This window comes from Shewanella sp. WE21 (assembly GCF_002966515.1).
Classification (GTDB): Bacteria; Pseudomonadota; Gammaproteobacteria; order Enterobacterales; family Shewanellaceae; genus Shewanella; species Shewanella oncorhynchi.
The window spans coordinates 1384114-1614799 of the sequence record NZ_CP023019.1 but is presented as its reverse complement, the minus strand read 5'-3'; the positions used below and the strand labels follow the sequence as shown (position 1 = coordinate 1614799).

The 230686-nt window shown below is 44.7% G+C and carries 200 protein-coding genes, 3 rRNA genes, 1 other RNA gene and 1 pseudogene (1 of these 205 cut by a window edge); 121 read left to right on the top strand and 84 right to left on the bottom strand.

Annotated features, from left to right (window positions below):
• Positions 1-1361, top strand: partial view of an LTA synthase family protein gene (locus CKQ84_RS06915; RefSeq protein WP_105250660.1) — the 3' portion only. Its footprint begins 604 nt before the window's first position; 1361 of the gene's 1965 nt are visible here — the last part of the coding sequence; its start codon lies off the left edge, out of view; it ends in the stop codon at positions 1359-1361.
• A 99-nt stretch (positions 1362-1460) separates the two neighbouring features.
• On the opposite strand, the gene CKQ84_RS06910 is transcribed toward CKQ84_RS06915, so the two are convergent.
• Both CKQ84_RS06910 and bioH read right to left on the bottom strand, forming a co-directional pair.
• Positions 1461-2006 carry a hypothetical protein gene (locus tag CKQ84_RS06910; protein WP_105250659.1) on the bottom strand — a complete coding sequence of 182 codons (546 nt, stop codon included), beginning with the start codon at positions 2004-2006 and terminating at the stop codon, positions 1461-1463.
• A gap of 61 nt (positions 2007-2067) precedes the next feature.
• Complete coding sequence (gene bioH, locus CKQ84_RS06905) at positions 2068-2862, bottom strand: pimeloyl-ACP methyl ester esterase BioH (protein WP_105250658.1); 795 nt, start codon at positions 2860-2862, stop codon at positions 2068-2070.
• Between the two features lie 32 nt (positions 2863-2894).
• On the opposite strand from bioH, the gene CKQ84_RS06900 reads away from it, so the two are divergent.
• From CKQ84_RS06900 to nfuA, 7 genes are all read left to right on the top strand, one after another.
• On the top strand, positions 2895-3677 hold the full coding sequence (locus tag CKQ84_RS06900) for a ComF family protein (protein WP_173913164.1): 783 nt from the start codon (positions 2895-2897) through the stop codon (positions 3675-3677).
• Positions 3678-3855: 178 nt separating this feature from the next.
• Entirely contained in the window at positions 3856-4602 is a 747-nt protein-coding gene (locus CKQ84_RS06895; protein ID WP_105250657.1) for a helix-turn-helix transcriptional regulator, read from the top strand.
• Between the two features lie 2 nt (positions 4603-4604).
• Positions 4605-5282: a response regulator transcription factor gene (locus CKQ84_RS06890; RefSeq protein ID WP_105250656.1), complete on the top strand. Its 678-nt coding sequence runs from the start codon at positions 4605-4607 to the stop codon at positions 5280-5282.
• The gene (locus tag CKQ84_RS06885; protein ID WP_105250655.1) at positions 5269-6513 is read left to right on the top strand and encodes a HAMP domain-containing sensor histidine kinase; all 1245 of its coding nucleotides are present in this window, start codon (positions 5269-5271) and stop codon (positions 6511-6513) included. The genes CKQ84_RS06890 and CKQ84_RS06885 overlap by 14 nt, the downstream gene beginning before the upstream one ends.
• Before the next feature lie 173 nt (positions 6514-6686).
• A complete protein-coding gene (locus tag CKQ84_RS06880) occupies positions 6687-7451 on the top strand; it encodes an outer membrane protein OmpK (protein WP_105250654.1) in 765 nt (254 codons plus the stop codon).
• Between the two features lie 92 nt (positions 7452-7543).
• Complete coding sequence (gene urdA, locus CKQ84_RS06875; RefSeq protein ID WP_105250653.1) at positions 7544-9292, top strand: urocanate reductase; 1749 nt, start codon at positions 7544-7546, stop codon at positions 9290-9292.
• Between the two features lie 239 nt (positions 9293-9531).
• Positions 9532-10110 carry a Fe-S biogenesis protein NfuA gene (gene nfuA / locus CKQ84_RS06870; RefSeq protein ID WP_006079591.1) on the top strand — a complete coding sequence of 193 codons (579 nt, stop codon included), beginning with the start codon at positions 9532-9534 and terminating at the stop codon, positions 10108-10110.
• An 84-nt stretch (positions 10111-10194) separates the two neighbouring features.
• On the opposite strand, the gene CKQ84_RS06865 is transcribed toward nfuA, so the two are convergent.
• Both CKQ84_RS06865 and CKQ84_RS06860 read right to left on the bottom strand, forming a co-directional pair.
• Complete coding sequence (locus tag CKQ84_RS06865; RefSeq protein WP_105250652.1) at positions 10195-12132, bottom strand: S9 family peptidase; 1938 nt, start codon at positions 12130-12132, stop codon at positions 10195-10197.
• A gap of 80 nt (positions 12133-12212) precedes the next feature.
• Positions 12213-13580, bottom strand: coding sequence for an MATE family efflux transporter (locus CKQ84_RS06860; protein WP_105250651.1), 1368 nt, complete (start codon positions 13578-13580; stop codon positions 12213-12215).
• Positions 13581-13602: 22 nt separating this feature from the next.
• Here CKQ84_RS06860 and CKQ84_RS06855 point away from each other — a divergent pair, with 22 nt between their 5' ends.
• Positions 13603-14649, top strand: coding sequence for a polysaccharide deacetylase family protein (locus tag CKQ84_RS06855; RefSeq protein ID WP_105250650.1), 1047 nt, complete (start codon positions 13603-13605; stop codon positions 14647-14649).
• Here CKQ84_RS06855 and CKQ84_RS06850 read toward each other — a convergent pair whose 3' ends face one another.
• The 5 genes from CKQ84_RS06850 to CKQ84_RS06830 form a co-directional block, all read right to left on the bottom strand.
• Positions 14650-15282 carry an SCO family protein gene (locus CKQ84_RS06850; RefSeq protein ID WP_173913163.1) on the bottom strand — a complete coding sequence of 211 codons (633 nt, stop codon included), beginning with the start codon at positions 15280-15282 and terminating at the stop codon, positions 14650-14652.
• Between the two features lie 47 nt (positions 15283-15329).
• Positions 15330-16235 (bottom strand): heme o synthase, encoded by a 906-nt coding sequence (cyoE, locus tag CKQ84_RS06845; RefSeq protein WP_105250648.1) that lies wholly within the window; start codon positions 16233-16235, stop codon positions 15330-15332.
• A 14-nt stretch (positions 16236-16249) separates the two neighbouring features.
• Positions 16250-17227 carry a heme A synthase gene (locus CKQ84_RS06840; RefSeq protein WP_105250647.1) on the bottom strand — a complete coding sequence of 326 codons (978 nt, stop codon included), beginning with the start codon at positions 17225-17227 and terminating at the stop codon, positions 16250-16252.
• On the bottom strand, positions 17227-17772 hold the full coding sequence (locus CKQ84_RS06835; protein WP_105250646.1) for a hypothetical protein: 546 nt from the start codon (positions 17770-17772) through the stop codon (positions 17227-17229). The genes CKQ84_RS06840 and CKQ84_RS06835 overlap by 1 nt, the downstream gene beginning before the upstream one ends.
• Positions 17773-17862: 90 nt before the next feature.
• On the bottom strand, positions 17863-18627 hold the full coding sequence (locus tag CKQ84_RS06830; protein ID WP_105253019.1) for an SURF1 family protein: 765 nt from the start codon (positions 18625-18627) through the stop codon (positions 17863-17865).
• On the opposite strand from CKQ84_RS06830, the gene CKQ84_RS06825 reads away from it, so the two are divergent.
• The gene (locus CKQ84_RS06825; RefSeq protein ID WP_105250645.1) at positions 18626-18844 is read left to right on the top strand and encodes a DUF2909 family protein; all 219 of its coding nucleotides are present in this window, start codon (positions 18626-18628) and stop codon (positions 18842-18844) included. The genes CKQ84_RS06830 and CKQ84_RS06825 overlap by 2 nt on opposite strands.
• 4 nt (positions 18845-18848) lie before the next feature.
• On the opposite strand, the gene CKQ84_RS06820 is transcribed toward CKQ84_RS06825, so the two are convergent.
• From CKQ84_RS06820 to lexA, 6 genes are all read right to left on the bottom strand, one after another.
• Positions 18849-19724 (bottom strand): cytochrome c oxidase subunit 3, encoded by an 876-nt coding sequence (locus CKQ84_RS06820; RefSeq protein ID WP_105250644.1) that lies wholly within the window; start codon positions 19722-19724, stop codon positions 18849-18851.
• Positions 19721-20302 (bottom strand): cytochrome c oxidase assembly protein, encoded by a 582-nt coding sequence (locus tag CKQ84_RS06815; protein WP_105250643.1) that lies wholly within the window; start codon positions 20300-20302, stop codon positions 19721-19723. The genes CKQ84_RS06820 and CKQ84_RS06815 overlap by 4 nt, the downstream gene beginning before the upstream one ends.
• A gap of 1 nt (position 20303) precedes the next feature.
• Positions 20304-21896 carry a cytochrome c oxidase subunit I gene (gene ctaD / locus CKQ84_RS06810; protein WP_105250642.1) on the bottom strand — a complete coding sequence of 531 codons (1593 nt, stop codon included), beginning with the start codon at positions 21894-21896 and terminating at the stop codon, positions 20304-20306.
• 9 nt (positions 21897-21905) lie between these two features.
• Positions 21906-23441, bottom strand: coding sequence for a cytochrome c oxidase subunit II (gene coxB / locus CKQ84_RS06805; protein WP_105250641.1), 1536 nt, complete (start codon positions 23439-23441; stop codon positions 21906-21908).
• A gap of 403 nt (positions 23442-23844) precedes the next feature.
• A complete protein-coding gene (locus CKQ84_RS06800; RefSeq protein WP_105250640.1) occupies positions 23845-24357 on the bottom strand; it encodes a cell division inhibitor SulA in 513 nt (170 codons plus the stop codon).
• Positions 24354-24974, bottom strand: coding sequence for a transcriptional repressor LexA (gene lexA / locus CKQ84_RS06795; protein WP_105250639.1), 621 nt, complete (start codon positions 24972-24974; stop codon positions 24354-24356). The genes CKQ84_RS06800 and lexA overlap by 4 nt, the downstream gene beginning before the upstream one ends.
• 160 nt (positions 24975-25134) lie before the next feature.
• On the opposite strand from lexA, the gene plsB reads away from it, so the two are divergent.
• From plsB to CKQ84_RS06780, 3 genes are all read left to right on the top strand, one after another.
• The gene (gene plsB / locus CKQ84_RS06790) at positions 25135-27558 is read left to right on the top strand and encodes a glycerol-3-phosphate 1-O-acyltransferase PlsB (protein WP_105250638.1); all 2424 of its coding nucleotides are present in this window, start codon (positions 25135-25137) and stop codon (positions 27556-27558) included.
• Positions 27558-28814 carry a tryptophan permease gene (mtr, locus tag CKQ84_RS06785; protein ID WP_105250637.1) on the top strand — a complete coding sequence of 419 codons (1257 nt, stop codon included), beginning with the start codon at positions 27558-27560 and terminating at the stop codon, positions 28812-28814. The genes plsB and mtr overlap by 1 nt, the downstream gene beginning before the upstream one ends.
• 148 nt (positions 28815-28962) lie before the next feature.
• Complete coding sequence (locus tag CKQ84_RS06780) at positions 28963-29736, top strand: VOC family protein (protein WP_105250636.1); 774 nt, start codon at positions 28963-28965, stop codon at positions 29734-29736.
• A 76-nt stretch (positions 29737-29812) separates the two neighbouring features.
• On the opposite strand, the gene CKQ84_RS06775 is transcribed toward CKQ84_RS06780, so the two are convergent.
• From CKQ84_RS06775 to CKQ84_RS06755, 5 genes are all read right to left on the bottom strand, one after another.
• Complete coding sequence (locus CKQ84_RS06775) at positions 29813-30979, bottom strand: ribonuclease T2 (protein WP_105250635.1); 1167 nt, start codon at positions 30977-30979, stop codon at positions 29813-29815.
• Between the two features lie 218 nt (positions 30980-31197).
• Positions 31198-34338, bottom strand: coding sequence for an efflux RND transporter permease subunit (locus CKQ84_RS06770; protein WP_105250634.1), 3141 nt, complete (start codon positions 34336-34338; stop codon positions 31198-31200).
• Between the two features lie 9 nt (positions 34339-34347).
• Positions 34348-35892 carry an efflux RND transporter periplasmic adaptor subunit gene (locus CKQ84_RS06765; RefSeq protein ID WP_105250633.1) on the bottom strand — a complete coding sequence of 515 codons (1545 nt, stop codon included), beginning with the start codon at positions 35890-35892 and terminating at the stop codon, positions 34348-34350.
• 21 nt (positions 35893-35913) lie between these two features.
• Positions 35914-36174 (bottom strand): heavy metal-binding domain-containing protein, encoded by a 261-nt coding sequence (locus CKQ84_RS06760; protein WP_105250632.1) that lies wholly within the window; start codon positions 36172-36174, stop codon positions 35914-35916.
• A gap of 277 nt (positions 36175-36451) precedes the next feature.
• Positions 36452-36889: a hypothetical protein gene (locus CKQ84_RS06755; protein ID WP_168827238.1), complete on the bottom strand. Its 438-nt coding sequence runs from the start codon at positions 36887-36889 to the stop codon at positions 36452-36454.
• A gap of 592 nt (positions 36890-37481) precedes the next feature.
• On the opposite strand from CKQ84_RS06755, the gene CKQ84_RS06750 reads away from it, so the two are divergent.
• Positions 37482-38045, top strand: a complete 564-nt coding sequence (locus CKQ84_RS06750; RefSeq protein ID WP_105250630.1) for a NapC/NirT family cytochrome c — start codon at positions 37482-37484, stop codon at positions 38043-38045.
• Positions 38046-38123: 78 nt separating this feature from the next.
• Here the strand turns inward: CKQ84_RS06750 and CKQ84_RS06745 are convergent, their stop codons facing one another.
• Positions 38124-38408, bottom strand: a complete 285-nt coding sequence (locus tag CKQ84_RS06745; RefSeq protein ID WP_105250629.1) for a DUF1145 domain-containing protein — start codon at positions 38406-38408, stop codon at positions 38124-38126.
• On the bottom strand, positions 38383-39051 hold the full coding sequence (gene rsmD, locus CKQ84_RS06740) for a 16S rRNA (guanine(966)-N(2))-methyltransferase RsmD (protein WP_105250628.1): 669 nt from the start codon (positions 39049-39051) through the stop codon (positions 38383-38385). Before rsmD ends, CKQ84_RS06745 begins: the two co-directional genes overlap by 26 nt.
• 213 nt (positions 39052-39264) lie before the next feature.
• Here rsmD and ftsY point away from each other — a divergent pair, with 213 nt between their 5' ends.
• The 11 genes from ftsY (at position 39265) to CKQ84_RS06685 (ending at position 51232) form a co-directional block, all read left to right on the top strand.
• Positions 39265-40875: a signal recognition particle-docking protein FtsY gene (gene ftsY / locus CKQ84_RS06735; protein ID WP_105250627.1), complete on the top strand. Its 1611-nt coding sequence runs from the start codon at positions 39265-39267 to the stop codon at positions 40873-40875.
• Between the two features lie 3 nt (positions 40876-40878).
• A complete protein-coding gene (ftsE, locus tag CKQ84_RS06730; RefSeq protein WP_105250626.1) occupies positions 40879-41595 on the top strand; it encodes a cell division ATP-binding protein FtsE in 717 nt (238 codons plus the stop codon).
• Positions 41592-42557 carry a permease-like cell division protein FtsX gene (gene ftsX / locus CKQ84_RS06725; protein ID WP_105250625.1) on the top strand — a complete coding sequence of 322 codons (966 nt, stop codon included), beginning with the start codon at positions 41592-41594 and terminating at the stop codon, positions 42555-42557. Before ftsE ends, ftsX begins: the two co-directional genes overlap by 4 nt.
• Positions 42558-42782: 225 nt before the next feature.
• On the top strand, positions 42783-43640 hold the full coding sequence (gene rpoH / locus CKQ84_RS06720) for an RNA polymerase sigma factor RpoH (protein WP_006079635.1): 858 nt from the start codon (positions 42783-42785) through the stop codon (positions 43638-43640).
• A 459-nt stretch (positions 43641-44099) separates the two neighbouring features.
• Positions 44100-44459: a hypothetical protein gene (locus CKQ84_RS06715; protein WP_105250624.1), complete on the top strand. Its 360-nt coding sequence runs from the start codon at positions 44100-44102 to the stop codon at positions 44457-44459.
• Between the two features lie 183 nt (positions 44460-44642).
• Entirely contained in the window at positions 44643-44972 is a 330-nt protein-coding gene (locus tag CKQ84_RS06710) for a hypothetical protein (RefSeq protein WP_158683010.1), read from the top strand.
• 204 nt (positions 44973-45176) lie between these two features.
• Entirely contained in the window at positions 45177-45704 is a 528-nt protein-coding gene (locus CKQ84_RS06705) for a fimbrial protein (RefSeq protein ID WP_105250622.1), read from the top strand.
• Positions 45705-45770: 66 nt separating this feature from the next.
• Complete coding sequence (locus CKQ84_RS06700; RefSeq protein WP_105250621.1) at positions 45771-46511, top strand: molecular chaperone; 741 nt, start codon at positions 45771-45773, stop codon at positions 46509-46511.
• Positions 46512-46529: 18 nt separating this feature from the next.
• The gene (locus CKQ84_RS06695) at positions 46530-49121 is read left to right on the top strand and encodes a fimbria/pilus outer membrane usher protein (RefSeq protein ID WP_254053165.1); all 2592 of its coding nucleotides are present in this window, start codon (positions 46530-46532) and stop codon (positions 49119-49121) included.
• A 10-nt stretch (positions 49122-49131) separates the two neighbouring features.
• Entirely contained in the window at positions 49132-50511 is a 1380-nt protein-coding gene (locus CKQ84_RS06690; RefSeq protein WP_105250620.1) for a fimbrial protein, read from the top strand.
• On the top strand, positions 50501-51232 hold the full coding sequence (locus CKQ84_RS06685; RefSeq protein WP_158683008.1) for a molecular chaperone: 732 nt from the start codon (positions 50501-50503) through the stop codon (positions 51230-51232). Before CKQ84_RS06690 ends, CKQ84_RS06685 begins: the two co-directional genes overlap by 11 nt.
• A 52-nt stretch (positions 51233-51284) precedes the next feature.
• On the opposite strand, the gene CKQ84_RS06680 is transcribed toward CKQ84_RS06685, so the two are convergent.
• A complete protein-coding gene (locus CKQ84_RS06680) occupies positions 51285-51815 on the bottom strand; it encodes a DUF1566 domain-containing protein (RefSeq protein WP_158683006.1) in 531 nt (176 codons plus the stop codon).
• A gap of 323 nt (positions 51816-52138) precedes the next feature.
• Between CKQ84_RS06680 and CKQ84_RS06675 the strand changes: the two genes are divergently transcribed.
• The 11 genes from CKQ84_RS06675 to CKQ84_RS06625 all read left to right on the top strand — a co-directional run bounded on the left by CKQ84_RS06675 (position 52139) and on the right by CKQ84_RS06625 (position 65518).
• Positions 52139-52651, top strand: a complete 513-nt coding sequence (locus CKQ84_RS06675; protein ID WP_105250617.1) for a hypothetical protein — start codon at positions 52139-52141, stop codon at positions 52649-52651.
• A gap of 125 nt (positions 52652-52776) precedes the next feature.
• The gene (locus tag CKQ84_RS06670) at positions 52777-53289 is read left to right on the top strand and encodes a hypothetical protein (RefSeq protein ID WP_105250616.1); all 513 of its coding nucleotides are present in this window, start codon (positions 52777-52779) and stop codon (positions 53287-53289) included.
• Positions 53286-56072, top strand: a complete 2787-nt coding sequence (locus tag CKQ84_RS06665; protein WP_105250615.1) for a TcfC E-set like domain-containing protein — start codon at positions 53286-53288, stop codon at positions 56070-56072. The genes CKQ84_RS06670 and CKQ84_RS06665 overlap by 4 nt, the downstream gene beginning before the upstream one ends.
• A gap of 3 nt (positions 56073-56075) precedes the next feature.
• A complete protein-coding gene (locus CKQ84_RS06660) occupies positions 56076-56783 on the top strand; it encodes a hypothetical protein (protein WP_105250614.1) in 708 nt (235 codons plus the stop codon).
• A gap of 5 nt (positions 56784-56788) precedes the next feature.
• On the top strand, positions 56789-57820 hold the full coding sequence (locus CKQ84_RS06655) for a hypothetical protein (RefSeq protein WP_158683004.1): 1032 nt from the start codon (positions 56789-56791) through the stop codon (positions 57818-57820).
• 41 nt (positions 57821-57861) lie between these two features.
• Complete coding sequence (locus CKQ84_RS06650) at positions 57862-58731, top strand: outer membrane beta-barrel protein (protein WP_254053184.1); 870 nt, start codon at positions 57862-57864, stop codon at positions 58729-58731.
• Positions 58732-58742: 11 nt separating this feature from the next.
• Positions 58743-60920, top strand: coding sequence for a DUF1566 domain-containing protein (locus CKQ84_RS06645; RefSeq protein WP_158683000.1), 2178 nt, complete (start codon positions 58743-58745; stop codon positions 60918-60920).
• A gap of 33 nt (positions 60921-60953) precedes the next feature.
• The gene (locus tag CKQ84_RS06640; protein WP_105250610.1) at positions 60954-61457 is read left to right on the top strand and encodes a DUF1566 domain-containing protein; all 504 of its coding nucleotides are present in this window, start codon (positions 60954-60956) and stop codon (positions 61455-61457) included.
• 178 nt (positions 61458-61635) lie between these two features.
• On the top strand, positions 61636-62364 hold the full coding sequence (locus CKQ84_RS06635) for a hypothetical protein (protein WP_105250609.1): 729 nt from the start codon (positions 61636-61638) through the stop codon (positions 62362-62364).
• A 167-nt stretch (positions 62365-62531) separates the two neighbouring features.
• Positions 62532-64892 (top strand): DUF1566 domain-containing protein, encoded by a 2361-nt coding sequence (locus tag CKQ84_RS06630; protein WP_105250608.1) that lies wholly within the window; start codon positions 62532-62534, stop codon positions 64890-64892.
• A 59-nt stretch (positions 64893-64951) separates the two neighbouring features.
• Positions 64952-65518: a DUF1566 domain-containing protein gene (locus CKQ84_RS06625; RefSeq protein ID WP_105250607.1), complete on the top strand. Its 567-nt coding sequence runs from the start codon at positions 64952-64954 to the stop codon at positions 65516-65518.
• 23 nt (positions 65519-65541) lie between these two features.
• Here CKQ84_RS06625 and CKQ84_RS06620 read toward each other — a convergent pair whose 3' ends face one another.
• The 4 genes from CKQ84_RS06620 to CKQ84_RS06605 all read right to left on the bottom strand — a co-directional run bounded on the left by CKQ84_RS06620 (position 65542) and on the right by CKQ84_RS06605 (position 71267).
• Complete coding sequence (locus CKQ84_RS06620; protein WP_105250606.1) at positions 65542-66219, bottom strand: molecular chaperone; 678 nt, start codon at positions 66217-66219, stop codon at positions 65542-65544.
• A gap of 45 nt (positions 66220-66264) precedes the next feature.
• The gene (locus CKQ84_RS06615; RefSeq protein ID WP_105250605.1) at positions 66265-66540 is read right to left on the bottom strand and encodes a hypothetical protein; all 276 of its coding nucleotides are present in this window, start codon (positions 66538-66540) and stop codon (positions 66265-66267) included.
• A 504-nt stretch (positions 66541-67044) separates the two neighbouring features.
• On the bottom strand, positions 67045-70644 hold the full coding sequence (locus CKQ84_RS06610; protein WP_105250604.1) for a transporter substrate-binding domain-containing protein: 3600 nt from the start codon (positions 70642-70644) through the stop codon (positions 67045-67047).
• Positions 70641-71267 carry a response regulator transcription factor gene (locus CKQ84_RS06605; protein ID WP_105250603.1) on the bottom strand — a complete coding sequence of 209 codons (627 nt, stop codon included), beginning with the start codon at positions 71265-71267 and terminating at the stop codon, positions 70641-70643. The genes CKQ84_RS06610 and CKQ84_RS06605 overlap by 4 nt, the downstream gene beginning before the upstream one ends.
• A 326-nt stretch (positions 71268-71593) precedes the next feature.
• On the opposite strand from CKQ84_RS06605, the gene CKQ84_RS06600 reads away from it, so the two are divergent.
• A complete protein-coding gene (locus CKQ84_RS06600) occupies positions 71594-72823 on the top strand; it encodes an EAL domain-containing protein (RefSeq protein ID WP_105250602.1) in 1230 nt (409 codons plus the stop codon).
• Between the two features lie 4 nt (positions 72824-72827).
• On the opposite strand, the gene menE is transcribed toward CKQ84_RS06600, so the two are convergent.
• The 5 genes from menE to CKQ84_RS06575 all read right to left on the bottom strand — a co-directional run bounded on the left by menE (position 72828) and on the right by CKQ84_RS06575 (position 79044).
• A complete protein-coding gene (menE, locus tag CKQ84_RS06595; protein WP_105250601.1) occupies positions 72828-74243 on the bottom strand; it encodes an o-succinylbenzoate--CoA ligase in 1416 nt (471 codons plus the stop codon).
• A complete protein-coding gene (gene menC, locus CKQ84_RS06590) occupies positions 74236-75348 on the bottom strand; it encodes an o-succinylbenzoate synthase (protein WP_105250600.1) in 1113 nt (370 codons plus the stop codon). Before menC ends, menE begins: the two co-directional genes overlap by 8 nt.
• 26 nt (positions 75349-75374) lie before the next feature.
• Positions 75375-76169 (bottom strand): 2-succinyl-6-hydroxy-2,4-cyclohexadiene-1-carboxylate synthase, encoded by a 795-nt coding sequence (menH, locus tag CKQ84_RS06585; protein WP_105250599.1) that lies wholly within the window; start codon positions 76167-76169, stop codon positions 75375-75377.
• Entirely contained in the window at positions 76169-77890 is a 1722-nt protein-coding gene (gene menD / locus CKQ84_RS06580; protein ID WP_105250598.1) for a 2-succinyl-5-enolpyruvyl-6-hydroxy-3-cyclohexene-1-carboxylic-acid synthase, read from the bottom strand. The genes menH and menD overlap by 1 nt, the downstream gene beginning before the upstream one ends.
• Positions 77891-78075: 185 nt before the next feature.
• Positions 78076-79044, bottom strand: a complete 969-nt coding sequence (locus tag CKQ84_RS06575; RefSeq protein ID WP_105250597.1) for a LysR family transcriptional regulator — start codon at positions 79042-79044, stop codon at positions 78076-78078.
• A gap of 410 nt (positions 79045-79454) precedes the next feature.
• On the opposite strand from CKQ84_RS06575, the gene CKQ84_RS06570 reads away from it, so the two are divergent.
• The 4 genes from CKQ84_RS06570 to nrfD all read left to right on the top strand — a co-directional run bounded on the left by CKQ84_RS06570 (position 79455) and on the right by nrfD (position 82101).
• Positions 79455-79931 carry a DUF2726 domain-containing protein gene (locus CKQ84_RS06570; protein ID WP_105250596.1) on the top strand — a complete coding sequence of 159 codons (477 nt, stop codon included), beginning with the start codon at positions 79455-79457 and terminating at the stop codon, positions 79929-79931.
• Positions 79932-80007: 76 nt separating this feature from the next.
• Entirely contained in the window at positions 80008-80472 is a 465-nt protein-coding gene (locus CKQ84_RS06565; protein WP_105250595.1) for a cytochrome c3 family protein, read from the top strand.
• Positions 80473-80476: 4 nt separating this feature from the next.
• Complete coding sequence (locus CKQ84_RS06560; protein ID WP_105250594.1) at positions 80477-81163, top strand: 4Fe-4S dicluster domain-containing protein; 687 nt, start codon at positions 80477-80479, stop codon at positions 81161-81163.
• A complete protein-coding gene (nrfD, locus tag CKQ84_RS06555) occupies positions 81160-82101 on the top strand; it encodes a cytochrome c nitrite reductase subunit NrfD (protein ID WP_105250593.1) in 942 nt (313 codons plus the stop codon). Before CKQ84_RS06560 ends, nrfD begins: the two co-directional genes overlap by 4 nt.
• A gap of 269 nt (positions 82102-82370) precedes the next feature.
• Here nrfD and CKQ84_RS06550 read toward each other — a convergent pair whose 3' ends face one another.
• A complete protein-coding gene (locus CKQ84_RS06550; RefSeq protein WP_006079646.1) occupies positions 82371-82802 on the bottom strand; it encodes an Lrp/AsnC family transcriptional regulator in 432 nt (143 codons plus the stop codon).
• A 251-nt stretch (positions 82803-83053) separates the two neighbouring features.
• On the opposite strand from CKQ84_RS06550, the gene yjeH reads away from it, so the two are divergent.
• Together yjeH and CKQ84_RS06540 are read left to right on the top strand one after the other, a co-directional pair.
• On the top strand, positions 83054-84316 hold the full coding sequence (yjeH, locus tag CKQ84_RS06545; protein WP_105250592.1) for an L-methionine/branched-chain amino acid transporter: 1263 nt from the start codon (positions 83054-83056) through the stop codon (positions 84314-84316).
• Between the two features lie 288 nt (positions 84317-84604).
• A complete protein-coding gene (locus tag CKQ84_RS06540) occupies positions 84605-85429 on the top strand; it encodes an HDOD domain-containing protein (protein WP_105250591.1) in 825 nt (274 codons plus the stop codon).
• 177 nt (positions 85430-85606) lie between these two features.
• Here the strand turns inward: CKQ84_RS06540 and CKQ84_RS06535 are convergent, their stop codons facing one another.
• Both CKQ84_RS06535 and CKQ84_RS06530 read right to left on the bottom strand, forming a co-directional pair.
• The gene (locus tag CKQ84_RS06535) at positions 85607-86068 is read right to left on the bottom strand and encodes a TerB family tellurite resistance protein (RefSeq protein ID WP_105250590.1); all 462 of its coding nucleotides are present in this window, start codon (positions 86066-86068) and stop codon (positions 85607-85609) included.
• 100 nt (positions 86069-86168) lie between these two features.
• Positions 86169-86699 (bottom strand): DUF2780 domain-containing protein, encoded by a 531-nt coding sequence (locus CKQ84_RS06530; RefSeq protein ID WP_105250589.1) that lies wholly within the window; start codon positions 86697-86699, stop codon positions 86169-86171.
• A gap of 190 nt (positions 86700-86889) precedes the next feature.
• Between CKQ84_RS06530 and CKQ84_RS06525 the strand changes: the two genes are divergently transcribed.
• Positions 86890-87597, top strand: a complete 708-nt coding sequence (locus tag CKQ84_RS06525) for a hypothetical protein (RefSeq protein ID WP_105250588.1) — start codon at positions 86890-86892, stop codon at positions 87595-87597.
• Positions 87598-87630: 33 nt separating this feature from the next.
• Entirely contained in the window at positions 87631-89109 is a 1479-nt protein-coding gene (locus CKQ84_RS06520; RefSeq protein WP_105250587.1) for a DUF4145 domain-containing protein, read from the top strand.
• Positions 89110-89131: 22 nt separating this feature from the next.
• Here CKQ84_RS06520 and CKQ84_RS06515 read toward each other — a convergent pair whose 3' ends face one another.
• A complete protein-coding gene (locus CKQ84_RS06515) occupies positions 89132-89479 on the bottom strand; it encodes a hypothetical protein (protein ID WP_105250586.1) in 348 nt (115 codons plus the stop codon).
• Between the two features lie 376 nt (positions 89480-89855).
• Here CKQ84_RS06515 and CKQ84_RS06510 point away from each other — a divergent pair, with 376 nt between their 5' ends.
• A complete protein-coding gene (locus CKQ84_RS06510) occupies positions 89856-91727 on the top strand; it encodes a methyl-accepting chemotaxis protein (RefSeq protein ID WP_105250585.1) in 1872 nt (623 codons plus the stop codon).
• Positions 91728-91810: 83 nt separating this feature from the next.
• Here the strand turns inward: CKQ84_RS06510 and CKQ84_RS06505 are convergent, their stop codons facing one another.
• The gene (locus tag CKQ84_RS06505; RefSeq protein ID WP_105250584.1) at positions 91811-92782 is read right to left on the bottom strand and encodes a LysR family transcriptional regulator; all 972 of its coding nucleotides are present in this window, start codon (positions 92780-92782) and stop codon (positions 91811-91813) included.
• Between the two features lie 113 nt (positions 92783-92895).
• Here CKQ84_RS06505 and CKQ84_RS06500 point away from each other — a divergent pair, with 113 nt between their 5' ends.
• The 3 genes from CKQ84_RS06500 to CKQ84_RS23735 all read left to right on the top strand — a co-directional run bounded on the left by CKQ84_RS06500 (position 92896) and on the right by CKQ84_RS23735 (position 95373).
• On the top strand, positions 92896-94104 hold the full coding sequence (locus CKQ84_RS06500; RefSeq protein ID WP_105250583.1) for a multidrug effflux MFS transporter: 1209 nt from the start codon (positions 92896-92898) through the stop codon (positions 94102-94104).
• A 141-nt stretch (positions 94105-94245) separates the two neighbouring features.
• On the top strand, positions 94246-94866 hold the full coding sequence (locus tag CKQ84_RS06495) for a tRNA-uridine aminocarboxypropyltransferase (protein ID WP_105250582.1): 621 nt from the start codon (positions 94246-94248) through the stop codon (positions 94864-94866).
• A 240-nt stretch (positions 94867-95106) separates the two neighbouring features.
• Complete coding sequence (locus tag CKQ84_RS23735; RefSeq protein WP_158682998.1) at positions 95107-95373, top strand: hypothetical protein; 267 nt, start codon at positions 95107-95109, stop codon at positions 95371-95373.
• A gap of 414 nt (positions 95374-95787) precedes the next feature.
• Here CKQ84_RS23735 and CKQ84_RS06480 read toward each other — a convergent pair whose 3' ends face one another.
• Entirely contained in the window at positions 95788-97908 is a 2121-nt protein-coding gene (locus tag CKQ84_RS06480; protein ID WP_105250579.1) for a bifunctional diguanylate cyclase/phosphodiesterase, read from the bottom strand.
• A gap of 292 nt (positions 97909-98200) precedes the next feature.
• On the opposite strand from CKQ84_RS06480, the gene CKQ84_RS06475 reads away from it, so the two are divergent.
• Together CKQ84_RS06475 and CKQ84_RS06470 are read left to right on the top strand one after the other, a co-directional pair.
• Entirely contained in the window at positions 98201-98572 is a 372-nt protein-coding gene (locus CKQ84_RS06475) for a hypothetical protein (protein ID WP_173248155.1), read from the top strand.
• A 105-nt stretch (positions 98573-98677) separates the two neighbouring features.
• Positions 98678-99340: a class I SAM-dependent methyltransferase gene (locus CKQ84_RS06470; RefSeq protein ID WP_105250578.1), complete on the top strand. Its 663-nt coding sequence runs from the start codon at positions 98678-98680 to the stop codon at positions 99338-99340.
• Between the two features lie 197 nt (positions 99341-99537).
• Here the strand turns inward: CKQ84_RS06470 and CKQ84_RS23985 are convergent, their stop codons facing one another.
• Positions 99538-99681: a hypothetical protein gene (locus tag CKQ84_RS23985; RefSeq protein WP_254053164.1), complete on the bottom strand. Its 144-nt coding sequence runs from the start codon at positions 99679-99681 to the stop codon at positions 99538-99540.
• 163 nt (positions 99682-99844) lie between these two features.
• Here CKQ84_RS23985 and CKQ84_RS06460 point away from each other — a divergent pair, with 163 nt between their 5' ends.
• The 7 genes from CKQ84_RS06460 (at position 99845) to CKQ84_RS06430 (ending at position 107165) form a co-directional block, all read left to right on the top strand.
• Positions 99845-100603: an IS5-like element ISSod6 family transposase gene (locus CKQ84_RS06460; protein WP_011071076.1), complete on the top strand. Its 759-nt coding sequence runs from the start codon at positions 99845-99847 to the stop codon at positions 100601-100603.
• A gap of 224 nt (positions 100604-100827) precedes the next feature.
• Complete coding sequence (locus tag CKQ84_RS06455; protein ID WP_105250577.1) at positions 100828-101379, top strand: SMI1/KNR4 family protein; 552 nt, start codon at positions 100828-100830, stop codon at positions 101377-101379.
• An 11-nt stretch (positions 101380-101390) separates the two neighbouring features.
• Positions 101391-101837 (top strand): hypothetical protein, encoded by a 447-nt coding sequence (locus CKQ84_RS06450; RefSeq protein ID WP_105250576.1) that lies wholly within the window; start codon positions 101391-101393, stop codon positions 101835-101837.
• A 311-nt stretch (positions 101838-102148) separates the two neighbouring features.
• The gene (locus tag CKQ84_RS06445; RefSeq protein ID WP_105250575.1) at positions 102149-102565 is read left to right on the top strand and encodes a hypothetical protein; all 417 of its coding nucleotides are present in this window, start codon (positions 102149-102151) and stop codon (positions 102563-102565) included.
• A 258-nt stretch (positions 102566-102823) separates the two neighbouring features.
• The gene (locus CKQ84_RS06440; protein WP_105250574.1) at positions 102824-104221 is read left to right on the top strand and encodes an amidohydrolase; all 1398 of its coding nucleotides are present in this window, start codon (positions 102824-102826) and stop codon (positions 104219-104221) included.
• A 137-nt stretch (positions 104222-104358) separates the two neighbouring features.
• Entirely contained in the window at positions 104359-105690 is a 1332-nt protein-coding gene (locus CKQ84_RS06435) for a pitrilysin family protein (protein ID WP_105250573.1), read from the top strand.
• Positions 105687-107165, top strand: coding sequence for a pitrilysin family protein (locus tag CKQ84_RS06430; protein ID WP_105250572.1), 1479 nt, complete (start codon positions 105687-105689; stop codon positions 107163-107165). Before CKQ84_RS06435 ends, CKQ84_RS06430 begins: the two co-directional genes overlap by 4 nt.
• An 81-nt stretch (positions 107166-107246) precedes the next feature.
• Here the strand turns inward: CKQ84_RS06430 and CKQ84_RS06425 are convergent, their stop codons facing one another.
• Positions 107247-109274 (bottom strand): S9 family peptidase, encoded by a 2028-nt coding sequence (locus CKQ84_RS06425; protein WP_105250571.1) that lies wholly within the window; start codon positions 109272-109274, stop codon positions 107247-107249.
• Positions 109275-109486: 212 nt separating this feature from the next.
• Here CKQ84_RS06425 and CKQ84_RS06420 point away from each other — a divergent pair, with 212 nt between their 5' ends.
• Positions 109487-110038, top strand: a complete 552-nt coding sequence (locus CKQ84_RS06420; RefSeq protein ID WP_105250570.1) for a hypothetical protein — start codon at positions 109487-109489, stop codon at positions 110036-110038.
• Positions 110039-110069: 31 nt separating this feature from the next.
• Here the strand turns inward: CKQ84_RS06420 and trmL are convergent, their stop codons facing one another.
• Positions 110070-110534: a tRNA (uridine(34)/cytosine(34)/5-carboxymethylaminomethyluridine(34)-2'-O)-methyltransferase TrmL gene (gene trmL / locus CKQ84_RS06415; RefSeq protein WP_105250569.1), complete on the bottom strand. Its 465-nt coding sequence runs from the start codon at positions 110532-110534 to the stop codon at positions 110070-110072.
• 193 nt (positions 110535-110727) lie between these two features.
• Here trmL and CKQ84_RS06410 point away from each other — a divergent pair, with 193 nt between their 5' ends.
• From CKQ84_RS06410 to CKQ84_RS06400, 3 genes are all read left to right on the top strand, one after another.
• Complete coding sequence (locus CKQ84_RS06410; RefSeq protein WP_105250568.1) at positions 110728-111585, top strand: DMT family transporter; 858 nt, start codon at positions 110728-110730, stop codon at positions 111583-111585.
• Positions 111586-111613: 28 nt separating this feature from the next.
• Positions 111614-112552: a LysR family transcriptional regulator gene (locus CKQ84_RS06405; protein WP_105250567.1), complete on the top strand. Its 939-nt coding sequence runs from the start codon at positions 111614-111616 to the stop codon at positions 112550-112552.
• Positions 112553-112851: 299 nt separating this feature from the next.
• The gene (locus tag CKQ84_RS06400) at positions 112852-113631 is read left to right on the top strand and encodes a hypothetical protein (protein WP_105250566.1); all 780 of its coding nucleotides are present in this window, start codon (positions 112852-112854) and stop codon (positions 113629-113631) included.
• A gap of 17 nt (positions 113632-113648) precedes the next feature.
• Here the strand turns inward: CKQ84_RS06400 and CKQ84_RS06395 are convergent, their stop codons facing one another.
• Positions 113649-114605 carry a LysR family transcriptional regulator gene (locus tag CKQ84_RS06395; protein ID WP_254053163.1) on the bottom strand — a complete coding sequence of 319 codons (957 nt, stop codon included), beginning with the start codon at positions 114603-114605 and terminating at the stop codon, positions 113649-113651.
• A gap of 125 nt (positions 114606-114730) precedes the next feature.
• On the opposite strand from CKQ84_RS06395, the gene CKQ84_RS06390 reads away from it, so the two are divergent.
• Entirely contained in the window at positions 114731-116731 is a 2001-nt protein-coding gene (locus tag CKQ84_RS06390; RefSeq protein WP_105250565.1) for a ligand-gated channel protein, read from the top strand.
• A 53-nt stretch (positions 116732-116784) separates the two neighbouring features.
• On the opposite strand, the gene CKQ84_RS06385 is transcribed toward CKQ84_RS06390, so the two are convergent.
• The 3 genes from CKQ84_RS06385 to CKQ84_RS06375 all read right to left on the bottom strand — a co-directional run bounded on the left by CKQ84_RS06385 (position 116785) and on the right by CKQ84_RS06375 (position 119476).
• Positions 116785-117726 carry a DUF4424 domain-containing protein gene (locus CKQ84_RS06385; RefSeq protein WP_105250564.1) on the bottom strand — a complete coding sequence of 314 codons (942 nt, stop codon included), beginning with the start codon at positions 117724-117726 and terminating at the stop codon, positions 116785-116787.
• Between the two features lie 46 nt (positions 117727-117772).
• Complete coding sequence (locus tag CKQ84_RS06380; protein ID WP_011787794.1) at positions 117773-118006, bottom strand: hypothetical protein; 234 nt, start codon at positions 118004-118006, stop codon at positions 117773-117775.
• A gap of 132 nt (positions 118007-118138) precedes the next feature.
• Positions 118139-119476, bottom strand: coding sequence for a coproporphyrinogen III oxidase family protein (locus tag CKQ84_RS06375; RefSeq protein WP_105250563.1), 1338 nt, complete (start codon positions 119474-119476; stop codon positions 118139-118141).
• A gap of 380 nt (positions 119477-119856) precedes the next feature.
• On the opposite strand from CKQ84_RS06375, the gene CKQ84_RS06370 reads away from it, so the two are divergent.
• Positions 119857-120768, top strand: a complete 912-nt coding sequence (locus tag CKQ84_RS06370) for a bile acid:sodium symporter family protein (RefSeq protein WP_173913162.1) — start codon at positions 119857-119859, stop codon at positions 120766-120768.
• A 72-nt stretch (positions 120769-120840) separates the two neighbouring features.
• Here the strand turns inward: CKQ84_RS06370 and CKQ84_RS06365 are convergent, their stop codons facing one another.
• Complete coding sequence (locus tag CKQ84_RS06365) at positions 120841-122232, bottom strand: tetratricopeptide repeat protein (protein ID WP_105250562.1); 1392 nt, start codon at positions 122230-122232, stop codon at positions 120841-120843.
• Between the two features lie 283 nt (positions 122233-122515).
• Between CKQ84_RS06365 and CKQ84_RS06360 the strand changes: the two genes are divergently transcribed.
• The gene (locus CKQ84_RS06360; protein ID WP_158682994.1) at positions 122516-123637 is read left to right on the top strand and encodes a hypothetical protein; all 1122 of its coding nucleotides are present in this window, start codon (positions 122516-122518) and stop codon (positions 123635-123637) included.
• A 117-nt stretch (positions 123638-123754) separates the two neighbouring features.
• On the opposite strand, the gene CKQ84_RS06355 is transcribed toward CKQ84_RS06360, so the two are convergent.
• The 13 genes from CKQ84_RS06355 to CKQ84_RS06295 form a co-directional block, all read right to left on the bottom strand.
• Positions 123755-125338 carry a methyl-accepting chemotaxis protein gene (locus CKQ84_RS06355; RefSeq protein WP_105250560.1) on the bottom strand — a complete coding sequence of 528 codons (1584 nt, stop codon included), beginning with the start codon at positions 125336-125338 and terminating at the stop codon, positions 123755-123757.
• Between the two features lie 458 nt (positions 125339-125796).
• Positions 125797-126780, bottom strand: coding sequence for a formate dehydrogenase subunit gamma (locus CKQ84_RS06350; RefSeq protein ID WP_105250559.1), 984 nt, complete (start codon positions 126778-126780; stop codon positions 125797-125799).
• A gap of 79 nt (positions 126781-126859) precedes the next feature.
• The gene (gene fdh3B, locus CKQ84_RS06345; RefSeq protein ID WP_105250558.1) at positions 126860-127429 is read right to left on the bottom strand and encodes a formate dehydrogenase FDH3 subunit beta; all 570 of its coding nucleotides are present in this window, start codon (positions 127427-127429) and stop codon (positions 126860-126862) included.
• Positions 127430-127458: 29 nt separating this feature from the next.
• Positions 127459-130311: a molybdopterin-dependent oxidoreductase gene (locus CKQ84_RS06340; protein ID WP_105250557.1), complete on the bottom strand. Its 2853-nt coding sequence runs from the start codon at positions 130309-130311 to the stop codon at positions 127459-127461.
• 17 nt (positions 130312-130328) lie between these two features.
• On the bottom strand, positions 130329-130529 hold the full coding sequence (locus CKQ84_RS06335) for a twin-arginine translocation signal domain-containing protein (RefSeq protein WP_105250556.1): 201 nt from the start codon (positions 130527-130529) through the stop codon (positions 130329-130331).
• Between the two features lie 395 nt (positions 130530-130924).
• Positions 130925-131953 carry a formate dehydrogenase subunit gamma gene (locus CKQ84_RS06330; protein ID WP_105250555.1) on the bottom strand — a complete coding sequence of 343 codons (1029 nt, stop codon included), beginning with the start codon at positions 131951-131953 and terminating at the stop codon, positions 130925-130927.
• A gap of 49 nt (positions 131954-132002) precedes the next feature.
• Positions 132003-132599 (bottom strand): formate dehydrogenase FDH3 subunit beta, encoded by a 597-nt coding sequence (gene fdh3B, locus CKQ84_RS06325; protein ID WP_006083566.1) that lies wholly within the window; start codon positions 132597-132599, stop codon positions 132003-132005.
• A 26-nt stretch (positions 132600-132625) separates the two neighbouring features.
• Positions 132626-135478 carry a formate dehydrogenase subunit alpha gene (locus tag CKQ84_RS06320; protein ID WP_105250554.1) on the bottom strand — a complete coding sequence of 951 codons (2853 nt, stop codon included), beginning with the start codon at positions 135476-135478 and terminating at the stop codon, positions 132626-132628.
• Between the two features lie 24 nt (positions 135479-135502).
• On the bottom strand, positions 135503-135694 hold the full coding sequence (locus CKQ84_RS06315; RefSeq protein WP_105250553.1) for a twin-arginine translocation signal domain-containing protein: 192 nt from the start codon (positions 135692-135694) through the stop codon (positions 135503-135505).
• A 177-nt stretch (positions 135695-135871) separates the two neighbouring features.
• Positions 135872-136549 carry a molecular chaperone gene (locus CKQ84_RS06310; RefSeq protein ID WP_105250552.1) on the bottom strand — a complete coding sequence of 226 codons (678 nt, stop codon included), beginning with the start codon at positions 136547-136549 and terminating at the stop codon, positions 135872-135874.
• A 10-nt stretch (positions 136550-136559) separates the two neighbouring features.
• Entirely contained in the window at positions 136560-138221 is a 1662-nt protein-coding gene (locus CKQ84_RS06305) for a 4Fe-4S binding protein (protein WP_173913218.1), read from the bottom strand.
• Between the two features lie 189 nt (positions 138222-138410).
• Positions 138411-139091: a DUF3306 domain-containing protein gene (locus CKQ84_RS06300; protein WP_105250550.1), complete on the bottom strand. Its 681-nt coding sequence runs from the start codon at positions 139089-139091 to the stop codon at positions 138411-138413.
• A complete protein-coding gene (locus CKQ84_RS06295; protein WP_105250549.1) occupies positions 139091-139555 on the bottom strand; it encodes a DUF3305 domain-containing protein in 465 nt (154 codons plus the stop codon). The genes CKQ84_RS06300 and CKQ84_RS06295 overlap by 1 nt, the downstream gene beginning before the upstream one ends.
• Before the next feature lie 337 nt (positions 139556-139892).
• Here CKQ84_RS06295 and CKQ84_RS06290 point away from each other — a divergent pair, with 337 nt between their 5' ends.
• From CKQ84_RS06290 to CKQ84_RS06265, 6 genes are all read left to right on the top strand, one after another.
• On the top strand, positions 139893-140765 hold the full coding sequence (locus tag CKQ84_RS06290) for a formate dehydrogenase accessory sulfurtransferase FdhD (protein ID WP_105253015.1): 873 nt from the start codon (positions 139893-139895) through the stop codon (positions 140763-140765).
• A gap of 55 nt (positions 140766-140820) precedes the next feature.
• Positions 140821-141726: a helix-turn-helix transcriptional regulator gene (locus CKQ84_RS06285; RefSeq protein WP_006083558.1), complete on the top strand. Its 906-nt coding sequence runs from the start codon at positions 140821-140823 to the stop codon at positions 141724-141726.
• 937 nt (positions 141727-142663) lie between these two features.
• A 16S ribosomal RNA gene (locus CKQ84_RS06280) occupies positions 142664-144206 on the top strand.
• 362 nt (positions 144207-144568) lie between these two features.
• Positions 144569-147471 (top strand): 23S ribosomal RNA (locus CKQ84_RS06275).
• A gap of 139 nt (positions 147472-147610) precedes the next feature.
• A 5S ribosomal RNA gene (gene rrf, locus CKQ84_RS06270) occupies positions 147611-147726 on the top strand.
• Together the 16S, 23S and 5S rRNA genes form the textbook arrangement of a ribosomal RNA operon.
• A gap of 301 nt (positions 147727-148027) precedes the next feature.
• Positions 148028-149302 (top strand): CinA family nicotinamide mononucleotide deamidase-related protein, encoded by a 1275-nt coding sequence (locus tag CKQ84_RS06265; protein ID WP_105250548.1) that lies wholly within the window; start codon positions 148028-148030, stop codon positions 149300-149302.
• 91 nt (positions 149303-149393) lie between these two features.
• On the opposite strand, the gene CKQ84_RS06260 is transcribed toward CKQ84_RS06265, so the two are convergent.
• Positions 149394-149939: a DUF1439 domain-containing protein gene (locus CKQ84_RS06260; RefSeq protein WP_105250547.1), complete on the bottom strand. Its 546-nt coding sequence runs from the start codon at positions 149937-149939 to the stop codon at positions 149394-149396.
• A complete protein-coding gene (gene ppc, locus CKQ84_RS06255; protein ID WP_105250546.1) occupies positions 149939-152608 on the bottom strand; it encodes a phosphoenolpyruvate carboxylase in 2670 nt (889 codons plus the stop codon). The genes CKQ84_RS06260 and ppc overlap by 1 nt, the downstream gene beginning before the upstream one ends.
• 623 nt (positions 152609-153231) lie before the next feature.
• Here ppc and argC point away from each other — a divergent pair.
• The 5 genes from argC (at position 153232) to argH (ending at position 158718) form a co-directional block, all read left to right on the top strand.
• Positions 153232-154212 carry an N-acetyl-gamma-glutamyl-phosphate reductase gene (gene argC, locus CKQ84_RS06250; RefSeq protein WP_105250545.1) on the top strand — a complete coding sequence of 327 codons (981 nt, stop codon included), beginning with the start codon at positions 153232-153234 and terminating at the stop codon, positions 154210-154212.
• A 31-nt stretch (positions 154213-154243) separates the two neighbouring features.
• Positions 154244-155026: an acetylglutamate kinase gene (argB, locus tag CKQ84_RS06245; RefSeq protein ID WP_105250544.1), complete on the top strand. Its 783-nt coding sequence runs from the start codon at positions 154244-154246 to the stop codon at positions 155024-155026.
• Between the two features lie 12 nt (positions 155027-155038).
• Positions 155039-155944 (top strand): ornithine carbamoyltransferase, encoded by a 906-nt coding sequence (locus CKQ84_RS06240; protein WP_105250543.1) that lies wholly within the window; start codon positions 155039-155041, stop codon positions 155942-155944.
• Between the two features lie 59 nt (positions 155945-156003).
• On the top strand, positions 156004-157242 hold the full coding sequence (locus CKQ84_RS06235; protein ID WP_105250542.1) for an argininosuccinate synthase: 1239 nt from the start codon (positions 156004-156006) through the stop codon (positions 157240-157242).
• Between the two features lie 108 nt (positions 157243-157350).
• Entirely contained in the window at positions 157351-158718 is a 1368-nt protein-coding gene (gene argH, locus CKQ84_RS06230; protein WP_105250541.1) for an argininosuccinate lyase, read from the top strand.
• A gap of 101 nt (positions 158719-158819) precedes the next feature.
• Here the strand turns inward: argH and CKQ84_RS06225 are convergent, their stop codons facing one another.
• Positions 158820-161354, bottom strand: a complete 2535-nt coding sequence (locus tag CKQ84_RS06225) for a penicillin-binding protein 1A (protein ID WP_105250540.1) — start codon at positions 161352-161354, stop codon at positions 158820-158822.
• A gap of 188 nt (positions 161355-161542) precedes the next feature.
• On the opposite strand from CKQ84_RS06225, the gene CKQ84_RS06220 reads away from it, so the two are divergent.
• The 9 genes from CKQ84_RS06220 to CKQ84_RS06180 all read left to right on the top strand — a co-directional run bounded on the left by CKQ84_RS06220 (position 161543) and on the right by CKQ84_RS06180 (position 170563).
• Complete coding sequence (locus CKQ84_RS06220; protein ID WP_105253014.1) at positions 161543-162622, top strand: pilus assembly protein PilM; 1080 nt, start codon at positions 161543-161545, stop codon at positions 162620-162622.
• Complete coding sequence (locus CKQ84_RS06215) at positions 162610-163194, top strand: PilN domain-containing protein (protein ID WP_105250539.1); 585 nt, start codon at positions 162610-162612, stop codon at positions 163192-163194. Before CKQ84_RS06220 ends, CKQ84_RS06215 begins: the two co-directional genes overlap by 13 nt.
• A complete protein-coding gene (locus CKQ84_RS06210) occupies positions 163191-163814 on the top strand; it encodes a type 4a pilus biogenesis protein PilO (protein ID WP_105250538.1) in 624 nt (207 codons plus the stop codon). The genes CKQ84_RS06215 and CKQ84_RS06210 overlap by 4 nt, the downstream gene beginning before the upstream one ends.
• Entirely contained in the window at positions 163814-164329 is a 516-nt protein-coding gene (locus CKQ84_RS06205; protein WP_105250537.1) for a pilus assembly protein PilP, read from the top strand. Before CKQ84_RS06210 ends, CKQ84_RS06205 begins: the two co-directional genes overlap by 1 nt.
• Before the next feature lie 21 nt (positions 164330-164350).
• Complete coding sequence (locus CKQ84_RS06200; protein ID WP_105250536.1) at positions 164351-166402, top strand: type IV pilus secretin PilQ; 2052 nt, start codon at positions 164351-164353, stop codon at positions 166400-166402.
• A 216-nt stretch (positions 166403-166618) separates the two neighbouring features.
• Positions 166619-167134 carry a shikimate kinase AroK gene (gene aroK / locus CKQ84_RS06195; protein ID WP_006083542.1) on the top strand — a complete coding sequence of 172 codons (516 nt, stop codon included), beginning with the start codon at positions 166619-166621 and terminating at the stop codon, positions 167132-167134.
• 9 nt (positions 167135-167143) lie between these two features.
• The gene (aroB, locus tag CKQ84_RS06190) at positions 167144-168220 is read left to right on the top strand and encodes a 3-dehydroquinate synthase (protein ID WP_105250535.1); all 1077 of its coding nucleotides are present in this window, start codon (positions 167144-167146) and stop codon (positions 168218-168220) included.
• 18 nt (positions 168221-168238) lie between these two features.
• The gene (locus CKQ84_RS06185; protein ID WP_105250534.1) at positions 168239-169675 is read left to right on the top strand and encodes an AAA family ATPase; all 1437 of its coding nucleotides are present in this window, start codon (positions 168239-168241) and stop codon (positions 169673-169675) included.
• A 48-nt stretch (positions 169676-169723) separates the two neighbouring features.
• Positions 169724-170563, top strand: a complete 840-nt coding sequence (locus CKQ84_RS06180; protein ID WP_105250533.1) for a Dam family site-specific DNA-(adenine-N6)-methyltransferase — start codon at positions 169724-169726, stop codon at positions 170561-170563.
• A gap of 18 nt (positions 170564-170581) precedes the next feature.
• Here CKQ84_RS06180 and CKQ84_RS06175 read toward each other — a convergent pair whose 3' ends face one another.
• Both CKQ84_RS06175 and CKQ84_RS06170 read right to left on the bottom strand, forming a co-directional pair.
• Positions 170582-170767 (bottom strand): DUF2970 domain-containing protein, encoded by a 186-nt coding sequence (locus CKQ84_RS06175; protein WP_105250532.1) that lies wholly within the window; start codon positions 170765-170767, stop codon positions 170582-170584.
• Complete coding sequence (locus tag CKQ84_RS06170) at positions 170767-171132, bottom strand: hypothetical protein (protein ID WP_105250531.1); 366 nt, start codon at positions 171130-171132, stop codon at positions 170767-170769. Before CKQ84_RS06170 ends, CKQ84_RS06175 begins: the two co-directional genes overlap by 1 nt.
• A 276-nt stretch (positions 171133-171408) precedes the next feature.
• On the opposite strand from CKQ84_RS06170, the gene rpe reads away from it, so the two are divergent.
• The 3 genes from rpe to trpS all read left to right on the top strand — a co-directional run bounded on the left by rpe (position 171409) and on the right by trpS (position 173830).
• Positions 171409-172083 (top strand): ribulose-phosphate 3-epimerase, encoded by a 675-nt coding sequence (gene rpe, locus CKQ84_RS06165; RefSeq protein ID WP_012090481.1) that lies wholly within the window; start codon positions 171409-171411, stop codon positions 172081-172083.
• A gap of 2 nt (positions 172084-172085) precedes the next feature.
• Positions 172086-172763 (top strand): phosphoglycolate phosphatase, encoded by a 678-nt coding sequence (locus tag CKQ84_RS06160; RefSeq protein ID WP_105250530.1) that lies wholly within the window; start codon positions 172086-172088, stop codon positions 172761-172763.
• Positions 172764-172831: 68 nt separating this feature from the next.
• Positions 172832-173830: a tryptophan--tRNA ligase gene (trpS, locus tag CKQ84_RS06155; RefSeq protein ID WP_105250529.1), complete on the top strand. Its 999-nt coding sequence runs from the start codon at positions 172832-172834 to the stop codon at positions 173828-173830.
• A 61-nt stretch (positions 173831-173891) separates the two neighbouring features.
• Here the strand turns inward: trpS and CKQ84_RS06150 are convergent, their stop codons facing one another.
• Positions 173892-174764, bottom strand: a complete 873-nt coding sequence (locus CKQ84_RS06150) for a LysR substrate-binding domain-containing protein (RefSeq protein ID WP_173913161.1) — start codon at positions 174762-174764, stop codon at positions 173892-173894.
• Between the two features lie 120 nt (positions 174765-174884).
• Here CKQ84_RS06150 and CKQ84_RS06145 point away from each other — a divergent pair, with 120 nt between their 5' ends.
• On the top strand, positions 174885-175769 hold the full coding sequence (locus tag CKQ84_RS06145) for a DMT family transporter (RefSeq protein WP_105250527.1): 885 nt from the start codon (positions 174885-174887) through the stop codon (positions 175767-175769).
• 75 nt (positions 175770-175844) lie between these two features.
• Here CKQ84_RS06145 and dolP read toward each other — a convergent pair whose 3' ends face one another.
• The 4 genes from dolP to CKQ84_RS06125 all read right to left on the bottom strand — a co-directional run bounded on the left by dolP (position 175845) and on the right by CKQ84_RS06125 (position 179334).
• Positions 175845-176411: a division/outer membrane stress-associated lipid-binding lipoprotein gene (dolP, locus tag CKQ84_RS06140; RefSeq protein WP_105250526.1), complete on the bottom strand. Its 567-nt coding sequence runs from the start codon at positions 176409-176411 to the stop codon at positions 175845-175847.
• Positions 176408-177001: a phosphoheptose isomerase gene (locus CKQ84_RS06135; protein ID WP_105250525.1), complete on the bottom strand. Its 594-nt coding sequence runs from the start codon at positions 176999-177001 to the stop codon at positions 176408-176410. Before CKQ84_RS06135 ends, dolP begins: the two co-directional genes overlap by 4 nt.
• A 108-nt stretch (positions 177002-177109) precedes the next feature.
• Positions 177110-177436 (bottom strand): YraN family protein, encoded by a 327-nt coding sequence (locus tag CKQ84_RS06130; RefSeq protein WP_105250524.1) that lies wholly within the window; start codon positions 177434-177436, stop codon positions 177110-177112.
• Positions 177433-179334: a penicillin-binding protein activator gene (locus tag CKQ84_RS06125; RefSeq protein ID WP_105250523.1), complete on the bottom strand. Its 1902-nt coding sequence runs from the start codon at positions 179332-179334 to the stop codon at positions 177433-177435. The genes CKQ84_RS06130 and CKQ84_RS06125 overlap by 4 nt, the downstream gene beginning before the upstream one ends.
• Positions 179335-179422: 88 nt before the next feature.
• Here CKQ84_RS06125 and rsmI point away from each other — a divergent pair, with 88 nt between their 5' ends.
• The 5 genes from rsmI to CKQ84_RS06100 all read left to right on the top strand — a co-directional run bounded on the left by rsmI (position 179423) and on the right by CKQ84_RS06100 (position 182157).
• On the top strand, positions 179423-180265 hold the full coding sequence (rsmI, locus tag CKQ84_RS06120; RefSeq protein ID WP_105250522.1) for a 16S rRNA (cytidine(1402)-2'-O)-methyltransferase: 843 nt from the start codon (positions 179423-179425) through the stop codon (positions 180263-180265).
• A 65-nt stretch (positions 180266-180330) separates the two neighbouring features.
• Positions 180331-180682, top strand: an RNA gene (gene rnpB / locus CKQ84_RS06115) — RNase P RNA component class A.
• Between the two features lie 372 nt (positions 180683-181054).
• Positions 181055-181378 (top strand): DUF883 C-terminal domain-containing protein, encoded by a 324-nt coding sequence (locus CKQ84_RS06110; RefSeq protein WP_105250521.1) that lies wholly within the window; start codon positions 181055-181057, stop codon positions 181376-181378.
• A gap of 9 nt (positions 181379-181387) precedes the next feature.
• Positions 181388-181891, top strand: a complete 504-nt coding sequence (locus tag CKQ84_RS06105) for a hypothetical protein (RefSeq protein ID WP_105250520.1) — start codon at positions 181388-181390, stop codon at positions 181889-181891.
• Between the two features lie 11 nt (positions 181892-181902).
• The gene (locus CKQ84_RS06100; RefSeq protein WP_105250519.1) at positions 181903-182157 is read left to right on the top strand and encodes a hypothetical protein; all 255 of its coding nucleotides are present in this window, start codon (positions 181903-181905) and stop codon (positions 182155-182157) included.
• Between the two features lie 28 nt (positions 182158-182185).
• On the opposite strand, the gene CKQ84_RS06095 is transcribed toward CKQ84_RS06100, so the two are convergent.
• Positions 182186-182812 carry a TetR/AcrR family transcriptional regulator gene (locus tag CKQ84_RS06095; protein WP_105250518.1) on the bottom strand — a complete coding sequence of 209 codons (627 nt, stop codon included), beginning with the start codon at positions 182810-182812 and terminating at the stop codon, positions 182186-182188.
• Between the two features lie 238 nt (positions 182813-183050).
• Here CKQ84_RS06095 and CKQ84_RS06090 point away from each other — a divergent pair, with 238 nt between their 5' ends.
• Positions 183051-183755 (top strand): DJ-1/PfpI family protein, encoded by a 705-nt coding sequence (locus CKQ84_RS06090; protein ID WP_105250517.1) that lies wholly within the window; start codon positions 183051-183053, stop codon positions 183753-183755.
• Between the two features lie 65 nt (positions 183756-183820).
• Here the strand turns inward: CKQ84_RS06090 and CKQ84_RS06085 are convergent, their stop codons facing one another.
• Both CKQ84_RS06085 and CKQ84_RS06080 read right to left on the bottom strand, forming a co-directional pair.
• Positions 183821-185467, bottom strand: coding sequence for a hypothetical protein (locus CKQ84_RS06085; RefSeq protein ID WP_105250516.1), 1647 nt, complete (start codon positions 185465-185467; stop codon positions 183821-183823).
• 191 nt (positions 185468-185658) lie between these two features.
• Complete coding sequence (locus tag CKQ84_RS06080) at positions 185659-186879, bottom strand: threonine/serine exporter ThrE family protein (protein ID WP_105250515.1); 1221 nt, start codon at positions 186877-186879, stop codon at positions 185659-185661.
• A gap of 157 nt (positions 186880-187036) precedes the next feature.
• Here CKQ84_RS06080 and CKQ84_RS06075 point away from each other — a divergent pair, with 157 nt between their 5' ends.
• From CKQ84_RS06075 to gntR, 3 genes are all read left to right on the top strand, one after another.
• On the top strand, positions 187037-187447 hold the full coding sequence (locus CKQ84_RS06075; RefSeq protein WP_105250514.1) for an MAPEG family protein: 411 nt from the start codon (positions 187037-187039) through the stop codon (positions 187445-187447).
• A gap of 215 nt (positions 187448-187662) precedes the next feature.
• Complete coding sequence (locus tag CKQ84_RS06070; RefSeq protein ID WP_105250513.1) at positions 187663-190062, top strand: YgiQ family radical SAM protein; 2400 nt, start codon at positions 187663-187665, stop codon at positions 190060-190062.
• A 222-nt stretch (positions 190063-190284) separates the two neighbouring features.
• Complete coding sequence (gene gntR / locus CKQ84_RS06065) at positions 190285-191283, top strand: gluconate operon transcriptional repressor GntR (protein ID WP_105250512.1); 999 nt, start codon at positions 190285-190287, stop codon at positions 191281-191283.
• 53 nt (positions 191284-191336) lie between these two features.
• Here gntR and gntU read toward each other — a convergent pair whose 3' ends face one another.
• Positions 191337-192680: a gluconate transporter gene (gntU, locus tag CKQ84_RS06060; protein ID WP_105250511.1), complete on the bottom strand. Its 1344-nt coding sequence runs from the start codon at positions 192678-192680 to the stop codon at positions 191337-191339.
• Positions 192681-192765: 85 nt separating this feature from the next.
• Between gntU and CKQ84_RS06055 the strand changes: the two genes are divergently transcribed.
• A complete protein-coding gene (locus CKQ84_RS06055) occupies positions 192766-193365 on the top strand; it encodes a gluconokinase (RefSeq protein ID WP_105253013.1) in 600 nt (199 codons plus the stop codon).
• A gap of 335 nt (positions 193366-193700) precedes the next feature.
• Here CKQ84_RS06055 and CKQ84_RS06050 read toward each other — a convergent pair whose 3' ends face one another.
• From CKQ84_RS06050 to CKQ84_RS24180, 4 genes are all read right to left on the bottom strand, one after another.
• A complete protein-coding gene (locus CKQ84_RS06050) occupies positions 193701-194855 on the bottom strand; it encodes a porin (RefSeq protein WP_105250510.1) in 1155 nt (384 codons plus the stop codon).
• Positions 194856-194979: 124 nt separating this feature from the next.
• A complete protein-coding gene (potE, locus tag CKQ84_RS06045; RefSeq protein WP_105250509.1) occupies positions 194980-196299 on the bottom strand; it encodes a putrescine-ornithine antiporter in 1320 nt (439 codons plus the stop codon).
• Positions 196300-196385: 86 nt separating this feature from the next.
• Complete coding sequence (speF, locus tag CKQ84_RS06040; protein WP_105250508.1) at positions 196386-198548, bottom strand: ornithine decarboxylase SpeF; 2163 nt, start codon at positions 198546-198548, stop codon at positions 196386-196388.
• A gap of 320 nt (positions 198549-198868) precedes the next feature.
• Positions 198869-198922, bottom strand: a complete 54-nt coding sequence (locus CKQ84_RS24180) for a hypothetical protein (RefSeq protein WP_367870068.1) — start codon at positions 198920-198922, stop codon at positions 198869-198871.
• A 533-nt stretch (positions 198923-199455) separates the two neighbouring features.
• On the opposite strand from CKQ84_RS24180, the gene CKQ84_RS06030 reads away from it, so the two are divergent.
• The 10 genes from CKQ84_RS06030 to CKQ84_RS05985 all read left to right on the top strand — a co-directional run bounded on the left by CKQ84_RS06030 (position 199456) and on the right by CKQ84_RS05985 (position 213659).
• Positions 199456-199998: a YbhB/YbcL family Raf kinase inhibitor-like protein gene (locus tag CKQ84_RS06030; protein WP_105250507.1), complete on the top strand. Its 543-nt coding sequence runs from the start codon at positions 199456-199458 to the stop codon at positions 199996-199998.
• A gap of 24 nt (positions 199999-200022) precedes the next feature.
• Positions 200023-200781, top strand: coding sequence for a helix-turn-helix transcriptional regulator (locus CKQ84_RS06025; protein ID WP_105250506.1), 759 nt, complete (start codon positions 200023-200025; stop codon positions 200779-200781).
• A gap of 49 nt (positions 200782-200830) precedes the next feature.
• The gene (locus tag CKQ84_RS06020) at positions 200831-201181 is read left to right on the top strand and encodes a YkvA family protein (RefSeq protein WP_105250505.1); all 351 of its coding nucleotides are present in this window, start codon (positions 200831-200833) and stop codon (positions 201179-201181) included.
• Positions 201182-201374: 193 nt separating this feature from the next.
• A complete protein-coding gene (locus CKQ84_RS06015; protein ID WP_105250504.1) occupies positions 201375-202772 on the top strand; it encodes a hypothetical protein in 1398 nt (465 codons plus the stop codon).
• A gap of 2 nt (positions 202773-202774) precedes the next feature.
• On the top strand, positions 202775-203812 hold the full coding sequence (locus CKQ84_RS06010) for an acyltransferase (protein ID WP_105250503.1): 1038 nt from the start codon (positions 202775-202777) through the stop codon (positions 203810-203812).
• Between the two features lie 95 nt (positions 203813-203907).
• Complete coding sequence (locus CKQ84_RS06005) at positions 203908-204513, top strand: hypothetical protein (protein WP_105250502.1); 606 nt, start codon at positions 203908-203910, stop codon at positions 204511-204513.
• Between the two features lie 584 nt (positions 204514-205097).
• On the top strand, positions 205098-206318 hold the full coding sequence (locus CKQ84_RS06000; RefSeq protein ID WP_105250501.1) for an EAL and HDOD domain-containing protein: 1221 nt from the start codon (positions 205098-205100) through the stop codon (positions 206316-206318).
• A gap of 32 nt (positions 206319-206350) precedes the next feature.
• On the top strand, positions 206351-209020 hold the full coding sequence (locus CKQ84_RS05995; protein WP_105250500.1) for a hybrid sensor histidine kinase/response regulator: 2670 nt from the start codon (positions 206351-206353) through the stop codon (positions 209018-209020).
• A complete protein-coding gene (locus CKQ84_RS05990) occupies positions 209013-210263 on the top strand; it encodes a response regulator (protein WP_158682992.1) in 1251 nt (416 codons plus the stop codon). The genes CKQ84_RS05995 and CKQ84_RS05990 overlap by 8 nt, the downstream gene beginning before the upstream one ends.
• Before the next feature lie 288 nt (positions 210264-210551).
• Positions 210552-213659 (top strand): EAL domain-containing protein, encoded by a 3108-nt coding sequence (locus CKQ84_RS05985; protein WP_105250498.1) that lies wholly within the window; start codon positions 210552-210554, stop codon positions 213657-213659.
• A gap of 158 nt (positions 213660-213817) precedes the next feature.
• On the opposite strand, the gene arsH is transcribed toward CKQ84_RS05985, so the two are convergent.
• The 3 genes from arsH to CKQ84_RS05970 all read right to left on the bottom strand — a co-directional run bounded on the left by arsH (position 213818) and on the right by CKQ84_RS05970 (position 216342).
• On the bottom strand, positions 213818-214495 hold the full coding sequence (gene arsH, locus CKQ84_RS05980) for an arsenical resistance protein ArsH (protein ID WP_249195728.1): 678 nt from the start codon (positions 214493-214495) through the stop codon (positions 213818-213820).
• A gap of 41 nt (positions 214496-214536) precedes the next feature.
• Entirely contained in the window at positions 214537-214971 is a 435-nt protein-coding gene (gene arsC, locus CKQ84_RS05975; protein WP_212600655.1) for a glutaredoxin-dependent arsenate reductase, read from the bottom strand.
• Positions 214972-215058: 87 nt separating this feature from the next.
• Positions 215059-216342, bottom strand: a complete 1284-nt coding sequence (locus CKQ84_RS05970; protein WP_105250496.1) for an arsenic transporter — start codon at positions 216340-216342, stop codon at positions 215059-215061.
• Between the two features lie 357 nt (positions 216343-216699).
• Here CKQ84_RS05970 and CKQ84_RS05965 point away from each other — a divergent pair, with 357 nt between their 5' ends.
• The 7 genes and pseudogenes from CKQ84_RS05965 (at position 216700) to CKQ84_RS05935 (ending at position 223425) form a co-directional block, all read left to right on the top strand.
• On the top strand, positions 216700-217047 hold the full coding sequence (locus CKQ84_RS05965; RefSeq protein WP_105250495.1) for a metalloregulator ArsR/SmtB family transcription factor: 348 nt from the start codon (positions 216700-216702) through the stop codon (positions 217045-217047).
• 90 nt (positions 217048-217137) lie between these two features.
• The gene (locus CKQ84_RS05960) at positions 217138-218136 is read left to right on the top strand and encodes a permease (protein ID WP_105250494.1); all 999 of its coding nucleotides are present in this window, start codon (positions 217138-217140) and stop codon (positions 218134-218136) included.
• 11 nt (positions 218137-218147) lie between these two features.
• Positions 218148-218240 (top strand): annotated as a pseudogene (locus CKQ84_RS05955) (thioredoxin family protein); the annotation flags it as partial.
• Between the two features lie 85 nt (positions 218241-218325).
• On the top strand, positions 218326-219336 hold the full coding sequence (locus tag CKQ84_RS05950; RefSeq protein WP_105250493.1) for an ArsJ-associated glyceraldehyde-3-phosphate dehydrogenase: 1011 nt from the start codon (positions 218326-218328) through the stop codon (positions 219334-219336).
• Positions 219337-219341: 5 nt separating this feature from the next.
• On the top strand, positions 219342-220592 hold the full coding sequence (arsJ, locus tag CKQ84_RS05945) for an organoarsenical effux MFS transporter ArsJ (RefSeq protein WP_105250492.1): 1251 nt from the start codon (positions 219342-219344) through the stop codon (positions 220590-220592).
• A gap of 456 nt (positions 220593-221048) precedes the next feature.
• Positions 221049-222539 carry a SulP family inorganic anion transporter gene (locus tag CKQ84_RS05940; protein WP_105250491.1) on the top strand — a complete coding sequence of 497 codons (1491 nt, stop codon included), beginning with the start codon at positions 221049-221051 and terminating at the stop codon, positions 222537-222539.
• Between the two features lie 31 nt (positions 222540-222570).
• Positions 222571-223425 (top strand): universal stress protein, encoded by an 855-nt coding sequence (locus tag CKQ84_RS05935; protein WP_105250490.1) that lies wholly within the window; start codon positions 222571-222573, stop codon positions 223423-223425.
• 147 nt (positions 223426-223572) lie between these two features.
• On the opposite strand, the gene CKQ84_RS05930 is transcribed toward CKQ84_RS05935, so the two are convergent.
• The 4 genes from CKQ84_RS05930 to CKQ84_RS05915 form a co-directional block, all read right to left on the bottom strand.
• The gene (locus CKQ84_RS05930; RefSeq protein ID WP_105250489.1) at positions 223573-224157 is read right to left on the bottom strand and encodes a YSC84-related protein; all 585 of its coding nucleotides are present in this window, start codon (positions 224155-224157) and stop codon (positions 223573-223575) included.
• Positions 224158-224309: 152 nt separating this feature from the next.
• On the bottom strand, positions 224310-225224 hold the full coding sequence (locus tag CKQ84_RS05925; RefSeq protein ID WP_105250488.1) for a hypothetical protein: 915 nt from the start codon (positions 225222-225224) through the stop codon (positions 224310-224312).
• Between the two features lie 57 nt (positions 225225-225281).
• Positions 225282-225680: a nitrous oxide-stimulated promoter family protein gene (locus tag CKQ84_RS05920; RefSeq protein ID WP_071940633.1), complete on the bottom strand. Its 399-nt coding sequence runs from the start codon at positions 225678-225680 to the stop codon at positions 225282-225284.
• 147 nt (positions 225681-225827) lie between these two features.
• A complete protein-coding gene (locus tag CKQ84_RS05915; RefSeq protein WP_006083495.1) occupies positions 225828-226187 on the bottom strand; it encodes a DsrE/DsrF/TusD sulfur relay family protein in 360 nt (119 codons plus the stop codon).
• 273 nt (positions 226188-226460) lie between these two features.
• Between CKQ84_RS05915 and CKQ84_RS05910 the strand changes: the two genes are divergently transcribed.
• The 5 genes from CKQ84_RS05910 to CKQ84_RS05890 all read left to right on the top strand — a co-directional run bounded on the left by CKQ84_RS05910 (position 226461) and on the right by CKQ84_RS05890 (position 230587).
• Positions 226461-227297, top strand: a complete 837-nt coding sequence (locus CKQ84_RS05910) for a hypothetical protein (RefSeq protein ID WP_105250487.1) — start codon at positions 226461-226463, stop codon at positions 227295-227297.
• Between the two features lie 143 nt (positions 227298-227440).
• The gene (locus tag CKQ84_RS05905) at positions 227441-227752 is read left to right on the top strand and encodes a hypothetical protein (protein ID WP_105250486.1); all 312 of its coding nucleotides are present in this window, start codon (positions 227441-227443) and stop codon (positions 227750-227752) included.
• A 9-nt stretch (positions 227753-227761) separates the two neighbouring features.
• Complete coding sequence (locus CKQ84_RS05900) at positions 227762-229216, top strand: YdiU family protein (protein WP_105250485.1); 1455 nt, start codon at positions 227762-227764, stop codon at positions 229214-229216.
• Between the two features lie 13 nt (positions 229217-229229).
• On the top strand, positions 229230-229562 hold the full coding sequence (locus tag CKQ84_RS05895; RefSeq protein WP_173913160.1) for a DUF3630 family protein: 333 nt from the start codon (positions 229230-229232) through the stop codon (positions 229560-229562).
• 2 nt (positions 229563-229564) lie between these two features.
• Positions 229565-230587: a serine/threonine protein kinase gene (locus CKQ84_RS05890; RefSeq protein WP_105250484.1), complete on the top strand. Its 1023-nt coding sequence runs from the start codon at positions 229565-229567 to the stop codon at positions 230585-230587.
• Positions 230588-230686: the final 99 nt, after the last annotated feature.

Genomic DNA, 230686 nt, shown 5'->3' with positions numbered 1-230686 from the left:
TGGGTCATCGTCCGCTTAACCCCGCTCTGGTGGCCTTTGCTGACGATCCATTAGTGAACTCTTTAGTGATTAACTCTGCTTATTCCTTGGTGTTTGCCATCAAGCAGATGGATAGTGAAGAAGATGCTTCTAAAGTGTATGGCAAGCTAGATAACGCGGAGGTTATTGCAACGATTAGGCAGGAAAGTGGTCGCCCTGAAAGTGCCTTTACTTCAACGGATATCCCATCACTGAGCTTTAACCAAGCCAGTTATACTGGTAAGCCAAAGAACTTAGTGATCCTACTGCAAGAGAGCTTAGGCGCACGTTTTGTCGGTAGTTTAGGTGGGTTACCCCTGACACCGAATATCGATGCCTTGTCTAAAGAAGGTTGGTATTTCGATAACTTGTACGCTACTGGTACACGATCTGTACGCGGAATCGAAGCCGTGACAACAGGTTTTACGCCAACGCCAGCTCGCGCTGTGGTGAAGCTAGGTAAGAGCCAAGTTGGCTTTTTCAGTATTGCTGAATTACTTAAAAATCATGGTTATACAACGCAGTTTATTTATGGTGGTGAGAGCCATTTCGACAATATGCGTAGCTTCTTCTTGGGCAACGGCTTTAGTGACATCATAGATCAGAAAGATTACAAATCTCCGGCCTTCGTGGGCTCGTGGGGCGCGTCAGACGAAGATTTAATGCGCAAGGCGAACAGTGAGTTTGAGCGTCTGCATAGCGAAGGTAAGCCTTTCTTTAGTTTAGTGTTTAGTTCGAGCAACCATGATCCATTTGAATTCCCAGATGATCGTATCGAACTTTATGAACAACCTAAGCAAACTCGCAACAATGCGGCGAAATATGCTGATTATGCGGTTGGTGAGTTTTTCAAATTGGCGAAAAACGCGGACTATTGGAAAGATACGATTTTTATCGTGGTTGCCGACCATGACAGTCGAGTGGGTGGTGCGGATCTGGTGCCAGTATCGCGTTTCCGTATTCCGGGATTAATTCTTGGGGATAATGTTGCGCCAAAACGCGATCATCGTATCGTGAGTCAAATTGACTTGCCGCCGACTTTGTTATCCTTGATTGGAATATCTGACTCTTACCCTATGCTGGGCCGTGACTTAACTCAGGTCAGCGATGATTGGCCAGGGCGTGCTCTGATGCAATATGATAAAAACTTTGCGCTGATGGAAGGTAAAGATGTGGTCATTCTGCAACCAGAGAAAGAGGCACAGGGTTTCGAATATAATGAAAAAAACGAGCAGTTAACGCCTCATCCCCCCGCTGCTGCCGCGCTAGAGAAGAAAGCCTTAAGTTGGGCATTGTGGGGCAGTTTAGCCTACCAGCAAGAGCTGTATCGTTTGCCTAAATAAGCGTTAAACAGCATAAAAAATGCCGCTATTTTTAGCGGCATTTTTGTTTATCATTCAGGTTAATTTTGTGCGCAAACGGATTCATACGATTGGAATAGGTTAAATCCACGTCGACATAATAGATTCTTGTTCTGGTTGAGTCTGTTGCTGATAAAACTGACCAATACGCTGCCCAAGTTGTTGATAAAATTGACTCGATTCGCCTTGAAGCGATTGTCTAACATTCGCTTTAGCGCTACTACTGGCATAACTTGTCGCACCTTGACTGACCTTTAAGCGTATATCCTTACGTTGCAGTGCCGCTTGGCCTCTTGCTGCAATTTTTAGCGTTTTAGGTAAAACACGCTCGGCCACGACAAGGGGCGCTTTTTTCTCTTGCTGTTGTTGGTTCTGTTGCTGTGAGGATTGCTGTTGCTGCTGTTTTTCTTGAACTTGCTGCTGATTATGCTCGAGCGTTTTTGCCTGTTGTTGAGCTTGATCCGTAGTGCGTTCATTCTGTGGATTAAAGGCGCGTTCTTCGTGACCTTTAGTTGCCGCTTGTGGTGGGATGACCACAGGTTTCAGTTGGTTGTCGACCCGAGCCGAGTCCGTCGCGACATTACTGGTCGCTAGCGGGACTTGGGGGTAGTTACTGACAACTAACATGGAAAATTCCTTGGCACATTAATGGTTAAATACTAGTCATTAATCGCTCAAAGATAAAGCGTTAACGTGTCTGTAACGTTAACCAAGGCATAAATACCTGCAAAAACTCCTGCTGATGGGAAATAAAGGGCGCGTGAGAGGCTTTAGCGAGCATCACATCCTCACTTTGAGCTGTGATGGGCATTTTAGGTGGTACGCGTTTGGGCACTAGCCCGTCGAGTCGGCCCCAGATCCTTAGCCAAGGTTGTTGCAACTCTATCAGTTGCTGCCTTAAGTCGACGTCGGTCAGCATATTTAGGCCTTGAGTTAAGGCTCTGGTATTGGGTAAAGGACGTGCGAGGACAAGATCGCGCAGTTGTTTGATATCTTCTTTGGCGGTTTCGCTACCCATGGCTTGAATCGCCAGAAATCTCTCTATAGTTTTAGGTAAATTTTGGCCGAGTTGTTCTCTAAATTGATTGAGGACTTGTGGCGGAATGCCCGGCCATGCTTCGTCCTCCCTTGCCATAAAGCAAGGGGATGAGGCAATAGTAATCAAGCCTTTGATTTTTTGTGGATAACTTAACGCTGCCTGAGTCGCAACGAGCCCACCGAGTGACCAGCCGGCCCAAATAGCGTGTTCAGGCAATGCAGCGACCAAGGTATCTACCCAGGTTGATAGGCCACCTTCAACCATTTGGCTATGGCCAAAGCCCGGCAAGTCTACATAGTGCACCCTATACTGAGACAGTGACTCATGTAATGGCGTAAACACAGCGCTATTCACTCCCCAACCGTGAAGCATCACCAGATCTGGCCCTTGGCCGCTGATTTCAATATGCAAATTTGCTTGGTTTGTGGATGTCACTTGGCTCACTTGAGTGCCTCAAAAATGGATTAGGTGAATGTATGCCGTACTTTGTCAAAAGGATTTGGTCGCAATCTGCTTTGCGGGTAATGCGTTTAGGCTATCAACTCGGTACAAGGTGGTTGGCGGGCAGTTTACCTAACCGTTGCCTGCTGTGCCACCAATCCATATCACTTCCCGAGACTGGCATTTGCGCCGTTTGTCTTCAATCTGGCTTATATCATGGGCCTATTTGCTTAGGTTGCGGTAAGTCGATGCAAATAGAAGTCGATTATTGCGGTGAATGCCAAAAGCGTCAGCCACGTAAAGTCATTGCGCCTTGTAGTTATCATCAAGGTTTGGGTGCTTGGGTTGGTGCGATTAAATATCAAGGTCAACTTGCCGCTTTGCCCGTTCTGTGTCGCGCCTTAGTGGCACGACTTAAGGTATTAGAACAGCAAGGATTAATCTCGCTGCCTCAAGCGATAGTGCCAGTTCCATTGCATCCAAAACGTTTGCAACAACGGGGATTTAATCAGGCTTGGTTAATTGCCCATGAGTTATCACAGCTCTTGCAACTGCCGTTAGTGAGCGAAGGGTTAATACGCCAACAAGACACTCGACCGCAGGCGGGGCTTTCGGGGGCACAGCGACGACGCAACTTACATGATGCCTTTATGTTAGCGGATGATTTTGCGTTCCAGCGTGTTGCATTGGTGGATGATGTGGTTACCACTGGCACTACAGTCTCTGAAATTGCTCGCTTATTCGAAGCGCGTTATGTGCATGTTCAAGTCTGGTGTTTGGCAAGGGCAGAGGCGCCAGGCTTGTTGGATGACATTTAAAAACGGTTAAAAGCATTGCTCCATTATATCTTTGTGTATGTCAAAATTATGTCAAAAATACTGAGTAAAAATGAATAAGTTTTAATTTTGCGACAAGATGTAAGTATCTGTATCAATGGGTTTTGTTTATTTTTTGTATTGAGATACCTTCCTATGTTATTTCGTTTGGAGGGTATTTATGGACGCTAAACTGGCGCGATCAAATGCAGATACGGCATCAACGCTGAAGGACGTTATTCAGGCGATAAACTACTCTTTGAAGCTACATGGTTTTTGTGGTTTCTGGTTTCAAGGAGTTCCACATTGTGCGTATGAAAATTATCACTTTCCAAAAGATACCAATCTGTTCTCTCCTACGGCACTAAGAAAACCTATCGCCAGCATAGCTTCTTCCCCTGTTATGGCTGAATTACAGCGTTATTATTTAAATCAGATAGCCTCCCATGATTTCAATTTTGGTTTTTCATTGGATACTTCAAAATCTTATATGTATAGATTCACGAGTGAAAAAAATGATAAGACCAGCCTACTGTTTAGTAAGCATAATATTCAAAGTGTTTTGAGCTGGCCCATCTCATTCCACTCTAATCGTCATTGGGCAGGCCGGTTTATACTACTTAGCCATCTTAGTGCTTCGGAGGTGGTGTTAGAGGGATTGGCAGACACTTTAAAAGAAGCTCAAAACAAGCTTTTTGAATGTAATAAACAATTGTTCAATCCATTTCTACAAAGCTCTCTGCTTAAAGATAATGCGAGAGATATCCTACTTATGGTCGCAAACGGTCTTCAAAACGACGAAATTTCAACTCAGCTCCCGATAAGTGTCAGAGGAGTTGAATATCATATGGAATCCATGCGTAAGAAATTTGGGGCTACAAATAGAGCAAATTTAATCCATTTAGCCCATCAATATGAGTTGATCTAAATATGTTGATATTACTGGTTGAAGATAATCGACTTCTTTCTAACAACATCATTCAATATCTTGAATTGAGTGGTATAGAGTGTGATTACGCTTTCAACCTGGCACAAGCGGATATGCTCATTAGTCAGCAGCAGTTCGACGCTATTATTCTCGATCTAAATTTGCCGGATGGTGATGGGATTGAAGCGTGTGAACGCTGGAAAGCACAGTGCATTACCTCACCAGTAATCATGTTAACTGCACGTAGTAGTCTGAATGATCGCTTGAGTGGGTTTGCTGTGGGCGCGGACGATTATTTAGTAAAACCATTTGCAATGGAGGAACTGGTCGCGCGATTGAAGGTGGTTGCTCAGCGTCGTCCCGCGCCCCAAAGGTTGACTATTGGCGACCTAGAAATCGATTTTGCAAACCACATAGTGTATCGGCAAGGGCAACAGCTGGCTTTGTCTAAAACCGGATGGCAGATCCTGGCTTTATTAGCTAGGCGTAGTCCAGAAACGGTGAGTAGAGAAGAGATTGAGCGAATGCTTTGGCCCGACAGTACACCTGATAGTGATAGCTTGCGCAGCCATATTCATCTTTTGCGCCGAGTGATCGATCGCCCCTTTGAACGGCAAATATTACATACGATTCGTGGCGTCGGTTTAAGCCTTAGAGATGATATCAATGCAAGCGCCTAAACTTAGCCTCAAGCGTAGTTATCAAGTGTGGGGAGTTATTTTTCTATTAATAACCTTAGGTGTAAATAGTTTTATCCCGCTTTGCATGATGTGTGCAGGTATGATTTCTATGCATGAAGTCACAATGCACAATGCAGGGCAAGCGGCCGAAGCATTACTGAAGCTGGCGGAGCCAACTCAGCAATCATTACTTCATCAACCACTTCTAAAAACCGATAACTTAACAGTCTATCCTCATTGGCGAGATATTCCGCTGCAAATTCGTGAGTTAAGTAACAATGAAGTCTTAACTGATGCGAGCACAATTCACTATGAGCATGCAGAAGGTCCCATTGTTAACGCGTTAAGTGTGTACTACACCCAAACTGGCCAGCCGCTATACGTTTGGCTGCAGTTTAGTGTTACCCATGATTTGCAATTTGCCCCTAAAAATATGACGGCGATCTTGCTGCTTGTCTTGATAACCTTTTGTGCCAGTGCAAGTTTAGCGTTTTATATGCAAAGTAAAGTGATTACGCCTGTTCATCAAATTAGTCATGCGATTAAACAACATGATTGGGAAGGAGGAGGAAAACTGAGTTTACCAGAACAAGAATATGCTGAATTAAAGGCAATTGTTGATGCTTTAGATAACTCGATTTTACAACTTCAGGAGGCTCAGCAGCGAGAACTCAATTTTTTACGTTTTGCTAGTCATGAGTTACGTACACCAGTTGCCGTATGCCAATCTTCATTTGAAATCCTCGCATTACAACAAGGTGAGCTTAAGGGGGCAACCCTGTATGCTTCCCAAGCGACCAATCAAATGAAGTCACTCATTGAAACCCTACTATGGTTAACTAATAAAGAGTGTTCAAACCTAGAAAAGGAAAACGTAGCATTATCGCCTTTACTTGCCAGTATTATCGAGGAGCAGCAACGGGTACATGGTTATGAGCAAAAAATTCAATTATTGTGTGACGATACTTGCTTGCCAGTTCAGCTTCATCCGCTAAAAATAATATTAAGCAATTTATTAAGGAATAGTATTGAGCATGGTGGGATGGATATTAGCATTACTCAAGATGCTTGTTGTATAGCAATAACCAATTCCTACAATAGTAAGGGCCGCCATGGATTTGGTTTAGGGCTTTTATTGGTGAAACGTCTCGCGAATCAACTGGGTTGGATTTTTACTAGCTCATCTGCAAATAATTTATTTACAGCTAGGCTGGTAATATCTAATAAATAAAGAATGGGAACTATAGATTTACTGCATTAAACCACACACTTTTAAAATGCAAAAGCGCCGTTGGGCTTAGATCACATAGTCATCATGCTATTCGTAGTAACTTTATTATATAAAATTTACTGGTCGATGGGTATTTTAAAATACTACCTAGAATACATGGTTGAGAGGGCTCTATGTGTAAAAAAAGTGTGGTATCTATTTTAGTTAGTGCAATTGTTTTTAGTGGTTCAGTATATGCTGATGTGAATAAAACGAGCGTGGATTTAGGTTATAAGTTTTATACCAGTGACGCAAAAAATGATAACCCAGGTGTTTTTAATCAACCTTTTGTAAAGTTGAATCATTTAGGAATTGCTGATTGGGGTACTTACTTTGCTAATCTTAAGCTCGAAAACCCTGCTGAAATCGCGGAAAATCAGAAGAACCTTGATGGTAAAACTACCATTAAGTCATTATTGATACTTGAAAATAAGCTGGGAGAATCGCAGTTCAACTTCTGGACTCAGAACTTTATCTCTGCGAGTGAAACGCTAGTTGAAGATAATCTTTACTTAGGTATTACCCATAATGCAAAAATTCAAAATTTATCACTAAACTATGGTGTCGGTTTAAATTATACCATTGGTAGCTTTTCCCCCACATCAGAGAAGTTTAATGATCTGTCAGGTTATGCCGTGGTTTTAAATGCAAAGTGCCCATTTGAATTGCTAGGGTTAAAACATAGTTTAAGTTTGAATTATGAAGCACAAATTGATAGGGATGAAGCGCATCAAGCATTATTTTCATATGACAGCTATGGCCATCAGGTAATTACAACATTACAAACAAGTCTCACAGATTCAATATTTTCAAAGTTATATATCACCCATTATGATAGCTGGGGTTCGCAATATAATGATGGGATTGAATACGGTATATCTGTTGGTTATCAGTTTTAACGGTTTATCAAATAGGTTGAAATTTTAATAGGTAGAATCTCATTTAATTTGGTGCTGTTCTAGTTTTCATTAAAAATAATAAGGGAATTGTAATGCATTATAAAAAATCCATTATTGGTATTGCTGCCACGGCAACAGCAATTATTGTCGGCTGTCAAGTTACCCATCAAATAGTAAAAAGCCAAGGAACCGCTCAAGGCAAGCATGGCGAAGTGCAGGTCGAAACCACATTCAAAGACGGACACATTGTGGCGATTGATGTACTCAAGCAAAAGGAAAATAAGGTCCTTGCTGGTGCCGTATTTAAAGATGTTAAACAGGCGATTATTGATAATAACTCTATCGAGGTTGACGGTATTGCAGGCGCAACCGTAACGTCTAAAGCGCTTAAAGAAGCCGTGGGTAAAAGTATTGAAGCCGCAGGTGTTACGTTAGTTGCTGTCGCTTCAGCTAAAAAAAATGAAGCATTAACACCAGCAGAATATACCTATGATGTGGTGATTATTGGCTCGGGTGGTGCAGGTTTCAGTGCTGGTTTAGAGGCTATGACTGCGGGACGAAGTGCAGTGATTATTGAAAAGATGCCTATTATCGGCGGTAATTCTTTGATTTCTGGCGCTGAGATGAATGTGGCCGGTAGTTGGGTGCAAAAAAATATGGGGGTGACCGATAGCAAAGAGCTGTTTATTAGCGACACGCTAAAAGGCGGCGATTTCAAAGGTGACCCTGAAATGGTTAAGACCATGGTCGATAATGCGGTTGATGCTGCTGAGTGGTTAAGGGATTACGTCAAAGTAGAATTTTACCCAGATCAATTATTTCAGTTTGGTGGACACAGCGTTAAACGTGCGCTAATCCCTAAAGGTCATACCGGAGCAGAGGTGATCAGCAAGTTTTCTATTAAAGCTGGAGAAGTTGGCTTACCAATTCATACCAATACTAAGGCTGAAAAGTTAATTCAAGATCAAACGGGCCGAATTGTGGGTGTAGAAGCGACTCATAATGGCAAAACGGTAACCTACTATGCAAAACGCGGTGTTGTGATTGCCACGGGTGGCTTCTCGTCTAACATGGAAATGCGTAAAAAATATAACCCAGAGTTAGATGAACGATATGGCAGCACTGGTCATTCAGGTGGTACTGGTGACGGTATTGTGATGGCAGAAAAAATACATGCAGCAGCTAAAAATATGGGATATATCCAGTCATATCCTATTTGTAGCCCAACCTCGGGTGCTATTGCCTTGATTGCAGACTCTCGCTTCTTTGGTGCGGTGTTAATCAACCAGAAGGGTGAGCGCTTTGTTGAAGAATTGGAACGCCGAGATGTGATTTCACAGGCCATTCTAGCCCAACCAGGCCGTTATACTTATGTGCTCTGGAACCAAGCTATTGAAGACGTTGCCCATACTGTTGAAATGCATCACGGTGAACTGAAGGAATTCACAAAAGACGGGCTAATGTATAAGGTCGACACCCTAGAAGAAGCCGCTAAAGTCTTTAATATTCCTGAAGATAAGCTGTTATCAACGATTAAAGACGTTAATCGTTATGCCGCAACAGGAAAGGATGAAGCCTTTAATCATCGCTCAGGATTAGTCGATTTAAGTAAAGGACCTTATTGGATTTTAAAAGCGACACCTTCTGTGCACCATACTATGGGTGGACTAGCGGTTGATACACGTACTCGTGTACTTGATGAACAAGGAAAGGTGATTCCGGGATTGTTTGCTGCGGGTGAAGTGACTGGTTTAACCCATGGAACCAATCGACTCGGTGGAAATGCTTACACTGATATCATTGTCTTTGGTCGTATCGCGGGACAAGAAGCGGCTAAATAGTTTGTATTTTATGTCTGGCTTAAAGCGACCCAATTGGGTCGCTTTTGTTTGTAAATGATGCAGTTCACTCGCGTACAACACATTCGTTTAAAGCTTGTTTATGATGAATAAATCGTGATCGCTATGGCAAAAATCCATAAACTTGCTATCCAAAGGACTACAAAGCGAAGGTGAGTCGGAGTATCATACGGCTAATTCTTACTAAAACACTCAGGTATCCCCTGACGGAGCAGGTTTTCATGATTACCATTTCCGATGCGGCTCAAGCCCATTTTGTTAAGTTGTTAGCAGATCAACCTGAAGGCACTCATATTCGCGTATTTGTGATCAGTCCTGGTACCTCGCAAGCCGAGTGTGGTGTGTCTTATTGTCCACCGGATGCAGTGGAAAGTGATGATATTGAAATCGAGTTCACTGGCTTCAATGCTATGGTCGATGAGAAGAGTGCACCTTTCCTTGAAGATGCCACTATCGATTTTGTGACTGACCAATTAGGTTCACAACTCACGCTCAAAGCACCTAACGCAAAAATGCGTAAAGTGTCAGGTGATGCACCTTTAGTCGAGCGTATCGAATACGTGATCCAATCAGAAATCAACCCTCAGTTAGCCGGCCATGGTGGTAATATCATGCTGGTTGAAATTACCAAAGAAGGCGTGGCTGTACTGCAGTTCGGCGGTGGTTGTAACGGTTGTTCTCAAGTTGATATCACCCTAAAGGATGGTATCGAAAAACAATTGTTAGACATGTTCCCAGGTGAGTTGACTGGCGTACGTGACGTGACAGATCACCAACATGGTGAACATTCTTACGCTTAATCTTGTTTGTTAAGCGGAATGAAAAACGCGACCTTAGAGTCGCGTTTTTTATATTTGGCTTCCGCTTTAAGTGCTGTTGTTAAGTTATAACTTAGGGTTAAGATTGTCAGCTAAGAACTTATCTAAGGCTTTAAACGTCGCGAGTCTGTTGTCGTTATTGCTCAGGTAATGATCACCATTTTCCAACTCAATATACTCCACTGGTTTATTCAGTGATTTGAGCTCGTCATACATTTCTCGGCTATGTTGAACCTTAACGACTCTGTCCTTATCGCCATGTAGCAGTAATACTGGGATGTTAATTTTATCTGCTTTACTGATAGGTGAGCGCTCATAGAGGGCATCGAGATCATCTCCTATTTGCTCTTTAACCACTTCATAGTTGGTATGTCTGCGGCTTGATTTTACTAGGTAGGCCACATCGGTCACACCAGCCACACTGATGGCGCAACGGTAAAGATCGGGAGTCATAGCTGCCCCCATTAAGGCCGCGTAACCACCATAACTCGCACCGGCAATACAAATGCGTTTGGGATCGCTAATCCCTTGCGCTATTAGGTAACGAGTCCCGTCTTCAACATCGTTTTGCATTTCGAGCCCCCAGCTTTTTAGGCCTGCCTTCATAAACTCATAGCCGTAACCTGCCGACCCCCTGAAATTCATTCGAAATACTGCATAACCCCGATTAGCGAAAAACTGTGCCCAATAGTCAAAGTCGTTACTGTCGTAACTGATCGGGCCGCCATGGGGGAAAATAATCGTCGGTAGCTGTTTAGCTTCGAGTCCCTTTGGCACTGTTAGGTAAGCATCGATTTTGAGCTTATCCCTTGCTTCGTAAGTTAGATGTTGGGTGTTGGCGAGTAGCTCACTATTGAGCTTGCCGTATCTGTTCGCGATGGGATATAACGTTTTTTCGTCCCTATCGCCGAAATAATAAGTGCCAGGCTCGGTCGAGCTGGTGGAATACACTATGTAGCGGCGTTCATTTGCACTGAATTGAGTAATATAGTTGTGAGCATCGGGTAATACAGCCTTAAGACCATTTTGTAGTCCGACATATTCTGTTTCCCAGAAGGTGTATTCCTCGCCGTCGCCTTCACTGATACCAATGACTTTTTTCTTTAATTGCGAGTAGAGTAAATCCCCTTCGACGTCAGTTGCTTCATTGGCGTAAACCAACTCTTTTGTAAGATTAGGGTCGGTCAGGTTCACTTTAAAAATGGCTTCGAAACCTTGGTGATAGGCGCGAACGTAGAGGATATTAGGGTCTGCATCAAAACCTAATGGCCAAACAGTGTCCTCAGAAAAAGCTTTAAAGGTCCAAAGCAAGCGTGAATCACTCTTTTGCTCGGCCTGTTCATAAATGCGGTACTCAGTATCATCGTTGTAGATAGAAATTCGGACTTTGTGCTGCCTGTCGGTAATCCAACTGATGATCTTCTTTTTAGCATTTTGGGTATAACTGGATTTCCCCTGCGCTAAATTGACTTTCAGAACGCTGTCTTCGCCTACGTTTTCTCCCATTCCGTCTAATGACAGTAAAATATTATCGGGATCATCTGGCATAAGATCGATAATTTGCCCCTGATGTTGCGGGATCCAATTAAGACGGTCTAAGACGCTGCGCGGAAGGACACTCGAGGTCTTTTTCGTGGTCAAATCATACTTAACAAGGCGGGTTTCGGTTGTAGGTGTACCGTAACGGTTAGCCGGAAACTTAGCACTGATCAGTAAGATATTATCGTTTGCCCACTGCAGAGACAGGATGACAAATTTTTGGTTATCCGTGTGCAGCGGAATGCTTTTTTCGCCTGTTTCTATATCTTGGATACTAACGACAGTACCTTTGAGTTTGGCTTGATCGACCCGTACAACAGAAGCAATTTTTTTGCCATTAGGCGAGAGCTGCACAGAGCTAACATCTGGGATGCTTGCAAAGGCTTCAACGGGTAATTGTGGCGCAGTGTTGGCAACCGTATAGTTACATAGCCACAGCAATAGCAGCGGTAAAATCCTTTTCATTATCGATTCACATCTTTGTTACAATTGTAAAATCAACATAATAATGATTTTGAGATTAGTAAACTACTGTCTTTACAGATTTATTTATGTAAAAAGGCCTGACTGAAATAATAATGCCCTGCGAGCGTTAGGCTTCTGACGATCATAAAGACACTCATCGCGGCCCAGAGGGCATGGTTGCTTTGCTCTGGTAGTAATAGCTGTTGCAGTAAATACCATGTTGGGAAAAACGCGCCAAAGGTGGCGAGTATCATGCTATTGCGCATCACTTTTCCTTTAGCGGCACCTATGTAAACACCATCGAATAAATACGAGCTAAAGGACCATAAAGGCAAGAATATTAGCCAGATAAGATAGGTTTGCGCAGTGGCTCTGACCTCATTAATGCTGGTCAATAACGCGATAATATTACTGCCAAAAAGACTAAATACAGCGCAGAATCCTAGTGCCGTTATGGCCGACCAGCACCAAGCTAAGATCACAGCTTCCCTTAATTGTTTTGCCTGTTTTTGCCCATAAGCTCGACCGACTTCTGCCTCGGCATAATAGGCAATGCCATCGAGTGCATAGGAGATTAACAGCAGTAAATTCAATAACACGGCATTGGCCGCAACGGTATTATCACCTAGACCTGCACCATGGAATGTCATAAAGGCAAAAGCTGCCTGCAAGCAGAGGCTACGGACAAAAATATCTGTGTTGAGCCTCAGTAATTTGCCATAACCCGTTAAGGTGACATGGGGGAATAGCTGAGATAAGTGAAACTCGGGTGCGCGCTTGAGTTGTTGTAACACCATAGTGAGTGCGACTGAGAAAGCGGTGATATCGGCAAATACTGAGGCGAGGGCAGCGCCTTTAACTCCCCAGCCCAAGCCGAGGACAAACACCACATCGAGAATAATATTGGCAAGGTTGGCTAAAATCAGCTGCCACATGGCGGCTTTAGGTTGTTGTCGCCCTAAGAGCCAGCCTAACATCACTAAATTGAGCAGGGCGAAGGGCGTTGACCAAATCCGTACCTGAAAATATTCGTGGCAATAACGTTCGACCTCGCTACTCGCTTCGGATAATCCCAACGCTAAATTCAATATCGGGACTTGCAGTGCGATAACGCCTACGCCCAATAACATCGCTAGCATAGCGCCTTGGACTAAGAGTTTGTGCTGGGCGTGAAGATCGTCAGCACCAAAGGCTTGCGCGACTAAACCTGTCGTCGCCATACGCAAAAATCCCAATAACCAAATGATTAATGTGATAATCGTTGACCCGACAGCGACTCCCCCTAAATAATAGGCCTCACTCAGATGACCTATAACAGCCGTATCGACTAAGCCCAACAGCGGGATAGTGATATTGGAGAGTATCATCGGCAGGGCGAGCGCTAGTAACTGGCGATTTTTCGCGCCGTTGAGCATGAGGTCGAGCCAAGTTGATTTAGCAGTATTCATTAATTTCAGAGGTGTTCACATTATGGTTAAACGTGTGCTGTTGGCACTCATAGGGCTAATGACGTTTTCTGCCCATGCCGTGGTCATTCTGCAATATCACCATGTGTCAGAAACCACTCCGGCGGCAACCAGCGTTACGCCCGCGCAATTTCGTGAGCAAATGCAGTTTCTCGTCGATGACGGCTTTAAGGTGATCCCGCTTTCTAAAGTGGTTGAAGCGATCAAGCAAAAACAAGATTTACCCGCTAAAACAATCGCAATTACCTTCGATGATGGTTATCGCAGTATAGCGACTACGGCGCATCCTATCCTAAAGGAATTTGGATTCCCCTACACCTTGTTTGTGGCAATTGAGCCGATTAAACAAAAGTTTACCGAGATGATGACTTGGGATGAACTCATCACACTATCCAAGGAAGGCGCCGATATTGCTAATCACAGTTGGGCGCACGAACATTTGATCCGCTCCTTAGAAAATGAATCACAGGCGCAGTGGTTAGCGCGGATAAAAGCCAATATCTTAGATACAGAAAAAGCGATTGCAGATGCCACAGGGCACAATTTTAAAATGTTGGCGTATCCCTACGGTGAGTACAATCAAGCGTTGCAGGATATGTTAACTGAGAACGGCTTTGTCGCTTTTGGGCAACAGTCCGGTGCCGCGGGGCCCTATTCGCCATTAACGGCACTGCCGCGTTTCCCCGTTGCTGGACAATATGCTGACCTAAAAAGCCTTAAGGCAAAGTTATACAGCTTAAATATGCCTGTGATTGCACAAACCCCAAGTGATCCTGAGTTAAAGGGCGGTCATTGGCGTCCAGAGCTTAAAGTGACCCTCGATATGAGTGATATCTCTGCTAAGCAGGTGATGTGTTACATCCAAGGTCAAGGCTCAAAACAGCCGACTTGGCTCAATGAAAACGAGTTTAGTGTTCAAGCGGATTTAGCCTTGCCCGCGGGGCGCTCGCGTTATAACTGCACAGCGCCGAGTAAGGCGCGTAATGGCTACTATTGGTTTTCTCAGCCTTGGGTAAGGCCAAAGGACGATGGCTCTTGGGTCAAAGAGTGATCAACGGCTAGGTTTGTATTGCGCCACTATTTTTTCAAAATCGCTAATTAATTTAGCATTTAATACCTGCGGCGGTTTGCCTAACGCTGCCGTAGGTTTAAATACCGCAACTCGTGTTCCCTGCGGCGACACCAACACATAACCCGCACTATGGTCGACTTGGTAATTTTCTCCTTCACCCACCATGGCATAAGTGAGTCCTAAGCTGCGGGTGAGGGGAAATATCTGCGTTTGTTCACCCGTTACCGCTTTAAACTCTGGATTGAAAAAATTCACATAAGTCAGGAGTTTATCTTGTGTGTCCCGTTTGGGATCGACGGATAAAAACACTACCTGCAATGGCGCTATTTTGTTTAGATCAGGATAAGCCGCCGCAAGTTTATTTAAGGTCGTAGGGCAAATGTCGGGACAAAAGGTAAAACCGATAAAAAATAAGCTCCATTTTCCCTGCAAACTGGCATTGGTAAAAGCTTGCTTGTGTTGATCAACCAATTCAAAGGGCGCTAATTCATAGGCCTGTGGAAACAGAAAACCGCTCTCTAATTCGATAGGTTTTGGTGGATTAAATTTCACCGCAAATAGGCCGCCAAGGCCGAACAACAAAATGGCGATGACTAAAATTATTTTCTGCATTATTCGCTCCATAAATACAGGTTAGCGCGACAAACTCGTTCCATACACTAGTTCCACAAATAGTGGTCTAGCAGTAATGCCATAAATAACAACATTAAATGGTAGATAGAGAAGCGGAACACTTGCATCGCTAAGCCATCATGATCCCGATATTTAAGTTGCCATGCTTTATAGATAAATCCCGTACTGAGTAAACTCGAGCTGACGAAATACACTGGCCCACACATACCAACCAGCACAGGTAACAGGCAAGCAATCGCCAGCAATACTGTGTAGAGCAAGATGCAGGTTTTAGTAAATTCGACACCGTGGGTGACTGGCAGCATGGGAATATCTACTTTGGCATATTCGGCGCGTCTGTGAATGGCCAGTGCCCAAAAATGTGGCGGCGTCCACGTAAAAATGATGATCACTAGCAATAACGCATGGCCGTGAAATTCGTTCGTCACTGCCGTCCATCCCAGCAGGGGTGGCATGGCTCCCGCAAGGCCGCCGATCACAATATTTTGTGATGTTGCGCGTTTCAAATAGGCCGTATAAACCAAGGCATAGCCAATCAGGCTGGCAAAGGTCAACCAAGCTGTGAGTGGATTGACTAAGGAATATAAGACGATAAAGCCAAAACTACCTAAGCTAGCGGCGAAAATTAACGCGCGCGTGGCCGAAATGCGTCCCTTAGGCAATGGGCGATTGTAGGTGCGCGCCATTAAACCATCAATACGGCGATCGATCAGATGATTGAGCGCCGCCGCCGAACCCGCCATCATGGCAATTCCAAGCATACCCGCGAGCAAAGGCTGAACGGGCACCGCATGGGGCACAGCAAGACACATGCCTACTAAGACAGTGAGCAGCATCAGTGCAACCACTTTAGGTTTGGTCATTTCAAAATAGGCGCGCCATGTTACGCTGAAAGTGGGCAGGCTACTGGTGATTGAGAGTGGTTTTGCCATCTTGGATCCCTCGCTTATGCTTTGCGCCATAAAAAATAGTTGATTGTGACTAAGGTCAGTAGCAGTAGTGCCGCACCACCGTTGTGAGACACGGCAATACCGAGTGGTAAATGCATCACTACGTTAGAAATACCTAAGCTCACTTGAAGTATGACTAGCCCCACTAATAAAAGGCTTAAAGCCTTAAGTCCCGTAGCGCCAACAAATAATCGGTAGGCGAGCACGAGTAACAAGCTGGCAGTGACGATAGCGCCAATTCTGTGGGCTACGTGGATAGTCATTCGTGCAGGGTAATCGAGCACCCCAAATTCGAAGCTAGGGTGTTGGCCTTGGAACGGTGAAAATGCCTCGGCTATTGCTAAGTTATCTACCCAATTTCCCTCACAGATGGGTAAAGAGGTGCAGGCGAGCGCCGCATAATTCGATGATGTCCAAGCCCCCAGCATAATCTGACCCACAAGGACGAACAGGCTGACCAATGCTAACGGCGCGAGATGTCGAGCATGGGTTTCGCTATTAAATATACGCCGAGGTCGGGTTCGCAGGTAAAGGAGTAACAGCAGTGAGATTAGGCTAAAGCCACCAATAAGATGCGACATCACAATTATTGGCATAAGTTTCATGGTCACTGTCCACATGCCTAGCGCTCCTTGAAAAAGGATCAGCAGCACTATGATGATCGGCAACTTTTTGGGTGCTTCCGGTGTTTTTAAGCACAAAATTAAGATGAATAACACCAGTAAGCCAAGTCCGCCTGCGATATATCTGTGGATCATTTCCAGCCAAGCTTTCTCTGGATTGATATCGTGATCTGGGAATATAGTTTGCGCATGGGCGATTTCATGGTCTTGGGTGGGCACTTTAATATGGCCGTAGCAGCCTGGCCAATCGGGGCAGCCGAGTCCTGCATCCGATAGGCGGGTGTAAGCGCCCATTAAAATCACCAATAGGGTAAAGACTAAGGTTAAGCGTAGGATCCAAGTTAGTTGCATCAATCTACCCTCGACAGTTTTAACAACTTACGCAGATCCGCAATCAGCGCCTTGCCTTGAGCTAAATGTGCTTCTTTGCCCTGCACTTGAGGATAGCGCAGTACTAAGCTGCCTAAGGGATCGACTATGATTAGCTGCTGTTCATCTAACCATTTGCTTAAGCCTGCATTGGCGGGACGAGTATTGAAGTTAAAGGTGCTTAAGGCGTTAAGATCGCTGTCGGGATGAGTGAGTATCAGCGGTTCGACTCGCGCCTGATCTGGCCCTAGCGCTGTGTGGCTTTGGCGCAAAATATACAGGCGTTCGCGGCAAGCATCGTTGCATTTGGCGGGCAATAAATACAGTAGTTGCCATTCTTTGGGATTAGAATTTTCAACCCCAAGGCTGGCATAACTGGTTTCGGGACTGATCAGCTCGCCATGATTGGTGGCACCGCCATGGTATAAATTCAGGCTCAGCACTAGCTTAGCAATCACTACGGGGGCAATAAACGCCAGCAGTAATAGCCCTAATGCTTTGTGTTTAGATTTGTTCTGGGAGTTCATGCTTGCTCCTCTCATTCAAATTATCCCTAATTTATTGTTTTATATTTATTTAGTTTTATTAGTGTCTTGCTAAGTATGGTACGAATTTCCCTATTTGCTCCTTGAGTTTGCGACTGTTTGGGCGCTATGGCGTTTTACATATTTAATCCCTTGCCACAGTATTAGCCCTGCAAATACGGCTGCCATCGAAAACCACTGCAACGCATAGCCCCAATGTTTTTGTGCCGACAGTGGGAAAGGTTGCCAAGGATGGGGCAATGTGAGGGAAGGTAATTGCTCTGGTTGCAACACGACAGGTAACACTGGGTGCCCTAATACCTTAGCCATTTCGGGCATATTTAAATTTTGAAAGCGAATACTTGTCCCTGTTTCTGCCATTAAAGCTTGGCTCAAGGGATTGATTTGCTTTTGATAAAGCCTGCCTTCGATATTTAATGCCCCGCTTAGGGGAGTGATGTGAGGCAACTCATCCCGATGGGAGCCTGCGGCAACAAAGCCTAACTCGACCAGCAACCAAGGTTTTTCAACTTCTACTTGCAATGGTTGGAAGGCTAAATAGCCCACTTGACCTTGATAGATTTGATTATCCAGCAGCCAGATTTGTGAGTTTGCGGGAGTGGCGCGTACTTGCAGTCGATAACCCGTTACGCCTTCTTTGCCGACCTTGAGTTGGAGCTGCTCAAAACTTAATGGCAGCAAAGCTTGCCTTGCTTCCATTTTGGCTGAAAGCGTCGTTTTATCTTCACCACGGGCTAACTGCCATAAACCCAACTTGACCAATATAGTTAATACAGCCACAGTCAATATCAGTAGAAAAACCGTTAATTTATTCAGCAGAACGTGAGGATATTGTATGAATAGCCTGTTCATTTTTAAGTTGGTCTTAGTTCTGCTGTTGCTATTCATCATTTTTAATCTAGGTCGCGCCTTGTTTATTATGGTGAAAGGTGATGAAAAAGTGCCTATGAGCCGTTATCTTGGTCGGCGAGTGATTTTCTCCGTGCTCGTTATCTTGTTATTGCTGGTGGCCTTAGGGACTGGGTTAATTAGCCCCAATCCCACGCCTTACTAAAGCACTAGAGAACGTAAACGAAAATAAACAAACACAGCCAGACCACATCCACAAAGTGCCAATACCAACTCCCCGCTTGGAACGCAAAATGTTTATCTGCGCTAAAGTGCCCCTTCAACACTCTGAAAAACAACACGAATAAAAAGAGCGTCCCCAGTGTGACATGCATGCCGTGAAAGCCAGTTAACAGGAAGAAGGTGTTGCCATAAATCCCAGAGGTCAGGGTGAGTCCCATTTCCCGGTAGGCATGCATATATTCTTCTGCCTGTAAGGCAAGGAAACCCATACCCAAGAGTATGGTGATACCAAGCCAGAGAGTAATGGCAGAACGTTTACCTTTTTCTAGGCTGACATGGGCGAAATGTAAGGTAACTGAGGAGGTTAGCAGTACGATAGTGTTGATTAATGGCAGTCCAGTCCATGGCATAGCTTGGGTTTTAGTGCCATCTGGCGTAGTAATGAGCGGCCAAATAGCTTCAAACTGAGGCCAGAGTACTTCGTGGGTCATGGCATTATTCGATGCGCCACCGAGCCAAGGCACTGCGAACATGCGGGCATAAAATAGTGCCCCGAAAAAAGCGCCGAAAAACATGACTTCCGAAAAAATAAACCAGCTCATACCTTGGCGAAACGATCGATCCATTTGGCTAGAATAGAGCCCTGCCATCGACTCTTGGATCACGGTTCTAAACCAACCTACCAGCATGAATAGGATCACAGCTATTCCAACCAGCAGCACATAACCGCCACCGGATGCACCTGATTTCAACTGTTGCACGAAAAGGCCTGCACCAGAGGCGATTAAGAACAAGCCAATGGCACCTACAATAGGCCAGACACTTTGGGATGGAACGTAGTAAGACTGATGTTTCGTTGTCATTTTGCAGCTCCTTGCTCTATGGCAGACGCTAACTGCTTGTCGGTAATGTCGTAGAGAGTGTAAGAGAGGGTCAGAGTGTGGATAGACTCAGGTAACTGAGGATCCACATAGAAAATGAGCGGCAGCTCAGCGCTAGTGTCCGCCGCTAAGGGTTGTTGATTAAAGCAAAAGCATTCTGTTTTATTAAAATAAGCGGCACCTTGGCCGGGCGAAACTGAAGGTATCGCTTGGCCAATCGTTGCTTTAGCGGACATATTGCGCGCCAAAAATGCCGTATGGATTAGCTCGCCAGGGTGAACTTCGAGCCGTTTGGTTTGTGGCGCAAATGTCCATGGCATGCCTGTTTGTACCTGAGAAATAAATTCCACAGTCACTATTCGGCTTGTATCTACTGTGATTGCTTGATAACTACTCGCGGTATTGGAGGGTTTTCCATTGATACCGAGTTGCTCGCACAACACATCGTAGAGCGGCACCAGCGCGAATCCAAAGCCAAACATTCCAATACAGCCGATAACTAACATGCTGATAAGTTTACGATTTGACTTAGGTTTATCTTGCTGGTGTTGGGTTGCCATTTCATTTCACCTCAGGTGGTGTCGTGAAGGAGTGGTAAGGTGCAGGGCTTGGCAATGTCCACTCTAAACCCTCGGAACCTTCCCAAGGTTTAGCGGGGGCTTTTTCGCCGCCACGGATGCACTTAATTACTAATACTAAGAAAATCAATTGCGATAAGCCGAAGGCGAACCCACCAATCGAGACGATTTGATTAACATCGGCAAATTGAATCGAGTAGTCAGGGATACGCCTTGGCATTCCTGCCAGCCCAAGGAAATGCATCGGGAAAAATAGCACATTGACTGAAATCACCGAGCACCAGAAATGCCATTGTCCCAGTCGTTCGTTGTACATGTGTCCCGTCCACTTAGGTAGCCAGTAATAGGCCGCTGCCATGATGGAGAAAATCGCACCAGTTACGAGTACATAATGGAAATGTGCCACAACAAAATAAGTATCGTGGTACTGGAAGTCGGCGGGTGTAATGGCGAGCATTAATCCCGAAAAACCGCCAATAGTGAAGAGTATGATAAAGGCTACAGCAAACAGCATGGGCGTTTCGAAACTGAGTGAGCCGCGCCACATAGTGGCAACCCAGTTAAACACTTTCACCCCAGTTGGCACTGCAATCAACATAGTGCAATACATGAAGAACAGCTCGGCAAACACTGGCATACCTGTGGTGAACATATGGTGCGCCCATACGAGGAACGACAGAATTGCAATACTAGCCGTAGCATAAACCATGGATGCATAGCCAAATAAGGGTTTACGACTGAAGGCGGGGACTATGGCAGAGATGATGCCAAAGGACGGCAAGATCATGATGTAGACTTCAGGGTGGCCGAAGAACCAGAAAATATGCTGGAACATCACAGGATCGCCGCCGCCAGCCGCATCGAAGAAACTCGTGCCGAAAAACTTATCTGTCAGCACCATAGTCACTGCGCCCGCGAGTACGGGCATAACCGCGATCAGTAGGAATGCCGTGATAAGCCAAGTCCAGACAAACAATGGTAACTTCATCCATGTCATGCCTGGCGCGCGTAAATTCACTATGGTCACAATCACGTTGATCGCGCCCATGATCGAACTTATCCCCATGATATGAATAGAAAATACAAAGAGCGCCGTGCTATCTGGGCTATAAGTTGTTGATAGTGGTGCGTAGAAGGTCCAACCAAAGTTAGGTCCGCCACCTTCCATAAATAGCGAACTGAGAAGAATAGTAAAGGCGAAGGGGAGTATCCAAAAACTCCAGTTATTCATCCGTGGCAGCGCCATATCGGGCGCCCCTATCATCATAGGGATCAGCCAGTTAGCGAGCCCTGTAAAGGCTGGCATTACCGCACCGAATACCATGATCAGCCCATGAACAGTTGTCATTTGGTTGAAAAAGTTGGGCTCGACCAATTGTAATCCAGGTTGAAAGAGTTCAGCGCGGATCACCATGGCCATAGCGCCACCGGTTAAGAACATAATGAAGCTGAACCATAAATACAAAGTACCTATATCTTTATGGTTGGTGGTTAGCAGCCAGCGCATGATGCCCTTTGGCGCACCATGATGATGGTCATCATGGGCTGCGGTTTGATCTTGAGTCGTTGTGCTCATCATTATCCCCTACTGTCCATGACTTGCGATATCAGCAGGTTGCACTGTATCGCCGGTATTGTTGCCCCAAGCATTGCGTTCATAGGTAATGACTGCTGCAAGTTGTTGTGGGCTAAGCTGTTTGCCAAATGCCTGCATAGCCGTGCCTGTTTTACCGTGCATCACAATATCGATGTGATTGGCGACTGGTCCAATGGCGATAGCGCTACCCACTAGCGCGGGGAAGGCGGGTGGTATTCCTGCACCTGTCACTTGATGGCAGGCAGCACAGAAGGTCGCGTAGACAGTTTCACCTTCGGCCATGAGGGCGTCATGGCTGAGTGTGGAGAGGCTTGCGGGATCTACTGCAGCTGAGACGTCTTTTGCAGGCGCGGGTGTCGGGGTTGTACCGCTTGGTACCGCGGCGGATGTTTGTGCAGAATTGCCGTTCATGTACTCGTTGACGTCTTTGGCTTGCACTGCATCGCCAGTATTATTGCCCCAAGCATTACGCTCGTAGGTAGTCACTGCCGCGATTTCTTGTGCGGTCAATTGCTTACTAAACGCTTGCATGGCTGTACCCGTTTTACCGTTGAGCACAATTTCAAGGTGACCGCTGAGTGGTCCCGTTGCAATCGGGCTACCTTTAAGGTGCGGAAATACGCCTTGCAACCCTTCGCCATTGGGCTGGTGGCAGGCTGCGCAGTGCCCGAGGTAAACTTGTTCACCTTGAGTCATCAACTCTTCTTTACTTAGGGTTTGTGATAAAGCGGCTTGAGCGGCTTCAGCCGCAGCACCTGCAGCTTGTTTCTGCTCTGTGACCCAAGCCTCAAACTCGGCTTCGGGTAACGCTTGTACTACGATAGGCATAAAACCATGGTCTTTACCGCAGAGCTCGGCGCATTGACCACGGTAAATGCCGGGTTTGTCGATGCGAGTCCAAGCTTCATTGATAAATCCAGGGTTGGCATCTTTCTTAATTGCAAAGGCGGGTACCCACCAAGAATGGATGACATCCTCTGAAGTCATCAGAAAGCGGATTTTGCGGTTTATCGGTAGAACGAGCGGTTTATCGACTTCCAATAGATAGTTTTCACCCTTGGTTTCGGTGCCTTCGATTTGTGCTCTGGGTGTTGTCAGTATGCTATAAAAATCAATATCTTGATCGAAATAGCTGTAATGCCATTTCCATTGTGAACCCGTGACTTTTACGGTGAGATCGGCGTTGCTGGGATCTTCCATTGCGATTAAAGTTTTTGTCGCTGGAATCGCCATTAAGATCAAAATGATAAATGGCAGAATCGTCCAAGCGATTTCAACTTTAGTGCTTTCGTGAAAGTGGGACGCGACAGCGCCTTTGGATTTTCTGTGGTTGATCATGGCGTAAATCATGACGCCAAAGACCACTAGGCCTATTGCGCAGCAGATATACAAGATGGTCATGTGCAAGTGATAAACCTTGCCACTGATCTCGGTCACGCCAGGGGTCATGTTGAACCGCATGTCCGCGGCGGTCAACGGTGGTGCGAAAAGCACCACGAGTAAACAATACAACAATTGCTTCACAAGACTTCTCCTCTGCCAATTGCGAATAGCAACTACAAAGAAGAGCAACACAGTAAGTCTCAACTCTATGCAAACTCTTCAGTTCCCAAAAAAGCTTTTTTGACTTCAACGTGCGTTGGCGGCTGTTACTTTTAATCAAGTATTGTTACTGCTGGTAATTAGCCACGCTGGCACATACTGCTGAAATAAATCTGTTCTCTATTTTTAGTGGCGCTTCGAGTTCGATAAATACTCGATTCATTGACCACGGAAGGTGATATATCATCACCGACTTAACCAACCATACTTGCTGTTTAAATATTGATCAAGATCACTTATTTATCTAATTATCTGAAAAATTGCCAAAAAAAAGCCTCACATTCATAGGTGAGGCGGCTTTCAAGGTAAAAAATTAAATGAATATTTAGTGTACAGAGCTAAAAAAAGATTGCTGACCGAAGAGATTGCCTTGCTCAATGCGTACGTCGGCATGTAAGTGACTGTTTACGTCTTCAAGCACTATGCCCATAGCTCGGGCACTTTTAGCCACGATTTGTAGGCGTCGATTATCCCGCGCATCCAATGATTGAGTCCAAGTAATGACTGCACTGGACGTACCACTTGTCAGGGCTTTCTCCATCGCCCACAGGGTTTCGACTTCATCTTTAGCATGTACCAGCAAAACTCTATCCATACGCACACCTGCGCTGGCGAGCATTTGCTTGTAGCCAATACTTGGAGGGTTGATGAGCACTAACCAACGGCCCTGTTGGCTTAACTGAGCGAGTTGTGCACTCAGATGAATTAATTCTTGGCGACCTTGAGTCTTAGTTGGCATGCAGGCGATGGGCGCATGGTGCCAGTCATAGTCGGCATCACGGACTTCATCGAGCCACAAGCCCGGATGGCGGGGGGCATTGCCAAGTAGTTTATTCATAGCCAATCTCCATTACGGATCACACCGACGGCGAGTCCTTCAATTGTTAAACTTTGGAAGCCTAAATCCACTTTAATCGGGGAGTAATCTTCATTTTCGGCATGTAGATAGACTACATTACCTTTTTTTTCGAAACGTTTAACAGTGACATCGTCATCGACTCTAGCGACAACCACTTGACCATTTCTAGCTTGTTCTACTTTATGAACTGCCAGCAAATCACCTTCGAGAATGCCGATATTTTTCATGCTGTCGCCTTTTACTCGCAGTAAAAAATCGGCGGCGGGATGAAACATGCTTGGGTCGACTTGGTAGTACTGTTCAACATGTTCTTGGGCGAGGATAGGTTCACCCGCGGCCACTTGGCCGATGAGCGGTAAACCTGTTTCAGTCAAATCTTCGATTTCCGCAGGCAGACGAATGCCTCGAGATGTGCCTGGCATGATCTCAATGCAGCCCTTTTTTGCCAACGCTTTAAGATGTTCTTCAGCCGCATTGGCGCTCTTAAAACCTAAACGGGTTGCGATTTCTGCCCGAGTGGGTGGCATGCCAGTATCGGCAATATTTCGTTTAATTAGCTCTAAAATTTCAGCTTGGCGTGGCGTCAAAGGTCTCATGGTGTTTCCTGTTTTTCTATACAGTTACTGTTAGTATATACAGTATTGTTTGCAGCGCAAGTATTAACCACTTTTTAGCTATGTTGGAGAGAATTAGCGAATATTGCCCATAGTCTGGTATTCTATCGGGCTAGTAAACGCACTTAATTGCATAAGAATAATGCCTAAACACGACTCTCTTTGGTTGAAATCATTACGTTGGATCCAAAAACACTTAGTGCACACTATTGTGGTGCCTCAGGATCCCTTTGCCGATCTGAATCTGGATGCTTCCAGACCCCTTGTTTATGTGATGAAAACAGAATCCCTTAGTGACATAGCTGCTTTGAGCGAAATAACGGCTAAGTTAGGTTTACCAAGCCCTTATGAGCCTCTAGTGGCTAATGGTGTGACTGCGCCTCGGGTTGTCTGTCTTCAAGGGCGTAAGCCACTGTTTGGCGAACGTGCTGGTAATGAGCCTTTCCTCGAATGCTTTATGCGTTTGTTAGCCGTGCATAAGGAACGTCCTGAATTGGATATTCAACTGGTGCCCGTGAGTTTGTATTGGGGTCGCACGCCAGGGAAAGAAGACGACACTATGAAGGCGGCCGTATTTGAGCGGGAAAACCCGACTTGGCTACGCAAGTGCTTGATGATTCTGTTCTTAGGTCGACATAACTTCGTGCAGTTTTCGAATGCCGTATCCCTGCGTTACATGGCTGACGAACATGGCACCGACATGGGGATTGCCCATAAGTTAGCGCGGGTTGCGCGCGTGCATTTCCGTCGTCAACGTAAGGTAATGACAGGGCCTGTGCTGCCAAACCGCCAAGCACTGTTTCATTCGTTGCTCAAATCTGAGTCGCTGCGCAAAGCGATTCAAGAAGAAGCCGCCAGTAAAAAGATTTCTGAGACCCAAGCGCGCGAGACGGCTATTGAGTATCTCGATGAAATCGCTGCCGATTACTCAGATAGTTTAGTGCGTATTGCCGAGCGTTTCTTAACTTGGCTGTGGAACAAGCTTTACAGCGGGATTAACATTAAAGGCGCCGAGCAAGTTCGCCAGCTGCACCACGATGGCCACGAAATTGTTTATGTGCCTTGCCATCGCAGCCACATGGATTACCTGCTGTTATCGTATATTTTGTATTATCAAGGCATGGTTCCGCCGCACATTGCTGCCGGCATTAACCTCAATTTCTGGCCCGCGGGACCTATGTTCCGTCGCGGTGGTGCCTTCTTTATCCGCCGTAGTTTTAATGGCAATAAGCTGTACACCGCAGTATTTCGTGAGTATTTAGACCAGCTGTTTGCTAAAGGTTATTCGGTGGAATACTTCTCCGAAGGTGGCCGTTCACGTACTGGCCGTCTGTTGGCGCCGAAAACTGGCATGATCGCCATGACGATGAACAGCGTACTGCGCGGTATTGAACGTCCTGTCACACTTGTGCCTGTGTATTTAGGCTATGACCATGTGATGGAAGTGGCGACTTACCATAAAGAGTTAAGCGGTAAGAAAAAGAAAAAAGAATCTGTGTGGCAGGTGTTCGGTGCCATTCGCAAATTAGGTAATTTTGGCCAAGGTTATGTGAATTTTGGCGAGCCTATTACCCTGCAAAATTTCTTAAATGAGCGTGCGCCAAACTGGCGTGCTGAGTTGGCCGATGATCCCGAGCAGAAACCAAGTTGGTTAACGCCAGCGGTAAACGTGCTGGCTAATCGGGTGATGACGCGTATCAATGATGCCGCAGCCGCGAGTTCGGTGACTTTGACTAGCTTAGTTTTACTGGCGACAGATCAAAACGCCTTAGAACGTAGTCTGCTGGAGCGTCAGCTTGATTTGTATCTGACCCTACTCAAAAAAGTGCCTTACACTTCTTATACATCTGTTGCCGAAGGTGATGGTAAGCATTTAGTGCAGCAAGGTTTAGAGCTGAACAAGTTTGTTGTTAGTGCCGATCCTTTAGGGGAAATAGTGTCTATCGAAGCGAGTCAGGCTGTGTCTATGACTTACTATCGTAACAATATCATTCACTTATTTATTGTTCCTTCATTAATTGCGAGTTGTTTAACCCACAATGAACAGATCCTGCGCCAGCAAGTGGTTTCAATCGTTGCCGATTTTTATCCACTGCTGAAAGCCGAACTCTTCATGGGAATTAAAGACTTACCAGCCTATGTTGAGCAAGTACTGGATTTCCTGATTGGGCAAGGTTTAGTAGTTGAGACAGATACTTTAGCTGTCGTGCCTGAGCACTCAAGCCAATTATTGTTGTTAGCCAGTTCAGTGAGTGAAACTTTGCAACGCTACGCTATTATTTTCAATCTGTTAGCGAACAGACCTAAGATGGAGCGCTCAGAACTTGAGTCTGAGAGCCATTTACTCGCCCAGCGTTTAGGGGCTTTACATGGTATTACCGCGCCTGAATTCTACGATAAAAAACTCTACGGTACTTTGAGCGTGAAGCTCAAAGAATTGGGATATCTGGCGGATAGTGAAGATAAGTCCAATATCAATCGCATACGAGATCAGGCCAATAGCTTATTACGTCCGTCAGTGAGACAAACGATAGTGGCGAGTGTCACCGCGGAGCACACAGTTTAATGGCAAATCATATGAATGCGGCTAAGCATAAGCCCGCAGGTAAGTCCTTGCTTGGTGGTGCCATGATTATTGCTGGCACGACCGTAGGTGCTGGGATGTTTTCTCTGCCCGTGGTCGGTGCAGGTATGTGGTTTGGCTATTCGATTTTAATGTTATTGGGTATTTGGTTTTGCATGTTGATGTCGGGCTTATTGTTGCTCGAAACCAATTTACATTTCGAACCCGGTGCTAGCTTCGATACCTTAAGCAAGCAAACTCTTGGGCAGTTTTGGCGGATAGTGAACGGCGTTTCTATCGCTTTCGTGTTGTATATTTTGACCTATGCCTATATCAGCGGCGGTGGTTCGATTGTGAATCACAGCTTGCAGGGCATGGGAATTGAGTTACCGCAAAGCGTGGCAGGGCTGGTGTTTGCCATAGTATTGGCGAGTATAGTATTGATCAGTACTAAAGCCGTGGATCGGATTACCACGATTATGCTCGGCGGTATGATCATTACCTTCTTCCTCGCTATCGGCAATTTATTGATCGAAATTGATGTGACTAAGTTGCTCGAACCCGATGGTAATAACAGCTTTTCACCTTATCTGTGGGCGGCGCTGCCCTTTGGTCTCGCTAGCTTTGGTTACCATGGTAACGTCCCCAGCTTAGTGAAGTATTACGGCAAAGATTCCTCCACCATTATCAAGGCGATTTTCGTCGGCACCTTTATCGCGCTGGTGATTTATGTCTGTTGGTTAGTGGCGACTATGGGCAATATTCCCCGCAGCCAGTTTATCGACATTATTGCCCAAGGCGGCAATATGGGTGTGTTGGTGGGCGCTTTGTCTGAGGTGATGGCGAGTAGCTGGTTAAACAGTATGTTGACCCTGTTTGCTAACTTAGCCGTGGCTTCATCTTTCTTAGGGGTGACCTTAGGTCTGTTCGATTATCTTGCTGATTTGTTTGGTTTTGATGATTCACGCTCTGGCCGAATGAAAACCGCGTTAGTGACCTTTGTGCCGCCAACGATTTTAGGATTACTGTTTCCCGATGGCTTCTTAGTAGCGATTGGCTTTGCGGCATTAGCGGCGACAGTGTGGGCGGTAATCGTCCCGGCGCTGATGGCCTATAAATCGCGGCAGTTGTTCCCCGATAGCACAGGTTTTAGAGTGATAGGCGGTACACCGCTGATTATTCTTGTGGTGTTATTTGGCATAGTCACGGGTGCATGTCATCTGCTCGCGATGGCAAATTTACTGCCGCAATATTCCTAATTTGTTGTGATGATTTAAGCCCTCCATGTGAGGGCTTTTTTGTCTTTAGCGGTTGAGTTTTGTCTTACAGATCTTTTTAACCTGAATACTGGACAGAAATACAAACTCAGGCTTAACTCGAATGATTGTTAAAACAAAGGAGCTGATAATGAAAATGACTCAGTACGCACAAGGACATGCATGTTGGGTTGAACTTGCAAGCCATGATTGGCAGGGAGCTACAGCATTTTACCAAGCGTTATTTGGTTGGAACTCGGTCGAAATGCCGATCCCTGAAGGTCACTTTTCGCTATTTAATTTAGCGGGAGATGACTTAGGCGCCATGTATCAAATCCCTGAGTCAGAAGCACATATCCCCAGCCACTGGCGTATCTACTTTGCCGTCGATGATATGGATGCCAGCATTGCAGCGATTCAAGCGGCGGGCGGCCAAGTGCACATGGGGCCGCATATTGTGGGTGATGCGGGCGTGATGACGCAGGTCAGTGATCCTGAAGGCGCACGCTTTGCTTTATGGCAAGCGAAGAACCACATAGGTGCTCGCCGTCAGGGTGAACTCAATACCCTTTGCTGGGTTGAGCTGGCTTGCAAAGAGCCGCGCACTGAAGAAGCCTTTTACTGCAAAATCTTCCCTTGGACCAACATGCCAAGTGACATGCCAGACATTGAATACTCAGAATGGCAGCTTGATGGTCAATCCATCGGCGGTATGATGACGATAATGCCTGAGTGGGGCGATATTTCTCCCCACTGGTTGCTCTATTTTGTGGTGGCTGATTGCGATGCGTTTGCTGAGAAAGCCCAAATCTTAGGTGCGCAAGTGTGCATTCCGCCTAGTGATATCCCTGATGTAGGACGATTTTCTGTCATTGCTGACGCCCAAGGCGCTACCTTTGCGGTGATCAAGCTTAATCAGATGTGATTGCCATATTAAGTGCTGTCATTAAGGTTAAAAACGGCGACGCTAAATCGCCGTTTTTATTTGTCTAACTATTTGTTTAATTAGCGTTATCAATCATGATTGTTTCAGGGCAAGAGCCTTTTGAGGCCTTATTGGCTTTGGCGAGTAGGCTAGGTAAGGAGTCAGAAGTTTTAATGACTTCGGGCAAGTTAATGCGGATTTCACTCAGTAATCCCTTGCCACATTCTAGACTCATTTTAGTGTGAGCGCCTTGACCGAAGCTGCTATCAAAACTTTGGTTTAACTCACTTTTACTGACACTCTTACCTATGTTGTCATGAATAAATTTTTGTACCCATGCCGAGGCATTGACCGCTTGGGTCAGCTGGGTTGCCAATAAAAAGTACTCGTTAGGGTCTTGGCTACGGCAAGTGCCGTGTTTCCACCATTCGTGGCGTTCTAAACAGGTGCCATATTGGGCGCTTGGCATGACTTCTTCTAAATTTTTGCGCACCGATGGATTCAGTTCAAACTCCGGATAAGTACAGAAATCATTCGGTTGCAGTTTGACTGTGCTGCAATAGCCATATCGCGTGCCGCATTGTTGTTTATTCGGCCACAGTCCGTGCAGGCTGAAGTGTTGCCATTGGCTCGATTCTGGCGTTTGGCTGAGGGCGCGGCATTCGGCTTTACGGCGGCCATAGAGTTCACAAAAGGTGCTTTGCCAGCTTAATGCGAGCACGTTAGCATCGAATTCTCCACCGATTTGACATTGATTCCCTTGGCGTTTCTCTGGGGTACCATGCTCTTTAAGGCTATCTCGGCTTTTTGCTTTGATGTCCGATGCCGTGGTTGTTTGCGCCGGTTCCGCCGCCGTTGCAGGTGTTGATAAATTACTGCCAGCAACATTAGATAGATATTGACCACAATCGCCGCTGATCCAACGCATGGGAGACTTCACCGCATTGGTGCGCACTCTTAGCCAATCAGGTTTAGCGCTATTGCCGAGGATTTCAAGTACAGGGTAGCGCTCACCAATATTGCTCTGCCATTGATCTGGATTCGTCTGCTTATTTTTCGATTGAAATAGCTCACAGCGTTTGTCGGCAACGAATTCACCGGTTGCGGGTGCGGCAAAGGTGGGTGCTGTAATGATGAGCGCAGAGCATAAACCGAATGCGGCAAGTAACGCACGTGATGGGGTTTTAAGGGAAAGTGCTTGCGGCCATATCCGGCTGATGGTTAAACAAAATGACTTGGTCATGTGATGGGATCCTTCCTGCGGCAGTGAATTGAGTCAATTCTGTGTGGCACTGAGTCAATGGTACACATAAGCGCTATAAACTTAGAGGCTTATTTTACTCAGAGTTGTGTATGGCAGTGTTGCAAAATTAGATTTTTAATCTGATTGAATGAAAAAATCCCCTCAAACTTTAATGGTTTGAGGGGATTTTTATCGGTGTTCTAGCGCCGTACACTCAATTACGCCGCGTCTTTCTTTAATTTACGCGAATAAATCAGTAGATAAAGCGCGGGTAGTACAAACAGTGACAGTAATGGGGCCGTAACCATGCCGCCGACCATAGGTGCGGCAATTTTCTGCATCACATCGTTACCCGATCCTGCACCCCACATAATGGGGAGTAGGCCGAAGAAGATGGTCGCTACTGTCATGGCTTTGGGGCGGATCCGCATAACGGCACCTTCCATTAACGCTTCTTTGAGATCGGTTACTGTATGATAGTTATTCTTTTCTTGCCTGTGCTTAATGGCATTATTGAGGTAAATCAGCATGATTACCCCAAATTCCGCGGCAACGCCCGCCAAAGCAATCATACCGACTGCGACTGCGACTGAGATGTTGTAATCCAGTAGATACAATAGCCAAGTGCTGCCGACCAGCGCGAAGGGGAGGCTAAGCATGATAATACTCGCCTGCAAAGTAGAGCCAAATGTCATCATCAACAGGATGAATATCACACCTAAGGCCATAGGGATCACTTGCTTCAGTTTTGCATCGACTCGCTGCATATACTCGTACTGTCCTGCGAAGGTATAGCTGTAGCGCGGGGGCACTTTAAGTTCGGCAGTTAATGCTTGCTTGGCGGTAGTAATGTATTCGCCGATAGACGTGCCTTCAATATCGATAAACACCCAAGAGATTAAGCGACCGTTTTCACTGGTGAGCATAGGTGCGCCATCGGTGATTTCTATATCCGCTAAATTTCGCAGTGGTAGATAATTTCCCGATTTAGTGATCACAGGGAGCTCGCGCAGCTTTTCGATATTATCGCGAAGCTCACGGGGATAACGTAGGTTGATGGGATAGCGCTCAGCCCCTTGTACCGACTCGCCAATATCCATACCGCCAATGGCGTAACGCACCACGTCTTGAATATCTTGCAGTGACATACCGTAACGTGCGGCGACATCCAGTTTGGGAGTGATATCGATATAACGCCCGCCGCCACTGCGTTCAGCATAGGCTGACTTTGTGTGTGGTACTTTGCTTAAGATAGCTTCTATCTTAGCTCCTATGCTTTGCAGTTCGTTCACATCGGCGCCGGTGATCTTAATGCCAACGGGGGTTTTTATCCCAGTAGAGAGCATATCGATACGGGTTTTGATGGGTTGCACCCAAGCATTGGTGATACCCGGCACTTTCACCGTTTGTTGCAGTTGAGCGATGATGCCATCTAAGGTCATACCCTCGCGCCATTCCTCATGAGATTTAAGCATGATGGTGGTTTCGAGCATAGTTAACGGTGCGGGATCGGTCGCAGTCTCGGCGCGGCCCACTTTGCCAAATACGCGGGCGACTTCGGGGACGGTTTTGATCAAACGATCCGTTTGCTGTAACACTTCGGCGGCTTTGCCCGCACTGAGTCCCGGTAACGCAGTTGGCATATAGAGTAAATCGCCTTCTTCTAACTCGGGCATAAACTCACTGCCCATGCGCGTCATCGGATACCAAGCACTGACTAAGGCAATCAATGCTAATGCTAGGGTGATTTTAGGAAACCTAAGTACCAGATTAAGCGAGGGCTTATATAAAGCGATCAGTACGCGACTGATGGGATTTTTATGCTCACTCGGAATTTTCCCCCGAATAAAATAGCCCATTAAGACTGGCACTAATGTGATTGCTAATAATGCGGAAGCGGCCATAGCAAAGGATTTGGTATAGGCCAGCGGTGCAAATAAACGGCCTTCCTGCGCTTCGAGTGCGAACACAGGCACAAAGCTTAAGGTGATAATAATCAATGAGAAAAATAACGCAGGGCCGACTTCAATCGACGCTTCGGTGACGATCCGCCAGTGTTCTTTGGTATCGGGTTCTCGGTTGTTTTCTGTGTGAAACTGCTCCAAATGTTTGTGCAGGTTTTCAATCATCACAATTGCGCCGTCTACCACTGCGCCTATGGCAATTGCGATACCCCCAAGACTCATAATGTTGGCGTTAACCCCCATCTTATTCATTACGATAAAGGCAATCAGGATTGAAAGCGGCAGGGTAATGATGGCGACTAAGGTTGAGCGTGCGTGCAGTAAAAACAGCAGGCAGACCAACCCTACCACTAGCATTTCTTCGACGACCTTGCTGAATAAATTATCAACGGAATTAAGGATTAATTGGGATCTGTCGTAGGTGGGGATGATTTCAACCCCATCGGGTAAACCAGCTTTCAGTTCTTCAAGCTTAGCTTTTACGGCATCAATCGTGGATAAAGCATTTTCGCCGTAACGCATCACAATAATGCCGCCTACGACTTCACCTTCACCGTCAAGTTCGGCTATACCGCGGCGTGAGGCCGGGCCTTTGCGCACGGTAGCAACATCTTTTAGTAATAGACCTGTGCCTGAAGGGCTGGTAATACCCAGTGGAATTTCGCGGAAATCCTCAAGGGTTTGACGATAGCCTTTGGCGCGCACCATATACTCGGCTTCAGCCATTTCGATGACCGAGCCGCCAGCTTCGCTATTAGATTTTTCTATCGCATCTTTAATGCTGGCTATATCCAGTTTATAGATCGCCATTTTGTCGGGTTCGAGTACGATCTGGTAGGTCTGCTCCATACCACCGACGGTGGCGACTTCAGACACGCCAGCCACGCTTTGTAGCTCTAATTTAAGATACCAGTCCTGCAGGCTTTTGAGTTGTGATAAATCTAAACTGCCGGAGCGATCGACCAGCGCATATTCATATACCCAACCCACACCTGAGGCATCGGGGCCAAGGGACGGTTGTACGCCCTGTGGCAATCGGCTACTGATCTGACTTAAGTATTCTAATACCCGTGAGCGCGCCCAGTAGATATCTGTGCCATCTTCAAAAATCACATAGACATAAGAATCGCCGAACATGGAATAGCCGCGTACCGTTTTGGCGCCGGGTACAGCTAACATGGCGGTAGATAAAGGGTAAGTGACTTGTTCTTCTACCAATTTAGGCGCTTGCCCTGGGTAGGAAGTTTTAATAATCACTTGCACATCCGACAGATCGGGCAGTGCATCAAGCGGCGTTTTGCGCAGCTCCTGTACGCCCCAGACAGTGATCATGATGGCAATGATCAACACCATCAATCGCTGCCTGATGGACGCCTCAATAATATATTTCAACATAACGCGCTCCTAGTGCTGATGACCGCTGCTTAAACGCATTAAGCTGCCCTTGAGACTGGCTTCAGAGTCGAGTAAAAATTGCCCTGAGATCACCACGCGCTCGCCTTCGGTTAAGCCCGAGACAATTTCTGCCTTACCTTGACTCATCATGCCGACGGTCACGACTTTAGCGGCAAAACTATTGTCGTCTTGTTTGACTATCACGCGATTCTCTTTACCCGTTTGGATTAAGGCTTCCTGTGGGATTACTAGCGTGTCTTTATTGGGGCCGCCAAAAAGCGAGACCTTGGCGAGGGTTTTAGGTCTAAGGGAAACATGGGTGTTATTGAGCACAACACGCACTCGCAAGCTACGCGTGACAGGATCAAGTTCCGGATAGATATAATCTATAGTGCCTTTTATCCCGCTTAAGTTCATGGCGGGCACAGCCACTTCAGCCTGTTGGCCTTTGACTATCCAGCTTTGTTCATTTTCAAACACATCGGCTATGACCCATACCTTAGAGAGATCGACTAACGACATCACTTCGGTGGATGGCTCAATATACATACCATCGCGGATAGACAGTGTTTCGACTACACCATCCTGTTGTGCATAAAAGGGTACCCGATATTGGGTTTGGCGCGAGTCGGCTAATTGCTTGATTTGTTGCTCGGTAAATCCTAAAAATGACAGTCTTAAGCCTGCTCTACGAACAAGATCCTGATATCTCTGATTGCCTGCTGTTTTGGCGGTATCTAAGGCGAGTAAATAATCATCCTGAGCATTGACTAAATCGGGTGAATAGATTTCATAGAGTAGCTGCCCTTTTTTGACTGTGTCTCCCATGGACTTAACCATCAGTTTTTCAACCCAACCCGTTACTCGAGCATGGATATGCGTTATTTGGCTTTCATCGTAATCCACTTGTCCAACGGTCTCGACAAATTTCCATAGCGTATCGCGCTCAACTTTAGCGACTTTTATGGCTAGCGCTTGCTGCATGCTGCCGGAAACATTGATATTGATTTCGTGAGTGTTACCACCCGTTTCGACTTTTTCTAAATTCATACCACAGATAGGGCATGTACCGGGTACATCGCTGATGATGTGGGCATGCATAGGGCAAATGTATTTAGTTGTTGTTTCTTCGCTGGTTTTTTTAACAAGATTGTTAGCCTTAGGGGTTGGTGTGTCGAACACTTGGCTTGCCGCTTTCGTGGTCGAGGTGTGCGCATGTTCTGTCGCTAAGTGATCTGTATGTTGATGTTCAGCATGTGGATCTGCTGAATTGGTATCGGTACCTTCCTTTTCAACTAAAAACATATTGCACTTAGGGCAGCGACCAGGCTCATGGCTGAGCACTTCGGGATGCATAGGGCAAGTGTAGGTTTTTACTTGATTTAACGAATTATTTTTAGGCGCTGTTGCAGAATTTACTGCAGCTTCGGTTGCCACAGGCTGTTGTGTGCTCGCCAGTTGGGCATGGCTCAACCAAGGCGTACCTAAGAGTAAGCTACTCAAGATCAGTACGGCTTTAGGGGTCTGCTTTTTTACGGTTTTAAATGAATTCATATGCCTCATCTCCAGCCTCGCTTAGTGGTGTTTGTGGGCGTTTTTTGCCGCACCTTCAGCTGGTTTTGCTTCTACTGCCTTTGGCTCTAAGTTCATACCACATTGAGGGCAAGTATCTTCTTTGCTGCCAGTCACTTCAGGGTGCATAGGGCAAACATGGGTATGGGCTTGTTCCTGCGGATTGGCATTGTCGTGTAGATGTGCGTGCGGCGCTGCCGTCGCAAACACGCTTGTGCTGGTCAGCAAGAATGCGATTAAGGCGAGATTAGTTAGTGTTTTCATATTATTCACTCCATCGGATTAACGGCCGAATACGAGCGCATAAACGTCAGTGAGCACAGTGGATCAAAGCGGTTCGCTTCGATAGACGTATTGATGCCACAATTTGGCATTCGGCTCAGTAATCAACGTTTTGCTAGACTCGGGTGCACGATTTAATGATAAGGCACCACAATAAACGGCTAAATAGGGCGTTAGCTTAGGGCTAACAGCATTGTCGTTTTAGCTTGGTCGTTTGGCTTTTTTAAGGGCAGATTTGCCCAATAAGCACAAAGTAGGGCTAGGCTATCGGTGGTTTAAAGGCCGAAGACAAAGAGATAGAGTGGAAATGAGGCATAGGAGTGGCCATTGCAGTATCGCTCATGCTCACACTTGGCCAGAGGTGTGGGCTGAATAGAGTGCCAGCGACTGAAATCGTCAAACAATGACCACAATCATTTGAACATGATGTGGTGCCATCACAGCAATGCTGTTTCGCGCCGGGAAGCATTTTATCGTTGCAGCAATCCGCGTTGGCCATTGAATGTGAGTCAGAACTGTTCTCTGTGTCCATCTGCATCATTGTAGCGTGGTGCATTTGGGAGGAAACCTCATGATTCATCGCACTCATATCCATAGTGTGTGGCACCATGGCGTGACCATTAGACACGACACTTTGCCCGACGAGTGCGAGTAGAGTGAATATGACTAAAAAATAACGACCGAGTGTGTGATGCATAAGTCTTCCAAATGATGAACGGCTCGATTCTAGCATAGCGATGTTTAGCTGTAATGATTTAACTCACACTTCAGTTAACGCCTCAATTCAAATATCTAATTAATCTAAATTAGCAAATATAATTTCTGACTCGCAGTTTTGTCTTCAACGGGCTTATCATGAATATGACTGCGTATTCTAAGAGACTCAAATTGATCGTAGAAAGTTTCATTTCGAACAGTATTATTCGGCTTACCTGCGTTTTACCATTTATTTCTGCTTCACTCTCAAGGTGCAACAAACATTGGCGCGATCACATTTCTGTTTTCTGGAAAATAAATTTCTAGTTCTAGATTATCAAGGGGGGAACCTAACTATAAAAAATCGGTAACTTGCGATTATCGGGTGATTGCATTAGCTTTAGTTAAAGTGCATCACAGTTCAGCTAGCGGTTTTTACCAAATGACGTCCAAATAGTTAGAGCTAAGTCTCATTTTGCGCTTTTAAGGTTAATTTAATCAGCAAATTTCGGCTTAAAATCAAATTTCTAATAAATGAAAGAGCATAAACTAGTCTTATAAAAACTAATTTTGACAATTTTGGAGATAGAGTGATGAACTGGCGTGCACTATTTAAACCTAGCGCGAAATATTCAATCCTGGCGCTACTGGTCGTCGGTATTGTAGTGGGTGTTGTGGGATACTTTACCACTCAACAAACATTACACGCGACCAGTACAGATGAGTTCTGTATGTCTTGCCATAGCAATCATTCGCTGAAGGATGAAGTGTTGGCTTCTGCCCATGGCGGCGGCAAAGCGGGGATTACAGTTCAGTGTCAAGACTGTCACTTACCCCATGGTCCGGTCGATTATTTGATCAAAAAAATCATCGTATCTAAAGATTTATATGGTTTCATGACAATCGATGGCTTTAACACTCAAGCTTGGTTAGATGAAAATCGTAAAGAACAAGCGGATAAAGCGCTGAATTATTTCCGTGCTAACGATTCTGCTAACTGTCAGCATTGCCACACTCGTATTTACGAGAATCAGCCAGAAACTATGAGTAAAATGGCTGTAAGAATGCACTCAAATAACTTCAAGAAAGAACCTGACGCGAGAAAGACCTGTGTTGACTGCCATAAAGGCGTAGCACACCCATATCCAAAAGGATAAGGTTTAGCGATTAAGTTTCTTTATAGTTGACCATTAAAAAGCCCTCTATTGAGGGCTTTTTGCTGTCTGTGTGCTCGATTAATTCGCTTGAGTCATCACCCGTTGCCGATAAGCTAACAGGCTGAAAATTCCGAAGATAAACACTTGTAGATAATCTTGTTGCGTTAATGACAGTAAGTTCTTAAATAGCATATGGAAGATGGCCACTTGAAAGCAGTGCATCATGCAGGTAATGCCAAAAATAATATTTAAAACAATGGCGACATCACCGTCAAATGGCATGATGAGGTTATAGAGCATCATCAGCCAAGCCACTAATGTAATCGTTTTTCCTAAGTTAATCAGCAAGGGCATGGTTTTCATCTTCGATGGGCTCAACAGTGGTTTCTGAGTGATATTGATATAAACGGTAGCTCACTTGCCCTGCATTCTTTTCTTTTAAGGCGTGCCAGCGAGAAGGGATAGCAAGTTGCGGCAATTCAGACTCGATTTCGACATAAATCAGCGCACCATCATTAAGCCAGCCTTGAGTATCTAGCAGTTGAATTGTCTTTTCTGCCAATCCCTTACGAAAGGGTGGATCGATAAACACCACATCGAAACCTTGCTCGCAGCCCCTTTGCAGTACCACTAACGTATCAGCATTGAGCACTTCGGCCTTATCGCATTTAAGGGTTTGCAGATTTTCTTTTAATTGCAGGGCTGCGCCGCGTTGCAACTCGATAATTTTGGCGAAACTGGCATAGCGGGACAAGGCTTCGAGAGCTAAAGCGCCACTACCGCCAAAACAGTCGAGTACACGTGCATTGACTAAATCATTAGCCAGCCAGTTAAAGAGTGTTTCGCGAACCCTGTCTGTCGTTGGGCGTAAACCTTCGAGATCTTGGATAGGTAGACGACGCGAGCGCCATTGGCCTGCGATGATCCGCACTTGTCCACTGCCGGGTTTATTTTTGGCTGTTTGACCCTTGGTCACATTATTTTTGACCGTTCGATGATTAACCAAAGTGCCCCCGTGATTTTGCCTGAAGAAAGAAAGTGGTAGACTGTGCCACCTTAATAAAGGCCGCTATTTTATATCAAAGTCTCACTAAAAGGTGAGAAGGCTAACTGAGCTTAGCTAATTGCCGACTTTTTGGGCGTAATTGCCGAGGCAATCTGGTATAACATCAGGGTCTTATTCAAAATTCAATACTGAAGTAGAGCGCTGGAATCACACATGGCAAAGAAAGGTTTTTTCTCTTGGTTTCGTAAAGATAAGTCACAAGATGAGGTCGTCGCTGAAACGCCAGTTGTTACTCCAACACAAGATACTGATGCAGCACAGCGTGTCGCACAGGAACAAGTAGAGACACAAGGGGTCATCGAGGCCGAAGCTCATGTTGAAAAACAGGCAGCAGAACAGTTAGCGGCCGAACAAACACAGGCAAAAGCCGAAGCCGAGCAATTCGCCCTTGAGCATGCCCGAATTGAATCGTTGCATTTTGCTAATCAGCAAGCTGAAGCGACACGTTTGGCTGCTGAACAACTTAGTGCACAAAAGCATGCTGCAGAGAAGTTAGCCGAAGCACAGTTAGAAGCAGAGCAACGCATTGCAGAACAATTGGCAGAACAGCAGTTAGCGGTTGAGCAAGCCGCCGCAGAGCAATTAGCTCAAGCAGAGGCGGCGCGTGTAGTTGCCGCTCAGCTAGAAGCAGAATTACGCGCAGCGGAACAAGCTGAACTTGCCCGTTTGGCCGACGAACAGCATGCTGCTGAAGCCTTAGCGGCAGAACAACTCGCTGGCGAAGCACTAGCACGTGAGCAAGCAGAGGCTTTAGTTCAGCAACAAGCTGAAATTGAGCAAGCTGTTATAGCCGTTGCTGAATTACAACCTGAGCCGCAGGCTAGACCCGTTAAGGAAGGGCTCTTTGCTCGCCTGAAACGTGGCTTAATGCGTACCAGCGAGAATATTGGCAGTGGTTTTATCGGCCTATTTCGCGGCAAGAAAATCGATGACGATCTGTTTGAAGAACTCGAAGAGCAATTATTAATCGCTGACGTTGGTGTCGAAACCACTACGCGATTAATCAAGAATTTGACAGAGCATGCCTCACGTAAGCAGCTTAAAGATGCCGAAGCTTTATATGAATTGCTGCGGGATGAGCTGCAAAAAACACTGGATCCAGTCGCTATCCCGTTAGTACCAGACAATGCTAATGGCCCATTTGTTATCTTAATGGTTGGCGTTAATGGCGTGGGTAAAACTACCACTATTGGTAAATTGGCCAAACAATATCAGAGCCAAGGTAAGTCAGTGATGTTAGCCGCGGGTGATACCTTCCGCGCTGCAGCGGTTGAGCAGCTACAGGTTTGGGGTCAACGTAATGATATTACCGTGATTGCCCAGCATACAGGTGCTGATAGTGCCTCTGTGTTGTTCGATGCTTTACAAGCGGCCAAGGCGCGTAAAGTGGATGTATTGATTGCCGACACGGCTGGTCGTTTACAGAATAAAGCGCACTTGATGGAAGAATTGAAGAAAGTCGTGCGAGTGATGAAGAAACTCGACCCGGATACGCCACATGAGGTCATGCTGACATTAGATGCGAGCACGGGACAAAACGCGATTAGCCAAGCACAATTATTCCAGGAAGCCGTAGGTGTAACGGGTATTACCATCAGTAAGTTAGATGGAACGGCTAAGGGCGGCGTGGTCTTTGCGATTGCTGATAAGTTTAATATTCCGATCCGTTACATAGGTGTGGGTGAGCAAATTGACGATTTGCGTACCTTCAATTCGAAAGAATTTATCGATGCCTTGTTCACTCAAGAAAAAGCGGATAGCTAATTTATGATTGATTTTCAGCAGGTCAGTAAGATTTATCCTGGCGGCCAAATGGCGCTGGAGGATGTGAATTTTCATCTACAGCAAGGTGAAATGGCATTTTTAACCGGCCACTCGGGGGCGGGTAAAAGTACGCTGTTGAAATTAATCACGGTAATCGAGCGGGCAACAACGGGGCGCGTCGCGATTAACGGTCACGATATCGCTAAAGTCAGCCCTAAACATGTGCCTTATTTGCGCCGCAATATCGGGATGATTTTCCAGAACCATCACCTATTGATGGACCGAAGTGTGTTCGACAATGTGGCTTTACCACTGGTGATTGAGGGATTCTCCCATGGCGAAATCCGTAAGCGTGTTGCGGGTGCCCTCGACATGGTGGGTTTATATGGCAAGGAGCGGCATAACCCAATTATGTTGTCCGGCGGTGAGCAGCAACGTGTTGGCATTGCCCGTGCGATTGTGAATAAACCACCTTTACTGCTCGCCGATGAGCCTACGGGTAACTTAGATCCTAAATTATCTATGGATATTTTGCGTCTGTTTGAAACCTTTAATGATGCGGGAACCAGCGTATTAATCGCCACCCATGATTTAGGTCTTATTGCACGAATGAAATATCGCACATTTACCCTCAAACAGGGCCGTATGTTAGGTGCACAAGAGTTGCATCCTAATGTGCACACTCGCAGTGCACCGACGAATAGAGGTGAAGGACAATGAGCGATAGCGCAAAATTAACTCGCAGCAAGCTGCCTCTGTCTGGTCGGATTGTGATGTTTTTTATTCGCCATGCGCAGCAAGCAATGGCGAGCATGGGAGAGCTCTGGCGCAACCCAATATCCTCTGTGATGACCATGGCAGTCTTAGGTGTGAGCCTAAGTTTGCCTGCAGCATTGCAAGTGCTAGTTAAAAATGCCGAGACCATTACCAGTTCCTGGAACAGCGCGGCAGAGATCTCCTTGTTTATCGACGATAATCGTAGTGAACAAACGATTCAGAGCCTGCTGACTCGCATTCGGACATATCCCGAAGTGGATAAAGTGCAATATATTGATAAAAATCAAGCGCTAGAAGAATTCCAACGCTTATCTGGGTTTGGTGAGGCCTTGGCCTATTTAGATAAAAATCCTTTGCCCGCGGTCATTACCGTTACGCCTACGCCGCGTTACTCAACGCCAGTGGGCGCCCGTGAACTCTTAACTAAACTAGAGCGCGAGCCTGAGATTAGCTTTGGCCGCTTAGATATTGAATGGTTAGAACGGTTACAGGCGGTAGTGCGTCTACTCGAACGCACTGTGATGGCGATTGCCGCGTTACTCGTGCTGGCCGTGGTCTTAGTGATAGGTAATACGATTCGCTTAGCGATTATGAATCGGCGCAGCGAAATTGAAGTGATGAAGCTAGTCGGAGCAACTGAAGCCTTTATTCAGCGTCCATTCCTCTACACTGGGATTTGGTATGGTGTCATTGGTGGCATATTGGCTTGGCTTATCATTAACTTATTAGTGTGGTATCTCGATTCGGCTCTTGCCGAGCTGTTGGGCTTGTATGGCAGTCAGCTCGAGATGAAATCGCTCACTTTTACTGAACTGCTGCAATTGGTTGGACTGGCGTCATTTTTAGGTTGGTTAGGTTCGTATTTGTCTGTACGCCAGCATTTACGGTCGATTGAACCTTCATAATAATCAGTCCATTAAACTAAAAAAAGTGATGAAAAATATGCTGAGGAATGAACTTTTGTTCACTTGCAATGTCTACTTCAGCGAGGTAAAAAGGGTATCCGCAAACGAGCTGAGGTTGACATACTCTGTCAATTAGCCGATAGTTCGTGAGCTTATTCTTAGGGTATTTTGTTGTTGAACCTAAGAATGCACTCGTTAAGTAGTCTGATAAATGTAGGAGAGCGAATGACCTTTCAAACGCAATCAATGGCACTGACAGTCCCACAGGGCGCCAGTAGTCTAGAAGCTTATATCCATTCAGTGACTAGCATCAGCATGCTGGACGCTGAGGCTGAGTATGAGTTGGCCAAGCGTTTACAGGAAACTGGTGATCTACAAGCTGCGAAGCAACTGATTATGTCGCACTTACGTTTTGTAGTGCACGTTGCAAAGGGCTATTCAGGCTATGGTTTGCCACAGGCAGATCTTATCCAAGAAGGCAACATAGGCTTGATGAAAGCGGTTAAACGCTTCGATCCCGATGTTGGCGTGCGTCTAGTGTCTTTTGCTGTGCACTGGATCAAAGCTGAAATTCATGAATATGTGCTGAAAAACTGGCGCATTGTTAAAGTCGCGACCACTAAAGCACAACGTAAGTTGTTCTTTAATATCCGTAAAGCGAAAAAACGCTTAGGTTGGTTCAGCGATGCAGAAGTCACTATGGTGGCTGAAAATTTAGGTGTGTCTAAGGCCGATGTGACCGAAATGGAATCACGTATGGCAGCGCAAGATCCGGCATTTGATTTAACCAATGATCAAGACGAGGAGCATGATTTTGCCCCCGTCCATTATTTGGAAGATCATTCATCGGATTTAGCGGAAAATATTGAAAACGACAACTGGGAATCCAATGCTCAAGGTCGTTTATTATCGGCCATCAAAACCTTAGATGAACGTAGCCAGCATATTCTGCGCGCCCGTTGGTTAGATGACGATAAAACCACACTGCAAGAACTTGCAGAGACTTATCAAGTGTCGGCCGAACGTATTCGCCAACTTGAGAAAAATGCCATGAACAAGCTAAAAGCTTGTATGGAAGCCTAAGTCACATCACGTGTAAAATGATTGTAACTTAACCATAAAAAAACCTGCTGCGGCAGGTTTTTTTATGGGAGAAAGAATAGATTTAATCGCGACACTTAAAGTGAATTTCGCTATAGCTATAAAGCTCAATCGTATTGAAACGTACGCGACTATGGCTGATTTCACCACGAGACATCAGATTTATCCTACATTTAGATCCGTTATAAATAGTTAATATATCTGTAACTTTTGAGCCTCAATTCAAAAGTTGTTTTCGATGCTTATTACAGAACGTTCTTGTTCCTCCGCATTTTGAGTATCGCCTTAAGCAAAGTTGATATGGATATTGAGCACGGAAGATTTGGTCGGGTAGCGATGGATTATGTACCAAGGAAAGCTTTTAAGTTAGAAGGGATGCCCGCCAATTTACGATAGATACTCATTATGCGGTTTTTTTAATGCTTACAAAGGTGGGAAGTTATGTTCTCAATGATCACTAAGTTAGCCCTATCATCAGAATCTGGTTGGGGTACTGCATTTCGTGTCAATGGGGGCGTCGAAGTATGTCAGCAGAGCTTGTTTTGGTTAGTTTGCAAGGGTATCGCTTTTGAACGCGAGGACTTAAAGCTTAGTTATGTATTGGGATCTGAAGTCATTTTATGCCAATTTGAGACGAGAGTTTTAATTGAGCTGCTTAAAAAAAACAATATTCATTATTTTCAAGATGATAGCCAAGTGCGATGGTTGCTGCCCCGCAATGTGTCTACAATTTTTTATGCGCAGTGGAAAAATCGAATAGTTACTGAACTTAATAATAACTGTGAGGATTACTGTTTTTAGTGATAGCTATTGAAGGAGTACTTTAATGTCCAATTTTTGTAGAACTTAAAACTAAGCTATCTCTAGTTTGTAGTCAAATTAGTCTTATTTTTAAATAAGTAGATTTTTTGTTAAATTAAGGCTTTAGAACATCCATTTCATGTCGATAATTAGGTAGTCCTACTAATCGAAATGGGTGATGATATGCGAAAGATACCGTTATTTTTAGGTATTGTAGTAATGCTGAACACTATTGTAAGTACAAGCTTTAACGCGGTAGCGGAAAAATTCAACACTCTTTATTTCCAAGGAGAGGTTGCTGAACCAAGTTGTTACTTTAACCTATCTGCCGTTTCTTGCTATGACCCACTAACTCGTCAGTTTTCCACTCAAGATATCCAAACCAAAATACTAACAAAATCTATGCTGAGTGGTGACATTCTTACAGTTCCAACAAAATTTAAGCAAATAAACGTTCTATTAGTTAAGCAGTTAGAAGGCAACGAGCTCCTAGTCTCTCTTAATTATAATTAATGTTCATCCATATCGTTCTTAAAGCCATTTCAGTTCTTGAGATGGTTTTTTTTAATAAAAAATCATGGGAAATTTCCTACAATACGCAGGGCGGCGTCTTGCATAGAGTGGATAGCAAAGCTGATAAATTATGTGTGGTTAGATTAAGCATGTAATTAATTAGTAAAAAATTATGGCGTCCATAAGCACTCAGTAGGGTATCAAATGAAAAAGTTAACATTATCTGTTTTAGTTTTAAGCGGTTTATTTGTAGCAAATGCTCAAGCAAATAATACTATTACTTTCCAAGGTGAAGTATCAGACGAAACCTGTGAAGTTGCTATCAATGGTAATACTGGTAATCAAACAGTATTGCTTCCAACTATTCCTGCTACGGCTCTTGCTGCTGTAGGTGCTACTGCTGGTGAAACATCTTTTACCATTTCTGTATCTGGCTGTAGTGCGGCTGCGAGCGCATTACCAATTGATACAGTCTTTGTTGGCAGTAGTGTCACTTCAAGTGGTAATTTAGGAAACACTGGCTCAGCACAAGGCGTTTCAATACAGCTTCTTGATGCCGTTGCTGGCTCGCCAGTAGACCTAACCAATGGTGCCTCTGTTACAGGTCTGAATGTTGCAATTGGCGAAACTTCGGCTTCACATGATTTTGCTGTGCAGTACTATGCTGAAGACGCGACTGTTATTGCTGGTTCTGTAATTAGCTCTGTTCAATATGCAATTTCTTACCAATAAGCTATATTTAACTCTATTTGGCTCACTCATATTTTAGAGTGAGCCTTTCTGTTTTATGGGGTTTATATGTATATTTTCACTCTATTTATCCGTTATTTAGTTTTTTTATTAATAACATGCTCTATCACTGCTAATGCCAGTGTTGTTATGACAAATACCCGTGTTATTTACCCAAGTGATGCTCAAGAGCGAACTATACAATTAACAAATAATGATGCTTTTCCAAATGTTGTTCAGGTTTGGACTGATATCAATAACCCCGAATCGACTCCAGAGAGCGCCGATGGACCTTTCCTTGCGTTACCCTCAATTTTTAGAATCGAGCCTAAAAGAGGACAAATGGTCCGCTTAGTTTATACCGGCACTGAGTTACCAAAAGATAGAGAGAGTGTGTTTTATCTCAACTTTTTACAGATCCCACCCTTATCTAAGAGTAATGCTGGTCAAAACCAGATGCTAGTAATGTTAAAAAATAGGGTAAAGATTTTTTACAGGCCAATTGAAATTGAGTCAAATTCAATTGATGTAAGTAAAAAAATTAATTTCGACATTGAGTATGATGAGATTGGTATTAATCTTGTCATTGAAAATAATTCTGCCTTTTTTGCCTCTTTTGTAAATGCAAAAATAATTTCAGGCAAGCAAGAATTATTGGCGAAAATTGACATGGTTGAACCAAAGTCAAAAAAAGTTATTAATATAAAAAATCAGCAATTTGTAATCTCATCACCGATAAAAATTGAGTATACACTTGTAGATGATTATGGTGGATTTGTAAGTAGTGAGTTCATTTTTGGCATGAAATAAATTAATTGAAGAGTTGAGATGATGAATTATTACACAAGAATCACATTTTTTATATTTACGATAATGTGTAGTGTCTCATTATGTCTAAATGCTGATGAGCTAGAAGAAAATGAAGTTGAAGAATATACTTTCGATAACTCCCTGCTTTTTGGCAGTGGTTATGGGAATGGCTATATCGACCGTTTTAATAGTATTACAAACATAACTCCTGGTCAGTATCAGGTAGATATTTATGTCAATGGGACTTATCTTGATAGAAGAGTCATTGATTTTGTTAATTTAAATGAAAAAAATGTCATTCCTTGTCTAGATCAATCTTTTTGGGTTGCAGCTAATGTGAAATCCATTAATATTAAAAAAGATTCATTAAATGAGATTGAGTGCGTCGCACCTGAGAATATTGTTTATGGTGTTTCCACAAAGTTTGATGTCGAGAAACTGAAACTGGATGTCGCTATTCCGCAGGCATTTTTGATGCAAACTCCCCGCGGTTATGTTAATCCTGCATTTTGGGATGGTGGTGAGGCTGCTGGTTTCTTAAGCTACAATACTAACTATTATCAGACTCATGGAAGCACAAGTAATAATATGCGTGCGCTTTATGCTGGTTTTAATTCCGGAGTAAACATTGGTTTATGGCGATTACGGAATCAATCAAGCTATCAATATAGTGATGTAGGTCAGAATACCCATGAAAGATTTAAGTCAATAAATACTCATGTAGCAAGAGCAATCCCTAGCTTGCAAAGTGAGATTTTGTTGGGTGAAACTTATACGCGCGGTAATATTTTGGGTAGTTTAGGCTTCACTGGTTTACAGTTGCACACCGATACGCGCATGTTGCCAGATTCTCAGCGTGGTTACGCCCCTGTAATTCGAGGACTTGCAAACTCAACTGCCAATGTTGTCATAAAGCAAAAGGGAGTCAGTATTTATCAAACGACCGTCGCACCAGGTCCGTTTGTCATAACGGATTTATATCCTACAAATTACCAAGGTGACCTGCTCGTTGAAATAACAGAAATCGATGGTAAAACGTCAACTTTTACGGTTCCTTTTAGTGCTGTACCAGGTTCATTGCGTGAAGATAAGTCCATTTTTGCTTTCTCAATTGGTGAAGTTCAGCAATTCGACTCTGGAAATTATTTTGCTGATCTTACCTACGAGTACGGCATAAATAATATGCTGACTCTTAATGGCGGTGGACGAGTCGGTGATGATTACTATGCTATGAGTCTGGGTGCTGTTTTGGGGACCCAATGGGGAGCTTTTGGTTTAACTACGGTTCATTCATCATCTCGACTTTATGCTAATGAAGATAGTGATAGTTGGGAAAATGGTTGGCGAGTTGGCATAAATTATAGTCACTCCTTTGATTATGGGACTTCGGTATCCCTTGCTGGCTATCATTATTCAACTGAATCATTTCGAGAGTTGAATGATGTATTAGGGCTTAGAAAAGCATTTGAAGAAAATAATTATTATGGTTCAGATACATTGCATCAACGTGCAGAGATGAGTTTTAGCGTCAATCAAAGCTTGCATGATTATGGATTAATGTATTTAAGCGCTTCAAAGCGACAGTATCGTGATGGAAGAAGTGATGATGACCAGTTGCAAGTTGGATATTCAGTTAATTTTGGCAGTGTTAGCCTTGGTTTAACTTTCTCTCGTCAGTACATGTCACAAGCAAAATTATTTGATAACTTTTTAGATAACGATTTATTTGATAGCTCAAATGAATTGAATTCAAATAGGATAAAAGAGGATTTGGTTAATCTCTCTATTTCTATTCCTTTTGGTGGTAGTCAATCTCATATGTTGAATACAGGTTATAGTCGTTCATCACAGGGAAATGAAAACTATAACCTAGGGTTATCGGGTACTGTAGACGAAGATAAAAGTTGGACCTATGGGCTCAATGCATCTTTACAACAGAATCAAGGATCAACTGAAAGCATGAGCATTAATACTCAAAAGCGATTTAGTCAATCCACTGTTTCTGGTTCTTACGCTATTTCCGATAATAATCAACAACTTAGCGCAGGGTTGAGTGGTTCGGCGGTTATGCATTCTGGCGGTATTACTCTAAGTCAAAATTTAAGTGACACCTTTGCCATTGTTGAAGCAAAAGGAGCAGCGGGTGCTACTGTTTCAAATAACTGGGGCATTGAAGTTGATCAGCAAGGATTTGCTATTATTCCATCCTTAACCCCATACAAGGTTAATAGAGTGACACTGGGTAGTGGCTCAATGAGCGGAAGCGCGGAGCTAATGGATACGCAGCAGCAAGTAACTCCATATGCAGGTGCTATTGTTAAAATGAAATTTGACACAAGGCAGGGAGTTGCTGCGCTGTTCTTAACGAAGCATGAAAATGGAGACGTTATACCAATAGGTGCTGAAGTTATAGATTCTGATGGACATGTATTAGGTATGGTGGGTCAAGCGGGTATGGCATATGTTAGGACGTCTGCGGACTCTGGTGAGCTCAAGATCGTTTGGGGAGACACTGTTAATCAGCAGTGTACTTTTACATATATATTGTCCCATACGTCATCATCTGAATTACAACGTTTACCAGTAAGCTGCCAATCAGCTATTCAATAAGGGTAGAGTAATGCTTAAAGCGATAAACGGAGCCGTTTCTGTGCGTAGTGTTTTTATAAAAGCTGTATTTTTTTATAGCTTATTACTAGGTGCTGAAGCTCAGGCAACCTGCCAGCGGATTTCAACTACCACTACGGTTATCACTGATCCCTATTATGTCGATCCTGCATATGGTAAAACGGGCCTTTGGTACGGTGCAGAAATGTCTAATCGGGGTTTATTAAATCTCCCAATCATCAACGTATCTGATACCCTTTATCAGCCAAACGGAACCTTGTTAGGGTCTAGTGTGGTGCCCTTTATTTCTTACGGTAAAACGGGGGGGTATGACCCAGAGCAAGTCCTTTATCGCTGTGCACCAGAAGACCAAAATTTGCTCTATGAGATTTACTCTGTTAATGCGGATGATGCTTACAGTGGAATGAATGAAGATGGATTGGCAGATGGTATCGACAAAGGCTATGCAACCGCAGTCCAAAATGTCGTTTTAAGGATAAAGAATAATTTAACTGGGAGGTATTTTTCTCGACTATGGCAATACCGCGCATTAACCAATTTGGACCGTGATGGCCAAGGACGCATACTCGTAAAAGCAAAAAACTTCACGGATATCACATTGGAATTATTCCAAATTAGAACTGTTCGGGGGTGGGATGGAACGAGTGCCCAAGCCAACCCTTATGTGAGTGCTTATAGTTGGAACCAGCCAGCAGCCTATATAGCATTTGGTGGACCGGGGATATCCCATCCAACCGAGGGCGTTGACCATATTTCCCATTTCCCAGGCTATTATTCACAATGGCCTGGGAACATTAGTCTATACCAGCAACTGATAGTACGACGCACCCCAGGCCGATGTTATATTACAAGTGTGACGCCCTATGTGTTATTTCCAACTATGTCAGTGATGGCGTTAGAGCAAGGGAAAACAAGCGCAGCTAATATTCAATTACAATATCGTTGTCAAGGTGATATAACGTCAGGCACTAAGCTAGGTAATTTTGCCGTAGGTTTTAAAATTGCAGCGACTAATTTTACTAAGGCCAAAAGCTTAGGGCTGACTAATATCGCTGCCGTAAGTCATTTGCTTAGCAATAACTATGGTTCCGCAGGTTTTGCTAAGGGGGTCGGAGTTAAACTCGAAAGAACGGATGGTTTAACTCAACCTTTTGTGCTTAAGGATTATCCAACTATTGGAACAGGGCTGTCGTATGACCCTGCGCAAGATGGTTGGCGCAAATTTATAGGCAATGCCATTGATTATGACCCGCTAGAACAGACCACTATTTTCCATGATAACTATCAGGCCATTTTTACAAAACTGCCGGGTCAAGCCGTTACTGCTGGGAGATATTATGCGCAAACACAGGTGCTTATACGTGTTCAATAAAGCAGCTTTATTTTTCATATGTTTATGTAGTAGTTTTGCTTGCTGGAGTGGTGTTGTAACAGATAAAAGCCGTGTTGTTATGCTTAACGATGACCCCGCGCAAAATTTGTTGCTAGCTAATCTCAACGACTATCCGGTTGTGGTTCAATTATGGATAGATGATGGTAAAGTTGACTCCACGCCCGAAACAGCCAAAGCGCCCATCATTGCTACCCCGGCGATGTTTAAAATGGCGGCGGGCGAGCAAAAAAATATCCGCTTAATCAATATTCTTGAGAATATGCCGTTATCAGTCGAGCAAATGTACTGGTTGAATATTTATGAGGTACCGCCTAAACCTTCTGAAGTTCAGATGGAACAAAATGGGCAGTTATTAATGTTGACAATAAGAACTCAGCTGAAGGTTTTTTTTCGCCCCAAATCACTCATGGCTGCTGTCGATAAACGGCCTGAAATGCAGAGTTTTACGCTAACAGACAAAGGATTGAATATCAAAAATGACTCGCCGTTATTCATGGTTTACAACCAATTATCCGTCTTAGCGGGTGAACACAAGATTTCTCTTGAACCAGATTTTCTGCCGCCATTTTCTGAAAAGTTACTAACTTTTCCTCAACTTCAACAAATACGACGTGAGAGCGAGATCAGTATTAGTTTCGATTTTATCGAAGATAATGGGGCAATTACTCATAAAGTGGCCAATGCTATTAAAATTAAGTAAGAAAAGTTAGAGCTTGAAATGGCATTGATTTATTTTACTGATAAAAATAATTTCATATAGTGCTAGCGACGAGTAAAACATTGAATTTACATTTTGACTGTTCACACAACCCTAAGTATCCATTGGTGAAGTTTAGATAGTAAGGTGTTAAACCCGAAGACTTAGATGAAGTCCAAAGATATTTCGCTGAGAAATTAGGGAGTAGTATGTTTTCAAGACTGTGACTTGAGCAGATTGAATAGTATAAGTTTTCCAATTCAAATGAAGTAGGTAGCCGCCACTTTAATTCCGCTTGTTGTTCGTATCTAACCAAATGACGATTAATATCATCAAGATTTAGCTTTAAAGCCCTGCCTAAGCATTGTTTGCCATCCCAGCTTTGCCCAAGAACACATCTTGACCAGACTAAGTTAGCCGATTCTTGCTTGAAAGTTCCTTCTGATTGTATTTTAAATTGTGGCGTTACAGTTTTTTCTAATATATCGCCATAGTCACATTTATTAAATGCATTCACAGGAATAGACAAATTTAAACTCAGGCTTATGAGTGCTATGTAGGTAGTTCTTATTTTCATTTGATTCATATCTAAGTACATACATAAAGATATTTTATATTGAGCGATTTAAATATAAGCGTCTGTAGTCTTTTTCTTTTCATTGAGTAAATCGAAATGAAGGTTATTGGAATAAATTAACTGTGATCTCTATCATCTTTTATCAGTTTTTCTCTGTGAATTTAAGCCATAGTTTCTCAAATAGAAATGTCCTACAGGCATTGTGGAGTTATCTTGCGTCGCATTAGATTTAAAAATGTAAAAATATACCTACATTCAAATTGCTTATTTTACAAGAGACAATTTTATAAAATAAGCCGAATGTCTTAACCTTAAATATGGAGATGGATAAAATGTTTACAATGAAAAAATTAGCCGGTGTGATTGCCGCTGTTGCAATTTCTAGTTCTGCTTATGCTGTAGATCCTACTGCATCTGTTGTATGGAATGGTATGGTTCCAGGCTCAACTAGTGGTGATGCTATCATGATCACCGGCCTCGCTGGCGGCGCAATTGGTGGCGGTACTTTGCTTGTTGCTAGCGATGGTACATTTACGTCAAGCACTATTATTCTTGAAGCGCATGAAACCGCTGATAACGGTGTAACTCCTGGTGATATCACTGTCGCAAACTGGACTCTGTCTAGTGCTTTACTGAACTATACAACCACAGCTGCGACTGGCACTAACTTAGAAGTTCAAAATGATGGAACTCCATGGAACGTCGGAGAAGTGTTAGGTGAGGGAGCTGTTGATACAGGCATTGACACTCTGCGTTTAACAGTATCGCAAGACGCAGATGCGGGTACAACATCTGGTGAGTTAGTGCAGGTACAAGTTACTGTTGTTGCAGCACAAAACGTTTAAGTAAATAAAGTGGCATCCGACATTTTTAACCCTGCCAATGTCGGATGCCCTACAAGAAAGTGAGTCGCATGCCTAGGTTGACACTAATTAAACCGTGCTTTTTAATTGTTATGCTATGCCTTCCTATGGTCAAGCTTTTTGCTGCGCCAATAGCAAAGAGTTTCCCTCTGTCCACTGAGATAGATAAAAGCGAATTTTTTGGTAATACATTTACGCTGATAAAGTTTCAACCTGAAAGTTTAACCGTTGTATTTGATCGAAATGCCGGAAGTTTTGCTTCTGGATTAACTGAGTTACAAATAAATACCGATATCCCAACGTCTGCAGTGTTAAATAATTATAATATTTTTTTAACTAAAAATGATTCAGCCTGTGTGACGGCGGATATGAGTATTCTTCCTATTGTCGAGTCGATAACGTTATTAGGTTCTTCACTGGTTGTAGTGGTCATCGATGGTGCAAGTATTGCACTAAATAATTTTTTACCTATTGCTGGATTTAACGGTAATGAGCAAGGGTTCAAAAGTGCAACTCATCAATTTAGGCTTGACTTTAATCCATTGCCCGCAGTGCCATCAGGTCATGCAATTTCTCGGTGTTATGGTCAGATATCCGTCGCGTTGGAATTCTCATTGTGAAAAAAATTCATTTAGTGCTAGTGCTGCTAATATTTTTTAGTGCTCATGAAATTACTTTTGCACGTCATATTCCATCAGGCTTTGAGGACTTATACCAATTCTCTGAGCGACAAGTGCTGCTTAAAAACTTAGATGGCAGTAAATCTTACACTGTTGAGTTTGCCGTTAACTATGATACGGTAAAATTTACCGTAAATAAGTTACAGACACAAAAAACACTAATTCAATATTTAGAATTTAATCAAATTAATGCTGAATTGAGCAATACAATACTGCAAGCATTAGCTGTAGGCGTCAGTAATGATATGCAATGTCGTGGGCGTATGGATGAGTGTGTTATCTTACCTGAAACTTTTGCAACGCTATATGATTATGATAATAACCAGTTAAGTCTGTTTATAAATCCTAAATACTTATTAACAGCTCCGGCTGAGCTAGTCTATGCCGATTCAAAAAACGAACATTCGGCACTGATTAACCATACTGCAGTTTATGCGAGTAGCTACGCGGGTCAAACCAGTAGCTATTCGCTGAGCGATCAAACTCTGCTGGGTTTACCGTATGGCAATTTACGTTCTGATTTTAACTATTTATCCCGTAACGACGAAAATCAGTTTGATTTATATCAACTATCATACGATGTTGAATCTGATGGTTTACGCCTATATGCCGGAAAATTTAGAAATGGCGTGAGTTTCAACGCGACTGATTTTTTGACAACAAATGCGCAGTTTGAACAAACATCCATGACCATAGGTTCATCCTCTAACCTGCTGACTGGAGAAATGTCTGGCTATGAAAAACTGTATTTTTTTGCTCCAGGTCCAGCAGAGCTGATTATTTATCGTGATGAAAGAATTATTAAACAAATAACGGTATCAGAGGGGCAAGGGTTTATCACGTATGAAGATTTGCCAACGGGTCGCTATGAAATCAGAATTGACATTGTTGTTGCGGGTAATGTGGTATCTTCAGAGGTCAAGCAAATATACAACTCAGCAAATGAACGTCTACGTTTAGGTGATATTGATTATGCATTAGCAGTTGGACGTTTAGATGATTCTAGAGCTTTCTATACCTCTGCTGATAAACCGCATGCACAATCTGAGTTAGATGGTGCTGTGCTTTATAAAGGTTTACTCGCGTATCGCCCGTTATCATCATTGGTTGTGGGTTCAGGGGTCATTGGTGCCGCTGACTCTTATGCGGGACAGCTTGGTGCGCAAGTGTATTTTCCATTGAATATGAGAAGTAATCTAGTTACTACTTATTTTGACTCAGGTTCAAACCATCTGGACTTACTCTTTAGTACAGATTATTTTGCAATCCAGTATGAAAATTTTACTAATAATGATGTCGATGTAAATAAGTCACTAGCAAGCTATATGTATGGTGACCGTGATTACAATCGCTTTAGCTTTAGTACTAGTTATCGATTTAATAGTATAAACAGTTATTTTATTTATAGCCAAGGTAAACGCAGCGATCTAGACCGCTATAATATAGAAGATATTTTAGGTGTCAGTGTTGGTTATCAATATCGCAGTATTACTGCAGGCTTTAATATGCCGTGGATTGCTAATTCAATGCTTGATTTTTCAATCGACTATCAAGACACAAATGATAATTTAAGTGCAACTATCAACTGGAGTGTACCTTTATCAACAACTATGAGTGCTCACTCAACACTTTACGCTAATAAGGATGCGTTACAACAAGCTAAAGTTGCGGTCAAAGCCGATAATGTGCTTCCATTTTCGAATGTTAATAGCAGCGTACAGTTAGGCCAATCTTATTTTAACAGAGATGAAAGTAGCAATGTGTCAGAGGCAATGCTGACCGCTAGTACTCGGCAGGCACAATGGCAAGCAAGTGGCTATAGTTATGCTGATACAAATAATGAACTGGGTTTTTCTGGTAATGTGTCGAGCACTCAGGTTATTACTGGTAATAGTGTTAATTTTACCAGTGAAAAAGCGGATGCCTATGTTTCTGTTGATATTGATGCGCAAGAATCTGATGATAGTTATGGTTTTATGACACTTCGTCGCAATGGTAAGCTACAGAATAAATCATTTATATATGATAAAAAAAGCCTAATAGGACTCAACAGTTATGATAGCTATGATGTCAACCTTGATACTGAAAGTGTTGCTTTACATAACAGTGGTGACAGCAGTTTTACAGGCTTCTCATTACCCGGAACAGTGGCAAAGGTTAAACCGCATTTAAGACCTATTGTCTCATTTATTTCATCTTTTTCGGATGTTTTTGACCAAACCGTTACTCATATAAAATGTAACGGTGTTGGTTGTGTTGATGTGCAAAAGCTCATGGATGGCGTATTCAAGATTTCGTTAATGGAAGGGCTGCCATTTGAATTAGTTTCTGAAAATAATAAATGTATTGTGCCTAAGCGATATGAACGTGCAGACACACTCAATTTTGGCAGTAATTTTTGTTTACCAGATATTGCACCGCTGACTAAGGTTTCACTATTAAATGAAGGTGAACTCACGCAGCTTTATTACTTAGGAATTTTTGAACGTAATAAAGTGATGTCATCTCATATTACGAATTTGGCTTCACATGGAGATAAGTTGATTAGAAAGTCAATTGGGGATGATGAGGCGATATTTTTACAAACACCCAATGCGCAGGCTGATATATCAGCCGAGATGAAGCAGGCGATCGGGATACTGTTACTTCTCGCTAAAAATGATGTTGAAAGCCGCATTATTTATCAACCTATTGCAAAATACACACCTGTTAAAGGGGATTAATCCATGTTCAAGTCAACACTTATTTTATTTACTTTTATTATTGTTTCGAAGGCTAATGCACTAGTGATAGACACTATGTTTTTAATTTCTGACCAAAAAGGGAATGGGGTAATATCATTAACAAATGACTTCGAACAGGCCAGTTATATCACAACTAAAATTGAAGAAATTAATGTTGATCAAAATCAAAGCATAGTAAGAACGCCATATAATAAAGAGAATATTGATACTTGGAAGATAATGACGACTCACCCAAAACTAATACTTGAAGGGAAAATCACTAAGGATATAGGTATTCGTGCTTTGTGTGGTGAAAAGTGTGCAATTGAGAGCGACATGGTTTTTTCAGTCGCCTTTGAACCTGCACCTTATTTTGCCGAAGGCGAAACGCCAAATAATACTGTGAATATTAATTATGGTTATGCTGCCATTTATGTGATTCCCACTGCCAATGGTCGTATTGACTATGATATTAAAAATAGGGGTGAGTCACTTGAAGTATTCAACAAAGGTAATACTTTAGTGAGTTTTGTGATTGATTATTGTAGCCCAAGTATAAAGGAAAATTGTCGACTCACAGAACGCGTTATTGCTGGTCGTAAACGAATGATTTCATTACCTGAAAATTTACGTAAGGATGCATTAGTCGTTAAAGCGTATAACCATGACGAAACCTATAAGCAACAGCATACAGTGGCATTAACTCGATGAGTAACATGAAATTACGCATTTTTTTATGGATAACTTTCATTCCTTTATTTGCATCTATGCAGGTAAACGCCTTTACTCTTAATGGCAAAGTTGTCGGACAAAATGTGCTATGGGATAATGCCACTGAGTCACCAATAGGGACTGATAAAGTATTAACCTCTTGGGAACCCATCTTTGGTTTGCAGCCAACATTGAGCTGGCGTCCAGGTACATTTGTGACCACTCCAGCGACTCAAGTTACACTAAATGGTCCAGCAGGGGTAGTTAACATGCCGCTTGCTGTTAGAGGGCTAGAATATAATACAGGTAGTTCGGCACCTACTGTAGTAATGGGTCCTGGAACGGGTACTGTGTGTGCTAATGCTCAAACATCATCTAATAGTTTTTATATTATAGGCATTACAAATTGCACTGCTGGTTTTTCACTTTCCATGCCAAATGCTGTGCAGCCTTTCTATTTCTTAAGGCCAATTTTTAGAGTTGACGAATCGTTAATTGCAGCATCCTTTACTGGAAAGGAGGAAGGCTTGTATATAGGGTCAATTCCTCTGTTGGTTCGCTATGAATATCATTCTGTTACAGGAACGACAACTTACAGAACTTTGCCTCAGTCAATGGCTGTTCAAATTCTTTATAAACCCAGTTTTTTAACTTCGGTTGAGGTAATTGGTAATGGCATTATGCCGCCAATATATGATCAAATAAACCAAAAAGTTTCAGCAACAACCACTTTTTCGATACAAGCAAATGGCTATTTCTCTAATGGGTTGATGATGAGATTTAGTGCTCGTAGTTATGAACTCACAGGCCCGACAAATATACCTTACTCAATTGTCTGCGATGGTGCATGTTCACAGACGAATATTGTTACTGCTGGAGTGTTAAATCACAATTCCGTTGTGGTTGCAGTTAGTGGGAGCAATAAAACAACCATTAATTTTAACCTTGATGTGAGTTACGACAATATTGATATCACTGAGGTTGAAACGGGCACTTATAGCGATAACTTTATTGTCATGTTTGAGGTTAATTTGTAATGATGACGATAAATAGATTTTCTACATTATGCGCTTTATTGATGATTCTTTTAGCGGCTCAATCATTCGCTCAATCTATTTATATAGGTGCTGCAGGTAACGTGAGTGCTAATAACCAAGACGATAATTCCGACACTGATTTTGGTGCTGAACTGTGGAGTGGATTTCATTTTAATCCATATATGAGCGCTGAGTTAGGTTACGGGTTACTAGGTAAAGATGCCCAGCAGCAAACGTTGCACGGCAGTACGTTGCAACTTATAGGTCGTTATCCCGTGAGTGATTACGCGAATTTACACCTTGGCGCTGGTGCGTTTTATCAAGGCAATGATGTTATTCCTGCTGTGAGTTTTGGCTTGCAATATAAATTGAGCCCAGCATGGTCTTTAGATATTGGCTATAAGTGGCTTGTTAATGGCTATGGCAGCAGTATTAATAATGCGTCAGCGAGCGATCTTTATAGCCTGCGCATTGGTGTTGAATACCGTTTTGGCTCTCAGGCAATAGCAACTGAGTCTAAAAAAAGCAATCAATCTAGTCAGGTCGCTGAGGCAAAAGTAGAAACTCATTCCGCGACATCACCCAGCCAAGTATTATCCGCTGTTGAGTTGAATCATCAACAGTCCGTTAGCGGTATCGATGATATTAATATTCTTGATATTAAGCCCTGCCCAAAGGCGTTGCATATTGTCGAATACACCATTAAAGAGGGTGATCATTTGATGCAAATAGCGCGTTCTTTTAACATCAGTTATCAAGCCTTAATGCAAGCGAATCAGCAATATACTTGCTGCGGTCGTCATCCAAATGTCGTGCATTCTGGTGATCGCTTACGTATCCCGCAGTTGATAGATGATTGTAAAACTTTGCAACGACAGCCGAAAAACCAAGCTCGTACTGGTCAAAAATAATGGTGCCCATGATGAACAAGTTAAAACCTCTATTAGCCTTGCCACTTTTAATGGCTGTTTTGTGCTTAACCGCCTGTGGCGGTGGTGAGGGCGATACTGAATCTGTGCCCCCCGTGGTTGAACCGCCCATTGTTATTGAACCGCCCATTATTGAGCCGCCAGTGATGCCAGTGAAGTCAGTTGTGTTTGCTGTTGACACCCAGCAACAGGTAAAACCGGAATACAGCAGCTACTTTGTTGACCTAAGGGAATATATTGGCAGTGTGGACGATGAGCCTGTACGTATAGCTGCCGTCGAATCATTATCAAATGCGCCTGAATGTCACTTGCTTAATATTAACGATCACGGCTTTAATATCGTGGCTCAAAAAGAAGCCATTTGCGATTATCGTTACCGGGTTGAGTTAGTTGAAAACCAACAGCGTAGTCGAATTGCGGAGGATACTGAGTCCGCTACGGCAACCAGTCGTGTAGTTATTAGCTCAAGGTTAGTGGATTTTAGCTTAGCCCCCATAAGCGAAGTGGTAGCGGATAATGCGACTGTGACCATTAATTTTAATGAGGTTCACGGTGATGCGGCCCACGGCGTGAGCAACTTTACATTTATTTTACTTGGTGAAGGTCTCGTGACGGAAAGCCAAGATGCTGGTACAGGTGCTTATGCCATAAAATACACTCCTAAATTAAAGGCGTACGGTGTTCATCGAATACTCTATAGCTGGGAGAAAGATACTCAGCTTGTTGTTGGTTATATTGATATTGCGGTTGGCCTTTCGGAGCAGATTGTGCCTGTCATTGAACCATTGACAGTATCCTATGTGCATAATAATGGATTTATCTATTCCTCAAATAAGTATCAGTTGCCAACACAAGCTAATTTCAGTTTATACAGCGTTAGCAGTATGGGCTTAGTTGCCAATGTTCATTCCCATCCGGATTATCCAAATACGATTGTGATAACAACACCAAAAATCCCAGGTAGCTATTATATTAGCTATGTGATGAAGAATGAGTTTGGGACCCAAGTGGTGGGATTACTAAAAATTAATTATGTACCCTTTTTTATGCCTCCTGATTTAACTAATGATAGAGTGTTACATTTAGCGCCTTTTAATAAAAATCAAGCCGATGAGGCTAAGCACGTTTATAGCGACGTGTATGAACACGCGGATGTGGTGGAGCGCTGGGAGTCTCCACTTTATACTTGGGAGCAAGCCAACAATGTATGCCTAAGTCGCGGTGAGCGTTTACCGACAGTAAGTGAGCTAGCTAAGCTCAAACTTAAGACTTCCGTAGGTTTTCTATGGCCTGTATCTGGCTTATATTATTGGGCATCTGACAGTCATTCACTGCAAACTCGGCAAGCAGTGCACATGCCTGAGGGGGTCAGACCTCAGGCGGTGGAAGAAAAATCCTTCGATGTTTCAGCCCCTAATGCCTTGTCTTGCGCCTATGATATTGAGCCATTAAATGATTCAGGTTTGACCTGGTGTCGTGATCGTTCTGGCCCTGCAGATTGTGCTCTTGTTGCCGATGAGTTACCTCAAGATGCAACCCAAGGTCGTGATGCGCAAGCACTTGCTGGTACGCTAGTAAAAAAAGGCGGCGGGTCAGCCGGGTTTGATTTCACGAAAATTGATTCAAATGGTGTACCTTTAGCGGATCAAAACAAACCATGGGTTGACAGTGGTAAAGAGTCTGATGGTTATCGATGGAGTTGCGTGCAGGATAATGTCACAGGTCTGATGTGGGAAGTTAAAAATAATGAGAGTTCAAGTCCTAACAAGTTTAACGGCTCATATACTTGGTATAACCCTGACCCATTAACAAATGGTGGGGATGCAGGAGCTCAATCGGGTGGGGTTTGTAATGGGCTTGGGGCTAACTGTAATACTTATGCCTATGTGTTGTTACAGAATGAATTGGCACTTTGTGGGGCTAGTGATTGGCGTTTACCTACCATGGTGGAGTTAATAAGCTTATATAATTTTAACTTTGATAAAGCGTATTCAACATTTATTGATGCTGAGTATTTTAGATATACCAATAGGGGGGCGACCTATTGGTCATCTGTTCCCATTGCCGATACAGCAAGTCTAGCGAATGGAATTAAGTTTGATGGTAGCGGTACTTACGGATTAGGTAAGTCATTTACTGGTGCAATACGTTTGGTGCGGACGATTAAATAAATTTGTAAAATTAAATTCTTTGTAGGAAGTATTATGAAACTAATCATACGGATTTTACTATTGGTATTGTTTAATAATGTGCCTTTGGCAGTGGCGCAAACTTGCAATAACGCGATTGAGCCAACAACACCTGTTAATCGTTTTAAAATACACGGTGATGGAACAGTTACAGATAAAAAAACAGGTTTAATGTGGCAAATCTGTCTAATTGGCATGGTTTGGGATGAGTATGAATTAACGTGTAAAGGTTCTCCAACTTATGTTGAGTGGCATAACGGTTTGGTTGCAGCAAAGGCAAACAATTTTGCTGGTTATTCAGATTGGCGTTTACCTACAGCAAAAGATGTTAGCTCTATTGTTGAGTATCAATGTTATAATCCAAGTATTAATTTAGCCGTTTTTCGTGGATTTCCTGTTGCATCAATATCTACGTCAACTCCATCCATGACTACTGATATGTATATGTTTAATTTTTACCGCGCTCAATTTAGTATTATACCTATCACATTTTTGAGAACTTTGTTGCTAGTACGTTAGTTTGTGCGTGTTAAAAAATTAACTAGGATGCTGGTTTTACTTAGTTATTTTGCTTTATGCGTTTTCATTTGGTGCTAAGGTACTTAGGTGCGGAATTATTTATTAGGTTATTAGGTTATTAGGTTAATAGGTTAATAGGTTAATAGGTTAATAGGTTAATAGGTTATTAGGTGTTTTATTGATTATTTTTAATTTTATCACACTAAAGCGAATTTCACCTTTTTTCTTAGTGTGTTTTTTGAATGTGGCATGTTTATTCTTCATTCCCTATGTAAATGCTCAAGTTGAGCATATTAGTTTACATAAACGCCTATTTGAATTAGGTAAGCTGCCAATGTTAAAGCTAAATATCGTTGTATCCAGCGACGAATTGGTAAACTTAGAGTTTGTATTAGCACAGCATGATGATGAAGAAGTTTTATTGGTGCAGCAACTTAATCCATTTATGCTGCTTTTACTGGGAGTGGTGCCAGTTACTGATATAAATGCGAAAATTATCGTGCGACATTCTACTCAAGCTCAGTGGCATGAGTTGATGACAGTAGGGCTTTTTTCTGAAAATGAGTTAGAGAGACAAGTAGGCAATGATCAAGCGTTATTAACCCAGAAACCCTCTCAGCAACAAGCTATCACACTTAATGCTAAGGCCGACACCTGCCTATTGAATTACACTGGAAATGAAACGCTATGGCGACTAGGAATACAGTATGCGGAGGTATGGCATGTTAATACGTATGCAGCCATGCTAGCTATTTACTATACAAATATACATGCATTTAATCAGCAGAAAATTAACGGACTTAGGAGAGATGCCAAGCTGTATTGCCCCCCAGCGTCATTGCTGCTTAAATGGGATAATAATGAGAGTGCAAAGGCAGAATTTAGAGTCATGCTATCAATAAAATAATTTTTATGAAATTGAACTGTGTTTTAGTTTCTAAAAAATATCTTCGATTTTTTGTTTTTTGGGATTAGTCCTACAAGGTTATGAACGCTGGAGTAGTTATAATTGAAAGATGTTATTACTCCTATATAACGGGTAATAAATTAATATGTTATTAAGATGGGGTGTACATGCGTGCTTTTGAGATTAAAAAGATAGTTAATTACTTTGGCGTGATTACACTTTTGCTTGGTTTGGTTTTAGTGGGATGCGGTGGTGGTAGTGATGATAACAGTTCAAATAATGTGAATGTCATACCGACTGTATTTGCTCCCGATGTATTCGAGCTGTCACCAATAACTGAACAGTTTTTTGTGGATCTTACTCGTCAAGCCAGAGTGTCAGACGGTTCGGCGGTAAAATTCACTAACCTCATCTCATTAACACCAGATACCGCTTGTTTGCCTGCTTCTCAGACAGAAAAGGGATTTTTTATTTCTGCTGACTTTGCCAAAGTCTGTGACTTTCGCTATACAATCGTTTCTAAATCAGACAGTTCAGCAAGTGCCAGCGGTATCAGCCGCGTCGCGATAACTGATGCAAGATTACCTAGTGAAAATTTTCCTTCTCTATCCGTTTTTACCACCACAGATGTGCCATTAACTTTAGATATTAATTCCTTATTATTGAATATCAATGGCAGTATCCCATTAAGTGCCAATAGCGGTATCCCAAGCGATTATTTGCTTGATGAATATATTATGGTATTGGGTTCAGGTACAGCTGTAAAAGGTGAATTACCAAATACAATCGTGTATACGCCTACACCTGGCTGGCATGGTGTTGCTCGTTTACTGTACAGCTATACTAATAGCCTTGATAACAATCAGATAAAATTGGGCAGTATTGCTGTTGCAGTTTCTGTTGAAAACAACAGCGCCCCCGTCGCTAATAACTTTAAATATCCTGAACCTATAGCTTTAGGCGTGATGGCGACTATCGATGTCGCCCCATATATATTTGATACTGATAATGATGAGTTGCAGCTCATTGATGTATATAGTTGGAACGGTGAATTAGCCATTCAGCAAGTTGCAGGAAATTTTAATGGAACTAAATTTACCTTTAAACCAACAAATAATGATATCCACTATATTACTTATGTGGTGAGTGATCATAGGGGAGGATATGGTATTGGCATGATTAGTGTTGCCGTAGGAGGACCATATTCGGATATTGCAGTGGGTGATGATTTAGTTTTTAGTGGACCGTTAACATTTGCACAAGCTAAATTTGCAGAAATAAGTTTTGCGACGATTGACATCGGAAATGGCACTACCGCATTAACCGGCGCCCAGACACCTGTCTATACCTATACCATGGCAGAAGCCTACTGCGAAATGATCGGTGCGCGCTTGCCAACGCTATTCGAAATGACTCTTTTATACCAGCAAGAAGGCAGTGTTTTTAGTGGTGTCAATAAACAACGCTGGCCCGCTGGAATTGTTTATTGGACACAGACCTCAAACAGTTATGGTAAAGAGACGTTTAACTTGCACACAGGTATACAAGCCGCGAATTTTTCACCCCTAAATGCACATCACTTTGTGACTTGTGTCGATGTTGTTCCTATTGCATTAGAGATAGTAGGGCCAAACCGAATTGCAAAAGGCAGTAAAAAAACCTTAGCGGTAAATGGTGTCACTGCAGGTGGTGTTCGTTATCCTTATAATAAAAGAGTTTACTGGGATACTTCAGAAATTAATCAGCTAACGGTTACAGAAGCGGGCACTGTGACTGGGATTGCTGTCAGTGCGCCCTCGACAGTCGCGATTACAGTTGAGTCTGAGAATGGATTAACGGCAAGTCATCACATTTGGGTTGTGAATGAAGTGTTGACGCTGAACGACACTGGTATTACTACCTGCGCATCGGATATCTCTAATGGGTTAAATTGTACTGACAGTCGGGTAGGCTTAAGACAAGATGCTCACTTTGGAAGAGATGCCCAGTTCAGAGATGGAAATCTTATTAAGGTTGGGGCTGGATTAGCCGGTTTTGACTTTACCAAAATAGGTGTTGATGGGGTGCCATTGTCAATACAGACAAACCAATGGATAGCAGGTGATAATGGCAGTGAAACCGAAGGAACTATTTGGAGTTGCTTACGAGATAATCACACTGGGTTAACTTGGTCACTGTGGAAGTCAAATTCAACTAGTGGTGATCATTATGCTGGCTTAGTGTTTTATCGCGCTATTGATATTGAAGCTTGGTTAGCTCGAGTTAATAGTGCCCAACATTGTGGAGCCAAAAATTGGCGTTTAGCAACGACGAATGAAATTTTTAACATAGTGAACAATAGTCTAGTGCAATCAGGGAAAGTTTTTGAACCAAGCTATTTTGGGCCTAATTTTACGAGAAGTTTTTATACTAGTGGCACTATACAAGACGTAAATGTTAGCTCAACTGCAATCATCATGATAGATGCAAGCATTTTATATTCTAAACATGGTGTAATAAACCCTGTTTTAATTCATGACCCATTCTAGTTAGCAGATGCATTGCTACGGGTTATATATTTATATTTAAATTTTAGGGTGTTATATTGATGTCTATACTTTCGAATAAAGATTGTTTTTATATTAGACGTTGTTTTGCTTCTGACAGAATATTATTACTAGTGATATGTGTAATGGTGATGATTTTTCAGACAGCAAGCGGCCAAGAAACCAGTGAGCGTTATCTCATTCATAACGACGGTACAGCGACTGATTTATTAACTGGTTTGCAGTGGAGTCGCTGCCCCTATGGCTCACTTTATCTTGCCGATACTAATTCTTGCGATCCAAATTATCCTAAGTTTACTTGGAGTAATTTATTAAATAAAGTGGCTATCGATACTACCGCAGGCTATAGTGACTGGCGTGTACCAAATAAAAATGAGTTTTTATCAATTGTGGATATGATGAATCCAACTTCGCCAATATCTAATTTTTCAGCTGGAATAGATAATAATGTGTTTCCGCTTGGAAATATTCATGCAGAGTTTTGGACTTCAACTCCAAAATATGGGGTTCCAAATGTTGCTTATGCAATTACTCCTGGTATATATATTAGATATATTCCCATGGGACGAGCGTGTGGTACTTTTATGGTTCGAGGCGGAGTGGAATAGCTAAAATATAAATGGAGGTTGTTTTAGTGCTTATTTGTATACAAACTATGGTCTTGGTATAGGTGTTTTTTTATATTTAACGTTATCCCAGAATCTTGAATAATATTCATTGACAAAATATTTTGTGTGGATGAGTTTTCTAGTATTATGCTTGAAAATGGTGCTATGTAGTCTTCTGCTAGTATTCTTTCCTGCTGATTTAATGTTAGGTTTATGATTGTAATATAATGGGCTGAGTCATTTTTAATCATTATTTTTTTGTCGTCTTCTGAAAAAATAAGATCTTTGTTAAGGTCAATGAATGCTAAACCTTGTGGTCGAATTAGTAGCTTCATCCTGGTTATTTTATTTATATGATTATTTTTATCTTCTGCTATATTTAACCAATATAAGCTTTCTTGTTTTTTTGAAATCAAATTTTTATTTCTTATTTTAATCGTAATCGTGGATTTCATTTTAGATTGAAGGAGTGGGTTTGAGACATTTATGGTAAAGTTTTCAACGGCTTTATTGTCTATATCAGTGACCCATGCATTAATTTTGCTTTCAATTTCTGAATTGTTTTCGAAAACTGCCGATGCGTTTTCTGCCGATAAATTAAATATTATTCTTGTTCCAGTGAGTGGTGTAATCGAAAATGCGTTAACTGTAATAAGGCCAGTTATAAGTAAACCTTTTAAAATAATAAAAAATAGGCGCATCTTATAACCTTAAACACATTTAAGTGTTGTTGTAATTACGTAATTTTAATGATATTGAACAATAATGATAGGATTATTATCATTTTCTTTTATTGCTATATGACTAGATAGTGATTGAGCTAGTTGTGTTGTATTGTCAAAAATTTCGATTTGCATTTTGCATTCTTCACTGATCGCTTTATTTATCTCTTCACTCGTTAAATATTTGTCTACACTGCATGCTTTAACTGGCACTACGCCATAAAAAGCGATACTAGCTGTGGCTGCGTAGCTTGGTCCGCAAAAAATCAGAATAAATATTGAAAGAAGTGTGTATCTCATAGTTGTTCCTTTAGAGGTGCGATGGCGTTTTTGTACATGAGTGAATTATTGATGATATATTTTTGTTGTCAAGTTGTTATTTTTATTGATCGTTCGTTGAGTCGGCACAATTTTAAATTATGCGATGTGTTTTTAGATGAAGTGATTGAAGGAGGCGCAAAGGAGAGGACTAACAATTAGGCTAGAGAATACATAAATGGCAGCTGGAAGTTAGAGTCAAGCAGCAGTAAAATTGTCTATCTAAAATAGATTTGGCAACATAAGCTTTTGATTATATTGATTTTTATACTTTAGCTTGAATCTAGTAAAGGCTCTATAGCTTTGAGTGACTGACGTTGTACGCTAAAAATTACAATAGTAAAATACAAACTCATTTTTCCAGCGTACATACGCTAGAGCGCTATGCGGATAGTCTCACATAGCGCTCCTTAAAATAAAAAACCACAGATAAGAGCTGATACTTAATTAAGTTTTGCTAAATTAATAAATTATATTGGACAAGGTTCAACTTTCGAAATACGGTAAGAAAATTTTAATTTCATGCTCGAGTGATAGAATGCAATGTTCGAGTTGAGTCGATAGCTGTGTCATTGCTTCTGAACTACTGGATACCTCTATCTGTTCACAGACAGAGATTAAGGTGTTCGCGTCAATAATTTTTGCTGCCCCTTTTATTTTATGGGCAAGATTTTTAGTTAGACTAAAATCCTCACTTTTAATTGAATTTAAAATACTCTGTAAGTCATTTGTATTGCATGATATTAGTTCTCGCAGAAGCTTAGCAGCTAGTTCTTTATTGTTACTGGTGAGTTTAAGGATAGCATTAGCATCAAAGTCACAATATTTTTTACTGCTTTCTTTTTGTACTCGCTCTGCAAACTTATTGAGTGCTTGATCTAGTTCTGTAAGGCCTATCGGCTTAAATAGGCACTCATCCATTCCTACATCTAGACAGGCTTGTTTTACTTCTATCTGTGCATTAGCAGTATACCCAATAATAATACAAGTATTGAATCTGAATGTTTCTTCTAGCTGGCGGATTCTTTTACTAAGCTCGTACCCGTCCATTTCAGGCATATTACAGTCTGTTACTATGAACTGGTATTCATGTTCTCTAAACATTTTTAGTGCCAGCTCACCATTATCAGCCTCATCTACTGAGTGTCCTAGATAGCGGAGTTGTTGGGCAAGTAGTAAGCGATTTGCTGGGTGATCGTCGACAATAAGGATTTGAAATGAACTTTTAGATTGAGAAACTCTTACTGCAGGAGATTCTATAATGTCATCTAAATTATCCAATTGTTTTAGATTAAGTTCCATTTTGACTTCGGTACCTGAGTTTTCCTCACTCTGTAAATGTAAAGAGCCACCCATCATCTCACAAAGGGATTTCGATATCATTAGTCCAAGTCCAGTTCCACCATAATTGTTGTGGGAACCATGCCCTTGTGAAAATGGTTTAAACAGGTTTTTTTGGTCTTCAACAGATATTCCTATACCAGTATCTTTGACTGTGAAGATATATAAAGCTTGTTCGTTAACAGAATCACCAACATATACCTTTATTGACACTGAACCTTTGTTGGTAAATTTAATGGCATTGCCGATCAAATTTGAAAGAATTTGTTTAATTCTCATAGGATCGACCAATACATCTTGCTTAATCTTATTATCGAAATCTAATTCTAGTTTTATTCCCTTTTGATGGGCTAGACCATTGAAGACTCTAACTACGGACGCCACAATTGAATTTAGATCCGTTCTAACAGGTGATAACGTTAGTTGACCCGCTTCAATGCGAGCGATATCTAAAATATCGCCAATAAGTTCAAGCAACCCGTTGGCTGAGTCGTAAGCAACTTTTATTGAATTTAAGTCAACCTGTCTAGAATTAGCACTTTTTAAGGCTAACTCAAGCATTCCTATGATGGCATTCATAGGTGTACGAATTTCATGACTCATAGTTGCTAAGAATGTACTTTTGGCTTCATTTGCACTTTCTGCTAAATTTTTTGCCAGCTGGAGATCGTCTAAAAGTTTTATTCTGTCACTAATATCAATCCAGCCTCCAACAATACCTTCGATCTCCCCTGTAGCATCTCTATAGGGTTTGAACCAATGGTAAGCATTAAGCTTTACGCCATTTATATGCATTTCTCTATCTTTGAAATTGGCTATGCCAGTTTTTAGTACGTTGGCATATTCTTGTTCTATTTCAATAGCTTCATTCAGTTTTAGTGCCTCTTTTGTATTGTTCGTTTTCAGTAGTTCAGTTCGAGGTATATTAAAAGTAGCAATATAGCTTTCATTACATAATATAAGTTCCATCTCCTTATTACGTGCATATATAGGATGAGGAATACCATCTACAATTTCTTGCATAAATAATAATTGAGAATCAAGAGCCCGATTCGCTTCAAGACGTTGTTTGTAATGACGACGAGTATAAAATGCCCAGCCAATTGAGGCTAAAATGAGTATGGTTGCAGCAATAAGAATCGTATATATAGTATAACGGTAGTCTTTCCATGTTTGGTTTGCGGGTAATGTATTTAACCTCCAGCGATTTTCAAGTACTTGTAGCTCATTGGGGGGAATGGTTAATAAGGTTTTATTGAGGATCTCTTGGAGTATATGTTCGGATTTTTTAAGTGCAAATGCCGCTGTAACATCCGGTATTTCATTCACCACATGACTAACTTCAAGTTGGTCATTGAAATAGCTGTTTGTGTAATAGTCCGCAACATTTAAAGGGATAATTGTGCTGTCAGCTGAGCCGTTTTTAACTTTATCTAAAGCTTCAATATAATTACTTGTAAACAGTAATCCTCTAAATTTTAGATGTTGGCGTACTTCTGTTTCAACTGCATGACCTTTAGGTACCGCTATAATTGGGAGTATTGAGTCTTCAGTATTTTTCTGTTGCACATAAACATACGGAGATGTGGAGAATTCTTTAGAAAATATAAAATGCTCAGACCTTTTTGTGTTTGGGGTGAGTATTGTTAGGTAAACATCTTGATTATCAGTCAATAGTTCTTGTTGTTCTGAAAAGTGTTTGGTGACGACATATTCGAAATCGATGCCAGAATATAAGCTAATCAGCTCCGCAGTTTCTATGGCATATCCAGCCGGCTTACCTAGATTATCAATATATGTTAATGGGGCCATGTATTCATTAACAACCATTTTTATTTTTGGATGTGTTTTTATCCACTGATTTTCAATGTCATTAAATTTAGGTAATTCATTTAGCTCTGGTATAATAAATCCACCACCACTCCACCGCTTTCTGATGAGTCTATTCTCATCTACCGATATTGAACTGACTGCTTTGTTTAAAACTGTCAATAAAATAGTGTTGCTTGGTGCAATCGCAAACGCGGTTCCTTTCGAATTAATCTGAAGTGAGGTTTCGAATGTGAGTTTTCCAGAATAAACATTATTTATTAGATAATTAGCCGATGCAAGATCAATGAGAACTGCATCTGTTTGTCCAAATGCCGCAGCAGCAACCGCGGCTTGCCTCGATGGATAGGTCACGATTGTTGTTGCAGGTAATTTTTGCTTCACTAAATCATCTGGCAGGTATTCATAGGCCACTGAAATTGATTTGATCGGCCCTTTTAATGATATGTTTCTGAAAACTGTAGGCCTATCTGTAATATACGGAGTAGAAAGAATCAGGCCGCTATTTTCTTCGTAGTTATTTGCTGTAGTTAATAAATCGATTTCACCAGTTTTTACGGCACTAATGACCTCTTCTCTAGTGGGATACCGAATAATATCGATATTGATGTTAAGTATTTTACTGATCAGTTGTAGGTTGTCTGCACTTATCCCTTCATAATATTGACTTTCTCCATTCATAGTCATGTCAAATGGATGATAATCAGGTGCAGAGATCCCTACTTTAAGTGTTGCCTTATTATTAAGGTAATCACGTTCTTCTTTACTAAGTGTTATCTGTTCTGGATGTAGATTAGGGTGCCCACTTAATTTATAGTATGGTGCATTTACAGCATGTGCTGATAATAAAAAAGGTAAGAGTAGTGGCAGTAACAAAAAGATAATATAAAAAAATACGTGATTAGTTTTATTCATATTAATTGGTGTCTTTTAGCTATGTCAATTATATCTACTAAGGTTTTTGCGTTTAACTTTTCAAGTAATCGTGTTTTATATGTACTTATAGTCTTATTACTGAGCAGCATACGTTCGGCTATTTCTTTATTCGATAAACCTACCGCTAATTGTTGAAGAACTGCCATTTCGCGAGTTGAGAGTTTTTTTATAAGTTCAACTTCATCTTGACTGGATTTAGATATTATGTTGCTATTGTTAACAATAGGGAAATAGGAATGACCACTGAGAATTGCTCTAAGCGCGCCAGTGACTTCATTCATATCCTTTTGTTTAGAGACAAAACCTGAAGCGCCGGCTTGAATACAGCGGGAGACAAAGTGATCTGATGGTTGTGCAGTTAATACTAATATTAGAGGGCTCTTAACTAGATTTCTTGATCTTTCTATCACTTCTAATCCATCTAACTGGGGGATACCAATATCGAGAATGACTGCATCTGGTGAGAGTTCTTTAATGAGTTTTAACGCATCAACACCATTGTTGGTTTCTGCTATCACTTCAAAGCCACTTTGTTCCAAAATGATTTTCAGTGCTAAAACAACAACTGGATGATCATCTACTATTAATATTTTTCTCTTCATTTATAACTCCGCGACGATTTGAGTTTGATTCTATCCTTGTAAGTCACTTGTGTGAAATAAATTCAAGTGATTAGGATTTTTCCTACATTTTGTTCGGTGATGCCTAATGAATAATAGTCGTAGAATAGGTGAAGAGAGTGGACTTAATCATCAAAAAAATCTCATTCTGCTAGAGTATCAACTTTTATGTATGGTTGTTTCGCGTAATCAGATTTCAATTGTTTGAAATGCCACACTAATCATACTAGCTTAAAGTTGCTACATTTTATGTGCCAGCGATCAAAAATGTTGTTTGCTGTAAATTATTTTAATTTTGAGGATATTCAATGGATAAGGTAAGAGTGATTGTGTTAGAAGATCACCCCTTTCAGCGGGCAGTACTTGAGCATAATCTTGCGTCTCTTGCCAATGTTGAAGTCTTTGCTTTTGGCGCAGCTCAAGATGCGCTTGCTTGGCTTGATGAGCATCATAATGCTGATATTGTGATTTGCGATCTTATGATGGCCGGTATTGATGGGCTATCTTTTTTGCGTAAAGCTAAAGCGAAGTACGGTATAGCTTCAGTTGCATTATTTAGTAGTATTGATAAAGAGCTCAGGCGCGCTGTATCACAGATGATTAAAATGCTTAATTTTGAATATCTTGGAGATTTAAAAAAGTGCCCCTCAGTGGAGAATCTACAGCGAATGCTTGATAGATTTACTAATAGTCGCACTGAAAAGCGTCAGACAGCTTCCCGTCCGATTGTTTGTACTCGCTTCGCATTTGAAGATTTCGAACAAGCATTAAAGCTGGGTCAGTTCGTCGGTTTTTATCAACCTAAGTTTGATGTCGCCGGTTTTAGCTTGAAAGGTGCTGAAATGCTTGCGCGCTGGAATCACCCAGATTTTGGGATTGTAGGTCCAGGTGTATTTATTGAGCCGCTCATTTCATACGGCTTACTCGATGAACTTTTCTTGCAGCTGTTTAAGCAAGGTTGTGTTCTGCAACAGCAACTACAACAGCAAGGAAATCAGATTTCTCTCGCCTATAATCTCGATATCTCTCAACTTAATTCGACTAAATTAGTGTATCAGATTGTCGATATGGTAAAGAAATTTAACATTCATCCTCAAAGTATTACCCTCGAAATTACTGAGACTGGCCTGTTGGCTGCGCCAGCAGTGAATATGGAGAATTTAATCCGCTTGCGAATGCTAGGATTTGAATTGGCGATTGATGATTTTGGTGCTGCACATTCTTCATTGGCACGTTTATGCGAATTGCCTTTCTCACAAATTAAATTAGATGGTTGTTTTGTGCGTGAACTTAGTGTTGAACCTAGGTGCCAAGCCGCAATTTCCAGTGTGATAGCGTTATCACAAGCACTTAATATGGAGTTAGTGATAGAAGGTATTGAAACAAATTCCCAATTAGTATTGTTGCAACAGCTTGGCTGTACGATTGGACAGGGCTTTTGTTTTTCTCGTCCTATTGATGAGCAAACATTTATCCAACGTTTTTTCCCTGCGAGTTTACAGCTTAAAGAATTACAGGAGCTTAGCCTTGAGTTTTAGTGGATTAACTTGTTTTTGTTAGCTCACTGATCAAGGATTTTCGGTTCACTTTCAGTCCTATTTGTTCATTATTTTCTGGCCATGAATAATATTGTCTTGGACGTTTGAAGCGGGCGATTTTGTTGGCAAGGAATAGTTCGAGCGTATTTGCAATCGACTCTGGGTGGTGGGTTAAACTGCCGCGAATGATGGCGGCAGGGAGATTGCCAAATTGTACATCTGGTATGGCGAAAACGATTGCATCGTCTATTTGTGGATGTTGTTTAAGCGCGGCTTCGATTTCTTCTGGCTGGATGTTTTCGCCGCCGCAGATAAACATATTATCGACGCGGCCAAGAATGCGCAGATTACCATTTTCGTCCCATTCGCCCTTGTCTTTGGTGTAAAACCAGTCGTCTTGTTCAACGCACTTTTGTATTCCATCCGCGGTGAGATAGCCCATAAACAGGCATTCGCCTCGCACCAAAATCACACCGTTTTCGATTTTAAGCTCACGCTTGGGGAGTAATTTGCCACTGCTGCCGTCGCTTAATGCGGGACCTGTGGTGATCTGCGAGCCCATTTCTGTCATGCCGTAACTCGTATAGCTGGCGATATTGCGTTGCTTAAGCTCGGCGAGTAAGTCTAGCGAGACTGCGCCGCCGCCCAGCAATAGGGCTTTGATACTTTTAAGTTTACTACTTGTATCGGCTAATAACTTACTCAGTTGTGCAGGCACCAAAGAGAGGTGGGTCAGCTTATCTTGGTCAATTTGCTGACTAAGACTTAGCGCTTGATCTGGTATGACAATACTGGCACCGACTAAGGCACAGCGGTTTAATATCGCAAGACCGCCAATATGGAATAAGGGCAAGGAGAGTAGCCAAGCATCACCTTGTTGGAGTGGGATTAAGCTGCGGGCACCTTCGGCATTGGCAATATGATTCGCTAAGCAATGCACCGCCGCTTTGGGAAAGCCACTAGAGCCTGAAGTTAAAATCACATTAGCTGGACGAGTAAAGTCGACAGGCAGAGCTAAGTCACTGCTAACGCGATTGAAATTTAAGCGCAAGTGATGACAATTCTGTAGTTCACAAACCTCAGCACTCCAAACATAGCGGATCTGATGTTGATCAATTAAGTCTTGGATCTGCGCGAGGGGAAAACGTGGCGAGATAGGAAAAAAGATTACTCCTATATCGATGCAGGCCCAATAGAGACAAATGATCTCGAGATTATTGCTAGCAATACAGGCGAGCGGCTCACCGTTTGAGATCCCCGCAGCGCTTAGCTGCTGAGCCAGTGCGATAACGCGCTGGCTAAGCTCTGAGTAACTAATGTCTTCCCCCGCCAACTTGATGGCTGTCTGCTGTGGAAACGCAAGCGCAGCTTGGTGCACGGGTGACAGCGCAAGCGGTTTTGATAGGCTGGCATTAGACAAACTCGTTTCCCTCACTTGTAGCTGTATCATCATTTTGTTGCATTGAATCAATGGCATGCAGTGCAATTGGCTCAAGTTGCGCGAGTGTGAGGCAGTATTTTTTACCCGATGACACGACTAAATCTTGGCTAAAGGCGCTGAGGGTATCGAGCCCAGGGATTTCATCCGGAGTGAGAATCGCGGCTAAATGGGCCAGATCATTAATGCCTAAACTGCTCTCTAGACTCGAACTGATAATGCAACGTACGCCATAGCTTTGCGCCGTATCGATTAAATTAGCTAGCTTTTCGATACTGCCGAGCAGCATAGGTTTGATGACAAGCGCAGTCAGGCCATTTTGCATTACAAACTGGTATTCTGGATCCTTGAGCGATTCATCGAGGGCGTAGGGTATACCAATTGCTTGATAAAATTCATGATTATCATGATGATTCAGGCAAGGTTCTTCAATGTACTCTATGGTCTCTAGGGGCAAGCAAGCGGCAAATTCGATTGCTTGCTCAAGTGTAAACCCTCGGTTCGCGTCCAAACGCAATTTGAGATCGGGGCGGGTACGTAAAATGCCATAAATCAGGCTTAGTTCATCTTCGATTGAAGTTTGCGCGACTTTGACTTTCACCGAACGAACATTCCTGCTAAGGGCGGCAATTTTGCTATCGAGCAAGTCTTTGCTGGCATCCGTTGGATGATAAATCAAAGGGACTGTGGCCGTTTGTGGACGGATGGCATCGAGTTTGCCCATTAACTTGGCATGTAACAGACTTAAACCAAAGGCCAAAGAAGGGTAAGGACTTTGCTCGGCGCATTCCAGCAATGTATCAATATGCTGACCGCAGAGTTGGGGTAATAATCCAGTCAAAGCCGTTTGCACTTGAGTGAGTGTTTCACGGCTGAACCCCATCAAGGCTTGTTCATCGACATCTATGCCAGAGAGTGGGGCAATTTCAACTTCGACTTGTCTATGCTCGCCACCAACATTAGCGCTGGCACTGACACTGGCTTGTAGTACTAATCCCGCTCTGTGATCGATACGTTGCTTACCGACGGGCAATAATACGTCGAGCGGTAGTCGATATTGATACAGGTTAAGCGAAGTTAATATCATATATTTCCTACATTTTAATTCTGTCATTACCCTAGCAACTTCACTATTTTTGAGGTTAATGCCTCGGGAGCGGCTTGGTGTATGTTGTGGCCGGCGCCGTGAATACTATGGACGAGGATAGGCGCGTGTAATTGCCACTCTTGGGCGAGGGCGTGGAACTTAGCATCTTGGTTGCCAGCAAAGAAATGGCACTCACAGGTAAGCTGCAAAGGTACATCCCACATCGATGCTTGGTGTGCGAGTGAGGTGGCAATGAATACCTCTTTAAGCCGCTGTTTAGGATGCAGATCTAATGCTGCAGAACGATGCTCGATTAAGGTTTTTCGTTTGGCCGCAGTCATGTCGGCAAACACGGGCTGCTGATACCACAAGTTTAAAAAATCTTTGCTAGCCAGATGCAATAAACGCTCGGCCCATTGAGCATCATTCTTGGTTCTGGCCGTTTTTTCTTTCGGGTCTACCTGCCCTGGGTGGCAGGATTCGAGGTTCAGACTTAACAAGCGCTGCGGATAAGCTTTTGCAAGGTGCAAGGCGATACGCCCACCTAAGGAATAACCGTAGAGATGAAATTGGTCGGGACTTGGATTAAGGCTATCGAGCCGCGCCATTATGTTTTCGACGCAAAAGTCGAAATCGAGCTTAGCCTCAGTCGACCCTTCAGCTTGATTATCACCATGGCCCGGCAGATCCAAACAAATACAATAAAAGTGCTGGCTTAGCGCAGGCATTAACGGCAACCAGTCGGTCTTAGTGCCTAAAAAGCCATGCAGTAACACTAAGGTCGGTAGTGAAGGATCGCCGTAACGGGCCATGGTTGGCATTAGCTTTGTTTCACCCACAAGTTGAGCTCGGCGATTTGGTCGCTGGCTTGTGTTTGACTTACATTGACTTCAATGATCGAAGCCCCCTGAAAATCCAGCGCTTCATTATAGCTATCTTGAAAATCGGCTAAATTATCCACTTGATTATAGGGTAAATTAAACATAGCTGCGGCGTAGCCAAATTCTAAACCGTGGCTAAGTCGATAATAATCGCTACGGACTTGTTCATTGGGAACAGGCAATAAGTTGAAGATATTACCGCCATCATTATTGAGGATCACGATCACCAGCGGGCTGGTTAAGCCTTTAGCGATGGCCAGCGAGTTAAGATCGTGCAGTTGTGATAAATCACCGATGATTAAACTCGTGGGTTTGCCTTCATGGGCCGCAATACCGCAGGCGGTGGCGAGTAATCCGTCAATACCCGATGCGCCACGATTAGTATAAGTGGTTGCCGTACAACAACTGACAGGGGCATACATGTCGTACAAGCGTACAGGCAGGCTATTGCCGATAAAAAGCTGCTGTTCTAGCGGACGAGTATTGGCGATGGCCCGCACAACTTGTGCTTCACCAAATTCCCCTTGGTCGATATTGCGCACAAATAAGTTATGCAATTCATCATTATAGGTGATTAGGGTATTCGCCCAGTTTGCCGAGGATGAGCGATACCAATTTAAGGCCGCAAACTGCTGTGCATTCGCGTGCCAAATGTGTTTAGCATTGTGGCTAGGGTCAAGCCTGTCTTGTTCTGGTAAAACCTGCCAATAGCTGTGCCAATTTTGCTCGGCGAGATAGCCTATCAAGCGTTTTGATAATAAACGGCCGCCGAATACGAGTACACGATCCGCTTCCTGCAATAGATTGCGTGCCCTTGGATGTTGCAGCAGTTGATCAATATTACCTATTGCCGCGGGATGCTGACGCAGTTGCGACTGGGCATCGGTAAGTAATGGCCAGCCGATTTTTTGCGATAGGGCAATTAGTTGCTGTGGATCTTGTTCAGGCGTGAGAGTGCCGACAACGATCACCCCTTTACCGTGGACGAACCGCATAATGGCATCATCACTTGGGCTGCTCACCTGTTTGCTCTTACCGTATTGGGTATACGGGCGTGCGAGCTGCAGCCAAGTTTGCAATGGTTTGAGGTAGGGTGATTCGGCATCGAGAATCGCGCCACCGAGTTCACTCGGATACAAGGGCTCACGGTACATGCAGTTGATGTGCACTGGACGAGTTTGATTCGCCACCGCTTCATCCACTGTGGTAAGCAACGCCTGCGGTGCGATATGTGTATCCGGTGTTGGCAAATTCACTTGAGTGGCGTAATTCGCAAAAATTCCCGGTTGGACTATGGCTTGATTAGCACCGCAGCCGAGTAATTCTGGCGGACGATCGCCACTTAAGACGATTAAAGGTACATGGGTCAGCCATGCCTCCACAATGGCAGGGTACAAGTTGGCGACTGCTGTGCCTGAGGTCGTAATGATGGCGACCGGTGCGCGGCTAGCTTTTGCTAGACCTAAGGCCATAAAGCCAAGCCCACGCTCGTCGAAATGTAAGTGACGCTGGAGTTTAGTTTGCTGGGCGGCGGCGAGGGTTAACGGTGTTGAGCGCGAGCCCGGCGCCATACACACATGTTGCACGCCAAGACGTGCTAACTCCTCAAGAATAAGGGCGCCCCAAATAAGATTAAGAGTGGCTGTATTTTCGGTCCGCATAGCTGAATCTATTAGGATAAAGATGGGCTTAGTGTAACGTGTTTATGCTCCAAGATGTATGCTTGGTTTAACAATTCTCGAGTGGATCGCATGGGGGCTGAGGTGGAGCCTAAGCTAAGGCAGAGGATGCCTATCACCTCGTGTATCGGTGGTTTGTTGTTTGGATATGTTGAGCTATTGCTTGGCTAGATAATACGATCGACGATTTTTTTAATCTCTCCGCTTAACCATTTCAAGTCCTCATTGATTGCATTAGGCTGATTTTTTTGCACTAAGAAAATCGTTGGGGTTTCTGTATCTGCATATAAACGTTCTGCTTCATACTGCGATAGTTGACACGTATGCAGTTCAGGAATATCACTCACCATTTCGTAAACTATCCGATAAGGCAATAGGGAGACTGCATTACTTTCGCCTAGATATTCAAACAAACTTGAAATACTGGTAATGGTAATTTCAGTATTGAGCTTAATGCCATTTGTTATGCAAAACTCTTGGTATGGACTCAATTTGGTGCTGGGATTACCAAGATCCGTATTGACATAGGGGTATTCCGCAATCGTTTCTAGGGTGATTTCCCGTTTAAAAATAGGATGATGCCTGCTAGCAATCAGGTAGAGTTTGTCCATACGTTGCAATTCAGTTGTTAGCAGTTTATCGCCGAAGGCGGCAACATCGGCAGCACTTTTATTGCAACAAATACCTAGGGTTGTATCACCATTAATAATGTCTTGAGTCGTATGCATAGACCAAGGGTTTATATTAATGTGCATGGGTTTTTGCTCTTCTTTAATAGCCTGCATCAAGGCCTTAGGGAATGTGTAGGCAATTAATCCTGGCGCTGCTATTTCGACATGTGTCTTAACTTGGCGAGTGTTTGCTATTCTGGCTTTTTGAAACTTATCAGTACACTCAATTGCTTCTTTTGCAATTGGATATAAATGAGTAGCAAACTCATTTGGGAATAAGCCATATTTACGACGAATAAATAACTCATCACCAAAAATTTCCCGTAGATTTTTAAGGCTACGGCTGATTTTAGGAGCTGGGATGTCTAGCGCTTTCGATACATAGGTTGCTGACTTGTTCTCATATAATGAAACAAGTATTTTTAAACTCAGAATATCGAGGCCATCCATGTTACTAATGTGCATTTTTTATATTCCTTAATATTGAGCAAATACTTAAATCAATGCCTAATTATGGTGCTAATTAATAATTTTAATGTGAAACTAATCCCAAGTTTTGGATCTAGGTTTTATCTATGTGTATCAAAGGTTTTTTTGTTTTATTTTTAATGTTTAAAATGGTTTTTTCATAAAATTTAAAATTTCAAAAACTGATATTTACATATTTAAAATGCAAATACTGAATTATCAAGTATCAATATTTGTATTTAAGATTTACATAATTTTGCAATGTGACGAGCTATTTAAATCATTGTTTATATTTAAGTTGTTATTTGTAAGTGTGACATGTGTCAAGAAAAGATAAGTGTTTTCAAATAATACTAAAGTTGCTTTAAAGGAGATAACAAAAAATAAATTAGTTTTTGGAGGCGTGTATGAATACTTCAGTCATTCTCAGCTATGCGTTTATGTACTTCGTACTATTCGTAGCAGTACCATTCGTGTTTGTGATGTTTGTCATGACTTGCATTAAGTTTTTTAAAGCAGGTCCTGATGAAGCCGCACATCATGAGATGAAACTTAAACCAGTATTGTTTGATAAACAAAGCTTCAATTTTTTTAAATCATTAAAAACAGTTGTTGAAGGTAAATACGATGTTTGTTGTAACGTACCATTAGACACTGTATTTGAGATGGACAAACATGATACGGAATTAAATCATGAATGCCGACTCGATTATGTATTGATCGACCATGATTCATCTGAAGTGAAAATGGTTATCAGTGACTTTGGCAAAGAAACTAATTCACCACTGAAAAAACTGTTTAGCAAATTCAATATCAGTTTCATTGAAATGAACCAGCATAAGCAGTGGGATACTCAGAGTCTTAAGCAAGCCTTGGCTGTGTGATCTTGACCGTCGGGTTCGGAATTATCCGAACTCGACCCCTTCTTTACCTTCCTACGGATAAATGTGAGGACTTCCTATGTCCAAAAGACAATGGCTGTGGTCGTTACGCTTAGGTGCTGCTGCGTTGCTTTTAAGCTTTTCTGCAATGAGTGCTGAGCCAGCCAATCAAATTAACAGTGATGCTTGTATGAAGTGTCACAAGCGTAATGGTCAAATGTTAGGGCATCATGGTCAAGATGCGATGAAAATGAGCTGTTCTTCCTGTCATGGAGAAAAGGGCGATCACCCTAAGAAACCGAATGATATGGTGGTCTTTGGTATGGAAGAATCGTCGGATCTGACGGTTCAGCTGAGAGTGTGTCAGAAGTGTCATACCAAGAAAAAACTCAGTGGTGCAGATTGGACGCATAACGTACATGCTCAAAAAGTGCCTTGTGCCGCCTGCCATAAATTACATAGCCCAACGGATCCAATGGCGGATATGACGCCGAAGGTTCGCAGTGAGCTATGTAGCAGTTGCCACACTGGCAAGCAGGAGTAAGGTTATGGAAAATTCAAAAAGAAGATTTCTAAAAGGCACCTGTGCCTTATTTGCCGGCGCTACAGGTGCATCATTACTCGCCACAGTGAATGCATCGGATAGCGTTAAAGCAGAACCTGATGTCAAATATGCACTTATTCATGATGAAACTAAGTGTATAGGTTGCCAAGCGTGTGAGGTGGCTTGTCGTGAAGTGAATAATGTACCCGAAGGTGTGTCTAGGCTTCAAATTAAGCAAGCGGGTCCCTTTGGCGAATACCCTAATCAGTTTTATCACTTTAGTCGCAAGTCCTGTCAGCATTGTGAAGACGCGCCCTGTGTAAATGTATGCCCAACGGGAGCTGCATTTATTGATAAAGAAACGGGTATCGTTTCTGTCGATGCATGGAAATGCGTAGGTTGCCAATACTGTATTGCAGCTTGTCCTTATCAAGTCCGTTTTATTAATCCTGTCACCCATGCGGCGGATAAGTGTGATTTCTGCCGAGAAACTAACCTAGCTCAAGGTAAACAACCTGCCTGTGTTGCTGCTTGCCCAACAAAGGCACTCGTGTTCGGTAATTTAAAAGATCCGACTTCTGAGGTTGTTCAAGTTCTGCGGTCTAATCCAACCCAGCGCACTAAGGTTGATCTTGGAACGAGACCTAAATTGTTCCGTATCGTTGCAAAATCAGGGGAGGTGATACTATGAGTGCCCTACATTTTGATACCTTAGTGTGGCATTGGCCGATTGCAATTTACCTGTTTTTAGCGGGTGTATCTGCGGGAGCCATGTTCTTCGCCGTACTGTTGAAACATTTTGTTTTGAAGCAAAACGCCTATCAGTCTGGTTTTGTGCGAGCCGCTTGTATTGTCGCGCCTGTAGCTGTGATGGCCGGGTTAGGGATATTGGTCGCAGACTTAACTAAACCTCTCGATTTTTGGAAGATTTTGGTGTTCTACAACCCTAAATCTGTCATGTCGATGGGCGTGCTTATTCTGCTGATTTACCAAGTATTTATGTTTATGTGGATTGGTTTGACCTTCCGTAAACCTGTTGATGCTTGGTGTGAAACACGCTTTCCTATTGTGCTTAAGTTGACCGCATTATTGGCTCGATTTGAAGCGACAATTACAGGATTGCTCGTGATTCTATCCTTGGCATTGGGCGCGTACACAGGCTTCCTGCTCTCGGCCTTGCCAGGCTATCCCATGCTTAAAAACCCTGTGTTACCTCTGCTGTTTTTGGCATCTGGTTTGTCTTCCGGTGCGGCATCATCTTTACTCGGTGGCGTGTTGATGAATGGCAAACCTAATGACAAAGAGGTGCACTTTATCCACAAGGTTGAAATCCCACTGATTTTAGTCGAAATCGTGCTGATTTTTACCTTCTTTATGGGCTTAGTGCTAACAGGTGGACAGAGTAAAATTGCCGCCTTTAATGCCTTAGGGTATGGCTTCTGGGGATGGATTTTCTGGCTTGGTATTATTGGACTCGGTTTGTCGGGACCATTGGCGATGAATCTGTTTATGACGGCGACATCTAAACGGAAATGGGCCTACGTGGCGGGGACGGCTTGCTTGAGCTTGATAGGGGTATTACTGCTACGTAACTTCATACTCTATACAGGACAAATGACGATCGCTTAAGGCGTATCGTTAATTAATGACGAAAAAATCATAATAATCAATGGAATCGACGGATCGCGGAAACAATGTCAAAGGAAAACATTGTAGATGAGGCCCTTGCGGCGCTGGCTGAGCTCTCAAGGGTTAAGTCTAGCCGCGGTTGGTTGTGTAACAGGGAGGTCGCTGGGCAAGGATGCCATATTTTACACTTCAATATTTTGCCCTGCCTCCAAACGGGCCTCGCCACCTTATTCCTAAGGGTGGCGTTTCTTGTTTTAGGGAGGCACGATTTACTCGCCGAGGTTATTAATCCATTCACTCATTACCACATGGGTTTTGATCTTGATGATGTCAGTGTGAGTGTCGATATACTCACGGATCTCATGCAGGCGGCGCATCGAGGGCGCATGCACGTACACGAGTAAATCCATATCACCAGAAATACCACGGCAGGTAATCACTTCGGGGATTGCTTGGAATACGTGTACCACGTCGGCGCAACGTGGACATTGATGCTGGATTTCGAAATAAGCCGATACTCCTTCTTTTTGCGACTCACTCAAGAGCACTTGATAGCCACGGATCACTCCAGTTTGTTCGAGCTTTTTTATGCGCTCGGCAACTGCACTACGGGATAGATTGACCTGTTCGGCGATATTCGACACGCTCTGGCGCGCATCCTGACGCAAACTATGAATGATGGCCGTATCGAATTTATCCAAGGGTGACTCCAGTGAAAATGGCTATATTGAATCTGTGTGTTATTTTGCCATTGGTTTGAATAACCACAGAATTTTCTGAGTATTTTTGCTTAAAATTTTACCAAAATTTAAGCTGGCTGTCATTTTGATGGAAATAACGTTATTTGCCGCGATTTTGCCGGTATTGGATGTGGAGAACACTGAAATTAACGGCAGATTGTAGGGCGAAATCTCATTATACTGACAGCTCAAAAACCACAGAATATTAACAGATGAATTCAAATAGCGGAACTATAGGTCGTTGGCAAGGTGCGGGTTTAATGGCGACTACTTTGCTCGGTACAGGGGTATTTATTTTGCCTCAGATGACTATTGAAAAAGCGCATTCTGGCGCCTTAGTCGCATGGATCTTGTTGACCTTGGCCATTATTCCTGTGGCACTGGTCTTTGGTCGTTTAGCGAGTGTATTTCCCCATGCCGCAGGCCCCGCTTACTTTGTCGAAAAAGCCTTTGGTCGCACTGCTGGTCGAACAATTGGACTGATCTTTTTACTGGTTGTGCCCATGGGGGCTCCGGCCGCGATTTTGATGACCTTTCAGTTTGTGAATGCCTTAATCCCGATATCGGGTTGGTCCAAGGTTGGTGTTGAAATACTCGTGATTTTTGGCTTGTTTCTGATTAATTTAAGGGGCATTCAAGTGTCGGCTAAGCTGCAATTTGGCCTGACACTTTGCATAGTCGCCGTTGTTGTGGTCTTGTTTGGTGCGAGTAGTTTTCAGCAAGGTCATCTTACGACACTTGCTAGCCATGGTATGCCTGAAATGCCGACCGTGATGATTGCCGCTGGCATCGCTTTTTGGAGTTTCTTGGGTATAGAAGCTATGACCCATCTTGCCGATGATTTTCGTCGTCCGCAGCAGGATATGATCCCCGCTATGATGATGGGCACAGTGCTGGTGGGCGTGATTTATGTGGCTTGTACACTTTTACTGCTATTAGTGCCGACAGATAAAAGTGTCGCCATGATCGGCGTGTTTGACCAACTGCTCGGTGGTTACGGCGCACAAGTGATTGGTGTGTTAGGTATCGCAAGTGGATTGGCAACCGTTAACGTGTATGCGGCCAGTGCGGCACGTCTGGTCTGGAGTTTTAGTTGTGAAGGCATTTTACCGCGCTTCTTTGCCGTTAAGAATGCCCACGGTGTGCCCATTCGAGCACTTGCTGCGCTGTTATCTGTGATGGCAAGCGTGATTGTACTGACTTACCTTACCGGGCAAGAGTTAGAGCACCTTATTGCATGGAGCAACGGCGTATTTGTGGTGATCTATTTGATGGCTATGCTCGCTGCCGCTAAGTTATTACCACGGCACAATTGGCCGCTGGTGGCGCTGGGTTGTGCGTTTTGCTTAGTATTAGGTTTTGCCCTAGGTGTAAGTATGTCCTATGTGCTTGTGTTGATCTTAGTTGTCGCACCATTTTTGTGGTGGCAAAAGACCCATATTAGTCGCAAACAAAGTTTGGCGTTACCTGAGTAATATTCGCACCCTCTGGGGCTAAATCAACATGATGGGTTAATTAAAAAAGCCCCGAACTTTTTATTGTCATAAGAGTTTGGGGCTTTTTTGTGTGGCTTAGTGGATTTCGAAACTGGATATGATTGAGTGCGATTAAATCGAATGAAATAAAGAGGTAAACCTTAAGTCTGATGGCCGCCAAGCTTTGTTGCCGAAGGACTGCACATTACTGATATTTAATGTATCTCGGTGAGCGAGGCGATAACTTGTGTTCTATATTTTGATCATTCATACGGAAGGAGAATAAATATGGATTCAGCTGCGTTGCTCAATCGTGTCGATGAGTTACCTAGGTTACCTAAGGCGATCAGTGAATTGTTAGATGCGGTCAATGATGACAATGCGACAGTAAAAAGCATTGCCACTAAAGTTTCACACGATCCCTTAATCAGTGCTAGGGTGTTACGCCTTGCTAATTGTGCCCACTATGGACGTAGTCGAGAGGTTGGCACTATCGATGAAGCTGTTGTGCGTCTTGGGATGCAAACTTTACGAACCTTAGTGCTCGCATCGGCGGTGATTGGTGCAGTCCCTAAGTGTGAAGGAATAGATTTAGCCCAGTTTTGGGGGCAAACCTTTGAGATTGCGCTTTATAGTCAAGAAATGGCAAAGCGTTGTGGTGCTGTCCCAGAAGAAGCTTTTACTTGCGGTATCTTACATCGTATTGGCGATTTATTGATTGCGGCAGTATCGCCTGAAGATGCGGCGAAAATTGCCGAAGCTGTGGTGCAGGGTAAAGATAAGCATCAGTTTGAGCGCGAGTTACTCGGATATGATTCCCCGGATATTGGCGCATTACTAGCGAAGAATTGGAAGTTTACACCAGCGTTAGTGCAAGGCATTTTGTATCAAGACCACCCTAAGGATTCAAACCCATTTTCAAAACTTGCTGCGTTATTATGCTTATCTTACAAAGTTCTAGATGAGTGGGATACGATTGAGGATGATGAAAAAACCAGTTGGTTATCTCAATTAGCGACTAAGAAAGGATTGAAGATGGAGATGGGCGGGCTAAGGACTAAGTTGACTGAATTACACGGTTCGGGATATGAAATCGGTAAAGCGTTAGCTTAGAATTTTGTTTCGCTTAGTGTTTTAGTGAGTAGGACGGCAGTAAAAATATTTTTAGCCAAAGAGCTATATCAATTTAGTCTGAAGAAGACCATCGCGTGAATGGGGAACGGGTGTTTCGCATTCACGCTTTTTTATGGGCTTTTGTTGATTTGCACTTTGACTGAATAGTGTATGTGGTTAGCCAGTTTGTTGGGTTGCAGCTATGGCAAGATTACGCATTTGGATCAACTCGCTGTGTTTGAGGTGCAACAAATCGGCGGTGCGTCGAATGATCTGGTCTTCATATTGGGATAGCTGGCCATCGGCGTAGGCCAGTTGCCACATTGCGAGCAACAATTGCTGCTTTTGCGCTAGGCTAAATTCAGCGTTAATGGCTGAGGTGAATTCAAAGAGTGAGGTCGCGCTGCCTTGTACGCTTTTAGCCTCATCAATCAGTATCTTAGCGTCTACTTCTGACATTGATAAGGTATCGGTTAGCAGCTTAGGTAATAATGCTTCTTCCTCTGCCGTTAAGGTCTCATCGGCAAATACGACTTCAAGTAACATACTCGCTGCGGCCAGTTTAAGTTGATGTGCTTTGTCTTCAGGGGAGACTGCTTGAGTATGAGCTTCAAAAAATCGTCTTAATTTCGCAATCATATTTGGCGGTTCTCATGCTGGAGGGAATATAAAGTAGAGTCGATTGGGAAGTGAAAGTTCACCCTAAACCTTGTATTGCTTAGGGTGAGGTAAGACTGAATTACAGTAGCGAGTTCAGACCTTTCATCAGTAAGTCTGAGGTGCCTTCAGTGCCATTGGTATCTAAGTAAGACTTAGCTATGTTGATCATTGGCATTGCTAGATCTTTAGAAATGCCCAATTTTTCAAAGGCGTCTAATACCATAGCACTGCCTTGCAGTGATGAACCTAAATCACCCGCTTTGGATAATAAGCCAGAAACACCTGATTTTGAGTCCAATTTAGGCGCAGCGGCTAGCAAACTATCGGCATTAGGAATGCTGGCAGCCAGTTTTGAGTAGTCGGTTGTTCCTAAGCTTGATTGCGCTAAGCCTAATAAACTGCCTAAGCCACCTTCGGCTTGAGTTTGGTTTAAACCCAATTGTGACATGACGCTGCCAACTAAATCATTCGACTGAGTTGCCGCTGCTGTAGTGGTCGCTTTTTCAGTTTTGGCTTGAGTTCCTGCCAAGTTATCTAACCAGCCTGCACTGGCGGGCGCCGCTAAAATACAAGTGCTGAGGAGGATAGAGAAGGTCAGAGTGTGTTTCATATGGAAGCGTCCTTTGAGGGTTTGCGCACGAGTTCGCTGGACAGTTTAGCGGGTTTGTCACTTTTGTTGCAGTAGTTTTCTGTGATTTACGGTTCACACTGGTGATTTCTACTGTGCATTGCCAAGGGATTTTCGGTATCCTTAGCGGCAATTCTAAGTGTTAATTCATTTCAATTATTTGGAAAGTCGCATGTCACTATCCGCAATTTTGTCAGAAGCCTATAACTTCTTCCGTAATCATCTGGCGCAACTCGCTATGCTGACGATCCCATTACTCTTGATCCAAGTGGGGATCCAGTTATGGCTTGGTATAGAGATGAGTAAAGTTGATCTAGAAAACCCACAGTTTGGCGCGCCGCATATGATCGCCATGATGCTGTTACTACTTACTTTTTCGGTATTAATTGCCGCTTTGACTCTGTTTTTAGAACTGCGCTCACAAGGGCATAGTCCTTCAGCGGGAGTGGTGTTGAAGGCGAGTTTACCTTTTGTTCCACCATTATTATTGGCTGGGGTGTTTTCTGGTCTAGCGATTTTAGCACCAGTGATGCTGTTTGCCGCCTTCGGTCCTGTGTGGCTGGTAGGATTGGTAATTAGCTTCTATCTCTTTGCACGTTTAGCCTATGTGAACTTTATGGTTGTGGTTGAGCGCTTAACACCGCTAGAAGCGATTAAGGGTAGTTTTAGTTTTAGTGGCCCTATCGTACTGAAAACCATTGCATTATTGATGTTATATTTACCACTCTCCGTCATAGGTAGCCAGCTTTCTGGGTTAGCATCCATGGGCGGATTACCTGTGCAAATGTTAGCGGATACTTTTATGTCTTTTATTGGATTATTCGTTAACGTCGCTTTGTTCCGCTTATATATGGTGTCGAAAAAACCAAGCGTCGAATAGTGCAACATCAATTCAGCCTGTAGGGAATCACTCATGGGGACGAAAATAGTCATTAAGGATAGTGAGTTTATCCACGATTTTTCGGTCTCCTTGAGTGATGATTACCTCAAGGCGAAAAGCTATGTGCAGGATGTACCGACACAGTCGCTACTGCACATTCGCAGTTTTACCCATAAACTTACAGAGTTACTGGGGCAAGATAAGCAAATCGCGTTTTCGAGTCCGAATTTATACGATAGGATCGAACAGCTAAATCAGCGGCGCGTGATTGATGTGAAGACCACTCGTGCCCTGCATCGATTGCGTGCCGACGGTAACCGCGGTGCTCATCCTGAGAAATACCATCTCACCCAAGAACAATTACTCGCGCTAGCGCAAAAATCCATTAAAGATGTCCTGACTTTAGTCGAGCACTTGTATCCTAAGGTTAAAGGTCGAGTTGCCCCTGACTACTGTTATGAAGCGACTGACGCTATGACGGTGAGGGACTTGTGCTACCGCGCTGTGATGGAAGATGACCCGCAAGCGCAGTATTTGGTTGGGATATCGTTTAAGACCAAGGCTTTGATACTGAAAGAACAAGAACTGCTCAAAGAGCAAGAACTTGCGGCAGAAGCCGAAGCTATATCAAGCCAAGATTTATCCACAGTTTCACCTCTAAATACCATTTCTCACATTAGCGCAGCTGACAGTTTTGCCCGAGCGGCCTATTGGTTTTCCCTTGCGGCACCTAAGCACATGGAAGCCTTACATGAGCATGGCGTAGCACTGATCCACGGTTATCAAGGCGCGCCAGAAGTGGCTAAAGGTGAACAGATCATTGCCACTGCAGCAGCAGCAGGTGTGGTCAATGCGATGGCGTTATTGGGATATTTTTATCTTGTAGGCAGTGAGTCGTTTCAACCCGACAGCAAGTTAGCACAGCAATATTTACAAGGTGCGGCAGATGGCGAGCAAACTGAAGCGATGGCGAATCTAGGTGTGTTGCATTACCAGCAAAAGAACTTAACTCAAGCCTATCATTTTATAAGCAAAGCCGCGCAAGCAGGTTATCCCCATGCCCAGTATCATTTAGCATTAATGCTTGCCAATGGAGATGGCTGTACTCGAGATATGATTGCCAGTGAGCATTGGATGGCCGAAGCTGCCGAGCAAGGACAACTCGATGCTATGCTCACGCGGGCGCAGCATATGCTCAATGATGACAATGCCTTTGGCAGTGATTTGACTCAAGCTGAGGATTATTTGCGCCAAGTGATCAAATATAGCCACAGTGTGCCTGCGATGATTGAGCTGAGTATGGCACTGGCCGACGGTATCTTAGGGCGAATTGATGTCGTTGGATCTGCTGCTTTGCTTAAGCTGGCACGGCAAAATGCCAATAAAAAAGAGGCGGATATTATCGAGCCTCTGTGGCGTTCACTGGTATTACAGATTGAAAATGTGCTTGAGGTAACCCAAGATCCCGCCGAAATTCATAGCCTTAAACGCGCGCAGACCTTACTCGCTTGAGCGCAGTTTTGCTTCGATTGAACTAGTGTTCATCCTCTTTATGCTCAAAAGTGCGCCCTTGATGGCGTGCCGCATTAGATTCCCTAACAATAGTGTCAGATCCATAAACCTGACTTAGCGGCTCCTCTGTCGCGTGGGCATGCTGCGTTGCGTTTGCCTGAGCCTGATTAAACTTAGCCAACTGACGTGCCATATAAAAGCGGCTAAATAGGACTAAACAACCGAGCGCCATTGCGCCAAATAAGAGCACGAAGGGCAATAAAAATAGTGATAAACAAATTAGGCTAATGCTAATTGCCATCGCTAACCAAGCCCGTGGGCCAGAAATTCGGGTCTGCAGTGGGCTCTGTTGGAACTGTTGAAAAATCATAAGAACTCCTCGATAGGCAGTGGACATTTAGTGTGCAATAGCGAGTGCGTCTAGGTCACGTTAATCTTGATTAATTTACTTTATTTTACTCCATAGACCATTTTGGTGTTGCGCATTACTTTGATATGTAATCGCATGCCTATCTATATGTTGTTGCTCGAATAACGGTTGGTTAATTATATGTGTTTGCTAAAATCTTTTTGATGTAAATCTGAGCAATTTCTTTGCTAACTGTACATAATATGAGAAAATTCAGCTCAAATTTAACTGCAGTTTTAACTCAGTTAGCCGCCTTATTATATTGGTTGTAAATGTTCGTTCGACCCGCTCAAACACCCTCTTGTTTCACTGCTTTGTTAATTAATTAGACGCCAACATGAACTCATATTCGCTCAAGCAAAAAATTCTGTTCTCTGTCGTGGCAGCCCTTTCACTCGTGATTGGTTTGTTGTCATGGCAAAGTTATTCCAGCCAAAAATCCCAGCTGTTACAAAACAGCCTAGAACAAGTGCAGCGCTTAGGTGAACAGCAGGCTGAGCGGATCCAAGAATGGTTGGCTGGCCGCCAAGATATTATGGGAGCCCTGGCGAACAAAGTTGAAGGTGACAGCCTCAATACACTTCAACAAGCACAGGCATCGGGCCGTTTCCAGCTGACCTATTTTGGCTCTCAAGCAGGGCAAATGTTGGATTCTGATCCGAGTATTGATCGTACGGGCTATGATCCTCGCAGCCGCCCTTGGTATCAACAAGCCATCAGTGAGCGCGGTCTTATTTTGACAAAACCTTACGTGGATGTTGCCTATAACATTCTGGTTGTGACTATGGCGCAGCCTACCGCACAAGGTGTTGTGGGTGGTGACTTATCTATCGCAAGCCTAGTTGACGGTGTTAATCGGATGAAGTTACCGGCAAACGGTTATGCCATCATGATGCACAAAGATGGCACAGTGATCGCTTATAAAGATCAAGCTAAGACGATGAAACCTATAGGTGAAATCGACAACGAGCTTAATCGCAACTTACCAGAACAGAGCCGTGCAGCGGGTACTCTGTTACCTATGTATTTTGAAAATGAAGGACGCGACAAGTTAGTTTGGAGCGTTGATATTCCTAATACAGATTGGGAATTAGTGTTAGTGCTTGATAAGGAAACGCTAGAAGCGCCACTCTCGAGCCTGTTACTCACCCAACTGGGGCTATCGGCACTTGTATTGCTCTTGAGTGTGTTAGCTATTTCTTGGTTAGTTGGCATGTTACTGGGCCCATTGAGCCGAGTATCGCAGGCACTGGCGCGTATCGCCGATGGTAACGGTGATTTAACTCAGCGTATTTCTGTCGACACTCAAGATGAAGTGGGCGTGCTTGCCGACAGCTTTAACCGCTTTGTGGGCAGTCAACATCAGCTGATCAGCCATATTCGCCAATTAGCGAATGAGTTAGATGCCGATGCTGAACGTAGTCTTGCCACCACGCAAACTTCAGTTGCGGAGTTACAACGTCAGCAGCAAGAAGTCGCTATGGTCGCGACTGCGGTAACTGAAATGGCGAGTGCGACTAATGAGATCGCAGCCAATGCTGAGAACACGGCAACGGCAGCTCAACAGTCTGCAGCGAGCAGTTTACAGGGCAAAGAGTTAGTGAATAAAACTCGTAACTCGATTAATTCACTTGCCGATGAAGTGACTCAAGCAACGGATGTCATTGGCGATTTAAGTCGTCACGCTAAGTCTATCTCGAGTATTCTGGCGACAATTCAAGGGATTGCCGAGCAAACTAACCTGTTGGCGCTTAACGCAGCCATTGAAGCGGCTCGTGCTGGCGAGCAAGGCCGTGGTTTTGCGGTCGTTGCCGATGAAGTTCGAGTACTGTCACGTCGTACACAGGATTCGACTCAGGAAGTACATACCACGATTGAAACGCTACAACGCACTACCGCCAGAGCAGTCAGCTTGATGGAAAGCAGCCAAGCATTAGCGGGTCATAGCGTAGAAGATGCTAATGCGGCGGCGAAAGCCCTTGAAGAGATTACGCAAGCGGTCAACGTGATTTCAGATATGGCAGGCCAAATTGCTACCGCAGCGGAAGAACAGACTCAAGTGACGGGTGAAATAACCCAGAATACGGTTGCGATTAAAGATGTGACTGATGAGATTACCGCATCGGCCATGGCAGATTTGGCACAGGCGAGGGGCTTAAAAGCCCGTGCTAATGACCTGAATGCGCAAGTCGCGACATTTATTCTGTAATCGCTATTCTTAATTGTTTGTCTCGATATTAGCCCGATAAAGCCTTTACTTTGTCGGGCTTTTTACTGGCCGTTTTTGTCGTGTTAAAGCATTTCTGTGGGATTGAATAACTTAGCCACACTTTGACAAATGGTTTCTCTAATCCATTTATGCCCTTGATCTTCATCATTTCTTTGATGCCATAACAGCACATAGGCCATTGGCATAAATTCGAAAGGCAGTGGCAGTTGTTTGAGCGGATAAAGTTGGCAGGCGTGACGGGCAAAGCTCGACGGCAGAGTGAAGATTAAATTGCTGTGGGCGCAAACGCTGGCGGCACCATAAAAGTCGGGTACAGTCGTGCTGATCCGGCGTCTATGCCCAAGATCGGCAAGAAAGTAATCCAGTGCCCACCAATCACTACCTTCACAACGAACCTGCACATGGGCCATATCGAGGTAAAGGGGTAAATTCCATTGTTCTGAGGTGAGCGCCGCCATCAGCGGGTGATCCTCTCGCACTAAGCAGATTTGTTGATCGGTAAATAATGTTTGATAGGCAATCCCTTCGGGCAGGCGATCCACTTGAAAATCCGACAGTGGATGCAAATCCCGCCCTGAAATGCCAAAGTCGATTTGCCCTTGCTGCAAATCCTGCATCGATTTTTCGGTCCAGACATAGGAGTCGAGTTTGACGTTGGGTGCAGTGGTCAGCATAGGGCCGATAAAATATGGGATTAAGGTTTCATAGGCGCTTTCCACCATGGCAAAAGAAAATTGTCGATTGCTACTGGCAGGATTAAAGGTCGGAGGCTGAGTGAGTTGATACAAGTCTTGCAATATATTCGGCAGTTTTTGCCCAAGAATGAGGGCGTGCGCGGTGGGTTTTAAGCCATGCGCCGTGCGCTGAAATAGGGGATCATCTAAGGTTTCTCTGAGTCGATTTAAGCTCTTACTGAGGGCTGACTGGCTTATATGTAATCGGCTGGCGGCGCGAGTGACACTCTGCTCCTCTAGCAGTACTTTGAGTATGACCAGCAAGTTCAAATCGATTCTGGCTAAGTTGTCGATATTCACAGATATTCCTCAGAGGAAATTTACTTTGGAAATTATACCATTTCTGTTCATACCTTGAGTTAATTAAAATAGCGCCCACTGAAATACCTTTCCCTGATCAACTGAGATTATTTATGCGGCGCAATCTGTTACCTATCCTGATGTCTATGGTGCTGCTCAGCCCATTAGCCATCGATATTTATTTACCTTCAATGCCAACTATGGCGACAGAATTCGCCGTATCTGCCAGTGATGTGCAATCCACACTCGTATTGTTTTTATTCGCCATGGGCTTAGGCCAAGTGCTGATTGGGCCATTAGCCGACCGTTATGGCCGCCGTCCTGTGGCCATTTTCGGGGTCTTACTCTACGGCGCAAGTAGTCTTCTCGCTGCCGCGGCCATCGAGTTTCATTGGTTACAGATTGCTCGTGTGCTGCAAGGTTTAGCCGCCTGTTCAACTTCTATCGTGGTGTTTAGTGCGGTGCGCGACTGCTACTCACAAAAAGAAGGCGCTAAAATTTACAGTTACTTAAATGGCGCGATTTGCGTGATCCCAGCTTTAGCACCAACCTTAGGTGGCTTGCTAGCGATGCAATTCGGCTGGCGTTCAACCTTCGTTTTCATGACGTTATATGCCATGTTGATGATGCTCGTTGTCGGTTATCGCTTACCTGAGACTCGTCCAGCCAACACTGTTACTACTGGTCCACTTTACCGTTGGGGTAGATTCAAACCTGTGCTCGGTAACACCCACTTTTTGTTTTATGCCTTTGCTTGTATGTCTGCTATGGCGGCTATTTTGAGTTATGTGTCTTATGCGCCTGTGTGGTTGATTGGGCATTTAGGGGTTTCTGAGCTGGCGTTTAGTGGTTTATTCGGTCTCAATGCTGTGTTTAATATCGTGGCCTGTTTTGCGGCACCGATCATTATTCGCAAACTGGGTAATCGTCCAACGGTTATTTTGGCTCTGTCTTTACTCGTTTTGTCTTCAGTGGCGACAGTGGCGGGCCAACAGTTTGGCCCAAATACAGGGATGGCAGCAGCTTTTAACTTCATGTTACCTATGATGTTGTTATGTGTGGGATTTGCCTTCTTACTCGGCCCCGCGACGAGTATGGCGCTGTCAGCTTTCGGTGAGCGAGCGGGGACTGCCGCGGCTATGCTAGGTTTTATTCAGATGAGTGGTGCATCCGTTTTAGCTGGACTTATACAGCAAACGAATTTAACTGCACCTTACGCAGTGGCACTCGTCATGGGCGTGTTTTCTATCGGTTTATTGTTGATGATGGCGCTGAGTCGATTCGACCACTGGCACCAAGAGCAGTTAGTTGGCGAGCATTAGTTCGCGGCACTGATTAATTACAGAGTACACCCTTTACCCACAGTTTGTTTGACCGCGAACTGTGGGTATTTTTTATTGTGTCTAATACCCTTTTATCCTTTGGTATACTCGTAAAATAACTCACTAAACCGAGGGTAAAGCTTGTCCCGTCACTATTGTGTTATCTGTCGTTATCCGCAGAATGCTTGCTTATGTGCGAGTGTTAAGCCTATTTCTCCAATGACTCAGTTGGTGGTTTTACAGCACCCGAGTGAAGTCGAACATAAGAAGAATAGTGTGCGGGTATTGAGTCTTGCTGTACCTAAAACGCAAGTTTATGTGGGTGAAAGCGAGTCTGATTTCAACGGTTTACGGGAATATTTAGCGGCGTGTAATAAGCCTATTTATCTCGTCTATCCCTCTGCGTTAAGTGTAAGTGTTGAACAGCAAAGTATTAATCCTGATTGTATATTGCTGTTGCTCGATGGCACTTGGCGTAAGGCATTCAAAATGCAGCAGCTGAATCCTTGGTTAGCCCAGTATCCTGCGGTGCATTTGGCTGAAGGTTATGAATCGCGCTATCGGATCCGTAAATCGAGTCGTAGCGATAGTTTATCGACCTTAGAAGCTTGCGCTTATATGTTAAGCGCCCTTGATCCTACCCTTGATGTTCAGCCGTTAATGATGGCATTTGATGCTATGGTGGAACTGCGGATTAAGGCGATGCCGAGTACAGTGCAGGCCCGTTATCAGAACTCAAATGAATCCAGTGGTAAGGTATAGTTGATGGAGTTAAGGCTATTGAGTCTTAGATGTTTTAGGTATGAATTAGTGCTTTTAAGTTATTGAGTTTTTGAGACTCCGTACGAATTAAAATAGTCAAAATCTTATTCAGATCACGCTAACTTAATGTGAAATACGGTTTAATAACTAGGATTCATTTGCGCAGCAAATGATGAGATAGCTTTGCCAGCCAATTGCTTTGCAGGGGAGTGATTCCATTCATTACTATTAGTAAATGGCGTGCTGGCAGGGCTATCGAGCTTTAAATATGGTTTTTTTATTGATAATGATGAGAGCGCTTTGCCAGGCCATCACTGGCTTTGCAGGGGAGTGATTCCATTCATTACTATTAGTAAATGGCGTGCTGGCAGGGCTATCGAGCTTAAATATAGTGTTTTTATTGATAATGATGAGAGCGCTTTGCCAGGCCATCACTGGCTTTGCAGGGGAGTGATTCCATTCATTACTATTAGTAAATGGCGTGCTGGCAGGGCTATCGAGCTTTAAATATGGTTTTTTTATTGATAATGATGAGAGCGCTTTGCCAGGCCATCATTGGCTTTGCAGGGGAGTAGATTCCATTCATTACTATTAGTAAATGGCGTGCTGGCAGGGCTATCGAGCTTAAAATATGGTTTTTTTTATTGATAATGATGAGAGCGCTTTGCCAGGCCATCACTGGCTTTGCAGGGGAGTGATTCCATTCATTACTATTAGTAAATGGCGTGCTGGCAGGGCTATCGAGCTTAAATCATATGTTTTCTGCAAGAAAATCTTTCCCCTTCGTTCGCGACCCATCAGAATATTTCGATAAAACCTTAGCGGAATCTTTCGTTTTCCGTTGTAAACGTTGAGAGCGTTAATTCGGTACGCAAGTCGGATTATCGAGCCGATGCGAACATCGGCAGTCCTAAATCTGTTCTAGGCTAAGCGTTTTTCAGCAAGAAAGGCTTGGGTGAAGTTTTCGACTGAACTCGGGTAGCCAAATAGAAATCCTTGGGCGAAACCTTGGCCCATGTCAGTCATTATGTCTTTTTGTTGTTGAGTTTCAATACCTTCTGCGACGAAGTGAATGTCGAGTGCTTGTGCGAGTTGCACTATAGCATTGCAGAGCTTTTGTCCTGAGACTTCGTTTAAGCGCAAGGCAAACTCGGCATCAATTTTGACGCTGTCTATTGGCAAAGTCCCTAAGCGACTGAGTGACGATAACCCAGTTCCAAAATCATCGATGGCAATGCTGACACCTAACGCTTTGATACGATTGAGTGTGAGTCGTGCTTGCTCCGGTTGTCGTAACAATGCCGATTCGGTAATTTCTAAAATCAGTGCTTCAGCGGGTAACTTCGCCATTTCTAAGGTATTTATCACTTGGTCGATAAAATCTAAGTGTTCCAATTGCAGTGGTGACACATTGACTGAAATTCTAAAGTCGGGTTGATAATGTGCTCGCCAGAGGGCCGCTTGTACACAGGCCTGTTCTAATACCCATTGGCCAATGCTGACAATTAATCCTGTTTCCTCAAGTAATGGCACAAAGTCGGCAGCTTCATAATATTCTGTCGGTGACTTCTGCCAGCGGAGCAGGGCTTCGGCAGCAATAGTTTGATTTGTGTGTAAATCGACTATGGCTTGATAAGCGAGAGTGAATTGTTTTAGGCTATGCGCATGCCTTAGGTTATTGATTAACTGTAATTTTAACTCGGCTGCTAGGCTCATTTCCTTATCGTAAAACACGAGATGCGGTAAGCTCTTTTTAGCGCAATACATGGCAGTATCGGCAAGACTAATCAGCTGTCCCGCTTGGTTACTGTGGGTAGGAAATAGCGCAATGCCTATGCTAGTGCCGAGGAAGAACTTTTGGCCTTCAATTTCAAAGGGGCTCTCAAATAAGCTGAGAATCTGCTCTGCAAACAGCTGAATTTCATCTTTACAGCTACAGTCTTGCAGCACTAAGGTAAATTCATCTCCTCCCATACGGGCTATATCGGCCTTTTCGATACAACCTGCTTCGAGTCTGGCTGCGACGAGTTGTAATACTCTATCGCCCATGGAGTGACCGAAGCTGTCATTGATATTCTTGAAACCATTGAGATCTAAAAACATCAACGCGCCCAGTGCGAGGGGATCAGTTTTAAGTTTTTCGAGGGCACTATTGAGGATCTGTTTAAGATGGAACCGGTTAGGTAATCCAGTCAAGGTATCGTACATAGCCCGAGTTGTTAGCTGGGTTTCTAATAGTTTCTTCGTACTAATATCACTGAAAATATTCACATTATAATGAGCATCATCTTCAGTGACGATTTTACGACTGCTCTGCCAAGCAGGGAAGTTACTGCCATCTGAACGTCTTTTCCACGTTTCGCCCTGCCAAAATCCCCTTTGTTTCAAGGCGATTTGGCATTCGGTTTCTTCCCCCATATTATGGGTTCTTACCTCTAAAAATTCAGGGGTTTTACTGATGAGCTGCTCAGCGCTATAGCCGCAAATACGGCACATGGCTTTATTGACAGCCAAAATTTGATTATCAGTGTCAGTGATATACACAGCTTCGGCACTTTCTTCGAGCGTGGTCGACAAAATTTCTTTGGGAATATGAGCAAAACCATCAGAAATCGTTTCGCGCATTTGATTGCGGCGATTAAGAGCTTGTAATTCAACGAGTACTACGGGCTGTTGTTGCAGATAACAGCGATAGAGATTAATTCGAGTCGGCAGTTCATTGCCTTGTTGGCTCATGTGCAGCCAGTTGAATTCAACATTATTGCCTGCAATGGCTTCGAGGATCATTTCCCGCGCAAATTCAACACTATTGCGGCCTGAAGATTGGATCCTCGGAGAAAAATCATAGGGAGTCGCATTCACAAAAGCATCGTATTCAGTCTCAAAATAACTGAGGGTGGCTTGGTTGGCACTAATAAAGCTAAAGCCTTGAATTAAGGCTAAGGGGGTTTTATGGGGATGTGCTTGCCAGAGAGACAGCTTTTCTTGCAGTACAGGATCATCTGTACTGAGTTTCTTAAGTAAGTGTTGCCATCTGATCATTCAGGATACTCCCTTGTGACGCAAAATAGTCACATCCCATTTTTAGGTCTTCGTTGAACACGAAGTTGCCCAATAGTACATCATTCCAATGGGGTTAAAAATAAACCTAATTGTTGTTTCACTCAAATAGAAACTTAAAAAGTGTAGTTTAAGACTTGTATTCAAGCATATTTTTTAAGAACACCTGCTGCATATTTCAAGCTTAGGCAGATTTTATGCTATGTTTTGCACATCTTGCGTGAATTGGCTTTTATCATTGATTCATTCAATTATCGAATAAAGGAGATAGGAAATGGCGTATTTATTTAAAGTGTTAATCTCTAAAATATTAATATCGCTAGCCCTCATCTTTAATTTTCATCTCGCGTTAGCGCATGCCGCCGAGGCGCCAAAGCCTAGATTGACCCTAGAGCAAAAAGCCGATAAGGCACGCATCGACTCACAGCGATTAGAACAGGCTCAATTAGAAAAGGCCCGTCAAGCCACTAAAGAGACGACAGAGCGGGAAGATAAAATTAAGCAACAATCCCAAACCAACGATTGGGAAGCACAGCAAAAACTTAAGGCACAAAAACAGTTCGACGAAAGAGAAAGTCGCGAGCAAAAATATTTACGGGAAGCAAAAGATGCCGCCGCAAAAGAGCGTAAAATCCCTAAACCTTAATCAGGCCATCGACATAGTCGATTTCAGCTGGTCAGTGCTAGCATTATTTGTGGGCATTATGACTATTCTCATTACTATGCACCTTACTATCACTAGGAATTGTTGTTGAATATCTGCCCCTTATGTCATGGCGTTGAATTACTCACTTATCATCAAGATAGGAAGCGCAGTTACCAGCAATGCCAAACCTGCCAACTGGTGAGCGTGCCTTCTGAGTTTTATCTTTCGGCCGAGGCAGAAAAAGCCGAGTACGATAAGCACGAGAATCATGCCAATGATCTTGGCTATCAAACCTTTTTAAATCGCACACTTGAGCCACTACTTAGCCGTGTTAGCACTTCGGCCCAAGGGCTCGATTTTGGCTGCGGCGAAGGCAAAGCCTTGAGCTTGATGGCAAAGGCGCGGGGTTATCAGATAGATAATTACGACCTTTATTACGCTAATAACCCAGAAACCTTAGTCCGCCAATACGACTTTATTACCTTAACCGAAGTCATAGAGCATGTGAGTGATGCTAACGCTCTGCTTGAGCAGCTAAATAAGCTATTAAAACCTAAAGGCATTTTGGCTGTGATGACCAAGCGGGTACAAAATCAAACCGCATTTGCCCGTTGGCACTATAAAAATGACCCTACCCACATCAATTTTTACGCCGAAGCGACCTTTGAGTGGTTCGCGCATCACTATGGCTGGCGACTCGAAATTATCGATAAAGACGTAGTCTTCTTGCATAAAGATATGCATAAAGGAATTTATCAGTCGAGTTAATGCTGTTGTCGCTTAAATGTACTTATCATCAATTTGTGACGCTACAGATGCTTGATTTTCTATGGGTTTTGTTGCAATGCCAGTGGCTATTACTAATACCTCAAGCTCAGACTTAAGATTAGGGTTAACTGTTAGCCCGATAATCACTAGGGCATCATAGGGGAGTTTTTTGTTTACTGCACGCCTATCTGATTGTATTAACTGAGTTCTATGGTGTTCCTCGCGACGACACTCACAATTGCCGCCAGTGCTTGGTCTATATCATCGAGTAGTGGATGTTGCACCGAACGTTTACTCGTATTCTGCGTGTGGTTTGCAAGACGCTCGACTAATTCATTCACCGATATTTTGCGGGGCGAGCGAGGGGTCAAACTGAGTAAGGGTCACTTGACGCTGAAAATTAGGCTGTATATCTAGGGTCTGTTGATCTTTCGAGAGTGATTTTTAGACAGCATGGCAAGACGTTATAATTTGCTTCGCCAAAAGTAACCATAACCTCAAGCCATGCCAAGACTTATGCTAACCGATGCACGCTGGGAAAAGCTATTTCATTTAATGAAAAGCACAGGCCGTGTTTATGACAAACCTGAACATAGACAAACATTCGAAGGTATTCTTTACCGCCTTAGAACAGGTATCCCTTGGCGAGATTTACCTAAAGAGTTCGGTCATTGGAGCACGGTCTTTAGACGGTTTCATTTATGGTCTAAGAAAGGCGTTCTAGCACATTTATTCAAGGCCTTAGCCAACCTTGCTGATATAGAATGGGTCTTTATTGATGGCTCGATAGTGCGGGCTCACCAGCACAGTGCAGGTGCAGCGACGCTAAGTAATGAGAGTATTGGTAAAAGTCGAGGCGGTAATTCAACCAAAATTCACTTAGCCGTCGACAGCGGAGGATTACCGATTTATTTCGAATTATCAGAAGGCCAAAAACACGATATTACACACGCCCCCAGCTTAATTGAGCACCTGAAGCAGGTTGATACCGTCATTGCAGATAAAGGTTATGACAGCGATGCTTTTCGTGAACTTATCGCAAATAAAGGCGGGAAATCTGTTATTCCAAGGCGCCGCTATAAGAATACACCTCAAGAAAGAGTCGATTGGTGCTTATATCGGTATCGACATTTAGTGGAGAATGCTTTTGGAAGAATTAAGCACTATCGAGCAATATCAACAAGATATGACAAGCTAGCAAGAAATTACGCCAGTATGGTGTCACTGGCGTTTATGTTAATGTGGCTGCCGATGTATTGCTGAACAACATTTGTACAGCAAAGATCAACAGACCCTAGTTAATAAGGTATGACTGGAATAGCGGCTTTGTAAGTAATAGAAGGCTGCGACAGAATCTGTCGTAGCAATATGAAAATAGAATTTATGTGGTTAATTCGATTAACTAAGTTCGCCAAGTGTATATGTTCGCGGTATAAAGCAAATGGATTAATACTGCGGCCAAGTGTCAAGATGAAGGAATAAATACAATGGATGTTAAGACGTATCTACAAGCATTGAGTGCTATTTACGCCAACATGAATCAAACATTAGAACTGGATCGTGGCTTATCAAACTCAGTTTTAGATGAAGCCGAAAAACAATTAGGTTTTACATTTGTTTCTCCGTTAAGGGAGCTTTGGGGATATGCCAATGGCGGCAATGAGTGGAGCACAGTCTTTGCCCGGAAAGATTACTTTTGCCGGTATGATTTTTTGTCTTTAGCCTCATCTCTTACATATCGTGACCGAATGAAAAAACGGGCCCAGCACTACGCTAATTACCAAGAACCAGAAGTGCGGGATCCCAAAATTCAATCGGGGTGGTATCAAGAAGGTTGGCTGCCCTTTGCCCAATTTGGGGGTGGCACATTACTCTTGATTGCAGATCATTCGCCCTCGGCATTAGGTAAAATGGGACAAGTGATCGCATACACCCATGACCCCGATATGATGGACTTTATCAGCCCAAACCTAAGCCAATTTTTTGCACAATCCTTGACGCAAATCGCGCTATATCCAGATGAATTAATTGAGGATTAAGGATAACAAAAATGTACGCCCCCTTATTCAACAAACCGAGTGAACTGATTATTGAAGGTGAGCTTCAGGGCAACGATAAGTTACGCATAAAAATGCTCGAAGACGTTTCTCTGATGACACCAGAAACGAAGTATCAAATTCTAAATGCTATGCTCAAAATGCATAAGTACTTTGAAGATTATTGCGGTGATTTGGAGGTTTCTTTAAATACCATCAATGAAATAGCCGCAAATACCCAGCCGTTGTACATTATATTGGATGACACCAGCACAATGGAGACTCGGGCAATTCGTTATCATTACTCCTGCAACTGGGAAACCGATCATGGGGTAGAGGTGATGGTACTCAATGGTAATCAAGTGATTTTTGTGGGCAACTGCGGTTACACCTATGGTGTGTTATTAGCCTCCATTGATAGTACTTTATCCCTTCAAGATGAAGAGCTTAATTTTCTGTGAGTTGCTGACTAAATTTCATTACCGTTATTCCCGCGCAATACTGTGTTCCTCAGAAAGGCAATTTTAGCTAGGCATTTTAGCCAGACATCCATATATGATGGCTCTGGTTCAAGTAATTTTAGCCAGTACAGGTGGTAGAGAAACCGAAAGTGCATTATGTTGTTGATTTAGAATGGGTGGCTAGACTTTGGCTGGTAAACTAAGCTAAGGAGCCAAAACGTAACAAAGCGTTTAAAATCCTTCGCTTTACTCACTGGAAGTTCAAACTGCTGCTTCAGTTTGAAACTCCTTTAACACGGCGTTAACCTCCTATGACACCTGAATATCTAGCCAAACAAGTTGAATTTATTGACTGGCTCTCGGCTGCAAGTCCCATTGAAGGCGTATTGGGTTCTACATATGGATGGGAATGGCTGCCTACAAGCAGAGATCAAGAGGATCCTTTGAATGGTCCGAAAAAATTGGAAGAAACAAAAGACGCGGAGATGCTTGTGTATAAATCGGCGCTCAGATCTCTGAGAAAAATTGGCCGGTCACATCCTTTGCTTGTGTATGGTCCTCATGATTTTACTGAGAGCTTTAGAGGCGGCGCACTCTTTGCCTTCAAAATGGAAGCGAGAGAGGCCGCTCTCAGACAAAAGGGCGTATGGAGTGAGGTGGCTGAGTTGTATAGCCAAGGCCGATGGCCATGTGGTTTTAAAGAAAATCGTGAATTTGTTGTTTTGTGACTAAAGCTAACTATGCCAAGCATTGGGACAGCTTTTCCGTTGCCTTGAGTTTCTTTAACTGAGATCCGCCATCCCTATCTTTTTTCAGGTTGATTTATCTAAAAGCTGGATTCCCGCCCACAAGCATTGCGGGAATGACGGTTAAAGACAGCCTCTAATGAAGCACAGTCTCTTTTACCTTTATCATTAAATCTATTAACAATTCTTCCTTGTCCGTGTAGTTTAGGTAGCTTATAAAAACAACAATAGGCTATCGCTATGACTTTACCCTCTGTATCACTTGCTGCATCAACATCATTTGAATTTAAGCCTCTAGTAAATAAATCCTGTTTTTCCAATACCTTACTCGCTTCAGCCTTAGCCTTGAGCTTTATGGGCGCGGGTTTGAGTTCGGCGCAAGCGGCGGCCAGTGCTATGCCTGATGCGGCTAAGTTGGCGGCGGGTGTGGAGCAAAAGGTGATCGACTGGCGCCGTGATTTGCATCAACACCCTGAGTTGTCTAACCGTGAGTTTCGTACCAGCAAGATTATTGAAAAACATCTGAAATCCTTAGGGTTAGAGGTACAAACGGGTGTGGCGCATACAGGCGTGGTGGCCATTTTGAAAGGCGGAAAGCTGAAAGGTGGCAAGCCTGGTCCGCTGATTGCGATTCGAGCAGATATGGATGCACTGCCTGTGACTGAAGTGGTCGATGTGCCTTTTGCCTCTAAGGTGACTGACACTTATCGCGATCAAAAGGTGGGGGTGATGCATGCCTGTGGGCACGATACCCATGTGGCCATGTTGATGGGCGTGGCCGAAAACTTGGTTAAAGTGAAAGACAGCCTAGCGGGGGATGTGATGTTTATCTTCCAACCCGCTGAAGAAGGTGCGCCAGAGGGTGAAGAGGGCGGTGCGGAATTGATGCTCAAAGAAGGGCTGTTTGCTCAGCGCAAACCCGAGCAAGTATTTGGTATGCATGTCACCTCGAGTATGCCGAGTGGCATGATTGGCCTGCGCAGTGGTCCAGCAATGGCGAGTGAAGACTCTTTTACTATCAAAGTGAAAGGCAGCCAAACCCATGGTTCGCGTCCTTGGAATGGGGTCGATCCTATTGTCGCTGCGGCACAAATTATCACTAACGTGCAAACGATCGTCAGCCGTCAGGTGGATATCACTAAAGCGCCGGCAGTGGTGAGTTTTGGCGCGGTCAATGGCGGTATTCGCTCTAATATTATTCCCGATGAAGTCGAGCTGATTGGTACAATTCGTACCTTCGACCAACCTATGCGCGCAGATATTAAACTGCGTTTAGCGCAAATGGCCGAGTTATCGGCAAAAACGCTTGGTGCGACTGCGACGACTGAGATCCATCAAGGTTATCCTGTGGTGGTCAATAATCCTGAATTAGTCGCCAGCATGCGGCCTGTGCTTGCGAGCGTGGTGGGCGATAAGATGCTGATTGAACCCGGGTTAATCACAGGTGCCGAAGACTTTGCTTACTATGCCTTAGAAACGCCGGGGATGTTTTTCTTCCTCGGGGTGACGCCAAAGGGAACGGACCCTGAAACGGCGGCCAGCAATCATTCGCCGGCATTTTATGTGGATGAAAGCGCGCTAAAAGTGGGCGTTGAGGCCATGACCAAAGTGGCGTTAACGGCGCTCAAAGCCCAATAAGTGGCTAATGCATTATTCCGTAAGCGCTGCGGTATAACTTGAGCTTACAAAAAATCGGCGCGGGATACGCTTCCTGCGCTTGATTTGTTAAACAATTTACCTCTATATGTGGATATTTACAGCAAGGAGCGAACAAGATGAAGCGCACGCTATCGGCTCTGGTTTTGGCCATGGGACTTTTGAACCCCCTAAGCCAAGCACAGGCCACCACGGCAGAAGACATTAAGAGTTTCACGCTAGATAACGGCATGAAAATCATGGTGCTAGAAGATGCCTCTATTCCCAATGCCAACATGTATTTATTTTGGAAGGTCGGTTCACGTAACGAAGTGCCCGGCATTACTGGTATTTCGCACTTTTTCGAACACATGATGTTCAACGGTTCGAAAAAGTACGGCCCGAAAATGTTCGACCGCACTATGGAAGCCGCCGGTGGCGCGAACAATGCGTATACCACTGAAGACATGACGGTTTATACCGATTGGTTCCCCGCCAATGCGCTCGAAACTATGTTCGATCTCGAGGCTGACCGCATCGCTAACTTAGATATCAACCAAGCCATGGTCGATAGCGAACGTGGCGTAGTGCAGTCGGAGCGTTCCACTGGCTTAGAAAACTCTAACTGGAATGCCCTCGAAGGCGAAATCAAAGGCGTGGCGTTTTTAGCCCACCCTTATTCTTGGTCGGTGATCGGTCACGAGTCGGATATCGCCGCTTGGTCGCTGGAAGATTTAGTCCAGTACCATAAAACCTATTACGCGCCGAACAATGCCGTGGTCGTGATTGCCGGCGATGTAAAGCTTGCCCAAGTAAAAGCCTTGGCAGACAAGTACTTTGCGCCTATTCCGGCACAGACTCCGTCTAAAGCGATTCGCACTGTCGAACCTGAGCAAAAGGGTGAGCGTCGCACCTTTGTGCAGAAGGCATCGGTCAGCACACCTAACGTAATGTTGGCGTACCATATTCCGGCGGCAACCCATGCGGATTTTTATGCGCTGGACTTATTAAGCTCGATTCTAAGTCAAGGTAATAGCTCGCGTTTATATCAATCATTGGTTGATAAACAAGTGGCCTTAGAAGCGCAAACCTACATGCCGATGTCGGTCGATCCTAACCTCTTCTATGTGATGGGCGTTGCTACACCTGAGGTGAAAGCCTCGACGCTGGAGCATGCGTTGATTGAACAAATCGATGCGATTGCGACAACGGGTGTTACCCAGCAAGAACTGGATAAAGTTAAAAATATTAAGTTGATGGATTTTTATCGTTCGATGGAAACCATTAATGGTAAGGCTAATACCATAGGCACCTATGAGATGTATTTTGGCAGTTACGACAAGTTATTTAATACACCTGAAGCCTATAACAAGGTGACGCCTGCGGATATTCAACGAGTTGCCCAAACCTACTTACGTAAATCGAATCGCACTGTGGCTGTGCTGGCGGCAACCGAGGAGTCCTCCTTATGAAATCGATAGCAGTGAAATCGACAGCAGTGAAATCACTTAAGATGGCATCACTTGGGAAATCGTCTAAGTTAATGGCAGCATTGGCTTTAGGCACAAGCTTAGTCTTAGCGGGCTGCGCGGCGACATCGGCACCAAAGCGGGTCGATACTGGCAGCTTTGCGATGCCAAGTTACGATAAGTTTGTGTTAGATAACGGCTTAACTGTGTACTTAATGCCGCAGCGCGAAGTGCCGTTAATTACCTTAAATGCCGTGGTACGCGCCGGTGCTGTGAATGACACCACCGCAGGCGTGGCACAAATGACGGCAGAAGGCTTGCTGTTAGGTGCGGCGGGGAAATCTAAGGCAGATATCGAGCAGCAAGTGGATTTTCTCGGCGCAAGCTTAGTGGCCGAAGCGGATAAGGAAGGCAGTTATCTGAGTGCTGACTTTATGGCGAAGGACATTGACTTGATGCTGGGCTTATTTAGCGCGGCGATGTTAACGCCTGATTTTGATGCCGCCGAGTTCGATAAACTCAAACAGCGCGCGATTGCTGGGCTGCAGCAGGATAAAGAAAGCCCACGAGCTGTGATTGGTCGTTACTTCGATAAGCTCGTATTTGGTGCACATCCTTATGGTAATGCGGCTTCGGGTAACAGTGATTCGCTTGAACAAGTGACTGTGTCGCAGCTGCGCGCCTTCCATAAGGGTTACTATCAGCCTTCCAATACTGCGATAACTGTCGTGGGTGACTTTGATGTGGCGACGATGAAAGCCAAGTTGACGCAAACCTTTGGTCAGTGGCAGGGCAGCGAAAAACTGGTACAACCTGATTTAAACCAAGGTTTGCCTCAGTTGACCGAGGCCAAAGTCTTGCTGGTGGATAAACCAGATGCAATCGAAACTACTTTTGTGATCGGGGGCTTAGGTATTAGTCGTGACAATCCAGACTATGTAGGTTTAACGGTAGTGAACACTATTTTAGGTGGTCGTTTTACCTCTTGGCTTAACGACGAGCTGCGGGTGAACGCAGGCTTAACCTATGGCGCACGCTCAGGTTTTAGCCCTTATACCGATTCGGGCGTATTCACAATCAGTACTTTCACTAAGACGGAAACCACTCAAGAAGCGATGGATTTAGCCTTGAAAACCTATGCTCGTTTATGGGAAAAAGGTGTAGATCAAGCGACCTTAGATTCGGCTAAAGCCTATGTTAAGGGTCAGTTCCCGCCTCAGTTTGAAACCTCAGGTCAGCTGGCGGGATTGTTGTCTGGCATGTATCTATACGGCTTCGATGATAAGTTTATCAATGAGTTCCAAGCTAAGGTGGATGGTTTGACCTTAGAAGAAACCCAAAGGTTAGTGAAAACTTACTTCCCGCAAAAAGATCTGCAATTTGTGCTGATTGGCAATGCGGCTAAGATTGCACCTATTGCTGCTAAGTACGGCAAAGTGCAAACTGTCGATATTAAAGCCACGGGATTTGGTCAATAAGCTATCATTTCGAGGCTTGATTCAATAAAGAAAAGGTCTGCATAGTGCAGACCTTTTGCTTTTCTGTTCTAGGTTTAGCGTTTATTGTCCACCCGGCTTAGCATAATGGGTCATCCAATCCTTCACTTGGTTATACCAATAGATAGAGTTATTGGGTTTCATAACCCAATGGTTTTCATCGGGGAAATAAATCATCCGTGATTCCACATTGCGAGTTTGCAGGGTGCGGAACAGTTCAAACCCTTGCCCCACTGGTACCCGGTAGTCGAGCTGACCGTGGCTGACTAAGGTCGGAGTGTTAAAGTTAGCTGCAAAGTAATGCGGAGAAATGGCTTTATACAGTTCAGGATTATCCCAGTAGTTGCCAAATCGAGTGCTGTGCACGGCAAAATCCGACGCCATTTGTGAATACATGTCGTAAACCGCAGCGTGGATTAGTAAGGCTTTAAAGGGATGTGGTTGACCTAAAATAATTGAGGTCAGATAACCACCGTAACTTGCACCACCCGCCACCATGCGGTCGCTGTCTATCCAGCTTTGCTGTTTAAACCAGTCGGCTGCCTTGAGCACATCTTCGAGGGATTTATTCTTCCAATCTGGGTTAATCGCATCGGCAAACGCTTGTCCGAAGCCGCTAGAACCGTGGAAGTTTGGCCAAGCAGTGACATATCCCCAAGAGGCGAAGGTTTGTGCGTTCCAACGGTAATGGAAACCGTCGGTAATGGCGTTATGTGGCCCGCCGTGAACCAGCATAAAGAGGGGATATTTTTTACTGCGATCGAATCCGGGGGGATAGTGAACCCACATTTGAATATCTTGATTTTGATATCCCTTGTAGGTCACTGATTCGTAAGTGCCTAAATCAACATCTTTGAGAATATCGTCATTAAAATTCTCTAGGCGTACCGTCTTACCATTGCGGGGATTAATGCTGACCAAGCGCGCTGGGTGCAAAAAGCTCTCGTTGGTGGCAATCAGTTCACCGTCTTTACCTGTGGCGGGTTGGCTAAAGTCAGTTGCCTCTGTAATGGCTTTGACTTTACCGTTTTTGGCATCGATATGATAAATGCGGTTAGTGGCGGCATCTTCGATGGTGGCATAAAAGCCTTTACTGTCGGGGGTCCAATTAAATTGGCTAACCGAACGATCCCACTCTGGTGTTAGCGTATTAAGTTTACGGCTATCGATATCCAGTAACATCAGCCTTGAAGTATCGGCATAGAAACCGGGGATTTTCTGACGGGTAAAAGCCAACGTTTTGCCATTGGGGCTAAAGCTGGGATCAGCATCTGCGGCTTGATTTTCTGGGGTGATATTCTCTGCTTTACCACTGCCAATCGTCGCAAGGAAAATATCCAGTTTAGGGTCGATACGGTTGTCTGAGCCATAAGTACTGAAGGCAATTAAGCGTTCATTAGGCGAAATATCGTAACTTGAACTGCTTTGGCTCGAGCGTGGTAACTCATGGCCGAGCGCTTGCGTCACGGATTCGACTTCGCCGCCCGAAGCGGGGATCCTAAATATATGGGCTTGGCGACGTTCATCTAACCAGTGATCAAACTGAGCGTAGGGCAAAGCGTTCCACTGGCGAGCGGAGACCTTATTGTCTTCGTCGGCTTTTAGTTGGGTCTTCATCTCGTCCCATGTTTGATTTGGGAATACATTGCTGATGAAATACAAATGCTTGCCAACCCATTTAATACCATTTACGCCAGTAGGTATGTCGGTTAAGCGTTGCGCTTCACCCGGACCGTCCATAGGCAATAGGTAGATTTGGCCTGCGTCGTCTTCATTTCGCTCACTCACAAAGGCCAAGGTTTTACCGTCGGGCGAAAACACGGGCTCGCTCACCTTTAACCCTTTGACTGTAATCGCGCGATTATTTTTACCTTCGCCATCAAAACGCCATAACTGGGTCGAACCTTTATCTTCCTTCAGATCATATTCTGTGACTGGCGCAATAATATGCTCACCAGAGGGCGATACGACTGGGCTACCAATACGCTTAAGTTGCCAGAGCAATTCCACCGAGAGCGGTTTACCCTGCTCCGCAAATGCTGAGCCGAATGGCATCAACAGACAGAGCAATAAGATTCCTATCTTCTTCACTGTGAGTCTCCTTATCATACATATAGTTATAATGATTTTATTTGTGGTGCAGATTCGAGAGTATAGAAACCGAGCATGAAAGCAAACTGAGTGATAACTCATAGCGGGACGCTTTGTGTAAGCATCTGTGAATAGTTGTCGGCTAATTGTGATTTGTTGATGGCAGAATTACAGGCTAATCTAGGGTGATATTTCGGCTGAGGACTAGGTAGATGCAGAATAAAATCAACCGATTAAGACTATTATGGGGAGTGACAATTGCACTGAGTGCTACTATTCCTCTGGCTGCGCACGCGGCTAAGGTGAGTTTTAGTGAGTTTTGCCCTCAGTTTACTGGTCAATGGGTGGGCGATGCAGCCAAGGTGGGGGAAGTGCCACGAAAAGTCACAGTCACCGGATTTTGCTCCCATGATAAGCGGCAGCTGTTATTGTCTGTGAGTGTTGGCACGCGTGCGCCCTATAGTGAAACCTGGTGGTTTAGGGAGCAGGGCGAGCAAGTGTTGTTGACCTATTACGATGGCGTGTCCCAAGAGAAGCAGCAAGTCTTTAGCTTATATCGTCAAAATGGCGATTATTCTTTGCTGGGTGAGGGCGTGGTGACTGCCCGGTCTGCGTTAATTCAATTACTGTTCGAGGCAAAGGGGGCGGGTGCTCAAGCTAACGCATGGCAATGGACGCAGAATATTCAATATTTAGACGATGATGTTGATCGCTATCAGCTTTTTCGCGGGATAGAGATGACGCCAGTCGCGCCATCTCCTTAGCCGCAAATCCGCAATTTACCTTCGATAGCGCTTAAAGTGCGCCAGCAAAATCCAGTTGGCGCCACGCTTCGTAGCTGATAATCGCCACTGCATTGGAGAGATTGAGGCTACGGCTGGTGGCCGCCATGGGGATGCGTAGTCTCTGCTCAGTGGGGATGGATTCGATAATCGCCATCGGTAAACCTCGGGTTTCTGGGCCGAATAGCAGCACATCGTCTTTGGCAAAACTCAGCTCAGTATGCGGGCGACTCCCCTTAGTGGTGCAGGCCATAATGCGCTTGCCCGTCATGGCTTCGAGGAAAGTATCGAAGTCTTTATGGCGAGTCACATTGGTTAAGTCGGCATAGTCCAAACCCGCGCGGCGTAGCTTTTTCTCTTCTAGATCAAAACCTAATGGCTCAATCAAATGCAGCTGGCAGCCATTGTTTGCGCAAAGGCGAATGATATTACCTGTGTTAGGTGCGATTTCTGGCTCATAGAGTGCGATATGGAACATACTGGCCCGCCTGTAGAAAATGACGGCCGATTATACGGCAAACGGTGCCCAAGCGCAGTGTCTGTTGTGGGTGGATTTGGCTAAGTTCATGCAATAGAGGTTGTGATAGGTGGAATTGTTATCTCAAGGCTTGCCTGTTTTATTATCTCAAAGTAATATATCTCAATATCGAGATACTTTTTAAGAAGTCATTATGCCCTTTATTATTGCGTTACTCGCTCCTGTATTTTGGGGGACGACCTATGCGTTAGTGAGTCTCTACTTACATGACATGTCGCCCTACTGGGTAGCCGTGTGGCGTGCCTTGCCTGCGGGGATATTAATGCTGATGCTGCGTCCTCGTTTGCCAACTTTGGTTTGGTCAAAGCTTGGTTTGCTGGCTTTTTGTAATATCGGTGCCTTCTTCACTTTGCTATTTATCGGTGCGTATCGTTTGCCGGGCGCAGTGGCGGGTACCTTAGGGGCTACGCTGCCGTTAATTTTCTTAATTTTAGCTTGGGTGATTGATAAAAAACGCCCAGGAATGAAGTGGTTATTATTAGGCTTAATGGGTCTTGGTGGGGTGATTTTACTGCTTAACCCTTCGGCGGATCTCGATCCTATCGGCGTGTTGTGCATGTTGAGCGCCACGACGTTAATTGCCTTTTCTTCTCGCTGGATGCAAAAGTGGGATGTGGGTGACTTTTTAGTGCTGACCGCGTGGCAGCTATTATTAGGCGGTTTGATGTTGATCCCACTGGCTTGGTTTATGGCAGGGCCACCGCAGCTACCGAGTATGACGCTTGTACCTTCACTGATATGGTTAGTGATTGCCAACACCGCCGTTGCCTATTGGGCTTGGCTATGGTCTATGCGAAACTTAGGGCCAGAAATCATGGGTATGGTCGCTTTAGTCAACCCTGTGGTTGCCGTATCATTAGGGGTCATGATTGTGGGGGAAACTTTAGATATGCGCCAATGGATGGGAATAGCTGTGATTTTATTGTCACTGTTATTGATGAAGTTGCCGCAGAATTTAAGGTTAAATCCATTTAAAAAAGTGCAACCCTAGTCATTATTTTGGGGTGAATGAGGCATAGATGCTAAAACGTTTGGATCTGAATTTACTGCCCGTACTCGAAATCCTACTTGAGGAACAAAGCGTGACCGCTGCAGCTGCGCGGTTGCATTTGAGCCAGTCGGCGGTGAGTAAACAGCTCACACGTCTGAGGGAAGTATTTGATGATCCTTTATTTGAGCGTACCGCCTACGGCCTAAAACCGACACCCAAGGCTTTGTCACTCGCGCCTGAGTTGCGCCAATGCTTACAGCAATTGGCGCAATTTACTCGGCCGGACACCTTCGAACCCGCCTTGAGCCAACGACAGTTTAGAATGCATTTGGTCGAAACCACCTATTCACTGACCTTTCCTCATTTTATGCCCATGTTGCTCACTCAAGCGCCCGGTGTGAGTCTCAATTGCCAAACGTGGCGACTCGATACCATGGACAGATTACTGCGCTGCGACATCGACTTAGCCATAGGTTGCCGCGAGTGGGACGAGCGCTCGCCCATGCATGTGAATAATATTCCCGATGACTTATGCCATGTTGAGTTAGTGCAGGATTCTCCTGTGTGTTTGATGCGCCGTGATCATCCGGCGTTAACACAAGAATGGAATTTAGATACCTTCTTGAGTTATCGCCATCTGCAAGTGGCCTTTGGCGGTTTAGAGCATTGGTTACTGGATGATGTGTTGCAACTCGAGGGCCGTAAACGGGATATTGCCGTGAATATGACCGACTTTCAGAGTGCTCTCACCCTGTGTGAACAGAGCGATTTGATCCTCTGTGCACCTTCGCGCTATGCCTTGGCTGTGATGAAGTCTTTTGAGCTTCAGTCTTTACCATCACCCATCAAGCTGATCCCCGGTGCGTATTTATTGATGTGGCACAAACACTTCGAACACGACTTGAGCCATAAATGGCTGCGAGAGTTGATTATTAGCCAAGTGCGAGATAATAATTTATCATTATAAATTAATAGCTTGTATCGTTTTCCTCCCTGTTTTTAATGGTTGATTTAAGTTCATCGTCCCAGTGGCATCTTGTTTTTTTGTAGGAAATATCTTAATTGGATTTTGACTACTGTAAATAATAGATAAGTAAATATAATGCCAGAGCACCACCTTTGCGAGTTGGTCAAATTTATAGCTAGGGACCTCGGGGCTAAACTTCTCGAAGGTAATTTTCGAAGGCCTATAATTTATTTAGAAGAGATGGTTCTCTTTTTTATTACATAGGTTTAAGTTTTATTATGATTAAATAGGTTGAAACTTTGCTTGATATTCAATTTTTTGGTTTAACTTTATATTCAATTGGATTGTTTTTAGGTTCATTTATAGTGCTATTTCTGTCCGCTTGGATTGGGAAAAAAGTTATCGGTAGGAAGGGCGTTAGTAATAATGAGGGCGATGAAGATTTTAGAGTAATACTAGGAGCTACTTTATCTCTTCTTGGTTTAATTATTGGTTTTACGTTATCGATGTCAATAAGTGGCTTCAATAGTCGGCAGGCAGCGGAAGAGTATGAGGCTTTTGTTATTCGTACTGGTTTTATGCGAGCAGATTTATTGACTGAATCGAGCCGTGATTTAATGAAGGCCACACTACGAGAATATTTACAGCAACGAATTAATATTTATGATGCACAATCGCCTGAAGGTATTGACTTTATTAGGATGAAAGTGTTGGATTTGCAGAAAGTATTATGGGAAACAGCGGTGCATGAAACTACCCAGAAACAAACTCCTGTGACCTCATTAGTGATTGCCAGTATTAACGAAATTGTACTCGCTCAACAGAAAACCTTTGCTGGATGGCGTCATCAAATTCCATTAGCAGCTTGGATTTTATTGGTGGTTATTGCAATTAATTGCAATATATTGATTGGTTATAATGCAAGGAAAGTTAAAGGGAAGTTAGGTTTGTTATTTATCTTACCTGCAATGATTTCATTATCATTCTTGATGATTGCTGAAATAGACGCTCCAGGGAAAGGTATTATAAAAGTGACACCTATTAATTTACAAGCTCTAGCTAACATGCTTAATAAATAATTGTAAATTAGTTTTTATCAATTTAAATTCATATCGAATAGTATATTGCTGAGTGCTGGGGCACGATTATGATAATTATCTGTAAAATCTGCCTGACTAAAGTATTGGCTAAGTGCATTGAGCGCTTCTTTCACTTTTGCGGGCTGCTTATCCCGCGCCGACGTTACGCTATAAACACTGTAGGTATTGAGTGACCATTCGGGTAATAGGGTGACCAGTTGGCCGCTTTCGAGGTATTTGTGTACTTCAGGTTCGGGCAGGGCGGCAAATCCTAGACCATCGAGTGTGAGTTGAATTAACGCCTGCATATTGTTGACGCTAATTCGCTGGCTTGTCAGTTCAAAACACTCTTGGCTGAAGGCGTGGGTTAAGATATCGCCTTTAGCATAAGTGTGATAGATCCGATTTAATTCAGTTAACTCCTTTGGGTGGCTAAGGTTTTTATGCATTGGCAGATAATTGGGTGAGGCGCACAGTAACATACGCCAATCGGCTAAATGGCGGGCAATTAGGTTGGAATCCGATAAGGGGCCGATGCAAATCGCCAGATCGATACCGTCGTTGACTATATCTATCGGGCCATCTTGCAGTAGTAAATTCAAACTTATCTGTGGATGTGCTGCCAACAGGTAATTAAAAGGTTCGCTTAACAGGCCGCCGCCAAATCCTATAGGCGCGGCAATCTTTAATTCCCCTGATGGAATACCTTTCAAGTTATTAAGTTTCTGCTCCGTGCTTTCGACTATCGCTATGACCTTGCGGCAATTCTCATAGAACAAACTGCCCGCTTCGGTGAGTGTGAGGTTGCGGGTATTGCGGTGGAATAGGCTGATCCCCATGTCCATTTCAAGCTTGGTCACTTGCTGACTTACCGCCGACGAGCTGAGATTTAATTGCTGCGCTGCGGCACTCATTGAGCCCTTTTCTGCGATTGTCGCAAAAACGATCATCCCTTTGATCATGTTTTTATTCATTTTTAAGTAACTCTTACAAGTGAATACCTAAAGTCTAACTTGAGCTGATTGTAACATAGAGATACATTGCCGTATTGAAAATTGTTCTCATTTACAATCTTTGCTCTAATGGAGACTTGTCGGTTATGTTGTTAAGTCGTAAGAAGTACCTCGCTCAAGTGATCACCGCTTTATGTTTGTTGCCCACAGTACCAGTAACAAATGCCCTTGCGGATACCGCATCAGATAAAGAAAAGATGATGGAAAGAATCGTGGTGACTGCATCGGGATTTGAACAGCAAATTCGCGATGCGCCAGCTTCTATCAGCGTGATCACCCGTGAGGATCTGGATAACCGCTTCTACCGCGACTTAACCGATGCCATGTTAGAAGTGCCCGGCGTGGTGATTACGGGCGGTGCAGACCGTCAGGATATCAGTCTGCGGGGCATGGGTAGCCAATACACGTTAATTTTAGTGGATGGTAAACGCCAATCCTCGCGCGAGACACGGACCAACAGTGACGGCCCAGGCGTTGAAGGCGCTTGGACACCACCATTGGCTGCTATCGATAGAATTGAGATCGTTCGCGGGCCTATGTCATCACTTTATGGTTCGGATGCCATTGGTGGGGTAATTAACATTATCACTCGCAAAGTGCCAAACGAGTGGCAGGGTGAGGTGCGACTCGACAGCACTTTGCAGGAAAAATCTGACTCGGGAAATGTGTATCAAGGCAACTTTTTCGTCAACGGTGGTTTGATCAAAGATCTGCTAGGGATGCAACTTTATGGTCAATATACCCAGCGTGAAGAAGATCAAATCTATGGTGGTTACCGAGGTCGCGATGCGACTAACTTGACCGCGAGGTTTGCGCTCACACCCAATGAAAATCACGATATCATGTTTGAAGTTGGTACTTCTAACCAAGAACTCGACAGCAGTTTAGGTAAAACCGTCACACCGTTAGCACCGGGCGAAGCCTGTGGTCGTCGCGGTTGCCCTGAATCTTCAACGACAGAATATGAAAACAGCACCTTCTCCCTTTCACATACAGGTCGTTGGGACTTTGGTACTTCGGATAGCTATATCAAGCATGAAGTGTTTGATAATAAAACCCGTAAGATGAAAATCACTAACACGGATGCGCAATCTAGCCTTATCACTACGTTAGGCCAAAGTCATACAGCGACCTTTGGCGCAGCATTCAACCATCAAGATCTCACCGACGAAACAGGTAACCAAGTGAGTGACTTAACTGATATTAGTCGCAAACAATGGTCGGTGTTTTCAGAGGATGAATGGCGCATTGTCGATAGCTTTGCTCTGACCATGGGGCTGCGTTTGGATGATGATGAAAACTTTGGTAATCATGTCAGTCCGCGCGTTTATGGAGTGTGGGGATTAACCGACAGCACCACCTTAAAGGGCGGTGTATCAACAGGCTTTAGGGCGCCGAGTTTGCGCCAGACAGTGCCCGACTGGGGGCAAGTCAGCCGCGGTGGCAACATGTACGGTAATCCAGATTTACAACCTGAAACTTCAGTTAACTACGAGTTAGGTTTGTATTCTGATCTGACCGAGAGCATTACCGCTAGCGCGGGTGTGTTCTATAACGAGTTTAATGACAAGATCACCCGCGTTGCCTGTCCTGCGACTCAATGTACCGATGGTCCAAATCAATTTGGTTCTAATCCGACGACTTATGTGAACGTCGACGAAGCTGTGACCCAAGGGATTGAACTGAGTATCGACTATCGCATTCGCTCAAACTTGAGTTTGACAGGTAACTATACCTATACGGATTCGGAGCAAAAGACAGGTGTTTATAAAGGTAGCCCATTGAATCAATTGCCTAAGCATTTGATCCAAGCGTCTTTCAACTACGAGCCTATTGATAATTTAAGTACTTGGTTGAGGGTGAACTACCGTGGCGAAGAGAGCCAACCGACGACAGGACCTTCATCGAGCAGTTTAATCGCCCCTTCTTATACTCTGCTGGATTTTGGGGCTAACTATCAGTTGAACGATAGCTTGAAATTTAGTGCGGGCATTTATAACGCCTTCGATAAGGAAATTACCCAAGAGGAATACGGTTATATCGAAGATGGCCGACGTTACTGGTTAGGTATGACTTATAGTTTTTAAATTAAAAATAGCGAGTTATAAAGAAGCCAGCACTTAGCTGGCTTCTTTTTTGATTATTCAAAATTCGGTTTACGAATAAACAGGACGCTGAGATCTTGCTTTGGCGTGAACTGTTTTTGCTGGAACTCAAAGGTGAGAGGGTCAGTTTTTTTAAGCTCGCCATCAAAACACAAGCTAATGAGATCTGTGGGCTGGGATTTTTTTAGGGTGAGTTTGAAGTCCTTAATTGACCCTTGCCAGTTATTAGCTGTGACCAAAATATAGCTAAGATGGCTCCATTCGACGCCAATCTCCTGATCTTCGCCGTCTTGTTTGACAACGAGATTACGCTTCCGAATACCTTGCTTGGCGCTTTCATCTAAACAGGCCAGTTCAGTGTAAATATCGATAATACTACTGGCAGTATCGGGGATGCCCGTTGAGAGGCTTGGCGTGTAGCTATGGCTGATAGCGACAGATTGGCCCGCGGGAAAGGTTTGTTCCCACACAAAGTAATCACTTAGGGTAAAGGCGATTTGTTGGTTCTCATCCAACCATTGCTTGTGGAGTGCGGGTTTACCCTTGGGGACTTCGGCATATTCGGTAAAGTAAGCGACTTCATCTATCCCCCAACCAAGCTGTTTCAGCTCGGTTGAAATATCGGTTTTATCGGCAAGTTGGGCAACAAGCCTGTGCTGAGTTGGCTGGGTTTTGCCATTCACTTTAAGGGTGAAGTTATCAATGCTGCTGTGATCGGCTGAGCCAAAAAACATCGGTGGCATGGGAAAGGCTATGGGGACGATAAGATCCTGCGAACTGGTGTTGGTAAACACATAATCGACCCTGACTTCGGTCTCGCTGATGAAGAGGGACTCTTTATCCATACTGATATTAGGCTGATATTTCAAGGCAATAGAGCCATTAGCATCGCCAAAACTGCTGTCGTTGGCAGAGGCCGTTTCTCCGTAGACGAGTAAAACTATAGCAAAAAGGGGTATGGCTAAGTGTGCTGACATGAACTTCTTAACTCTAGTTGGATGTTTTAGTATCAATGGGGAACGATTATTGCGCGCGGGCGAGGTCGATGGCCGCACTTATCGCATTTCGCGCTTGTGGGCTATTTTTCCAGCAAGTAGTGCGCAGCATGCTGGCGACTAAGTTAGCAATATCATCCACTTCGTGTTGGGCGAGTTGTTGTAGCGAGCTGATGCCAATTTCTTCGAAGCGTTTAATTACTGTCGGGCCAACGCCTTTGAGTGCTAATAAGGCTTGTTTTTCTTGTTCATTAAAACCCATAACGAATACTCCTTTATTGTTGGGATTGTGCTCAATTAATAGTACTGGGCAAGATTACCTTTAAACAGAGTTAACAAAAAGGCCCTCGAAGGGCCTGTTTAGTCTTTATGAATCAACAATCATCAATAAGTGTTACATATCACAGGGTTTGAGCGGTTTACGCAACTGGGCGCGCACGTTATCCATGCCTGAGTAAAACTCTTTCATCATCAATAGACCCATCATCTTGCCGTTGTCGGTGACGATCAGATTGTCGGGATCTGTTGGGTCGTTTTTGATGGCGCCAATCAGTTTCATTGACGTCATTTCTTTAAATAAGGCGGTATCTAAATTGACGCCAAAGGTTTCGCGGAAATATTTACGCGATAAACGGCCGGAGAACATGCCCAGCAAAAAGCGATATTGCATCACGTCTTTTTTGCTGTAGTTCTTTTGTTGCTCGACACCCATTTGACCCGCTGCGATGCGTTCTTGGTACTTACGTAGCGAGAAAGTGTTCACATAAAGCGTGTCATTTAAGAAGCTAAATGAGCCCGAACCTACCCCTAAGTATTCGTCGTAATCAATAACGTATTCGTCAAATCCTTCGTCATCGGTTTTACCAAATGCCCATGCAGACAATTGATTATATTGACCATTAAGACTGTTTAATATTTGGCGATATTGGTTTGCCATATCCGCTTGCGGCGCCGCTAATTTGCCTTTAACGCTCTTACGGGTTTGATGAGTGATCATCAGCGGATAGGTGGTAATTTGTCTTGGGTCTAAGCGCGATGCCATGTCGAGATCGTGTTGGATCACTTCATCGGTTTGGCCGCGGAAACCAAAAATCAGGTCGACGTTGATAATAGGGAACAACTCTTTGGCACCCATGATCTTGTCGAAGGTTTGCTGACCCGTGCCGAATTTATCGAGTCGGTCGGTCATTTTTAAAATATCGTCATTAAAGCTTTGTACGCCGATAGACATGCGATCCACTAAGCCTTTGAGCTGTTTAAAGCCTGGGCTGTCTAAATGCTGCGGATCGGACTCGCAGGAGACTTCTTTAATGCTAGGAAATAGGGTTTTAGCGTGTTCTATGGTACGGGCTAATTCGTCTTCTAATACCGTGGTGGTACCACCACCAATGTACATAGATTCAAAGTCATAGCCGAGGGCCTTGACCATTTCCATCTCTTTACGTAATGAGATGAAGTAGGCACGCGCCTTGTCTTCCTTAAACATAAAACGGTGGAAGGTACAGTAAGAGCACAGGGTATGGCAGAAGGGAATATGTGCGTATAGCATATATTTTTTTCCTTCAACCGGTGCTGGCATCATTTCTGCGGAAAGCGTATCGAGGCGAAGATTCTTATCGACATAGTACTGCATGACCCGTTCCATCGAGCCGAGCATCCAGTTAGGGACGGTAATATTCGCTTGATAAGGCGTTGCGATAGCGCCGCTGAGCGTTTGAATAACTGATGACATAACGATTCCTATCTGAGAGTGCTAACCGTAAACACCGAAATTGCTTTAGGTAATTCACGACCACCTAGCGCAATAAGACTACCTCGTATGTAATTGTTAAAACGTGAACTGGTTATAAGTTACGGTTTCCTAACAAGGAAATCACGGGCTTTTTGTTAAGCAGATCATGTTTTAGCGATTGAGAATGCATTTTTATCATGCATTTTTTAGCGGAATTTATTGTAGATTTGCGGGGTTAGCTTGCCGTGTCAGTCTAAATACTGAGATTGAAAATCACCATTCTAGGCATTTTGTTGCTGGCGGATTAGCGCTTGTCTATCCAAGGGACGGCTGTCATCATCCGAGCGATAAAAATAACCTCTTGATGTAAAGGGCCCACTATGTTGGCAAACGTAAACCGCTTCTTCCCGCTGTTGGCACTGATAGGCGCAATGACAGCTTATCTGATATCGAGTTGGTTTACTGAGCTTAAATCCGCCATAGTGCCGCTGTTGGTGATCATCATGCTATCTATGGGGCTCACCTTAGATCTTCAGGATTTTGCTAATGCCTTCAAACAGAAACGTGCGGTACTCGCAGGACTCGTGCTGCAATTTTCGGTCATGCCGCTCAGCGCATTATTGATCAGCCTGTTATTAGGATTAGATAGGGAACTCACCATAGGCATGGTGTTAGTGGGCAGTGTTGCAGGCGGCACCGCCTCAAACGTGGTCTGTTATTTAGCGAAAGGCGATGTGGCTTTATCGATAACCATGACGGCACTATCAACCTTAGCGGGCGTGGTGTTAACACCACTGATTATTAAGCTGTTGATTGGGGAAATGATCGATATACCCTTCGCCGATATGCTGCTGAGTTTAGTGAAAATTGTGCTGATCCCTGTCAGCGTTGGCGTGATTATCAATCATTTTTTTAAATCGCTGGTGGCTAAAGTCGCTCCTGCATTGCCACTGATTTCTATCTTGGCAATTGTGATGGCGATTACGATTATCGTGGCGTTAAATGCCAATCAGTTTGATAAAGTTGGCCCGATTATTCTGCTTGCCGTGTTCTTACATAATGGTCTTGGTCTCGCCTTAGGCTATTTCTGCTGCCGTTTATTAGGCTTTAACCACACAGTCTGTAAAACTATCTCCATCGAAGTTGGCCTACAAAACTCCGGTCTCGCCACTGCTTTATGTATTAAATTCTTTAGTCCTATTTCTGCCATTCCCAGCGCGATATTTTCGATATGGCATAATTTGTCTGGCGCCATGTTGGCGGGATATTGGGCGAGGGAATCGCAAGATTAATAAGATGTTGCTGGCGAAAATAGATAATGTCTGTGGCCTAGCAAGCGCGGCCACAGGCTTAAATTGCTGTGACTAATTAACCGGTAGTGGGGTCTCGACAGGCATGAGTGTTAGCTGCAAGATATTTTCTTGCCGGCTTAATGCCAGTGGCAGTGTGTAGTTGGGAAAGCGTAATCCGAATACGACACCTTGTTGTAACAAGTGATACAGCTGATCTGTCATGGCAATCGTTAAACTGGCGCAGCCATGTTCATCGACTCTGCCTTCTAATGGTAAGGCGATTTTGTCAGCTAAGGTTAGATACGCCGCCATACGCCAGTGAGAGTTTTCTCCAATATTGTATGTGCTGCCATGCAGTTGGTTGTAGCCTAAACCACAGGCCTGCAAGCTTAATTGGGTTTTGGCCGCTGTTGGCAACGAAATAATCTGTTGTCGCTGCTGTGCCAGAAACTTACCCCACGTCAGGCGAAGAATAACTGAGTCAAGTGAGATGGGAACATACTGATCTTGCTGTTTTAGTGCATTAAAGCGGGCAATGCCCTGTTCCAATTTAGTGAGATCGTCTTCATATTCCAGTTGTGCCTTAAGCAGATTATATGCGGGCGTTTTAGCTTGTTCCATGCCGGCTAACGCCGCTTTCTCGAAGTATGCCAGTGCTCGCACTTTATCGGCTTCTGCGCCCAAACCGCGCTCTTCCATGCTGCCTAAATGATAGTTAGCGATGGCAACTTGATGCTTAGCACCTTGTAAAAATGCGGCTTTCGCACCGCTGTAGTCATTTTCATTCAACAGCAGAGCGCCGTAGTTTGTCCACGCCGTACCGTCATCTGCTGCCATACCCAATTCTAGCCACTTTATGGCTTGCTGGCGTAACTGCGGGATGTTGAGGCTTTCTCTTTCGCTGCCGACACTTTGCATCGCCATTAAATAAGCACGCAGATACTCGCGTGAGACATTATCCAGATAGAGGTTATCGGGCTGGAGTTCAAAGGCTTGCCCAAAGTAACTCCCCGCTTGCTGCGCCGCAGTGATTGCTTTCGCTAGATAGAACCTTGAGCTGGGATCTGCCGGACTGTGTGCTCGTCCTAGGTTATATAAGGTCGGTAGTTTAAGACCCCGCGCCAGCGCTTCTTCTAACAAGGGGATGGCCTGCGTTTTTCGATCATTATCCAGCGCCATGCTGCCTAGATTATGGCTGGCACGGGCCGAACCTAAGGCTCTGGCTTGTTCATAGTATTGGCTGGCGGTGGCATTGTCTTGCGTGACGCCACGGCCGAGATGGTAGGCTTTACCCAGTAAGAATAACGCCTCAGCATTGTTCTCTGCTGCTTGCTGCTGCGCTTGTTGCAAGAAAGCGTTGTATTGTTGTTGCTCAAATAGCTGTTCCAGCGCGGACTTTTCTGCAGTTGCTGCAAAGCTTACGGTCAACAGTAATAGGAGAGTAGCAATAGTGAATATCTTCATAACATCCTTGTCGTTAAGCGGGTACTTGTAAGCGGTAGTGCTAGTGAAGTTGTTTAACGTAGAGGCTTGTTATGCTACAAGCAAGCCTTGTGGTTTACCACTGTGTATGGACAGGCGGATAAAATGAGGCTGTGAACTAAATATGACAAATGTACTGCTTAATGTATCGGGTACTTTGTTTATGAGTAATATAGAGTGTTGGCGTTATATGGAAGTCGATGATGGTGTTATTGATTTAATCCGAAGGTTTTTAGTTATACTCAATATTTAAGGATGAATAAATATGAAATTCTTACCTGATGAATGGATGATAATAAAGCGGGTAATTATATATATTGTTACTGCATATTCATTTACGGCGAGTAGCAATGAACGGCCTTTAAAAAGAGAAAGTATACTGCGCGTAGAGCATCCCAGCGCCATTCAATATACAAGTGCCCTAATCCAATCTGGAACATCCAATACTTTAGTGTATGAATCTTGGAGTGGATATAAGATGGAAAAAGCTTGGTTGAGGTATACTTCTTTAAATTTTGATCATGGCGTGTTAGATAAAGGTTCATCAGTCAATATTTTACCTGAAAGTCCTTCTAATATAGTCTCGTCCGTGAGTTTAGTTAACTTTAATGGCGAAGATTGGTTGTATTATCTTGAGGCCCGCAGCTTTAAGTCTGAGGCTGATGTATTTCGAGCCAAATTGCGTAATGGGGTTTTAGTCGAAATAGAACCAGTATCATTAAAGGATGCGATTGCGCCATCAAGTAATATTAAATTTCATCGAGTGAGTCGCAACAGCGTTGCTATTGTGTATACCGCCAAAAAATGTTGCAGTCTTTATTTTGCACTAAGTAATGATGGCGTCAAATTTGATACCCCCTCAGCTATAGATAGTTCAGGTTTTATGCCTTATCTTTCATCTTTCTCCGGTGGTGATATTGTCTATTTTTTTCAAAAATCCTTCCGCACAAGTCAAACTCAGCCCAGCGGTAAACCTGTCTATATCACTAAGACTCATTTTAGAATATCCAGTAATTTAGGGAATACTTGGACAGAGGCTATACCTATTAACTTGACTGATGCGACAGTGCACGATGCTAAGGCTATTATCAGACCAGATGGCAATATTGATATTTATTATGTTTACCCAATTCAAGAAAATAGTGGATTATCCCTCTGGCGTCGATGTCTGAACCCTAATGGTCAATTAGGTGTTGAGGAGTTAGTGGTTGAGTCTAGTTTCGGCAATATTGCTAAGCCGACTACGCATCGTCTTAATACTGGGGAATTACTTATCACCTTTGTCGAGCAAGGAAAAGCCGTATTAGAGGGAGATCATAATCTTCATGCGGCAATTATCTCCCGTGATGCTAGCTGTGATCTTGGGACAGCTGGGTTAATTCAGTAGCCGTGACTTGATACGTTCTTTGCAGTTAAATAGCGACTCAATAAAAATTAAGCGAAATCCCTTGCTAGTCATGACACGCAAGGGATTTGTTTCTGGAGTGGACGAGTAAATATAAACTTAAAGCTTAAAATGCGAGACCACGCCGACGAGTTGTTCCTTCGTCGCGGCCAAAGAGGTTGCGCTATTGAGGGTGGCTTTACCGCTTTGATTCAGTTCATCGACCATTTCACGAATGGTGGTCAGATTACGGTTTATCTCTTCGGTCACAGCGCTTTGCTCTTCTGCTGCGGTGGCAATTTGATTACTGAGCCCATTAATATCGAACACATAAGTGGTCAGGGTATCAAGGTTTTCCGTCACTAGATTGGTGGTATCGGCGGCTTGCTGGCAACTGTGTTTCGTTTGCTCCATTGCGGTTACGGCGGCATTGGCACCAAGATAAAGTTGTTCCAGCATCTGGTTGATTTCTGCGGTACTTGCTTGAGTGCGTGCGGCCAGTGAGCGAACTTCATCGGCGACAACAGCAAAGCCTCGACCTTGTTCACCTGCACGGGCGGCTTCGATGGCTGCATTAAGCGCTAGCAGATTGGTTTGATCGGCAATTTCACCTATTACATTCAAAATCGCGGCGATATGACGGGTATTTTCGTTCATATCATTAATCGCATCAGCAGCGACATCGACTTTAGCGACCAAGGCAATCACAGTGTTGGCAGCTTGTTCGACGGCTTGCTTCGATTTATCCGCTTGCGCATTTGCTTGTTGAGTAAACTGGGCTGCAGATGCAGCATCACCCGCGACATTATGGGCCGTAGCGCTCATTTCAGTCATGGCTGTCACGACTTGGTCGGTTTCGACGGCGTGGATTTGCAGTGCATGATTATTGGCATTTGACTGTACATTCAATTGTCCTATTTGGTCGGACATATGATCCGAGGCTTGGGCAATTTCAGACATAATTTCACGTAGATTACCTATCACGCTGTCGAGATCTTCTGCGAGTGAGCAGAGCTCATTTTGTCCTTTAATATTTGTTTTATGAGTTAGGTCGCCATGGGCAAGACGTTCCATTACCCGTTTTATCTCATTGATTATGTGGACGAGTTGTTTACTCATAATGAGGGCGCTGAAGAGTGACGCTACAATCGCGAACAAGATCAATCCCAGTAGGATGCTTTCTGTCGAGGTGACTTTATCTTCAGCTTGTTTGCCTAACTCATGATTTCGCTGAGTGATCAGCGTGACTAATTGGTTGATTTGATTACTGACCTTAGGCCCGAGCGCAGCACGCTCAGCGGTTAGCTCAGGTACTGCTCCAGTTTGTTTAGCGAGTGCCAGTTCTTCTTGGTAGAGACGAACATAATGTTCTGTTTGTGGTAAAAGAGTGTGAATAGCTTGAGCATCAGCGCCCATGAAGTCGGTATTAAATTTGGTCAGTTGAGAGACGAGTTGTGCAACCTTATGTTGTTGATCGGCGATAGCTTTACCGTTGTGGACTAAGGTGGCTAAGCGCAACTCAAAAAAGGATTCTCGTACTGTAGTGAAAGTTTCTGCGAGCTGAGTGTTGTCGACTAGGCTTTTACTGGTCTCACCGAGTTCGTTAAAACTGCGATAGCACGAAATACCTATGATGATCAGTAAGATACTTGTAAACACTGATGGCAATGCCGTCAATGTACTGGTTTTGGCATTTTTAAACATGGTGACCTTCTAGGATAAAAAGCAGCAATGCGTAATTTAATTACGCTATAGGTAATTTTAGCGTGCGCGTGAGCTAGCCAGCAAGAGAGTATTTTATGGAAATGTCTACTAAGATACTGTTTTTAATTGAATTGTTTTATTGGTGTTGCATCTGGTTGGTTGCTAGGTTACAAAATGTTGTGTTGTTTAAATTAAATTTTTATCTAGATGATTGTTTTTATTATTAAATAACTATGATACATGCAATTTTTTTACAGTGATTTAGCATTTAAATTGGTCTTTGTGATCTCGTACTCAAATGCTACAAATGCTACAAATGATTCAAAATGTAATTCAGACATATACTTAAAGCCGATGACTCATGCTGAAATAAAAGCCCCCGCCAGTAGTGATTGACGGGGGCTCTACGTTTGCTAGTGGCTAAGTATTTTTTGAATACCTACAACTAGATTTCAGTCTTATTCTTTATATTTAAGCGTGCCGTTGGCTTTGATTTCATCAAACCATAGGTTGTGATGTTGGCTGGCCCAGTTTTCATCACAGTAGCCTGACACCATACATTCCATACCACCTTCTGACATCACAGTTGCCATGAAGATGTGTACGATAGAGAAAGCACAGATCACGATAGCGCTCACTGAATGCAGTACCAGGGCAATCAAGCTTAATGTACGGCTTGGCTCGAACAGGTTAGGGAAGAGTAATAACATGCCCGAGGCTGAAATGACTAATCCAAACAGGGCAAATGCCCAGAACCACATTTTCTCGCCCGCGTTAGCAAAACCCGCATCTGGGTGCTTACCTTTGAACGGACCAAAGTTAATGTAACCGCCTACTACCATGAACCACTTTACGTCGTACATTTTTGGCAGTTGGTTTTTCGCCCATAGGGTGGTCATCAATGCCCAACCTATCATGAAGGGAATCGCCATCACGTCATGGATTTGCTTCGCGCCATAGACGATTGCTTCCCAGATGCCTTCGCCCAACCAAGGTTGGAAGAAGAAGCGACCAGCCAGCAAGGTTAAGCCTGTTAAAATCAACAGTAAGCATGGAATCGCGCCTAACCAGTGGATTGAAACATCAAACTTAGACCAGCGATGCACTAACTTGCCTGAAAAACCATGGTGCAGCTTGGAGATGCCATTCACCTTGATAAATAGGACAAAGATAATGATCATACCGAATAGTGCTGCCATTAAGGCGGGCGCTAACCAGTCGCTACGCAGCTCTAATACCCGTAAATCGTAGGTATTGATCGGCTGAGCATGAAACTCACTTTGGGAGGTAGTGTATCCCGTGGCACCATCCTTCAGTTGCGCCCAAATTTGGGCATCAGACTGTTGAACTTGATTCGCCAGTTCATCACCACCATTGGCTATACACACAGCACTAAATAACAGTGCTATGGCTAAACCTATGTGTTTGAACCATTTGTTCATCATACATCCTCTCTCACTTAGTCGCGCCCACCTAGATAGGCGCTAAGCTAAGTCTGTGGACAGATCCTGTTGACCTGAATTAATTCCAAGCCGCGTTTTTAGCACCACGATAAGCCACACGCTCACGGAAGATGCTTGAAACCACTTCGGCATCACCCGCTAACAGGGCTTTAGTCGCGCACAGTTCTGCACACATAGGCAGTTTGCCTTCGGCAATACGGTTTGAACCGTATTTTTGGCGTTCTGCATCTGAGTGGTTTTCTTCTGGGCCACCGGCACAGAAGGTACATTTATCCATCTTACCGCGGCTACCAAAGGCACCTTTTTTCGGGAACTGAGGTGCGCCAAATGGACAGGCGTACAGGCAGTAACCGCAACCAATACAGGCATCTTTGTCGTGTAGCACTATGCCGTCGTCGGTTCTGTAGAAGCAGTTTGCTGGGCAAACCGCCATACAAGGTGCATCTGAGCAATGCATACAGGCGACAGAGATTGAGGCTTCACCACGTTGACCATCGTTGATCGTCACTACGCGGCGGCGTTGGATCCCCCACTCGAGAGCGGAGTCGTTTTCGTTTTTACAGGCAGTGACACAACCGTTACATTCGATGCAGCGCTTGGTATCACACAAAAATTTCATTGTAGCCATAATGGCAATTCTCCTAGCTTAAGCTGCACTTACGCTTTAACAATCTGACAGAGTGATGCCTTGGTTTCCTGCATTTGTGTCACAGGGTCATAACCATAGGTCAGCGCAGTGTTACAAGATTCACCAATAACGTAAGGCACTGTTCCCTCTGGATAATTAGGCGCTAAACTTTCTCCGTGCATCACACCCGCAAAGTGATATGGCATAAAGGTAACGCCGGGTTTTACCCTTGGGGTAACCATGGCTTGCACCTTAATACGGCCACCTTCGGCGCCTTCTAACCAGACATCTTCACCATTACGAATGCCGCGATCGGCAGCGTCGGCAGGGCTTATCTCAACGAACATTTCCTGTTGAAGTTCAGCCAGCCAAGGGTTAGAGCGAGATTCTTCACCACCACCTTCGTATTCAACCAGACGACCCGATGTCAGTACCAGCGGGTACTTGCCGCTCATGTCTTTGTCTTGGATAGACTTATACAGCGTAGGGAGACGGTGTACTTGCATGTCGTCATAGGTTGGGTATTTCGCCACTAAGTCACGACGTGCTGTGTATAACGGTTCACGGTGTACAGGGACTTGATCAGGGAAAGTCCAAACAATACAACGAGCTTTAGCATTACCAAAGGGGATACAACCGTGCTTGATCGCCACGCGCACTATGCCGCCTGACAAATCTGTTTTCCAGTTTTTACCTTCGGCTTCCGCTTTTTCTTCCGCCGTCAGATCATCCCACCAACCCAATTGTTTGAGCATATCGGCAGTAAATTCTGGGTAACCGTCTTGAATTTCAGCGCCTTTAGAATAAGTGCCATCGGCTAAAATGCTTTGACCCTTATATTCAACACCGTAACGGGCGCGGAAGTTACCACCGCCGTCTTTAACGTGTTTGGCTTGGTTATAAAGGATTTGAGTGCCAGGGTGTTTAGCCTCTGGTGTGCCCCAACATGGCCAAGGTAAACCGTAGGTTTCGCCTTTAGCTGGGCCGCCTGCGGCTTCCAACGTCTTGTTGCTGAAAGTACCCCAGTTTTGGGTGTGTAACTTGATACGCTCAGGGCTTTGACCTGTCATACCGATAGTCCACATACCGCGGTTGATTTCACGGGTGATTTCTTCAATCACAGGTAATCCATTTTCAATCGCGATGCGTTTAGTGTATTGCTCGGCAATACCCAGTTTTTGGGCCAAACGGTACATGATTTCGATGTCGGTTTTAGACTCGAACAGTGGCTCGATGACTTGCTCACGCCACTGGATAGAACGGCCTGAGTTAGATACTGAACCGTGAGTCTCAAACTGAGTTGCCGCAGGCAGCAGATATACGCCATTCTTACGACGGTGCATAACCCCTGCCATCGTTGGGAATGGGTCGACAACGACGACTGTATCCATCTTGTCTAAGGCATCACGCACTTCACGCTGACGGGTTTCAGTGTTGACAGATTGTCCCCAGAAAAACGCCATACGGATATTATCTTTCTGCGCTAATTTGCTCTTATCTTCTAACACACCATCGTGCCAACGAGAACAAGGAATACCCGGTGTCGTCATTGGATCTTTGCCAAGGTAGGCGGTTTGATCGAAACGACCTTTCACCCATGCCATGTCCAGATCCCAAACATGGGTCCAGTGACTCCATGCCGCTGAGGTCAAACCGTAGTAACCGGGTAAGTTATCAAATAACAAACCTAAGTCAGTTGCGCCTTGTACGTTATCGTGGCCACGGAAAATGTTAGTGCCGCCACCTGAAACGCCCATGTTGCCCAGTGCTAATTGCAGAATACAATAAGCGCGAGTGTTGGCATTACCCACGTGGTGTTGAGTTCCACCCATACACCAAATCACAGTGCCAGGACGGTTATCAGCCATTAATTTAGCCGCTTGATAAACCTCGGCTTCGCTCACGCCAGTGATGTTTTCGACTTCTTTAGGTGGGAATTTCTTCACTTCAGCACGGATACTTTCCATCTCGAATACGCGGTGCTTGATAAAGGTTTTATCTTCCCAACCATTTTCAAAAATGTGCCATAACATACCGTAAATAAACGGAATATCAGTGCCTGGGCGAATTGCACAATGCAAGTCTGAATGCGCTGCAGTGCGAGAGAAACGTGGGTCAACGACGATGATTTTGGCGTTGTTTCTTTCTTTAGCGATCAGAATATGTTGCATCGAAACGGGATGCGCTTCTGCTGGGTTTGCCCCGATCAGGAAGATGGCATGAGCATTCTGGATATCGTTGAAAGAGTTCGTTTGCGCACCGTAGCCCCAAGTGTTAGCAACACCGGCTACCGTGGTAGAGTGACAAATACGAGCTGAATGGTCGACGTTGTTTGTGCCCCACATAGCCGCCAACTTGCGGTACATGTAACAACCTTCGTTAGAAAACTTAGCGCTACCCATGAAGTACACTGAGTCTGGGCCAGATTCTTGACGAATGTTGAGCATTTGGTCGCCCACTTCGTTAATAGCATCTTCCCAAGAGATTTTTTTCCACTTGCCATCAACCAATTTCATTGGATATTTCAGGCGTTTTTCACCATGACCATGCTCACGCAGTGCAGCACCTTTCGCGCAGTGACCACCAGCGTTGAATGGGTGGTCGAATGCGGGTTCTTGGCCCGTCCACACACCATTTTGTACTTCGGCATACAGGCCACAACCGACGGCGCAGGCACTACAAATAGTACGTTTGATTTCGATTGGCGCATCATGCGGCACTTCTTTGGCTTCGACACGACGCATCATGCCTGTGCCCATCAGAGATGCTGCGGCAATACCACCTGTGGCGATACCTGCGTGCTTCATAAATTGACGACGGCTGATGCCTAACGCCGGTTTGTCTGCCACTGTGGCAACATTGGACTTGCGAGTTAACTTCATCGCTGACTTCTCCTAGATTAGCTGCGCAAGCTATCGTAATAGCTGCTGATATGCGCAGTTTCGTGGTAACCCTTTGACTCTTTAGTGGTTACCTTGCTGCTCTCGCTGACCTGTGCCACGCTCATGCCGGTTGCGGCAATGGCGGCACCCGCTACGCTGCCGACGGTGAGCGCTTTGAGCAAAGATCGGCGAGATAAATCGCTGGGTTGCTGCTTCATGCTGACTCCTGAAATTAGGGTTTAGTTTTTGAGATCGCACGGCTTTTTGTGGGGTTTATCTTGTTATCAAAAAGTGAAGATTAGCGACGGAAAAGATAATGAAATCATCTTGTTTACCATCAATCATCGCGCGTGACGGCAATATAGTAGGAAAGGGTTGAGTAGGAATTGATCTAGGACAGTTTGCAGCCCTGAAATCGGCGGCCGTTCTCTTAAAGCGTTAACTCGCTCATAGTTTAGTGAACTACTGGGGAAGAGGGCGTTGGCGGATTTTTGTATCTCGCTGTTTCAGTTGTTAATTTTTTGTGCTTTTGAATTAATGCGATGGGAACAGTGTGAATAAAAAACACCCCGCGATGCGGGGTGTTTTGAGGATGTAAAAGCTGCGGTTTAACTTAGTCTTTATACTTTAAGCTGCCGTTGGCTTTGATTTCGTCATACCAGAGATTATGGTGCTGGATTGCCCAGTTTTCATCACAATAGCCTGACTTCATACACTCCATACCGCCTTCGCTCAATACGGTCGCCATCCAAATATGCACTATAGTAAAGGCAATCAAGATAATGGCGCTGATAGAGTGGATCAGCAGCGCGCCCATAGAGGCTTCGCGGGGTAAATCCAAGCCTGGCAATACCAACATGATGCCAGATACGCTGATGAATAAACCAAACAACATCAGGGTCCAGAACCACATTTTTTCACCGGCGTTAGCGAAACCACTGTCAGGGTGCTTACCTTTGAACGGGCCAAAGTTGATATAACCACCTACCACTAAAAACCATTTCAAATCATACATCTTGAAGGTTTGTAACGGCATCCATTTCACCACACATACAGCCCAAGCCGCGATAAAAATGGGACCTGCCCAATCGTGGATTGTTTTGCTGCCATAGATCAATGGCGCCCAAAGGTCGGGGCCTAACATTGGCTGTATGACTTGCTTACCTAACATTATGGTTAGACCGGTAAACATCAGTGCCAGACAGCTGCTCGCCATGACCCAATGGATCCACAGATCCGCCTTTGACCAGCGCGAAACCATCTTGCCTGAAAAGCCATGACTCAGTTTTGATGGACCATTCACCAGATAAAACAATAAGAAAGCACCAAACACACCTACCACGGCTAGCGCCATGACGGGGGTTAAGTATTCATTTCTCAGTTCTTTACCTTGGTTACCGGCAACGTTAATCAACACCCCAGTATCTATCCCTTTGGCAGTGGTATAGCCGGCATCGCCTGCTTTTACCGCTCGCCAAAGATCGGCATCGCTGGTTTGCGCTTTCGCCTGTTGTTGACTCGATTGCTGATCACTTGCGTGTACTGGGTTTGAGCTCATGACTGAACCTAATCCCAATCCCATGACGAGCACCAACAGAGCAAACAGACTGTGCAGTGATTTGTTTAACTGTTTGTTTAACATTTTCACTCCTTGCCAGAGGTTAGGGATTTCTCCCTAACCCTCGCTCTGCTTAGTTAATCTCACCTGTCTTGGGGTTGTAACCCCAAATCACGTTAGGATTGCCTCGAGAGGCCATACGTTGACGGTAAATGTTTGATACCACTTCCGCATCACCTGCGAGCAGCGCTTTAGTAGAACAAAGCTCAGCACACATAGGTAACTTGCCCTCAGCAATACGGTTAGCACCGTATTTTTTACGCTCAGCTTCGGAGAAGGTTTCTTCTGGGCCACCGGCACAGAAAGTACATTTGTCCATCTTGCCACGACTACCAAAGGCAGTCTTTTTCGGGAATTGCGGTGCACCAAATGGACAAGCATAGAAGCAATAACCACAACCGATACAAGTATCTTTATTGTGCAGCACTATGCCGTCTTCGGTACGGTAGAAACAATCTGCCGGACATACGGCCATGCAGGGAGCGTCAGTACAGTGCATACAAGCCACTGAAATTGAGGCTTCGCCAGGTAGACCATCGTTGATCGTCACCACGCGGCGACGTTGAATTCCCCACTCGAGAGCGGAGTCGTTTTCGTTCTTACATGCAGTGACGCAACCGTTACACTCGATGCAGCGCTTGGTGTCACACAGAAATTTCATGACTGCCATAATGGCTTATCTCCTCATCAAGTAGGTTAGGCTTTGCTGATTTGGCATAGGCTGGACTTAGTTTCTTGCATCTGAGTCACAACGTCGTAGCCATAAGTTAAAATGGTGTTTGCAGATTCGCCTATCACGTAAGGCACAGTGCCTTCAGGATAGTTTTTCGCTAGGCTTTCGCCTTCAAACACCCCAGCAAAGTGGTATGGCATAAAACATTCACCGGCAATAACGCGCGGTGTCACCATAGCCTTAACCGTGATTTTGGCGCCTTCTGGACCATGAACAAAAACATTGTCACCGTCGCGAATACCGCGATCCGCTGCATCAGCAGGGTTCATTTCGATGAACATTTCTTGTTGTAGTTCAGCTAACCAAGGGTTAGAACGGGATTCTTCACCACCACCTTCATATTCCACTAGGCGGCCTGATGTGAGTGCCAATGGGAAGTCTTTAGCAAAATCCTTGTCTTGAATTGACTTATACAGTGTCGGTAAACGTGCAACCATACGATCTTCGTAGGTGGGGTATTTAGCGACTAAGTCACGACGAGGCGTGTAAAGTGGTTCGCGGTGGCGTGGAATATCGTCTGGGAATGTCCATACAATACAACGAGCTTTAGCGTTACCGTAAGGGATACAGCCGTGCTTGATAGCAACACGTTGGATACCGCCGGAAATGTCAGTTTTCCAGTTTTTGCCTTCGGCGTGTTTTTTCTCGTTTTCGGTCAGGTCATCCCACCAACCTAATTGCTTAAGCATATCGGCGGTAAATTCAGGATAGCCATCTTGGATCTCACTGCCTTTAGAGTAAGTACCTTCGGCAAGAATATTATTGCCTTCATGTTCCACACCATAGCGAGCACGGAAGTTACCGCCACCGTCTTTCACATGTTTGGCTTCGTTATACAGAATCTGGGTACCAGGATGTTTCATCTCTGGTGTCCCCCAACAAGGCCAAGGTAAGCCGTAGGTTTCGCCTTTGGCAGGACCGCCGGGGGCTTCTAGGCTATCAGCATCAAAAGTACCCCAGTTTTCTTGGTGCATTTTTAAACGCTCTGGGCTTTGTCCGGTATAACCGATAGTCCACATACCTGTGTTAAATTCGCGGGTGATATCTTCAATCAAAGGCTCTTCACCATTGACTTTAATATGCTTGAATAGCTCTTTATCTATACCCACTTTTTTGGCGAGTTTGTACATGATCACATGATCAGGCAGGGATTCGAACAGGGGTTCTATGACCTTAGAACGCCATTGTACTGAGCGGTTAGTCGCAGAGATTGAACCGTAGGTTTCAAACTGGGTTGCCGCAGGAAGTAAATAAACCCCATCTTGACGTTGGTGCATAACACCCGCCATGGTTGGGAATGGATCGACAACGACGACGGTGTCCATTTTATTTAAAGCTTCACGCACTTCACGGCCACGGGTTTCAGTGTTGACCGATTGTCCCCAGAAGAACGCCAGACGAATATTGTCTTTTTGCGCTATCTTGGTTTTATCTTCTAACACGCCATCGTGCCAGCGCGAACAAGGAATACCCGCAGAGGTTTGCGGTTTTTGTCCTAGATATTCGCCTTGATCGAAACGGCTCGCTACCCAATTAGGGTCGAGATCCCACACATTATTCCAATGAGCCCAAGCGCCAGTCGTTAAACCGTAGTAACCCGGTAAGTTATCAAATAACAAACCAAAGTCGGTTGCGCCTTGCACGTTATCATGGCCGCGGAAAATGTTAGTGCCGCCGCCAGGTACACCCATGTTGCCTAAAGCGAGTTGTAACATGCAGTATGAACGGGTGTTAGAGTTACCCACGTGGTGCTGAGTGCCACCCATACACCAAATAATTGTGCCGGGTTTGGTTTCAGCCATCATTTTGGCGACGCGGTACATCTGCGCTTTTGGTACACCCGCAACCAGTTCAACTTCTTCTGGGGGGTATTTTTTCACTTCTTCGCGGATACGATCCATGCCATAGACACGGTGTTTGATAAACTCTTTATCTTCCCAGCCGTTTTCAAATATGTGCCATAACAGGCCATAAATGAAGGGGATGTCTGTGCCAGGACGGATATGCACGTACTCGTCAGATTTCGCTGCAGTACGGGTGAAACGTGGATCAACAACGATGATTTTGGCACCGCGTTCTTTACCAATCAAAATATGCTGCATGGCAACAGGATGCGCTTCACTGGGGTTTGCCCCAATAAACATGATGCACTTAGAGTTGCGAATATCGTTGATTGAGTTGGTTTGCGCACCGTAGCCCCAAGTGTTAGCAACACCGGCTACCGTGGTAGAGTGACAAATACGGGCAGAATGGTCGACGTTGTTCGTACCCCACAGTGCCGCAAATTTGCGATATAAATAAGCTTGTTCGTTAGAGAACTTAGCGCTACCCATAAAGTAGACTGAATCTGGGCCTGACTCTTGACGAATTGAAGCCATTTTATCGCCGACTTCATTAATCGCTTGATCCCAAGAGATCTTTTTCCATTTTCCGCCTTCTAACTTCATGGGGTATTTCAGGCGTTTTTCGCCGTGACCATGTTCACGCAGTGCAGCACCTTTCGCGCAGTGACCGCCAGCGTTGAACGGGTGATCGAATGCGGGTTCTTGACCCGTCCATACACCATTTTGTACTTCTGCATACACACCACAACCTACGGCACAGTGAGAACAGATGGTACGTTTGACTTCGGTGGGAACATTATGGCCAATATCTTCTTGGGCCTGTGCTTTACGCATCATGCCTGTGCCCAGCATGGACGCCGCAGCGATCCCTCCTGTGGCAAGACTTGCCGATTTTAAGAATTGACGACGATTGAGACCCAGTGCTGGCGCTTTAGTTTCGACAACCTGGTCTGTTTTGCGGGTTAATCGCATCACACACTCTCCTCTATTTTAGTTTTAAAGCGACGTATAATAGCTACGAATATGGTCGGTTTCGCGGTAGTTCTCACTTTTAGGCTCTGCGGTTGCTGCCGTTTTTGTCGAAGCTAACGCTTGACTACTCACAGTGACCACTGCGCCTGCCGCACTGCCGAGTGCCAATGCTTTAAGCAATTGACGACGGCCCATGTCGGAAGCTGGCTTCTTCATAGTGTCTCCTTGTGTTACGGGATAAGGTGGTACAAACGGCTACCACCTCGGTTATTGTGGAAGCCTTAGCTTCCGTTATTGTTGCGAAGGTGAACATTAATCTCACCTTCGCAGATTGAACTCATCTCTAACATTTACATTTAGCACGCACATGCCGCGCTATCACTCAGTTTAGTCTTAGTTCATTAACTCTACTGGTTTTGCTAAATCGCTGGTGGCTGGCTGTAAGTCTGCGCTGCCCGGGCAATTGACTGGAATATCTAAGCTTAATTGCTCAAAAGCACTGGCTTCCATTGCAAAAAAAGCTTTTGCTAGCTGTGCAACCGTGGCGTAAAACGCCGCACTTGGTGCTTTGGCTAAATTGTCGCAAAAACGGCCAATCCAACTGCCGATATGGCGTTGGAAAAAAGCCAATTGGCGATAACTTGGCGCTTCTAAAATCAGGGTTCCCATCACTTCACACAGTGCTGCAACGTGATCTTCGGGTTCCTTGACGTTGTCTTCGCGTTCAAACCCTAGTTGCATTAAGTCTTGGCGTAGCAATGCCAGTGGTTTATCCATCAATGAGCCCGTCATAAACCAGCTGCCGTAGGGCAGGATCTCACCGCAACCTACACCGAGGAATAGGGCAAAATACTCGTCTTCTAGTTGTGCGCTGTTGAACTGCTGTGCGGCGAGTTGGAGTGATAACCAAGCTTTAGTCATCTCGTTGTCTTCATTGGCATCAATTTCAAGATTGGCCAAAAAGTGTAGCAGTTCAGGGCTTGGCTGACGGCGCAATAGGGCGGCTAACAGTTGATAGATATCGGCTCTCAACTGATCGTTTTCTGAAACTTGTCTTACTGATTCGGTCATAGCGGATCTCTTATCGCAGTTGCTTTTCAGGATCTTGAAGAATGTCTTCAAACATGTCTTTTACCCGGCAGTCGCCACACATTTTCAAGCGTTCAATATTGGCAGAAAATGCGCTGTGCGCGCCGACCATATCCAGCATCCGATGCACCATAGATTGGGTCGCAAAAGGAGAGCCGCAGCGAATACATTCGAAGGGGGCTTCTTCTTTCAGGGTCTGTTGTTGCTGACGGGCAGCTTTATTAAAGTTAATTTGTGGCGTAAGGCTTATCACTTTTTCAGGACACGCTGCCTCACATAAACCGCATTGCACGCAGTTTTGCTCAATAAAGTGTAGTGCAGGTTTGTCGCCACCATCTTGTAATGCCACGGTTGGGCAAATTGCCACGCAGGACATACACATAGTGCACTTTTCTACATTTACACTGACTTTGCCAAAGGGAATATTGTTGAGGCTAAGGCAAGTATCAATTTCACCCGCTTGGCTATTGAGGTGATCTATCGCTTCAAATAGCGTGTTGCGTTTAGTGGTCGACACAAATGCGGCGGGCACGATCACAGGCCAATCTAAGCTGATATCGAGCATCGAATGTAAATCGGCAAGCATGCTCGGGTCGATGAGGCTAATGCGTTGTGGCTGGCCCATTTCATCTAAAATGCTATTGGCTAACGACAGTTCGCCTTTAAGCATTTGCGTTAGGGTTGGCGCTGTTGCGTCTGTGTTGAGGAGCAGCACTTGGCGCGCGCCCCAAGCGAGTACTGACAACCAATGATCTACGCTAGCAACGGTAATTTCTTCGAGGGCAACGGGGATGATGTCGCCTGCTAAATCGTCGCTAATAAAGTTGGCGCCGACGGCATTATCGTGGAACAAAATCACCGGTGCGGTTTGGGCTTGTTCGCGGAAACGGCTAACGACTTTGTTCAGGTATGAATGCAAAGCTTGTGGCGTAGGTAAATCGTAACTGATGGCACCCGTTGGGCAAGCGCTGGTACAACTGCCTGCGCCATGGCAAAGATATGGATCGATTTCAATTTTCTTTGCGACACTGCTGATCGCATCTGCTGGGCAGAAGTTGAGGCAACGATTACAACCATTGATGCCATTGCGGTCGTGGGCACAGATATCTGGGTTAATTTTGACGTAGCGCGGCTTATCAAATTGGCCGATGAGATCGGGAATTTGCGCAAGGGCATCTTCGAGTTTTTCAGCGTCTTGGCCTACGTAAAAATAGCCGGGTGGCAGCATTTCTAAGTGCAAACAAGCTGCGCTGCTCAAATCGAGCACGATATCGAAATGGGGTTTACGGATTGACACTAAACTGAGTTCGGCTGCACCATCTTGATGTTCAACACTGACTTGAAATTGGCCTAAAAAGCCTTTTACACCAATGAGTTTGTTGTAATAGCTTTCGACATCAGTTGCCGCTGCCATGACACGTTCTAGGTGCGCTTCATCTTGGCTGGTAATGGCTTCATTGGCTAAAATCACCCTATGGGCCATAGTGGACAATTTGTCCGCGGCAAGGCGAGCCAGATCTTCTGGGCCAATAATAAGAACATTGCCTTCGGTGGTATAGCTGACAGTTGGCGGGATCAGATTCTGCAACATCTGAGTTTGCGTTAATACCTGTTGTCGCGCTTGTTTTAACGCTTCTTGGGTTTGATTGGTCATCAAATAAGTGCTCACATTGCGTTCCTGAACAGTACTTTGGCTGTTTCTTGTTTTACTGTATCTGGGCAGATTTAGGCGGCTGGTAATAAGTAAGTCATTGCCTTTTCTGCTTTTATCTAAGCTTTTTTATATCTTAGTACAGCAATTCACATACCAAAGTTACGGACATTAAAATTAGCTAAACTGACGTTAAACAACTCGGGTATGTGCCTGAGCTAAGGGCTCTGGTGCATTTTGGGGTAGGTCATCAGTCTCCCCATCCAAATTGTCCGTTATCGGCTCAGCTGTCCATTCGATTTCGACTTCATTAGTCTCATGAGTTGTTGTTTCGCTTACATCAAGACTCACGGATGGATTGCTTTCTTCAGTTTGTTTGGCTAAAGCAGCTGATTCTTCATCCGAGGTCTCGCTGTCTTCGGCTATGTAACGGAAGACTTTTTGCATCAATTCAGCTGAGACTTCTGCACTGAGTTTCGGTTGATTACTGTAATCGAGTGCATATTCCAAAAGCCCATCTATCTCGTTGAAATGCGGTTGTTTCCACAGTGCACGTAGCGCTGCAGATTTAGCCGCAGGGTCAACATTGGCACCCATAAAACTCGCAAAGCTGCCGCCTATTTCAATTTCGTTGGGATTGGGTAAATCCGCTGCAGTGAGGATGCGATTAGGATCGTCATGCTCTGCAGTATTAGGTTCAATGGCTGACTCTGTGGGTTGAAGCGGCTCAACTGCCATAGTGGGCTCGGCTACGATGGTCTCCTGAGGTGTGATTTCCCCGTCAGCCTCTCGCGCTTCCTCTGCTGCAACTTGTTCGCGCCGTTGGTTCCAGCGACTCAGTAGCCCGCCTGTTTTTTGTATGGATTCAGCCATTAGTCCCTCCGCAATGGATCGTGACTCGGGCCTTGATTATTACGGCCATCGACATGTTTACGGCGATGAGCGGCAATTTCGACTTCACCATATTGGGTGATAAAGGCTTCAATCCAACAAGCGATAGCTTTTGGCATCAATAAGTTGAGGACAGGGGTATTGCCCTCAAGACAACCCGCCGCGACATTCTGATCCGCCGATAATGCCGCCGGTATCCAAGTGCCATCGGCCGTTTCATCACATACTAAATACAGCATGGCGTTATCTAAATCGAGATTGAGGCGATAGCTGGCGCGTTCGTCTTTGTGCAGTTCGAGTAGCACTAAGGTTGCATCGTCTGGGGCTTGATGGGTGGCGGGAAGTAGGTGATCAATTTCCCATTGTACTGAGGTCCAGCGGCCAACTTGCTTCTCTACTTTCTTGAGTGAAACGTACATAGGCCAAACACTAGTTGTATGTTGCATTGTCTCTCCGTCTCAGCCGTGTTGATGGACAAACCGTAGAGTGAACGGTTCGGTTTTACCAACAAATTGCGATAAAAGGTCTCTGCAATATTGGTGCCAGTAAACATAGTGGATTAGTTTGAGCTAGATCATCAAAAACACCCTATAAATTGGACATTTTGTCCAGTACAGGATTTTGTTTGGGACATAAAAGGGCTAATGAAAAATCTGCATTGCGGCAGATCACGCATTTAACCCCAATTTTTATGTCTAGGTATAAATATTGCTATGCTCTGGCCATGACTCGTTAAGCGGTAACATTATGATCTCTGAAAATATCACTATTCCTGATAACAACATGAGCACAGATAGCGAAATAGCGACAGCCAATCCTTCTCAAAAAACTCAGCATCAGTGTTCTTTTGTGAGAACTCAAGTGGAAGTACCGCTGACCATTGCTGTAAAAGCAGTGAATGAAGCCGGGGAAGTGTTGGATAAATTTGTCGCCTGCGAACGTCCGCTTACCGTGTATTTGAACTGGCGACCAATAGTGACACTTATGACCCTAGGGGCGAAACCTGAGTCACTGGCGTTAGGTTATCTTAAGAACCAAGGCTTTATTTCGGATGTGAGCTTACTGGACTCTGTTATCGTCGATTGGGATGTGAGTTCTGCAGCCGTGGTTACCCGTGAACAAACCGCTGATCTTGATGAGAAACTCTCCGAAAAAACGGTGACATCAGGCTGTGGTCAAGGCACGGTTTATGGCAGTTTTATGCAAGATTTAGACGGCATCAATTTACCAACGCCAAGTCTTAAGCAAAGCACCCTTTATAGCTTATTGAAAAATATCAACGAATATAACGAAACCTATAAAAATGCGGGTGCTGTACACGGTTGTGGCTTGTGCGAAGACGATAAAATTATGGCTTTCGTCGAGGATGTTGGTCGTCATAATGCCGTAGATACTTTGGCTGGGGATATGTGGCTGACTCAGGATCGCGGCGATAATAAGATATTTTATACCACTGGCCGCTTAACTTCGGAAATGGTGATTAAAGTCGCTAAAATGGGGATCCCTATTTTGCTATCACGCAGTGGCGTGACTCAAATGGGCTTAGCACTAGCGCAGCAGTTGGGTATTACTATTATAGCCCGCGCGAAAGGCCGTCACTTTTTGGTGTACCACGGCAGTGAAAATCTGCAGTTTGATGCCAATACGGCTCCTTAGCCTCAAGTCAGCTAAGACTTACATGCAGTAACGAAGAATAAGACAAGGAAACAAGATGACGTCTGCCAGTGAATTGGTCTACATGAGCGCGAAGCAAGTGGCCGAGTATTTAGACCTTAATGAGAAAAAAGTCTACGCCATGGCTAATGACAGAATTCTCCCCGCCACTAAAATCACCGGTAAATGGCTATTTCCGAAAGTGTTAATCGACCGTTGGGTAATGGATTCTTGCCACAGTGGCATGCTGACCGACCGTTTATTGATCACTGGTAGTGACGATCCACTATTATCTATGCTGGTGGCGCGTTTGATGGCGCAAGTTGGTAGCCGTGAGTTGATAAGCTACAGCGCAACAGGTTCACGCTTAGGGTTAGAGTTGCTTGCTAAAGGTTATGCCGATGTGTGCACCTTACACTGGGGTAGCATGGAGGATAGAAATATTCGCCACCCAGCTTTACTTAAAGGTTATAACAACCATCAACAATGGATCATGGTGCATGGTTACTCCCGTCAGCAAGGGTTGATCATGCGTGCCGATATGCACCACAGATGCCAAGAAGAAGATAAAGTCGTGAACTTGCCTTGGCGTTGGGTGAGTCGTCAGGGGGGCGCAGGTAGCCAACAGCACTTAGAGCATTGGTTGTTAAAGCAAGGTGCTCGCTTAGATCAACTTAATGTCGTGCTAACTGCCTATAGTGAACGCGAGTTGGCGGGTTATATCGCTAGGGGTGATGCCGATATTGGTTTTGGTTGTCAATCTGTGGCTTTGGAAAGTGGTTTAAGTTTCGTGCCACTGATTAAAGAGTCTTTCGATTTCGTTATGCCGCAAAGCATTTACTTCCGTCGTCAGCTTCAACAACTTTTTACTATGTTGGCGAGTGGTCACTCGAGGCAAATGGCGGCACTACTTGGTGGCTATGATCTTACCGACTGCGGACAACTGCTATGGAGTGCGAGCTAATCCACTCAACTCGGTAATGGATTAAGGTGAATAGAGTTGAATGGTCTCTGAACTACTTATTACTGCTACTACATGCTGATATCTAATGTAGCCAGTTACTAACGAATAAGTATCAAAGAGACCCTCTTTATATTGCTGATTACGTTGTTTCGACTTTCTATGGTGAGTTGATGGGAGGCAACTACTATATATAGGTAAAGTATCTTCATCGCCAAATACACTCAGAGTGTCATCTTCTTCTGTTGTTCCCCGTCATTCTCCCATAAACGACTCCATATAAAAGTGGAGGTGAGATATTCCGGTTCGAGCAGCCGTTATTCTCATTTAAATCTGATAGCATTCATGCTCATGATCCCTTTGTCTTGATACTGTACGCTGGCAATCAATTGGGCCAAATTACAGATAAAGCGCTATTTTGTGGATAACTTTGGGGGTAAGTGGTGGGTATCTTGTGGCTAGATTAGATAATTAGAATTAACTGCAAATTTCCTTAAAATAGGGGTTGCACAAAATCTTCTGCTGCCTATAATGCGCATCCACTGACACGGCAGACAGCGAAAGCAGGCTGACGAGTTAGGTTAAATTGAGTCGCTTTTAAGCACTTAATTCAAGCGCAGCAAGAAGTTGAAAAATACTCCTTGACGCGAAACGGGAAATGCGTAAAATGCACGACCCTGAGCTGATGAAGCATCAGCGCGACCCGCCGACAACGGTATGTGGTCAACGCTCTTTAACAAGATAAAACAAGAAATCTGTGTGGACACTCACAGGTGTTGAGTTAATCGAAACTGCTTAACCTTCGGGTTGGCAGTCAAAAATTTAAATCAATGTAACAATGAGTGTTCATAGTAATATGTACAGTTTGTTTCTTTAGTTAGAAACAAAAAATCAGAATTCATTGAGCCGCTGAAGTCGCAAGACGGAAGCAACAAAACTTTAATTGAAGAGTTTGATCATGGCTCAGATTGAACGCTGGCGGCAGGCCTAACACATGCAAGTCGAGCGGCAGCGCAAGGGAGTTTACTCCTGAGGCGGCGAGCGGCGGACGGGTGAGTAATGCCTAGGGATCTGCCCAGTCGAGGGGGATAACAGTTGGAAACGACTGCTAATACCGCATACGCCCTACGGGGGAAAGGAGGGGACCTTCGGGCCTTCCGCGATTGGATGAACCTAGGTGGGATTAGCTAGTTGGTGAGGTAATGGCTCACCAAGGCGACGATCCCTAGCTGTTCTGAGAGGATGATCAGCCACACTGGGACTGAGACACGGCCCAGACTCCTACGGGAGGCAGCAGTGGGGAATATTGCACAATGGGGGAAACCCTGATGCAGCCATGCCGCGTGTGTGAAGAAGGCCTTCGGGTTGTAAAGCACTTTCAGTAGGGAGGAAAGGGTGTAACTTAATACGTTATATCTGTGACGTTACCTACAGAAGAAGGACCGGCTAACTCCGTGCCAGCAGCCGCGGTAATACGGAGGGTCCGAGCGTTAATCGGAATTACTGGGCGTAAAGCGTGCGCAGGCGGTTTGTTAAGCGAGATGTGAAAGCCCTGGGCTCAACCTAGGAATAGCATTTCGAACTGGCGAACTAGAGTCTTGTAGAGGGGGGTAGAATTCCAGGTGTAGCGGTGAAATGCGTAGAGATCTGGAGGAATACCGGTGGCGAAGGCGGCCCCCTGGACAAAGACTGACGCTCATGCACGAAAGCGTGGGGAGCAAACAGGATTAGATACCCTGGTAGTCCACGCCGTAAACGATGTCTACTCGGAGTTTGGTGTCTTGAACACTGGGCTCTCAAGCTAACGCATTAAGTAGACCGCCTGGGGAGTACGGCCGCAAGGTTAAAACTCAAATGAATTGACGGGGGCCCGCACAAGCGGTGGAGCATGTGGTTTAATTCGATGCAACGCGAAGAACCTTACCTACTCTTGACATCCACGGAATTCGCTAGAGATAGCTTAGTGCCTTCGGGAACCGTGAGACAGGTGCTGCATGGCTGTCGTCAGCTCGTGTTGTGAAATGTTGGGTTAAGTCCCGCAACGAGCGCAACCCCTATCCTTATTTGCCAGCACGTAATGGTGGGAACTCTAGGGAGACTGCCGGTGATAAACCGGAGGAAGGTGGGGACGACGTCAAGTCATCATGGCCCTTACGAGTAGGGCTACACACGTGCTACAATGGCGAGTACAGAGGGTTGCAAAGCCGCGAGGTGGAGCTAATCTCACAAAGCTCGTCGTAGTCCGGATTGGAGTCTGCAACTCGACTCCATGAAGTCGGAATCGCTAGTAATCGTGGATCAGAATGCCACGGTGAATACGTTCCCGGGCCTTGTACACACCGCCCGTCACACCATGGGAGTGGGCTGCAAAAGAAGTGGGTAGCTTAACCTTCGGGGGGGCGCTCACCACTTTGTGGTTCATGACTGGGGTGAAGTCGTAACAAGGTAGCCCTAGGGGAACCTGGGGCTGGATCACCTCCTTACCTATACGACTAACTTAATGTTTGTTGAGTGTTCACACAGATTGCTTGTTTAGCTTCTCTCAGGAGAAGTCAGAGCGAAACATCCCTCTTGCAGGTAGATGTTGTTCTTTAACAATTTGGAAAGCTGATAGTATTTAATTACATGAGTCTGTCATGTGATTAATTACAAAACGTTTAATGCGAAAGCATTGAACATGAGTTCTCAAACACTTTATTAAGTGTCTTGAATATTCAATAGTAAATTATTCTTTGCTGAATAGTTTACGTCTAAGGCGCGTCCACTTCTTTGGTCAGAAGTGAGACAAGTAAAACCAAGCTGGTCGCAATGCGGCGCAGGTGAGTGAAACTCATTTGGGTTGTATGGTTAAGCGACTAAGCGTATACGGTGGATGCCTTGGCAGTCAGAGGCGATGAAGGACGTAGTAACTTGCGAAAAGCGTTGGCGAGCTAGTAACAAGCATTTGAGCTAACGATGTCCGAATGGGGGAACCCAGCAGCATAAGCTGTTATCGCAACATGAATACATAGTGTTGCGAGGCGAACGAGGGGAACTGAAACATCTAAGTACCCTTAGGAAAAGAAATCAACCGAGATTCCCCTAGTAGCGGCGAGCGAACGGGGATTAGCCCTTAAGTCAGTGGGGTGTTAGTGGAATGCGTTGGAAAGCGCAGCGGCACAGGGTGATAGCCCCGTACATGAAAACTAACCATTGATGAAAACGAGTAAGGCGGGACACGTGACATCCTGTTTGAATATGGGGGGACCATCCTCCAAGGCTAAATACTCCTGACTGACCGATAGTGAACCAGTACCGTGAGGGAAAGGCGAAAAGAACCCCTGTGAGGGGAGTGAAATAGAACCTGAAACCGTATACGTACAAGCAGTGGGAGCGGTTCTTGAGACCGTGACTGCGTACCTTTTGTATAATGGGTCAGCGACTTACATTTTGTAGCGAGGTTAAGCGAATAGCGGAGCCGTAGGGAAACCGAGTGTTAACTGCGCGTTTAGTTGCAAGGTGTAGACCCGAAACCCGGTGATCTAGCCATGGGCAGGTTGAAGGTTGAGTAACATCAACTGGAGGACCGAACCGACTAATGTTGAAAAATTAGCGGATGACTTGTGGCTGGGGGTGAAAGGCCAATCAAACCGGGAGATATCTGGTTCTCCTCGAAAGCTATTTAGGTAGCGCCTCGAGCGAATACCATTGGGGGTAGAGCACTGTTAAGGCTAGGGGGTCATCCCGACTTACCAACCCTTTGCAAACTCCGAATACCAATGAGTACTACTCGGGAGACAGACGGCGGGTGCTAACGTCCGTCGTCAAAAGGGAAACAACCCAGACCGTCAGCTAAGGTCCCAAAGTACTAGCTAAGTGGGAAACGATGTGGGAAGGCTTAGACAGCTAGGATGTTGGCTTAGAAGCAGCCATCATTTAAAGAAAGCGTAATAGCTCACTAGTCGAGTCGGCCTGCGCGGAAGATGTAACGGGGCTAAGCTAGTCACCGAAGCTACGGGTGCACAGTTTACTGTGCGCGGTAGAGGAGCGTTCTGTAAGCCGTTGAAGGTGAAGGGGTAACCCACGCTGGAGGTATCAGAAGTGCGAATGCTGACATGAGTAACGATAAAGGGGGTGAAAAACCCCCTCGCCGAAAGACCAAGGGTTCCTGTCCAACGTTAATCGGGGCAGGGTGAGTCGACCCCTAAGGTGAGGCCGAAAGGCGTAATCGATGGGAAACAGATTAATATTTCTGTACTTCCGCTAACTGCGATGGAGAGACGGAGAAGGCTAGGCTAGCGCGGCGTTGGTAGTCCGCGTTTAAGGTGGTAGGTGGTGTTCTTAGGCAAATCCGGGGACACGTACTTTAATGTACACACTGAGAGCTGATGACGAGGTCCTAAGGGACTGAAGTAGTTGATGCCATGCTTCCAGGAAAATCTTCTAAGCTTCAGGTTAGTGGGAATCGTACCCCAAACCGACACAGGTGGTCGGGTAGAGAATACCAAGGCGCTTGAGAGAACTCGGCTGAAGGAACTAGGCAAAATGGTACCGTAACTTCGGGAGAAGGTACGCTCCTGTTGGTGATGAGACTTGCTCTCTAAGCTGACGGGAGTCGCAGATACCAGGTGGCTGCAACTGTTTATCAAAAACACAGCACTGTGCAAACTCGCAAGAGGAAGTATACGGTGTGACGCCTGCCCGGTGCCGGAAGGTTAATTGATTGGGTTATCGCAAGAGAAGCTCATGATCGAAGCCCCGGTAAACGGCGGCCGTAACTATAACGGTCCTAAGGTAGCGAAATTCCTTGTCGGGTAAGTTCCGACCTGCACGAATGGCGTAATGATGGCCACGCTGTCTCCAGCCGAGACTCAGTGAAGTTGAAATTGCGGTGAAGATGCCGTATACCCGCGGCTAGACGGAAAGACCCCGTGAACCTTTACTATAGCTTGGCACTGAACATTGAACCTACATGTGTAGGATAGGTGGGAGACTTTGAAGTTGTGACGCTAGTCATGATGGAGTCGTCCTTGAAATACCACCCTTGTAGTTTTGATGTTCTAACCTAGGTCCCTTATCGGGATTAGGGACAGTGCCTGGTGGGTAGTTTGACTGGGGCGGTCTCCTCCCAAAGAGTAACGGAGGAGCACGAAGGTTGGCTAAGTACGGTCGGACATCGTACGGTTAGTGCAATGGCATAAGCCAGCTTAACTGCGAGACATACACGTCGAGCAGGTACGAAAGTAGGTCATAGTGATCCGGTGGTTCTGAATGGAAGGGCCATCGCTCAACGGATAAAAGGTACTCCGGGGATAACAGGCTGATACCGCCCAAGAGTTCATATCGACGGCGGTGTTTGGCACCTCGATGTCGGCTCATCACATCCTGGGGCTGAAGTCGGTCCCAAGGGTATGGCTGTTCGCCATTTAAAGTGGTACGCGAGCTGGGTTCAGAACGTCGTGAGACAGTTCGGTCCCTATCTGCCGTGGGCGTTGGATGATTGAAGGGAGCTGCTCCTAGTACGAGAGGACCGGAGTGGACGAACCGCTGGTGTTCGGGTTGTCATGCCAATGGCATTGCCCGGTAGCTACGTTCGGAATCGATAACCGCTGAAAGCATCTAAGCGGGAAGCGAGCCCTAAGATGAGTCATCCCTAGGAATTTAATTCCTCTAAAGAGCCGTTCGAGACTAGGACGTTGATAGGCATGGTGTGTAAGCGTTGTGAGGCGTTGAGCTAACATGTACTAATGACTCGAGAGGCTTAACCATACAACCCAGATGGGTTTTACAAAGAAGCCTTAGACAGAATACAGATACTTGATAAAGTTTGAACTCAAACAAAGAAAATCAGCTTTCCGAATTATTATTAACGTGAGCCAGAGATGGACACGGTAATAAACAGAATTTGCTTGGTGACAATAGCCTTGTGGAACCACCTGATCCCATCCCGAACTCAGAAGTGAAACGCAAACGCGCCGATGGTAGTGTGGGGTCTCCCCATGTGAGAGTAGGTCATCGCCAAGCGCCTAATTATCTCATTGAGATGTAACGAAGCCAGCTGAATAAGCTGGCTTTTTTGCGTCTGTAATTTGTACAATCCAGCCTAGTGTCTATTTAATTAGTCAGTTTTCCTCCTATTTTTCTCTCCTTACACTCTTCATGACATCAATAATAAGTAATGGTTGTCGATTATTTGTTCGGTTATTTTGTCAATGCTCCGATTTTGCTATAGCTATCTTGGTTCTCGATCGAGCCTAGCTATTGCTATTAGTTAAGCGGTTACTTACCTTATGTTTTAATTTATTGGGGTAGATAAGGATCTGAGATGAAGTTAGAGATGATTTGCACTGGAGAAGAGGTGTTGGCGGGACAGATTGTTGATACCAACGCCGCTTGGTTTGCCAGTACTATGATGGAGCATGGTGTCGAGATCCAGCGTCGAGTAACAGTCGGCGATCGCCTCGAGGATCTGATTGCGGTTTTCCAAGAACGTAGCTTACATGCAGATGTGATTCTCGTTAATGGTGGTCTCGGGCCGACGAGTGATGATATGTCTGCTTTAGCGATGGCGAAGGCGAAGGGCGAACCATTGGTTGAGAATGCGGAGTGGCGTGAGCGTTTAGAGGAGTGGTTTACCCGTAATAACCGTGAAATGCCTTTAAGTAATCTCAAGCAAGCTATGCTGCCAGCCTCAGCTGTGATGGTTGATAACCCAGTGGGAACCGCTTGTGGCTTTAGAGTTAAGCTTAACCGCGCTTGGTTATTCTTTACGCCTGGTGTGCCTTTTGAGCTGAAACACATGGTTACAGAGCAGTTTGTGCCCTTTATTCGGGAAGAGTTTAACCTTGATGCTAAGGTCGCCTTAAAGAAACTATTGACCATAGGTCAAGGTGAGTCCGCTTTGGCAGATAAGTTAGAGCCGCTAGAGCTGCCAGAAGGCATTACTATTGGTTACCGCTCTTCTATGCCGCATATTGAGATTAAGATTTTCGCCCGTGGCGAGAAGGCGATTGCAGTATTACCTCGCGTCGCTGGGCACATCAAAATGGTGCTAGGTACTGCGGTTGTCGCGGAAGATAAAGCCACTCTTGCCGAAGAAATTCATTATAAGCTACTTAACTCAGGCTTGACCTTAAGCGTTGCCGAGTCTTGCACTGGCGGCATGATCACCAGTCAGTTAGTTGATTTCCCTGGCAGTTCATCTTACTTACAGCACGGATTAGTGACTTATAGTAATGAATCTAAAGTGCGTGTGTTAGGTGTTAATCCTTCAACCTTAGATGATCATGGTGCTGTCTCCATTGCGACTGTAGAAGAAATGGCTAAGGGGGCAAGGCAAATTTTAGACAGTGATTATTCGCTGGCAACCAGTGGAATTGCGGGGCCCGATGGTGGCACAGATGAGAAACCTGTGGGCACTGTGGCGATCGCTTTAGCAACTCGCGGCGGTGTTTATAGTCAGATGATTAAACTACCGAGACGTTCACGGGATCTGGTACGCAGTTTAAGTGCTGCTGTGGCTTACGATATGCTAAGACGTGAGCTTTTAGCTGAAGCTGTGATCGTCGATTATCAGTCGATTGGGCGATTCAGTAAGTAACTCTTATACGGGTATATATCCGTTTATGCCCGCCAACAAAAATGCTCCCTCGGGAGCATTTTAACTTCTACAGAGATGCAAAAATGGCAGATTATTTAGTGAACTTAAGCACTAATTTGCCTGGGGCAACTTGAATGCTTTCGGTCATTTTTGCCATCAGTGCTTGGTTACTGTCCTTGGTATCCAGTACATACACAGGCTGGCTTTCTAAGAATTGCCTTAGATAACCCATCACCTGCGGTGTGGCACTGCTAATCGCTTTTTCAATATCCTTGGGCGTTGATTCCACTTTGACTAATTCGAGTTGGCGCAGATAGACACTGTGCGTTGCGCTGTCATACCAAGGCTTGGCTTCGAAAGTCGTAGTGAGTTTGGCGCTCAATGGAAAGATCGGATTCTTAATTGATACTTGAGTTGCGGCACTTACGCTCATAGTGTCAGGTTTTACACCTAGCTTGACACTGATGTCGTTAATGCGCACTTCTGCGCCAACTAATTGATTGCCTTGTTTAATCTCAAAATGGATCTCTTTACTGAGGTACTGCTCCATTTCGTGCTCGCTGATACTGTACTGCGAGACGCAGCCGCCAAGCAGTACAGTCAGTCCTAAGCAAATCGTGCGGGAAAGTTTTTTCATTAACCAGTGTTTCTCATACCCGCTGCCACACCTGCAATGGTCAGCATTAGCGCTAACTGTACATGTTCAGACGCAGGAGTTTCGGTTGTTTCCTTACGTGTCCGCGCTAATAGCTCGGTTTGTAAGAAGTTTAATGGATCGATATACGGATTTCGCAGTTTAACTGATTCGCGATTCCACGGTGTATGCGCCATTAAACTATCCGATTTTGTCAGCTCAAGCACGACTTTAATGCCCAGATCTAAGCGTTGGCGCAAGGTTTCGCCTAAGTGATGCAAGTCCTTAGGTACTAAACAGGTTTCGTAGTAGCGGGCCAAATTAGGTTCCGCCTTGGCGTAGACCATTTCCAGCATTGAAATACGAGTGCTGAAGAAGGGCCATTCCCGCTCCATCTCTTGCAGTAAGCCCATTTCACCGCGTTCACAGGCGGCTTGAAGTGCTTCACCGGCGCCAAGCCATGCGGGTAACATCAAACGGTTTTGCGACCAGGCAAAGATCCACGGAATTGCCCGTAGGCTTTCAATCCCGCCATCGACACGACGTTTGGCAGGGCGGCTGCCGAGTGGTAGTTTTCCTAATTCCACTTCTGGCGTTGCCGCGCGGAAATAAGCCACAAAATCAGGTTCATCACGCACTATGCCACGGTAAGCACCCACGGATTCTTCTGCAATACGTTGCATGCAATTGCGCCATTCTTGCTTCGGCTCTGGCGGTGGTAATAGGGTTGCTTCCAATACGGCCGAGGTATACAGGGCCAGGCTTTGAACCGCGAGTTTTGGCAAGCCAAACTTGAAGCGGATCATTTCGCCCTGCTCAGTCACACGAATGCGGCCATCTACCGAACCTGGAGGTTGCGATAGGATTGCTTTGTGTGCAGGACCACCCCCGCGACCAATGCTGCCACCACGGCCATGGAATAGCGTAAGCTTGACGCCTGCTTGTTTACAGACCGCCACTAACTGCTCTTGAGCGTAATACTGAGCCCAAGCCGCCGCCATTACGCCGGCATCTTTAGCAGAGTCAGAGTAACCAATCATGACTTCTTGCATGCCTTTGGTGTAACCACGATACCAGTCGATATCGAGCAAATCGGTAATACAGGCCGCGGCGTTGTTTAAGTCACTTAAGGTTTCAAACAGCGGTACCACACGCATTGGGTGCGAACAGCCCGTTTCTTTGAGTAACAGTAAAACCGTTAAGACATCCGATGGTTTACCTGCCATCGAAATCACATAGGATCCGAGTGCTTTTGCCGGATGTTTAGCAATCAAACGACAGGTATTAAGCACTTCGGCCACATCGGCCGAGGGTTGCCAGTTACTTGGGATCAGTGGACGACGGTTGCTGAGTTCACGTAATAGGAAGGCTTGTTTCTCGGTTTCATCCCAATGATTGAAATCACCCATGCCGAGATAGCGGGTTAACTCGGCGAGCACATCGCTGTGACGGCTGGCGTCTTGGCGAATGTCGAGTCTGAGCATATGAATGCCAAAACAGGCGAGACGGCGGAGAATGTCGAGCAATAAACCGTTGGCAATTAAGCGCATACCGCAGTCGGTTAAACTCTTATAGAGCATTTCTAGCGGCGCTTTGAGATCGCTTTCTTGCCAAATCAGGCTCGACTTATCGACTTCAGGATTGTGGCCTTCGATGCGCGCATTTAAATAATCTATGGTGTCACGCAGTCTTTGACGAATAGATCGCAGCACGTGGCGGTAAGGTTCGCAGCTGTTATTGGTATAAGCCTTTAACTCATCATTGGCTTCTTCCATCGACAGTTCACCGACCAGCAGCACGATATCTTTTAAGAATAATCTGGCGGCGGCATGGCGGTTACGATCGAGCACCTCTTGGGTGACTTTTGCGGTAACAAACGGGTTGCCATCGCGATCGCCGCCCATCCAGCTTGAAAAGCGCACTGGCGCGATATCAATCGGTAATTGCTGCCCTGTGCGTTGCTGCACTCGGTCGTTAAGTTGTCTTAAGAAGTCAGGCACCGCATGCCAGAGTGACTCTTCAATGGTGGATAATCCCCAGCGGGCTTCATCCACTGGAGTGGGGCGCTCGCGGCGGATCTCATTGGTGTGCCATATTTGCGCGATTAATTGGCGCAGGCGCAGATTGATCTGTTGACGTTCTCTATCCGACAGTTGGTCGTTTTCTTGCTCTGTTAAGCAGTCGACAATGGCGGCGTATTTTTGGATCAGGGTACGACGGGAAATTTCAGTGGGGTGCGCTGTTAGTACCAGATCGATATCCAGTGTTTTTAGACAGTCGAGCATTTTAGCTTGGTCGACACGACCATTGAGCATGCGTCCTAGGAGTTGTTCCACTGGGTCTGGCACGCAGACAAGTTCGTCACAATTACGACTGATAGTATGAAATTGCTCGGATAAGTTAGCTAAGTTAAGAAATTGGTTAAAAGCTTTTGCAAAAGGGACTAATTCTTCGTCTGGCAAAGCTGTCAGTAACTCGAGCATTTGCTCTCTGGCGGCTTGATCGCCTCGGCGTGAGTCTTTGGCAAGCTTACGGATCTGTTCAACCTTCTCAAGAAAAGAGTCCCCAAGATGGGTACGCATAGTATCGCCAAGGATTTGGCCTAACATACTCACGTTCGATCTTAATGACGCATACATATCTGTCATATTGTCTGCCATGGTTACTGACATAGTTACTCCGAATAGAAAAACATGAAAATTCCGCTGTGCATTTAGCCCGTTAGCACAATACCTATCACTTGGGGCTATGGTCAACAGCAGAACTTATAACTTATACGACTGGCTTATCCGATATGCAACCAATCACGGTATTTGATGAAGAATATTCAATAGAAATGCGAAGTTACGCAATATTTTTTGATGATTAGTGCAAGTGAATATGAAGTGCATCATTTTATGCTTTGCAGACATGTATCTTAGCTGTTAATGAAAAGGACTGATTTTGACTCATGTTGACCCTGGATAACTGTGTTATTAACGAGTTAGCTGAATGGGAACTGTGTCTTCGATATCCTAATTTGAGCTTAAAAGATGAAAATAAATTAAAAATATATATTCACATATATTGCATAAGTAGATCTTTGTGGTAGTCTAGCCATCAGTTGAGATGAGTCACCCCCTGTGACCTGTAGAGTGAATATCATGATGCACAGTATTAGCCTGACAGTGAATAAAATAACAACCTATTACGATTTCCTGCGACGATAGTCTTGTCATCATAGATATGCGCGGTTGCGTGTAAGCTATTCATCTACTCTTTAAGTTTCTTTGATTCGGTTAATAAGACAAAAAACATGAAAAATATCGCCATTATTGGTGCCAGTGGTTACACAGGCGCGCAACTGACCGCTTTAATCCATGCAGAAGCAGAACTGACGATTCAAGGGTTGTATGTTTCTGAAAACAGTTTAGATAAAGGTAAACCTTTAGCGGATTTGTATCCTAGCTATAGCCATATCGCATTAACGTTGTCGCCATTGTCCGATGAAGCTAAGGCAAAAATCGTTGCCGAAGCCGATGCAGTAGTGCTCGCGACTGAGCACTCGGTGAGCCTGCATTTAGCGGCTTGGTTTTATAGCCAAGGGTTAGCGGTATTCGATTTAAGTGGTGCCTATCGTTTCAGTGATGTGGCGCAATATCCGAAGTGGTATGGCTTTGAGCATGAATATCCTGAAGTTTTAGCCAAAGCCGTGTATGGCCTTGCCGAATGGAATGCTAAAGAAATCGCTGCGACTAAGATGATTGCCGTGCCAGGTTGTTACCCGACCGCATCATTGACAGCGTTAAAACCGCTAGCGAGTTTACTGACATCGGCTTATCCGGTGATCAATGCCGTGAGCGGCGTAACAGGTGCGGGCCGTAAAGCGCAGTTACACACCAGTTTTTGTGAAGTGAGCCTGACACCTTACGGCGTATTAGGCCACAGACATCAACCCGAGATCGCCACTCAGCTTGGTCAAGAAGTGATATTTACCCCGCACCTTGGCAACTTTAAGCGTGGCATTTTAGCGACCATTACCGTACAGCTAAAACCGGGCACAACGACTGCCGATGTGGCCGCGGCCTATAGTGTGTATGACAAGGCGCCATTGGTCACCGTGAAGCACAATCAGTTCCCGAAAGTAGACGATGTGGTGCTGACACCTAACTGTCACTTAGGTTGGAAGTTTGATGAGAATAGCGGTTACTTAGTGGTAGCCAGTGCCATCGATAACTTGATGAAAGGTGCTGCCAGCCAAGCGCTGCAATGCATAAAGATTCATTTTAACCTTTAATTGTTCATCCTTATTTAAGAGAGTCGTCAAGATGTCTACAAACAACTCAGTATTAGTGCTTAAAGTGGGCGGCGCGCTGCTGCAATGTGAAATGGGGATGGCGCGATTGATGGATACGGCTGCGGCTATGTTAGCCAATGGTCAGAAAGTGTTGATGGTACATGGCGGCGGCTGTCTGGTGGATGAGCAGTTAGCAGCAAACGGTATGGAGACCGTCAAGTTAGAAGGTTTACGTGTGACTCCGCCCGAGCAAATGCCGATTATTGCCGGCGCACTTGCGGGCACTTCGAACAAAATTCTTCAAGGCGCAGCGACTAAGGCTGGCATTGTGAGTGTGGGCATGAGCCTTGCCGATGGCAATACTGTTTCGGCTAAGATTAAAGATGAGCGTTTAGGCCTAGTGGGCGAAGTTACGCCAAACGATGGCACTTATCTTAAGTTTATCCTCGCCCAAGGTTGGATGCCGATTTGTAGCTCCATCGCCATGATGGACGATGGCCAAATGCTTAACGTCAATGCAGACCAAGCGGCAACGGCCTTAACCAAATTAGTGGGCGGCAAGTTAGTGCTACTGTCGGATGTATCTGGGGTGCTCGATGGTAAAGGCCAGCTCATCCACAGTTTAAATGGCAAGCAGATAGCAGACCTTGTTAAGCAAGGTGTGATCGAAAAAGGAATGAAGGTCAAAGTTGAAGCTGCGCTCGAAGTCGCGCAGTGGATGGGGCAGGCGGTACAAGTTGCCTCGTGGCGTGATGCAAGCCAATTAATCGCATTAGCAAAAGGTGAAGCCGTAGGAACACAAATCCAACCATAAGTGGAGTAGGTTATGAAGCATTTACTATCGATAAAAGACTTAACCCAGCAGCAGTTACAGGATCTAATTGCCTTGGCAAAAACGATTAAAGCCAATCCGGCTGAGTATCGTCATGCGCTGGATGGCAAGAGTGTGGTGATGTTATTTGAAAAGCCCTCACTCAGAACACGCGTTAGCTTTGATATCGGTATTAATAAGCTCGGTGGCCACTGTTTATACCTAGACCAGCAAAATGGTGAGCTGGGGAAACGGGAATCGGTTGCTGACTTTGCTTCTAACCTATCCTGTTGGGCCGACGCAATTGTGGCGAGAACCTATTCACACACCACTATCGAACAATTAGCCGAGTTCGGCTCAGTGCCCGTGATCAATGCGCTGTCGGATCTTTATCATCCTTGCCAAGCCTTAGCTGACTTTTTAACTCTGGCAGAGCAGTTTGAGGATGTCAGTAAAGCTAAATTAGCTTATGTTGGTGATGGTAATAATGTCACTAACTCGCTGATGTACTGTGCGGCTATTCTCGGTGCCACCATGACAGTGATCTGCCCGGCGGGTCACTTTCCTGATGGCTACGTAGTGGCAGAAGTGCAAGAGCTCGCCAAACGATATGGCGGCAAGATAGTGCTGACTTCAGATATCGATGCGATTGAAGGTCACGACGCTATTTATACTGATACTTGGATTTCAATGGGCGATCCAACGCCTTTGTCGGATATCAAAGCGAAGTTTGCACCATACCAAGTAAACAAAGCTTTGATGGCGAAAGCGGGCGCTAACTTCTTTATGCATTGTTTGCCTGCCCACCGTGGTGTAGAAGTAACAGATGAAGTGATGGACGGTGCAGGCTCCTTAATTCTGCAACAAGCCGAAAATCGGATGCATGCCCAAAATGCGGTACTGGTAACCTTATTTAGTTAAATTAACCCTGTTTAGCAGCCTGTTTTCTCCTTGAGAGAAACGAGTCATAGGAATTTAAGATGTCTATCGAGAACAAAAATACTGGCGTGAAAAAAGTGGTTTTAGCCTATTCAGGTGGTCTAGATACCTCGGCCATTATTCCTTGGTTAAAAGAAAACTACGATAACTGTGAAATCATCGCATTCTGCGCCGACGTTGGCCAAGGCGAAGAAGAGCTGGTTGGCTTGACTGAAAAAGCCTTAGCTTCAGGTGCTTCTGAATGTCATATCGTCGATCTAAAAGAAGAATTCGTTAAAGACTATATCTACCCAACGATTGCGAGCGGTGCGATTTACGAAGGCACTTATTTACTCGGTACGTCAATGGCGCGTCCTATTATTGCCAAAGCGCAGGTTGAAGTGGCTCGTAAAGTGGGCGCCGATGCTCTGTGTCACGGTTGTACCGGTAAAGGGAACGATCAAGTGCGTTTCGAAGGTTGCTTCGCTGCATTAGCGCCTGATTTAAAAGTGATTGCACCATGGCGTGAATGGACTATGCAGAGCCGTGAAGATCTGCTGGCCTATTTAGCTGAACGTGACATCAAGACGTCAGCGTCAGCGACTAAAATCTATAGCCGTGATGCCAACGCTTTCCATATTTCCCATGAAGGTGGTGAGTTAGAAGATCCATGGAACGAGCCAAGCAAAGGCGTATGGACACTGACTGCTGATCCTGAAGATGCACCGAACAAGCCTGAATATGTGTCGCTAGAAGTAGAACATGGCCGTATCACTAAAGTGAATGGTGAAGCCCTAACGCCTTATGCTGCACTGATGACATTAAACGCCATTGCTGCGCCACACGGTGTGGGTCGTATCGACATTACCGAAAACCGTTTAGTCGGCATGAAGTCCCGTGGCTGTTACGAAACACCCGGCGGCACTGTGATGTTCGCAGCACTACGTGCAATTGAAGAGCTTGTACTCGACAAAACCAGCCGTAACTGGCGTGAGCAAGTTGCCGCACAAATGGCGCATTTAGTGTATGACGGCCGTTGGTTCACGCCACTGTGTAAGTCATTGCTGGCAGCATCTGAGTCACTGGCTGAATCAGTTAACGGTGAAGTTGTGGTTAAACTCTACAAAGGCCAAGCGAGCGCAGTGAAGAAACGTTCACCTAACAGCTTGTACTCTGAAGCGTTTGCTACTTTCGGTGAAGATCAAGTGTACGATCAAAAACATGCCGAAGGCTTTATCCGCCTGTACTCATTGGCGAGCCGCATCCGCGCACTCAACGCTAACGATGTAAAGTCTAAGTAAGAGGTCGTGTAAAAGGGCGCCTAGCGCCCTTTTTTGTTTTTAGGTTTTGATTTAGTTTTTGATTCAGATGAGTCGATTTCAAATAAGCAGTGAGTAAGGGGAGTTAGCATGGCTTTATGGGGTGGAAGATTTCAGGGCGAAACGAGCGCGCTATTCAAATTATTCAACGATTCGTTGCCTGTGGATTATCGCTTGTTCGAACAGGATGTGGTCGGCTCCATCGCTTGGGCGGATGCGATCGCCAGCGTGGGAATTATCTCGGCAACTGAATGCCGTGACTTGAAAAAAGCGCTTAATGACTTACTGGTGGAAGTACAGGGCGATCCGGCGATTATTCTTGCCTCGGGCGCCGAAGATATTCACAGTTTCGTTGAGTCGGCCTTGATTGCCAAAGTGGGCGATCTCGGTAAGAAATTGCACACCGGTCGTAGCCGTAACGATCAAGTTGCTACCGATTTAAAGCTTTGGTGTCAATCCGAAGGCAAAGCATTACTCGCGCGCCTTCAAGGTTTACATGCTGAATTACTGGCGTTGGCTGAGCGTGAATTTGATGCGGTAATGCCGGGTTATACTCACTTGCAGCGCGCGCAACCTGTGACATTTGGCCACTGGTGTTTAGCGTATGTGGAAATGACTGAGCGGGATATCAGCCGTTTAAGCGATGCGTTAACCCGCGCGAATACTTGCCCTTTAGGTTCTGGAGCATTAGCAGGCACAGCTTATAAGATGGATCGACATGCTCTGGCCGCGGCGCTGAATTTTGCCTCGCCAACGCTGAATAGCTTAGATAGCGTATCAGACAGAGATCACGTGGTAGAGCTTTGTTCAACCGCATCGATCAGCATGATGCACTTAAGCCGTATGGCTGAAGATTTGATTTTCTTTAACTCAGGTGAAGCGAACTTTATTTCCCTGAGTGATGAAGTGACCTCGGGTTCATCCCTGATGCCACAGAAGAAAAATCCAGACGCATTAGAGCTTATCCGTGGCAAAACCGGCCGGGTGTATGGCAGCTTAGTGGGTATTCTCACTACGATGAAAGCACTGCCTTTGGCGTACAACAAAGATATGCAGGAAGATAAAGAAGGCCTGTTTGACGTGGTCGATAGCTGGGCCATTTGCCTCGATATGGCGGCGTTAGTGTTGTCAGGTTTGAAGGTCAATCGCCCTAATGCGCTGTTAGCGGCACAGCAAGGTTATGCAAATTCTACTGAGCTTGCGGATTATCTCGTGTCTAAAGGCATGCCGTTCCGTGAGGCGCACCATGTTGTGGGTGAAGTCGTGGTTGCTGCGATAGCGAAGCAAATTCCGCTGGAGGAATTCTCTTTGGCCGAATTAAAAACTTTTGCCGCTATCATTGAAGATGATGTCTATCCAAATCTGACTATTGAAGCTTGTTTAGCGAAACGTGACGTGCTCGGTGGTACTGCATTGCCACAAATTCAGCAGGCGATTGCTGCTAAGAAAGCACGTTAAGCGAGTTATTCAAATCCACAATACAAGCTAATAAAAAACGCGACGTTAGGTCGCGTTTTTTATTGGGCCACAATTAGTGGTAATGACTTTTTAGCATTTGTTTATTGGAATAAATCATCGGTTGGTGCATCGATGAATAAATTGTTTTCATCCTGAGTTTCGCTGATGTATTCCTTCGGCTCTGTACCTGAAATAAAGTACTCGAACGCACTGGTATAGTCAGTTTTACGGGTCAGTTTACCCGTCGCTAAATCGATGCGTACCGAAACTATGCCTTCTGGTGGAATCGAGGTTGTTTCAGGTGTGCCTTGTAAGACACTGTTCATAAACTCGTTCCAGCCCGGACCAGCTGTTTTCGCACCCGCTTCGGCGCCAGTTATCTGATCTTTTTCGCCGTTTGCATTCCATGCGGTTCTGCCCAGTTGGCGACCGTGATCGTCGAAACCGACCCAGAAAGTGCTAGTGATGACTGGGCTAAAACCACTGAACCAAGTGTCGCGCGATTCGTTTGTGGTACCCGTTTTACCTGCAATATCATGGCGCTTAATCAATTTTGCCGCGCGCCAAGCCGTACCTTGCCAACCCGTGCCTTTACTCCAATCGCCGCCGCCCCAGATCACGCTCTTCAGTGCTTCGGTAATGAGGAATGCCGTTTGCTCTGAAATAATTTGCGGAGCGTAGCGACCAGTTTGTTCGAAACACTGGGCAACGGGGGCACTAGGTTCAGCACTAGAGTCTCCACTTACGCTGAACGCCATAGGATCGCTCGGTGTAACTGGTTGGCTAAGACTTTGGCTAGGCTTACAGGCCAATGTAGGGTTCGCTTTTTCGATAACATTGCCGTAAGCATCTTCTACGCGATCAATATAGAAAGGTTCGAGTAAGAAACCGCCATTAGCAAATACGTTAAATGCAGTAACTACTTGCAATGGCGTGACTGAAGACGAACCTAATGCAATCGATTCGTTGCGAGGTAAGTCGTTAGGATCAAAACCAAATTCAACAAGTTGAGCAATGGTTTCGTCGAGTCCGACATGTCGCATTGCACGCACAGACATAACGTTAATAGATTGCGCTAAACCCACACGTAAACGAGTGGGGCCGCCATAGATATCGGGTGAGTTTTTAGGGCGCCATGCAGTGCCTTGGCTGATATCGGGTTTATTAATTGGCGCATTGTCTATGAGGGTCGCTAAGGTAAAGCCTTTCTCTAATGCTGCGGCATAGATGAAAGGTTTAATATTCGAACCTAATTGACGTTTCGCTTGAGTCACTCGGTTGTATTGGCTTTGGCTAAAGCTATAACCACCAACTAAAGTGCGAATAGCACCATTTTTGGGGTCGAGTGATACTGTTGCGCTGGCGACTTCTGGTACTTGCGATAGTTGCAAATATTGGCCGTTATCACGGATCCAAATACGCTCGCCGACCTTGAGCATGTCAGAAGCTGATTTCGGTACACTGCCTTGACGCTTATCAGTAATAAACTTACGTGCCCACTTCAATCCATCCCAAGTAATGACTTTGGTCTCGCCCTTGGCGGTCATTATACTGGCTTGCTGATCTGCAATGCTGATGACTGCGGCGGGTTGCAATTCTTGTACTGAAGCAATCTTGGCTAGTTCAGTTTTGATTTGAGCAGGTTCAGGTTTTTCGTCCGTCCACAACACGGCAGCAGGACCACGGTAGCCATGGCGTTCATCATAGGCATAGACGTTATTACGCAGTGCCTGTTGAGCTTTAAGTTGTAGATCCGATGAGATAGTCGTATAGACGCTGTAGCCATTGGTATAGGCCTCTTCTTCACCGTACTTCTGTACCATGTAATCCCGAGCCATTTCAGAAATATAAGGGGCATAGAGATCAATTTCAGCGCCATGATATCTGGCCACCAATGGCTCTTGTAGTGCTGCTTGGTATTCGGTTTGGCTGATGTAGCCGACTTCATTCATCCGCATGAGGACGACATTACGGCGAGCTAATGCACGCGAAGGTGACGTGATTGGATTGAGTGTAGAGGGCGCCTTGGGTAGGCCTGCAATAACGGCCAGTTCAGATAAGCTGAGTTCTTGCACGTTTTTACCGAAATACACTTGTGCAGCTGCCCCAACGCCGTAGGCCCGTTGGCCTAAGTAAATGCGGTTTACGTAGAGCTCTAAAATTTCATCTTTGGTGAGTAACTCTTCAATATGATAGGAGATAAAAATCTCCTTCACTTTACGAATAATAGTCTTATCTCGGGTTAAGAAGAAGTTACGTGCGACCTGCATGGTAATCGTACTCGCACCTTGCTTTTTCTCACCAGTGGTCAACATCACTAATGCGGCGCGAAGCACGCCAACAGGGTCTATACCACCATGTTCATAAAAGCGGGCATCTTCGGTTGCGATAAACGCCTGTAGCAGAGGTTTTGGCACTTCGTCTAACGTTAGTGGAATGCGACGTTTCTCACCGAATTGAGAAATAAGTTTGCCGTCACTACTGTAAATACGTAAAGGTGTTTGAAGTTGCACATTTTTTAGTGTTGAAACATCCGGTAAATCCGGCAAAACATAAAAGTATGCTGCCACAATGGCGCCTACGCCCAAAAGGGCTAGACTGAATAGTGCTATAACAATACGTTTTAACCACTTCACCAAAATTTATCCTAATGTTCTGTTAAGTGCGACAGTATATAAGGCGCACACGTCTTGGTGAAGTAAAAACGTGAGGCTCACAAAATAGCATTTGTAAAATGATGAAACATTCGATACAAGTAAGTATAACAAGTTGATTTTGTGCTAATCTCTTTTACTGAAATATAAATAAAAAAGTGACAATGGATATGCTTTCAAATTTATGGAAGCGTCAGGCTCCGCAGATGGTGGGAATCGATATCGGTTCCCATGAAGTTAAGGCCATTTTGTTGAGTAAGACTGCTGACGGATACAAAATATTGAGTCATGCCGCGGTACCCATTAAGAAGGGGGCCGTTAACGATCATGATATTCGTGATGCTGATGCCGTTGTTGAATGCCTTAAGCAAATAAAACGTAGCCTACCTAAATCCGTTAAATATGCCGCTGTTTCTGTTTCGGGTTCTGCTGTGATGACGAAAGTGATCTACATGGATGCTTCCCTTAGTGAAGAAGAAATGGAAGCGCAGATAGAAATTGAAGCCGATAACCTTATTCCGTATTCACTCGATGAAGTCAGCATAGATTTTGAAACGCTAAACGTAAACAGTACCGATCCTACTAAAGTTGATGTGCTGTTGAGCGCATGCCGCACTGATAATATTGATGTCAGAGTCGATGCGCTGGATAGCGTGGAACTTGAGGCTAAAGTGGTGGATGTTGAAGGTTACGCTTTAGGTCGAGCTGCCGAGTTAATTCTGGCTCAGCTTCCAGAAGGAGCGAAACATAAAGCCGTCGCTATGGTTGATATCGGCGCGAATATGACGACTTTCTCTGTGGTTGAATCGGGTGAGACGACTTTTATTCGTGAGCAAGCTTTCGGTGGTGAGCAATTTACTCAGTCAATATTATCCTTCTATGGCATGTCTTATGATCAAGCTGAGAAAGCAAAGATTGAAGGCGACTTACCACGAAATTATATGTTTGAAGTTTTGTCACCTTTTCAAACTCAGCTATTACAACAAATAAAACGTACGCTACAGATTTATTGCACTTCCAGCGGTAAAGATAAAGTCGACTACCTCGTATTATGCGGTGGGACATCTAAATTAGAAGGTATGGCTAATTTACTGACAAATGAATTGGGTGTTCACACTATTATCGCCGATCCTTTTCAAGGGTGTTTGCATGCCGATGAGTCGGTTAAAAGTGCGCTGCAACCTACAATCAGCAAATATATGGTTGCTTGTGGCTTAGCATTGAGGAGTTACGGTCAATGGCGAACATAAACCTACTCCCTTGGCGAGAAGAGGCGAGAGAAAAACAAAAGCGCGACTATATTGGTATTTTAGCGGCAGTATTTTTAGCGTCGGCGATTTTAGTCTATGTCGCAGTATCTTTATTAGATGTTATGACAGATGAGCAAAAAGCACGTAATGCTTATTTGCAGTCGGAAATCAGTCTGCTTGAAACACAAATTTCTGAGATCAAGAAAATTACTGAACGTAAGAAAGATATTGAGCGGCGTACAGAAATTATTCTTAATCTACAGCAATCCCGTAATTTGCCTACTCACGTGTTAGATGAGCTTGTTCGAATTGTACCTCCAGGAATATATCTGTCTAGCCTAGAGAAAAAGGGCAGTTTGTTGCTGATTGAAGGGCGTAGTGAATCGAACAATAACGTCGCCAACATGATGCGAAAAGTGAAAACTTCCGAATGGTTAACCGATCCTAATATGCAATCGATCGTGACCCAAAATGAAGAGTTACGGCAATTACAGCGTTTTAGTTTGAGAGTCACTATTAAAGGCGCGAGTGTAGATGAGCCTGAGAAAATGACAAAAGGAGCGAGTAAATGAAACTCGATCTAAGTCAATTTAATGATATCGACTTTGAAAATATTGGTGGTTGGCCAAATCAAGTTAAAACCTTTTTCGCGATCCTTTTAGCACTTTGTGTTTTTGCTGCGGGATATTTCTTGGTCGTCTCCGATTCGGTAGATATTTATACCGCAGAGCAAGATAAAGAAGTGCAGCTCAGAGATGATTTCAAGAATAAGTATCAACTTGCGGCAAATTTAAAACTCTACCGAGATCAGCTAGCGACGATGGAAGTACAGTTTGCAGAGTTACTGAAGATGCTGCCATCTGAAAATGAAATGCCAGGTTTGCTAGACGATTTAACTTTTGTGGCTACGGATGCAGGACTCAAAATTAATAGTTTGAATTGGGAGGCCGAAATTCAGCGGGATTTCTATATTGAGTTTCCAATTAAAATGTCTGTGACGGGAGATTACCATCAGCTAGGTAGTATGGTGAGTGGTGTCGCTAAGCTGCCGCGTATCGTTAGCCTCCATGATTTCACCATTAAGCGAGATGAAGCCGGCAACTTAGCAATGGATATCTTAGCCAAGACATACCGCTTTAAAGAAGGGGCTGAATTACCGCCTGAAAAACCTGCTAATAAGGGGAAGAAATAATGAAATTCTTACCTTTGTTAGCCTTGAGTCTTTTTTTAATGGGTTGTGTTGGCGATCGTAGTGATTTAGAGCTATTTGTTACTACAACCAAAGCGCAACATGTTGCTCATATCCCGCCCTTGAAAGAGCCGCCAAGATTTGAGCACTTTGCCTATCAAGCCGAGTTAATGCGTAGCCCTTTTGTACCACCTTCGCGTGAGTTAACGGAAGAAGTTGTTGATACCAGCAAAGATTGTTTACAACCGGACTTAAAGCGTCGAAAAGGACGATTAGAAACTTATCCTTTAGATAATTTAAAAATGCGTGGCACCTTAAGTGAAGCCGATACAACTTGGGCGTTAGTTGAAACAAATGACGGCAGTGTTTATCGGATGGGCGTTGGTGAGTATTTAGGTCTGTTTAATGGACGCATTTCTAAAGTTACTTCACAAAATGTCGAAGTAGTAGAATTAATTCCAGATGGTTCAGGTTGTTGGTCCGAAAGGACGAGCAATTTAGAACTTTCTGGAGAATAACGAGCGAAGGATGAGGGAATAATGAAATCTTCTGCCGCGATAAAAGTCCCGTTAATTTCTTCAGGCTTAATCAAGTCTGTTATTGGGATCGCATTGGTATTTGGAATTTTGCCATCGAGTTATGCTGCAAACCGATTAATGGATGTTAAGTACCATGCCTTGGTTGACCATCAGTTAGAGCTAGAGTTGGTATTTGAAGAAGCGGTAACACCGCCAGTTATTGACTCTAATGCCTCGCCTGCAGAGCTCGTATTAACCTTTGAGAATAGTATTTCTGGTTTATCTAAGGATCGCTTACCTATTAATCAAGTCGGTGTAACTGACATGATGACTGAGCAGCAAGATACTCGTCTTAAAGTCACCTTAGGTATGTCCAAAGTGAAACCTTACCAAGGTTCAGTCATGGGCAACTCATATCGACTCACTATTAATGATGAGGTTACGGGCGCTCAGACTCAGACAGAGAATCCCTTCGTTAACAGCATTAAAAATATCGATTTTCGTCGTAATGAAAATGGTGGCGGTGAGTTATTGGTTTATTTGAATAACCGCTCGGTTGCCGTTAACGTTGAGCAAGTGGGCGCTAAACTCGAAGTTAAGTTATATAACACTGATATTAATAGTGATCTGCTTTATGTTATGGATGTGAAAGATTTTTCAACGCCAGTAAAAAGCTTCGAGACATTTAAAGAAGATCTAACAACGCGCATTTTAGTTGATATTGCTGGGGAATATGAGTTCAGTTACAAGCAAGAGGATAATCTCTTTAGACTCTCGATGAATAAAGTTGAGAGAGTTGCCGCCAAGAAAGATGTTAAAAAATACAATGGCCGTACTTTGTCGCTTAACTTTCAAAATATCCCTGTACGTACTGTTTTGCAGATCATTGCTGACTATAACAATTTTAACTTAGTCACGAGTGATACTGTTGAAGGCAACATCACCTTGAGATTGGATGATGTGCCCTGGGACCAAGCATTAGATTTGATTCTACAAACCAAAGGCCTAGATAAACGTATCGAAGGCAACATCTTAATGGTGGCACCGAGCGAAGAGTTGGCTATTCGTGAAAGCCAAAATCTCAAAAATAGGCAAGAAGTTAAAGAGTTAGCACCTTTGTATTCTGAGTACTTGCAAATTAACTATGCCAAAGCGATCGACATTGCTGAGCTGCTGAAAAGCGCAGATTCTAGTTTACTCTCGCCACGCGGCTCAGTCGCGGTCGATGAACGTACCAACACTGTACTTGTGAAAGATACGGCAGAAACGATTGAGAACATCCATCGTTTAGTCGAAGTACTCGATATCCCTATTCGTCAAGTACTGATCGAGTCACGTATGGTAACGGTCAAAGATGATGTCTCTGAAGACTTAGGTATACGTTGGGGCGTAACGGATCAGCAGGGCAGTAAGGGAACCTCAGGTACATTAGAAGGTGCCCAGAGTATTGCCAACGGCATCATTCCAACTCCTGACCAACGTTTGAACGTTAATTTGCCTGCGGCAGTGACCAATCCAACAAGTATCGCATTCCACGTTGCTAAGTTGGCAGATGGTACTATTCTTGATTTGGAATTGAGTGCGTTAGAGCAAGAAAATAAAGGTGAAATTATCGCCAGCCCTCGTATTACTACCTCTAACCAAAAGGCGGCTTATATTGAGCAGGGTGTGGAGATACCTTATGTGCAGTCGACTTCAAGCGGTGCAACCTCGGTCACTTTTAAGAAAGCCGTGTTGTCCTTGCGAGTTACACCACAAATTACACCAGATAACCGCGTTATTTTAGATTTGGAAATCACCCAAGACTCTCAGGGCAAGACGGTTGACACACCAACGGGCCCCGCTGTCGCCATCGATACCCAACGTATTGGCACTCAAGTGCTAGTTGATAACGGTGAAACCATAGTCCTTGGTGGTATTTATCAGCAAAACTTGATCAGCCGTGTGAGTAAAGTCCCTATTCTCGGCGACATTCCCTTAGTCGGTTTCCTGTTTAGGAACACAACAGACAAAAATGAGCGTCAAGAGCTACTTATTTTCGTAACCCCCAAAATAGTCGGTGAGAAGATCTAAGCACTTGCTATGTATCGACTAAAGCCAGCAGTGATTGCTGGCTTTATTATTACTGAAATACAATTCTTTGCATAAATAGCGCACATGGCTTGCCATAGTAGACCCTAAGCTGAGATAATCCTCGGTCAAGTCTCATAAGAGCAAGGTAACATATAGGTCGGCTTGATGTTGAGTCGATATAGGCATACTTTTCAATAAGATTCAGACGTACAAGAAATGGCTGAAAAACGTAATATTTTTCTGGTAGGCCCTATGGGCGCAGGTAAAAGCACAATTGGTCGCCATCTGGCGCAAATGCTGCATTTAGAATTCCACGATTCGGATCAAGAGATTGAACAACGCACAGGCGCTGATATTGCTTGGGTGTTTGACGTCGAAGGTGAAGAAGGCTTCCGTCGTCGTGAAGCTCAGGTTATTGCTGATTTGTCTGAGAAACAAGGTATCGTCCTTGCCACCGGTGGTGGTTCAGTACAAAGCAAAGATATCCGTAATCATCTGTCTGCTCGTGGCATTGTGGTTTACCTGGAAACCACTATCGACAAACAGGTTGCTCGTACTCAAAGAGACAAGCGACGCCCATTATTGCAAGTGGATGATCCTCGAGAAGTGTTGGAGAATCTTGCAGAGATCCGTAATCCATTGTACGAAGAAATTGCCGATGTGATTGTCAAAACCGATGATCAAAGCGCAAAGATCGTCGCAAATCAGATCATTGAGCAATTAGGTTTTTAGGCAGAATTTATGAAGCAAATTCAGGTTGATTTAGGTGTACGTAGTTATCCCATTTACATTGGCCAGAATTTGATGAGTGATGGCGAGACTTTGTCTCGCTACCTGCTTAAAAAACGTATTCTTATCGTCACCAATGAAACTGTCGCGCCTTTGTATCTTACACAGATACAAGAGACGATGGCTTCGTTTGGTGAGGTCGAGAGTGTTATCCTTCCCGATGGCGAACAATTCAAAGACTTAGCACATCTAGATACTATTTTTACTGCACTGCTGCAGCAAAACTATGGTCGAGATTCTGTGCTGGTGGCTTTGGGTGGCGGCGTGATTGGTGATATGACGGGCTTTGCCGCGGCATGTTATCAACGTGGGATCGATTTTATTCAAATTCCGACAACTTTATTGTCGCAGGTGGATTCTTCCGTCGGCGGTAAAACGGCTGTTAACCATCCTCTTGGTAAAAACATGATTGGGGCCTTTTATCAGCCACAAATCGTGCTTATCGATACTTTATGTTTACATACGCTTCCAGCGCGCGAGTTTGCGGCGGGAATGGCGGAAGTCATCAAGTATGGCATCATGTGGGATGCTGATTTTTTTCAATGGCTTGAAGATAATGTAACGGCGCTAAAAACCTTAGATGCCGAAGCATTAGTTTATGCTATCTCTCGTTGCTGTGAGATTAAAGCCGATGTGGTTAGCCAAGATGAAACTGAGCAGGGCGTGCGTGCTTTGTTGAATCTGGGTCATACCTTTGGTCACGCGATTGAAGCCGAAATGGGCTACGGTAATTGGCTGCATGGTGAAGCCGTGTCAGCTGGCACAGTCCTTGCTGCTAAAACAGCTAAGGCACTGGGGCTTATCGATGAGTCAATCGTTTGTCGTATCATACAGTTACTACAAGCTTTTGATCTTCCAGTGAGTGCGCCGGAATCTATGGATTTCGACAGTTTCATTCAACATATGCGACGCGATAAAAAAGTTTTAGGTGGTCAGATTCGACTGGTGCTCCCAACGGCAATAGGCCGCGCGGATGTGTTTAGTCAAGTCACAGAATCTACCCTTGAACAGGTTATTCGCTGCGCATAAAAACTGTGTGGTGGGCGAGTGACGTTTCAGGGTTCTGTCTTGCTTCCTTCTCAGGAAGCCCTCATACAAAGAATGCATCATGTTGCCAGTTATAGCGATCAGCTACTGGTGCTTTCTGGTGTCAGCGGTTCAGGAAAAACGACCTTAGTTACCGGATTAGCGACCGATTTTGACGAGTCAAATGCGGCATTTGTGATTTGTCCTATGCATGCCGATAACGCTGAGATACGCCGCAAAATTCTAGTCCAGCTAATTTCATCCCCTATTTTTGACGACGACATTCCCCTCGCCGATACTCTGTTGCGGCTTGCGAGCACGCAAACTAAACCCCTACATATCATTATCGATGATGCGCATTTATTGCCTAAGGCGCTATGGGCTGAGTGTATTATTCTCAATCAAATTCAGTGTGCGGGTAAGAATATTGCCGTCACGCTCACGGTTCCACCGGCATTCTTAGCGGACCTATTGCCACAATTACCCGAGCAATTGCGGCGGCAAATATTGCCTATCAGTATTGAGCCGTTAACCATGCCAGAGCGTGAAGCTTTGTATCAAACATTGCTGAGATACAACGATCAAAACCCTTTTACGCCAAGGGAAATCGTACGCAGTCAGCTCGAGAAGCAAACGGGTACGCCGCAAGAAGTGGTCAATCTGTTAGATAAAGCCTTGCATAGCCCGCAAGAGAAAACATCTTCTTGGATGAAATATAAAGCTGTGATGGTGACAGCTGTGAGCATGTTGTTAGCGCTAGGTATTTGGCTTGGTGTTACTCAACCATTTTCTGAAGAGCAAGCCCTAGAGGCTGCGACTTTTCCTGCGATAGATTCACCCGCTTTCTTGTCCTATGGGCAAAAAATCTTAGCCCCCTATTTTGCTCTGCGCGCTGAACAATTAAAGTTTGCGGCCGTAACCGTGAAAGTTAACGAACTAGATACATCCAAAGCCAAAACAGAACAGGCTGTCGATCCATTAAGTGAATTTCATGGTGAGGCACCACATCCAGAGCCTGATGATGCAGCCTTAGTGAGTGTTGGTGAAGTGAGTAGCAAGTCTTTTGGTGATGATGAGCCAACTGTGGATGCAGAGCCTCAAGCTAAAATGGTAGATGTTCAGTCTCCAGCGCCAGAGGCTGCAAAGGTTGATAAAACAGTTTTGGAACCGCAAAAGCCACTTAAAGGTTATACCGTACAAATAGCGAGTGTTGCTCAGTTAGATACCCTGCGTTCGACATTAAAGAGTCTTGAGAATGTCGAGGGTGTTCGAGTCGCAAAGTATAAACAGCGGTGGGTTGTTCTCGTTGGTCACTACAGCAGTAGCAAATTGGCTTCGAATGCGGCGGCTCAATTGGTTAAGGAGTATCGTTTTGAGCAACCTTGGGTCAGAAAATGGGCCGATTTGAAAGATTATCAAGTAGAAGAAAGTCTCTCAAATCGTGAAATTTCAGAATAAACAGAGTACAATCATGGCCTTTATTTTTGTCGGCATTCATCAAGTTAAATGATAAAAAAACACAGAGCCTTCCTTAAGTGGGCTGGCGGTAAATTTAAATTGGTGGATGATTTAGCCAGTTATTTACCCGCAGGAGACCGTTTGGTCGAGCCGTTTGTGGGTGCAGGATCCGTTTTCTTGAATACGGATTATCCTAGCTACCTGCTCTGTGACATTAATCAGGACTTGATCGAGTTATATCAGATAGTGAAGCATCAACCAGAAGCATACATTGCCGCCTCTAAAGCATTGTTTGTCGACGAGATGAATCAAAAGGAAGCTTACTATCAGGTGCGGACCGACTTTAATAAATGTCGCGACCCTTTCCAGCGTTCTGTGTATTTTCTTTATTTAAATCGCCATGGTTTTAATGGCTTATGCCGTTATAACCGTAAGGGTGGCTTCAATGTGCCCTTTGGCTCCTATAAAAAACCTTATTTCCCCGAAAAGGAAATCTGGGCCTTTTCTGAAAAAGCGCAACGTGCTGAGTTTAAATGCATTGGTTACGAAAAAGCCTTTGAACAGACACGCAGTGGCGATGTTATCTATTGCGATCCACCTTACGCACCGTTATCTACTACATCCAGTTTCACGACATATGTTGGTGCCGGTTTTAGTTTAGACGATCAAGCACTGCTGGCTCGTCATTCGCGCCATACCGCGTTAGAGCGTGGTATTCCGGTATTGATTAGTAATCACGATATTCCATTAACTCGCGAGTTATATCGCGGCGCGCATTTAGCGAAAATTCAAGTGCAACGCAACATTAGCCAAAATGGCAGTGGTCGTAACAAAGTGGATGAGTTGATGGCGCTATATGATGAAAACTACGATCCAAAAGACGACTAGTTTCAACATAAATAACGTTTAGCTCAGCACTTGTCCTACGAGAAACATCAGACTTGCCACTAGGATGACAGCTAATACTATGCCCATCACTATGTAGGGCAATGGGGAACTGGTTTGAAAATCTTTTTTACGATTTTCGCTAGTTTGTACCCCGAAAAAGGCGGCAACGGTACTGTGGAATACTTGCCAAATGCGGCTAAGCATTAATAGGCGAGATGCGACGTAGTGGGCTTGAGATCATCCATAGGTTTATCTTGATGACCATGTAATAGTTCAAGTAGATCGACAAAGTGGAACTGACTCGAACGGTTTTTACCTGTAAGCCACGTTTTCCAGCTTAAGGTTTGTGCTTGATCGGCGCAGCGATTATTAGGGTGGCTACTGGGCAGTGCATTGTTGTAACGAGTGTCATTGCTACAAGCGCAAGATGCAGTTTCGGTATTTTCCGTAAGTTTTTCAACGCCAAAAGCTAGCGTGGCCACTACAACTGCAGTAAATGCCAACATCATAGATGACTTAAATGTCACCGACCTAACATAGTGTGAAAACTGACTAAACCGCTCCATCATAACGCTTCCTTTGGAATGAACCAGCACTGCGCCTCGAGTATAACAAACTCGCTTAGTTTATGAACAAAAAATTATCAATTCCAGCCAAAATGCTCGGAAATATTAGCTTATTTTACCGAATCTAAGCCCCAATTTACTGCGATAGCTGCAGAGTGTGCTGCTTTGCTGACATAGGCATAGCGGATCAATTGCCAGAAATGTGGCTTTAGCTATAGAGGCTTAGCTTGGCTCAGGGTAAAATAAGGCACTTTTTATCCAAATAGCAGCGAGTGTTTTATGCGTCCATTCTTGATTGCTCCATCAATTTTATCTGCCGATTTTGCCCGTTTGGGTGACGATGTAAAAGCTGTGTTAGATGCGGGAACCGACGTAGTACATTTTGATGTGATGGATAATCACTATGTTCCTAACTTAACGATTGGCCCTATGGTGTGCCAAGCACTGCGTAACTATGGGATTACCGCTGATATTGATGTGCATTTGATGGTTAAGCCAGTTGATCGTATCGTGCCTGATTTTGCTAAAGCGGGCGCGTCTATTATTACTTTCCACCCTGAAGCCTCTGAGCACGTCGATCGCACTCTTCAGCTTATCAAAGAGTGCGGTTGTAAGGCGGGTCTCGTGTTTAATCCTGCGACACCACTGCATTATCTTGACCATGTGATGGATAAACTCGACGTGATCTTATTGATGTCAGTGAACCCTGGTTTTGGTGGTCAATCCTTTATTCCATCAACCTTAGATAAGCTGCGCCAAGTGCGTGCGCGTATTGATGCCAGTGGTTTTGATATTCGTTTAGAAGTCGATGGCGGCGTTAAAGTCGACAATATCGCCGAAATCGCGGCCGCCGGTGCGGACATGTTTGTCGCGGGCTCGGCTATTTTCGGCAAGCCCGATTATAAGGCCGTTGTTGATGAGATGCGTGCCGAACTTGCTAAAGTTGGGGCATAGCCATGTGGGATGAGATTAAAGCGATAGCGTTTGATCTTGATGGCACGCTGATCGACAGTGTGCCTGACCTAACCGTTGCCACGCAGGAAGCCTTAGCCGAGTTAGGTTTGAAGAGCTGCTCTGAGGCGCAAGTGCGTACTTGGGTCGGTAACGGCGCCGAAATGTTAATGCGCCGTGCTATGAGTCATGCTTTGGGTACGGATGTTGAGCAGACCGCGCTTGATACGGCCATGCCGATTTTTATGCATCATTATCAAGAAAATCTTGAAAAGCACAGTGCGCTGTATAGCGACGTGCATCAAGTGCTGCAAACTTTGTTTGATGCAGGCTTTAAGTTAGCGGTTGTCACTAATAAACCCTATCGTTTTACCATGCCATTACTCAATGCCTTTGGGATTAACGACTTTTTCAGCTTAGTGTTAGGTGGTGATACCTTAGCGAAGATGAAGCCCGACCCTTTGCCGCTGCAGCACTTATTGCATGAGTGGCAATTGGAGAAAACTGAGTTATTGATGGTCGGCGATTCTAAAAACGACATTTTAGCGGCGAAAGCGGCTGGGATAGCGTCAATCGGCTTGACCTACGGCTACAACTACGGTGAAGATATTGGGCTCAGTGGCCCAGATGCCGTATGTGAGCAATTTAGTGAGATTCTGAACTGGGTAAAACCTACCAAGTAATGGGGGTTACCTGTTTTTTAGTCGATTTTTTTAGTCTTTTTATATATAGATAGTGGAGCAATGACGTAATGACCAAACCCATAGTACTCAGCGGTGCACAGCCGTCCGGCGAATTAACCATAGGTAACTACATGGGTGCATTGCGTCAATGGGTTGCGATGCAAGATAGCCACGACTGTCTGTATTGTGTCGTTGATTTGCATGCCATTACCGTGCGCCAAGATCCTAAAGCGTTGCGCGAAGCGTGTTTAGATACCTTAGCCCTGTATTTGGCCTGTGGCGTCGATCCTAAAAAGAGTACAGTGTTTATCCAGTCACAGGTGCCACAACATACGCAATTGGGTTGGGCATTAAACTGCTATACCCAAATGGGCGAGTTGAGCCGCATGACTCAGTTTAAAGATAAATCACAAAAGCACGCTAACAACATCAACGTGGGTTTATTTGGCTACCCAGTGTTGATGGCGGCGGATATTCTGATTTATCAAGCGAACGAAATCCCCGTTGGCCAAGATCAGAAGCAACACCTTGAGTTAACGCGTGATATCGCTACTCGTTTTAACAATGCCTATGGTGATACTTTCACCATTCCTGAGCCGTTTATTCCTGAGCTTGGCGCTAAAGTCATGTCACTGCAGGAGCCGCTAAAGAAGATGTCTAAGTCAGACGATAACCGTAATAATGTTATCGGCCTGCTAGAAGATCCGAAATCAGTGCTGAAGAAGCTGAAAAAAGCCATGACAGACAGTGATGAGCCGCCAGTCGTGCGTTTTGATGTGGATAATAAACCGGGTGTTTCTAACCTGCTGAGTCTCATGTCGGGTGTGACAGGGCAAAGCATTGCGAGCCTAGAAGCCGAGTTTGAAGGCAAGATGTATGGCCATTTGAAAGGTGTGGCAGGTGAAGCGGTTGTGAGTATGTTAGAGCCACTGCAAGAGCGTTACCGTGCGATTCGTAGCGATCGCGCTTACTTAGACCAAGTGATGAAAGCTGGTGCACAGAGTGCGCAGGCGCGCGCCGAAGTGACCCTGAAGAAAGTGTATGAGAAGATTGGTTTGTTAGTGTAATCAATCGAACGATAAATTAAGCCGACGTTCGCGTCGGCTTTTTTGTACCTGTAAATTCATCCTAAGCCTGTGATTTTAGCCAAGATGAGAAAGCGGCAATCGCAGGTTCTGATAAACGGCGCTGCTTACAAAAGAAGGTAAATTCAAATCCGGTATGCACATCGGGAAGATTCAAGGCGACTAAACGCCCCGTGGTGATATCGCCAGCCACCATAAAGTCCGGCGCTAGGGCTAAGCCTTGGCCAGCAATCGCCGCTTCAATCGCCATCACAATATGACTAAACACATGCTGTTGTTCGTTATCGAGTGGTATTTGGTGCGCCGATGACCACTTATGCCAGTCGAGTCCGAGCGGGCCTTCATCAACCACCAGCAGAGCTTGTTGCTGGAAATTACTCAGGCTTATGTCGCGCCATTTAAGGTAAAAACTGGGACTGCATACAGGAATTAAACGCTCTTTGTGCAGTAACTGTTGCCAATAGCCACGTTGATTTAGCTTACCTGCGATGAAGATATCCGCGGTGCTGGTGCTTAGATCAGGATCTTGGGTGATCATCTCGAGGCGGATTTTCACGCTCGGATATTGGCGGCGAAAATCGGCGAGTCTTGGGATCAACCATTTTACTGAGAATGAGCTGTAAACGGCTAGGCAGAGCTGTTGATTTGGCGTATCGCGTACTTTCAAGTTGAGGTCGCTTAACTCGTTGAATATCCGCTCTAACTCTAAAAATAGTCCGTGCCCCTTAGGCGTTAACTGCAGTTTACGCCCCTGACGGTCGAACAGTTGCTCGCCAAAATACTCTTCTAATACTCGCACTTGGTGCGACACTGCACTTTGGGTGATGCACAGTTCATCGGCGGCCTTAGAAAAATGCTGCTGTCTGGCGGCAGCTTCAAACACTTGTAGAGCGCGTAATGGCGGGAGCTTTCTCATGATTTTCAATATCTAAAGGCTTTAGTATGAATTTAATTCATCTAGCATGAGAAAGCATCATTTCAGCTTAAGTTTTGCGAGGATTATCATGCCGCCATTGAGATTTATGGATGTTAAAAAATGCAACGCCCAGTAGTTATTGGTTTGATTTTATTGATAGTAGGCAACCTATTCAGTGCCTTCTATGATGTGTCGATCAAGTGGTTACCGGACGATGCGAGTGCCTCGACTTTCCTCCTTGCCAGGCAAATCTCTTCAGTATTTATGTTGTTGCCAGTGTGGCTGTATTCGCAGCGTCCGATGACGACACATATCTCAGTTCACCTTTGGCGTGCCAACATAGGCTCAGTTGGCGCGCTTTTTTTAATTATTGGCTTAATGGCATTGCCGCTCGCGACAGTTAGCTCATTGTTTTATTCCGCACCGCTAATGATTATTTTGATGGGGTATTTCTTCCTGAGCGAGAGGATCACCGCTGCTCAGACAATCTGTACTGGCTTAGGTTTTGTCGGCATCTTGATTATCCTGCGACCGAGTGAAATGAACTGGTACGGCATTGCTGTACTGTTTTCTGCTTTTACTTTTGCAGTGAATCAGTTAGCACTTAAAAAAGTGCCCCATGCTGAGCATCCTGTGCTAACGCTAATGCTATATAACTTACTGGGTATTCCGGCAACGTTAGTGATTGCAGCGTTTCAGGGTATTGAGGGTTTGAGTTGGGAGCTGGTGGGCGTGGCCTTGCTGAGCAACGCATTTTTATTGGTTTATCACTGGTTTTGTGTGCTGGCTTACCGCAAGGCACAGGCGAGTGATATCGCGATTGCGGAATACACAGGCTTGTTGTTTATTGTCTTTTTAGGCTGGTTGTTGTTCGATGAATGGTTGGATAACTTAAGTTGGCTCGGTGCAGCCTTAATCGTATTACCTTCGTTGTTTTTACCTTGGTTAGGATCGATCCTATCAAAATCGGCACCTAAGATAGCGGATACACTCACGGGAAAATAACAGCGAGGGTTTAAGCCTAAGTGGGCGAGTTAGCTCACCACTTAGGCTCAAGTTTTAAATAGGTAAACTGCAAAATTACTTAGCATACTCAAATACTTTCACCACTTTACGCACGCCAGCAGTATTACGGGCGATATCAACAGCTAAGTCTGCTTGTGAGCGATGAATAACCCCCAGCAGGAAGACTTCACCATTTTCAGTGATGACTTTAATGCGAGTCACATCCAAATCTTTTTCGTTCAGCATGCGGCCCTTCACTTTGGTTGTAACCCAAGTGTCATTGCTGCGGGTGGTGAAAGAGGTTGGATTGCCAATGCGGATTTGATTATGTATTTTGCCGCCGAGCTTAAGATCTTGTACGACCTTGATGGCTTTATCCCTTAACGTAGAGTTAGGGGCTTGGCCTATCATAAGTACATTGCCATTGACGGATACACCTGTGATATTCGTTTGTTTTTTAAGATCTTCTTGCTCTAGCAGTGCGCTGGTGATCTTAAAATCAGTATTGGTATCATCAAGCTGAGTCTTAACAGTACGTTCGTCGTTGGCCATCATAGCGCCACTGACTGCGCCCACCATAACGGCACCGGCGCAGCCTTGAAGCAGCAAGCAAACCATTAACAGCGGGGCAGCGTGTCTCATTGCTGCTCGTCCTGTGGGAAGAGGGTGCGGTCAATATTGTCACACAGGCAATGGATCACCAGTAGGTGCACTTCTTGGATACGTGCAGTGACATTTGAAGGTACGCGGATTTCCACATCGTTCACGCTCAGTAGGCCAGCCATAGCGCCGCCATCTTTACCTGTTAGCGCTACGATAGTCATGTCGCGGCTTAATGCGGCTTCAATGGCTTTAATCACGTTACCTGAGTTACCACTGGTCGAGATTGCTAGCAGAATGTCGCCCGGTTGACCTAAGGCAAAAATCTGTTTTGAGAAAATCTCATCATAGCTATAGTCGTTGGCGATAGCTGTGATGGTTGAAGTATCGGTAGACAGAGCGATGGCTGGTAAGGGGGGACGCTCAATCTCGTAGCGGTTTAGCAGTTCTGCTGAGAAATGTTGCGCATCACCAGCACTGCCGCCGTTACCGCAAGCAAGGATTTTATTGCCACCCAAAAGACAGTGCACCATCATCTCGGCCGCTTTGGCGATGGATTCTGGCAGTGCTTCGGCTGCATCGATTTTTGTCTGGATAGATTCAGTAAAGCTGTCTTTAATGCGTTCTAACATGGATAAATCCTTTCAGGATAAAGTGTTGCTATCATGCCATATTTCCACAAGCGTGTTGAGGCACAGACGTTAAAATAATTTGTGTAGTCACTCTTTCACTATTGGCGCTTAAAAGGCATCGACCAGCCAATGAATTTGATCGGCTTCCATGGCGATGACATCGAAACGACAGGGCACATCGAGTCTATTGAGTTGTAAATAGTGGCTAGCCGCTTTGCGAATTCGCGAAATCTGCGCGCTGCTTAGGGCCTGTAATGCGCCGCCATATTGATTTGCTGAACGATACTTCACTTCGACAAATACCCAATGGTTTTTATGGCGCATGATTAAATCAATTTCCCCAAACGGATAGCGGACATTACGTTCGACAAAAGTTAAGCCTTGTTGTTCAAGGTAACGTTGGGCGTGCGATTCTGCCTGCTGTCCGAGAGTCATAACTGGCGGAAGCTACCTCTTTCATAACGTCCCCAGCTTAACTGGCGGTTGACTATGCCATCTGGACTGACAGATAAAGCACCACTGCGACCATTGAATTGATAGCCTGTGAATGAGCGCATTTGCGCCAAACGGCCGATCAAATCCATTGCATCATAACCCATAACAAACAAACGTTTCTGACTGTTATTCCAGCCCGAAAATAGTGTGTTGACCATCAGATTTTCTTCGCCGTTTTGCATTAGCCAAGGTGCGTCGCTTAGGGTCAGGTTATTTAAATCCTGCGCCGTTTGTGTGCTTTCATTTTCAACTCGGCTGCGGCTTGAGGTATATAAAGGCACAGGTTGTGTGAAAACGCTAAAGTTGACGTCGATAAAGGCCTTGAGCAGGGTTAGATCCTGTGGCGTTGAAATCATATAAATGGCATCAATATCTTGGCGTGAACGGAAGTCGGCTTGTACTGAATTGCCTAACAGCTCTTTAATACGGGCGATCCGCTCTTGGCTATCGCGCACGCCAAGGGCATCTTGTACTGTGGTGCGCATTTTATCACCGCCATCGAAGTAGTGAACTTCGACAGGGTTATCGCTCTTCTTTTTCCATGCTTGAATAAAGCTTTCGGCCATGCGTTTGCCAAGGGCATCGTTACTGGCGAGCAGTAACGGCATAGTTACGCCATCTTGATATAAATGCTCCGCCGCATCGGCCGCCTCTTGTGCGGGAGATAATGCAAAGTAGAACCTATTCGGATCGGGGGTGAACTTATCAACTTGATTTAAAAATAGTTGTGGTACAGGCGCAGCAGGTGCTGTTGCTGTATTGGCCGTTTTGTCTGGGTTGGTAGTATTAGTCACCGTATTAGTGGTGGCTGTGTTTGCCGCATTGATCACTTGCAGTTGTTCAATTTCAGTAGGCAATAATGGGCCAATAATAAATTCGGCTCCCGCAGTTAGCGCCTGTTGGTAAGCGCTGGCAGCATCGTTTGCCGTGTCATAAAAGTTGACTGCGACTTGGTCATTTTGCTTGGCCATGTAACTGGCTAATATGCCTTGGCGAATTGCATTGGCAGCGTTAGCTCTTGGGCCCGTCAGCGGCAACAGCACAGCAATGTTTTTTGGCGTAAATGGCTTAGCGTTTAAGGCTCTGTCAAGATCGGCGGGCAGCTTAGCCGCTGCAGGATGATAAGGATTTTGTTTCTGCCATTCGCCTAAGTAGCGTACTAACTGTGTCGGATCGACAGCATAATGCTTCGCGATATAAGCCAATTGCAACCAACCCGTAAACACAGGAGTCTTAGCATCTTTGGTAAAGGCTTTTAAGGTTTGTTCGTGCATTGGCTGCAGAACTTGCCAAATCACGTTATTCACCTCGTTGGCTTGGGCGGGGGGCAAGTAAGTCGTCAGTAAACTCAGTTCACGCACTTGCTCAATAGGCTGTTTATTCAATTGATATAAATGCGCCTTGAATTGGTGATAAGCCGTCATCTGCCAGCTTGGCAAACTCCAATTGCTTGGATAATTCAGAACTTTAAGTGCATCACTATAGGTGGACGTGTGTTCAAGCACGCGTGCGGTCAAGTATTTATGTTCGGCCAGAAATGTTGGGCTCTGATTCAAGCTTGGCTGTATCGATTTTAGTAGCTTCTGCGCTGCTGCGTAGTCGTTGGCATTGATGTAGGCATGGGCTGCGAGCAGCAGATTAGTATCGCGCTGCTGCGGATCTTTGCTATTGGCGGCTTGTGCCAAATACACATTGGCCGACAAAGGTGCGGATGCTAAAGAGGTGGCCACTGTAGGTGCAGTTCCGGTCGAGGTGGGCGTTGAAGTGCCACAACCCGCCAAGATTACCGATAAAATGGCCACGGAAACGAACTTAGTTGTATTCAGGCTTTTTAACACTGGGCTTCACTCTGGTAAGATGCAGCCTCTAGTTTAACCTTCTCTCGCGCTTGACGAAAGTCTTGGCACTGTCATTACAGAGGTATATATGGACCAAAGCGTCGCACTCTACATAGTTCCTACTCCCATAGGTAATTTGGGCGATATGAGCTCACGGGCAATAGAGGTGCTGAATCAGGTTTCATTGATCGCCTGTGAAGATACTCGCCACAGCGGTAAGTTATTGAGCCACTTTGGCATTACCACAAAAACTACGGCGCTGCATGATCATAACGAGCGTGCTCGTGCCCAGTGGATTGTCGATCAGCTTGCAGCTGGGCTGTCGATTGCATTAATTTCAGATGCGGGTACCCCGTTGATTTCCGATCCGGGTTATCACTTGGTCTCCCATGTGCGCCAATCTGGGTTTAATGTGATCCCCTTGCCCGGCCCTTGCGCGGCAATTACCGCCCTGAGCGCCTCGGGTTTGCCATCGGACCGTTTTTCTTTCGAAGGTTTTCTGCCCTCTAAAGAAAAAGCCCGCGCTGATAAGTTATTGGCATTGAAAGAAGATCCGCGCACGCTGATATTTTATGAATCACCACACCGCATTGAGCACAGTCTAACGACTATGGTTGAAGTGCTTGGTGGCGAACGCCATGTCGTCATGGCGCGTGAAGTGACCAAAACCTTCGAAACTTTTTTATCTGGCCCTGTCTCAGAGGTGCTTGCCACTGTTAGTACTGACCCGAATCAGCAGAAGGGTGAAATCGTGCTTATGGTGCATGGCTACCATTTGAGTGATGATGAAGCAATTCCCACCGTCGCCATTAATACGCTAAAACTCTTATGTGAGGAATTGCCATTGAAGAAAGCCGCAGCAATTGCCGCGCAAATTCATGGACTTAAAAAGAATGCTCTGTATAAATACGGCCTAGAGTCTGATTTATAAGCGCTAAAACGGTTACGAGCGGATTATCTGTGGTGCATCAGGGTGGCTTAGGCTATAATCCGCGCCGAGTTGGCCAGACAGTCGCCGCGTTCGCAAGAACGGGGAGGAAAGTCCGGGCTCCAAAGAGCGGGGTGCCAGGTAACGCCTGGGCGGTGCGAACCGACGACAAGTGCAACAGAGAGTAGACCGCCTGCCTGATTTATCAGGTCGGTAAGGGTGAAAGGGTGCGGTAAGAGCGCACCGTGCGGCTAGCAATAGTTCGTAGCAAGGTAAACTCCACCCGGAGCAAGACCAAATAGGGTTCCGTATGGCGTGGCTCGCGTTGGAACCGGGTAGGTCGCTTGAGCCTGTGAGCGATTGCAGGCCTAGATGAATGACTGTCCAAGACAGGACCCGGCTTATCGGCCAACTCACCTCATTCAACAAAAAGCCCGTTTGTCGTAATGACAAACGGGCTTTTTGTTTTTTAATTTATACAGTAATGATAAATTTTATTTGATTAACTCATTAAAAAATCAGAGTTATCTCGTTCTCCCGTCCCTTCAGTCTATCGCTTATTTAGCTTTCAGTTTAGCCGCCATTACAGCTATTTTTAGTCTTTCTTCGTTGTAGGTAAAAATTACTCAATGCAGGTAACTTCTACCGTTAACTGGGAGGGTTAATAGAAATAATGTAACTCTAACATTTTGTTTTTATGCGTTTATATTGTTTGGTATAGCCATTGCATTGGTTTGTACGCAAAGTGCAGCATCTTGTTGCATTGCACAGTGTTCACCAAGGAGGCTTTCTATGGCCAGTTCAAAAAGCGTAGCAGAACAAACTAACAGTAAAGATAGCGGTGCTTTAAATTCACCCACAACAGCGAAAGCAACTGAAGTGACGCACCATGCTGTTGATGTAGTAGCAGAGAAAGCCGCAGTTGCAGAAGACACTTTGCGTAAAACGGCAGCTAGCTCACAGGAAACTCTGGCGCTCAAGCAGGAGGAAATCAAATTACAACTGCAAAGTTCTTATAGCAAAACCCGTGAGTTGGCAGCGCAAAATCCATTGGCTACAGCTGGGATTGCCTTTGCCGCTGGCGTGGTATTAACGGCTTTATTGCGCCGTCGCTAAGGTGGATTTATGCAAAACCGTGCAAGGTCAGAGGCGCCAGAACAAAGGCCCGTCCAGCATAGTGCGCAAACCGCCAAAACTGGGCAGACAGCATCAGCTGCTGCCCAGCATAAAGTTATTGATCAGGCAATGGAGCAACTGGCTGAAATAGCTGTTCTTAGCAGTTCAGTGAAGCAAGCCTATCTCGAGCAGTTGAAGTTGGCTGGGGAAATAGCAACGGCAGAATGGCGGTTAACAGGGCGTAGCCTGATTATTGCTGCGGCTTTAGTCGTCTGTTTTGGTACTGGCATTACGTTATTCTGGGGCAGTATTTTATTGCTGTTGGGCTATATGCTGTTTCAATTGAGCGGTTCGTTATTGGCCACTGTGATCGCTTTGGTGGTGCTACAGTTTGTTTTATTGCTTTGGTGTTGGCGTAGTCTTGGCTATGTGCTGTCACAAACTGGCTTTTCGAAGACTTGGCAGCAATTACAGCTTTTGCTCTCGACTCGAGAGTCGGAACATCAAAAATAGGAGGGGCGACTATGCTAATTCAACAGTTACTTAAAAAACAGCATTTGAAGCTGACTGTGCTGACGGAACAAGGCCAGTTGCAGCATGATTTGTTACTGATGAGGAAACGACAATTAGCGCAAAGCAGTCGTGATTTTATAGGATCGACGCCAGGTTTAATCGTCAGTTTTAGCCTTGGCTGCCTGTTTCAAATGCGCCACAACAGCACTGTAAAACTACTGCGTAGCACCTTTGGTTTGCGTTGGATTACCAAACTCATCGCTTGAGAATGATGTAAATGCTGTGATTTTTACCTTAATGATTTCCATTGGTGTGGGTTTCGCTGCTATTAGTTGTCGTCAATGCCGCTACAATCATGCCTCGAGTCAGTAAGTGTAAGTATTTTGCTTGTTGTATAGGGCAAGGCGTGGGACTGGCGATAAGTTGTTGAATTTGACTTAAATAAAGAGCTGCTATGCTATGGGCTAATGTGTAGCTTGGAATAATAAATTCGTCAGTGTTGAAGGTGTTGACCAATTTATTTTCGATATGTTGCACAAGTTTAGTTTGTAATTGTTTAGTTGCTGCATCGAGGTCGCTACCTAGTCTAAATGACATGGAGCGGCGAAACATGCTGTTTCGGCTAAAAGTAATAAGCAGTTTTTCCAATGAGGGTGGTGTGTTAGTTGAAAGCCAGTCTTCGGTTGACCGTAGATCTTCAAAGATATTTTCAAAAATATTTTGATGTAGTGCAATAAGAATATCCAACTTGCGTTTGAAGTAGCGATAAAACGTCGTGCGCCCGACATCGGCTTTGTGCGCAATATCTGCCACTGCAATATCACGATAATCTTGTTGTTTAAGCATTTCCTTGAAAACGTGGAGAACCTTGAGCATCGCTCGCGGGCTTTGTTTTATGCGCATGTGGGGCTTGGTGTGCATACTGGATTTTGCTCCAAATTCAATTCAGGCGTTTGATTATACATTAGCCTCAATGGCTCTTGTGTTGTGATTTTTGCTTAAGTGGAACAGATAGGCTCAGGTGTACCATTTGAAACATTCGGGCGAGTTTGTGCCTGATGGTTAGGAATAATGGGCTTTATAGTGATGATCATTGGGTTAACTGCAACGACAGTGTTACCTGAAATATGAAATTGTCACTACCGATGGAGAATCTGTGATGAGTGAAAATATTGAAACGGCCCAAAGTGATACAACAAATAATCCAATCAAACACAAATTAAGAGTAGGTATTTTTCTTTATCCCGGCATGACGATGCTCGATGCCTATGGGCCACTACAGTTTTTAGCCTTTGTGCCATCTTTTGAAACCTTCACTTTTGCGAAAACCAGCATGCTATTACCCTGTGATGCGGGCGTTAACTTACAACCTAATTACGATTTCGATAATTGTCCGCCGATAGATATCCTGTTAGTGCCTGGGAGCGCAAATCCTTTGGCGCAAATACAGGATGAGCAAGTCATTTCTTTCTTAAAACGCAAGGGGGAGCAAGCACAATACATTACATCTGTATGCACTGGTGCCTTGATTCTTGCGGCAACAGGTTTACTTAATGGTTATCGTACGACCACTCACTGGGCTTATGCTTCAGTGTTGGCACAATATCCTCAAATTACTTTTGAAAATAAACGTATTGTGATTGACCGTAATCGGATCAGTGGCGGCGGTATTACTGCAGGGCTCGATTTTGCTTTGGCACTCATTGCCAATATAGAGGGTGAACAACAGGCTAAAACACTGCAGTTATTGTTTGAATATGATCCTAAACCGCCCTTTAATTGTGGCTCACCTATATTGGCTGATGCTCTTTTGGTACAGAGGGTTGAACAGGAGGTCAGGCAGATAGCGTCAGGATTATTTTAGGCTACAAGGCGCCAAAGATTGTCTTAAAAAGTACATAGTTCATACGATTATTATGTACCTTAGGTTTAAAAACTGCTTTTCACTAGGAATCGCCATTCCCAGCTGTTTACTGACTCGCCGCCCGTATAAGGGAGTGAAAAATCGATATGGGCTACGTTGCCATAGCTGGATCGAGAGGAATAAATTCGCGCGCCTATGCCTATGCTACCCAGTGGACCGCTGACTTCGTTATTCTCGGCGAGTTGGCCGCCGGAGGCTTGACCCAGATCGGCAAAGACTGCCCAGCCTAATTCAGCCAGTTGGTATAAGTTGATATTGGGGTAGTTGCGTATCTCGGCGGTCAGTAACCACTGATTATCCCCTTGTTGGTATTCGTTTGGATAACCGCGCACGCCAGTTTCATCCCCTAATCCTTTTGTTAGATCCAGATAAGTGTTCTGTGAAAGGCTAGCCCAAGCTTTGCCATAAGCCGTCCACTTAGGATGGATTTGATAGAAGTATTCGGCTTGAACATCGACCTTATAAGTATCTTTTTGGGTGGTACCGATAGTGCTTGTTCCACCCATTTCTAACAGCCACAGTTGATCGTTAAACTTATACCCGCCAGTGCTTTGCCAGTTAACGTGGTAGCCTAAGGGATTATTATCACCTATATCATTGGTTTCTATGCCGAATTGTACATAGTGATGCCAACCTAAGTTAAAGTCTTCATTGTTGGTGATCAGGTGAACATTATTCAGTACGTGGAAATCATCTTCGATAAACTCGTAGGCGACCCAAGGGTACATAAAGTCCCTGTCTTGAGGGAGCATGGACGTAGGATAGTGCTCAGAATGGGCAAACTCGTGCTTGTCTTGGGTGACACCAGTAATAAAGCGAGAAAGGTGCTGACTGTTTTTATTAATTAACCAGCCATATTGCAGATTGAGATAGTCGACTGTGTGTGTGAACTCATTCACCTCTTGCCCATTTTGTCTGAGGGTATCTGTACGGTTATCGTCTAAAAACTCCGCCGAATACATGGTACTCGTATTGAGGGAATAGAAGGGCTTACTTACATAAACGTGTTTAGCTTGGCCGTCGCTATTGTCGTAGAACTCAGCGGCAACTGTGCCGTGCTCAATAATGCTGAGCGGAGCTTCGAAAGCAAATTTATAGCCATTCCGAGATTCATTGGATTGATATTTAAGTCGAGTGCGGATCCCAGTTCCAAGCAAGTTGTCTTCTTTGAGCCCGAAGGAGTAACGGGTGTCGCCACCTGAACTACTCAAACTCGCTGTCGGTAATAATGACCAATTATCCCAGGTCTCCACCACCACGGACTCAACGGATGGATCGACATCGGCTTGGGGATCTTTTTCTGCGACATAAATTTTGGCGTCGCGAATGTAAGGTACTGCGCGTAACAGGCGTTGGGACTCGTCGAGATCTTTCTGGGTGACAGTATCATTTTCGCTGAAGGTTAGATTATCGAGAACCACATATTCTTTGGTATTGATATGCAGGGCGTTAGCCCAGCGGTGAATGAAAAAAGCATCGGGATCTGACTCATCAAAAATGGGGTTGTTGACCACCACAATCTTGCTGACTTTTTGTTTTGTTTGATCTTGGTTTGCGGGATCAGCGAGCTTAGCCTCTTCTGCTTGGGCAACTCTGATTAGGTTGCCAACACAACAAGATAGGATGCATGCATACTGAAAAAATTTCTGCATAAAAGGCCACTCCCATGAAATCGACGACTGCAGCGAAAACAATTTCACGTTGCAATTCACAATTTAATAACACATGGAAAACGAGTGTTAGTCAAGGAAACATTTTAATAAGTTTCTTATTTTACTTAAGGTTAGCTTAAGATTATCTTGAGGTAGCGGCTGGGCGCGGGCTCCAGCCGGATTAGCGATTGTTACAGTGTACGCCTAGGTGGGACAGCGACGTTAGCAAAGATGAGCCCCGCAATTAGCGACATAAAAATCAAAAAGATTTGCGAGCCTATGTGCGACTGATTGAGCATGGTCTCACCTGAGATCAGTGCATTGAGTCCGATATAGGTTTTACTGCCGGGGACTAAGATCACTATTCCCTGCAACAGGGCGATGGAGGCAGGCGCCTTCATCCAGCGGGCGAAGAGATTAGAATAAATTCCTACTGCCAAGGCACCAAAGAAGATCCCCACCGAATCACCAAAATAATGTCCGCCGAGCATGGCTGAGAAAAACGCCACTATCCCAGCCAATACGCCCCAAGGCGAATCTTGCATCCGTGCTTTGAAGATAAAAACCAGCGCCATAGATAGAATCGGAACCGCCGACCATATCGCCCAGCGAGGTAAACCCTCAGGTTCTATGTGAATCGCTTCGCCGAACATAGCTTTACCGATTGCCATGCCGAGCACTGCGCCAAAGTACAGCTTAAATAATTGCATGCTCGCATCCATGATGCGCGCCGTGCCAGAAATTAAATCCCGTGCGGCGAGTTCAGCTAAACCTAAGGTTAAGGCTAAGCCGGGAATAAAAATAATAATGGAGGAGAGGATCACTACTGGGATATTAATATTAGGATCAATACGCGCTATGCCACAGGCTGCGATTGCGCAAAGGATAGTGGCGAAGGGTTCGAGCACTTCGGCCATGCGGGCCGAGCGTTCGGCACGGTATACCAAGCCATAGACGAATAAGCCTAATAATCCTGACCAAAATACATCGTTCCAACCCGTGCCCATCAGCATAGCGAAAGCGGCGGCAGAAGTTCCAAAAGAAAAGCAAGTTAATACAGGGCCATAGGGGTTGGGTTTATTGGCGATTTCTTCTAAGCGGTCTAAGGCCTCGGCCAAAGTGCGTTTACCTGAGGTTAACTCATCGACCAATTCATCGGTGCGGGCGAGTGAACCTAAATCGAGTTCACCAGGCTTAACGCGAGCGGCATGGTTATATTCTTGATCGGTATCATGTTGCAAAACGAAGGTCATCGACGTCGGAGAAATAAGGAAATAGCCTTCGATACCTAAGGTGCGAGCAACGGTTTGTAAGTGGGTTTCTAGACGATAAGCGGGTGTGCCAAACTTATGCAAGGCTTTGCCTAGCTTTATGATAAATCTACGTTTTTCGATAAACTCGTCGTTATCCAATCGGGGTATTCACTGTATAAAAAGTTGTAGGGAATGACGCGCGCATCTTAACCTATCTTGTCTATAAAAGGTTAATGGCTTTTAACCTTAATACAAATAAATTGCTGATTTTTTGCAGCTCGGGCTATAGTCAGCTTTTTGATAAGGGGAAATATGCATGTCTTTGATGGTAACGGGTCTTTACGCTAGCCTCACAGGGCTATTAATTGTCGCTTTGGCTTATCGAGTAGTGAAATTAAGGCGAGGTCAGAAAATCGGCCTAGGGGATGGTGGTAACAGCACCTTAGCTTTGGCTAATCGAGTGCATGTTAACCTGATCGAAAATGCGCCTATCGTATTGATTTTAATGCTGGTGGCCGAAGCGGGTGGCTTGCCTGCATTTTATTTACACTGTTTTGGGACTGTGTGGATAGTGGCGCGCTTACTCCATGCTATTGGCTTAACTCAAGGCCAAGGTGGTTACCATTTTGGCCGTTTTTGGGGCGTATTGCTCACTTGGATAGTGATTATCAGTTTGGCGCTGGTGAATTTGCTGCATTTTGCTCAAGGTTTAGGAAAGGGTCTCTAGGCTCGCAGGTTTGGGCGGCCAAGTCCGCCCTAAGCCATATCCATAGCGGATTTAGGGGTATTACGCTTCTGGCTCAAATCCCCCTGAAAATGCCTCAAGTGGTGTTTTTTTAATCGCATCTATCCTCCATTCCCTGCTATACTCCGCGTCCCTAAATTGGCGTAACTTATTTTCGTGGCGCCTTTATTCGACATTACGTTTTCGGGTCACAATCCATGCAAGTTGAATCCACACTCTTTAGTCATCCCAAGTATTGGGCCACGGGCGACAGCACTGCGCCTTTCTTACCTATGTCTCGCAAGGAGATGGATAAGCTTGGTTGGGATAGCTGTGACATCATCATAGTCACAGGCGACGCTTATGTGGATCACCCAAGCTTTGGCATGGCGGTGATCGGCCGTATGTTAGAGGCTCAGGGTTACCGAGTTGGGATTATTTCCCAGCCAGATTGGTCGAGCAAAGAAGCCTTTATGCAATTGGGCCGCCCGAATCTGTTTTTTGGCGTTACCGCCGGTAACATGGATTCTATGATCAACCGTTACACCGCCGACCGTCGTTTACGTTCTGACGATGCTTATACCGCCGGTGATATTGGCGGTAAGCGCCCAGATCGCGCCGTGACTGTGTACACCCAGCGTTGTAAAGAAGCCTTTAAAGATGTGCCTGTGATTATTGGTGGTATCGAAGCCAGTTTACGCCGTATCGCCCATTACGATTATTGGTCGGATAAAGTGCGTCGCAGTGTGATTTTCGATGCCAAGGCCGACATTCTGATGTACGGCAACGCCGAGCGTCCTTTAGTCGAAGTGGCACGCCGCTTAGCTGCCGGTGAACCGATAAGCTCGTTGCATGATGTGCGTGGCACAGCCGTTATCCGTAAAGAGCCACTGCCCGAATGGCGCGGTATGGACTCGCGCAAGATTGACCAACTGCACAAGATAGAGCCGCTGCCGAATCCTTACGGCGCCGATGATGTGGGTTGTGCTAACTTGTCCGGCCCGTCGGATGTGAAGATATTCGATAACGAAGCCCCTAAGCCAATTAGCGTTCAGCCGCCTAAACCTAAGCCATGGGATAAAACCTATGTGCTGCTGCCAGCGTTTGAAAAAGTCTCTGAAGACAAATATTTATATGCCCATGCTTCACGGATTTTGCACCAAGAGCAAAACCCAGGTTGTGCTCGTGCGTTATTTCAACCCCATGGCGACCGCGCCGTTTGGGTGAATCCGCCCGCATGGCCGCTCAATACCGATGAGATGGATGCCGTATTCGATTTACCTTACCAGCGCATTCCTCATCCTATCTATGGCAAGGAAAAAATCCCTGCCTATGACATGATCAAGACGTCTATCAACATCATGCGTGGTTGCTTTGGTGGCTGTTCTTTCTGCTCGATTACCGAGCATGAAGGCCGAATCATTCAGAGTCGCTCACAAGAGTCAATCGTTAAAGAAATCAAAGATATTCAGGAAAAAGTGCCAGGCTTTACTGGGGTGATTTCCGATTTAGGCGGCCCAACCGCCAACATGTATCGTTTAGGTTGTACCAGCGAAAAGGCTGAAAAAACCTGTCGTCGTCTTTCTTGTGTGTTTCCATCGATTTGCGGCCACTTAGGCACAGATCATAAACACACTATCGACCTGTACCGTGCGGCACGTGCCGTACCTGGCATCAAGAAAGTATTGATTGCCTCTGGCGTGCGTTACGACTTGGCGATCGAAGATCCGGCCTACGTTAAAGAGTTAGTGCAGCACCATGTGGGCGGCTACTTAAAAATCGCCCCTGAGCATACCGAAGAAGGTCCGCTCAGTAAGATGATGAAGCCCGGCATGGGCGCCTACGATAAGTTTAAAGAATTGTTCGACAAGTTTTCTAAGGAAGCGGGCAAAGAGCAGTTCCTGATCCCTTACTTTATTTCGGCGCATCCAGGCACGACCGACGAAGACATGGTGAACTTAGCGTTGTGGTTGAAGGAGCGTAAGTTCAAGCTCGACCAAGTACAGAACTTTTATCCGTCACCGATGGCGAATGCGACCACGATTTATCATACCGAGTTAAACTCGCTGAAAAACGTCAAGCACACCAGCGAAGTGGTATCGGTGCCGAAGAAAGGGCGCCAACGTCGCTTGCACAAAGCATTGCTCCGTTATCACGATCCTGCGGGTTGGCCATTGATCCGTGAAGGCTTAATCGCCATGGGGCGTGAAGACTTGATCGGTAATAGTCCGCATCAGTTAGTGCCGCCAGAAGGTCGAAATGAGCGCGGACCTAAGTGGATGAAAGATGCCAACCAAGGCCAAAAAGCCTTTACTCGCTTCTCGGGCAATCAGTTTGATGACCGTAAGGGCGACGGTAAATCTAAAAGTGCAGCTAAAGGCGGCGCGCAAGCTCAGGCTGGTGCTGAGTCAAAACCCGCTGCTAAAGGCGCTAAACCCGCGGGAGCTAAACTCAGTGGAGTCCATTCGAGCCGTCCGGGAGCGAAAGCGCCCTTCGGCCAGTCTGGTTTTAAGGCCGGCGGCGCTCAAGCGAAAAGCAGTGCTAAAGGCGGAAGCCCATCAAAAACGGGTGGTAAACCTGCAGGAAAGCCCTCTCAGGGGCGCCAACAGGCTAAGTAACACTTTTCACCATCACAAATAATGTTCAAAGGCCGCTCCAGATATGAGTTTGGAGTGGCCTAGCTAGCATGGTCATTCCGCTAAAATAGTCCTCAACTGGTATCGCTGGGCGAACTATTATAAGATCCCTGTCTGATGTTTATGTCTACTATTTGTTTATATTCGATATTTTAGCTATACATCTCACCCATATCCGCGGTTCGTTAACTAACATTAGATATTATGAATAAAAAGCGTAGACCCAGTCTTCAAGACGTTGCCGATCAAGTTGGGGTCACCAAAATGACGGTGAGTCGCTATTTAAAAAATCCAACAAGGGTGGCGCAAAGCACTCAAGAGAAGATTGCTGTCGCACTAGAAACCTTAGGTTATATTCCTAATCGCGCGCCGGAAATTTTAGCGCAAGCGACCAGCCGCGCCATTGGCGTGTTAGTGCCTTCGTTAACCAACCAAGTATTTGCTGAAGTGCTGCGCGGTATCGAGAATGTGACCGGTAAACGCGGTTATCAAACCATGCTGGCTCACTACGGGTATCAGGCCGAATTAGAAGAAGAGCGGGTGGCATCACTGCTCTCTTACAATATCGATGGCTTACTCTTGTCCGAAAGTTACCACACGCCGCGTACCGTGCGAATGATTGAAACGGCGGGCATTCCGGTCATCGAAATGATGGATAGCGTGTCGCCTTCGATTCAACAGTGTGTGGGTTTCGATAACACAGCGGCCGCATGCGAAATGGTTAAGGCCATGATTGCACAAGGCTATCGCCACATAGCCTACCTAGGCGCGCGCATGGATATTCGCACTCAGCTTAAGATGCGAGGCTACGAGTTAGCGATGCAGCAAGCTCGGCTTACACCTTTGGCGATGACCACAAATGAGGCCTCGTCGTTTTCCTTGGGGGCGTCGTTATTGCAACAAACATTAGCGAAATATCCCTATGTGGATAGCTTTTTTTGCACCAACGATGATTTGGCTGCGGGGGTGATATTTGAGTGTCAAAGACAAGGCATCAAGATCCCTGAACAAATTGGCGTTGCAGGGTTTCATGGCCATGATATTGGCCAATCTATGACGCCAAAATTGGCGAGCATTATTACGCCGAGAAAAGAGATTGGTCGAATTGCTGCCATTGAGCTATTAGACAGGCTAAATGGCAAAGAGATAGCAGAATCGGTTATCGACCTGGGCTATCGTATTGATTTAGGGGAAACACTGTAGACTTCCCCTCGTTCTTTCGCTTAACGACTTATGTTTGTCATCACAGGTTATCGTTAGAGAAACGCAGAGATGATGACTGCGACTATGCCGCCCGTCGTACCAATAATGGTCTCCATTACAGTCCAAGTTTGCAGTGTTTGTTTTTCTGACAATCCAAGAAAACGGTTAGCGAGCCAGAAGCCTGAATCATTGACATGCGAGAGCACAATCGAACCACCGCCAATGGCAATCGTAATTGCCGCCAATTGAGCACCATCTAAGTTTAGTGGTTCAAGTATTGGGATGATAAGGCCGCAAGCCGTTAACATGGCCACGGTTGCCGACCCCTGGATCACGCGCACCGACGCCGACAAAATAAATGCCAGTATTACAATCGGTAATCCCGAACCTGCCAACATATTGCCTAATGCATCGCCGACACCCGAGTCAATCAGCACTTGCTTGAACACGCCACCAGCACCGGTGACGAGAATAATGATCCCAGCAGGTTGTAACGCACTGCTACAGATTTCCATGATGCGCTCATTGGGAATATTGCGTCTCACGCCCAGTACATAGAATGCGATTAAACAGGCTAGCAAAATGGCGGTGAAGGGATGACCTATCAAGGCGAGCCAATTATGCAGATCGGATTTTTCATCAATAAAGCGTGACACCACTGTCTTTAAACCGATAAGCAGCAGTGGGAACACCACAATACTGATTGATAGTGCGAATGAGGGGATCGGTCCGCCTTCTCGTTCACCTTTTTCCTGCTGCTCGTGGGCAGGCAGCTCAACATGGACTTTTTGGGAGATGAGACTGGCAAAGAGCGGGCCGCCTAGAATCATCGCCGGAATCGATGCCAATAAACCGAAGACGATCATGTAGCCAAAGTCGGCATTGAGCTGGGAAGCGACCAAAATAGGCCCTGGTGCAGGGATGAGAAATGCCTGACAGGTGGCAATACCCGCGAGCAGTGAAATACCAATTTTAACGACGCTGCCGCCCCCTTTACGAACCACGGCAAAGGCGATGCCAATCAGCAGTACCACAGCAACATCGAAGAAGAGGGGGAGCGCACAGATAAAGCCTGTAAAGGTCATGGCCCAGTGAGCTTTGTCGTTACCAAATTTATTCAGCAGTGTATGGGCTATCTGATCTAGCGCGCCAGTCTCTTCCATTACCCGGCCAAACATGGCTCCCAAAGCGACCACAACCGCAACAAAGCCCAGTGTTCCCCCCATACCTTGTTGAATCGTATTGGTGATATCGGCTGGGTTCATGCCAGAGAAAAGGCCGGCAATGATCGACACCAGTATCAGTGATACTACTGCATGTAATCTCACTTTCATCACTAAGAACAGTAGCAGGGCAATTGAACCCAGTGCTGTCAGAATCAATGACATATCAGACATAAGAGGACTTTTCCTTGTTAGTTAAGTTGTCCACATTTTTGTAGGTTACCGGTAACATGTTACCCGTAATATGGTAGAGTGGGAAGTGACTAAATTCGAGAATTGGCATGAGGTTAACAAAGTGACTGAGAGAAAAAAAGGCAATAGCTATGTGTTCATGGGCGTCTCTAGTTGTGGCAAATCTTCGATTGGTGCCGCGGTCGCAAAGGCGTTAGAGACGAAATTTATCGATGGTGATGACCTGCATCCTAGAGCCAATATTATCAAGATGAAATCTGGCTCACCGCTTAACGACAGCGATCGCGCTCCTTGGCTTGAGCGCATCAACGATGCTGTGTATAGCATTGAGCAAAAGGGTGAGCAGGGGGTTATTGTCTGCTCTGCACTGCGTCGTCAGTATCGTGACTTAATCCGTCAGAACAACAGCAAGCTGGTGTTCATTCATCTATACGGAGATTTTGAATTAGTCAAAGAACGCATGTTTGCCAGAAAAGCCCATTTCATGCCGATTGAGCTGCTCAAGAGTCAGTTCGACACGCTGGAAATGCCCGCGACTGATGAAGCTGACGTTATCCAAGTGAGCATAGATGGCACTTTCGAAGAAGTCGTACAACGCTGTATTAATGCGATAAATGGCGAAGGGTATGGTAAACGTTGGCCATTGAAGTCAAGCGCAAAGTCGTAATGCACATCGGCTTAAACCGCTCAATTTTTTAGAAAAAAAGCCACTCCAGAAACTAACTTGGAGTGGCGTAGAGATAATGGTAAGCCTGCGGTACCATCTAATGAGTGTTACGGCGAGCGTTTGTAGACGGAACGTGCGCCGCACCTCAGCCTCAAATAAGCTCACGCATATGAGCGATGACGCGAGCTGCCTATCCTGCTAAACATGATTTAACTCAACATGTGATTAGAACTGTCACTAAAGATTGTTACTCAAAATCGTCCTGCTTCATGCGACTAAGGAATGCCAAAGTTGAATGAGCGCTTTAGCAACCTTGGTTAATATCCCCTTGAGCCTTAAAAGAAGTAATTAATCCCGACTGCGAAGCTGTTGTCTTCCTGTGCTTCGAGTGCAGGATCGTCCATATCACTGAAATCTAGCTTCATCTCGGCAAACATCACAGTGTCGTTACTGTAGCGATAATGCAACCCCAGCATGGCAAATTGGCGAGTCCATTGACCTTGAATAGGCGTAGCTGCATCTGTGTCTAAATCTAAATAACTGAGTACAACCATGGGCACAAAACCGTTGTCGAATTGATAGGCCGTCATCAACTCGGCACCAGTGGCGTCGTAGAGATCGCCGTTGACCAGTTCATTATTTTTACTTTTGTGAGCGTTAAAGCCCACATAGAGACCGTTGGCCTCCCGTCCTTCGGCATAGTGATAGTAGTCACCATACATGGCACCAATGCCCATAATTTCATTGGTTTCATCGACTTGAGTATTGCCTAGGTGGCCTTCAAAATCGCCGCGGTTAAAACCTGCGAGTAGCTTAAATTTATCGGTTACCGCATAAGTGATACTGGCGCCGTAGCTGCTGTCAAAACTCAGTTCTGAGTTGGTCATCTCGCTACCGTCATCGTTTTTTAGGCTGACATCACCATTGGTTTTGGCGGCATATTGCAGGGCGATTTGTACTGGGCCTAAATTATTACGGTAAATGAAGGCGGAATCGGCACGGCCTGTACCTGTGAGGCTGCCATCACCGAAGGTGTAAGCGCCAACGCTGTAACCTGCAAATACGTTCGGTAAATCTGTAGTGCCTGCGACATCGTAATAGGCGCCCCATTGTTTACCGAAACTCAGGTTGCCCCATGTATCATGGGACATGCCAACATAACCTAAGCGGTTATAGAGAAAATCATCGGTTTTTTCGGCGGCGAGTTTGCCCCCTTGCATCACTAGCCCATCGTCGCTGGAGACCATGTTGATCCCCCATTCTGTGGTAGCGAAAGCGGTCCAGCCATTTTTCTCGCTGCGCTCGAAGCTGAATCTTAGTCGTGATGAGTCGTCGATAACTGAAGTATCGTGGCTGTCATTTAATGCTGCAAACCCTAACCAACCCGTTAAATCTAATGTGTTTTTTTGATCTTTATAGAGCTCTACCGCCTGACTGCTGGTGGCCGTTAATAGCATAGGTAACACTAAAGCGAGACAAGTCTTATTCATAAATCCCCCGATAATGAGCAAGTATTCTCCAGGGGATCATAGGCTTGGCCTATGATCCCTGAGTTATCGTTAGTCTTGATGTGGATGTTGGTATTAATTGTTTCCGATCATGCGTTAGCCGTATTTAGGCTGGACGTGTGTCGGCAACAGGCGCTTGGTTTGAGATTACGCCGAAAATAGTCCAACCGAAGAAGGTGGCTATGGCGCCAAGCATCACTGCGGTTTCGCCAGAGCTGTACAGAGCGTAGAAGCTATACAGCGCACCGATTACGGCGATCACGTTGGCAACGCGGGCTTTATTGATAGGCACTTTTTGCTGTCTTTGCATTATGCCAAGCGCGGCCATAGATAAGATATAAGGCACAATGTTGGTGACGACGGCGAGGTTAACGAGTGCTTCGAACTGCTTACTCAGTGATGGGCTAATGGTCATCAGCGATAATGCTGTTTGGATCGAGACGATAATAGTCATGCCCCAAATTGGCGCATCGGCTTTACTGACTTTAGAGAATATTTTAGGAAAAAATCCTTCATCAGCAGAGGCTTTAAACACTTGGGCAATAGTGAACTGCCAACCTAAGAGTGATCCAGTACAGGAGATAATGGCGCAGGCCATCACGATTTTACCGACTACTGGATTAAACATTTGTGCGAAGGCTAAGCCGAATGGCGCATTCGACATGGCAAGCTCGGCATTTGGCACAATACCGGCAATGACGTTAGTGGAAACGATATAAATCACTGCTGCACCTAAGGTACCGCCCATCACGGCGATAGGTACGTTTTTTTCTGGGTTATCGACGGCTTCTGAGTTTGCACAGGCCGATTCTAAACCGAGGAACGCCCACAAAGTCATAGCGATAGAACCGCCTAACGCTTTGAAGAATGGCATATCATGCGGGTTCCATGCACCTTTATAGAGGTCGATGTCAAACCAGAACCAACCAATTAAAGATACGCCAATCACAGGCAGAATAATCCCCCACACAGTCACGCTACTGACGCGACCCGTGATGCGGGCACCACCGAAGTTAGCAATGGTTGCCAACCAAAGTACGCCAATGGTCGCAAGACAAATTGCCATCGGGCTTAAGTTAACTTCCAGCAACACGGCAGCGTAACCCACGGCAGAGATGGCAATCGCGACGTTGGCGATTAACAGCGAGACGGCATAGGTGTAGTTGGCCATAAAGTTGCCAGAACGGCCGAAGGCATACTCGGCATAACCGCCCATACCACCGGATTTTTTACTGAACATACCGCACTTAGCAAAGGCGAAGGCGAGGGCCGTTGACCCTGCTGCTGTTACTAACCAAGATAAAATGGAGATAGTACCGACTTGAGCTAATTGGGTTGGCAGCATAATAATGCCCGAACCCATCATGTTGACTATGGTGATAATAGTTAATTGGACGACGCCAATTTTATTTTCTGATTTACTCATACTAATAACCTAATTTAGGTGACTTATTATAGGAGGCATGAATTTGACTGCAGAGTGGGGTTAATAAACTCTGCAGTCAGTCTTCATTATTTATTTAGTACATAGCCCATTGCTTGAATTTTGCCGTCTGCGGTATTTTCGAGATAAACACCTTGCAGTTCTGGTGAGAATCCAGGTAATAGGTTGATGCCTTCTTCAAGGGCAAGGAAATAACGCTGAACAGAACCGCCCCATATTTCACCTGGCACCATACATAACACGCCTGGTGGGTAAGGGAGTGCGCCTTCTGCTGCAATTCTTCCTTCAATTTGCGAGAGTGGGACTAATTCTACTTTGCCACGAATAAACTCTAGGTTTGCTTCCTGCGGGTCCATCACTTTTGTAGGGAAATGCGCTTTACGGAACATTTCTTTCTGCAGTTGTTTTACGTCATGGCTGACATAAAGATTGTGCATTTCTTGGCAGAGTTGACGGATAGAATAGTCTTTATAACGGGCTTTATTGGCGTTATAAACGTTAGGTAATACTTCAGATAATGGCGCATCTTCATCGACTAATTTCTCGAAACGAGATATTTGTGATACCAGATGTTGCATCTTGGCCATATCTTCCGCAGGTGTCATTAGGAATAAAATCGAATTCAAGTCGCACTTCTCTGGAATAATATTATTTTCCCGTAAGAAGTTAGCCAGAATAGTCGCTGGAATACCAAATTCGGTATATTTGCCTGTTTCAGCATCTATGCCCGGTGTTGTTAATAAGAACTTACAAGGGTCAACAAAGTATTGGCCTTTTTCATAACCTTCGAAGGAGTGCCATTTCTGACCAGGTTCGAATTCGAAGAAACGTAAGTCATCGGCCATTTGTTCGGTTTCATAGTCTTGCCATAGGCGGCCGTCGATCATTGTTGGCACGAATGGTTTGATATATTTACACTTTTTGAGCAATAGCTTACGTGCTTCGATACCCGCTTTTACCGCTTCGCGCCACAGATAACGACCGCTTGCGCCTTCATGCATTTTCGCGTTTACATCTAGCGCCGCAAATAAAGGATAGAAGGGACTGGTAGAGGCATGCATCATAAAGGCGTTGTTGAAGCGTTTATGGTTGCAATATCTATCTTGGCCTTTGATATGTTTATCTTTTTTATGGATTTGCGAGGTTTGTGAGAAACCTGCCTGCTGTTTATGCACCGACTGAGTCACGATAATGCCTGGATCTTCAGCAGTCAGTTCGAGCAAGAGTGGTGAGCAGTCATTCATCATAGGGATGAACTGTTCATAACCCACCCAAGCCGAGTCGAATAAGACGTAGTCACAAAGATGGCCAATTTTATCAATCACTTGTCGAGCGTTGTAGATGGTGCCGTCATAGGTGCCGAGTTGGATTATCGCCAAGCGGAATGGGCGTTTTTCATCGGCTCTTTCTGGCGCGACTTCACGAATTTGCTCTCTTAAATAGGACTCTTGGAAACAGTGGGCATCAATGCCACCAATAAATCCGAAGGGATTACGTGCCGTTTCTAAATAAACAGGTGTAGCACCTGCTTGAATTAATGCGCCATGGTGGTTTGATTTGTGGTTATTGCGGTCGAATAACACGAGGTCGCCTTTCGCTAACAGCGCATTAGTTGCGACTTTATTTGATGACGAAGTGCCGTTAAGTACGAAATAGGTTTTATCGGCATTAAAAACTTTGGCAGCGTATTTCTGTGCTTCCAGTGGAGCGCCTTCATGGATCAGTAAATCACCCAGTTTCACGTCGGCATTACACATATCCGCGCGGAAAATTGTTTCGCCAAAAAAGTCGAAGAATTGGCGACCCACAGGGTGTTTACGGAAGAATTGTCCGCCTTGGTGACCAGGACAAGCAAAGGTAGAGTTACCCATTTCGACGTATTTTTTTAACGTACCGAAGAAAGGTGGCAATAGCGCTTGTTCATATTTACTTATTGCAGTCTCAACCTGTTTTCCGTAGAAGTCAGTGTTATCACCGCAGAGTTCAAATACCCCTGTAATCGATGAGCAAACATCATCAGGGAAGGTTTCTTCACAGCAAACTGAAACGAAAATGGGCAGTTTCAATCCGGTGTTTTTAATCTTTTCAACAATACCATTTCTAACATCATCAACAGAGACGACAGCCGCGCCCACATCGCAAAAATCTGTGGTTAATACATTGACAACTTCTCTGTCGATATCGAAACAAGATCTAACAGATAAGCTAGCGGCTACTTTTAATGATTTCATAGTTAATTTCCCTTTTACTTTATAAAAAATAGATACAAGTGTGCCTATACCTAATTAAAACATTAATGGTATGAAAATTAGATATAGCTATTCCGTGCGCAGATTAAATGTGGTTATGCCAAAGTTACGAAATAAATATAAGTAGAAATATATTTATTGAGCGTATGAATAGCTTAGCCGCAGTAAAACTGCACTGATAAAAGAATGCTTTGATTAAGGTGTTAGATAATAAACCAAATAAAAACAGTACGATAAGTGTTTGCGCCTATTAGAGCAATAGCACTTTAGACCTGTTAATTGGCCTACTACCTACGCTAAGGTTAGCGGAGGAAGATAAAGGAGTGATCGAAATAGTCACGTTGACTAGGCATCATGATATGCCGTGTGCGCCTGATATGCGCCATAATTTTAGATTTCCTCTTCATATACGACTCCATTATGACTTAGAGAAAATGGTTAGGTTTTTATTACGTAATGAAGTTTATATGCGAGTTATAAATAAAATCATGACCTATGTCTTATTTTTAAATAATTGGCACGTCAATTTAACTTAATTTATCAATATTAAATGGAGTCAATCATGCTTAAGTATCTTTATCTAAATTATGAAAGTAAATATTGTCAGCATTATTTAAATAATATTATTTGCATAAAATATCTTATTTCAAATATCTAATCTTAATTTAAAGGCTGCTGTAATCATCATTCCGATTTATACCGCATTCCATATTTGAATTATTATGCAGATATTTTCGTTACAAAATCATCTTCCTACTTGAAAAATGCAAAAATGATAACTTTTTTCTCACATTTGAGCATTTGGGGCAGAAAGTTGTCGTTTTAGGGCAGATGTTATTTTTTTGATTGACGTAAAGTGAGTCAGGTCGAACATGAATAGGAGATAGACATGAATAAAGGGTGGTTAGGGGCGAGTTTAGTGCTTGGGTTATTCGTTGGACAGGCAAGTGCTATGACATTAACGAGCAAAGATATGAGCGAGGGCAATAAACTGACATCGCAATTAGTGTTTAATGGCTTTGGTTGCCAAGGGGAAAATATTTCGCCGCAACTGACTTGGACTGAGGTGCCCACAGGAACTAAAGCATTTGCAGTGACAGCTTATGATCCTGATGCACCAACGGGCAGCGGTTGGTGGCACTGGGCCGTATATAACTTACCCTTAGCGCAAACTTCGCTCGCACAAGGTGCGGGCTCGCATGTTGATGCACTGCCCAAAGGTGCTATTGCCTTGAAGAACGATTTTGGCACTACAAATTTTGGTGGCGCATGCCCGCCCCAAGGTCATGGCGTTCACAGGTATGAATTTACTGTGTGGGCATTACCCAGTGTTTTAGAATTGCCAAAGGATGCTAGCCCTGCCTTATTGGGCTTTATGCTCAGGGCACAAGCGCTCGGCAGCGCCAAGTTGACTGCGGTATATAATCGATAATCCATTGATAATTAGGCTGGTGTCATGATCCGTATGTTTGAATATGATTCGAAGCAGGCGCAATCTTTATCTCAAGTCCCTGTACATCAGCCGTCGATTATTCGGGTTATCTATGGTGAAAAGTCTCTGCTCTGGCAAGATGAATCTGTTTCAGTAGGCCAAGGGCAGTTACTGTTAATTCCTGCTGGTTCGCATATTAGCTTTGTTAATCGACCTTTTCTTGGGCGTTATCGGGCGGTGCAGTTATTACTCCCCTACGATTTACCCCAAGGTATTTTATCAAGTGCAACCGATTGGCGTGACCCTATGCCAGTCCAAAACGTATCCCGCGCTGTGGACTTAGCTTGGAATGCGTTATTACAGAGTTTGACCTTGTCTCTGGCCGATCCTGTTCAACTGCATTATTTGGCCGCGTTACTGTTAAGTTTGCCGGATAAACGCAGTGTGAACTGGTTGTATGGACACACCCAACGCAGCGTGACTCAAGCGGCCTTGGCCTTGATGAGTGTGAGTCCTTCGGCGTCATGGCAGCAGGAGGATATTGCCGACAAGTTACACATGAGCACGGCAAGCCTTAGGCGTAAATTGGCCTTAGAAGACACCAGTTTTAGGCAGTTACTGGCAGAAGTGCGGCTTTGCCATGGTTTAGCCATGTTGCAGAATTCGAGCGAGCCAGTATTGCAAGTGGCTTTGGCCTGTGGTTATCAATCTGCGGAAAAGTTTTCCTTACGTTTTAAGCAACAATTTGGCCTGACCCCTGCGGCTTATCGTCGTACACTGTGAAGTGGCATGGGTGTATACCCAAACAACTTTAGGGTATTGGAGAAATATGATGGCGGATGATCAATTTACTGACAGCGGATTTTGGAACAAGATCAAACTCTTTAGCCGTCAAGCAGGTAGAGAGGTCATCGAGCGGGCACTATGGCTTTATTATGCAGCGCAACAACCCAATACGCCTAAGTGGGCTAAGTCAGTCATCTACGGCGCGTTAGCGTATTTTATTTTGCCTTTAGATGCGATTCCCGATCTGACTCCTTTAGTTGGCTTTACCGATGATTTAGGTGCCCTTGCCGCTGCCCTGACTATGGTGACCTTATATATCGATGATGAAGTGAAATCCCTTGCGGCGGATAAACTCGCACTGTGGTTTGGAGATAAGCCGAGCGAACCTAAGACTTAAGCCTATAGCGAACGCAATCGCCTGAGTGATGCAAAATTGTGCTAAAAATATGATTTCATTAGGAGTCGTTGATTTGGTTTTGACTAAGATTTTCTGGGGTAAAAATATTTTTTTGCAAATGTTTCACTATTGCTTGATTGCGCTATATGCTAGCGCTGTTTTGTAAACCCCTTGTGTTTGTTTAGGCAGATAAATGAAAAATATTATGGTAGTGATCCTATGGCTTTTAGGTGTCTCTGCCGCTACCCCCGCGTTTGCCGATGAGGCCTCTCCGGAACAACTCGCCCGTCTTTACCTCGATTTTATGGCACAGAATAGTCGCCAGAGCGAAGCTTTGTGGCCCGGTTTTCGTCTTGAAGATAAAGTACACCTCTTTAGTTATGGTGGTAATGTCTGGCTTCGACAGCCTGGTGGCGAAATAATCCAAGATAACAGTGTGTTAGAGTCGGTCAATCTGCACTCTGGTCTATCGGTGAGTTTCGGCTTTCCACAATATAATGGCCAGCCAGGCGTATTGATCCAGCTCGAAGTGCCGAACATCCAATTTACTCGCGACACTAAGCCAACAGATTTAGCTTTTTTAATCTGGGCGAGCAATGGCTTGCATGAAGCCTTCCATTTTTATGCCCAATCCGAATGGCGAGTATTAGAAGACGGTAAGCGTTATGAGGGTGAGGTCTTTCCGCTCAACTTCGATGCTCGCTATTATCGTTTACAGTTATTTGATGCCTTAATGGCGGCGCTGGCACAACCTGAACAACAGTCATTACATCTTAGCTATGCAGCCTATTGGTTGCAGCAATGGCGCCAAATTGCGCCGAATGAAGATCGAGTCGGTTACATCAATGATCTTGTTGAAGGCAGCGCTAAGTACGTGGAATTGGCCGCTGGTGCGCGTGTGTTGAGTCAAAATCAAACTTTACTTGGTTATCAGCAAATACTGACAAAATATGTGTATGACTATTATCAACAGCAGAAGATGTGGGTTGGTTGGACGGCTGAGGCGGCAAATATTGGCGCTCTGGCGGGCATATTGTTGGATAGCACTCAAGACCCTTATGTATGGAAAGAGTCGGTCATGTCGGGTATGTTGCCTGTGGATTTACTACTGAACCGCGTAAAGCCAGTATCCCCGTTAGACAAGAAAGACACTAAACAAAAGAAACAGCTGCAGGAGATGCTAGCGTATTACCCTGCCACTCAAGCAAAACTGTCTCAATTGTTGTTGAATGTGCAGGATCCAAAAGTGCCGTTATTGGTTATGCCGAGCGTGAGCGATAGTAGCAGTTTTATTGATGTGGGTGACGTACGTTCTGGCTTTTATGTAGTGCCCTATCAAGAGGAAATGACTCAAGCTTATTTAGGGATGAGCGCGCAATTTAGTAACTTGTCAGTGAGTGGCAGTCCATTACTCGATGTTCCAGTACAAAATTTTTGTGAGGGCATTGAGGCGGCAACTCTGTTACCTTTAGCATTCCCCTTTCAGCGTGAGGGTCAGTATCTGGTATTCAACGAAGCGGAAGTCCATGGAACTATTAGGGTTTCTGCGAGTGTTGTTGATGGAAGAACCCTCTACTGTGCGATGAATTAATAATGAGAAAAAATCAGCTCGAATTTACCTACATGCGTGGCATTGCGATTATCTTTATCGTGCTTGGCCACAGTATTTACAACTCTGGTGAAGGTTTCCCGCTGTTGCTGGAAAATCTATTGCGTGGTGGCACGGCGTTATTTGTGTTTATCTCGGGATACTTTTTCCATCGCATTTTTTATAAGGATTTCGACTACAGCAAGTTTATGAAGAACAAAGTACAAAACGTACTTTATCCTTTTTTAGTTGTGTCATTGATTGGTCTATTTTGTTTGTGTTTGCGCTGGATATTTATGGAGCATCAGCCGCTCGATAATGTCTTGCTGAGTATTTTTTATACTGTGCGTAACGGTTATATTCTGTATCCGCACTGGTACATTCCCTTCATCATGGCGGTGTTTTTATTCTCGCCGATTTTTTTATGGTTTATCCGTTGCTCGCAGCAGATGCGTTGGACACTATTTGTACTGAGCTGTGTGGTAGCGATTCTATTGCATAGACCTATAGGTAACGTCAATTTCATCCACTCAGTCGTGTATTTTGTACCTTTCTACTTGATTGGTATTTTATATTCGCAAGATGAACATATTGTGACGCGCTTTGGCTCTATTTTCACCGCACTAGCGATGATTTTTTTAGTGGTGAGCTTAGTCGAACAAACTTACATAGTGCAGCATATTGGTAACTATCATAAGGCACCGTTTGATTACAACGGTATCGATTGGCAGTTTATTCAGAAACTTTGTTTATGTGTATTAGTACTGAATTTCTGTGAATGGTTGTCGGGACGAAGTCGTTTGCCTTGGTTAGTCGAAGTCGCTGAGATGAGTTTTGCAATTTTCTTTATTCATCCACTCTTCGATATGCTATTTAACACAGCTGCAACCGTAATGCGTTTCCGCTTTCCACCAGGTTCTGCTGTGACTAGCGTGCTCTTTTCCGCTGGGATTTTCATTTTCATGATGGTAGGCAGTATTATGACGGCTCGCTTTATCAAAAAGCGTCTGGGTAATCGATCGCGTACTTATATCGGCTGGTAATCACTTGGCTTATCATCACTAACACTAGGTGAAATTCAGTTTGAATTTATTTCCTAGTGTTAGGGTGTTTTTCATCTAAAAAAGTGGAGAACATAATGAATCCCAACATTACCATACCGAGCCTCGGGCTCATCAGTTTGTCTTTTATCGCGTTGCCATCCATCGCCGCTCAAGTTGAGTCGCTATCCACCAAGACGCAGAATACTTTTTTCGCACAAATTGCGGCCCATTGTGGCCAAGCCTTTGCGGGAAAAGTGGTATCGGGTGACAGTGCCGATTCGGCCTTTAGCGGCAAGTCGTTAATTATGCACGTGCGTGAATGTAGCGACACTGAGCTTAAGATCCCGTTCCATGTGGGTGATGACCACTCGCGTACTTGGGTGCTGACTAAAACGCAGCAAGGGCTTAAGTTGAAGCACGACCATCGCCATCAGGATGGAAGTGAAGATGCTGTGACCATGTATGGCGGCGACACTATGAATGATGGGACAGTACAGAAACAGTCATTTCCCATTGATAGGGAATCTATCGATAACTTCGTCAAGAATGGACTCACTCAGTCGATTACCAATGTGTGGCACATGGAAATTACGCCAACGATTTTTAGTTACCAACTCACGCGAGAACAACGCAATTTTAAAGTCGATTTTGATCTTACCCAGCCAGTAGCATTACCACCCAAACCTTGGGGACACGACTAGTGTTGTTATTAAGCTAGCTCAAAATGGTGTTCATCACCTGCTTATGTTGCCCGTTTATGTGGATAACGACACTACACGGGCTCAGCCTCGCATCAAATCCAGTCAAATCGTTGTGACATCCTCGCCAGCAAACCCTAGTGCGGTAAGTTCTTCATCTAGTATCACTGCTATGTAATGACGCCATTAACTGGCAATAAGCCAATAAGCCAATAAGCCAATAAGTCCATTATGTCTAAAAGGATTAATAATAGTTTTTTTCAGTTTTAACTGTTCATTTTAATCATTTTATTTCGTTGCTGGATACTAGAATAGCGGTTCATTTAATACTTAATTTTCATGGATAAACAAGATAGTCATACCTCAAAATAGGTATTTATATCTTGAGTATGATTTCTTAAATATTCACCTAAATTAAGTATAAATCTGAGATTTAAGCCGGATTTAATCGCTACTTATATCAATTTATAGTGTAGGCTTGAGAAAGTGCTGTTGAAAGATGATGCACCTAGGTCTAGAATGAAAAATTAAAGGACTGATTCACTAATGATTATAAAGTTAAGTGACCCAAAGGGAAGAGGTGAACTATGCGCTTTTATATGGCAAGACAGCCTATACTGAATAGAAATAAAAACGTTGTTGCTTATGAGTTGCTCTTTAGAAATAGCCGGGATAACTATTTCCCACAGGGTGTTACAGACAATGTTGCTACAGCTAAAGTGTTTGTAAATAGTTATTTAAGTATGGATCTAGAGGATTTAACCGAAGGGAAGCCTGCATTAATTAATTTTCCATCTCATTTCTTGCGAGACCATTTATTATACATGTTCCCATACAAAAATATTATTGTTGAGGTATTGGAAACTGTTAGCCCAAGCGAGGATAACTTTATTTTAATTAAAGAGTTATTTAACTTGGGTTATTATCTTGCTTTAGATGACTTTGTTTATTCTCCTGAGTGGGAACGTTTTTTTCCTTTTTTTAAACTTATAAAAATTGATATAATTTCAACGCCTTTAGATAGTGTTTCTCATCTGATCCCTAAATTTAGACAGTATAATTTAAAACTACTTGCAGAGAAAGTTGAAACATTGGAAGAGTATAGGCTAGCTAAGTCACTCGGTTTTGATTATTTTCAAGGTTATTATTTTTATAAGCCAGAACTCATAGAGGGGAGTGAAATAGGTGCTACACAACATTTTGTTATGTCTATTTATAATGAGGTTTTTAAGTCTGATTTTAGTTATAAAAAACTTGAAAATTATTTTTCTCAAGATTTAGATCTTACTTATAAATTACTAAGATATGTCAATTCAAGTCAGTTTGAGCATGTGAATGAATTTACCTCTATTAAGCAGACTATGGTTTTTTTAGGTGAAAATAAACTTCGTAAGTTTGTAAGTCTCATTATTTTGGCTGAACTTAACCCCAATAAACCAGTTGTGTTAATTAATAATACTATAATCAGGGCTCGGTTATGTGAAGAGTTAATATCATTAATGGGATTTCCTTTGTTGAAAGAGTCAGCATTTTTGACTGGATTATTATCTACTTTAGATGCCATTTTAGATAAACCGATGAACAGAGCGATAGAGCCGCTTCCTCTTGAACAGCAAATAAAGCGTGCTTTACTTAATAATCATGGATACCTAGCTCATTGTTTACAACTTACTCTGGCGTATATGGAAGGTGATTGGGTTACTGTCGATTATTTCATTGATAATTATAATATTGATCCTGAGAGGCTCATCTCAGCGTGTGATAAAGTGTATAGCTGGTTTAATCAGTATAAAAATTCAGTTCAGTAGTAATGAATGCTAGTTTGCAATAAGGATATGCGATGATGAATGGTATTGATTTAGACTTGTTTGATTCTTGTGCATTTATGTTATCACCTGAGGGGGAGTGGTTAGGCGAGAATCAAATTTTCTCAAATAATAATTTTTTAAAAAATGCCAAGAAAAAAATAATTCAGCATTTTGAAAAGATTAAACAGAATATCACGCCTAATGAATGCTTAATGATAGGAAGTAACTGTTTAAAGTTTAGCCTATTAAAGATGGCAAATAAAAATTTTATTGTGCTCTGTGTTGTAGAGCATGATGCGTCAATAACAAAAAATTTCGAGTATAGCCAATTTAGGTGTGAGAATCCTGCGGGTGATGACTCTAGATATCAGGAAATTACTTCAGATGGTGTTCTTGTCGTAAATAGTCTTGGTAATATTGATTTTATTGGTGGCGGGGTTAAATACCTTTTCCCATATTTACATTTTTATAATTATATTGGCAAGTCATTTTTTAGTTTAATTCAAGATATTGTTAGCTATGAGGTTGTTGGTAGAGATAATTATAGAATTATGAAGTGGTTTAGATATAAATGTGCAACTAATAAAAAAATATGTCTATCTTTTAAAACTAAATCAGGGTTGTATTTTGAGTATAGAGATTTCTTCCTTGATGATAGAACTCGGTTTGGATTAATTATAGATGAATCTAAACGATATGAGAAAGAAAAAGTATTAATAGAGAAATGTTCAGAGCTGGAACAATTGAATAGCTTTCAAAGTGATTTTATTGCCACTCTAGGTCACGAGATTAGAACACCATTAAATGCAGTGCTAGGCTTAATTGAGCTCAGTTTAGGTAATGTAAGGGCACAGGATAAGAAGTTATTATCTGTCGCATTCAGTACTTCAAAACAAGTTTTATTACTCATTAATAGTATGTTGGATTTTAAAAAGACAAATGAGAGTAGTGCAGATGTTAAAAATGACTCGGTAGATGTTAGGTTGTTAGGCGAATCTGTTGTTGATGCGTTTCGCCTTCAAGCAGATAAAAAAGACATTAATTTAGACTTTTTTATGCCATTAAATTTTAATCGCAGGGTTATTTGTGATGAAGTTAAACTAAATCAAGTTATCTATAATTTAATCTCCAATTCAATTAAGTTTTCCAATAAAATTGACTCGTCGATTCTATTAGAAGTAGAAGTTCTGGAACAGTCATTCGAAAATGTAAAACTAAAGTTTTCTGTTATTGATAATGGTATCGGTTTAACTGAAGAGGAACAATCAAAAGTGTTCGGTAAGTATGAGCAGGCATCATCAAATTCTTACCGTCAGTATGGTGGTGTTGGCTTAGGACTATACATAAGTAAAAGTATATGTTGTTCAATGGGAAGTGATCTTCAGGTTATTAGTCGTATCGGTGATGGTAGCGTTTTCTATTTTGTTATTGATTTTGCTTTAGATAATCACTTTACGGCGCATGATGTAAGCGGCTCCTATCGTTCTGATATTGATGCTTCAGTAACAGCATATACTAACAGTTCGATTTTTCACGAATCAGTTTCAAGATATTCCAAAGAGCTTGATTTCGAGTTGCTATATTTACCAAGTAATGAATTACTGGAATTTGAAACTGAAAGCTCAATACTTTTTATTGACTTGAATCAAAATGATATTATCTCAAAGAATGAATTTGTAACTAGTCTTTTTACAAGAAAAGAAAGAGTTGCAGAGTTAAGGCGAGTGTCACTTTCTAAGTCTAACTCTGACTACGAAGTGATTTCATATCCACCACTCAGAATTCAATCAGTAACTGATTTCGTTAATGTTAAAAATTATTTGAATATTATTGACGAGCAGGCTTCGGATAGTGCTGATTATAGTAATATTAGTGTGTTAGTTATTGATGATTGTCAAGAAAACTTATTTGTTATCGAAAAACAGTTATTATCTGTTGGAGTCATAGTTTCCTGTGTTCAAGATCCGATGCAAGCAATTGAGCTTTTTAAGACAAATAAATTTAATGTCGTTATTTCTGATGTGATAATGCCAACTATATCGGGCTCAGACCTCATTGGCGTCATTAGAGAAGTTGAAGGGTATCGGGAATTAGCGCCATCGATTATTGTGATGTTGACCGCTGATCATGGCGACATATGTAAAGATGAATGTTTGCAGGCTGGAGCAAATCGCGTACTTGTAAAGCCTCTGACATTGAATGATTTGATTGGCCTTTTAGATGAAGTAAAAGTCACTTTGTCAAATAATACAAGTTTAAAAAAGTCTACAGTTAAAGCAGATAATACTTCTTTTGATAATAGTTTTTTCTGTTGTGATGAAACACCGCAGGAATTAGTAGACATCTTACAGATAGTCAACTTGTCAGATATATATAATTTTGTAGGTGAAGATATAAGCGATGAAGAGTTATCTATTTTTTTAGAGCAATATTACAGTAATTTACTTGTTAAGCGTGAAGCATTAAGGTCTGCAATTGTGGATAATGATCTTCGTATTATTACTGCAATTAGCCACACCCTTAAAAGTAATTCTCTTTACATAGGTGCAAAAAAATTAAATTTATCTTGCCAAGAACTAGAGCGTGTTTCGCGTAACAATGCTATTGATTACAAAGTTATCTTAAAATGTTGGCAAGAGGTTGATGATGATTTATTTGCGTTAATTGAGTTTTTTATGCAAAGGAGTAATGCTAGTGGATAGAGTCAATTTTGAGCATATCGTTCTCTATACGAACGACCAAGATAATGATAGATTATTGATAAGTGTTCTAATTCGTCACTTTTCTCGTATTCATGTGATTAAAACGAATGCTGAGCTTGTTGAGCAAATCAAACAATCAACCCCAAAAGTGATTCTTGTTGCTGCTGAAACTTTACAAGAAACTTTACTTATTTATTACGAAGCTATAGAGGAATTGCAGGCTGTAGAAATATGTGAGCATGCCGTTGTTTCTCTTATTCCAAAACATCAAGAAAGAGAAGCGTACGAGGCTTACCGTAGTGGTGTGATTAATGATTATTTAATCGCTAGGCCAATGTATGAAGTACATAGAGCAATTATAATATGTACACATTTATTGCGGGAAATTGGGTTGAGAGGAAAATATAAAAAAGTAGAAGAGTTTGTAAATGTACAAGATAACTACTCTTCGCATATCAAGGAGATTGTCCTTAAAGGTGTTCAGCGCAAGAAGGATTTAGAACATAGCTTTGAATTAAGTTTGATTGAAATCGAGCAATCATTAGATAAGGCAGAAGCGCACCTTGCAAGTAATAGAACCGCTGAGTTAGATCTGGCTTCATTGAAGAAGATATTATCATTTATTCGTTCTAATGAAATTAGACCAGCTTTGTTGAAACTGCAAAGTAAGGCGTTGCACTTACTTGAACTTGTTGTTACTGATGTATCAAATGTGGCGACGGTCGCAGAAGCCCCTTTGCCAGAACAGGAGCATATTGAGGTTAGCAACAAGGCAGCTCCAACCGTGCCTGATACTAAATACACGTTTAATCGATTGTATTCGGAGTCAAAAAATTCTCTTGTATCAGTTGAAGTTCCTGTAGTGCCAAAGATGTTAATTGTTGAGGATGATCACATTAGTTTGAATTTAACTATTATGCTTCTTAGAACGTATGCCATTGAACTTGATACATCATTGTCTGGACGTATGGCGTTAGATTTACTTTCTAAGAAAAAATATGACGTTATTTTAATGGACATAAATCTTCCTGATACTAATGGGTTTTATATTATTAACCACATTAATAAGTCTAATGGAATAAATGCAATTACGCCCATTGTTATGTTGACAGGGAATAAAAATAAGTCATCAGTTCAGCAGGCAATAGCTGCAGGAGCTAAAGGTTACATTATCAAACCACTATATAAGGATTCGATAATCAAGCTTTTTAGGAAGTATGATATTCCATTGCATTTGCGATAGTTCTATAGACAGGGGGTTCAATAGTGCTTGTATATTTTTAGTCTCACAGGTATGGGCCTATATCCTTACCCGTAATATCTACCTTTTTAGGTATTTAAATTGTTGGGTTTTTATGTTGTACATTGTTCTTTGGGGTTTTTATTAGATTATACTGATGTTTTTTAAGTTATAGTCTTTAGCTTAAATATGATGTTCATCTGTGGAATGACCACCTATTGTTGGCTGGCGTTAGTGCCAATCATAGATCAAGGGAGTCGTTTTGATGGCGCTAGTTGTGATGGAGTTAGGATGGTTGACAATACTGTACATAATCATAAATCTCGGACTCAATATATTATTTTAGCTGTGGCTATTTATGCGCTTGCGGCGCTTGGATGGATCTTTTTATCCGATCAATTGTTGCTTGTATTTACGGACACAGAAACTGTGTTTCGTTTATCCCTCGCTAAAGGTTTTTTCTTTGTATTTACCAGTGCCTTTATCCTACTTTTTGTTCTGAATGCCGTTCCTGACCGTCATAATGCTCCATCGGGTAATTTGCTTGAAATAACCTTTGCTCGCTCTGTAGCGATAAGTAATATCTCATGGCTTAAATACATTGCGATATTGAGTTTTACGCTGATAACGCTATGGTTTGCCAATTCACTTTCAGCTGAGCAGCACCAGCGTTTACTATTGCTGATTTTTATGTTGCCCATTTCATTAAGCGCTATTGGTGGCGGATTCGCCCCCGGATTAGTCGCGACATGTCTCTCTGTTCTGTGTGTCTATTATCTTCATCCAACCGCCAATAGTCTCGACAATATTCATTCGGTAGATTGGTTACAGCTTATTAGTCTAAGTGTTTACGGCATAGTGATCAGTGCACTAAGCGGCTATTTACGTGCCTCATTACAGAAATTGGATGTGAATCATCAACTGCTCGATTCTGTGGTTTCTCAAACAACCGATGGTATTTTTGTGAAGGATTTGGCGGGGCGTTACATCTTGGTCAACCAAGGTGCCGCTACCTTTGTCGGCAAGAGTATGAGTGACATCTTGGGCAAAGATGACACTGATATTTTTGATGCTGACTCTATTGATATTATCCAAGAAAAAGATCGCACTGTATTAGTGTCCGGAATGGTCACCACACATAAAGAGTATTTACATATTCAGGGTGAAGCAGCCATTTTTCAAGTGACCAAAGGTCCTGTGTTTGACGCTCAAGGTGCAATTTGTGGCTTATTTGGAATAGCAAGGGATGTGACGACTCAAGAAAAAAATGCTGAACATTTACTCATTAGTGAGTTGGGATTAAAACAAGCACAACAATTATCAGGGATTGGCAGTTGGGAGTGGGATTTAGTTACTGATTCGCATACTTGGTCTGAACAGGTTTTTGTGATTTATGGCTTGCCATATAAAGAAGCCGCCCCTTCGATAGAACAAGTGCAGAAATTATTTACTCCTGAGAGTTGGCAAGCGTTAAGTACGCTGGTGATGCGATGTGTGCATACGGGAGAAGAGTATGAATGCGAAGCTGAGTTGCTAGATCCTAATCGTGCCCATCGTTGGATTATGGCTAGGGGTCAAGCACAGCGTGATCCGCACGGTAAGATATTTAAATTGCACGGTACAGTGCAAGATATTACCCATGCGCGACAGCTTCAACAACAACTAGCGGCTCAAACAGCACAATTGCAAAGGGTTATTCAAGGTTCTGAACAAGGATTCTGGGACTGGAATGCTGTTACTGGAGAAGTGCAAATCAGCCCAAGATTTGAAGCCATTTTGGGATATCAAGCTGGCGAGATGAAGCTGACGGTTAATAATTGGCGTCAATATGTGTATGTCGAAGATGTGCAAAATATAGAGCAACAGGTTCTACAGCATCTCATCCATAAAACAAGCAGTATAGAGTTGGAAGTGCGCTGCATTAAAAAGACTGGCGAGCTGTGCTGGATATTGTGTAAGGGGCGGGTCGTTGAAGAGGATAGTCAAGGTCGAGCGTTGATGATTTCGGGAACCCAAGCCGATATCACGTTATTAAAGACCCATGAGACTGAGTTAGATCGCGTGGCAAATTATGATGCACTTACAGGATTACCAAATCGTCGCTTACTTTTAGACCGTTTTCAGCAAATGATTGCCCATGTTCAACGTAATGGCAGTCTCTGTGCCGTGTGTTTTATGGACCTTGACGGGTTTAAGGTGATCAATGATCGTTATGGCCATGAGGTTGGTGACCAACTGTTGATCGCGATTGCAAATAATGTGTCTGTGGTGATTCGGCAGCAAGATACGTTGGCCCGGGTAGGAGGCGATGAGTTCGTTATCTTATTTGAGATGATGTCTGAGGAAGAATGTACTCAAGTACTATTACGAATACTGGCGGCGGTCGATCAGCCGATATTAATCGGTGATTTAAATCTTTGTTTAACGGCTTGTATTGGCGTGAGTTTGTATCCAGAGGATAACGTTGACCCCGACATTTTATTGCGCCATGCCGACCAAGCCATGTATATGGCAAAATCGGCAGGTAAGAATCGTTTCCAAATGTTTGATCCTGACATTGATCGTAACATTATTGCTCGGAGAACTTGGTTAGAAGAACTTAAGTCAGCTTTTGAACGTCATGAATTTGTGATGTTTTACCAACCAAAAGTGAATCTCGCTACCGGTAAAATTATTGGTGCGGAAGCCTTAATTCGTTGGCGTCATCCACTGCGAGGTATAGTCGGTCCGAGTGAGTTTTTACCGGATATTGCAGGCAGTGATCTTGAAATTGCTTTAGGTGAATGGGTTATCAATACTGCAGTAGCACAATGGCAGAATTGGCAACAGAGTGGTCGCCCGATAGCAGTAAGTATTAACGTAAGCGCTCGGCAGCTATTGGCTGAACACTTTAGCGCGTTCTTAAAATCGACGTTAATGCAATATCCCGATTTGACGGCCTCGGATCTAGAATTGGAAATTTTAGAGAGTGCCGCCATTGAAGATATGACATTGGCAATTGAGATCCTTCAGGAATGTAAGCGTTTGGGTGTCCATTTTTCCCTAGATGATTTTGGTACAGGTTATTCGTCGTTAACGTATTTACGCCAATTACCCATATCGACGATAAAAATTGATCAGAGTTTTGTGCGAGGTATGCTCGATAGCGAAGATGATTGGCGTATCGTGGAGGGTGTTATCCGCTTAGCGTCAGTATTTAATCTTAATGTGATTGCTGAAGGTGTTGAAACCATTGCCCATGGTAAAAGTTTAGCTGAATTGGGCTGCCAATTGTGCCAAGGCTACGGCATTGCTCGGCCTATGCCTGTAGAGGAGTTTGCTCTTTGGTACGATGAATGGCCATCGCAATATCAACAGATTAAACATGAATTCAAGCAAATGGACGAATTGCATCTTTAATAGCAAGTTACAGAGAGTTTTTAGCTGGCTTTAAGGATTTAGGTGCTCACTCGTGTATTTGGAATGGACTTATTTGGCGTGATGGTTCTTATCTGGAGCAAAAGTTGGCGCTGGGCTAATCTTTTGCTCCATAGTTCAGAATACTTTTAGTGTTTAATCTATATTTCTTTTTGATTTACTCGGGTTGATAGCTCTGAAGCGCTTTCTTTGCGTTCGCTATATCGGTTCGTGAGGAAATCAACATTGCCCCTCAGGAGTAAAGTGAACTTCATCAATTCCTCCATAACATCAACTACGCGATCGTAGTAAGGCGAAGGTTTCATTCGGCCTGCCTCGTCAAACTCTAACCAAGCTTTTGCGATTGAAGATTGGTTGGGTATGGTGAACATGCGCATCCATCGGCCCAATATTCGCATTTGGTTTAGTGTGTTGAAGGACTGTGAACCACCACTCACCTGCATTATTGCTAATGTCTTACCTTGTGAAGGCCGGACAGCACCTTCAGCCAAAGGGATCCAATCAATTTGAGCTTTCATAATACTGGTCATCGCACCGTGGCGTTCTGGTGAACACCACACCATGCCTTCGCACCAACGTACCATTTCTCTTAGTTCCATGACTTTGGGATGACTGTCAGGCGCATCATCAGGAAGTGGGAGTCCAGAAGGGTTAAAAATACGCACCTCTGCGCCCATATGCGTTAACAGTCGAGCGGCTTCTTCCGTCGTCAGTCGGCTATAGGAGCGTTCTCGTACTGAGCCATAAAGCATCAGTATTCTAGGCGGATGGGTTAAAGGAGTTAGATTAAAACAGTCCATATCCATGTTATTAACCATTAATTCTTGTTTGAGCGCTGGCATATCGTGGTTTAGTGGTTTCATGTGCGAACTCTTTGTCCCTGTTCATTAATGATGATTTCGCCATCTTCTTTGGTGAAAGGGCCTTGTTGTGCTTTGGTCAAAATATCAAGCACTGTCTCAGATGGGCGACAGAGTTTTGTGCCTCGCGGCGTAACGACGATAGGACGGTTAATTAAAATGGGATAAGTCAGCATAAAGTTAACCAGTTCTTCATCAGTAAATGTGTCTTCAGAAAGTCCTAGTCGTTCAAATGGTTCAACATTGTTGCGTAACAATGAACGCACAGAGATTTTCATCTCATTAATTAACTTAAGTAATTCATTGCGGGAGGGTGGCGTTTCTAAGTAGTGGATGATTTGGGGTTCGACTCCACTATTACGGATCAATGCTAAAGTGTTGCGCGATGTACCACAGGCAGGATTGTGGTAAATCTTAATGTTGTCATCAATCATATTAGTCATAACATGCCTCTGATAAATAATTGCTTATAAATTTATTCATAGGCACTAAACAGATGCTCTAGTGTCCATGTACGAAGATTAGAAGGAGAGGCGCAGCGCCAGTGCCGCTAGGGTGACAAATAGCACAGGTAGCGTCATCACAATGCCGACGCGGAAATAATAACCCCAGGTAATATTAATATTTTTCTGCGCCAGTACATGCAGCCATAGCAGGGTTGCTAAACTGCCGATGGGGGTGATTTTAGGGCCTAAATCGCTACCAATCACGTTAGCGTAAATCATGGCTTCTTTAATCACACCAGTTGCATTGCTACCGTCTATCGAGAGGGCGCCAATTAACACCGTTGGCATGTTGTTCATGAGGGACGATAAAAACGCGACCAAGAAGCCCGTGCCCATAGTGGCAGCCCAAAGCCCTTGTTCTGCCAAGCTATTTAATACGCTCGATAGGTAATCGGTTAAGCCTGCGTTGCGAAGACCATAAACAACCAAATACATGCCGAGTGAAAAGATCACTATCTGCCATGGCGCGCCGCGAAGTACCTTAGTGGTATCTATGGCATGGCTTTTTTTCGCGACAACAAACAGGATCAGGGCACCCACGGCAGCCACTAAACTCACGGGCACGCCGAGCGGTTCTAAGCCAAAAAAGCCCACCAAGAGTAAGACTAATACGCCCCAACCGGTTTTAAAGGTGTTGAGGTCGCGAATGGCCGCTTTAGGCTCGCGTAGTTTTTGCAAGTCGTAGGTCGCGGGAATATCTTTGCGGAAAAACAGATGCAGCATGACTAAGGTGGCACTAATAGCTGCAATATCGACGGGCACCATCACAGAGGCGTATTCGTTAAAACCTATGTTGAAGAAGTCTGCTGAAACAATATTGACTAGGTTAGAGACAATTAACGGCAAACTTGCGGTATCGGCAATAAAACCCGCCGCCATCACAAAGGCTAAGGTTGCTCCGGCGCTAAAGCCCAGAGCCAGTAACATCGCAATCACTATGGGGGTGAGGATCAGCGCCGCGCCATCATTGGCGAACAATGCGGCAACAGTAGCGCCGAGTAACACTATGTAAGTAAAGAGTAAACGGCCACGACCTTTGCCCCAACGGGCCACATGTAGCGCGGCCCATTCGAAAAATCCTGACTCATCTAATAATAAACTGATGATGATCACGGCAATAAAGGTGGCGGTCGCATTCCAGACAATATTCCATACCACAGGAATATCCCCTAAGTGGACCACACCCAGTAGTAGGGCCAATACGGCGCCCAAGGTAGCACTCCAACCTATGCCTAACCCCTTAGGTTGCCAAATTACTAACACTATGGTGAGAACAAAAATTGCCCCTGCTAACCACATACAAGCTCCTCAAAGAGTAGAGATTGTCTACCCTCAACCATAAAATAATGCCCTCACCTAACGATATTGTCGGTGGGTCTGAATGATTTTTTATATGTGAATTTTCGTATATATCTTAGTGTTGAACACTATACTCAAACACAATTTTGATTAATGCGTGAAACTTAAGGTGATTTTATATACGGATATTTACATATATGAAAATTCGTATATATTGTACAAGGTCTTTCCAAAAGATCCATAGCCATGAAAAACGAGTATTGTTTCTTACCGCTCACAGCTTGCTGTTTGAATGAACCTTTAGGAAAGTTAACAAAAGGATCAAAATGTTTGTATTAGTTCAGTCTAAGGGCATCAATGATTAATCCAACCCAGTTTTTTAAATGTTTAGCCGATGAAACCCGCTTGCGTTGCATGATGTTGATCCAGCAAGAGGGGGAGCTCTGTGTCTGTGAATTGACCGAGGCATTGCAAGAGACTCAGCCTAAGATTTCGCGACATTTGGCCCAATTACGTAAATGCGGTTTATTAGTTGATCGCCGTCAGGGGCAATGGATTTTCTATCGTATCAATAATGACTTACCCGAATGGAGTCAGTTAGTGTTGAGTGAAGTTACCAACCAAAACACTGTATTCCTTGAAGAAAATATGCGTAATTTGTGCAAGATGGGCGGGCGTCCTGACCGTGCTAAAGCTTGCTGCTAGAAGACTAGCAGCAAAAATTTAACCTCAAATATACGTTTTTTCATATGTTTACGTGTCTAAAGTTTTGCTTAATATTAAGGTGGCGTAACAATGCTGCAAATATTTTCAGATTTAGCGGGCTGGTTAACTTTTGATTTGATGGGTTTAGAGCCCAATACTAAGCTCGCCGACGCCATCCATTTTTTTATTGAAGATACCACTAAGATTTTTGCGCTCCTGTTGCTGATGATTTATGGCATCGCTTTGGTGCGGGCCTCGCTCAATGTCGAGCGGGTTCGGGATTACTTGGCGGGTAAAAATCGTTTTGTCGGTTACTTTATGGGATCGGGTTTTGGCGCTGTTACCCCATTCTGCTCATGTTCTAGCATTCCGGTTTTTTTAGGTTTCACTTCTGCGGGGATCCCCGTTGGGATCACTATGGCATTTCTGATCACTTCGCCGTTAATTAATGAAGTCGCCGTACTGTTGCTTGTGAGTCTGCTGGGCTGGCAGTTCACTGTGATATACGTGCTGGTCGGCATGTCAGTGGGTATGTTGGCGGGGGCATTTTTAGACACGATTCGCGCTGAGCGTTGGCTGCAGTCCTTTGCCGCCAAAGCACTCGAGCAAGGTCAGGCGCAAGCAAGTCGCGATAATAGCGAGGGTATGACATCAACATCTATGACGTTAACCGAGCGACATGAATTTGCGAAAGGCGAGACCCTAGAGATTTTTGGCAGAGTGTGGAAATGGGTCATTATTGGGGTTGGGCTTGGCGCCGCACTCCATGGATTTGTTCCTGACGGTTGGATTGAAGCCCACTTAGGCGATGGTCAATGGTGGTCGGTTCCTGCGGCGGTATTGATTGGTATTCCTCTGTATTCCAATGCCACAGGGGTTATCCCTATCATGGAGAGCCTTATCACTAATGGCTTGCCCGTAGGGACGACATTGGCATTTTGTATGTCTACGGTTGCCGCCAGTTTTCCCGAGTTCATTTTGCTCAAGCAGGTGATGCAATGGCGTTTGCTGGCCATCGTTTTTGCCATTTTATTGATTTCATTCACCTTAATCGGTTGGATCTTTAACGCTATAGGCCCCGTTCTGTGAGAATTATAAAAATGTTAAATATCAAAGTATTAGGTAGTGGATGCGCTAAATGCACTAAAACCGCTGAGATTATTACCGCCATTGCCAACGAGAAGGGCATCAGCGCGGCTATATCGAACAGATAACGCTGTAATCTTAAACAAATAATATAAAACACCTAATATAAAACTGAGTGTGAAGGATGCTGGTATGACAATCAAAATCGGGATAAATGGCTTTGGCCGTATGGGACGTTTAGCATTGCGCGCTGCTTGGGGCTGGGAAGAGGTTGAGTTTGTGCAGATTAATGATCCCGCAGGGGATGCGGCGACCTTAGCCCATTTGCTGACATTCGACTCTGTGCATGGTCGCTGGCAGTACGAGGCTAATGCCGAGGGTAATGACATCATTATCGATGGTAAGCGTATTCGCTGTACACGCAATAAAACCATCGGGGAAACCGATTGGTCCGGTTGTGATGTGGTGATTGAAGCTTCGGGTAAAATGAAAACCAAAGCAGTGCTACAAGCTTATTTAGATCAAGGTGTTAAACGCGTTGTGGTCACTGCGCCTGTTAAAGAAGAGGGTGTGTTAAACGTTGTCATGGGAGTGAATCATCAACTCTATGACAAAGCCATTCATCCGATTGTGACTGCGGCCTCCTGTACTACTAACTGTTTGGCGCCAATCGTCAAAGTGATCCACGAAAACCTCGGCATAGTGCATGGTTCCATGACGACTATTCACGATATTACCAACACTCAAACTATCTTAGATGCACCGCATAAAGATCTCCGCCGGGCGCGGGCCTGTGGTTTAAGCCTTATCCCTACGACAACAGGCTCAGCGACGGCCATTACCCATATTTTCCCTGAACTCAAAGGTAAGCTCAACGGCCATGCGGTGCGGGTGCCATTAGCGAATGCCTCATTAACCGATTGCGTGTTCGAGGTGAGTCGCAAAACGACCGAAGCTGAGGTCAATCGCCTGTTAAAAGAAGCGGCAGACGGACCGCTAAAAGGCATTTTAGGTTATGAGGAACGTCCATTAGTCTCAGTCGATTATAAAACCGATCCGCGTTCGAGCATTATCGATGCGCTATCGACCATGATAATCAATGGCACTCAGGTCAAACTCTACGCTTGGTATGACAACGAGTGGGGCTATGCCAATCGCACCGTCGAACTGGCCCGCATGGTCGGTCTGATGGATAAGGCATAAGCTTTATGGGTAAGCTGACAGGGTTCTTGTCTAACATATCACCCGAGATCCGCCAGTATTTGGTGGTCACAGGCAACTATTGGGCATTCACGCTTACCGATGGCGCATTACGTATGTTAGTGGTGCTCCATTTTCATGGCTTAGGTTATAGCCCGCTGCAAATTGCCATGCTATTCCTCTTCTATGAAATCTTTGGGGTGGTAACGAACTTAGTCGGCGGCTGGCTCGGGGCGCGTTTAGGCTTAAATAAGACCATGAATGTGGGCCTATTTATGCAGATTGTTGCCCTTAGCATGCTGCTTGTGCCTAGCGGTATGCTGACGGTTGTTTGGGTGATGGCGGCGCAGGCCTTGTCGGGTATCGCTAAAGATCTCAATAAAATGAGTGCAAAAAGCAGTATCAAGTTGTTGGTGCCCAATGATGCTCAGGGTGAGCTGTATAAGTGGGTTGCCATGCTCACTGGCTCCAAAAATGCGCTAAAGGGCGCGGGGTTCTTCTTGGGCGGCGCCTTACTGACCCTGTTTGGATTCCAGCAGGCCGTGTTAGGCATGGCGATTGGCCTAATGCTGGTGTGGATTTTTAGTCTGTTAAGTTTGCAACGCGATTTAGGTAAAGCCAAAAACAAACCTAAGTTCACGGAAATTTTCTCTAAGAGTCCGGCGGTAAACACGCTTTCTGCCGCACGCATGTTTTTGTTTGGTGCGCGGGATGTGTGGTTTGTGGTGGCCTTACCTGTTTATCTGGCCTCAGCCTTTGGTTGGGATCATTGGTATGTCGGCGGTTTTCTCGCACTCTGGGTAATAGGTTATGGCATAGTGCAAGGTTTTGCACCTCGCTTGACAGGGACAAAGTCGGCGGGCAAAAACAAGGTTCCCGATGGACGTAGTGCCTTAGGTTGGGCGGCGATATTGAGCATAGTGCCGGCAGGCATTGCGCTGGCGATAAGTTATGACTTCCATGCCGCGAATATACTGATTTGGGGATTGATGCTGTTTGGCGCCTTATTCGCGATCAACTCTTCATTACACAGTTATCTTATCGTCAGTTATGCGGATGAAGATGGCGTATCGTTAGATGTGGGTTTTTACTACATGGCGAATGCTATGGGGCGCTTGATCGGGACTGTGTTGTCTGGCTGGGTGTATCAAGTGTATGGCATGGCGGCTTGTCTGTGGATATCGGCGGCATTTATTGCGTTAGCGGCGCTTATCTCAATCAAACTGCTTCGGCATAAAGCGATATCAGATGGTGCTTAATACTTACCTAAGCTATCCCTGAGTTGTTGCGGTTGTTTTTATTCAATGCCCACCAAAGTATGGTGGGTATTTTAATCACTCTGATGTTAACTGAAGTTTTTTGATTTTGAGCAAACAACTCTCTATACTCCGGCCTGTTTTATACACGTCATTATGTCGCTATTCCCAATAGCACAACTATTTTTAATGCAGTCAAATTTGAGTTGGCTCATATAAGTGATGTTATTTTTCGGTGATGAGCATTAAGCCGCATTAGTTTAATCCTTCCTTCTTGGATTGTTAAGATCCGTCCTTAGTCGCTACCGACTCGGTAGTTGTTTTGCTGTACCCCATAATCCCAATTGCATTTCGTCACCTTGACGCATAAGTACCTTATTGGCTATGCGCTGACATTTGAGTCAAGTGTTGATATTAGCTATTGGAAGATATGATTAAATTTCAATCAGAGTGAGTGGCATGATACAAACCATGAAAAAAGAGTGGTTCTCCAATATACGTGGAGATCTGTTAGCCGGTATTGTGGTTGCACTGGCGTTAGTCCCTGAGGCGATTGCCTTTTCTATTATTGCAGGCGTCGATCCTAAAGTCGGCCTGTATGCTTCATTCTGTATTGCTGTGGTCATCGCGTTTACCGGTGGTCGTCCTGGCATGATCTCTGCCGCAACGGGTGCTATGGCGTTGTTGATGGTGACCTTAGTGAAGGAACACGGCCTCGAGTATTTACTCGCGGCGACCCTATTAACTGGTGTGCTGCAAATTGCCGCGGGTTACTTAAAGCTAGGAAGCTTGATGCGTTTCGTCTCCCGCTCTGTGGTGACAGGCTTTGTGAATGCGCTGGCGATTCTGATCTTTATGGCCCAGTTGCCCGAACTGACCAATGTGACTTGGCATGTGTATGCGATGACGATTGCAGGTCTTGGTATTATCTATTTATTCCCACTTATCCCTGTGATTGGTAAATCCTTACCTTCGCCTCTCGTGTGTATTGTCGGATTAACGCTTTTTGCGGTTTATATGGGGTTAGATATTCGTACTGTCGGTGACATGGGACAACTACCTGATACTTTGCCTATTTTCCTCTGGCCTGAAGTGCCATTGACCCTTGAAACTCTGATGATCATCTTCCCTTATTCGGCCGGCCTTGCCGTGGTGGGTTTGCTGGAATCTATGATGACAGCCACCATAGTTGATGACTTAACCGATACCCAAAGCGATAAAAACCGCGAGTGTAAGGGCCAAGGTATTGCCAATATCGGCGCGGGTTTAATGGGCGGTATGGCCGGTTGCGCTATGATTGGTCAGTCGATCATCAACGTTAAATCGGGTGGTCGCGGACGGTTATCGACCTTTTCAGCGGGGGTATTCCTACTCATATTGATTGTATTCCTCGGCGAATGGTTAAAGCTCATCCCTATGGCGGCACTGGTTGCCGTGATGATCATGGTGTCTATCGGTACTTTCTCTTGGGATTCAATTCGTAATCTTAAGCATCATCCAATATCAACCAACCTTGTGATGGTGGCGACCGTTGCTGTGGTGGTCGCTACCCATAACTTAGCTATGGGAGTATTTGTGGGGGTATTACTCGCGTCCCTGTTCTTTGCTAATAAAGTGGGCCGTTTTATGGTGGTTAAGAGTGTAACGGCTGCTGCCGACGCAGGTCGCCATTATCAAGTTATTGGGCAAGTCTTTTTTGCCTCGGCAGATAAGTTCAGTAATTCATTTGATTTTAGGGAAGTGGTTGATAAGGTGACTATCGACTTATCTCAAGCGCATTTCTGGGATATTACTGCGGTATCGGCCCTAGACAAGGTAGTGATTAAATTCCGTCGCGAGGGAACTGAAGTGGAGTTGATTGGCCTTAACCAAGCCAGTGCAACCATAGTCGATAAATTTGGGGTGCACGATAAGCCTGAAGACGTTGAAAACATGATGTCTGGTCACTAAGCCCTTAGCAACACACTAAAAGGAAAATACGATGACAAATGTGATTGCCTGTATCGACGGTTCAAAAGTGACACTCGCCGTATGTGACGCCAGTAGCTGGGCCGCTCAGCAACTGGATGCCCCAGTAACTCTATTGCATGTATTGGATAAGTCTGCTTATCCGATAGAGTCAAATCTGTCAGGAAATATTGGTCTAGGTACACGGGAGCACTTACTCAATGAAATGGTTGAGCTCGAAGCGCGCCGAGGCAAGCTGGCACTCGAGCAGGGTAAGTATATGTTGCAAGATGCGCAAACGCGCATCGTGGAGGCACAACCCGCAGTCGTGGTTGAAACCTTGCAGCGTCACGGCGATTTAGTCGAAACTCTGTTAGAGCAAGAATCCCATGCCAGACTGGTGGTGATGGGCCGTCAAGGGGAGCAGCATCAAGATCAGACGCAGGCCATTGGCAGCCATTTAGAAAACGTCATTCGCACGCTTAAGCAGCCTATTTTAGTGGTGATGGACGAGTTTACTGCACCGACTCGATTTATGATCGCCTATGATAGCAGTGTGACCGCAAGAAAAGCTCTCGATCGAGTTGTAAGCAGTCCGCTACTTAAAGGGCTCGAATGTCATTTAGTGATGGTGTCTGATGATCAATCGCAGGCGACAGCTGAACTGGCGTTGGTGGCTGAATCTCTGATTGCGGCGGATTTCAATGTGGTTACCACCGTTTGTCAGGGAGAAGTGCAAACGGCCCTTGAGATCTATCAACTTGAGCATCAAATCGATCTTATGGTGATGGGCGCCTATGGTCATTCGCGTATTCGGGAGTTTTTTGTGGGTAGTAATACCACAAGGATGATCAGTAAAAGCCATATCCCCTTATTATTACTTCGCTAAGTTAAATATGCATTTCAACTTATTTCGCTCAATTCTAATGACTTGGTTTTAGTTAGAACATCTGAGTCAGAAGCTTGAGGTAATTATTTAAGAAAAAACGGCGAGCATTTAGGCTCGCCGTTTGATATCACAGTCGAATGGTTCGTGTTAGTTAGCTTTAGGCTCGAAGCTAAAGGCTTGACCCGCAAGAGCGGCTTCAAACATTAAGCCGCCTTTTGCTGCGGTAAATACCGCCATACCGTTGATATAAGAGCCGCTTGCTGAGCGATTACCACCCGATTGGCCTGCGCCTGCTGAGTTGCCTGTGGTTCCTGCTTGAGCGCTTGCTCCCATGTTGATGGCAACTGCCGACGCTTGGGCGTCAAACTCGAAACTGCCGCTCGTGAAGGCTTCATAGGCTTTGGCATCTTTAAAGAAGATGATCTCGCTGTAGGCTTGTCCACCTAATTGAAAACCGATGGATAATTGAGTCAGACTCGAATCACCCATATAGGCACCGCCTTGGTAGACTCGGCCCTTGCCATAGGCTGCACCGATCCCAATTCCGCCTTTACCCACAGTTGGGAATAAAGCATAGCCATAGGCTGTGTCGAAAAATTTACTGGTTTCTTTCGCTTTTTGGAAATTGACTACAGCCTGATCGTAGCTTTCATCTGCATGTACAGTTGGGGCTGCAAATAGGCTCACAATAAGGCATGTTGATGCCGCAATGGCTGTTAAAAATGATTTCATGGTAACGCCTCTTCAAGTCTTTAGTTGTTCCAGACTAGCCTTTATCGACACAAATGACAGCCAAAAGTGACATATGTGTCAGCTTAGGTTCAGTGTTCGACTTAATGGTTGGAGTGATATTGGTGGTGATGATTGGAGTGCAGTTTCGCCAATTAGTTCTTAGGTGGCGAAGAACCTTGGTTTTTTTCTGCATCGTCCTGCTGAACTTGATGCAAAAAGTCATACTCCTCTGGGGTGAGAATATTTTCAATGACGAGTGGGCGTTGCTCTAGCTCTGGTTCGGCCATGCGGCCTTTTAAGTAGGCAGAGCGGGTGATTTGCTTTAGCCCATACACCGCCAGCATATACATGCTCAGTAGTAAGGTCAGCCTTGGCAATGCGTGGGAAAGTAGCGATAGATTATCACCAAGATAGAAAGGCAAGATCACCACAAATACGCGGATTAACCAATTCAATAACATGGCCAAGGTCAAGCTTATCAGCCAACGAAACCGAATGGTGCCGAGCGCCTCTTGGGTTTGAGTGACATCTCTTTGATTGCGTTTATGTCGACGAAACAACATCCACAGCGCGATAAAGTAAAAACAGGTTTGTACAGATAACAGCGCTGGGAGTAGAGCGCCCCATTGGCTGATACTCATTTCTTTAAGCATCAGAGCTATGGGTTGCCACTCGTTGATGGGATGCGCAGTTAATCTTAGGGCAATATCTAAAATGGCGAAAACTAATGTTAATGCAGATGGCCAGTAATGCTTTGAAAACCCTAGCGGTTTATTGGTTGGTGCTAAACTGCGTTTGCAATAGAGATAGAGCAAAGGCATGAGCAAAAAATAGATAGGGTTAATCAGATTGAATAGGATATGAATGGGAATTGGACTGTTATCGCGGTTCAACATACCCGTGAGAAAGTATAGAGCAATAAGACTTAAGAAAGCGGCGAGGAGTTTTTGGTTAGCGTCTGGGTGATAAAAATAGCGAATATAAATAGCTAACGCGAGGCAATGTACGCCTCCAAATAATGACAACCACCAGTAAGCTTGAGTGAAAAAACTATGAAACTCGTTCATATGCGATACCTCGAGCCCTGTTATATCAGGGAAATCGGCTCGGTAAAAGTATCGCCGTTAGTTTTTCTGTTGGCTTGCTATGCGCTGATGGCGATTTGAAGCAGCCTCAGGCACAACGCTGGGAACGGGAATGCGTTCCGCGAGTAAGTGTTTGATTGCACGAACGGGATGCGGTAATAACATCCGTGGACCAGAAAAGATCATGATCTCTTTGACGATTTGTTTCTGCGCGGGTTTGTAGCAATGCACTGGGCATTTATTACAGGTGGGTTTGTTTTGTCCGTAGGGGCAGCGATCTAGGCGTGTTGCGGCATAATCCAATAACTCAATGCAATCTGCACATAGGCTCGTCGCGTCTTGGCCTTGGTGTTTCGCCTTGCAATAAATTGTCACCATTGCGGCAATGGTTTGGTGTTCGTACAGGAGTTTGCCCGTAAGCAGTGTGGCTGTGCCCATTGGAATACCTTAGCTTGTCACTCGGATATCCCATCATAGGCAGTGAAATTGGCGCTGACAAAACGAAAGCGCCAATTTATGAAGGTGCGCACAAAATGGGGCTTTAAATAATCCAACTATCCCCAATGTCACACCTAAAAATAAACCTTAGATATGCATCACTTTGTCGGCGGCCAGTGTCCAGCGAGTTAAATCTTGTAGTGTGCCTATGTGCGCACCTTCGATAATCATTTCCGCAGTGACACCTCGTGCTTGAGCGCAGGTCTTGCAAAGTAGAATCGGAACTTGCTGTGCCGAGAGAATTTCAAACATCTGCTGCAGGTTGTAGCTTAAGTCAGGTGTGGTTTGATTTTTGAGTGCGCCAAACACGGCATCTGACATGAGAAAAAGTTTAAGATCGACCGCTTGCTCGTCCTGATCCTTCAGGGCTAATGCGATGCGTAAGCTATTAAATAGCTTTTCTGTTCCGTAGGGACTGGCATGGGCCACGATAAGAATACTTTGCATCAGGTTTTCCTTATATTTGTTATAAGCAGGTGGATGGGGGGATTAGGGAACTCGATTGTGCCAGTCTAGCGCAATTGGCTATAACTATTTGAGCGCAAGATCGTATAAAAAGGCATAAATACTTGATTTGCACCGACACAATGGACTTTAATAGCGGTTAATCTCTGCTCAATTTTTAGCTAGACTCGGTTGCCATGGACACTGTTCTGATGGACGTTGGCAAACCCATTGACACGGCTTCTGATGAGAAGCGGCCATCAAAGGTGAACAAGAATGAAGATCTTAGTCGTATTTATACTGATTGCTGTCGGGGTGTTTTTATTCCTTCGCGCGCAGCGATTGGCGAAAGAAGAACAAGAGGCGATGAAACCCAAGTCGACCACGGTAAAACCTGTAGTTCCCACCGAAGAGGCACCTATTTTCTCCGCTGCTGAGCCCGAGCGTGTAGAACCTGAGCCAGTTAAAAGGGTTGATGATACTGGCGTGGCTGAAGTAGAGCCCGTTATCGAAGTTGAAGCCGAATTAATGCCCCGTGAGACCGAAAGCCCTGCGAGCATTTCGGTGGCGCTAGACACAGATATCATCGAAGTCGATATTCCTGCTGCCCATAATGAAGAGACGGTGATCATTTTAGGCACCACGCCTGCAGATGAACAAGATGACGTTAAGACTGAAGCAGAGCCAGCATCGAACACACGTTCTGAGGTCGGTGCGCCAGGGGCTTGGGCGAATGTGACCTTAGTTCGGGCCTTTGAGGAGTATCAAGGAGCGACGTCAGCCAGTGCTCGCTATATCGCGCTGCAAAATATGATAGCTGAATGCTACAAACAGCGTAAATCGGCGGATTACCTCAACTATGGTGCTCAGTTAGCGGAAGAGTATATTGCACTGTTCCAAGCGGCTAGCGCCGAGCAAGGCAAAGATACTGAGCTTAAATCTTCCGGTTTCCTGCATTTAGCCACCTTGCTAAATGATACTCAAGCCTTCGATGCCGCCATTGTCATCTGTCGTAAAGCACTCGAGCTTGGGCTGAGCGATGGCACTGTCACTGGCTTTGAGGGCCGAATCAACCGGATTGAGAAAGCACAGACTAAAGCAACCACGGCTTGATATGTTGTAGGGAGCGCTTAGCGGGTAAACCCTTAGTCGAAAAGCGGTTATTTCCCTCGTCTAAGCAGTGTAGAATCCCTGCTAACTGAATGCGCAAAAGGCGAACTAAGGTTCGCTTTTTTTATGGGCTTAATAGGGGAAAAATGAAACTAAGCTATGCCTTACCGAATGTCTTATTCGGGCTTGGATTATTGCTACTCAGTGGCTGTACTAAAACCCCAGAATGGACCCTATTTTATTATCCCGATGTGAGTGCCATTCCGGTGACACCTTTGCAGGCCGAAGATATTAATGGTTACTACGATTCTCTAGAGCAATGCCAGAGCAAGGCTCATGGTATGCAACGTCTAAGTCGTTCTGGCGTGAGTGGTTTTGGCCTTGGATCTTATCAATGTGGGCACCTATGCGAGTTCGACGATAAATCGGTGCTGGTTTGCAAGACCATGAGCCAATAGGTGGACAAGATGAAGTTTAAACAGGATTTTTTTACTCAGCTGCCTGAGTTTTACTCGCAAGTATATCCACAAGGGATAACTAAGCCTGAATGGCTGGCATGGAGTAATGACGCCGCGCAATTGATTTGCTTGAGCCAACCCACCGATGAGCTGTTATTGGGCTTATCTGGCAATGCTGCCGTCGATGGCGCGACTTACTATGCCCAAGTGTATAGCGGCCACCAATTTGGCGGTTACACGCCGCGCTTAGGGGATGGACGCTCGATCATTTTAGGTGAAGCGATTGGTCCAAATGGCGCATGGGATGTCGCCCTTAAAGGCGGCGGTCCGACGCCTTATTCGCGCCGTGGTGATGGCCGCGCTGTGATGCGCTCCGCGGTGCGTGAGTTTTTAGTCTCTGAGGCGCTGCATCATTTACATGTGCCGACGACTCGCGCTTTGGCCGTGATTGGCTCTGACTTGCCCGTATGGCGTGAGAGCCAAGAAACTGCAGCCATTACCGTGCGTTTAGCCCGCAGCCACATTCGTTTCGGTCATTTCGAGTTTTTCTGCCACAGTGAGCGCGGCCGTGCCGATAAGCTGATTCAATTACTCAACTTCACTATTACTCAGCATTATCCCCATTTGAGTTGTGATGCCGCAGGCTATAAAGCGTGGTTTTTACAGGTAGTGCAAGATACCGCTAAGATGATTGCCCACTGGCAGGCGGTCGGTTTTGCCCATGGCGTGATGAACACAGACAATATGTCGATTCTAGGTGACAGTTTTGACTTCGGTCCCTTTGCGTTCCTCGATACATTCCAAGAAGACTTTATCTGTAATCATTCTGATCCCGAAGGTCGCTATGCCTTTGGTCAGCAGCCGGGCGTCGGTTTGTGGAACTTGCAACGTTTAGCGCAGGCGCTCACACCAGTGATCCCATCCGATGACTTAATTGCCATTCTTAATCAATACCAAGAGGCGCTAGTGCAGCCTTATTTGCGCTTGATGCGGGCAAAACTAGGTCTATCTGCAGTTGATGTTTCGTCGGTAGAGCAGGACAAACAGGATCTCGAACTCATAGGTCGATTCACTGTGCTGATGGAGAAGAATCAACTCGATTACACTCAGACTTGGCGTCAATTAGGCAAGTTAGATCCAACCAGCAAACACAGTGCGCTGCGGGATGACTTTATTGATGTCAGCCAGTTTGATGCTTGGTATCAAGCCTATCAACAGCGATTGGGCGCGGTGGCTGATATCCCTGCGTGGCAAACTGAGCGCAATAGTGTGAATCCCAAATATATTTTGCGTAACTATTTAGCCCAAGAGGCGATAATCGCGGTGGAAGAGGGTAATCTTGCGCCGCTGCATTTGCTGCAAAAAATCTTAACTCAGCCCTTTGCCGAACACGCAGAGCATGAAGACTTATCCAAGCGTCCACCGGACTGGGGCCAAGGTTTGATCATGTCATGTAGTAGTTGATGGGATAACAAGCATGAAATTACCAAGCACGCATTTAAAAGCCATGAGCTTAGATACCATTAGCTTAGATAAAAGCGCCTTAAGTTTAGCGGTCAGTGCGGATATCGATTTTGATCGTTTCGCCGACTTTGCCGAACCCTTAGCCGCGGCGCTCGATTGCACTGTGCGCGAGCGTCAGTGGGGCGCCGACAGGCATCAATGGTTATTAGAATTTGAAGGCAGCCAGTTATGGCTCAATTATGAGTTTTACGGCAACATTTGCTGGCTCTCGACCGAACGAGAAGCCGATTTTGAGGTGCTGGAATACTTAGCCACTTTGTTGCAACCTCACCTAAGAGTGAACTGAATATGAGTCAGAATATGACGCCACCGACTACGAGTTCCAGTGGTGCAGAGTTCCATTTTCAAGCCCTAACACCGGATTTGATCTTAGATGCGATTGAAAGTCTGGGCGTGTACCCGGAAACGGGCTTACTCGCGCTGAACAGTTACGAGAACCGCGTGTATCAGTTCCGTAGCGATGAAGGACTGCGCTATGTGGTGAAGTTCTATCGCCCAGACCGTTGGAGCGATGCGCAGATCCAAGAGGAACATGATTATGCGCTCGCACTCGCGGCAGAAGATATCCCGATTGCCGTACCTGTAATTATCGAAGGCCATACGTTACACAAGTACCAAGGTTATCGATTTACCCTGTTTCCTTCCTTGGGTGGTCGCGCCTTCGAAGTCGATAATTTAGAGCAGCTGGAATTAGTGGGTCGGTTCATCGGTCGTATACATCAGTACGCGGCGCAAACGGTATTTGCTGAACGTGAACCGCTGAATCCGCAGATTTTAGGCGCCGAGCCGCTCGCGTGGTTAAAGCAATCTAACCTAGTGCCTAACAGCTTGCGCTTGCCCTTCTTTACCGTAGTAGAGCAGGTGCTGGCTAAGGCGAATGCGATTTGGGATCGCCAAGATTTTGCGGCCATTCGTTTGCACGGTGATTTACACCCAGGCAATATTTTGTGGACGCCAGACGGTCCCGGATTCGTCGATTTAGACGATGCTCGCATGGGGCCGGCGATTCAAGATTTATGGATGATGCTAACCGGGGATAGAGCGCAGCAACTGATGCAGCTTGAGATCTTACTCGAAGCCTATGAAGAATTTTGTGAGTTTGATACAAGACAGTTAACCTTGATTGAACCGTTGCGGGCGCTGCGTATGGTGCATTACAACGCGTGGATTGGCCGTCGCTGGGACGATCCGGCTTTCCCGATGAACTTCCCGTGGTTTGGGGATGAAAAGTATTGGGAACAGCAGATTTTGGCGTTCAAAGAGCAATTATTTGCCCTTAGCGAACCACCACTGAGCCTAGTGCCGTATTAGCATTGAGCAAAATATGATTTCACAGACGTATCTTGTGACATTAGATTGAACTCTTAAGCTTGAGTTACACTCAAAAAATGGAATATGTTAGTCTCCAGC

Bases quoted from the DNA above. Each gene is read 5' to 3' on its own strand.
- CKQ84_RS06910 (WP_105250659.1), bottom strand. From the start codon at position 2,006: ATGTTAGTTGTCAGTAACTACCCCCAAGTCCCGCTAGCGACCAGTAAT.
- CKQ84_RS06900 (WP_173913164.1), top strand. From the start codon at position 2,895: ATGCCGTACTTTGTCAAAAGGATTTGGTCGCAATCTGCTTTGCGGGTA.
- CKQ84_RS06895 (WP_105250657.1), top strand. From the start codon at position 3,856: ATGGACGCTAAACTGGCGCGATCAAATGCAGATACGGCATCAACGCTG.
- CKQ84_RS06890 (WP_105250656.1), top strand. From the start codon at position 4,605: ATGTTGATATTACTGGTTGAAGATAATCGACTTCTTTCTAACAACATC.
- CKQ84_RS06885 (WP_105250655.1), top strand. From the start codon at position 5,269: ATGCAAGCGCCTAAACTTAGCCTCAAGCGTAGTTATCAAGTGTGGGGA.
- CKQ84_RS06880 (WP_105250654.1), top strand. From the start codon at position 6,687: ATGTGTAAAAAAAGTGTGGTATCTATTTTAGTTAGTGCAATTGTTTTT.
- urdA (WP_105250653.1), top strand. From the start codon at position 7,544: ATGCATTATAAAAAATCCATTATTGGTATTGCTGCCACGGCAACAGCA.
- nfuA (WP_006079591.1), top strand. From the start codon at position 9,532: ATGATTACCATTTCCGATGCGGCTCAAGCCCATTTTGTTAAGTTGTTA.
- CKQ84_RS06865 (WP_105250652.1), bottom strand. From the start codon at position 12,132: ATGAAAAGGATTTTACCGCTGCTATTGCTGTGGCTATGTAACTATACG.
- CKQ84_RS06860 (WP_105250651.1), bottom strand. From the start codon at position 13,580: ATGAATACTGCTAAATCAACTTGGCTCGACCTCATGCTCAACGGCGCG.
- CKQ84_RS06855 (WP_105250650.1), top strand. From the start codon at position 13,603: ATGGTTAAACGTGTGCTGTTGGCACTCATAGGGCTAATGACGTTTTCT.
- CKQ84_RS06850 (WP_173913163.1), bottom strand. From the start codon at position 15,282: ATGCAGAAAATAATTTTAGTCATCGCCATTTTGTTGTTCGGCCTTGGC.
- cyoE (WP_105250648.1), bottom strand. From the start codon at position 16,235: ATGGCAAAACCACTCTCAATCACCAGTAGCCTGCCCACTTTCAGCGTA.
- CKQ84_RS06840 (WP_105250647.1), bottom strand. From the start codon at position 17,227: ATGCAACTAACTTGGATCCTACGCTTAACCTTAGTCTTTACCCTATTG.
- CKQ84_RS06835 (WP_105250646.1), bottom strand. From the start codon at position 17,772: ATGAACTCCCAGAACAAATCTAAACACAAAGCATTAGGGCTATTACTG.
- CKQ84_RS06825 (WP_105250645.1), top strand. From the start codon at position 18,626: ATGAATAGCCTGTTCATTTTTAAGTTGGTCTTAGTTCTGCTGTTGCTA.
- CKQ84_RS06820 (WP_105250644.1), bottom strand. From the start codon at position 19,724: ATGACAACGAAACATCAGTCTTACTACGTTCCATCCCAAAGTGTCTGG.
- CKQ84_RS06815 (WP_105250643.1), bottom strand. From the start codon at position 20,302: ATGGCAACCCAACACCAGCAAGATAAACCTAAGTCAAATCGTAAACTT.
- ctaD (WP_105250642.1), bottom strand. From the start codon at position 21,896: ATGAGCACAACGACTCAAGATCAAACCGCAGCCCATGATGACCATCAT.
- CKQ84_RS06800 (WP_105250640.1), bottom strand. From the start codon at position 24,357: ATGAATAAACTACTTGGCAATGCCCCCCGCCATCCGGGCTTGTGGCTC.
- lexA (WP_105250639.1), bottom strand. From the start codon at position 24,974: ATGAGACCTTTGACGCCACGCCAAGCTGAAATTTTAGAGCTAATTAAA.
- plsB (WP_105250638.1), top strand. From the start codon at position 25,135: ATGCCTAAACACGACTCTCTTTGGTTGAAATCATTACGTTGGATCCAA.
- mtr (WP_105250637.1), top strand. From the start codon at position 27,558: ATGGCAAATCATATGAATGCGGCTAAGCATAAGCCCGCAGGTAAGTCC.
- CKQ84_RS06780 (WP_105250636.1), top strand. From the start codon at position 28,963: ATGAAAATGACTCAGTACGCACAAGGACATGCATGTTGGGTTGAACTT.
- CKQ84_RS06775 (WP_105250635.1), bottom strand. From the start codon at position 30,979: ATGACCAAGTCATTTTGTTTAACCATCAGCCGGATATGGCCGCAAGCA.
- CKQ84_RS06770 (WP_105250634.1), bottom strand. From the start codon at position 34,338: ATGTTGAAATATATTATTGAGGCGTCCATCAGGCAGCGATTGATGGTG.
- CKQ84_RS06765 (WP_105250633.1), bottom strand. From the start codon at position 35,892: ATGAATTCATTTAAAACCGTAAAAAAGCAGACCCCTAAAGCCGTACTG.
- CKQ84_RS06760 (WP_105250632.1), bottom strand. From the start codon at position 36,174: ATGAAAACACTAACTAATCTCGCCTTAATCGCATTCTTGCTGACCAGC.
- CKQ84_RS06755 (WP_168827238.1), bottom strand. From the start codon at position 36,889: ATGCATCACACACTCGGTCGTTATTTTTTAGTCATATTCACTCTACTC.
- CKQ84_RS06750 (WP_105250630.1), top strand. From the start codon at position 37,482: ATGAACTGGCGTGCACTATTTAAACCTAGCGCGAAATATTCAATCCTG.
- CKQ84_RS06745 (WP_105250629.1), bottom strand. From the start codon at position 38,408: ATGAAAACCATGCCCTTGCTGATTAACTTAGGAAAAACGATTACATTA.
- ftsY (WP_105250627.1), top strand. From the start codon at position 39,265: ATGGCAAAGAAAGGTTTTTTCTCTTGGTTTCGTAAAGATAAGTCACAA.
- ftsE (WP_105250626.1), top strand. From the start codon at position 40,879: ATGATTGATTTTCAGCAGGTCAGTAAGATTTATCCTGGCGGCCAAATG.
- ftsX (WP_105250625.1), top strand. From the start codon at position 41,592: ATGAGCGATAGCGCAAAATTAACTCGCAGCAAGCTGCCTCTGTCTGGT.
- rpoH (WP_006079635.1), top strand. From the start codon at position 42,783: ATGACCTTTCAAACGCAATCAATGGCACTGACAGTCCCACAGGGCGCC.
- CKQ84_RS06715 (WP_105250624.1), top strand. From the start codon at position 44,100: ATGTTCTCAATGATCACTAAGTTAGCCCTATCATCAGAATCTGGTTGG.
- CKQ84_RS06710 (WP_158683010.1), top strand. From the start codon at position 44,643: ATGCGAAAGATACCGTTATTTTTAGGTATTGTAGTAATGCTGAACACT.
- CKQ84_RS06705 (WP_105250622.1), top strand. From the start codon at position 45,177: ATGAAAAAGTTAACATTATCTGTTTTAGTTTTAAGCGGTTTATTTGTA.
- CKQ84_RS06700 (WP_105250621.1), top strand. From the start codon at position 45,771: ATGTATATTTTCACTCTATTTATCCGTTATTTAGTTTTTTTATTAATA.
- CKQ84_RS06695 (WP_254053165.1), top strand. From the start codon at position 46,530: ATGATGAATTATTACACAAGAATCACATTTTTTATATTTACGATAATG.
- CKQ84_RS06690 (WP_105250620.1), top strand. From the start codon at position 49,132: ATGCTTAAAGCGATAAACGGAGCCGTTTCTGTGCGTAGTGTTTTTATA.
- CKQ84_RS06680 (WP_158683006.1), bottom strand. From the start codon at position 51,815: ATGAATCAAATGAAAATAAGAACTACCTACATAGCACTCATAAGCCTG.
- CKQ84_RS06675 (WP_105250617.1), top strand. From the start codon at position 52,139: ATGTTTACAATGAAAAAATTAGCCGGTGTGATTGCCGCTGTTGCAATT.
- CKQ84_RS06670 (WP_105250616.1), top strand. From the start codon at position 52,777: ATGGTCAAGCTTTTTGCTGCGCCAATAGCAAAGAGTTTCCCTCTGTCC.
- CKQ84_RS06660 (WP_105250614.1), top strand. From the start codon at position 56,076: ATGTTCAAGTCAACACTTATTTTATTTACTTTTATTATTGTTTCGAAG.
- CKQ84_RS06655 (WP_158683004.1), top strand. From the start codon at position 56,789: ATGAAATTACGCATTTTTTTATGGATAACTTTCATTCCTTTATTTGCA.
- CKQ84_RS06650 (WP_254053184.1), top strand. From the start codon at position 57,862: ATGATTCTTTTAGCGGCTCAATCATTCGCTCAATCTATTTATATAGGT.
- CKQ84_RS06645 (WP_158683000.1), top strand. From the start codon at position 58,743: ATGAACAAGTTAAAACCTCTATTAGCCTTGCCACTTTTAATGGCTGTT.
- CKQ84_RS06640 (WP_105250610.1), top strand. From the start codon at position 60,954: ATGAAACTAATCATACGGATTTTACTATTGGTATTGTTTAATAATGTG.
- CKQ84_RS06630 (WP_105250608.1), top strand. From the start codon at position 62,532: ATGCGTGCTTTTGAGATTAAAAAGATAGTTAATTACTTTGGCGTGATT.
- CKQ84_RS06625 (WP_105250607.1), top strand. From the start codon at position 64,952: ATGTCTATACTTTCGAATAAAGATTGTTTTTATATTAGACGTTGTTTT.
- CKQ84_RS06620 (WP_105250606.1), bottom strand. From the start codon at position 66,219: ATGCGCCTATTTTTTATTATTTTAAAAGGTTTACTTATAACTGGCCTT.
- CKQ84_RS06615 (WP_105250605.1), bottom strand. From the start codon at position 66,540: ATGAGATACACACTTCTTTCAATATTTATTCTGATTTTTTGCGGACCA.
- CKQ84_RS06610 (WP_105250604.1), bottom strand. From the start codon at position 70,644: ATGAATAAAACTAATCACGTATTTTTTTATATTATCTTTTTGTTACTG.
- CKQ84_RS06605 (WP_105250603.1), bottom strand. From the start codon at position 71,267: ATGAAGAGAAAAATATTAATAGTAGATGATCATCCAGTTGTTGTTTTA.
- CKQ84_RS06600 (WP_105250602.1), top strand. From the start codon at position 71,594: ATGGATAAGGTAAGAGTGATTGTGTTAGAAGATCACCCCTTTCAGCGG.
- menC (WP_105250600.1), bottom strand. From the start codon at position 75,348: ATGATATTAACTTCGCTTAACCTGTATCAATATCGACTACCGCTCGAC.
- menH (WP_105250599.1), bottom strand. From the start codon at position 76,169: ATGCCAACCATGGCCCGTTACGGCGATCCTTCACTACCGACCTTAGTG.
- menD (WP_105250598.1), bottom strand. From the start codon at position 77,890: ATGCGGACCGAAAATACAGCCACTCTTAATCTTATTTGGGGCGCCCTT.
- CKQ84_RS06575 (WP_105250597.1), bottom strand. From the start codon at position 79,044: ATGCACATTAGTAACATGGATGGCCTCGATATTCTGAGTTTAAAAATA.
- CKQ84_RS06570 (WP_105250596.1), top strand. From the start codon at position 79,455: ATGAATACTTCAGTCATTCTCAGCTATGCGTTTATGTACTTCGTACTA.
- CKQ84_RS06565 (WP_105250595.1), top strand. From the start codon at position 80,008: ATGTCCAAAAGACAATGGCTGTGGTCGTTACGCTTAGGTGCTGCTGCG.
- CKQ84_RS06560 (WP_105250594.1), top strand. From the start codon at position 80,477: ATGGAAAATTCAAAAAGAAGATTTCTAAAAGGCACCTGTGCCTTATTT.
- nrfD (WP_105250593.1), top strand. From the start codon at position 81,160: ATGAGTGCCCTACATTTTGATACCTTAGTGTGGCATTGGCCGATTGCA.
- yjeH (WP_105250592.1), top strand. From the start codon at position 83,054: ATGAATTCAAATAGCGGAACTATAGGTCGTTGGCAAGGTGCGGGTTTA.
- CKQ84_RS06540 (WP_105250591.1), top strand. From the start codon at position 84,605: ATGGATTCAGCTGCGTTGCTCAATCGTGTCGATGAGTTACCTAGGTTA.
- CKQ84_RS06535 (WP_105250590.1), bottom strand. From the start codon at position 86,068: ATGATTGCGAAATTAAGACGATTTTTTGAAGCTCATACTCAAGCAGTC.
- CKQ84_RS06530 (WP_105250589.1), bottom strand. From the start codon at position 86,699: ATGAAACACACTCTGACCTTCTCTATCCTCCTCAGCACTTGTATTTTA.
- CKQ84_RS06525 (WP_105250588.1), top strand. From the start codon at position 86,890: ATGTCACTATCCGCAATTTTGTCAGAAGCCTATAACTTCTTCCGTAAT.
- CKQ84_RS06520 (WP_105250587.1), top strand. From the start codon at position 87,631: ATGGGGACGAAAATAGTCATTAAGGATAGTGAGTTTATCCACGATTTT.
- CKQ84_RS06515 (WP_105250586.1), bottom strand. From the start codon at position 89,479: ATGATTTTTCAACAGTTCCAACAGAGCCCACTGCAGACCCGAATTTCT.
- CKQ84_RS06510 (WP_105250585.1), top strand. From the start codon at position 89,856: ATGAACTCATATTCGCTCAAGCAAAAAATTCTGTTCTCTGTCGTGGCA.
- CKQ84_RS06500 (WP_105250583.1), top strand. From the start codon at position 92,896: ATGCGGCGCAATCTGTTACCTATCCTGATGTCTATGGTGCTGCTCAGC.
- CKQ84_RS06480 (WP_105250579.1), bottom strand. From the start codon at position 97,908: ATGATCAGATGGCAACACTTACTTAAGAAACTCAGTACAGATGATCCT.
- CKQ84_RS06475 (WP_173248155.1), top strand. From the start codon at position 98,201: ATGGCGTATTTATTTAAAGTGTTAATCTCTAAAATATTAATATCGCTA.
- CKQ84_RS06460 (WP_011071076.1), top strand. From the start codon at position 99,845: ATGCCAAGACTTATGCTAACCGATGCACGCTGGGAAAAGCTATTTCAT.
- CKQ84_RS06455 (WP_105250577.1), top strand. From the start codon at position 100,828: ATGGATGTTAAGACGTATCTACAAGCATTGAGTGCTATTTACGCCAAC.
- CKQ84_RS06450 (WP_105250576.1), top strand. From the start codon at position 101,391: ATGTACGCCCCCTTATTCAACAAACCGAGTGAACTGATTATTGAAGGT.
- CKQ84_RS06445 (WP_105250575.1), top strand. From the start codon at position 102,149: ATGACACCTGAATATCTAGCCAAACAAGTTGAATTTATTGACTGGCTC.
- CKQ84_RS06440 (WP_105250574.1), top strand. From the start codon at position 102,824: ATGACTTTACCCTCTGTATCACTTGCTGCATCAACATCATTTGAATTT.
- CKQ84_RS06435 (WP_105250573.1), top strand. From the start codon at position 104,359: ATGAAGCGCACGCTATCGGCTCTGGTTTTGGCCATGGGACTTTTGAAC.
- CKQ84_RS06430 (WP_105250572.1), top strand. From the start codon at position 105,687: ATGAAATCGATAGCAGTGAAATCGACAGCAGTGAAATCACTTAAGATG.
- CKQ84_RS06420 (WP_105250570.1), top strand. From the start codon at position 109,487: ATGCAGAATAAAATCAACCGATTAAGACTATTATGGGGAGTGACAATT.
- trmL (WP_105250569.1), bottom strand. From the start codon at position 110,534: ATGTTCCATATCGCACTCTATGAGCCAGAAATCGCACCTAACACAGGT.
- CKQ84_RS06410 (WP_105250568.1), top strand. From the start codon at position 110,728: ATGCCCTTTATTATTGCGTTACTCGCTCCTGTATTTTGGGGGACGACC.
- CKQ84_RS06405 (WP_105250567.1), top strand. From the start codon at position 111,614: ATGCTAAAACGTTTGGATCTGAATTTACTGCCCGTACTCGAAATCCTA.
- CKQ84_RS06395 (WP_254053163.1), bottom strand. From the start codon at position 114,605: ATGAATAAAAACATGATCAAAGGGATGATCGTTTTTGCGACAATCGCA.
- CKQ84_RS06390 (WP_105250565.1), top strand. From the start codon at position 114,731: ATGTTGTTAAGTCGTAAGAAGTACCTCGCTCAAGTGATCACCGCTTTA.
- CKQ84_RS06385 (WP_105250564.1), bottom strand. From the start codon at position 117,726: ATGTCAGCACACTTAGCCATACCCCTTTTTGCTATAGTTTTACTCGTC.
- CKQ84_RS06380 (WP_011787794.1), bottom strand. From the start codon at position 118,006: ATGGGTTTTAATGAACAAGAAAAACAAGCCTTATTAGCACTCAAAGGC.
- CKQ84_RS06375 (WP_105250563.1), bottom strand. From the start codon at position 119,476: ATGTCATCAGTTATTCAAACGCTCAGCGGCGCTATCGCAACGCCTTAT.
- CKQ84_RS06370 (WP_173913162.1), top strand. From the start codon at position 119,857: ATGTTGGCAAACGTAAACCGCTTCTTCCCGCTGTTGGCACTGATAGGC.
- CKQ84_RS06365 (WP_105250562.1), bottom strand. From the start codon at position 122,232: ATGAAGATATTCACTATTGCTACTCTCCTATTACTGTTGACCGTAAGC.
- CKQ84_RS06360 (WP_158682994.1), top strand. From the start codon at position 122,516: ATGAAATTCTTACCTGATGAATGGATGATAATAAAGCGGGTAATTATA.
- CKQ84_RS06355 (WP_105250560.1), bottom strand. From the start codon at position 125,338: ATGTTTAAAAATGCCAAAACCAGTACATTGACGGCATTGCCATCAGTG.
- CKQ84_RS06350 (WP_105250559.1), bottom strand. From the start codon at position 126,780: ATGAACAAATGGTTCAAACACATAGGTTTAGCCATAGCACTGTTATTT.
- fdh3B (WP_105250558.1), bottom strand. From the start codon at position 127,429: ATGGCTACAATGAAATTTTTGTGTGATACCAAGCGCTGCATCGAATGT.
- CKQ84_RS06340 (WP_105250557.1), bottom strand. From the start codon at position 130,311: ATGAAGTTAACTCGCAAGTCCAATGTTGCCACAGTGGCAGACAAACCG.
- CKQ84_RS06335 (WP_105250556.1), bottom strand. From the start codon at position 130,529: ATGAAGCAGCAACCCAGCGATTTATCTCGCCGATCTTTGCTCAAAGCG.
- CKQ84_RS06330 (WP_105250555.1), bottom strand. From the start codon at position 131,953: ATGTTAAACAAACAGTTAAACAAATCACTGCACAGTCTGTTTGCTCTG.
- fdh3B (WP_006083566.1), bottom strand. From the start codon at position 132,599: ATGGCAGTCATGAAATTTCTGTGTGACACCAAGCGCTGCATCGAGTGT.
- CKQ84_RS06320 (WP_105250554.1), bottom strand. From the start codon at position 135,478: ATGCGATTAACCCGCAAAACAGACCAGGTTGTCGAAACTAAAGCGCCA.
- CKQ84_RS06315 (WP_105250553.1), bottom strand. From the start codon at position 135,694: ATGAAGAAGCCAGCTTCCGACATGGGCCGTCGTCAATTGCTTAAAGCA.
- CKQ84_RS06310 (WP_105250552.1), bottom strand. From the start codon at position 136,549: ATGACCGAATCAGTAAGACAAGTTTCAGAAAACGATCAGTTGAGAGCC.
- CKQ84_RS06305 (WP_173913218.1), bottom strand. From the start codon at position 138,221: ATGACCAATCAAACCCAAGAAGCGTTAAAACAAGCGCGACAACAGGTA.
- CKQ84_RS06300 (WP_105250550.1), bottom strand. From the start codon at position 139,091: ATGGCTGAATCCATACAAAAAACAGGCGGGCTACTGAGTCGCTGGAAC.
- CKQ84_RS06295 (WP_105250549.1), bottom strand. From the start codon at position 139,555: ATGCAACATACAACTAGTGTTTGGCCTATGTACGTTTCACTCAAGAAA.
- CKQ84_RS06290 (WP_105253015.1), top strand. From the start codon at position 139,893: ATGAGCACAGATAGCGAAATAGCGACAGCCAATCCTTCTCAAAAAACT.
- CKQ84_RS06285 (WP_006083558.1), top strand. From the start codon at position 140,821: ATGACGTCTGCCAGTGAATTGGTCTACATGAGCGCGAAGCAAGTGGCC.
- CKQ84_RS06265 (WP_105250548.1), top strand. From the start codon at position 148,028: ATGAAGTTAGAGATGATTTGCACTGGAGAAGAGGTGTTGGCGGGACAG.
- CKQ84_RS06260 (WP_105250547.1), bottom strand. From the start codon at position 149,939: ATGAAAAAACTTTCCCGCACGATTTGCTTAGGACTGACTGTACTGCTT.
- ppc (WP_105250546.1), bottom strand. From the start codon at position 152,608: ATGTCAGTAACCATGGCAGACAATATGACAGATATGTATGCGTCATTA.
- argC (WP_105250545.1), top strand. From the start codon at position 153,232: ATGAAAAATATCGCCATTATTGGTGCCAGTGGTTACACAGGCGCGCAA.
- argB (WP_105250544.1), top strand. From the start codon at position 154,244: ATGTCTACAAACAACTCAGTATTAGTGCTTAAAGTGGGCGGCGCGCTG.
- CKQ84_RS06240 (WP_105250543.1), top strand. From the start codon at position 155,039: ATGAAGCATTTACTATCGATAAAAGACTTAACCCAGCAGCAGTTACAG.
- CKQ84_RS06235 (WP_105250542.1), top strand. From the start codon at position 156,004: ATGTCTATCGAGAACAAAAATACTGGCGTGAAAAAAGTGGTTTTAGCC.
- argH (WP_105250541.1), top strand. From the start codon at position 157,351: ATGGCTTTATGGGGTGGAAGATTTCAGGGCGAAACGAGCGCGCTATTC.
- CKQ84_RS06220 (WP_105253014.1), top strand. From the start codon at position 161,543: ATGCTTTCAAATTTATGGAAGCGTCAGGCTCCGCAGATGGTGGGAATC.
- CKQ84_RS06215 (WP_105250539.1), top strand. From the start codon at position 162,610: ATGGCGAACATAAACCTACTCCCTTGGCGAGAAGAGGCGAGAGAAAAA.
- CKQ84_RS06210 (WP_105250538.1), top strand. From the start codon at position 163,191: ATGAAACTCGATCTAAGTCAATTTAATGATATCGACTTTGAAAATATT.
- CKQ84_RS06205 (WP_105250537.1), top strand. From the start codon at position 163,814: ATGAAATTCTTACCTTTGTTAGCCTTGAGTCTTTTTTTAATGGGTTGT.
- CKQ84_RS06200 (WP_105250536.1), top strand. From the start codon at position 164,351: ATGAAATCTTCTGCCGCGATAAAAGTCCCGTTAATTTCTTCAGGCTTA.
- aroK (WP_006083542.1), top strand. From the start codon at position 166,619: ATGGCTGAAAAACGTAATATTTTTCTGGTAGGCCCTATGGGCGCAGGT.
- aroB (WP_105250535.1), top strand. From the start codon at position 167,144: ATGAAGCAAATTCAGGTTGATTTAGGTGTACGTAGTTATCCCATTTAC.
- CKQ84_RS06180 (WP_105250533.1), top strand. From the start codon at position 169,724: ATGATAAAAAAACACAGAGCCTTCCTTAAGTGGGCTGGCGGTAAATTT.
- CKQ84_RS06175 (WP_105250532.1), bottom strand. From the start codon at position 170,767: ATGCTTAGCCGCATTTGGCAAGTATTCCACAGTACCGTTGCCGCCTTT.
- CKQ84_RS06170 (WP_105250531.1), bottom strand. From the start codon at position 171,132: ATGATGGAGCGGTTTAGTCAGTTTTCACACTATGTTAGGTCGGTGACA.
- rpe (WP_012090481.1), top strand. From the start codon at position 171,409: ATGCGTCCATTCTTGATTGCTCCATCAATTTTATCTGCCGATTTTGCC.
- CKQ84_RS06160 (WP_105250530.1), top strand. From the start codon at position 172,086: ATGTGGGATGAGATTAAAGCGATAGCGTTTGATCTTGATGGCACGCTG.
- trpS (WP_105250529.1), top strand. From the start codon at position 172,832: ATGACCAAACCCATAGTACTCAGCGGTGCACAGCCGTCCGGCGAATTA.
- CKQ84_RS06150 (WP_173913161.1), bottom strand. From the start codon at position 174,764: ATGAGAAAGCTCCCGCCATTACGCGCTCTACAAGTGTTTGAAGCTGCC.
- CKQ84_RS06145 (WP_105250527.1), top strand. From the start codon at position 174,885: ATGCAACGCCCAGTAGTTATTGGTTTGATTTTATTGATAGTAGGCAAC.
- dolP (WP_105250526.1), bottom strand. From the start codon at position 176,411: ATGAGACACGCTGCCCCGCTGTTAATGGTTTGCTTGCTGCTTCAAGGC.
- CKQ84_RS06135 (WP_105250525.1), bottom strand. From the start codon at position 177,001: ATGTTAGAACGCATTAAAGACAGCTTTACTGAATCTATCCAGACAAAA.
- CKQ84_RS06130 (WP_105250524.1), bottom strand. From the start codon at position 177,436: ATGACTCTCGGACAGCAGGCAGAATCGCACGCCCAACGTTACCTTGAA.
- rsmI (WP_105250522.1), top strand. From the start codon at position 179,423: ATGGACCAAAGCGTCGCACTCTACATAGTTCCTACTCCCATAGGTAAT.
- CKQ84_RS06110 (WP_105250521.1), top strand. From the start codon at position 181,055: ATGGCCAGTTCAAAAAGCGTAGCAGAACAAACTAACAGTAAAGATAGC.
- CKQ84_RS06105 (WP_105250520.1), top strand. From the start codon at position 181,388: ATGCAAAACCGTGCAAGGTCAGAGGCGCCAGAACAAAGGCCCGTCCAG.
- CKQ84_RS06100 (WP_105250519.1), top strand. From the start codon at position 181,903: ATGCTAATTCAACAGTTACTTAAAAAACAGCATTTGAAGCTGACTGTG.
- CKQ84_RS06095 (WP_105250518.1), bottom strand. From the start codon at position 182,812: ATGCACACCAAGCCCCACATGCGCATAAAACAAAGCCCGCGAGCGATG.
- CKQ84_RS06090 (WP_105250517.1), top strand. From the start codon at position 183,051: ATGAGTGAAAATATTGAAACGGCCCAAAGTGATACAACAAATAATCCA.
- CKQ84_RS06085 (WP_105250516.1), bottom strand. From the start codon at position 185,467: ATGCAGAAATTTTTTCAGTATGCATGCATCCTATCTTGTTGTGTTGGC.
- CKQ84_RS06075 (WP_105250514.1), top strand. From the start codon at position 187,037: ATGTCTTTGATGGTAACGGGTCTTTACGCTAGCCTCACAGGGCTATTA.
- CKQ84_RS06070 (WP_105250513.1), top strand. From the start codon at position 187,663: ATGCAAGTTGAATCCACACTCTTTAGTCATCCCAAGTATTGGGCCACG.
- gntR (WP_105250512.1), top strand. From the start codon at position 190,285: ATGAATAAAAAGCGTAGACCCAGTCTTCAAGACGTTGCCGATCAAGTT.
- gntU (WP_105250511.1), bottom strand. From the start codon at position 192,680: ATGTCTGATATGTCATTGATTCTGACAGCACTGGGTTCAATTGCCCTG.
- CKQ84_RS06050 (WP_105250510.1), bottom strand. From the start codon at position 194,855: ATGAATAAGACTTGTCTCGCTTTAGTGTTACCTATGCTATTAACGGCC.
- potE (WP_105250509.1), bottom strand. From the start codon at position 196,299: ATGAGTAAATCAGAAAATAAAATTGGCGTCGTCCAATTAACTATTATC.
- speF (WP_105250508.1), bottom strand. From the start codon at position 198,548: ATGAAATCATTAAAAGTAGCCGCTAGCTTATCTGTTAGATCTTGTTTC.
- CKQ84_RS06030 (WP_105250507.1), top strand. From the start codon at position 199,456: ATGAATAAAGGGTGGTTAGGGGCGAGTTTAGTGCTTGGGTTATTCGTT.
- CKQ84_RS06025 (WP_105250506.1), top strand. From the start codon at position 200,023: ATGATCCGTATGTTTGAATATGATTCGAAGCAGGCGCAATCTTTATCT.
- CKQ84_RS06020 (WP_105250505.1), top strand. From the start codon at position 200,831: ATGGCGGATGATCAATTTACTGACAGCGGATTTTGGAACAAGATCAAA.
- CKQ84_RS06015 (WP_105250504.1), top strand. From the start codon at position 201,375: ATGAAAAATATTATGGTAGTGATCCTATGGCTTTTAGGTGTCTCTGCC.
- CKQ84_RS06010 (WP_105250503.1), top strand. From the start codon at position 202,775: ATGAGAAAAAATCAGCTCGAATTTACCTACATGCGTGGCATTGCGATT.
- CKQ84_RS06005 (WP_105250502.1), top strand. From the start codon at position 203,908: ATGAATCCCAACATTACCATACCGAGCCTCGGGCTCATCAGTTTGTCT.
- CKQ84_RS06000 (WP_105250501.1), top strand. From the start codon at position 205,098: ATGCGCTTTTATATGGCAAGACAGCCTATACTGAATAGAAATAAAAAC.
- CKQ84_RS05995 (WP_105250500.1), top strand. From the start codon at position 206,351: ATGATGAATGGTATTGATTTAGACTTGTTTGATTCTTGTGCATTTATG.
- CKQ84_RS05985 (WP_105250498.1), top strand. From the start codon at position 210,552: ATGGTTGACAATACTGTACATAATCATAAATCTCGGACTCAATATATT.
- arsH (WP_249195728.1), bottom strand. From the start codon at position 214,495: ATGGTTAATAACATGGATATGGACTGTTTTAATCTAACTCCTTTAACC.
- arsC (WP_212600655.1), bottom strand. From the start codon at position 214,971: ATGATTGATGACAACATTAAGATTTACCACAATCCTGCCTGTGGTACA.
- CKQ84_RS05970 (WP_105250496.1), bottom strand. From the start codon at position 216,342: ATGTGGTTAGCAGGGGCAATTTTTGTTCTCACCATAGTGTTAGTAATT.
- CKQ84_RS05965 (WP_105250495.1), top strand. From the start codon at position 216,700: ATGATTAATCCAACCCAGTTTTTTAAATGTTTAGCCGATGAAACCCGC.
- CKQ84_RS05960 (WP_105250494.1), top strand. From the start codon at position 217,138: ATGCTGCAAATATTTTCAGATTTAGCGGGCTGGTTAACTTTTGATTTG.
- CKQ84_RS05950 (WP_105250493.1), top strand. From the start codon at position 218,326: ATGACAATCAAAATCGGGATAAATGGCTTTGGCCGTATGGGACGTTTA.
- arsJ (WP_105250492.1), top strand. From the start codon at position 219,342: ATGGGTAAGCTGACAGGGTTCTTGTCTAACATATCACCCGAGATCCGC.
- CKQ84_RS05940 (WP_105250491.1), top strand. From the start codon at position 221,049: ATGATACAAACCATGAAAAAAGAGTGGTTCTCCAATATACGTGGAGAT.
- CKQ84_RS05935 (WP_105250490.1), top strand. From the start codon at position 222,571: ATGACAAATGTGATTGCCTGTATCGACGGTTCAAAAGTGACACTCGCC.
- CKQ84_RS05930 (WP_105250489.1), bottom strand. From the start codon at position 224,157: ATGAAATCATTTTTAACAGCCATTGCGGCATCAACATGCCTTATTGTG.
- CKQ84_RS05925 (WP_105250488.1), bottom strand. From the start codon at position 225,224: ATGAACGAGTTTCATAGTTTTTTCACTCAAGCTTACTGGTGGTTGTCA.
- CKQ84_RS05920 (WP_071940633.1), bottom strand. From the start codon at position 225,680: ATGGGCACAGCCACACTGCTTACGGGCAAACTCCTGTACGAACACCAA.
- CKQ84_RS05915 (WP_006083495.1), bottom strand. From the start codon at position 226,187: ATGCAAAGTATTCTTATCGTGGCCCATGCCAGTCCCTACGGAACAGAA.
- CKQ84_RS05910 (WP_105250487.1), top strand. From the start codon at position 226,461: ATGAAGATCTTAGTCGTATTTATACTGATTGCTGTCGGGGTGTTTTTA.
- CKQ84_RS05905 (WP_105250486.1), top strand. From the start codon at position 227,441: ATGAAACTAAGCTATGCCTTACCGAATGTCTTATTCGGGCTTGGATTA.
- CKQ84_RS05900 (WP_105250485.1), top strand. From the start codon at position 227,762: ATGAAGTTTAAACAGGATTTTTTTACTCAGCTGCCTGAGTTTTACTCG.
- CKQ84_RS05895 (WP_173913160.1), top strand. From the start codon at position 229,230: ATGAAATTACCAAGCACGCATTTAAAAGCCATGAGCTTAGATACCATT.
- CKQ84_RS05890 (WP_105250484.1), top strand. From the start codon at position 229,565: ATGAGTCAGAATATGACGCCACCGACTACGAGTTCCAGTGGTGCAGAG.